The organism is Martinezella sp. CNPSo 3890 (genome assembly GCF_057784455.1).
Window position 1 is genome coordinate 1 of the sequence record NZ_JBXSOR010000006.1, and the last position, 226,950, is coordinate 226,950.

Annotated in this window: 219 protein-coding genes, 3 pseudogenes and 2 riboswitches (1 of these 224 only partly in view); of the genes and pseudogenes, 95 read left to right on the forward strand and 127 right to left on the reverse strand. The window is 59.5% G+C overall.

The genetic code is table 11. The features are described 5' to 3' along the window. The first annotated feature begins 2 nt into the window (after positions 1-2). From AC13RC_RS16215 to AC13RC_RS16240, 6 genes are read left to right on the forward strand one after another with little or no spacing between them, the layout of a single operon-like run. On the forward strand, positions 3-833 hold the full coding sequence (locus tag AC13RC_RS16215) for a branched-chain amino acid ABC transporter permease (RefSeq protein WP_488557780.1): 831 nt from the start codon (positions 3-5) through the stop codon (positions 831-833). Next, positions 830-1,867 (forward strand): branched-chain amino acid ABC transporter permease, encoded by a 1,038-nt coding sequence (locus AC13RC_RS16220; RefSeq protein ID WP_488557781.1) that lies wholly within the window; start codon positions 830-832, stop codon positions 1,865-1,867. Before AC13RC_RS16215 ends, AC13RC_RS16220 begins: the two co-directional genes overlap by 4 nt. Further along, positions 1,864-2,568, forward strand: a complete 705-nt coding sequence (locus tag AC13RC_RS16225) for an ABC transporter ATP-binding protein (protein ID WP_488557782.1) — start codon at positions 1,864-1,866, stop codon at positions 2,566-2,568. Before AC13RC_RS16220 ends, AC13RC_RS16225 begins: the two co-directional genes overlap by 4 nt. A gap of 1 nt (position 2,569) precedes the next feature. Then, entirely contained in the window at positions 2,570-3,286 is a 717-nt protein-coding gene (locus tag AC13RC_RS16230) for an ABC transporter ATP-binding protein (RefSeq protein ID WP_488557783.1), read from the forward strand. Positions 3,287-3,301: 15 nt separating this feature from the next. After that, positions 3,302-4,018, forward strand: coding sequence for an SDR family NAD(P)-dependent oxidoreductase (locus AC13RC_RS16235; protein WP_488557784.1), 717 nt, complete (start codon positions 3,302-3,304; stop codon positions 4,016-4,018). An 11-nt stretch (positions 4,019-4,029) separates the two neighbouring features. Beyond that, entirely contained in the window at positions 4,030-4,974 is a 945-nt protein-coding gene (locus AC13RC_RS16240; protein WP_488557785.1) for an AraC-like ligand-binding domain-containing protein, read from the forward strand. A gap of 40 nt (positions 4,975-5,014) precedes the next feature. Here the strand turns inward: AC13RC_RS16240 and AC13RC_RS16245 are convergent, their stop codons facing one another. From AC13RC_RS16245 to AC13RC_RS16320, 16 genes are all read right to left on the reverse strand, one after another. Next, positions 5,015-5,404, reverse strand: coding sequence for a nuclear transport factor 2 family protein (locus AC13RC_RS16245; RefSeq protein WP_113329290.1), 390 nt, complete (start codon positions 5,402-5,404; stop codon positions 5,015-5,017). A 7-nt stretch (positions 5,405-5,411) separates the two neighbouring features. Next, positions 5,412-6,191 (reverse strand): MoaF C-terminal domain-containing protein, encoded by a 780-nt coding sequence (locus AC13RC_RS16250; protein WP_488557786.1) that lies wholly within the window; start codon positions 6,189-6,191, stop codon positions 5,412-5,414. Positions 6,192-6,207: 16 nt separating this feature from the next. Continuing rightward, positions 6,208-6,996, reverse strand: a complete 789-nt coding sequence (locus tag AC13RC_RS16255; RefSeq protein WP_488557787.1) for an SDR family NAD(P)-dependent oxidoreductase — start codon at positions 6,994-6,996, stop codon at positions 6,208-6,210. A gap of 164 nt (positions 6,997-7,160) precedes the next feature. Then, positions 7,161-7,967, reverse strand: coding sequence for a 4-hydroxy-2-oxoheptanedioate aldolase (gene hpaI, locus AC13RC_RS16260; RefSeq protein ID WP_488557788.1), 807 nt, complete (start codon positions 7,965-7,967; stop codon positions 7,161-7,163). 11 nt (positions 7,968-7,978) lie between these two features. After that, positions 7,979-8,782 carry a 2-oxo-hept-4-ene-1,7-dioate hydratase gene (gene hpaH / locus AC13RC_RS16265; RefSeq protein WP_152092981.1) on the reverse strand — a complete coding sequence of 268 codons (804 nt, stop codon included), beginning with the start codon at positions 8,780-8,782 and terminating at the stop codon, positions 7,979-7,981. Further along, positions 8,782-9,654, reverse strand: coding sequence for a fumarylacetoacetate hydrolase family protein (locus AC13RC_RS16270; RefSeq protein ID WP_488557789.1), 873 nt, complete (start codon positions 9,652-9,654; stop codon positions 8,782-8,784). Before AC13RC_RS16270 ends, hpaH begins: the two co-directional genes overlap by 1 nt. A gap of 23 nt (positions 9,655-9,677) precedes the next feature. After that, positions 9,678-11,132: an NADP-dependent succinate-semialdehyde dehydrogenase gene (gene gabD, locus AC13RC_RS16275; protein ID WP_113350900.1), complete on the reverse strand. Its 1,455-nt coding sequence runs from the start codon at positions 11,130-11,132 to the stop codon at positions 9,678-9,680. Between the two features lie 69 nt (positions 11,133-11,201). Then, a complete protein-coding gene (gene hpaD, locus AC13RC_RS16280; RefSeq protein ID WP_488557790.1) occupies positions 11,202-12,182 on the reverse strand; it encodes a 3,4-dihydroxyphenylacetate 2,3-dioxygenase in 981 nt (326 codons plus the stop codon). Between the two features lie 39 nt (positions 12,183-12,221). Beyond that, positions 12,222-13,739, reverse strand: coding sequence for a 5-carboxymethyl-2-hydroxymuconate semialdehyde dehydrogenase (hpaE, locus tag AC13RC_RS16285; RefSeq protein WP_488557791.1), 1,518 nt, complete (start codon positions 13,737-13,739; stop codon positions 12,222-12,224). 41 nt (positions 13,740-13,780) lie between these two features. Continuing rightward, the gene (locus AC13RC_RS16290; RefSeq protein WP_488557792.1) at positions 13,781-14,167 is read right to left on the reverse strand and encodes a 5-carboxymethyl-2-hydroxymuconate isomerase; all 387 of its coding nucleotides are present in this window, start codon (positions 14,165-14,167) and stop codon (positions 13,781-13,783) included. Positions 14,168-14,221: 54 nt separating this feature from the next. Continuing rightward, entirely contained in the window at positions 14,222-15,241 is a 1,020-nt protein-coding gene (locus AC13RC_RS16295; RefSeq protein WP_488557793.1) for a homoserine kinase, read from the reverse strand. A 6-nt stretch (positions 15,242-15,247) separates the two neighbouring features. After that, a complete protein-coding gene (locus AC13RC_RS16300; protein ID WP_488557794.1) occupies positions 15,248-16,531 on the reverse strand; it encodes an aspartate aminotransferase family protein in 1,284 nt (427 codons plus the stop codon). 2 nt (positions 16,532-16,533) lie between these two features. Next, on the reverse strand, positions 16,534-17,889 hold the full coding sequence (locus AC13RC_RS16305) for an aminotransferase class III-fold pyridoxal phosphate-dependent enzyme (RefSeq protein WP_488557795.1): 1,356 nt from the start codon (positions 17,887-17,889) through the stop codon (positions 16,534-16,536). 17 nt (positions 17,890-17,906) lie between these two features. Further along, positions 17,907-18,557: an HAD-IA family hydrolase gene (locus tag AC13RC_RS16310; RefSeq protein ID WP_269244798.1), complete on the reverse strand. Its 651-nt coding sequence runs from the start codon at positions 18,555-18,557 to the stop codon at positions 17,907-17,909. Beyond that, positions 18,554-19,807 carry a Tm-1-like ATP-binding domain-containing protein gene (locus tag AC13RC_RS16315; RefSeq protein WP_488557796.1) on the reverse strand — a complete coding sequence of 418 codons (1,254 nt, stop codon included), beginning with the start codon at positions 19,805-19,807 and terminating at the stop codon, positions 18,554-18,556. Before AC13RC_RS16315 ends, AC13RC_RS16310 begins: the two co-directional genes overlap by 4 nt. Beyond that, positions 19,807-20,592, reverse strand: coding sequence for an IclR family transcriptional regulator (locus AC13RC_RS16320; protein ID WP_488557797.1), 786 nt, complete (start codon positions 20,590-20,592; stop codon positions 19,807-19,809). The genes AC13RC_RS16315 and AC13RC_RS16320 overlap by 1 nt, the downstream gene beginning before the upstream one ends. 317 nt (positions 20,593-20,909) lie before the next feature. On the opposite strand from AC13RC_RS16320, the gene AC13RC_RS16325 reads away from it, so the two are divergent. Continuing rightward, complete coding sequence (locus tag AC13RC_RS16325; RefSeq protein ID WP_488557798.1) at positions 20,910-22,364, forward strand: APC family permease; 1,455 nt, start codon at positions 20,910-20,912, stop codon at positions 22,362-22,364. Positions 22,365-22,416: 52 nt separating this feature from the next. Further along, positions 22,417-23,895 (forward strand): aldehyde dehydrogenase, encoded by a 1,479-nt coding sequence (locus tag AC13RC_RS16330; RefSeq protein WP_488557799.1) that lies wholly within the window; start codon positions 22,417-22,419, stop codon positions 23,893-23,895. Positions 23,896-23,981: 86 nt separating this feature from the next. Here the strand turns inward: AC13RC_RS16330 and AC13RC_RS16335 are convergent, their stop codons facing one another. Both AC13RC_RS16335 and AC13RC_RS16340 read right to left on the reverse strand, forming a co-directional pair. After that, a complete protein-coding gene (locus AC13RC_RS16335) occupies positions 23,982-24,494 on the reverse strand; it encodes a flavin reductase (protein ID WP_015342805.1) in 513 nt (170 codons plus the stop codon). A 10-nt stretch (positions 24,495-24,504) separates the two neighbouring features. Further along, positions 24,505-26,067: a 4-hydroxyphenylacetate 3-hydroxylase N-terminal domain-containing protein gene (locus AC13RC_RS16340; RefSeq protein ID WP_488557800.1), complete on the reverse strand. Its 1,563-nt coding sequence runs from the start codon at positions 26,065-26,067 to the stop codon at positions 24,505-24,507. Positions 26,068-26,162: 95 nt separating this feature from the next. On the opposite strand from AC13RC_RS16340, the gene AC13RC_RS16345 reads away from it, so the two are divergent. Beyond that, a complete protein-coding gene (locus AC13RC_RS16345; protein ID WP_488557801.1) occupies positions 26,163-27,056 on the forward strand; it encodes a helix-turn-helix domain-containing protein in 894 nt (297 codons plus the stop codon). 38 nt (positions 27,057-27,094) lie between these two features. On the opposite strand, the gene AC13RC_RS16350 is transcribed toward AC13RC_RS16345, so the two are convergent. Beyond that, a complete protein-coding gene (locus tag AC13RC_RS16350; RefSeq protein ID WP_488557802.1) occupies positions 27,095-27,922 on the reverse strand; it encodes a helix-turn-helix domain-containing protein in 828 nt (275 codons plus the stop codon). A 97-nt stretch (positions 27,923-28,019) separates the two neighbouring features. Here AC13RC_RS16350 and AC13RC_RS16355 point away from each other — a divergent pair, with 97 nt between their 5' ends. Beyond that, positions 28,020-28,949 (forward strand): phytanoyl-CoA dioxygenase family protein, encoded by a 930-nt coding sequence (locus tag AC13RC_RS16355; RefSeq protein WP_488557803.1) that lies wholly within the window; start codon positions 28,020-28,022, stop codon positions 28,947-28,949. Between the two features lie 40 nt (positions 28,950-28,989). On the opposite strand, the gene AC13RC_RS16360 is transcribed toward AC13RC_RS16355, so the two are convergent. Beyond that, complete coding sequence (locus AC13RC_RS16360) at positions 28,990-29,784, reverse strand: putative nucleotide-diphospho-sugar transferase (protein ID WP_488557804.1); 795 nt, start codon at positions 29,782-29,784, stop codon at positions 28,990-28,992. 145 nt (positions 29,785-29,929) lie between these two features. Here AC13RC_RS16360 and AC13RC_RS16365 point away from each other — a divergent pair, with 145 nt between their 5' ends. From AC13RC_RS16365 to AC13RC_RS16375, 3 genes are all read left to right on the forward strand, one after another. Next, on the forward strand, positions 29,930-30,097 hold the full coding sequence (locus AC13RC_RS16365; RefSeq protein ID WP_173002466.1) for a hypothetical protein: 168 nt from the start codon (positions 29,930-29,932) through the stop codon (positions 30,095-30,097). A gap of 304 nt (positions 30,098-30,401) precedes the next feature. Further along, complete coding sequence (gene sfnG, locus AC13RC_RS16370) at positions 30,402-31,505, forward strand: dimethylsulfone monooxygenase SfnG (RefSeq protein ID WP_488557805.1); 1,104 nt, start codon at positions 30,402-30,404, stop codon at positions 31,503-31,505. A gap of 268 nt (positions 31,506-31,773) precedes the next feature. Continuing rightward, on the forward strand, positions 31,774-31,998 hold the full coding sequence (locus tag AC13RC_RS16375) for a hypothetical protein (RefSeq protein ID WP_113329267.1): 225 nt from the start codon (positions 31,774-31,776) through the stop codon (positions 31,996-31,998). A 72-nt stretch (positions 31,999-32,070) separates the two neighbouring features. Here the strand turns inward: AC13RC_RS16375 and AC13RC_RS16380 are convergent, their stop codons facing one another. Both AC13RC_RS16380 and AC13RC_RS16385 read right to left on the reverse strand, forming a co-directional pair. After that, on the reverse strand, positions 32,071-32,550 hold the full coding sequence (locus tag AC13RC_RS16380) for a pyridoxamine 5'-phosphate oxidase family protein (RefSeq protein ID WP_113350915.1): 480 nt from the start codon (positions 32,548-32,550) through the stop codon (positions 32,071-32,073). Between the two features lie 59 nt (positions 32,551-32,609). After that, positions 32,610-32,876, reverse strand: a complete 267-nt coding sequence (locus AC13RC_RS16385) for a hypothetical protein (protein WP_488557806.1) — start codon at positions 32,874-32,876, stop codon at positions 32,610-32,612. Positions 32,877-33,150: 274 nt separating this feature from the next. Between AC13RC_RS16385 and AC13RC_RS16390 the strand changes: the two genes are divergently transcribed. From AC13RC_RS16390 to AC13RC_RS16400, 3 genes are all read left to right on the forward strand, one after another. After that, a complete protein-coding gene (locus AC13RC_RS16390; protein WP_145319757.1) occupies positions 33,151-33,441 on the forward strand; it encodes a hypothetical protein in 291 nt (96 codons plus the stop codon). Between the two features lie 51 nt (positions 33,442-33,492). Continuing rightward, positions 33,493-34,035, forward strand: a complete 543-nt coding sequence (locus tag AC13RC_RS16395) for a DUF1269 domain-containing protein (RefSeq protein ID WP_488557807.1) — start codon at positions 33,493-33,495, stop codon at positions 34,033-34,035. 218 nt (positions 34,036-34,253) lie between these two features. Further along, positions 34,254-35,372: an FUSC family protein gene (locus tag AC13RC_RS16400; RefSeq protein WP_488557808.1), complete on the forward strand. Its 1,119-nt coding sequence runs from the start codon at positions 34,254-34,256 to the stop codon at positions 35,370-35,372. Positions 35,373-35,392: 20 nt separating this feature from the next. Here AC13RC_RS16400 and manD read toward each other — a convergent pair whose 3' ends face one another. Next, on the reverse strand, positions 35,393-36,595 hold the full coding sequence (manD, locus tag AC13RC_RS16405; RefSeq protein WP_113389521.1) for a D-mannonate dehydratase ManD: 1,203 nt from the start codon (positions 36,593-36,595) through the stop codon (positions 35,393-35,395). 30 nt (positions 36,596-36,625) lie between these two features. Further along, positions 36,626-37,939, reverse strand: coding sequence for an MFS transporter (locus AC13RC_RS16410; RefSeq protein ID WP_488557809.1), 1,314 nt, complete (start codon positions 37,937-37,939; stop codon positions 36,626-36,628). A 122-nt stretch (positions 37,940-38,061) separates the two neighbouring features. Here AC13RC_RS16410 and AC13RC_RS16415 point away from each other — a divergent pair, with 122 nt between their 5' ends. Beyond that, a complete protein-coding gene (locus AC13RC_RS16415; protein ID WP_488557810.1) occupies positions 38,062-38,826 on the forward strand; it encodes a GntR family transcriptional regulator in 765 nt (254 codons plus the stop codon). Between the two features lie 68 nt (positions 38,827-38,894). On the opposite strand, the gene AC13RC_RS16420 is transcribed toward AC13RC_RS16415, so the two are convergent. Genes AC13RC_RS16420 through AC13RC_RS16445 form a run of 6 tightly spaced genes read right to left on the reverse strand, consistent with a single transcriptional unit; the run spans position 38,895 to position 46,222 of the window. Beyond that, positions 38,895-39,998: an ABC transporter ATP-binding protein gene (locus tag AC13RC_RS16420; RefSeq protein WP_488557970.1), complete on the reverse strand. Its 1,104-nt coding sequence runs from the start codon at positions 39,996-39,998 to the stop codon at positions 38,895-38,897. Beyond that, a complete protein-coding gene (locus AC13RC_RS16425; protein ID WP_488557811.1) occupies positions 39,998-42,106 on the reverse strand; it encodes an ADP-ribosylglycohydrolase family protein in 2,109 nt (702 codons plus the stop codon). The genes AC13RC_RS16420 and AC13RC_RS16425 overlap by 1 nt, the downstream gene beginning before the upstream one ends. Before the next feature lie 28 nt (positions 42,107-42,134). Then, positions 42,135-42,968 carry a carbohydrate ABC transporter permease gene (locus AC13RC_RS16430; RefSeq protein WP_488557812.1) on the reverse strand — a complete coding sequence of 278 codons (834 nt, stop codon included), beginning with the start codon at positions 42,966-42,968 and terminating at the stop codon, positions 42,135-42,137. Beyond that, positions 42,965-43,810 carry a carbohydrate ABC transporter permease gene (locus AC13RC_RS16435; protein WP_112342902.1) on the reverse strand — a complete coding sequence of 282 codons (846 nt, stop codon included), beginning with the start codon at positions 43,808-43,810 and terminating at the stop codon, positions 42,965-42,967. The genes AC13RC_RS16430 and AC13RC_RS16435 overlap by 4 nt, the downstream gene beginning before the upstream one ends. A gap of 51 nt (positions 43,811-43,861) precedes the next feature. Further along, positions 43,862-45,181, reverse strand: a complete 1,320-nt coding sequence (locus tag AC13RC_RS16440; protein ID WP_488557813.1) for an ABC transporter substrate-binding protein — start codon at positions 45,179-45,181, stop codon at positions 43,862-43,864. 24 nt (positions 45,182-45,205) lie between these two features. Further along, the gene (locus AC13RC_RS16445) at positions 45,206-46,222 is read right to left on the reverse strand and encodes a LacI family DNA-binding transcriptional regulator (protein ID WP_488557814.1); all 1,017 of its coding nucleotides are present in this window, start codon (positions 46,220-46,222) and stop codon (positions 45,206-45,208) included. Between the two features lie 77 nt (positions 46,223-46,299). Here AC13RC_RS16445 and AC13RC_RS16450 point away from each other — a divergent pair, with 77 nt between their 5' ends. Next, complete coding sequence (locus AC13RC_RS16450; protein WP_488557971.1) at positions 46,300-47,013, forward strand: acyltransferase family protein; 714 nt, start codon at positions 46,300-46,302, stop codon at positions 47,011-47,013. A gap of 210 nt (positions 47,014-47,223) precedes the next feature. Here AC13RC_RS16450 and AC13RC_RS16455 read toward each other — a convergent pair whose 3' ends face one another. Further along, positions 47,224-48,462 carry a hypothetical protein gene (locus tag AC13RC_RS16455; RefSeq protein WP_488557815.1) on the reverse strand — a complete coding sequence of 413 codons (1,239 nt, stop codon included), beginning with the start codon at positions 48,460-48,462 and terminating at the stop codon, positions 47,224-47,226. A 162-nt stretch (positions 48,463-48,624) separates the two neighbouring features. Further along, positions 48,625-48,842, forward strand: a riboswitch (cobalamin riboswitch). Between AC13RC_RS16455 and AC13RC_RS16460 the strand changes: the two genes are divergently transcribed. The 6 genes from AC13RC_RS16460 to AC13RC_RS16485 all read left to right on the forward strand — a co-directional run bounded on the left by AC13RC_RS16460 (position 48,826) and on the right by AC13RC_RS16485 (position 53,933). Next, complete coding sequence (locus AC13RC_RS16460; protein WP_156090755.1) at positions 48,826-48,975, forward strand: hypothetical protein; 150 nt, start codon at positions 48,826-48,828, stop codon at positions 48,973-48,975. (Overlaps the previous riboswitch by 17 nt.) Before the next feature lie 115 nt (positions 48,976-49,090). Then, positions 49,091-49,312: a glutaredoxin-like protein NrdH gene (gene nrdH / locus AC13RC_RS16465; RefSeq protein ID WP_488557816.1), complete on the forward strand. Its 222-nt coding sequence runs from the start codon at positions 49,091-49,093 to the stop codon at positions 49,310-49,312. Between the two features lie 11 nt (positions 49,313-49,323). Then, positions 49,324-49,719: a class Ib ribonucleoside-diphosphate reductase assembly flavoprotein NrdI gene (gene nrdI / locus AC13RC_RS16470; protein ID WP_488557817.1), complete on the forward strand. Its 396-nt coding sequence runs from the start codon at positions 49,324-49,326 to the stop codon at positions 49,717-49,719. 92 nt (positions 49,720-49,811) lie between these two features. Continuing rightward, positions 49,812-51,917, forward strand: coding sequence for a class 1b ribonucleoside-diphosphate reductase subunit alpha (gene nrdE / locus AC13RC_RS16475; protein ID WP_488557818.1), 2,106 nt, complete (start codon positions 49,812-49,814; stop codon positions 51,915-51,917). 20 nt (positions 51,918-51,937) lie between these two features. After that, on the forward strand, positions 51,938-52,912 hold the full coding sequence (gene nrdF, locus AC13RC_RS16480) for a class 1b ribonucleoside-diphosphate reductase subunit beta (protein ID WP_488557819.1): 975 nt from the start codon (positions 51,938-51,940) through the stop codon (positions 52,910-52,912). A 196-nt stretch (positions 52,913-53,108) separates the two neighbouring features. Continuing rightward, the gene (locus AC13RC_RS16485; protein ID WP_488557820.1) at positions 53,109-53,933 is read left to right on the forward strand and encodes a glycerophosphodiester phosphodiesterase family protein; all 825 of its coding nucleotides are present in this window, start codon (positions 53,109-53,111) and stop codon (positions 53,931-53,933) included. Between the two features lie 110 nt (positions 53,934-54,043). Here AC13RC_RS16485 and AC13RC_RS16490 read toward each other — a convergent pair whose 3' ends face one another. Continuing rightward, positions 54,044-54,322 carry an HU family DNA-binding protein gene (locus AC13RC_RS16490; protein ID WP_069609985.1) on the reverse strand — a complete coding sequence of 93 codons (279 nt, stop codon included), beginning with the start codon at positions 54,320-54,322 and terminating at the stop codon, positions 54,044-54,046. 353 nt (positions 54,323-54,675) lie between these two features. Here AC13RC_RS16490 and AC13RC_RS16495 point away from each other — a divergent pair, with 353 nt between their 5' ends. The 7 genes from AC13RC_RS16495 (at position 54,676) to AC13RC_RS16525 (ending at position 61,097) form a co-directional block, all read left to right on the forward strand. Then, positions 54,676-54,897 carry a hypothetical protein gene (locus tag AC13RC_RS16495; protein WP_095437446.1) on the forward strand — a complete coding sequence of 74 codons (222 nt, stop codon included), beginning with the start codon at positions 54,676-54,678 and terminating at the stop codon, positions 54,895-54,897. Between the two features lie 166 nt (positions 54,898-55,063). Then, entirely contained in the window at positions 55,064-56,062 is a 999-nt protein-coding gene (locus AC13RC_RS16500) for a Tim44 domain-containing protein (RefSeq protein WP_145319782.1), read from the forward strand. A 193-nt stretch (positions 56,063-56,255) separates the two neighbouring features. Beyond that, the gene (locus AC13RC_RS16505) at positions 56,256-57,080 is read left to right on the forward strand and encodes a class I fructose-bisphosphate aldolase (protein WP_488557821.1); all 825 of its coding nucleotides are present in this window, start codon (positions 56,256-56,258) and stop codon (positions 57,078-57,080) included. Positions 57,081-57,101: 21 nt separating this feature from the next. Beyond that, positions 57,102-58,259 carry a Gfo/Idh/MocA family protein gene (locus tag AC13RC_RS16510; RefSeq protein ID WP_488557822.1) on the forward strand — a complete coding sequence of 386 codons (1,158 nt, stop codon included), beginning with the start codon at positions 57,102-57,104 and terminating at the stop codon, positions 58,257-58,259. Then, entirely contained in the window at positions 58,256-58,927 is a 672-nt protein-coding gene (locus AC13RC_RS16515; protein ID WP_488557823.1) for a D-lyxose/D-mannose family sugar isomerase, read from the forward strand. The genes AC13RC_RS16510 and AC13RC_RS16515 overlap by 4 nt, the downstream gene beginning before the upstream one ends. After that, positions 58,927-59,985 (forward strand): carbohydrate kinase family protein, encoded by a 1,059-nt coding sequence (locus AC13RC_RS16520; protein ID WP_488557824.1) that lies wholly within the window; start codon positions 58,927-58,929, stop codon positions 59,983-59,985. The genes AC13RC_RS16515 and AC13RC_RS16520 overlap by 1 nt, the downstream gene beginning before the upstream one ends. Positions 59,986-60,086: 101 nt before the next feature. After that, the gene (locus tag AC13RC_RS16525; RefSeq protein ID WP_488557825.1) at positions 60,087-61,097 is read left to right on the forward strand and encodes a zinc-dependent alcohol dehydrogenase family protein; all 1,011 of its coding nucleotides are present in this window, start codon (positions 60,087-60,089) and stop codon (positions 61,095-61,097) included. A gap of 13 nt (positions 61,098-61,110) precedes the next feature. On the opposite strand, the gene AC13RC_RS16530 is transcribed toward AC13RC_RS16525, so the two are convergent. Further along, positions 61,111-62,130: a LacI family DNA-binding transcriptional regulator gene (locus AC13RC_RS16530; protein ID WP_488557826.1), complete on the reverse strand. Its 1,020-nt coding sequence runs from the start codon at positions 62,128-62,130 to the stop codon at positions 61,111-61,113. 650 nt (positions 62,131-62,780) lie between these two features. Between AC13RC_RS16530 and kdpF the strand changes: the two genes are divergently transcribed. From kdpF to AC13RC_RS16590, 12 genes are all read left to right on the forward strand, one after another. Then, complete coding sequence (kdpF, locus tag AC13RC_RS16535) at positions 62,781-62,870, forward strand: K(+)-transporting ATPase subunit F (protein WP_041678183.1); 90 nt, start codon at positions 62,781-62,783, stop codon at positions 62,868-62,870. A 27-nt stretch (positions 62,871-62,897) separates the two neighbouring features. After that, positions 62,898-64,601 carry a potassium-transporting ATPase subunit KdpA gene (gene kdpA / locus AC13RC_RS16540; RefSeq protein ID WP_488557827.1) on the forward strand — a complete coding sequence of 568 codons (1,704 nt, stop codon included), beginning with the start codon at positions 62,898-62,900 and terminating at the stop codon, positions 64,599-64,601. 12 nt (positions 64,602-64,613) lie between these two features. Beyond that, entirely contained in the window at positions 64,614-64,775 is a 162-nt protein-coding gene (locus tag AC13RC_RS16545) for a hypothetical protein (protein ID WP_488557828.1), read from the forward strand. A gap of 48 nt (positions 64,776-64,823) precedes the next feature. Further along, positions 64,824-66,911 carry a potassium-transporting ATPase subunit KdpB gene (gene kdpB, locus AC13RC_RS16550; protein ID WP_488557829.1) on the forward strand — a complete coding sequence of 696 codons (2,088 nt, stop codon included), beginning with the start codon at positions 64,824-64,826 and terminating at the stop codon, positions 66,909-66,911. A 12-nt stretch (positions 66,912-66,923) separates the two neighbouring features. Next, positions 66,924-67,529: a K(+)-transporting ATPase subunit C gene (locus AC13RC_RS16555; protein ID WP_488557830.1), complete on the forward strand. Its 606-nt coding sequence runs from the start codon at positions 66,924-66,926 to the stop codon at positions 67,527-67,529. Between the two features lie 59 nt (positions 67,530-67,588). Further along, positions 67,589-70,300: a sensor histidine kinase gene (locus AC13RC_RS16560; protein WP_145319802.1), complete on the forward strand. Its 2,712-nt coding sequence runs from the start codon at positions 67,589-67,591 to the stop codon at positions 70,298-70,300. After that, a complete protein-coding gene (locus AC13RC_RS16565; protein WP_069609971.1) occupies positions 70,297-70,989 on the forward strand; it encodes a response regulator in 693 nt (230 codons plus the stop codon). The genes AC13RC_RS16560 and AC13RC_RS16565 overlap by 4 nt, the downstream gene beginning before the upstream one ends. Before the next feature lie 99 nt (positions 70,990-71,088). Next, positions 71,089-71,544 carry a PTS sugar transporter subunit IIA gene (locus AC13RC_RS16570; protein ID WP_113350942.1) on the forward strand — a complete coding sequence of 152 codons (456 nt, stop codon included), beginning with the start codon at positions 71,089-71,091 and terminating at the stop codon, positions 71,542-71,544. Between the two features lie 161 nt (positions 71,545-71,705). Further along, positions 71,706-72,734, forward strand: a complete 1,029-nt coding sequence (locus AC13RC_RS16575; RefSeq protein WP_488557831.1) for a sulfate ABC transporter substrate-binding protein — start codon at positions 71,706-71,708, stop codon at positions 72,732-72,734. Positions 72,735-72,740: 6 nt separating this feature from the next. Next, positions 72,741-73,598, forward strand: coding sequence for a sulfate ABC transporter permease subunit CysT (cysT, locus tag AC13RC_RS16580; protein WP_069609968.1), 858 nt, complete (start codon positions 72,741-72,743; stop codon positions 73,596-73,598). Further along, positions 73,588-74,460: a sulfate ABC transporter permease subunit CysW gene (gene cysW / locus AC13RC_RS16585; RefSeq protein ID WP_113350944.1), complete on the forward strand. Its 873-nt coding sequence runs from the start codon at positions 73,588-73,590 to the stop codon at positions 74,458-74,460. The genes cysT and cysW overlap by 11 nt, the downstream gene beginning before the upstream one ends. Before the next feature lie 11 nt (positions 74,461-74,471). Beyond that, on the forward strand, positions 74,472-75,518 hold the full coding sequence (locus AC13RC_RS16590; protein WP_112721908.1) for a sulfate/molybdate ABC transporter ATP-binding protein: 1,047 nt from the start codon (positions 74,472-74,474) through the stop codon (positions 75,516-75,518). Positions 75,519-75,521: 3 nt separating this feature from the next. Here the strand turns inward: AC13RC_RS16590 and AC13RC_RS16595 are convergent, their stop codons facing one another. The 3 genes from AC13RC_RS16595 to AC13RC_RS16605 form a co-directional block, all read right to left on the reverse strand. Continuing rightward, positions 75,522-76,319, reverse strand: a complete 798-nt coding sequence (locus AC13RC_RS16595; protein WP_488557832.1) for an NAD-dependent epimerase/dehydratase family protein — start codon at positions 76,317-76,319, stop codon at positions 75,522-75,524. A 103-nt stretch (positions 76,320-76,422) separates the two neighbouring features. Then, positions 76,423-77,265 (reverse strand): endonuclease/exonuclease/phosphatase family protein, encoded by an 843-nt coding sequence (locus AC13RC_RS16600; RefSeq protein WP_488557833.1) that lies wholly within the window; start codon positions 77,263-77,265, stop codon positions 76,423-76,425. A 123-nt stretch (positions 77,266-77,388) separates the two neighbouring features. Further along, positions 77,389-78,852: a phospholipase D-like domain-containing protein gene (locus AC13RC_RS16605; protein WP_488557834.1), complete on the reverse strand. Its 1,464-nt coding sequence runs from the start codon at positions 78,850-78,852 to the stop codon at positions 77,389-77,391. A gap of 334 nt (positions 78,853-79,186) precedes the next feature. On the opposite strand from AC13RC_RS16605, the gene AC13RC_RS16610 reads away from it, so the two are divergent. From AC13RC_RS16610 to AC13RC_RS16630, 5 genes are all read left to right on the forward strand, one after another. After that, positions 79,187-79,456, forward strand: coding sequence for a DUF2934 domain-containing protein (locus AC13RC_RS16610; RefSeq protein WP_113350949.1), 270 nt, complete (start codon positions 79,187-79,189; stop codon positions 79,454-79,456). A gap of 274 nt (positions 79,457-79,730) precedes the next feature. After that, positions 79,731-79,940, forward strand: a complete 210-nt coding sequence (locus tag AC13RC_RS16615; protein ID WP_113350950.1) for a hypothetical protein — start codon at positions 79,731-79,733, stop codon at positions 79,938-79,940. Between the two features lie 38 nt (positions 79,941-79,978). Beyond that, positions 79,979-80,293 carry a plasmid stabilization protein gene (locus tag AC13RC_RS16620; RefSeq protein ID WP_488557835.1) on the forward strand — a complete coding sequence of 105 codons (315 nt, stop codon included), beginning with the start codon at positions 79,979-79,981 and terminating at the stop codon, positions 80,291-80,293. Between the two features lie 192 nt (positions 80,294-80,485). Beyond that, the gene (locus tag AC13RC_RS16625) at positions 80,486-81,223 is read left to right on the forward strand and encodes a glutathione S-transferase (protein ID WP_488557836.1); all 738 of its coding nucleotides are present in this window, start codon (positions 80,486-80,488) and stop codon (positions 81,221-81,223) included. A gap of 3 nt (positions 81,224-81,226) precedes the next feature. Next, entirely contained in the window at positions 81,227-81,793 is a 567-nt protein-coding gene (locus AC13RC_RS16630; protein ID WP_488557837.1) for a methyltransferase family protein, read from the forward strand. A 2-nt stretch (positions 81,794-81,795) separates the two neighbouring features. Here AC13RC_RS16630 and ligD (AC13RC_RS16635) read toward each other — a convergent pair whose 3' ends face one another. Both ligD (AC13RC_RS16635) and AC13RC_RS16640 read right to left on the reverse strand, forming a co-directional pair. After that, on the reverse strand, positions 81,796-82,689 hold the full coding sequence (gene ligD / locus AC13RC_RS16635; RefSeq protein ID WP_488557838.1) for a non-homologous end-joining DNA ligase: 894 nt from the start codon (positions 82,687-82,689) through the stop codon (positions 81,796-81,798). Positions 82,690-82,772: 83 nt separating this feature from the next. Then, a complete protein-coding gene (locus tag AC13RC_RS16640; RefSeq protein WP_113350954.1) occupies positions 82,773-83,567 on the reverse strand; it encodes an SDR family NAD(P)-dependent oxidoreductase in 795 nt (264 codons plus the stop codon). Positions 83,568-83,921: 354 nt separating this feature from the next. On the opposite strand from AC13RC_RS16640, the gene AC13RC_RS16645 reads away from it, so the two are divergent. The 8 genes from AC13RC_RS16645 to AC13RC_RS16680 all read left to right on the forward strand — a co-directional run bounded on the left by AC13RC_RS16645 (position 83,922) and on the right by AC13RC_RS16680 (position 92,577). Then, entirely contained in the window at positions 83,922-84,317 is a 396-nt protein-coding gene (locus AC13RC_RS16645; protein ID WP_113329227.1) for a RidA family protein, read from the forward strand. 396 nt (positions 84,318-84,713) lie between these two features. Then, the gene (locus AC13RC_RS16650) at positions 84,714-86,405 is read left to right on the forward strand and encodes an ABC transporter substrate-binding protein (RefSeq protein WP_488557839.1); all 1,692 of its coding nucleotides are present in this window, start codon (positions 84,714-84,716) and stop codon (positions 86,403-86,405) included. Between the two features lie 22 nt (positions 86,406-86,427). Next, positions 86,428-87,411 carry an ABC transporter permease gene (locus AC13RC_RS16655; RefSeq protein WP_152092948.1) on the forward strand — a complete coding sequence of 328 codons (984 nt, stop codon included), beginning with the start codon at positions 86,428-86,430 and terminating at the stop codon, positions 87,409-87,411. Next, a complete protein-coding gene (locus AC13RC_RS16660; RefSeq protein ID WP_152092947.1) occupies positions 87,408-88,310 on the forward strand; it encodes an ABC transporter permease in 903 nt (300 codons plus the stop codon). Before AC13RC_RS16655 ends, AC13RC_RS16660 begins: the two co-directional genes overlap by 4 nt. Continuing rightward, on the forward strand, positions 88,307-89,122 hold the full coding sequence (locus AC13RC_RS16665; RefSeq protein ID WP_488557840.1) for an ABC transporter ATP-binding protein: 816 nt from the start codon (positions 88,307-88,309) through the stop codon (positions 89,120-89,122). The genes AC13RC_RS16660 and AC13RC_RS16665 overlap by 4 nt, the downstream gene beginning before the upstream one ends. Beyond that, positions 89,119-90,045 carry an ABC transporter ATP-binding protein gene (locus AC13RC_RS16670; protein WP_488557841.1) on the forward strand — a complete coding sequence of 309 codons (927 nt, stop codon included), beginning with the start codon at positions 89,119-89,121 and terminating at the stop codon, positions 90,043-90,045. The genes AC13RC_RS16665 and AC13RC_RS16670 overlap by 4 nt, the downstream gene beginning before the upstream one ends. A gap of 12 nt (positions 90,046-90,057) precedes the next feature. Continuing rightward, positions 90,058-90,528 carry a GNAT family N-acetyltransferase gene (locus AC13RC_RS16675; protein ID WP_488557842.1) on the forward strand — a complete coding sequence of 157 codons (471 nt, stop codon included), beginning with the start codon at positions 90,058-90,060 and terminating at the stop codon, positions 90,526-90,528. A gap of 21 nt (positions 90,529-90,549) precedes the next feature. Beyond that, the gene (locus AC13RC_RS16680) at positions 90,550-92,577 is read left to right on the forward strand and encodes a beta-N-acetylhexosaminidase (protein ID WP_488557843.1); all 2,028 of its coding nucleotides are present in this window, start codon (positions 90,550-90,552) and stop codon (positions 92,575-92,577) included. Positions 92,578-92,664: 87 nt separating this feature from the next. Here the strand turns inward: AC13RC_RS16680 and AC13RC_RS16685 are convergent, their stop codons facing one another. Continuing rightward, positions 92,665-93,888 (reverse strand): ROK family transcriptional regulator, encoded by a 1,224-nt coding sequence (locus AC13RC_RS16685; RefSeq protein ID WP_488557844.1) that lies wholly within the window; start codon positions 93,886-93,888, stop codon positions 92,665-92,667. 278 nt (positions 93,889-94,166) lie between these two features. On the opposite strand from AC13RC_RS16685, the gene AC13RC_RS16690 reads away from it, so the two are divergent. After that, complete coding sequence (locus AC13RC_RS16690; protein WP_145319839.1) at positions 94,167-94,415, forward strand: hypothetical protein; 249 nt, start codon at positions 94,167-94,169, stop codon at positions 94,413-94,415. Positions 94,416-94,565: 150 nt separating this feature from the next. Here the strand turns inward: AC13RC_RS16690 and AC13RC_RS16695 are convergent, their stop codons facing one another. Beyond that, positions 94,566-95,198 (reverse strand): lysozyme inhibitor LprI family protein, encoded by a 633-nt coding sequence (locus AC13RC_RS16695; RefSeq protein ID WP_152092942.1) that lies wholly within the window; start codon positions 95,196-95,198, stop codon positions 94,566-94,568. A gap of 165 nt (positions 95,199-95,363) precedes the next feature. Between AC13RC_RS16695 and AC13RC_RS16700 the strand changes: the two genes are divergently transcribed. Beyond that, positions 95,364-95,870, forward strand: coding sequence for a hypothetical protein (locus AC13RC_RS16700; RefSeq protein WP_488557845.1), 507 nt, complete (start codon positions 95,364-95,366; stop codon positions 95,868-95,870). Positions 95,871-95,949: 79 nt separating this feature from the next. Here AC13RC_RS16700 and AC13RC_RS16705 read toward each other — a convergent pair whose 3' ends face one another. Beyond that, positions 95,950-97,218, reverse strand: a complete 1,269-nt coding sequence (locus AC13RC_RS16705; protein ID WP_488557846.1) for an FAD-dependent monooxygenase — start codon at positions 97,216-97,218, stop codon at positions 95,950-95,952. A 39-nt stretch (positions 97,219-97,257) separates the two neighbouring features. On the opposite strand from AC13RC_RS16705, the gene AC13RC_RS16710 reads away from it, so the two are divergent. Together AC13RC_RS16710 and AC13RC_RS16715 are read left to right on the forward strand one after the other, a co-directional pair. Next, the gene (locus AC13RC_RS16710) at positions 97,258-97,740 is read left to right on the forward strand and encodes a MarR family winged helix-turn-helix transcriptional regulator (RefSeq protein ID WP_488557847.1); all 483 of its coding nucleotides are present in this window, start codon (positions 97,258-97,260) and stop codon (positions 97,738-97,740) included. Positions 97,741-97,912: 172 nt separating this feature from the next. Beyond that, complete coding sequence (locus AC13RC_RS16715; RefSeq protein ID WP_113329214.1) at positions 97,913-98,875, forward strand: S1C family serine protease; 963 nt, start codon at positions 97,913-97,915, stop codon at positions 98,873-98,875. 59 nt (positions 98,876-98,934) lie between these two features. Here AC13RC_RS16715 and AC13RC_RS16720 read toward each other — a convergent pair whose 3' ends face one another. From AC13RC_RS16720 to ltnD, 6 genes are all read right to left on the reverse strand, one after another. Continuing rightward, positions 98,935-99,711, reverse strand: a complete 777-nt coding sequence (locus AC13RC_RS16720; RefSeq protein WP_488557848.1) for an SDR family oxidoreductase — start codon at positions 99,709-99,711, stop codon at positions 98,935-98,937. Next, positions 99,708-100,694 carry a D-erythronate dehydrogenase gene (gene denD, locus AC13RC_RS16725; RefSeq protein ID WP_488557849.1) on the reverse strand — a complete coding sequence of 329 codons (987 nt, stop codon included), beginning with the start codon at positions 100,692-100,694 and terminating at the stop codon, positions 99,708-99,710. Before denD ends, AC13RC_RS16720 begins: the two co-directional genes overlap by 4 nt. A gap of 196 nt (positions 100,695-100,890) precedes the next feature. After that, positions 100,891-101,655, reverse strand: coding sequence for a hydroxypyruvate isomerase family protein (locus AC13RC_RS16730; protein ID WP_488557850.1), 765 nt, complete (start codon positions 101,653-101,655; stop codon positions 100,891-100,893). A 2-nt stretch (positions 101,656-101,657) separates the two neighbouring features. Further along, positions 101,658-102,308: a 3-oxo-tetronate 4-phosphate decarboxylase gene (otnC, locus tag AC13RC_RS16735; RefSeq protein WP_488557851.1), complete on the reverse strand. Its 651-nt coding sequence runs from the start codon at positions 102,306-102,308 to the stop codon at positions 101,658-101,660. Next, positions 102,305-103,579 (reverse strand): 3-oxo-tetronate kinase, encoded by a 1,275-nt coding sequence (otnK, locus tag AC13RC_RS16740; protein WP_488557852.1) that lies wholly within the window; start codon positions 103,577-103,579, stop codon positions 102,305-102,307. The genes otnC and otnK overlap by 4 nt, the downstream gene beginning before the upstream one ends. A gap of 3 nt (positions 103,580-103,582) precedes the next feature. Next, the gene (gene ltnD / locus AC13RC_RS16745) at positions 103,583-104,491 is read right to left on the reverse strand and encodes an L-threonate dehydrogenase (RefSeq protein ID WP_488557853.1); all 909 of its coding nucleotides are present in this window, start codon (positions 104,489-104,491) and stop codon (positions 103,583-103,585) included. 167 nt (positions 104,492-104,658) lie between these two features. Here ltnD and AC13RC_RS16750 point away from each other — a divergent pair, with 167 nt between their 5' ends. Together AC13RC_RS16750 and AC13RC_RS16755 are read left to right on the forward strand one after the other, a co-directional pair. After that, on the forward strand, positions 104,659-105,681 hold the full coding sequence (locus AC13RC_RS16750) for a LacI family DNA-binding transcriptional regulator (protein ID WP_488557854.1): 1,023 nt from the start codon (positions 104,659-104,661) through the stop codon (positions 105,679-105,681). Positions 105,682-105,912: 231 nt separating this feature from the next. Next, positions 105,913-106,737, forward strand: coding sequence for a hypothetical protein (locus tag AC13RC_RS16755; protein ID WP_152092935.1), 825 nt, complete (start codon positions 105,913-105,915; stop codon positions 106,735-106,737). A gap of 550 nt (positions 106,738-107,287) precedes the next feature. Here AC13RC_RS16755 and ftrA read toward each other — a convergent pair. Then, positions 107,288-108,271: a transcriptional regulator FtrA gene (gene ftrA, locus AC13RC_RS16760; protein WP_488557855.1), complete on the reverse strand. Its 984-nt coding sequence runs from the start codon at positions 108,269-108,271 to the stop codon at positions 107,288-107,290. Positions 108,272-108,384: 113 nt separating this feature from the next. Here ftrA and AC13RC_RS16765 point away from each other — a divergent pair, with 113 nt between their 5' ends. Both AC13RC_RS16765 and AC13RC_RS16770 read left to right on the forward strand, forming a co-directional pair. Continuing rightward, positions 108,385-109,008: a glutathione S-transferase family protein gene (locus AC13RC_RS16765; RefSeq protein WP_488557856.1), complete on the forward strand. Its 624-nt coding sequence runs from the start codon at positions 108,385-108,387 to the stop codon at positions 109,006-109,008. A 135-nt stretch (positions 109,009-109,143) separates the two neighbouring features. Beyond that, complete coding sequence (locus AC13RC_RS16770) at positions 109,144-109,515, forward strand: hypothetical protein (RefSeq protein ID WP_168192600.1); 372 nt, start codon at positions 109,144-109,146, stop codon at positions 109,513-109,515. Positions 109,516-109,651: 136 nt separating this feature from the next. Here the strand turns inward: AC13RC_RS16770 and AC13RC_RS16775 are convergent, their stop codons facing one another. The 3 genes from AC13RC_RS16775 to AC13RC_RS16785 form a co-directional block, all read right to left on the reverse strand. Continuing rightward, positions 109,652-110,089, reverse strand: coding sequence for a VOC family protein (locus AC13RC_RS16775; protein WP_113350974.1), 438 nt, complete (start codon positions 110,087-110,089; stop codon positions 109,652-109,654). A gap of 195 nt (positions 110,090-110,284) precedes the next feature. After that, on the reverse strand, positions 110,285-110,506 hold the full coding sequence (locus AC13RC_RS16780) for a hypothetical protein (RefSeq protein WP_069609932.1): 222 nt from the start codon (positions 110,504-110,506) through the stop codon (positions 110,285-110,287). Positions 110,507-110,774: 268 nt separating this feature from the next. Further along, the gene (locus AC13RC_RS16785; protein WP_488557857.1) at positions 110,775-111,962 is read right to left on the reverse strand and encodes a helix-turn-helix domain-containing protein; all 1,188 of its coding nucleotides are present in this window, start codon (positions 111,960-111,962) and stop codon (positions 110,775-110,777) included. A gap of 523 nt (positions 111,963-112,485) precedes the next feature. Here AC13RC_RS16785 and AC13RC_RS16790 point away from each other — a divergent pair. Next, the gene (locus AC13RC_RS16790; RefSeq protein ID WP_488557858.1) at positions 112,486-113,523 is read left to right on the forward strand and encodes a dipeptidase; all 1,038 of its coding nucleotides are present in this window, start codon (positions 112,486-112,488) and stop codon (positions 113,521-113,523) included. Positions 113,524-113,564: 41 nt separating this feature from the next. Here AC13RC_RS16790 and AC13RC_RS16795 read toward each other — a convergent pair whose 3' ends face one another. After that, on the reverse strand, positions 113,565-114,932 hold the full coding sequence (locus AC13RC_RS16795; RefSeq protein WP_488557859.1) for a cytochrome P450: 1,368 nt from the start codon (positions 114,930-114,932) through the stop codon (positions 113,565-113,567). A 104-nt stretch (positions 114,933-115,036) separates the two neighbouring features. On the opposite strand from AC13RC_RS16795, the gene AC13RC_RS16800 reads away from it, so the two are divergent. From AC13RC_RS16800 to ftsZ, 4 genes are all read left to right on the forward strand, one after another. Then, positions 115,037-115,708 (forward strand): TetR/AcrR family transcriptional regulator, encoded by a 672-nt coding sequence (locus AC13RC_RS16800; protein WP_488557860.1) that lies wholly within the window; start codon positions 115,037-115,039, stop codon positions 115,706-115,708. A gap of 185 nt (positions 115,709-115,893) precedes the next feature. Beyond that, positions 115,894-116,937, forward strand: a complete 1,044-nt coding sequence (locus tag AC13RC_RS16805) for a substrate-binding domain-containing protein (RefSeq protein ID WP_488557861.1) — start codon at positions 115,894-115,896, stop codon at positions 116,935-116,937. Positions 116,938-117,008: 71 nt separating this feature from the next. Next, positions 117,009-118,214, forward strand: a complete 1,206-nt coding sequence (locus tag AC13RC_RS16810; RefSeq protein WP_488557862.1) for an acyl-CoA dehydrogenase family protein — start codon at positions 117,009-117,011, stop codon at positions 118,212-118,214. Positions 118,215-118,589: 375 nt separating this feature from the next. Next, positions 118,590-119,597: a cell division protein FtsZ gene (gene ftsZ / locus AC13RC_RS16815; protein ID WP_488557863.1), complete on the forward strand. Its 1,008-nt coding sequence runs from the start codon at positions 118,590-118,592 to the stop codon at positions 119,595-119,597. Between the two features lie 82 nt (positions 119,598-119,679). Here ftsZ and AC13RC_RS16820 read toward each other — a convergent pair whose 3' ends face one another. The 8 genes from AC13RC_RS16820 to AC13RC_RS16855 form a co-directional block, all read right to left on the reverse strand. Next, complete coding sequence (locus AC13RC_RS16820) at positions 119,680-120,897, reverse strand: SfnB family sulfur acquisition oxidoreductase (protein ID WP_488557864.1); 1,218 nt, start codon at positions 120,895-120,897, stop codon at positions 119,680-119,682. A 173-nt stretch (positions 120,898-121,070) separates the two neighbouring features. Continuing rightward, positions 121,071-122,369, reverse strand: coding sequence for an NAD(P)/FAD-dependent oxidoreductase (locus tag AC13RC_RS16825; RefSeq protein ID WP_488557865.1), 1,299 nt, complete (start codon positions 122,367-122,369; stop codon positions 121,071-121,073). Positions 122,370-122,503: 134 nt separating this feature from the next. After that, entirely contained in the window at positions 122,504-123,760 is a 1,257-nt protein-coding gene (locus AC13RC_RS16830; protein WP_488557866.1) for an ABC transporter substrate-binding protein, read from the reverse strand. Between the two features lie 52 nt (positions 123,761-123,812). Further along, a complete protein-coding gene (locus AC13RC_RS16835) occupies positions 123,813-124,241 on the reverse strand; it encodes a hypothetical protein (RefSeq protein WP_488557867.1) in 429 nt (142 codons plus the stop codon). Continuing rightward, the gene (locus AC13RC_RS16840; protein WP_488557868.1) at positions 124,238-125,293 is read right to left on the reverse strand and encodes an aldo/keto reductase; all 1,056 of its coding nucleotides are present in this window, start codon (positions 125,291-125,293) and stop codon (positions 124,238-124,240) included. The genes AC13RC_RS16835 and AC13RC_RS16840 overlap by 4 nt, the downstream gene beginning before the upstream one ends. Positions 125,294-125,298: 5 nt before the next feature. After that, positions 125,299-125,652 (reverse strand): TIGR04076 family protein, encoded by a 354-nt coding sequence (locus tag AC13RC_RS16845; protein WP_095437503.1) that lies wholly within the window; start codon positions 125,650-125,652, stop codon positions 125,299-125,301. Position 125,653: 1 nt separating this feature from the next. Further along, positions 125,654-126,142 carry a DUF3830 family protein gene (locus AC13RC_RS16850; protein WP_113329192.1) on the reverse strand — a complete coding sequence of 163 codons (489 nt, stop codon included), beginning with the start codon at positions 126,140-126,142 and terminating at the stop codon, positions 125,654-125,656. Then, positions 126,139-126,873: a GntR family transcriptional regulator gene (locus AC13RC_RS16855; protein WP_488557869.1), complete on the reverse strand. Its 735-nt coding sequence runs from the start codon at positions 126,871-126,873 to the stop codon at positions 126,139-126,141. The genes AC13RC_RS16850 and AC13RC_RS16855 overlap by 4 nt, the downstream gene beginning before the upstream one ends. Before the next feature lie 122 nt (positions 126,874-126,995). Here AC13RC_RS16855 and AC13RC_RS16860 point away from each other — a divergent pair, with 122 nt between their 5' ends. Genes AC13RC_RS16860 through AC13RC_RS16875 form a run of 4 tightly spaced genes read left to right on the forward strand, consistent with a single transcriptional unit; the run spans position 126,996 to position 130,427 of the window. Continuing rightward, positions 126,996-127,793, forward strand: coding sequence for an ABC transporter ATP-binding protein (locus AC13RC_RS16860; RefSeq protein ID WP_488557870.1), 798 nt, complete (start codon positions 126,996-126,998; stop codon positions 127,791-127,793). Then, positions 127,790-128,539 carry a branched-chain amino acid ABC transporter ATP-binding protein gene (locus AC13RC_RS16865; RefSeq protein ID WP_183808610.1) on the forward strand — a complete coding sequence of 250 codons (750 nt, stop codon included), beginning with the start codon at positions 127,790-127,792 and terminating at the stop codon, positions 128,537-128,539. Before AC13RC_RS16860 ends, AC13RC_RS16865 begins: the two co-directional genes overlap by 4 nt. Beyond that, a complete protein-coding gene (locus AC13RC_RS16870) occupies positions 128,536-129,444 on the forward strand; it encodes a branched-chain amino acid ABC transporter permease (protein WP_113350987.1) in 909 nt (302 codons plus the stop codon). The genes AC13RC_RS16865 and AC13RC_RS16870 overlap by 4 nt, the downstream gene beginning before the upstream one ends. Then, entirely contained in the window at positions 129,441-130,427 is a 987-nt protein-coding gene (locus AC13RC_RS16875) for a branched-chain amino acid ABC transporter permease (protein ID WP_488557871.1), read from the forward strand. The genes AC13RC_RS16870 and AC13RC_RS16875 overlap by 4 nt, the downstream gene beginning before the upstream one ends. A 119-nt stretch (positions 130,428-130,546) precedes the next feature. Here AC13RC_RS16875 and AC13RC_RS16880 read toward each other — a convergent pair whose 3' ends face one another. Continuing rightward, complete coding sequence (locus AC13RC_RS16880) at positions 130,547-130,945, reverse strand: hypothetical protein (RefSeq protein WP_113329187.1); 399 nt, start codon at positions 130,943-130,945, stop codon at positions 130,547-130,549. A gap of 293 nt (positions 130,946-131,238) precedes the next feature. On the opposite strand from AC13RC_RS16880, the gene AC13RC_RS16885 reads away from it, so the two are divergent. Beyond that, positions 131,239-131,415, forward strand: coding sequence for a hypothetical protein (locus tag AC13RC_RS16885; protein WP_173002461.1), 177 nt, complete (start codon positions 131,239-131,241; stop codon positions 131,413-131,415). A gap of 460 nt (positions 131,416-131,875) precedes the next feature. Here AC13RC_RS16885 and AC13RC_RS16890 read toward each other — a convergent pair whose 3' ends face one another. The 12 genes and pseudogenes from AC13RC_RS16890 to AC13RC_RS16945 form a co-directional block, all read right to left on the reverse strand. Next, positions 131,876-132,613 (reverse strand): L,D-transpeptidase, encoded by a 738-nt coding sequence (locus AC13RC_RS16890; RefSeq protein ID WP_488557872.1) that lies wholly within the window; start codon positions 132,611-132,613, stop codon positions 131,876-131,878. 256 nt (positions 132,614-132,869) lie between these two features. Beyond that, positions 132,870-133,775 carry a heparin lyase I family protein gene (locus AC13RC_RS16895; RefSeq protein WP_113350993.1) on the reverse strand — a complete coding sequence of 302 codons (906 nt, stop codon included), beginning with the start codon at positions 133,773-133,775 and terminating at the stop codon, positions 132,870-132,872. A gap of 111 nt (positions 133,776-133,886) precedes the next feature. After that, positions 133,887-134,102 (reverse strand): annotated as a pseudogene (locus AC13RC_RS16900) (ABC transporter); the annotation flags it as partial. A gap of 8 nt (positions 134,103-134,110) precedes the next feature. Beyond that, positions 134,111-135,079 carry an ROK family protein gene (locus AC13RC_RS16905; protein ID WP_145319900.1) on the reverse strand — a complete coding sequence of 323 codons (969 nt, stop codon included), beginning with the start codon at positions 135,077-135,079 and terminating at the stop codon, positions 134,111-134,113. Further along, the gene (locus tag AC13RC_RS16910; RefSeq protein ID WP_488557873.1) at positions 135,076-135,801 is read right to left on the reverse strand and encodes a ribulose-phosphate 3-epimerase; all 726 of its coding nucleotides are present in this window, start codon (positions 135,799-135,801) and stop codon (positions 135,076-135,078) included. The genes AC13RC_RS16905 and AC13RC_RS16910 overlap by 4 nt, the downstream gene beginning before the upstream one ends. Then, on the reverse strand, positions 135,798-136,625 hold the full coding sequence (locus AC13RC_RS16915; RefSeq protein ID WP_488557874.1) for an alpha/beta fold hydrolase: 828 nt from the start codon (positions 136,623-136,625) through the stop codon (positions 135,798-135,800). Before AC13RC_RS16915 ends, AC13RC_RS16910 begins: the two co-directional genes overlap by 4 nt. Then, positions 136,625-137,443, reverse strand: a complete 819-nt coding sequence (locus AC13RC_RS16920) for a sugar phosphate isomerase/epimerase family protein (protein ID WP_488557875.1) — start codon at positions 137,441-137,443, stop codon at positions 136,625-136,627. The genes AC13RC_RS16915 and AC13RC_RS16920 overlap by 1 nt, the downstream gene beginning before the upstream one ends. After that, complete coding sequence (locus tag AC13RC_RS16925; protein WP_488557876.1) at positions 137,443-138,519, reverse strand: Gfo/Idh/MocA family protein; 1,077 nt, start codon at positions 138,517-138,519, stop codon at positions 137,443-137,445. Before AC13RC_RS16925 ends, AC13RC_RS16920 begins: the two co-directional genes overlap by 1 nt. 11 nt (positions 138,520-138,530) lie before the next feature. Next, positions 138,531-139,349 (reverse strand): sugar phosphate isomerase/epimerase family protein, encoded by an 819-nt coding sequence (locus AC13RC_RS16930; RefSeq protein WP_488557877.1) that lies wholly within the window; start codon positions 139,347-139,349, stop codon positions 138,531-138,533. A 5-nt stretch (positions 139,350-139,354) separates the two neighbouring features. Continuing rightward, complete coding sequence (locus AC13RC_RS16935; RefSeq protein WP_113389539.1) at positions 139,355-140,191, reverse strand: carbohydrate ABC transporter permease; 837 nt, start codon at positions 140,189-140,191, stop codon at positions 139,355-139,357. Next, positions 140,188-141,120, reverse strand: coding sequence for a carbohydrate ABC transporter permease (locus tag AC13RC_RS16940; RefSeq protein ID WP_488557878.1), 933 nt, complete (start codon positions 141,118-141,120; stop codon positions 140,188-140,190). Before AC13RC_RS16940 ends, AC13RC_RS16935 begins: the two co-directional genes overlap by 4 nt. A 1-nt stretch (position 141,121) precedes the next feature. Further along, positions 141,122-142,468 (reverse strand): ABC transporter substrate-binding protein, encoded by a 1,347-nt coding sequence (locus AC13RC_RS16945; protein ID WP_488557879.1) that lies wholly within the window; start codon positions 142,466-142,468, stop codon positions 141,122-141,124. Positions 142,469-142,644: 176 nt separating this feature from the next. On the opposite strand from AC13RC_RS16945, the gene AC13RC_RS16950 reads away from it, so the two are divergent. Next, the gene (locus AC13RC_RS16950; RefSeq protein WP_488557880.1) at positions 142,645-143,793 is read left to right on the forward strand and encodes a Gfo/Idh/MocA family protein; all 1,149 of its coding nucleotides are present in this window, start codon (positions 142,645-142,647) and stop codon (positions 143,791-143,793) included. Between the two features lie 24 nt (positions 143,794-143,817). Further along, positions 143,818-144,768: an alpha/beta hydrolase gene (locus tag AC13RC_RS16955; protein WP_488557881.1), complete on the forward strand. Its 951-nt coding sequence runs from the start codon at positions 143,818-143,820 to the stop codon at positions 144,766-144,768. Between the two features lie 19 nt (positions 144,769-144,787). Here the strand turns inward: AC13RC_RS16955 and AC13RC_RS16960 are convergent, their stop codons facing one another. The 3 genes from AC13RC_RS16960 to AC13RC_RS16970 all read right to left on the reverse strand — a co-directional run bounded on the left by AC13RC_RS16960 (position 144,788) and on the right by AC13RC_RS16970 (position 147,935). Continuing rightward, entirely contained in the window at positions 144,788-145,822 is a 1,035-nt protein-coding gene (locus AC13RC_RS16960) for a LacI family DNA-binding transcriptional regulator (RefSeq protein WP_488557882.1), read from the reverse strand. A 545-nt stretch (positions 145,823-146,367) separates the two neighbouring features. Continuing rightward, positions 146,368-146,673, reverse strand: coding sequence for a hypothetical protein (locus AC13RC_RS16965; protein WP_113395940.1), 306 nt, complete (start codon positions 146,671-146,673; stop codon positions 146,368-146,370). A gap of 302 nt (positions 146,674-146,975) precedes the next feature. Further along, positions 146,976-147,935: an aldo/keto reductase gene (locus AC13RC_RS16970; RefSeq protein WP_488557883.1), complete on the reverse strand. Its 960-nt coding sequence runs from the start codon at positions 147,933-147,935 to the stop codon at positions 146,976-146,978. Between the two features lie 174 nt (positions 147,936-148,109). On the opposite strand from AC13RC_RS16970, the gene AC13RC_RS16975 reads away from it, so the two are divergent. Then, positions 148,110-149,009: an AraC family transcriptional regulator gene (locus tag AC13RC_RS16975; RefSeq protein WP_488557884.1), complete on the forward strand. Its 900-nt coding sequence runs from the start codon at positions 148,110-148,112 to the stop codon at positions 149,007-149,009. A gap of 206 nt (positions 149,010-149,215) precedes the next feature. Here the strand turns inward: AC13RC_RS16975 and AC13RC_RS16980 are convergent, their stop codons facing one another. The 10 genes from AC13RC_RS16980 to AC13RC_RS17025 form a co-directional block, all read right to left on the reverse strand. Further along, entirely contained in the window at positions 149,216-149,734 is a 519-nt protein-coding gene (locus AC13RC_RS16980) for a MarR family winged helix-turn-helix transcriptional regulator (RefSeq protein ID WP_246661749.1), read from the reverse strand. 91 nt (positions 149,735-149,825) lie between these two features. Then, the gene (locus tag AC13RC_RS16985; protein WP_488557972.1) at positions 149,826-150,623 is read right to left on the reverse strand and encodes an ABC transporter ATP-binding protein; all 798 of its coding nucleotides are present in this window, start codon (positions 150,621-150,623) and stop codon (positions 149,826-149,828) included. After that, the gene (locus AC13RC_RS16990; protein WP_488557885.1) at positions 150,623-151,555 is read right to left on the reverse strand and encodes an ABC transporter permease; all 933 of its coding nucleotides are present in this window, start codon (positions 151,553-151,555) and stop codon (positions 150,623-150,625) included. The genes AC13RC_RS16985 and AC13RC_RS16990 overlap by 1 nt, the downstream gene beginning before the upstream one ends. Further along, entirely contained in the window at positions 151,552-152,532 is a 981-nt protein-coding gene (locus AC13RC_RS16995) for an ABC transporter substrate-binding protein (protein ID WP_197044203.1), read from the reverse strand. Before AC13RC_RS16995 ends, AC13RC_RS16990 begins: the two co-directional genes overlap by 4 nt. Before the next feature lie 37 nt (positions 152,533-152,569). Continuing rightward, on the reverse strand, positions 152,570-153,790 hold the full coding sequence (locus AC13RC_RS17000; protein WP_488557886.1) for an alpha-hydroxy acid oxidase: 1,221 nt from the start codon (positions 153,788-153,790) through the stop codon (positions 152,570-152,572). Positions 153,791-153,825: 35 nt separating this feature from the next. After that, positions 153,826-155,253: an FAD-linked oxidase C-terminal domain-containing protein gene (locus AC13RC_RS17005; RefSeq protein ID WP_113329165.1), complete on the reverse strand. Its 1,428-nt coding sequence runs from the start codon at positions 155,251-155,253 to the stop codon at positions 153,826-153,828. Then, positions 155,250-156,275 carry a prephenate dehydratase domain-containing protein gene (locus tag AC13RC_RS17010; RefSeq protein WP_488557887.1) on the reverse strand — a complete coding sequence of 342 codons (1,026 nt, stop codon included), beginning with the start codon at positions 156,273-156,275 and terminating at the stop codon, positions 155,250-155,252. Before AC13RC_RS17010 ends, AC13RC_RS17005 begins: the two co-directional genes overlap by 4 nt. 92 nt (positions 156,276-156,367) lie before the next feature. Continuing rightward, the gene (locus tag AC13RC_RS17015; protein WP_488557888.1) at positions 156,368-157,168 is read right to left on the reverse strand and encodes a class I SAM-dependent methyltransferase; all 801 of its coding nucleotides are present in this window, start codon (positions 157,166-157,168) and stop codon (positions 156,368-156,370) included. A gap of 410 nt (positions 157,169-157,578) precedes the next feature. Continuing rightward, positions 157,579-158,442 carry a DMT family transporter gene (locus AC13RC_RS17020; protein WP_488557889.1) on the reverse strand — a complete coding sequence of 288 codons (864 nt, stop codon included), beginning with the start codon at positions 158,440-158,442 and terminating at the stop codon, positions 157,579-157,581. Positions 158,443-159,362: 920 nt separating this feature from the next. Then, a complete protein-coding gene (locus AC13RC_RS17025; RefSeq protein ID WP_488557890.1) occupies positions 159,363-160,262 on the reverse strand; it encodes a LysR substrate-binding domain-containing protein in 900 nt (299 codons plus the stop codon). Positions 160,263-160,361: 99 nt separating this feature from the next. Between AC13RC_RS17025 and AC13RC_RS17030 the strand changes: the two genes are divergently transcribed. Together AC13RC_RS17030 and AC13RC_RS17035 are read left to right on the forward strand one after the other, a co-directional pair. Continuing rightward, positions 160,362-161,120, forward strand: coding sequence for an SDR family NAD(P)-dependent oxidoreductase (locus AC13RC_RS17030; RefSeq protein ID WP_488557891.1), 759 nt, complete (start codon positions 160,362-160,364; stop codon positions 161,118-161,120). A 24-nt stretch (positions 161,121-161,144) separates the two neighbouring features. Further along, a complete protein-coding gene (locus AC13RC_RS17035) occupies positions 161,145-161,534 on the forward strand; it encodes a nuclear transport factor 2 family protein (protein ID WP_183808585.1) in 390 nt (129 codons plus the stop codon). A 108-nt stretch (positions 161,535-161,642) separates the two neighbouring features. On the opposite strand, the gene AC13RC_RS17040 is transcribed toward AC13RC_RS17035, so the two are convergent. From AC13RC_RS17040 to AC13RC_RS17125, 18 genes are all read right to left on the reverse strand, one after another. Then, positions 161,643-162,446 carry an IclR family transcriptional regulator gene (locus AC13RC_RS17040; RefSeq protein ID WP_145319946.1) on the reverse strand — a complete coding sequence of 268 codons (804 nt, stop codon included), beginning with the start codon at positions 162,444-162,446 and terminating at the stop codon, positions 161,643-161,645. 163 nt (positions 162,447-162,609) lie between these two features. After that, positions 162,610-163,380, reverse strand: coding sequence for an amino acid ABC transporter ATP-binding protein (locus AC13RC_RS17045; RefSeq protein ID WP_488557892.1), 771 nt, complete (start codon positions 163,378-163,380; stop codon positions 162,610-162,612). Between the two features lie 13 nt (positions 163,381-163,393). Continuing rightward, positions 163,394-164,053, reverse strand: coding sequence for an amino acid ABC transporter permease (locus tag AC13RC_RS17050; RefSeq protein ID WP_488557893.1), 660 nt, complete (start codon positions 164,051-164,053; stop codon positions 163,394-163,396). A 6-nt stretch (positions 164,054-164,059) separates the two neighbouring features. After that, entirely contained in the window at positions 164,060-164,722 is a 663-nt protein-coding gene (locus tag AC13RC_RS17055; RefSeq protein WP_488557894.1) for an amino acid ABC transporter permease, read from the reverse strand. Between the two features lie 56 nt (positions 164,723-164,778). After that, on the reverse strand, positions 164,779-165,621 hold the full coding sequence (locus AC13RC_RS17060; RefSeq protein ID WP_095437550.1) for a transporter substrate-binding protein: 843 nt from the start codon (positions 165,619-165,621) through the stop codon (positions 164,779-164,781). Positions 165,622-166,371: 750 nt separating this feature from the next. Then, a complete protein-coding gene (gene atzF, locus AC13RC_RS17065; protein WP_488557895.1) occupies positions 166,372-168,183 on the reverse strand; it encodes an allophanate hydrolase in 1,812 nt (603 codons plus the stop codon). Then, a complete protein-coding gene (gene uca, locus AC13RC_RS17070; protein WP_488557896.1) occupies positions 168,183-171,719 on the reverse strand; it encodes an urea carboxylase in 3,537 nt (1,178 codons plus the stop codon). The genes atzF and uca overlap by 1 nt, the downstream gene beginning before the upstream one ends. Position 171,720: 1 nt before the next feature. Next, a complete protein-coding gene (locus AC13RC_RS17075) occupies positions 171,721-172,371 on the reverse strand; it encodes an urea amidolyase associated protein UAAP2 (RefSeq protein ID WP_183808579.1) in 651 nt (216 codons plus the stop codon). A 16-nt stretch (positions 172,372-172,387) separates the two neighbouring features. Continuing rightward, positions 172,388-173,206, reverse strand: coding sequence for an urea amidolyase associated protein UAAP1 (locus tag AC13RC_RS17080; protein ID WP_488557897.1), 819 nt, complete (start codon positions 173,204-173,206; stop codon positions 172,388-172,390). A gap of 2 nt (positions 173,207-173,208) precedes the next feature. Beyond that, positions 173,209-174,030 (reverse strand): ABC transporter ATP-binding protein, encoded by an 822-nt coding sequence (locus AC13RC_RS17085; RefSeq protein ID WP_488557898.1) that lies wholly within the window; start codon positions 174,028-174,030, stop codon positions 173,209-173,211. Continuing rightward, positions 174,027-174,845, reverse strand: a complete 819-nt coding sequence (locus AC13RC_RS17090) for an ABC transporter permease (protein WP_183808576.1) — start codon at positions 174,843-174,845, stop codon at positions 174,027-174,029. Before AC13RC_RS17090 ends, AC13RC_RS17085 begins: the two co-directional genes overlap by 4 nt. A gap of 57 nt (positions 174,846-174,902) precedes the next feature. Next, positions 174,903-175,976: a putative urea ABC transporter substrate-binding protein gene (locus AC13RC_RS17095; RefSeq protein WP_488557899.1), complete on the reverse strand. Its 1,074-nt coding sequence runs from the start codon at positions 175,974-175,976 to the stop codon at positions 174,903-174,905. A 74-nt stretch (positions 175,977-176,050) separates the two neighbouring features. Beyond that, a riboswitch (guanidine-I (ykkC/yxkD leader) is annotated at positions 176,051-176,164 on the reverse strand. Between the two features lie 337 nt (positions 176,165-176,501). Further along, complete coding sequence (folD, locus tag AC13RC_RS17100) at positions 176,502-177,407, reverse strand: bifunctional methylenetetrahydrofolate dehydrogenase/methenyltetrahydrofolate cyclohydrolase FolD (RefSeq protein ID WP_488557900.1); 906 nt, start codon at positions 177,405-177,407, stop codon at positions 176,502-176,504. Positions 177,408-177,410: 3 nt separating this feature from the next. Continuing rightward, positions 177,411-178,295, reverse strand: coding sequence for a formyltetrahydrofolate deformylase (gene purU, locus AC13RC_RS17105; protein ID WP_145635585.1), 885 nt, complete (start codon positions 178,293-178,295; stop codon positions 177,411-177,413). Between the two features lie 53 nt (positions 178,296-178,348). Next, positions 178,349-179,155 carry a 3-methyl-2-oxobutanoate hydroxymethyltransferase gene (locus tag AC13RC_RS17110; protein ID WP_488557901.1) on the reverse strand — a complete coding sequence of 269 codons (807 nt, stop codon included), beginning with the start codon at positions 179,153-179,155 and terminating at the stop codon, positions 178,349-178,351. Between the two features lie 23 nt (positions 179,156-179,178). Beyond that, positions 179,179-180,405: an NAD(P)/FAD-dependent oxidoreductase gene (locus AC13RC_RS17115; RefSeq protein ID WP_488557902.1), complete on the reverse strand. Its 1,227-nt coding sequence runs from the start codon at positions 180,403-180,405 to the stop codon at positions 179,179-179,181. Positions 180,406-180,415: 10 nt separating this feature from the next. Continuing rightward, complete coding sequence (locus AC13RC_RS17120; protein WP_488557903.1) at positions 180,416-180,727, reverse strand: MocE family 2Fe-2S type ferredoxin; 312 nt, start codon at positions 180,725-180,727, stop codon at positions 180,416-180,418. Between the two features lie 25 nt (positions 180,728-180,752). Further along, entirely contained in the window at positions 180,753-181,841 is a 1,089-nt protein-coding gene (locus AC13RC_RS17125) for a fatty acid desaturase family protein (protein WP_488557904.1), read from the reverse strand. Positions 181,842-181,991: 150 nt separating this feature from the next. On the opposite strand from AC13RC_RS17125, the gene AC13RC_RS17130 reads away from it, so the two are divergent. Then, on the forward strand, positions 181,992-183,020 hold the full coding sequence (locus tag AC13RC_RS17130) for a LacI family DNA-binding transcriptional regulator (RefSeq protein WP_488557905.1): 1,029 nt from the start codon (positions 181,992-181,994) through the stop codon (positions 183,018-183,020). Positions 183,021-183,172: 152 nt separating this feature from the next. Here AC13RC_RS17130 and AC13RC_RS17135 read toward each other — a convergent pair whose 3' ends face one another. Both AC13RC_RS17135 and AC13RC_RS17140 read right to left on the reverse strand, forming a co-directional pair. After that, positions 183,173-183,982, reverse strand: a complete 810-nt coding sequence (locus AC13RC_RS17135) for a TIM barrel protein (protein WP_145323904.1) — start codon at positions 183,980-183,982, stop codon at positions 183,173-183,175. Positions 183,983-184,137: 155 nt separating this feature from the next. Continuing rightward, entirely contained in the window at positions 184,138-185,166 is a 1,029-nt protein-coding gene (locus tag AC13RC_RS17140; RefSeq protein ID WP_488557906.1) for a LacI family DNA-binding transcriptional regulator, read from the reverse strand. A gap of 403 nt (positions 185,167-185,569) precedes the next feature. Between AC13RC_RS17140 and AC13RC_RS17145 the strand changes: the two genes are divergently transcribed. Then, entirely contained in the window at positions 185,570-186,058 is a 489-nt protein-coding gene (locus tag AC13RC_RS17145; RefSeq protein WP_113333586.1) for an RrF2 family transcriptional regulator, read from the forward strand. Here AC13RC_RS17145 and AC13RC_RS17150 read toward each other — a convergent pair. From AC13RC_RS17150 to AC13RC_RS17170, 5 genes are all read right to left on the reverse strand, one after another. Beyond that, on the reverse strand, positions 186,041-187,063 hold the full coding sequence (locus AC13RC_RS17150; protein WP_488557973.1) for a mechanosensitive ion channel family protein: 1,023 nt from the start codon (positions 187,061-187,063) through the stop codon (positions 186,041-186,043). The two genes, AC13RC_RS17145 and AC13RC_RS17150, sit on opposite strands and share 18 nt — an antisense overlap. 73 nt (positions 187,064-187,136) lie before the next feature. Beyond that, positions 187,137-187,553 (reverse strand): cupin domain-containing protein, encoded by a 417-nt coding sequence (locus AC13RC_RS17155; RefSeq protein WP_145323900.1) that lies wholly within the window; start codon positions 187,551-187,553, stop codon positions 187,137-187,139. Between the two features lie 29 nt (positions 187,554-187,582). After that, on the reverse strand, positions 187,583-188,335 hold the full coding sequence (locus AC13RC_RS17160) for an SDR family oxidoreductase (protein ID WP_488557907.1): 753 nt from the start codon (positions 188,333-188,335) through the stop codon (positions 187,583-187,585). Between the two features lie 162 nt (positions 188,336-188,497). Beyond that, complete coding sequence (locus tag AC13RC_RS17165) at positions 188,498-189,412, reverse strand: MBL fold metallo-hydrolase (RefSeq protein ID WP_183808567.1); 915 nt, start codon at positions 189,410-189,412, stop codon at positions 188,498-188,500. 131 nt (positions 189,413-189,543) lie between these two features. After that, entirely contained in the window at positions 189,544-190,023 is a 480-nt protein-coding gene (locus AC13RC_RS17170) for a carboxymuconolactone decarboxylase family protein (protein ID WP_112420551.1), read from the reverse strand. A 127-nt stretch (positions 190,024-190,150) separates the two neighbouring features. On the opposite strand from AC13RC_RS17170, the gene AC13RC_RS17175 reads away from it, so the two are divergent. Continuing rightward, complete coding sequence (locus AC13RC_RS17175; RefSeq protein ID WP_113333591.1) at positions 190,151-191,062, forward strand: LysR family transcriptional regulator; 912 nt, start codon at positions 190,151-190,153, stop codon at positions 191,060-191,062. A 52-nt stretch (positions 191,063-191,114) separates the two neighbouring features. Here AC13RC_RS17175 and AC13RC_RS17180 read toward each other — a convergent pair whose 3' ends face one another. After that, a complete protein-coding gene (locus tag AC13RC_RS17180) occupies positions 191,115-192,485 on the reverse strand; it encodes an MFS transporter (protein WP_488557908.1) in 1,371 nt (456 codons plus the stop codon). A 163-nt stretch (positions 192,486-192,648) separates the two neighbouring features. Here AC13RC_RS17180 and AC13RC_RS17185 point away from each other — a divergent pair, with 163 nt between their 5' ends. The 3 genes from AC13RC_RS17185 (at position 192,649) to AC13RC_RS17195 (ending at position 194,747) form a co-directional block, all read left to right on the forward strand. Then, positions 192,649-193,206 carry a NuoB/complex I 20 kDa subunit family protein gene (locus AC13RC_RS17185; RefSeq protein ID WP_069615666.1) on the forward strand — a complete coding sequence of 186 codons (558 nt, stop codon included), beginning with the start codon at positions 192,649-192,651 and terminating at the stop codon, positions 193,204-193,206. Positions 193,207-193,515: 309 nt separating this feature from the next. Continuing rightward, positions 193,516-194,019 (forward strand): sigma-70 family RNA polymerase sigma factor, encoded by a 504-nt coding sequence (locus tag AC13RC_RS17190; RefSeq protein WP_145323890.1) that lies wholly within the window; start codon positions 193,516-193,518, stop codon positions 194,017-194,019. A 482-nt stretch (positions 194,020-194,501) separates the two neighbouring features. Further along, a complete protein-coding gene (locus AC13RC_RS17195; protein WP_246661920.1) occupies positions 194,502-194,747 on the forward strand; it encodes a DUF982 domain-containing protein in 246 nt (81 codons plus the stop codon). A gap of 226 nt (positions 194,748-194,973) precedes the next feature. Here AC13RC_RS17195 and AC13RC_RS17200 read toward each other — a convergent pair whose 3' ends face one another. Next, positions 194,974-195,492: a ferritin-like domain-containing protein gene (locus tag AC13RC_RS17200; RefSeq protein WP_488557909.1), complete on the reverse strand. Its 519-nt coding sequence runs from the start codon at positions 195,490-195,492 to the stop codon at positions 194,974-194,976. Between the two features lie 184 nt (positions 195,493-195,676). Here AC13RC_RS17200 and ku (AC13RC_RS17205) point away from each other — a divergent pair, with 184 nt between their 5' ends. Continuing rightward, positions 195,677-196,483 carry a non-homologous end joining protein Ku gene (ku, locus tag AC13RC_RS17205; RefSeq protein WP_488557910.1) on the forward strand — a complete coding sequence of 269 codons (807 nt, stop codon included), beginning with the start codon at positions 195,677-195,679 and terminating at the stop codon, positions 196,481-196,483. A gap of 38 nt (positions 196,484-196,521) precedes the next feature. On the opposite strand, the gene ligD (AC13RC_RS17210) is transcribed toward ku (AC13RC_RS17205), so the two are convergent. From ligD (AC13RC_RS17210) to AC13RC_RS17230, 5 genes and pseudogenes are all read right to left on the reverse strand, one after another. Beyond that, on the reverse strand, positions 196,522-199,122 hold the full coding sequence (gene ligD / locus AC13RC_RS17210) for a DNA ligase D (RefSeq protein WP_488557911.1): 2,601 nt from the start codon (positions 199,120-199,122) through the stop codon (positions 196,522-196,524). A gap of 2 nt (positions 199,123-199,124) precedes the next feature. Beyond that, positions 199,125-200,018 (reverse strand): non-homologous end joining protein Ku, encoded by an 894-nt coding sequence (gene ku / locus AC13RC_RS17215; protein ID WP_488557974.1) that lies wholly within the window; start codon positions 200,016-200,018, stop codon positions 199,125-199,127. A 141-nt stretch (positions 200,019-200,159) separates the two neighbouring features. Further along, a pseudogene (locus AC13RC_RS17220) lies at positions 200,160-200,702 on the reverse strand (DUF4142 domain-containing protein). 110 nt (positions 200,703-200,812) lie between these two features. After that, complete coding sequence (locus tag AC13RC_RS17225; protein ID WP_095437579.1) at positions 200,813-200,974, reverse strand: DUF1328 domain-containing protein; 162 nt, start codon at positions 200,972-200,974, stop codon at positions 200,813-200,815. A gap of 70 nt (positions 200,975-201,044) precedes the next feature. Continuing rightward, positions 201,045-201,626, reverse strand: coding sequence for a hypothetical protein (locus AC13RC_RS17230; RefSeq protein ID WP_488557912.1), 582 nt, complete (start codon positions 201,624-201,626; stop codon positions 201,045-201,047). Positions 201,627-201,847: 221 nt separating this feature from the next. Between AC13RC_RS17230 and AC13RC_RS17235 the strand changes: the two genes are divergently transcribed. Beyond that, complete coding sequence (locus AC13RC_RS17235) at positions 201,848-202,267, forward strand: HD domain-containing protein (protein ID WP_488557913.1); 420 nt, start codon at positions 201,848-201,850, stop codon at positions 202,265-202,267. Positions 202,268-202,354: 87 nt separating this feature from the next. On the opposite strand, the gene AC13RC_RS17240 is transcribed toward AC13RC_RS17235, so the two are convergent. After that, positions 202,355-202,642 carry a DUF3175 domain-containing protein gene (locus AC13RC_RS17240; protein ID WP_113352469.1) on the reverse strand — a complete coding sequence of 96 codons (288 nt, stop codon included), beginning with the start codon at positions 202,640-202,642 and terminating at the stop codon, positions 202,355-202,357. Between the two features lie 236 nt (positions 202,643-202,878). Between AC13RC_RS17240 and treS the strand changes: the two are divergent. Continuing rightward, a pseudogene (gene treS / locus AC13RC_RS17245) lies at positions 202,879-204,525 on the forward strand (maltose alpha-D-glucosyltransferase); the annotation flags it as partial. A 162-nt stretch (positions 204,526-204,687) separates the two neighbouring features. On the opposite strand, the gene AC13RC_RS17250 reads toward treS, so the two are convergent. Then, positions 204,688-206,013, reverse strand: a complete 1,326-nt coding sequence (locus tag AC13RC_RS17250) for an NtaA/DmoA family FMN-dependent monooxygenase (RefSeq protein WP_488557914.1) — start codon at positions 206,011-206,013, stop codon at positions 204,688-204,690. Positions 206,014-206,952: 939 nt separating this feature from the next. Here AC13RC_RS17250 and AC13RC_RS17255 point away from each other — a divergent pair. Then, a complete protein-coding gene (locus AC13RC_RS17255; RefSeq protein ID WP_488557915.1) occupies positions 206,953-207,948 on the forward strand; it encodes a GntR family transcriptional regulator in 996 nt (331 codons plus the stop codon). Between the two features lie 10 nt (positions 207,949-207,958). Here AC13RC_RS17255 and AC13RC_RS17260 read toward each other — a convergent pair whose 3' ends face one another. The 3 genes from AC13RC_RS17260 to AC13RC_RS17270 all read right to left on the reverse strand — a co-directional run bounded on the left by AC13RC_RS17260 (position 207,959) and on the right by AC13RC_RS17270 (position 211,554). Beyond that, positions 207,959-209,488, reverse strand: a complete 1,530-nt coding sequence (locus AC13RC_RS17260; RefSeq protein ID WP_488557916.1) for a UxaA family hydrolase — start codon at positions 209,486-209,488, stop codon at positions 207,959-207,961. A gap of 99 nt (positions 209,489-209,587) precedes the next feature. Further along, the gene (locus AC13RC_RS17265) at positions 209,588-210,319 is read right to left on the reverse strand and encodes a response regulator transcription factor (protein WP_113352464.1); all 732 of its coding nucleotides are present in this window, start codon (positions 210,317-210,319) and stop codon (positions 209,588-209,590) included. Beyond that, on the reverse strand, positions 210,316-211,554 hold the full coding sequence (locus AC13RC_RS17270; RefSeq protein WP_488557917.1) for a GAF domain-containing sensor histidine kinase: 1,239 nt from the start codon (positions 211,552-211,554) through the stop codon (positions 210,316-210,318). The genes AC13RC_RS17265 and AC13RC_RS17270 overlap by 4 nt, the downstream gene beginning before the upstream one ends. A 298-nt stretch (positions 211,555-211,852) precedes the next feature. Here AC13RC_RS17270 and AC13RC_RS17275 point away from each other — a divergent pair, with 298 nt between their 5' ends. From AC13RC_RS17275 to AC13RC_RS17300, 6 genes are all read left to right on the forward strand, one after another. Continuing rightward, entirely contained in the window at positions 211,853-212,869 is a 1,017-nt protein-coding gene (locus tag AC13RC_RS17275) for an ABC transporter substrate-binding protein (RefSeq protein ID WP_113333623.1), read from the forward strand. An 80-nt stretch (positions 212,870-212,949) separates the two neighbouring features. Further along, positions 212,950-214,440 (forward strand): ATP-binding cassette domain-containing protein, encoded by a 1,491-nt coding sequence (locus AC13RC_RS17280; RefSeq protein ID WP_152092881.1) that lies wholly within the window; start codon positions 212,950-212,952, stop codon positions 214,438-214,440. Next, positions 214,437-215,381: an ABC transporter permease gene (locus AC13RC_RS17285; protein WP_145323860.1), complete on the forward strand. Its 945-nt coding sequence runs from the start codon at positions 214,437-214,439 to the stop codon at positions 215,379-215,381. Before AC13RC_RS17280 ends, AC13RC_RS17285 begins: the two co-directional genes overlap by 4 nt. Then, complete coding sequence (locus tag AC13RC_RS17290) at positions 215,378-216,328, forward strand: ABC transporter permease (protein ID WP_069615646.1); 951 nt, start codon at positions 215,378-215,380, stop codon at positions 216,326-216,328. The genes AC13RC_RS17285 and AC13RC_RS17290 overlap by 4 nt, the downstream gene beginning before the upstream one ends. A 32-nt stretch (positions 216,329-216,360) precedes the next feature. Further along, a complete protein-coding gene (locus AC13RC_RS17295; RefSeq protein WP_113333612.1) occupies positions 216,361-217,281 on the forward strand; it encodes an SMP-30/gluconolactonase/LRE family protein in 921 nt (306 codons plus the stop codon). Positions 217,282-217,646: 365 nt separating this feature from the next. Beyond that, positions 217,647-219,512 carry a hypothetical protein gene (locus AC13RC_RS17300; protein WP_488557918.1) on the forward strand — a complete coding sequence of 622 codons (1,866 nt, stop codon included), beginning with the start codon at positions 217,647-217,649 and terminating at the stop codon, positions 219,510-219,512. A 160-nt stretch (positions 219,513-219,672) separates the two neighbouring features. Here the strand turns inward: AC13RC_RS17300 and AC13RC_RS17305 are convergent, their stop codons facing one another. The 4 genes in view from AC13RC_RS17305 to bcsA are tightly spaced (each overlapping or abutting the next) and all read right to left on the reverse strand, a layout consistent with a single transcriptional unit that may run on beyond the window. Further along, positions 219,673-222,075, reverse strand: a complete 2,403-nt coding sequence (locus AC13RC_RS17305; protein WP_488557919.1) for a cellulose synthase — start codon at positions 222,073-222,075, stop codon at positions 219,673-219,675. Continuing rightward, positions 222,066-223,115, reverse strand: a complete 1,050-nt coding sequence (locus tag AC13RC_RS17310) for a family 8 glycosyl hydrolase (RefSeq protein ID WP_488557920.1) — start codon at positions 223,113-223,115, stop codon at positions 222,066-222,068. Before AC13RC_RS17310 ends, AC13RC_RS17305 begins: the two co-directional genes overlap by 10 nt. Next, positions 223,112-225,622: a cellulose biosynthesis cyclic di-GMP-binding regulatory protein BcsB gene (locus AC13RC_RS17315; RefSeq protein ID WP_488557921.1), complete on the reverse strand. Its 2,511-nt coding sequence runs from the start codon at positions 225,620-225,622 to the stop codon at positions 223,112-223,114. Before AC13RC_RS17315 ends, AC13RC_RS17310 begins: the two co-directional genes overlap by 4 nt. Next, on the reverse strand, positions 225,622-226,950 hold the 3' portion of the coding sequence (bcsA, locus tag AC13RC_RS17320; RefSeq protein ID WP_488557922.1) for a UDP-forming cellulose synthase catalytic subunit. Its footprint extends 861 nt past the window's final position; the window shows 1,329 of its 2,190 coding nt (coding positions 862-2,190); its start codon lies off the right edge, out of view; the stop codon is at positions 225,622-225,624. Before bcsA ends, AC13RC_RS17315 begins: the two co-directional genes overlap by 1 nt.

The following is a 226,950-nucleotide window of genomic DNA, read 5'->3' on the forward strand; positions in this document are numbered from 1 at the left end:
GGATCGGCGCCGTTTACGCGCTGTCCGGCGTCGGCCTGGTCGTCCTGTTTCGGGCGACTGGCGTTCTCAACTTCGCATTCGGTGCCTTCGGCGCGATCGGTGCGCATTGCGCCTGGCAACTGTTGGAGTGGAAGATGCCGCTCCCCGTCGCCATCCTCGCCGCCGTTGCCGTCTCGACGACGATCAGTTTTCTTTATGGTCGGGTCCTCGCGCCCATGCTGTCGCATCGCGATATCGTCGTGCGCGCCGTCGGGACCCTGGCGCCGGCGCTGATCCTGATCGCGATCATGGGTGTGATCTGGGGCGAGCTGCCCCGCCGCCTGCAATTCCCGACCGACCAGATGTTCATCTCTCTTTTCGCCGTGCGCCTGACCTTTACGCGTATCATCGCTATCATTCTTGCCGTCGTCATGGTCATTGCCATCACTCTACTTCTGACTCGCACGCGCCTTGGTCTCGATATGAGGGCGCTTGCCAATGATCGCGATCTCAGCGCCATGCTTGGCGTGCGCATCCTTTACACGGAAACCGCCGCCTGGATCATGACTGGCATCTTCGCCGGTCTTGCCGGCCTGCTGCTTGCCGATCTCGTCCGGCTACAGGGCACCTTCCTGACCTTGCTGGTGATCCCGGCGATCGCCGCAGCGATCCTCGGTCAGTTGCAGTCGCTGTGGCAAACGGCCGTCGCCGGCATTCTGATCGGTATTGCCGAGGCCGTGCTGACGCCTGTCGCCTGGATATCGCCCTATCGCGCAGCAGCACCCTTCATCATCGCGCTTGTCGCGGTCACCATTCTCGGAGGCACGGCCAGGGCCGCGTTGAAGGACCGATGACCGTTCAGGAGCAAACAATCACCCCAACAGCCGGAAGCATATCGATGATGCGCCTGCCGAAGCAGCTTCTTCACGTGCCTGTGACGATGCTGATCTTCTCGCTCGTCGTCGCTTTGCTCGCCAATTCTTTCTGGCTTTCTGCCGCCACATCCGCGGTTGCTCTGTCGCTGTCCGTTGCGGGGCTTGCCATCCTCTATGGTCAGCTCGGTCTCGTCTCCCTTTGCCAGTTCGCGCTTGTCGGCGTTGGCGGCTGGGTGACGCTTCGTGTCGGCCATGCCTTTCATCCGCCTTTTGAATTGAGCCTGCTTGCGGGCGGTATGGTCGCTTCGATCGTGGGGCTGGTATTCGGCTTGCCCGCCTTGCGCCTGCGCGGTCTTTATCTTGCGCTGGTAACGCTGATGCTGGCGGGCGCTTTTCAGATCGTCATCAGCGCCTGGGGCTTTCCGGATGGCGGTCCCGGCTTCCTGGGGCGCGCCGATGGCTCCGGCCGTGCAATGCTCGCAAGACCAATAGTCGCCGATGGTGAGGTCTCCTATTTCCTCTATGTCTGTGTCGTGGCAGCGATCGGCCTGCTGATCGCGCAATGGCACAAACTTGCCCGACCTGGCCGCGCATGGGCGCTGATACGCAAAGGCGAGACGGTTGCGATTGCAAGCGGCGTCAATGTGCTCATTTACAAGGCCTGGGCCTTCGCGTTGAGCGGCTTTCTTGCCGGTCTTGCGGGTGGATTGCTCGCAGGCAATGTCGGTCAGCTCGACGGGCGTGCCTTCGGCGCCTTCGAGAGCCTCAATCTCTTCGCACTTGCCATCGTCGGTGGCGTCTTCAACTGGTACGGCGCCGTCATCGCCGGTTTGTTGCTGCGTGCCGTGCCGGCCCTGCTCACGGATCTTGGCATTGATGGCTATGTCACGATCGGGATCTTCGGCGTCGCCCTGTTCCATGCGCTGGCGACCGCGCCGACGGGCATTGCCGGCCAGATATCGGCTCTTATTGTCCGGTTGAATGCCGTTCTTTCCAGGGGGAGGGCACGATGATCAAGATCGACAATCTCATCGTCCAGTTCGGTGGTGTCCGACCGATTAATGAGCTGAGCGCGGCGCTGACAGCGCCCGTCGCCGGTCTCATCGGCCCGAACGGCGCAGGCAAAACCACGTTGCTCAATGTGCTCTCCGGTTTCGTAAGGCCGATCCAGGGATCGGTCTCGCTCGGCGAGCGGCCGCTGCTGGCGATGACGCCCTTGCAGCGCGTGCGCGCCGGCCTGCGACGCTCGTTCCAGACAGAGCAGGTGGTGGAGGATCTGACCGCTGCCGGCAATATTGCCGCGATCGCCGATCATGTCGTTGGCACCGGCCACCATGCCCGTGCGGTCGAGCAGGCCCTTGCCTTTGTCGGGCTGACCGATGTCGCCGAGAGGCCCGGCCAATCCCTCAATCTTTTCCAGCGCCGTCTCGTCGAGCTGGCAAAATGCGTTGTCGGCGAGCCGAAGCTTATCCTGCTTGATGAACCGGCCGCCGGTCTGACGGAAGAAGAGGGCAAGGCTTTTCGCGAGCTGGTGCTGCGCATCCCGGCGGAATTCAGAGCACAAGTGCTGATTATCGACCATGATGTCGATCTCATCCGCTCCATGTGCAGCGAAACGATGGTGCTCGACTACGGCAAGCTTCTGGCGCTTGGCCCGACACAGACCGTGCTTGCCGATCCCAATGTGCGGCGCGCCTATCTAGGGGAGTTCTGATATGGACGCCACGTCGGAAATCAGCGTCGAAAATCTCGTCGTCGAGCGCGGCGGCAAGCGCGTAATCCATGACATTTCGTTTTCCGTCACGGCTGGGAAGATCACGACACTGCTTGGGGCCAACGGTGCCGGAAAGTCGAGCACGGTTATGGCCATGGCGGGCGTCCTGCCGCGTGGCGGTTCCGTATGCCTCGCCGGCGCGGCGCTCGAAGGGTTCTCGCCTGACCGCATTCGCCGCGCTGGTCTTGCGCTCGTGCCGGAGGGGCATCGCGTGCTCGGGCAGCTTTCCGTCGAGGATAATATTCTCGTGGCAGCGCTGGAGACATCGGCGGCTGCCCGACGAGAGGGACTGGCTCATGCCTATGAGATCTTTCCCGAACTATCGGAACGGCGGCGTCAATCGGCATCGGATCTTTCCGGCGGCCAGAAGCAGATGGTGGCGATGGCGCAGGCCTTCGTCGCCAAGCCCCGCTTCATGATCGTTGACGAGCTGTCGCTCGGCCTTGCACCGACCGTCGTCAAGCGGTTGGCCGAGGCGCTGAAAATCGCCGCCGCGCGCGGCATCGGCGTTTTGCTGATCGAGCAGTTCGCCAATCTCGCGCTCGATCTTGCCGATCAGGCTCTCGTGCTGGAACGCGGACGCCTGGTCTTTTCCGGCGCTGCGGCGACGCTCAAGGCCCAGCCGGACATTCTGCACGGCGCCTATCTGGCAAGCTGACGCGAAGGAGCCTTCATGACATTCTCTGCCGATCTTTTCGCCGAACGAACCGTCGTCATTGCTGGCGGCACATCGGGCATAGGGGCTGCGACCGCGCAGCGCTTCGCCGATCTCGGCGCCCGTGTGGTGAGTTTCGGGCTTGGTGCCTCGATCACGCCAACAAGTCGGCAAATCGAGTATCGCGAACTCGATGTACTGAAGCCTGGCGCGCTGGAAGCCTTCTTCTCCTCGGTCGAGACAATCGATATTCTCGTCAATTGCACTGGTGTCAGCCGCGATCGGAGCGAATGGCAGAAGACCGCATTCGACGAGGTGATGGCGATCAATCTCACGTCGATCATGGATTGCTGCCGGCTGGCCCGTCCGCGCATGCGGGCGGGGTCGGCGATCGTCAATATAGCCTCGATGTATTCGACCTTCGGTGCCGCCGATCGTCCGGCCTATGCGGCAAGCAAGGGCGCGATCGTGCAGCTGACGAAATCGCTCGCCCAGGAATACGCCCAGGCGGATATCCGCGTGAATGCGGTGGCACCCGGCTGGATCGTCACGCCATTGAGCCGCGCGCTGTTTGCCGACGAACGATCATCGACGCCGATCCTGCGGCGTATTCCCGCCGGCCGCTGGGGCGCTTCCGAAGAAGTCGCCGATGCGATCGTCTTTCTATCATCTGATGCCGCGCGCTATATCACCGGCGCCTGCCTGCCGGTCGATGGCGGTTATCTCACCTCCTGAGGACAGCAATCATGACCGCAGCACTTCACCGGCATGTCGATAGCGCCAGCGGTCGATCGTTCGCAGGGCTGGCGCGTAATCTCTTCGGTAATGTCCGGCTCGATTTCAGCACGGCGGATGAGGAAAAGAGCCGCATGACCTCTGCCATGCTGGGTACTTGCCGGCTGACGCGGCTGGAGGCGGATCGGCATGTCGTCTTCGGCGATCATGTGACGGCAGCGCCGAGTGATCCCGACGCGATCAAACTGATCGTGCAGACTGAGGGCTGCGCTTCGCTGACGCAGGGCGGATTGCATGCGCCCGTCTCGCGGAATGCGCTTGTCGTCTACGATCCCAGCCGCCCCTATATGCTGACGAACAGTACGCCGGTCCGCCAATTGTTGCTGCAATTGCCGCGCCATAGCCTCCCCGCGACGGCCCTAGAACGGTTGTCGCAACCTTTCACGGCGCATGCTGATAAGGATGGCATGTGCCGGATCCTTTTGTCGCTGATGGATTCGACCATTCATGAGATCGATCATCTTGACAAGGCCAGGCGCGCAAGTGTCGGCCAGACCATGCTCGAGCTCGTGCGCACCATGATTGGCGCCGACCTGCAACAGGCAATACCGGTCGCAAACCCCCTTCACACACTGCTGCAGCGGATCAGGGATTTCATCGATCTCAATCTCGAACGGCCGGACTTGACGATAACCATGATCGCGCGCCGCATGGGCTGTTCGGTGCGTTACATCTATCGCGCATTCCAAGTGGAGTGCCTGACGCCTTCCGATTACATCTGGGATTTGCGCGTCCAAAAGGCTGCGGAAAAGCTGCGAGATGCCGGCGGCTACGCGGGAGAAATATCCGAGATCGCATTCGCGCTCGGCTTTTCCTCCAGCGCGCATTTCTCGCGCGCCTTCCGCCTTCGATATGGTGTGTCGCCGTCGCAATGGCGCAAGGCCAATATGTCTTAGTTGATGAAGCGGCCCTGCCGGAGCCGGGTCGCCTCGTTTCTCATTTCATGGATTCAGCCACTCTCAGCGTGTCCGTGAACTGTTCGAAACGTCGGATCTTGCCGCCCGCCACGCCCCAGACATGCACGACCCGGGCTTTGAAGGTCTTTCCCGTCTGCTTGTTGGTGCCGCTATAGTCTCCTACGCCAACGACCTCGTCGCCGGCGTCGAGCAGGCGTTCGAGATTGAAGGTGTAGCCTTCGAAGGCCTCTCCGAGTGCCTGGAAGACGTTTCTGAAGATCTCCTGCGGGCCGACATAAGTGCCGGCGCAGGGGAAGCCATCCATCTCGGTCCAGCGGCAATCGGGGGCGATGTCGGCAAGCATGCCATCCATGTCGCGGCGGTCATTGGCGTCGTAGTGCGCTTTTACGATATCGAATGCTGTGCGCATGGCGTCCTCACACGGGTTCCTGGCCGGGCAGGTAGTAGGTCATCGAGGCCTTGCGGATGAAGGCGCCGGCCGGGCTGTTCTGGATGCGCCCGTCGCCAGTGATGCCGAGGAACTTGCCTGTCGAGCGCATATCCTTGAAATTGTAGAAGAATGTGGATGCGACCGCGATTTTGAATTCACGGAAGGTGAAGATGTAGAGATTTTCATCAAACTTATAGGTCGTCGTGAGATCAACATCGCCGTGGCCGCGCTGCACACCGACAAGGCATTGCCAGGCATAGCGCTGCGACGAGAGATAGGTGTGCTCGTAGACATGATTGGGGCTGTAGGTGAAATGAGCCCTGAGCCCGATCAGGTCGCGGCTCTCGTGCGGCACCGGCCCGCTTGCGGCATCACCTTCAATAACACCTGGCCGGAAGATCTGCGCGACCTGCGGTTCGCCGACGGAATCCTTGAGCTCGCGAACGACCGAGTAAATGGAAAGCACTCGGCGCGTCTCGGTGTTGAGGATCAGCGTCTCGGCTTCCCTGGGGCGGCCGGCAAAGATGATCTCGACGAAATAAGTCTTCGGCGCGACTTCGATCACCTCGGACAAGTCGTTCCCGCTGTCCTTGCCATCCGACCATTTCACCTCACCCTTGGCGAAGGAGAGTTCCAACCTACGGCCATCGTCGAACGCGATCTTGTGCGTCGAGCCGGTCAGGGCCTCCGTGGCGGGCAGACGGTTCGTGTCGATGCCATAGGCGAATTCGTCGTAGGTTTTCCAGTCCTTGGGATTCTGGTTCATCTCTATTTCCTCCCCGTTATTCTACAAAAGCCAGCGTCGGCAGGTCGACGGTACCGGCGCCGCCGTCGACGGTAAGCACCGCGCCGTTGATCATCGATGCCTCGCCGGAAGCCAGGAAGCATACGGCATTGGCGACATCCTCTGCGGTTGCCGGCCGACCGAGCGGCACGTCCTTGGTGACGAGCGCGTAGGCCTCCTCGATGCCGTTCAGCTTGTATTTCTCGACGATGAATTCCATCTGCTCATCGGCCATGGCGGTCGTGACCCAGCCGGGGCAGACGGTATTGGTGCGCACGCCCTTGCGGCCGTAGTCGCGCGCCAGCGATTTCGCGAGGCCGATGCAACCATGTTTCATGGTGACGTAGCCCGCCGCATCCGGCCCGGCAAAGAGTCCGGCAATCGAGGCGAGGACGACGATGTTGCCTTGGTTCCTGATGAGATGCGGCAGGGATTCGCGGGCGCTGACGAAGGCGGTGTTGAGGTTGAGACGAACGGCGAGATCCCAGGTCTCGTCCGACATGCTGACCGTCGGCCCGACGCCATGGCCGCCGGCATTGGCAATCAGGATATCGAGGCCGCCGTGGGTTGCGACGACCTTCTCGACGGCAGCCTTCATCGCGGCGCCGTCGGCGGCATCAGCCGCGACGATGGTCGCGCCGATTTCATCGGCAACACTTCTCAGCGGCTCGGGACGGCGCCCCACGAGTGCGACATTGCCGCCTTCCTGCCTAATACGGCGGGCGACGGCCGCGCCAATGCCCGTGCCGCCGCCGGTGATCAGGGCATTCTTGTTCTTGAAACGCATGTTTCCTCCTCTTGGCTTTCGGGTTCATCATGACCGATGCTCGCGGAGGCGTCGCGTCCAGCTGTGCAGTCCGTTTTGACTGAGCGTGCAAAAGGCTTTCTCCATGCCGAAATTTGCGTGATGAGGCGCAAAGTCACGCGACGCAGGGAGGGTGGCGTCGGCGCTCAATAGACCTTGACGTCTTGAGGCGGCTTGGCGGCATCCGCCTTCTTGAAATCGTCAAGGAGCTTGATTGTGGCATTGGCAAGCAGGGTGACGTCGTTGCCGATCGCGACGAAAGTGGCACCAAGTTCGAGATAGCGTTTGGCCAGCGAGAGATCGCCGATCAGGATGCCGGCGGCCTTGCCATGCGACTGGATTTTTGTGAGCGCTTTTTCGACTTCTGCCTGAACTTCAGGGGCACCCGGCTTGCCGAGATAGCCCATGTCGGCCGCGAGATCGGACGGTCCAATGAAGACGCCATCGACGCCTTCCGTCGAGGCGATGTCGTCGAGCGCCGCAAGCCCGGCGCGACTTTCCACTTGCAGCAGCAGGCAGATCTCGTCATTGGCCGTCGCAAGGTAATCGGGAATGCGGTTGAAGGCGGAGGCGCGGGCAAGGGCTGCGCCGACGCCGCGCACGCCATGCGGCGGGTATCTAACAGCCTTGACCATGGCCTCGGCCATTTCCTTGCTGTCGACCATCGGGATCAGCAGGGTCTGTGCGCCGATATCGAGCATCTGCTTGATGATCCAGGTCTCGCCGACCGGCGGACGGATCACAGCATGGCTCGCCGTGCCCTTCATCGCCTGGAGTTGCGAGACGAGAAGCGGCACATCGTTCGGGGCATGCTCTGCATCCAGCAGCAGCCAGTCGTAGCCGGCGCCGGCGCAGATTTCGACCGTGTAGGCATTGGCGAGCGCCTGCCAGAGGCCAATCTGCGCCCGCCCTTCCTTCAGGGCCTGTTTGAAGAGGTTTTTCGGCGCAGGCATGGCTCCCTCCTTCATGCAAAAAACAGGCTAACCGATCCGTAGGGACCGAAATCGGCATTGATCGTATCGCCATGCCGCGCCTCGATCGGGCGGATGAATGAGCCGGCAAGCACGATCTGGCCGGCTTCGATGCCATCGCCATATTGCGACAGTCGATTGGCAAGCCAGGCGATGCCACGTGCGGGCTGGTTGAGCACGCCGGCGCCAAGCCCTGTTTCTTCCACTTCGGCATTGCGGCTGACGATCGCACCCATCCAGCGCATGTCGATCTCATCAGGCCGCACGGCGCGGCCGCCTGTGACGATGCCGGCATTGGCGGCATTGTCGGAGATGGTGTCGACGATTGTGCGCGCCCTTTTCGTATCGGGATCGACGCGAAGGATGCGCGTGTCGAGGATCTCAAGAGCCGGCGTCACATAGTCGGTGGCATTCAGCACATCGAAGATCGAAACGTTCGGGCCTTTGAGCGGCGCCTTCATGACAAAGGCGATCTCGGCCTCGATGCGCGGCTGGATAAAGCGGTCGGCCGGCACGGTGGCGCCATCTTCGAACACCATGTCGTCGAAGAGTACGCCGGAATCCGGGATGTTGATGTTCAGGGCATATTGCATTGCCTTCGACGTCAGCCCGATCTTCCAGCCGATCGGCTTGCGGCCGCTCGCAATCTTCTTTTTGACCCAGGCGCCCTGAACGGCATAGGAATCGTCCATCGTCATCTGGGGATGCTTGAGCGAGAGGAGCCCGGTCTGGACGCGCGTCCGCTCCGCCTGATCGAGGCTTTCGGCCGCAGCCTGGATTTCGTCATGAGACAGCATCAGCGCACCTCGTCGGCAATGGTATTTTTCAGGATGCCAAGGCCATCGGCTTCGACCTCGACGACATCACCCGGCTTTAGCCAGATCGGCGGATCGAAGCGGGCGCCGGCGCCCGTCGGCGTGCCCGTGACGATGACGTCGCCGGGGACGAGCGTAGTGAAAGTGGAGATGTAGTTGATGATCTTGCGGAAGGAGAAGATCATTCGGCTGGTGCGGTCGCTCTGGCGCACTTCGCCATTGACGCGGGTCGTGAGCGCTATGTCTTCAATCTGGGCCGCATCCGTGAAGGGGATCAGCCACGGGCCGATCGAGCCGGTATTGTCGAAGTTCTTGCCCTGGGTGACATTGAACTTCGCATGCCGCACCCAGTCGCGGATCGTGCCCTCATTGCAAAGCGAAAGAGCGGCAATATGCGAGAAGGCATCGGCCTCGGCAATGCGGCGACCGCCTTTGCCGATGACGATGACGACCTCGCCTTCATAATCGAGCTGCGGGCTTTCCGGTGGACGGATCAGGGGTTGATCGTGCCCGGTGAAAGACCGCGGAAAGCGGATGAAAAGCGAGGGATTGGGGGGAGCTGCCTGCCCATCCTTGTACTCCTCATTGCGATCGGGGAAATTGACCCCGACGCAAATGATCTTTTCCGGTGACGGAATGGGAATTTCGAAGCGGATGTCGTCGAGCGCGAAATCCGGCTTTAACGTCTTGGCTTCCTCGGCGAGTTGAACGAGGCGACCGGCTTGGATCACTTCGCGCAGCGTCGGCCACGTCGCGCCATGGCGAGCCGAGAGGTCGACGACACCGCCGTCGACCGCGAGCCCGTAGCCATGACGGCCGTTTCTCGAAAAAGACAGGAATCTGGGATGAGTCATGCTTTCACGGCCTTCTCCTGACCTCAGACGACGCCGCCGAGGCAGACATATTTGATTTCGGTGAATTCCTCGATGCCGTAGCGTGAACCCTCACGGCCGAGGCCGGAAAGCTTGACGCCGCCGAACGGCGCTTCGGCTGTCGAGATCAAGCCGGTATTGACGCCAACCATGCCATACTCCAGGGCTTCGGCGACGCGGAAGACGCGAGCGAGATCCTTGGCATAGAAATAGGAGGCAAGGCCGAACTCGGTGTCGTTGGCCTGTGCAATGACATCGGCCTCATCCTTGAAGCGGAAGAGGGGAGCCACGGGACCGAAGGTTTCCTCCCTGGCTACGGCCATGGCAGGCGTGACGTCGGCAAGTACCGTCGCCTCATAAAAGCGTCCACCGAGCTGGTGGCGATGGCCGCCTGCAACGACGCGGCCGCCCTTGGAAAGGGCATCGGCGACATGCTCTTCGACTTTGGCAAGGGCCGCCTCGTCGATCAGCGGGCCGAGATTGATGCCTTCATCGAAGCCATTACCAGTCTTCAGCGAGCCGACCGCCTTCGAGAGTTTTTCGGCAAAGGCATCATAAACGCCGTCCTGCACGTAGAGACGATTGGCGCAGACGCAAGTCTGCCCATTGTTGCGGAATTTGGCGATCAGCGCGCCTTCGACGGCGGCATCGAGATCGGCATCGTCAAAGACGATGAAAGGCGCGTTGCCGCCGAGCTCCAGCCCGAGTTTTTTGATGGTCGGCGCGCTCTGCTTGTAGAGTTCTGCGCCGACTTCCGTCGAGCCCGTGAAGGTGAGCTTACGCACGACCGGGCTTGCGGTCATCTCGCCGCCGATGGCGCGGGCCGAGCCGGTCAGGACGCTGAAGAGGCCCTTGGGCAGGCCGGCGCGCTCGGCAAGAATGGCGATTGCAATGGCCGAGAACGGCGTCTGCGAGGCAGGCTTCAGCACCATGGCGCAGCCGGCGGCAAAGGCCGGGCCGGCCTTGCGGGTGATCATCGCATTCGGGAAGTTCCAGGGCGTGATCGCCGCGACCACGCCGATCGGCTGCTTCATGACCAGAATGCGCTTGTCCTTCTGGTGGCCGGGAATGATGTCGCCATAGACGCGGCGGGCTTCCTCGGCAAACCATTCGATGAAGCTGGCGCCATAGGCAATTTCGCCTTTGGCTTCAGGCAGGGGCTTGCCCTGTTCGGCCGTCAGGATACGTCCGAGATCGTCCTGGTTTTCCATCATTAGCTCGAACCAGCGCCTGAGGATACCCGAGCGTTCCTTGGCGGTGCGGGCGGCCCATTCCTTCTGCGCGGCTTCGGCTGCGGCAATCGCCTTTTTGGTCTCGGCCGCGCCCAGATTGGGAACGAGGCCGATGATCTCGCCCGTTGCGGGGTTGTCGACCTTGATCGCGTTGGAGGGATCGGCCTCGATCCACTCGCCGCCGACCAATGCGGCTTGCCGGAACAATGTTGCGTCTTTCAAATTCATGACGGACTCCTCGCGCTTTCGAACGTTGATGAGGAGCGGGCGTCTTTCACCCGCTCTCAAGGGTAACGCTTAAGGCGCGATAATCGGCTGTGCCTTCAGATCGGGCTCGGCGACTTCCGCACCGGCAAACAGGCTACCATGTTCGAACCAGGATTTGGGAGCGGGTGCGCCCCACAATGTCTGGCGCTGCGGATCCTTGAGGTCCCACTTGATCGGTTCCAGATCGGGATCGACCGTCTGATAGTCCGAGCAATAGATTTCGATGCGGTGGCCATCGGGATCGAGAATATAGAGGAAGAAGGCGTTGGAGATGCCGTGGCGGCCCGGACCGCGCTCGATATTGGCGACCCAGCCGGTCGTCGCCATCAGGTCTAGCAGGTCGATGATGTTGAGCGGCGTCGGCACCCAGAAGGCGGTGTGGTGCAGGCGTGGACCGCGGCCGTTGGTGAAGGCGATGTCGTGGACGCCGCCCTTGCGATGCGTCCAGGCGGCCCAGAGGCGGCCTGTTTCCGCATCCTCGGTATATTCGGTCACGCGGAAGCCGAGCTCGTTATAGAAGGCGACGCTTTCATCGACATTGGTAGAGAAGCAGTTGAAATGGTCGATGCGCAGCGGCTTCACGCCCTTGTAGAGGGCGTATTTCTGGTGGATCGGCGGCAGACGGTCCATCCTAGAATAGAATTCGAGGGGTATGCCATGCGGGTCGCGGGTACGGAAGGTGCGCGCCTGATAGGGGCGCTCGATCCATTCGACCGGCAGATTCTTGCCCTTGAAGAAGTGCGCCGCCTTGTCGAGATCCTCGTCGCTGAAGACCTTGAAGCCGAGATCGCGGGCTTCGGCCTTGTCTGATTTCTTCAGCACGAGGCAGTGATGGCCGCGTTCCTCCATCGCCCGGAGATAGATTGTATCCGTGGTCTCGTCCGTCACCTGCAGACCGAGCGTGTCGACATAGAAGGCGCGGGATTTGGCAAGATCGGTGACGCCGAATTCGACATGGCTGAGACGCACGATGTTGAAAGGCGGATAGAGATTGGGTTTCGGCAGGGGCATTTGTTCCTCCTCTTATGCGTACTTATAGATATTAGCGGCTCAGCCGCCGAGTTTCTGGATGGCGTGCGGCTTGGTGGCAAAGGCGATGTTCTTGGTTTCCATGTAGAAATCGAAGGACCAGTCGCCGCCGTCGCGGCCGATGCCGGAGCTTTTGACCCCGCCGAAGGGCGTCGGCAGGTGACGCACATTTTCCGAGTTCACCCAGATCATGCCGGCTTCGAGGTGATCGGTGAAACGGAAGGCGCGGGTGACGTCCGAGGTCCAGAGATAACCGGTCAGGCCGTACTGGACGTCATTGGCCAGCGCCAGCGCATCGGCTTCGTCCTTGAAGGGGATGGCGGTCAGAACCGGCCCGAAGATTTCTTCCTGAGCGATGCGCATCTGGTTGTTGGCGCCAGTGAAGAGCGTGGGCGAGACATAGCAACCGCCGCCAGGGCCGTTGACTTTCTCACCGCCGGCGGCGAGTGTCGCACCTTCCGAACGGCCGATCTGAATATATTCCAGCACCTTCTTTTCATGCACGGGATGGACGAGCGGGCCAACGACCGTTTCCGGATCGAGGGGATGGCCGACCTTGATGCGCTTGGCCTTCTCAGCGACGATCGCGGTGAACTTGTCGTAGACGCTTTCCTCCACCAGCAGGCGCGAGGACGACGTGCAGCGCTCGCCATTCAAAGAATAGATCATGAAGACGGCAGCGTCGGCTGCGCGTTCCAGATCGGCATCGGCAAAGACGATGACAGGGTTCTTGCCGCCGAGCTCGAAATGCACACGCTTCAGCGTGTCGGCGCCCTGCTTCATGATCATCGAGCCGGTGCGGCTTTCGCCGACGAAGCCGATCGCCTTGATCAGCGGGTGTTCGGTCAATGCGCGACCGGCATCCTCGCCGAGACCGTTGACGAGATTCCATACACCCTTCGGCAGGCCGGCCTCCTCGGCGATCTCCACTAGAAGGCGCGCAGTGAGTGGCGAGAATTCGGCCGGCTTGTGGACGATGGTGCATCCGGCGGCAAGCGCCGGCGCGATCTTCCAGGTCGACAGCATGAAGGGCGTGTTCCAGGGCGTGATAATGCCGACCGGGCCGATCGGCACGCGCGTCGTCAGGTTCACCTGACCTTCCGCACGCAACGTCTTGCCGTCGCGGGCTTCCGGGGCGCGATCGGCGAAGAAGCGGAAGTTTTCCGCACCACGCAGAGCGGCCTTGGCCATGAATTTCAGCGATTGTCCGGTATCCATGCACTCGACGAAGGCGATTTCTTCGGCGCGCGCGACGATCGCATCGGCGATCTTATGCAGGAGCTTCTTGCGGGCTTCACCAGGCATCGCGGCCCACTCTGCGAAGGCAGCCTTTGCGGCCCTTGCAGCGCGATCGATATCGGTGGCCTTGCCGCGGGCAACGGTGGCGAGAGGTTTCAGATCGACGGGCGAGATGGTCTCGAAGGTCGAACCGTCATCGGCTGGAACATCCTCTCCATTGATGCGGTTGAGAACGCCGCGATCCTTGAAACGGGCGAGAAAGCCTTCCGCCTTTGCGATGTTTTCCTGCAGTTTGGACATCGTCTATTCCTTTGGTGTTATGTCGTCCCACGAAGGGAATGTCACTTGCCGCGCAGCCGCGGATGAATGGCGTTCTTCTTCCAGCTGAGCTCCGCATCGATCTCGCGGATCTCGAGCGAAAGGGCGAAATGCGGTGTCTCGAAAAGTGGACCGAGAACGTCGATCGCTGCGGCGAAGATTGCCTCGCCGGTGCGTTTCTTTTCGTCCTCCGTGCGGCCCTTGCCGATGCGGAAGTTCAAGTCGATGAAGGCGTTTTCCGGCAGCTTGTCGGCGATGGCATAGTGATCGGCGCGAAAGGCGCGCACCCGCACAGCCCCGACCTCGAAAAGCCCGGTCTCCAGGACCGTTTCCAGCAGCCGCTCGCAGAGCGCACCGATATCGGCGCGACCCTCCAGATTGGCCGAATATTCGATGGCGAGATGTGGCATTGAGTCCTCCCGAGACCGTAATTACTTAACACGTTAATAAATATCTCGCAGATGTCAAGCGGCAAAGTCGAGCTCTCTTGCCATCTTCAGGCTTTCATTGACGTAACGCGACAGACGTTCGACATTGCCCGGAATTTCCGGGCGTTCCGCGAGCCATCCAATATATGTAAGGCTCCTCAGCACCATGAATAGGGGCAGGGCCGCCAGCGCCGCGTCGGAGAGGGATCGCCGGCTGCGATAACCTGCTATCAGTGCTTGCTCGATTGCAGGATAGGCGGGCTCTCTGCGGTTCTTGAGTAGGGTCGTGGCAAGATCGAACAGGCGGAAACCATGTCCCGCATCGTCGAAATCGATGAAGGCGACATCGCCGTCGGCTCCCGTCAGAAAGATGTTTTCCCGCACCAGATCGGCATGGATCAGCCCGTAGTCGAGGCTTTGGCTTTCAGCTTTCGCAAAGGCACGGCGTAGTTCATTGCGCAATGCCGAGAGCGCAGTGGTGCTCTCGGACGAAATGCCCCGGCAATCCCAGAAGCGACCCCATAACGGCTTTTCGCCGACCAGACCCTCGACGTTCCATGCCGGGCGGCGAAAACGCTCCGGAGGCTCCCAAGCATCGGCAAGCTCGTGCATGGTCGCCATGCTCTGTCCGACGCGAAAGAAGATGTCGGCCTGCATCTCTGCCGAATGCGACAGCGGCACGCCACTTTGGCCAAGCGGCACGCCGTCGATCCAGCTCACCACGTCGGCATGCTGTTCGGCAAAATGCCTGTTGGCTGGCAGTCGGACGAGGCTCTGCTTTCTGCTTGTCGGAACGGGACTCGGCACATCAAGGCCGCCGAGCTTGAGCGCCGCCATGAAGTGCAGTTCCGAGCGCAGGCTCGTCTCGTCATGGTAGCCCGGCCGATGGAGCCGCAGTGCGGCGAACTGACCATCCTCCAGCGTGATGCGGAAGACGGCATTCTCTCGATATTTCATCAGGAGAGGTTCATGGGCCTGCACAGGCCAATGGTTGAGGGCCTCCAGCGCACGTCTCTGCAGGGCATCGCGGATGTCCTGAGGCAATTGATCAGCCATATTGCCTCACAGGCCGGATAGGACATCGTCGAAGATCGACAACATGTAGTCGGCATTGCTCCGGGTAAACGGCATGGGCGGTCGGATCTTCGTGGCACATTGGTGAATGCCGATCTTGCCCATCAGCACGCCGCGTTCGCGCATGGCGTTGATGATCCGGGTTGCCTCAGCGGTAGCCGGCTCCTTCGTCTGCCTGTCCAGCACAAACTCAGTGCCCATGAAGAGGCCACTGCCGCGCACGTCGCCGATGATCGAGTGCTTCTCGGCCAGCCGCTTGAACGCGTCGCGCGTATATTCGCCGACATTGCGGGCATTCTCGATAAGGTTTTCGTCCTCGATGACATCGAGCACAGCCATGGCCGCCGCGCAGGAAACCGGATTGCCGCCGAAGGTGTTGAAATAGCGGAACGCTTTGCGAAAGGTGTTGATCGTATCGACATTGGCCACAACGCCGCCGACCGGATGGCCGTTGGCCATCGGCTTGCCGAGCGTGACGATATCGGGAACGATGCCAGCGTGCTGGTGACCCCACATATGCGTGCCGGTTCGGCCGAAACCGGGCTGTACCTCGTCGGTAATCACGAGGCCGCCGGCCTTGCGCACGGCGGCAACCGTTTTGTCGAGAAAACCCGGCGGTAGATCGGGAAAGCCTTCATTGGCGAAGAACGGATCGATGATGATGGCCGAAAAGCCGTGCGGGCTCTCCTGAAGCGAGGTAATCGCTTTCTCCACTTCGGCCGCAAAGGTCATAGCAAAGGCCTCTCCGCCTTCGCCGCCGAGCGGGCGATAGCTGTCCGGCGCCGGCACGTGGCGCACATGGCCGCCGAAGCCGCCGACCGGCGGCATGCGGGTCGATAGCTGCGACACCGCGGTCGTGTTGCCATGATATGTATGGTTGGTGGCGATGACGCCGGTTTTGCCGGTCATGGCTTGCGCCATGCGCAACGCCACGTCGTTGGCTTCGCTGCCCGTGCAGGTCAGGATCGCCGCGTTGAGGCTCTTGTCGAAGGTTGCCGTCAGCCGCTCGACATAATCAAGTATGCCTTCGTGCAGGTAGCGCGTATGCGTGTTCAGCGTCGAGGCCTGCCGCGCGATTGCTTCCACCACGCGCGGGTGGCAATGGCCGACATGCGGCACATTGTTGTAGCAATCTAGATACTTGCGGCCATCGGCGTCCCAGAGCCAGACGCCTTCGCCGCGCACCAGATGCACGGGGTCGTCATAAAAGAGCGACATGTTCCGGCCGAGAAGCCGTTCCCGACGCGCGATAAGGGCTGCAGTGTCGGACATGATCAGCCCCTTGCCGCGTTGAGACCTGCGTCGAGCGCGGTCAGGATGGTCTGGACATTCTCCGCCGTCACGATGAGCGGCGGCGACATGATGACATTGGTGCCCGAGGTGCGGACCAAGACGCCGGCGTCATAGGTCGCGTCCTGTACCTTTTGCACGACATCCTTGGCAGCACCGCTCTTCTTTGCGCGGTCGCTGACGAGTTCGAGGGCGCACATCAAACCCTTGCCGCGCACATCGCCGATCAATTCATGCTTGTTCTGCAACGCCTTGAGGCCGGCGAGTAGCTCTTCGCCGCGGGCGGCGGCATTGGCGGCGACGTTGAGCCGCTTGGTTTCCTTCAAGGTCGCAAGGGCTGCGGCGGCACCGACCGGATGACCGGAATAGGTGTAACCATGGCCGATGCTGCCGACAGCGCCCTTGTTGCTTTCGAAGACCTGCGCCACCTTGTCGGAGATCATCACCGCACCGAAGGGGAAGTAGCCGTTGGTGATCGCTTTGGCCGTCGACATCATGTCCGGCTGCACGCCCCAGAGACGCGATCCGGTCCAGGCGCCGGTGCGGCCGAAGGCGGTGATCACTTCGTCGGCGATCAGCAGGATGCCGTGCCGATCGCAGATCTCGCGCATCAGCGGCAGGAAGGTCTCATGCGGAACGATGACGCCACCGGCGCCGAGCACCGGTTCGACAATCAGAGCCGCAATGGTGTCGGCGCCCTGGAAGGCAATTTCATCCTCGAAGAGCCTGCCGATTGCAGCCGCAATCTCCGCACCATCGGTGGTGTTGAAGGGATTGCGGTAGGTGAAGGGTGCCGGCAGGTGGAAGACGCCTGGAAGCAGCGGCTCGTAGTTGCGGCGGAAGTTCTGGTTGCCGTTGACCGAGGCGCCGCCAAAATGCGTGCCATGATAGCCCTTCTTCAGCGCGACGAACTTGGTGCGCTCGGGCTGACCATTGACCTTGTGGTACTGGCGCGCCAGCCGCAGGCAGGTCTCGACCGAATCCGAGCCGCCTGAGGTAAAGAAGGAACGGCTGAGGCCGTCCGGCTTGAACCATTCCGCAAGCTCGTAGGACAGCTCGATCAGGGGTGAGTTCGTCGTGCCGCGGAAGGTCGAATAATAAGGCAGTTCGTCGAGCTGGTCGCGGATCGCCTTCTTCACCGGCTCGCAGGAATAGCCGAGATTGACGTTCCAGAGGCCGCCCACTGCGTCGAGCACTTTCTTGCCCTGGATATCGACGATTTCGACGCCTTCGCCTGAGTTGATGATGCGCGGCGGATTGGCCTGCATCTCAGCGGGATGAGCCATCGGATGCCACAGGTGACGGGCGTTGTTTTCGATGATGAAATTGGTCTCACGCATGTCAAATTCCTCTTGGTTCAGAGCCCCAGCATCGCAAGTGCGCGGGCATAGCTTTCGGCAGGGCGGGTCACGTCGAAATGCACGTGAGGCAAGCTCACGGCTTCGGCGCCCTCGATGTTCTTCTTCTGGTCGTCGACGAAGACGCAGGCCTCGCGCGGGAGGTTGAGCTCGGCAAGGACGAGCTCGTAGGCGCGGGGATCGGGTTTCAGGATCTTCGTGTAGGTGGCATCGACGATGACGTCGAAAAGCTCGATCAGCGGAAAGCGCTGACGGAATTCGACGCCATAGAAAAGGTCGAGTTCGTTCGACAGGATTGCCAGCTTGAGGCCGGCCTCCTTGGTGCGCAGGATGGCGTCGCGGGCTTCTGGCCGCAGGACCAGCTCCGGCTCGGCGCCGCGCGCCCGGCGCACGAAGGTCTGCATGTCCGTCCAGTTTTCGCCGACCAGCTTGCCAACTTCCTTCGTGCGCTTCAGCCAATAGTCGCGTTCGGTGATCTCGCGGTTCTGCATTTCGACCCAAAGCGGGTCCGTCGTCGTGTCGAACGGGCCGAGCCAGGTTAGCGATCCCTTGGGAAGGCCGAGCGTGCGCTCGGTGATGTCATGGGTTTCGAACAGGGTGCGGGTAACGACGCCGCCAAAGTCGAGGATAAGCGCGCGGTCTTGGCTCATGGCCGCCCCTCCGGAATGACGCCTTCGGCAACCCATCGATCGAAGATGGCAAGGGCAGCGGTCGAGAAGGCCGGCGCGTTGATATGCGCATCGACCTCCTGCAGCGTAACGCTGGGCGGAACGGCTCGGCGCATTTCGTCGAGGAAGGCGTCGAGGCCCTCTGGATCATGCAAGGGTTCATCCGGCTTGTCCCATTCCTGCAAGCCTTCAGTCGGCAGGAGGAAGGCGACATTCGCTTCGGCGCGCCGCAGTTTTTCTCCGATCACACGGGCTACCGCACGCCGCCCTTCCGGCGATGTCGTTACCGACCCGATCAGCCGGTTATGGGCGTGATACGGGCGATCCACAAAGATCTCTGGCAGGGCTTGCCATGCCTGAAGATCGACCATGTCGATCGCGCCGGGTGCGACGATCTGCGGAATGCCGGCGCGACCGGCGTTTTCGAGACGGTCGGGCCCAGAGGTGACGACGCTGCTATAATGATGATTGCTGACTTCCTGGATGCAGAAGTCGAAGACGGCGGCAAAGCCACCCTTCGAGGCGATCGCTTCATAGGCCCGTCCGCCCATGCCAGTCGAATGGAATACGGCGACGTCGTAGCCGCGCTTTTCCAGCTCGGGCCGCAGATATTTCATATATTTCAGGCAGGAGGAGCCAAGGGAGGTCATGCCGACGAGGGGACGTTCGCGATCGGGCTTGGTGCCGTGCTTTGCAGCGCCGAGCACTGCGCCGCAGGCCTGGGAAAGAACCGACTGGCAGATGCTGTTGAGACCATAGAGACCGCCAGCCCACAGGATCATCATAAGATCGGGCGCGATGCGTTCGGGCGGTATGAGGTGGGAGTAGGCAATGGTCGAAACCACGAATTTCGGCACGCCGAGCGGCAGGACGGCAGCGACATCGAGCGCCAGATCCGTGCCCATAGAGCCGCCGAGCACGATAATGCCGTCGATTAGTCCATCGTCATAGAGGCGGAGGGTCAGGGCCGACGCACCCTTCGCCATAGCCGCCATGGCGCTGTTTTCGTCGCCGCTTTCGGTAATGGCTTCGATTGTCGTTGCGGCAGCCTTCGCAATGTCATGTTTGGAATAATCGGGGCTGTAAGGTGGGTCGCCGAGAATGCTCACATCCATCATGACCGGCTGGCCACCGGCCTGCTTGATGACGGACGCCATGAATTGCAGTTCGTCGCATTTGGTGTCACCGGTTCCGATGACGAGTATCCGCGGTGAGGGAGCTTCCGGGCTCATCAATCCGTCCTCCTGAGTTTCGCAATGGTTCCCGTGGGTCTTTCCGACCCGTAGTATTTTTCTGAGATCGCGTTGGCCGTGGCGACGGCCTGCGCGCCGAATTCCTGGATGGCAGCCTTCGTGGTGCGAGAGAGCGGGGCGGCGATTGCCACGCAACCGATCGGGCGGCCGCTCGGCGTGCGCACCGGTGCCGCCGTGCTGATGACACCGGCCTCCAGGCCTTGGTCAATAACGGAAAAGCCCCGTGCTGCGGTTTCATCGAGCATCTTATGCAGCAATTGGGGATCGGTGACGGTGTGATCCGTAAACTTTTCCAGCGGCTTTTTAAGCGCTTCGTCGATTTCTATCCTTGGGCAGAAGGCCAGAAAGGCGAGGCCTGATGCCGTCGCATGAAAGGGAAGGAGGCTTCCGACATCGACGATGATGCGGTGGGCGCGCGGTGAGTCTTCAACATGAATGGTAGAAAGCTGCCCGCCCGAAAATTCGGACAGATGCACGGTCTCGGTCGACGATTCGGCAAGCGTCCTGATGAAGGGGATTGCGACCCGCAGGAAGGGAAAGCGCGCTTCCCGGATACGGGCGAGGCGAACCGGTGCCGAGCCGATGCGGTAGCGGCGGCTATCTGGATCCTGTTCCACAAAGCCATGTTTTTCCAGTTCCACCAGAAAGCGTCGCGCCGTCGCCTTGTCCAGCGCGCAGAGGCGGGCGATGTCGGTCAGACCCGCCTCCTTGTCCAGCCGTGACAGGGTATCCAGCAATGCCAGCGCCTTTCCGATCGTGCTCATTATTCCTCCTCTTGGGTTGGTCAGGGTCTGATTCTAGGCGTCCAGCCGGGGCTTCCCGTCAAATCAGCCTGCTGACCCTGCGCCGCGGCACGATAGCAGCGACCCAAGATACTTAACATGCGAAATAACTTGACAGAGGCCGGCAATGTTTGCAAGTCTATATTTGAAGCTGTGGTTCAAATAGTGAACCATAAGCGCTGACGGCGGTAAGATCAACAAAACATAGGCCCCGATCGTCAGTCCGGTTTTTGGTGGAGGTCGCACGCGTGCAATCGCGGCGATGATCGGATGTTCTTAAACAAGGGGAACGAACGCAGATGAACACGCAAAACTCGCAAGGCACGGCTGACAACCAGCTGCGCAAGAACAGTCTCGGCGTCGGTGCCGTGACCTTCCTCGTGGTGTCGGCCGCAGCACCGCTGACGGCGGTGGCCGGCGGCGTGCCGCTTTCGATGATGCTCGGCAACGGGCCGGGCATTCCGCTGACCTTCCTGCTGGTGACGGGTATTCTGCTGCTGTTTGCGGTCGGCTATGTCGCCATGGCGCGTCACATTCGCAATGCCGGTGCCTTCTATGCCTATACGGCCCAGGGCCTTGGCGGCTTGATGGGCGGTGCCGCGGCACTGATCGCGATCCTCGCCTATAATGCCATGCAGGTCGGCGTTCTCGGGCTTTTCGGTGCGGCGACCAAAGGTTTCTTTGCCGAGCAGCTCGGCCTCGATCTTCCCTGGTGGGTCTGGAGCTTCATCGGCATCGCGTTCGTTGCCGTCTTTGGCTACCGCCGTGTGGATCTGTCGGCGAAAGTGCTGACGGTGCTCGTTATTCTCGAATATCTCGTCGTGCTCGTCATCGATGCTGCGATCTTCATCAAGGGTGGCGATGCCGGTTTGACGGCCGCGTCGTTCACACCGACTGCCTTCTGGAGCGGAACGCCGGCAATCGGTTTGCTGTTCTGCTTTGCCGCTTTCATCGGCTTTGAAGCGACCACTATCTACAGCGAAGAAGCTCGCGAACCGGAAAAGACCGTGCCGCGCGCGACCTATATTTCCGTTCTCATCATCGGCCTCTTCTATATGCTGACGTCCTGGCTGATGGTGACCGGCGCCGGCGTCGACAAGCTCGTTCCGACCCTGCAGGGTCTTGCCGATCCCACGACCTTTCTCTTCGGCCTCGCTGAACGCTATGTCGGGCACTGGATCACCATTGTCATGAGCGTGCTCTTCATCACCAGCCTGTTTGCCGGCATTCTCGCCTTTCACAACGGCGTTGCCCGCTACATGTATGTTGCTGGCCGCGAAGGCTTGCTGCCGAAATCGGTCGGCGTCACGCATCCAGTCTTCCAGAGCCCGCATGTCGGCTCGATCATCCAGACCGGTATTGCCGTGCTCGTCGTCGCGCTCTTTGCTGTGACGGGTCAGGATCCGGTGCTGGCGCTCTTCTCCTGGCTCACCAATGTCGCGACGCTGGCGATCATCCTGCTGATGGCGTTTACAGCCTTCTCGATCGTGGTGTTCTTCAGCCGCAATCCGGGGCTTGAGCGCAATGTGCTTGCGATCAAGGTGCTGCCCATCTTGACGGGTCTGATCCTTTTGGCGCTCGTCTATTATATCTCGGCGAATTTCGGCGCGATTGCTGGCGCCAATGGCGTGCTGGCCGTGTTGTTGCCGGCGCTCGTGCTGATCGCAGGGATCATTGGCTTCATCGCGGCTGCTCGCCTGAAGTCGTCGGATGCAGCAGGCTATGCCCGCCTTGGCGCCGGCCAGGAGGCTTGAGTTCCAATCGCGGTGGCGGGAAAACCCGCCACCCTCTTTGTGAGAGAATGAGATGCAGGACAAGATCGATCAGCTCCGGGCATTACCCGTTTCGCCGCAGGCGTTGTTCATCGCAGGTGCCTGGCGGCAGCCGATCAGCGGAGCCGCCATGGACGTCATTTCGCCGATCGACGGAACAAAGTTGACCACGATTGCCGATGCCGGCACGGAGGATGTCGATCTCGCGGTCAAGGCCGCGCGGCAGGCTTTCGAAAAAGGCAGTTGGTCGAAGGCGGCACCGGCCCAACGTAAGAAGGTGCTGCTGAAAATTGCCGAACTGATCGAGAAGAACGCGCTCGAACTGGCCGTGCTGGGTGTCCGCGACAACGGCACGGAAATTTCGATGGCGCTGAAGGCCGAGCCTGGCAGCGCCGCCGGCACGTTCCGCTACTATGCCGAGGCGATCGACAAGGTTTATGGGGAGATCGCGCCAACAGCGGAGAATATTCTCGGCCTCGTCCACCGCGAGCCCATCGGCGTCGTTGCCGCCATTGTGCCGTGGAATTTCCCAATGATGATCGGCGCCTGGAAGATCGCGCCTGCACTTGCCGCAGGCAATTCCGTCGTGCTGAAGCCCGCCGAGGGCGCATCGCTGACGCTGCTCAGACTCGCCGAAATTTGCGCCGAAGCGGGATTGCCCGAAGGCGTACTCAACGTCGTGACCGGCCGAGGTGCGGTCTGCGGCGAGGCGCTGGGGCTACACATGGATATCGATGTGCTCGCCTTCACCGGTTCCGGTCCCATCGGGCGGCGGCTCCTGGAATATTCGGCGCGCTCGAACCTGAAGCGCATCTATCTGGAGCTTGGCGGCAAGTCCCCGAACATCGTCTTCGCCGATGCGCCCGATCTCGATCAGGCGGCCAGGGTTTCCGCCTATGGTATCTTCCGCAATTCCGGCCAGGTCTGTGTCGCCGGCTCGCGGCTGCTTGTGGAGAAGTCGATTCATGAAGCCTTCTCTCAGAAGGTCGCGGGGATCGCCGACAGCATGAAAGTGGGCGATCCGCTGCAGCTGACGACGGAAGCAGGGGCGATTTCCAGCGAGGTCCAGCTGAAGAAGGATCTTGGCTACGTCTCGCAGGCGCTGTCGGAGGGTGCATCGTTGCGCACTGGTGGTTCGCGTATTCTCGAGGAGACGGGCGGTTATTACATGCGGCCGACCGTATTCGACGTGAAGCCGTCGATGACCCTGGCGCGGGAAGAGGTCTTCGGGCCGATCCTGTCGATCATTCCCTTTGAAGGTGAAGCAGAGGCCCTGCGGATCGCCAATGCCACGGAATATGGCCTTGCCTCGGCCGTCTGGACATCGAACCTGTCGCAGGCTCATCGAATGGTCCGGGGCATCCGCGCCGGCGTGGTGCATGTCAATACCTATGGCGGTGCCGATAACAGCGTACCACTTGGTGGCGTCAAACAATCCGGCAATGGCCACGACAAATCGCTGCATGCGCTCGACAAGTATGTCGATCTGAAGACGGCCTGGATTCAGCTCTGACAGATTGTTTTATTACGTAAAAGGGGTGCCGCCTTAACGCCGGCCCCCTTTTTTGCTCCCACGATCGATAGTTGTTCCTGCTGCACCTAGCCGCCGAAGCTCCCGGTCTGGGTCGGCACATGCACATAGTTGCGGTCGAAATAGAGCAGCGCATGCCCATCCTTGCGGCTGCGGATATCCATCACCTCGCCGATAAAGATATGGTGCGTGCCGACCAAGCGCGCTTCTGTCAGCCGGCAATCGAAGGAGACGATGGCATCGGAGAGCGCCTGGCTGCCAGAGCGGAAGTTGATCCATTCCGCGGCGGCATAGCGCTCTTCCATGTCGGCGCGTTGGCCGGCGAAATAGCCGGCCAGTTCCTTGTGCTCCTGCGTCAGAACATTGACGCAGAAGCGGCGATTATCGAGGAAGAGGCTAGTTTGCGCCGAGCGGCTATTCATGCAGACCAGCAGCGTCGGCGGTTCGTCGGTGACGCTGCACATGGCGGTGGCGGTAAAGCCGCCGCGGCCGGCGGGGCCGTTGGTGGTGATGACATTCACCGGTGCGCAAACCCTGGCCATGGCGTTGCGAAATTCGGTTTTCGAGAGTTGCTCCTCCATGGCAGCATCCTCATTCGGCGGCGTTGCGGACGGGGGAGGTGCCACCCAAAGGCGGCAGCCACGTATCTCCGGTCCAGCCATTCTCGTCGTAATCGCTCATGCACTGATCGACGAGCGCTTCCATTTCCTTCAACCGACCGCCGCGCTCGGCACCCTTCAGCACCTGCAGGCGGACTTCCTCCGGCGCGCCGGCATAGTTGAGCTCGTAAAGCGCGTGGCGTCCGCCGAACTCGGTGCCGGTCGCGTCCCACAGCAGCTTCATGATCTTGATGCGCTCGATATGGCCCATGTCATTGGAACCGCGCACATATTGCGCGAGGTAGCGGTCGATCTCCGGATTACCGAAATCCTTGGCCGAAGAGGGCAGATAGATCAGGCCCGAAGCGATGACTTTGCGGACCGTTTCGATGACACGCGGATAGGCCTCCGACATGAAGGTGCGGTAGGAGAGGGCCGCTTCCATGTTTGGCAGCACCGCGCCATTCGCCCAAGGCTGCGGATTGTAGGCCATGGCATTGGAGAAGGACCAGAACATGTGGCGAAGCGCAATGACTTCGCCGAGTGCCGCCTGATTGCCGCGGAAGGCATCGCCGCCGGTCGCGCGCAGCGCCTTGGCCAGCAATCCGGCGATGAAATCGAGCTTCACGGCGAAACGCGTGCAGCCCTGGAAGCAATAGCCATGCATGAAGCCCGAAGCCGGGTGGAAGGAGAGGACCTTTGCCGCGTCGCGCAGCACGAGCACATCCTCCCAGGGCACGAAGACATTATCGAGCACCAGGATCGCGTCGTTCTCGTCGAAGCGTGACGACAGCGGGTAGTCGAAGGGATGTCCTACGGTATTGGCGGTCTGCTCATAGGAGACGCGGCAGAACATCTTGATCCCAGGCGCATTCATCGGAACGATAAACATGACTGAAAGCGATGGGTCTTCCGTGACCGTCGCCGAACTCTGGGCGAGGAAATTATAGTGGGTCAGCGCTGAGGATGTCGCCACTACCTTGGCGCCGGAGACATAGATACCAGCATCGGTCTCCTTGGTAATGTGGACGAAGACATCCTTGACGGCATCGGCGGGCTTGTGGCGGTCGATTGGCGGATTGACGATCGCATGGTTCATGAAGAGCACGGACTCCTGCGCCCGCTTGTGCCAGGAAAGTGCATTGTCCTTGAATGGGCCGTACCAGTCGGCATTGGCGCCGAGTGTGTTCATGAGGGCTGCCTTGTAATCGGCGGTGCGGCCCATCCAGCCATAGGACATGCGCGCCCAATCGGCGATGGCGCCCTGCTGTGCCACAAGTTCGGCGGAAGATTTCGCCACCCGGAAGTATTTGTGGGTATAGCCGCCTGATCCCGTATCTGTCGGCGATGTCAGGCGTTCCTTGGTCTTTTCGTCATGCAGCGCGTCGTACATGCGGGCGAGCGAGCGGACGGAGTTGCGCATGGCGGGATGCGCAGTCACATCGGCGATGCGCTCGCCATTGATATAGACTTCGCGGCCATCGCGCAGGCTTTCCAGATATTCGGCGCCGGTAAACGGACGGGTCTTGTCGCTGCGGTGATCTTCAGCTCGCATCTCGTATTCCTCCCTTGAGATCATGATCAATGCTACGTCCGAACCCTCGGCGCGACCATGGACAAAGGGGGCAATTCGCTGGTACTTTTTCCGGCATGTCGCAGAAGAACGAAATCCCGAATTTCTTTGTTTATGGCGTGCCGAGCCGGGCGCTTGACGTCGGATTTCTGCACGTGGAAACGGTCATGGACCGTAAAACGCTGCATTTTGGGCATGTCGCGTCTCATAAACACCCGTTGATGGGGCAGATCACCTATTGGTACAAGGGCGGCGGTCGCTACCGGATCGAGGATCGGACTTGGAATTTTTCCGCTCCGACGATCAGCTTCGTGCCGAGTAACATCATTCATGGATTCGATGTCGACGATCAGTCCGATGCCATCGTCGTCTCGATATCGGACGATACTTTAAAGGCTTTGGTACCTCAGGTGGATCTAAGCCTTGACGTGCCGACCTTTCTGACGGCGCGGCCGGACGATCCTTCCTGGCAAAAGATCGACACGCTGCTGCAAATGGTCAGCGCCGAATATCGCGAGCGCGGCGGCCAAAGCGAAAAAGTCATGCTGGGGCTGATCGGCGTCGTGCTGTCGCTGATGAACCGGTTTGGCGGCAGCGCGGCGCTGCCTTCAGCTTCACCGACCGTGACGCTTGCCTTGGCGCTACGCAGCGCCATAGACCACCATTACAAGAGCGATTGGCCGGTCGGCAACTATGTCGACCTGCTCGCCACGACGCCGCATCTGCTCGATAAGGCGGCGCGCGAGGTGTTCGGACACAGCGTCAAGGAAATGCTTTTGGACCGGCGGCTGCTGGAAGCCAAGCGTCTGCTGATGTTCACCATCCGCTCCGTCGAGGATATTGGTCGTGAAGTAGGCTTTGAAGATCCCGCCTATTTCTCACGCTTTTTCCGCAAGCGGGTGGGGGAGGCACCGGCGGCCTGGCGGCGCCGGAATTTGGAGCGAGCGCCGTCGGGGAATGATGCGGCTTGACAAGGGCCGTTGCGACGTGTTCGGCCTATCTTGATCGATCAGCTTCTCCGGTAGCGGGCGCGAAAATCGCGCGGCGTGCAGTTTTCGCGCTCATGGAATAGCCGGGAGAAGTAGAACGGATCATCGAATCCGACTTTTGAGGCGATGATCTCGATCTTGTCGTCTGTCATCGTCAGCAACTCTTTTGCACGGTCCATGCGCAGGCGAAGCTGAAACCCCTTCGGCGGCAGCCCGACTTCCGCCGTGATTTTTCGGCGCAGCGTGGCGGGCGACATGCTGTATTCAGCTGCGAAAGCCGCCATGTCGAGAGCTTCTGTTGCTCTTTGGCGAAGAGCCTCGATGATCTCGCCGATATCCGAACCTTGCCGAGGAGAGGGGGCGATTTGGCTCGCCTGCCGTGCAGCCAAAATGACGATCTGATGAAGAGCGGATGAAGCAGCGGCTCTCGATAGGTTGGTGTCTTCGATAAGGTCGTCGTGGATGGAGCCGAAGAGACGCTGCACATTATCGAGATTACGAAGGGCGGTGAGCGGATTCTGCTCGCTGATGAGGCGCAGTCGCAGGAAGTCGCGCACGAGAGAGCCTTCGAAAAGCGCCCATCGCTCACTCCAGCCTTGCGCATCGGGACCATAAGAGTGCTGGCGGTTCGGGAAGAGCCAGAAGAGCGCCGGGCCTTTCACGCTTCTGCGGCCACCGGCATCCGTTTCGAGAAAGCCTTGGCCGCTTTCGACGAGCACCACCGCATAGCTCGGCAGCTTCCGTGCTCTAACGGCATGCATGGCATGCTGCTTGCCGCTGCCGGTGACGGCCAGTCCTCCGGCGGCGGCAAGTGGCGAGCGGTAGATGGCATGTGTTGTCGATGTCATGGTGAGCGAAAAGTCCAGTATCACTTTCGTCCATGTAGTGAAGCATCGCTGGTTGCTAGATTCAATGGGCAATCAAATCAAACCATAGGCGAGTGAAATGTCGATTCCCATGCAGAACGTCCTTTCCGACAAGAGTGCACTTAACCTTGTTGCCAATGGAAAGGTTCTCTCCACCGCGCCCGATCGGCTCGGTTATCTCACCCCGACCGATCCGAGCATCGGTGTTGAGGCAATCCGTACGCTCTACGAGGAGAACGGCTATGTGTGGCTCAAGGGATTTCTGCCGCGCAAGGACGTGATCGATTTTCGCGGCTGGGTCTTCGGTCACATGGCGAAGACGGGGCTGATCGAGAAGGGAACGGATCCGAGGGATGGGATATCGTCCGCTTCGGCGCCGGAAGGCAGGGAGCTCGATCGTTGCCTGATGTCGCTCGTGCGCTCGGTCGCCTATGAAGGCTTTTGCGCGCAGCCGCGTCTTTCGCGCTTCATGGATGACTTCCTGTCGGGCATCTCCTATCTGCATAAGCGCAAGATTATGCGCCATGTGCGGCCGGGAACGGCGACGGCGACGCCGGCGCATTATGATCTGGTCTATCTTCGCGGCGGCACCAGCCGGATCGTCACGGCATGGATACCGATCGGCGATATCCCGATCGAAATGGGCGGGCTGACCTATCTGGAGGGATCGCACGCGATCGGCCGAGAGATGGAGCGGGAGTTTGGCGAAAAGAACAGGGATCTCAGCCCCGAAGAGCGTGTCAGCGCGTTCAACCGCAATATGACGGAGGGTGGCTGGGTTTCGAAAGATCTGCCTGGCATGGCTGAGCGCTTCGACACGCGCTGGCTGGTCGCCGATTATGAGGCGGGCGACGTCATGCTCCATTCACCGTTCATGATCCACGCCGCCACCACTAATCAGGACAGCCAGCGCAGACTGCGCCTTTCCACCGATATTCGCTATCAGAATGTCGAGGATGAGATCGATGCGCGATGGAACAATCATTGGACGCTGGGCGACATGCTGTGATTCAGGTTTGATCGTGTGGCAGGCTCGTTCGAAGCGTGCCCTAATTGTCACCGTTTAGGACGCGCTCGATTTCCTCGACACGATCGCGACGGCGCTTCAGCCGTTTGCCGATGCGGCCAAACCAGCGTTTGCGCTTGGTCGCCTCGCGGCTTGCCTGGAGCTGTTCGATGAAGACCTCGCTGACGGCACCATTCTCGACCCGATCGAATATCCAGCAGAATGACGCAGGCAGTCTGGCTACACGGAATTGGGGTTTCGCGCTCGCTGCGTCCTCGGCGATGATTTCCTCCAGAACCACCTGATCCCACACGTCAGGCTTGGCAAGACATCCTTCCCGCCAGCGCTCGATGAGCTCCGCCGCGCCGGGCGTGTCGTTGATGAGAATCGTCGCGCTGATAAGACGGGCATCGAACTCATAGTAGACTGCAATATCGCATTCGAGTTTACGAAGCTCCGGCCAGGGATTGCGGTGGAAGACTGCATCGACGTCGACATAAAGAATAGGCCCGCGCAGCCTCGCCCTTTCCTGCAGAAGGAAGCCGGGTTTCAGCCCGGCATTCAGTACCCAGCTGCCGGCGCTGGGCACTGCCGTTGCATGTACCTTCAGCCCGATCCGCTCCGCCGAATGGGCCATACGCTCCTTTTCCTGTTCGTAAAAACTGCCTTCGGTAAAAAACGCCACAATCGGGCCGTCGGCGCTGGTTGCCGCGGATTTGCGTTCGGCCAGATCCTGTTCTGCCGGGAAGGGGACGATCAATGCACGCTGCTGCGGGCTCCAGGGGCGAATTTTATTGAGGATATTCAAGAAGGCACCTTCGGGATGTGTGAGCTTCAATCGACTATCCGCCACCCCGAAGCGTAGCGGACAAGATTGAGAGTTTGGATGAATGGAGCATTTAATCTGGCCGATGGCGGAAACGTCACATCGTTGGCGTTCGTACAGGATTGGCAAACCATTTGATCTTCGCTAATCGATTGTCATGTCCGATAATGTCATCAAGTTTGAACGCCGTCCGAAGCCGAAACCGCCGAGACAAACGCCTCCCTGGCTCAAGCGTTTGCTGGCGATTTTGGCCATCATTGCATTTTTCGTAGCAGCCTTTGCTTATTTCACGCTGAAGAACGGCGGAGCCGGCCCAACATTCTGACAGCTCGAGACCTATGCGATCTCGGGTCGATTGTCCGCTCAGGTATGGGGACGGCGGCGCTTTGATTTGCGCGCTTTGCGGCTGCATTATGGCCTTCGACGGCCGTTCCACCTTTAGGCCCCAAGCTTCCTTGTCACGTCATCGTCCCCATCGGGCGAGGTTCGCAACGCAGCTTTTTCGCAAAACAGCTGAAACTTGGGATAGGTTTGTTCGATAATCTAGAGAATCTATAGAATGTAATCGCAATGGGTTGGAATCTTCATCCTTGTACTCGGCAGAGGACAATTCAAACCGGGAGATATCAATGAGCGATGCGAACAGAGACGCTTTGAAATTCGCCTACTGGGTGCCGAACGTGTCGGGCGGGTTGGTCATCTCGAACATCGAGCAGCGCACGAGCTGGACGATCGACTACAACAGAAAGCTTGCGCAGATCGCCGAGGCGAGTGGTTTCGACTATGCGCTGAGCCAGATACGCTTCACGGCGGGCTACGGCGCGGAGTTTCAGCATGAATCCGTTTCCTTCAGCCATGCCCTGTTGGAATCGACGACGAAATTGAAAGTCATTGCGGCAATCCTGCCCGGGCCATGGACGCCGGCGCTGGCAGCGAAGCAGATCGCCACCATCAACCACCTGACCAACGGCCGTGTCGCCGTCAATATCGTCAGCGGCTGGTTTCGCGGCGAGTTCGCGGCCATCGGCGAGCACTGGCTCGATCATGACGAGCGCTACCGCCGCTCGGAGGAATTCATCCGGGCGCTGCGCGGCATCTGGACCGAAGACAGCTTCACTTTCCGTGGCGATTTCTATCGGTTCACCGATTATTCGCTGAAGCCGAAGCCGATCGATCCGCAGCCGGAAATTTTTCAGGGTGGCTCGTCGCGTGCGGCCCGCGACATGGCCTCGCGCGTATCTGACTGGTATTTCACCAATGGCAATACGGCCGAGGAAATTGCCAAGCAGGTGGACGATATCCAATCCAAGGCAAAAGCGAACGGCCATCATGTGCGCATCGGCGTCAACGCCTTCGCGATCGTGCGCGAGACTGAAGAGGAAGCCAAGGCGGTTCTTGCCGAGATTGTCGAGAAAGCCAATCCCGATGCCGTCAAGGCCTTCGGGCACGAGGTGAAGAATGCCGGCAAGGCTTCACCGGAAGGCGAGGGCAATTGGGCGAAATCCAGCTTCGAAGATCTGGTGCAGTATAATGACGGTTTCCGCTCTAACCTGATCGGCACGCCGCAGCAGGTTGCCGAGCGCATTATCGCTCTGAAGCAGGCGGGTGCCGATCTGATCCTTCTCGGCTTCCTGCATTTCCAGGAGGAGGTCGAATATTTCGGCAAGCACGTCATTCCGCTGGTGCGTGCGCTTGAGGAAACTCGGGATGCTGTTGCTGTGGCTGCGGAGTAAGCGCTTTCCCCACGTAACACCGCTTTGATCTCCTGCGCTTTTCAAAGCTGGCGCCCCATATTTCGGCGAACCGCGCAGCGATATGCAAACGACCTCCCTCACCGGCAAGATTTTCCTTTGCCGGCGAGTGGGATCTTTTCCCAGATATTTCAATCGATTGATGGAGATATTTCATACTGACGCGGCCTGATCACGGGTGGAAGTTCATCCCTAAGTTTCTATATTCCAGGGATGCTCATGGTCTGACAAACAGGAAGAGGAGCAGGACATGATATTGACTTCACAAGACGTCACCTCCGTACTCGGCCCTGTAGACGAGACCCTTATCGCTGATATCGTTGCGACAGGTGCAACGCCGACGGAACTGTCCGAGGCATGGGCTTGGGTCAACAGCGATGAGGCTTTGATCGGCGAAGGCCGCCATCTGCCAGACGGCAAGGTGGCAGCGCTGGTGGATCTGCTTTCCGCCGATGACGAGGAATGGGAAGAATAGCAATTCGCGCCCTTCTCAGGGCTTGAGGCAAGCCATGCCGCCATCTATGCGCGGCATGGCTCCAGCTAAAGGCTAAAGCTCGACCTTTACATTGTCGCCCATGTCGGGTCTTCTATTCGAGACTGCGGCGGCCGCCATCTTGATGTAGCTGATGATGCTGCCGGGGCTATCCCAATATTCGGCGAAGACAGGCGTTACCTTCAAAACACGGATCGAGGGATCGTCGGCACTATCCCACCAGGCCCTGGCGCCCGTGGACCAGAGATCTCTGACGCGTTCGCGGTCGTTGCTGACTTCAGCCGTTCCGGATATCGAAACGTATTTCTGACCCCTGGTGTCGGCAAAGGCGAGGCAGACATTCGGCCAGCGGGCGATTTCCTCATCCTTGTGGCCCGCAACATCCGTCAGGAAATAGATTGCATTTTCAATTGGCTCCGGATGCGCCGCCATCGGCCGGGCGCGCAGGCTGCCGGATATTTGCGTGGTCAACATGCAAAAGCCGATCTTGTCGACCAGCTCCCAAACGCGGGCGTTTTCGTCGGTCTCGGTCATGGCTGTCTCCTGTTCTTGATTGCAAAAGGATGGAGCGGGTGAAATCATCCCGATGAAGCTTACGGCTGCTCGCGGGTTCCTGGTGCAGCCTCACGCTCATCCGCATCTTCGAGATCGCTCTTTACGACGAAGGCATCGTCGTGCTGGCGCACGGCCTCCTTCTCCGCTTCGATATTGGGCAGGTCGTCGGGAGTGCGCTCCTTGACGTGCTCCGACGCCGCGTCGATCTCGCCTTTGGTCTGGTCGGCCGGAACGGGTCCGATGCCATGATGCGTAGCGTCATGCTCGGCCCTTGCATTGCCTTTGTCTTGTTGCGTGTCCGTCATGTCGATTTTCCTGTTCGTCTGATCCGCAAGATCTCGCGTCACGTCGAATGCGGCACGGCCGGGAGCTTTTCCGCGTGAAAAGGCGGCCGGGCCATATCAATCAAACAGTACGGCAGCCGCATTGTTCCGTATCGGCTGCCACGTGACGACAAGGTTTCGCGGCGGGCGAGATGGGTAGAAGGGAACCTTGAACCCGAATTTGCGTCTTCCTACGTGAGTAGCAGTCGAGGCTTTATGAGCTCGGCTGCAATCACGTCTGTTAGGAGTGACCAAAATGGAAGATAGAACCAGAACCATCGAAGACCTCACCGTCGAAGAGCGCGAGGAAATCCTCATCGACGCCGCCCGGACGCTCGAGGGCAACGCACGCGAGGCTCTCGTCGAAGGCAATCAGCAATTTGCGGCGCTTTCCACCAATATGGCGCAAGCGATCCGCATCCATGCCGACGAACTGGCGCGCGACGATCCCGAACAAGCGGAAGAATTGCTGCAGCAGGCTGTCGCAATGATCTCGCAGTTCAATGCTACTCATCCTTACCGGTTGATCAGCACGGCTGTTCACTAGTCGGCCCGATGCCCTACTTCTTGTCTCGACAACACCACCCGGAGGATTTCGATGTCAGAACTCATAGTGCTTGGTTTCGATGATGCCGATAAGGCGGATGCTATCCTTAATCGTCTCGTTCAGCTCGAGAAGGAATATCTGATCGATCTGGAAGATGCCGTTATCGCCATTCGCGACGAATCCGGTAAGGTCCGTCTCAAGCAGAGCGTCAATCTGACCGCTGCCGGTGCCGCAAGCGGCGGTCTTTCGGGTGCGTTATGGGGCTCGCTCGTTGGCCTGATCTTCCTCAATCCTCTTGCGGGCCTGGTGGTCGGCGGTGCGATCGGTGCCGGCTCCGGTGCTCTCGCCGGATCGATGGCCGATTACGGCATCGACGACGGCCTCATCGAAAAGCTCGCCGAAACCATTCCGGTGCATAGTTCCGCGCTCTTCCTGCTGATCCGCAGGGTTCAGCCCGAGAAGGTCCTCGCCGAATTCAAGGGCGAGCATGCGCGGCTGTTGCGCACCTCGCTTTCACCGGATCAGGAAGCACGGCTGCGACAGGTTCTCGTTGAGGAGACCTCGCCGACATCTGCGGCGTCCGCCACCGTTTGAGCGTAAAATCCGATCCGTAGCGGTCAGTCAAAGCCGTGCTTCCGCAGAGGACACGGCGAGCCATCGGATGATTTGCCATTATTCGCTCTCCTTCCATATCAGGCCGAACACTGCCATTGTAATTCGCGGGTTCATCCCGCGATCGGCGTTGCAGCAGGGGAGGGGGCAAGACCCTAACGGCCATTGTCAGCATACGTTTTCAGACCAAAAGTAGCGCGATGACGGAACCCGTATCGCCTCAAAGCCAGCCCCCGCCAAAGCCCAGGATATCGCTGATCCAGACCAAGCGCGCGGCGGTGCAGGCGTTGCGTGTCATGATCGCCTGCACGATCACCTATGCCGTCTCCCAGCTTCTGCAACTTCAGCAAGGCTATTGGGCCGTCTTCACGGTGCTGATCGTCATGCAGGCATCGGTCGGCGCCACCGCCGGCATGGCTGTCGACCGTCTGGTGGCGACCGTCGCCGGAGCTATGCTCGGAGGAGCAGCGGTGTTCGTCACACCGCACGAGCCGCTCGCTATCGGGATCGCACTTATCTGTGTCGTCGGCTTTTCTAGCTTTGTGTCGGCGCGCGTGCCTCGCCTGCGCAATGCAGGGTTGACGGCGGCGATCGTCATGCTGACGCATTCCGCCGCCGTTCCCGTCGAGATTTTCGTCATCGACCGCATCGCCGAGATCACGTTGGGCGGTGTCGTGGGCGTGCTCGCCAGCCTCTTCATCCTGCCAACGCGTTCGCGGACCATGGTGCTCGATCGTTTCGGATCGGCCCTCGATGTCATGGCGCAGATATTGCGCACTCTGGCAACCGCAGTCGAAAAAGGCGAGCCGGTCTCGGCTTCCGAAGCCAATATCGCGCTGCGTCAATCGCTGATGGCAACGGAAACGCTTTTGACCGACGCCCAGCGCGAGCGCGCCTTCTGGTTGACGAAGCATGGGATTTCTGAGGCCATCCCTCGCTCTCTCTGGCGCATTCGCAACGACATGACCTATGTCAGCCATATCGTGGAAACGCCCTTCCCACCGGCGATCGTCGAAGCGATCGGGCCGCAAGCAGGGCAAGTGCTCGAGGCACAGGCCCGCTTCGCGGAAGCATGTGGCCGGGCGCTTCGTTCAGGCGGCGAGATCGATCCCAAGGTGCTCTCCGCCGGTGATGAGGCCTTCGAAGCCGCTTTCAGCGCTCTGCAGAATTCGACAGAGGCCCAATCGATGGGCTTCAGCGAAACCGGCCGTCTATTCGGCCTTGATTTCACCTTGCGCCGGATGCGGCAGAATTTTTTGGATCTTGCCGACCGCATCCGCGAAAGCGATGTCAATGAAAAGGCCGGCGGGCTCGGGTAAGCCGGCCCGCCCTGAAACAATCACCAACTCCACATGGTCCCATCGGAAAGCCGCGCGACGTCGAGATAGGCCTGCCGATACGGATATTTCTCGGCCGCTTTCTCGTCGAAGTCGACGCCGTGGCCCGGCTTTTCGCCGCTGTAGAGATGGCCGTCCTTCAGATGCCATTCGTGAGGGAAGACGTTTTTGGCTTCGTCCGGATGGAAGGCATATTCCTGAATGCCGAAATTCGGCACCCAGCGATCGAAATGCAGAGCCGCGCCCATCGTGATCGGCGACATGTCGGCCGCGCCATGGCAGGCCGTGCGGATGTGATAGAGGCCGGCGAGATCGGCGATGCGCCGCACATGGGTGATGCCGCCGGCATGCAGCGGCGTCGTGCGGATATAGTCGATCAGCTGTTCTTGGATCAGCTGGCGGCAATCATGGATCGAGTTGAAGACCTCGCCGAGTGCGAGCGGCGTGGTCGAATGCTGGCGGATGAGGCGGAAGGATTCCTGGTTTTCGGCTGGAACTGCGTCTTCGAGCCAGAAGAGCCTGTGGCGCTCCACGTCCTTCGCAAGCCCTGCCGCTTCCTGCGGCGTCAGGCGATGGTGGACATCGTGCAGCAGGTGGAGATCATAACCGAAGCGATCGCGCAGATGGTCGAGGAGCTTCGGCAGGAACCGCAGATAGGTCGGCGTATCCCATAGCGTTTCCCGTGGCTTGTCTTCCGCCTGGGCCAGCGAACCGACCTTTTCGACGCCATAGGTGATGGGCAGGCCGGGAACGGCGCTCTGCACGCGGATTGCCTTCCACCCCTGTTCCTTGAAGGCGGCGACCTTGTCACCTGTCTCTTCGATCGTCTCGCCGTTGGCATGGGTATAGGCCAGCATATGCGTGCGGCTGGCGCCACCGAGCAGTTGATAGAGCGGCATGTTGGCCGCCTTGGCCTTGATGTCCCACAGCGCCACGTCGACGGCGGCGATTGCCGCCATAGTGATCGGGCCGCGGCGCCAATAGGCGCCCTTGTAGAAATACTGCCAGATATCCTCGATCTGCGATGCATCGCGGCCGATGAGGCAGGGAACGAGGTGATCCTGCAAATAGGAGGCGACGGCCAGTTCGCGGCCGTTCACCGTGGCGTCGCCGATGCCGTAAATCCCTTCGTCCGTCTCGATCTTGAGCGTGACAAAGTTGCGTCCGGGCGAGCAGACGATGACCTTCGCATTGGTGATTTTCATGGGAATCCTTTCATGGTCTAAGGATCTAAATCATGCCTTCGGATCGGCGATCGGTTCGATGCGGCCGAGGACGAAGACATAGGAGACGATGCCGATCGCCAGCATCGCGCCGGCCAGAAGGAAGGCGCGGCTGAAGGACTGCGTAGCGCCGACGATGAAGCCGGTGATGATCGGCGCGGCGATGCCGGTGACGCTGTTGAGGAAGTTCATGATGCCGCCAACCGTGGCCGCGCCACCTTTGGGAGCGATCAGCGCGGGGATCGACCATCCGGCCGGTGCGGCAGCGGCAAGGCCGCTCAGCGAAATCGTGATCCAGAGAATGGCCCAATAGGGATCGGCCGTGAGGCCGGCGCCGACGACGGCAAGACCCATCAGCATGCCGAAAACGATGATCGACTTGCGAACCTTGGATTCGTCGTGGCCCTTGCGGATGAGATGGTCGATCAGCCAGCCGCCGATCAGGAGATCCGAAATCGTCGCGAAGATCCATGGGATCGTCGTGAAGCTTGCCGATTTCAGGATGTCCATGTGCATCTCCTTGACCAGATAATCCGGCAGCCAGAAGATGAAGAGGGCGAAAGCATAGCCATAGGCGGCAAAGCCAATGGAAAGGCCCCAGACCTTGCGATTGCGCAGGAGGTAGCCGAGCATGCCGACGGCATTGGCCGAGGCTTCGCCTTCCTGGGCAGCGCCGCCGGCCTTCAGATAGGCCCGCTCCTCATCGGAAAGGTTCCTGTCGGCACTGGGGTCGCGGTAGAACAGCCAGAACATGACAAAGAAGACGAAGCTGATGATAGCCGTCGCCAGGAAGCCGCCGCGCCAGCCGAAATGCAGCATCAGGAAGGCGACCAGCGGGATGGCGATGACATTGGAGAATTTCGCGGCAGCATCGAAGAGTGCGGTTGCGAGACCGCGTTCATGGCGCGGGAACCAATAGCCGGTCGCCTTCGAATTGGCCGGGAAGCCCGGAGTTTCCGCTACGCCCAGAAGCATGCGGGAAAGAAAAAGCGTCTGCATGCCCGTCGAAAAGGCCGTGATGACGGAGGCGACACCCCAGGAGAATGTGCTCCAACGCATGACCCGCATTACGCCGAAACGGTCAAGCAGCATTCCGACGGGAATTTGCAGGAAACCGTAGGTCCAGCCGAAGGCGCTGAACAGGATGCCCATTTCTGCAGGGCCGATGTGAAAATCGTCCTGAATGAGCGGCGAAGCGACCGTCAGGTTCACGCGGTCGAAATAATTGACGAGAACGCCGAGCGCGAGAAGCGCGCCGATCCACCAGCGTCGATTGGTGGATGGCCGGCGCATGGCGCAAACAGCTGATGCGTGTTCGATTGTCATAAACTCCTCCCTCTAAGAAATATCACGCTAGTAATCTGAAATTTCACATGAGGCAATGATTTTGATATAAGCCAAAAGTCAATGCCGACCCTCGTGAATCGGGCGGGAGGGACGTTGGTGAGTTGGAGCGGGAAAAGATCGACAGCGCGATGGTCAAGAAGGAAAAACAGTCTCGAAGCCTGTCGGAGGAGGCCTATGATCGCCTTGAAAGCATGATCGTTTCCACAGAACTGATGCCCGGCGCACGCTACACGATCCAGCAGTTGCAGCAGCAGGCGGGGCTCGGCCGCACGCCCGTTCATGATGCGGTCAAGCGCCTTTCCGCAAATCAGCTCATCCATGTCAGTCCGCGCTCGGGCCTACGGATCGCGCCTGTCAATCTGGCGCAGGAGCGGACCTTGCTTCCCTTGCGTACGGAAATGGAGGCGATTGCCTGCGGGCTTGCGACCGAGCGGGCGACGCCTCAGGATCACAAGATCCTCAGAACCTTCATTACCGATCTGGAGGCTTCCAAGGCGGAACTCAGCCTTGAGCGATTCAATGTCACCGACCGGCTATTGAACAGAGCGATCCTGACGGCATCCGGAGAGCCGCTCCTGGCGAACACGCTCATTCCACTCCAGACGCTCTATCGCCGTACCGGATGGATCTATCACACCTATCTCGGCCCTGGCGCCCCGATGGAGACGACTGTCGAAAGCCATATATCGCTGTTGCGCTTCATCGTTTCGGGAGATCGCGACCGCACGGAGAAGTTTGTGCGTGAGATGATGGAGGACCTCGGCAATATGTTGCTGAAGGTGCGCCAGTCGATCGATCCGGCAACACTCGATGTCAGCCTTGCCGATATGGCTGTCAGGACCGGTGTCGCCGGGCCGATCAACTGATCGAGCAGGTATCCCGCAAATTCGACATGGCGCGGGTTGAAGTGCCGCCTTACGACGGCGCTTTGGCGTCACGAATGTTGCAGGTCCCGCTCGACGGCCTTATCGGTCAGCCGGCGCCCGCCAGCATCGAACAGGCAGATCCGTTCCGTCCGCGGTTGCAGCCAGATCGTCTCTTCCGGTTCGATATCGAGCCGGTCATGGAAGACGGTGACGATTGTCTGCCCGCCCACCGTCGCCGTTATATGCGTCTCGGAACCAAGCGGCTCGACGACCACCACGCGCGCGGGAATGCCGACATTTGCGGGCGAGAGGGTGAAATATTCCGGCCGGATGCCGTAGACGCCTTCCACGCCGGAAACCCTGGGTGCATTGTCAGGCAGGGGCAGCAGGATGCCCTCATTGGTCTTGAAGACAGGCTTTCCGCCATCAGTGTCGTAGCGTCCATTCAGGAGGTTCATGGCCGGCGAGCCGATGAATGCGGCAACGAAGGTGCTTTGCGGGTTGTCGTAAAGCTCGAGCGGCTTACCGATCTGCTCGATATGGCCGCCGTTCATGACGACGATGCGGTCGGCCATGGTCATGGCTTCAACTTGGTCGTGGGTGACGTAAACGGTCGTCGTTGCCAGGCGCCGGTGCAGGCTCTTGATCTCGGCACGCATGGCGACGCGAAGCTTCGCGTCCAGATTGGACAGAGGTTCGTCGAACAGGAAGACTTGCGGATTGCGGACGATCGAACGGCCCATGGCGACGCGCTGGCGCTGGCCGCCGGAGAGCTGGCGGGGATAGCGCCCGAGGAGATCGGTGAGGCCGAGAATCTGCGCGGCATGTGCCACGCGCTTTTGCTTTTCTTCCTTGGCGGCTCCGGCAAGTGTCAGCGAGAAGGCCATGTTTTCAGCGACCGTCATATGCGGGTAGAGCGCATAATTCTGGAAGACCATGGATATGTCGCGTTCCTTGGGCGGCAGGTTGTTGACGACGCGCCCGCCGATGCCGATCGTGCCGCCGGTAATATCTTCAAGGCCGGCGATCATCCTGAGCAGGGTTGACTTGCCGCAGCCCGAGGGGCCTACAAGGACGACGAATTCGCCGTCGGCAATGTCGGCCGAGACGCCGTGGAGAACCTCCACGGCGCCATAAGCCTTGCGTGCCTTATCGATGGTGACCGTTGCCATCATACTCCTCCTATCCGGATCTCGTTCGACGACAAGGCGCCTTCATGGATGAGAAGGCCGACGCCGCCGTCACGAAAGGCATCGGCGGCGGTATCTTCCGCCGTCACCGAAACACCGTCGGCCTCGAAGGTGATGCGCGCACCCTGCGCCGAGACCTTCATGGCGATAAGCTTGTCGAACCCGGTCTTGAAGGCGGTTTCGGCAAGAACCTTGGTTTCCTCGTCGCGCACCTTGACGATCTGCATCTTGCCGTCGCGCGTCACGCGTGCGCCGTAGTATCGGCGCAGGCCCTGAGCACGGATGGCAAGGCCGCCGTAATTGCCGAGATGGATCATAACTTGGCCTGAGGCCTGGTAATCGGTCCATTGGCGCGTGCCGTGAATGATGATGCCTTCGCCTCGGTTCTGCGCGATGCGGAAGGCGGCCGGGAAGCGCTTGGAGAAGAAGCTTGCGCCGTTCACCCAGGCCATGCGCCAGAAATCGCCGTCGCCAGCCGGGCGCTTCAATGTCAGTTGGGGCGCGCCGTCCCAGCGGAGATAATCCAGGAACACGCGGCCATCGGCGCGCCTCCCGCTGCCGGCTACTGTGATGCCGATCTCCGCGATGGGCTGGCCGTCGGTCTCAGGAAGGGTCCATTCGAGAATGGCTTCCGAGCCGGGCTCTATGACAACCGGCGCCGAGTCGATGTCGCTCAATTGGTCGCGTTCATCATAGATCCGGATGCGTAAACGCGCTTCGATTGTGCCGCGGTTCTGCGCGTCGGCCTTGGCGCGGGCCTTTACCGTCTGGCCGGGATAGACGAGCGGCGTCGCCATCAGGTCGTAGGTGCGCATGTCGAGCATTTCGCGCGGCGAGAAGGTCGGCGTCGTCACCACGGCGCTTTGCGCCGGCCCGAGGGCTTCGTAATCGATCGTCAGCGCGCGCCCGCTTTCGAATTCGGTATTGCCGACACGCACGCCGCTTGTCGCGCCGAGACCTGTCAGTGGGCGGAAGCCTTGCTGGCTGCCGGGAAGCGAGAAATGAAACTGCGCGCCGTTCTTCGGAGCCTCGAGCGATTGATGGCCGGCAAGCTGTAGACCGAGATTTGTCAGGAAATAGGCCTGGCGCACGGCATCGTTGATGGAGTTGCCGCCGTCAGCTGAGGAGATCAGCATGCGGTCGGCGATGGGGCCGCGGAAGTCGGGGCCTTCGGCAAGTCCATCAAGGCCATTCATTATGCCGAGCAGGCAGCCGACATTGCCGGCGTTACAATCCGTATCCCAGCCCGACGTATTGACGATCATCTGCGCCTTCTGGAAATCGTGCGGCGCATAGAGCACCGTCATGATCATCAGTGCGTGATTGGGCATGATATGGCAGTTGCCGGGATATTTGTCGTAGCCGTAATTGTCCTGGATCTTCTGGCGTGTGTCGCGCCAATCGGGATGCGCCTTGTGCCAGGCCCTGATGTCGGCAATCAGCCGGGCGATCTGGCTGTCGCTCGGGATCTGCTTCAGCCCGGTATCGATCAGATGGTCGATGTCGGAGGTGACGAAAGCCTCGGCTTCCATCGCTGCCCACAGCATGGCGGCATAAACGGATTCGCCATCATGGCTGACCCTGCCGGCCTGTTCCGCAAGCTTGGCCGCGAGTTCCGGCTGGCCAGGGGCGACCATCGCCCATCCATCGATGAAGATCTGGGCGCCGATCTGCTCGGCAACGCCCTGGCCATTGGTGGTGATCGAACCGGACTGCGGGGCCGGCACGCCCTTCTTGAGATTAAGCCAGGCGGTGTGTTCGGTGGAGTTGCCGTTGCCGCCCCACCAGAGGATCGCGCGTTCCTCGACGATGTAATTGAGCCAGGCCTTGCCGATTTCTTCGGCGGAGAGGTTCGGCTTGATGCCGTAATCTTCCAGCGCGCGGATGAAGGTGAAGGTGCCGGCGACATCGTCGTCGGTGACGACGAGCGGCTGGTTCAGGCGTTCATGCACGTAATATTCGATAGGGCCGAGTTCTTCCATGATCTTCTGGTAGGTCCATCCCTCGAAGGGGCGGCCGAGATAGACGCCGATGAGCTTGCCCAGGACACCAGCATAGACGCGTTCGAGATAGTCGTTCGGAAGCTGCATTGCTTACTCCATTTATCGATAAATTCGTTCAGCCTTTGACGGAGCCGCCAGCCATGCCTTCGATGAAGCGCTTCTGCATGAAGACGAAAAGCGCGACGACAGGCACGACGATGATGAGCGCTGCGGCCATGATCTCCCCCCAATCGGAGCTGTACTGGCCGGACAGCAGGAAGAAGGCGATGACGGCTGTCATGTTCTCCTGTTTCTGCAGGAAGGTCGTGGCGATCAGGAACTCGTTCCAGGAGTTCAATCCGATAATCAGCGCCACGGTGAGGATGCCCGGCGAGACGATCGGCAGCATCACCCGCCAGAAGACCTGCCAATGCGTAGCGCCGTCGACGATCGCTGCTTCCTCAAGCTCCTTTGGAACCGCCAGAAAATAGGTTCTGAGCAGCATCACGGCAAAGGGGCTGTAGAGCGCGGTGTAGATCAGTGCCACGCCGAAGATGTTGTTGATGAGCCCGAGCTTGGCGAAGCCGAAATAGAGCGGGAAGATATAGAGCTGGATCGGTGCGGTCGTGGTCGCCAGCAGATAGAAGGTGAAGATCTTCCAGCTTTTGATCTTGCGGCGCGCGATGACATAGGCCGTCAGCGACGATGTCGTGCAGACGAGCGCGATCGTCGTGCCGGAGACGATCAGCGAATTGATGAAGGTCTGCGAAAATTTCGCGTGGTTCCAGGCATTGGTGAAATTCTGCCAGCGGATCGGCTGCGGCAGCCCGAGCGGATTCTGCACGATCTGAGCCGCCGGCTTCAGCGAGTTCAGCACCAGAAGCGCGATCGGGAAGAGGGCGATGAAGGCGAAGATGCCGAGAAGGATATAGCAGACCCAGAGGGTCAGCCGGCTTTCCACGAGCCTCATTGTTCGCCCTCCCTGGTCTGGATGCGCACGTAGAAGAAGGTGCCGATCAACCCGAACAGGCTGATGACGAGGGCTGCGGCGGCCGCTTGTCCGACGTTCAGATCATAAAAGGCCTTGCGATAGGCGAGTGTCGAAAGCAGTTCGCTGGAGAAAGCTGGGCCGCCTTGGGTTAGGATGTAGACGAAATCGAAGGCGAGGAATGACCAGATGACGGTCATGATCATCATCAGCGTGATCGTCGGCCGGATGCCGGGAAGCAGCACATAGCGCATCATCTGGACATAGGTCGCGCCCTCGATGCGGGCCGCCTCGATCTGTTCCTGCGGCACCTGGCGGAGTGCGGCGAAGAAAATGACGCAGAGAAAACCCCACCAGTGCCAGAGGTCGACGGTCGCGACGCCGAACAGCGCGATCGGCGGTTGGGTCAGCGGATTGGGGATCGGCAGCCCGTATTTTTTGAGGAGGCCGAAGACACCGGTCACGGGGCTATAGATCATACCCTGCCAGATGCGGGCCGTGATCGCGGTCGCGATGACGACGGGCAGGAAATAGACGACCTGAAAGAAATTGCTGCCGCGGCGCACGATCAGCAGCATCGAGGCGGCAAGCAGCCCCATGAGGATTGGCACCGTCAGGAAGACGATGGTCCAGATGATGTTGTTGCCGAGCGCCAGCCAGAAGACGCGGTCACCGGCAAGCGCGCGGAAATTGTCGAGGCCCGCAAAGGTGGGCGGGGAAATGCCGTCCCAATTGCAGAAGGCGAGTGCCACCGTCAGCAAAGCAGGGACGAGGACGATGATGATATTAATGATCATCGTCGGAACGAGATAAAGTCGGTGCATAATATCCTCCGGACGAGGACGGCGCTTTCAACGCCGTCCTGCGGCGGCTTGTCAGGTGCGGGGTGGGACCGCCGGCGCCTTGCCGGCGTCGCGTTCCTGCTTGAAGGTCTCGTCAAGCTTCTTCAGGAAGTCGGCCGACTTCGTTTTCTTGAGCCAGACCTCTTCCATGCCGCTGACCAGGTATGTGTCTGTGGCCGGCGGCAGGAAGGTCCAGGTCGTGTAACCGTATTTGCCGGCGGCGACTGCGCCTGCCAGCTGCTTCATGGCGTCCTCGTAAAGAGGCAGGACCTTATCGGAGAGCTTGACCTTGGAGAGATCGGCCAGCGGTAGGTTCCATTCGCCCTGCCAGACCGAGTTCATCTTGCTATAGTAGTCGTCGGTGAACATGTAATCGAGAACGGCAGCGGCGCCATCGGCATTGCCTGACTTGGCGTTGATTGACAGCGTCGAGCCGATGCCAAGTGCGAAGATCGGATCGCCCTTCTCGCTCGGGAAGCCGACGAAGCCGGGCTCCGCGTTGTTCTGCGGAAAATAGGTCTGGACGTTGGTGAAATTCCACGTGCCTGTCGGTGCCATTCCGGCCTGGCCGCTGGCGATCTGCGCGAAGGCCTGTTCCAGTGTCAGCGAGAAGTAGTTATCGCCGAAATATCCCTTGTCCCACCACTCCGCGAGCTTGTCGATCGAGTGGACAAAGGCTGGATCTGTCCACGAAATGGCGCCTGTCAGCGCCTTGTAGACATTCTCGGGTCCGGCAATAGAATTGATGGCGATCGAGACATAATGCTCGTTGGCCGGGCGCCAGTCGGCATTGCCGGCACCGAATGGGGTCAGGCCCTTGGCCTTCATCTCGTCGGCAAGCGCCTCGAAATCAGATATCGTCGTTGGCACCTTCCATTTGTTCTGTTCGAACAAGGTCTTGTTGTAGAAGAGGCCGAGCGTTTCGTATGTCTTCGCGAGCGCATAGAGCTTGCCGTTGTAGCGGCCGAGATCGAGGAAGAGCGGCAGCAGACGCTCGTCCCATCCGTATTTCTTGGCGTAGTCGTCAAGCGGCATAAGCTGACCGGCCTGTGCCATTGCCGCGACATAGCTCGGGCCGGCCGTGAAGACGACATCGGGGCCTGTGCCGGCCAGCATCGCGACGCGCAGCTGCTTGTCGAGATCCGAGCCGCGGAAATCGATACTCAGGAGGTCTTCGGGATGTGCCGCATTGAACGGGTCGATCAGAATGTTCTTGAGGTTATCCTGGTTCTCCGGCGAAGCGGATTCGTACCAGAAGGATACCGGCTTCTGATCCGCCGCGAAGGTGAAGCGGGACAAAAGCGGCAGGGCAGCCAGGCCGAAGCCGGCTTTCAAAACTGTACGTCTGTGCATCGGTTTTCTCCTCCCGATTTGGTTTTATTCGTTGCTCGTCGAACCCCTGACGATGAGATCGAAGGGCATTTCAACGGCGGTTCCAGCACCGGTCTTCTCTCCGCGCAGGCGATCCATCAGTGTCTGCGCGGCACGTTCTCCCATTTTCCATTGAAACTGCGCGACCGTCGTCAGCGTTGGGGTGACAAGCTTGGCGGCGGAAATATCGTCGAAACCGACGACGGCGATATCTTCGGGGATGCGGATGCCGCGCTCGCGCAGCGACTGCATCACCCCGATCGCCATCAGGTCGTTTGCGGCGAAGACGGCGGTCGGTCTGAAATCGCCGCTGAGGATGCTCTCGGCCGCGCGGACGCCGCCCATCTCGGAAAATTCGTCATCGATGACAACATGGTCGGGATGGCCGAACTCTGCGAGCGCCTTACGATAACCCTCGATACGGTGGGCTTGCGGACCGCCGCGCCCGGCGACGAGCGCGATGCGCTTATGACCGAGGCCCAGCAGATATTCCGTCACCGTCTGCGCCGCCGCCCTGCTGTCGACATAGATGTCGTCGATCGGGATTTCGCCGCCGCGTTTCTTGGATGATTCAATTCTTACTATGGGAACGCCGGCTTCGACCAAGGGATTGAAATCCTTGGCCTTCAGCGTGAAGAAGACGCCGACCACGCCATCGACACGGCCCTGTCGGGCCCAATCGAGAAAATGACGTTCCCGCTCGGGCGTTCCGTCGGTGTTGACCGTGATCACATCGTAGTTCTGGCCGTCAGCGACCGACTGAATGCCGCGGATCAAAGACGGATAGAACGGATTGGTGATGTCAGGCACGATGCAGGCGATGGTCATCGTGCGGCTCGTCTTGAGCGCTTGTGCAAAACGGTTTGGCACGTAGCCAAGGTCCTTTGCCGCCTTGGTGATACGCTCCCATGTCTCCGCCGGGATGGATGCTCCGCCGCCGCTCAGCACCATGGAGACGGTAGCCTGCGAGACCCCCGCAACCCTTGCGACATCCTTTTGCGTTGCTCGTCCGTTTGTCATCATTCACTTTGCTTATACGTATTAGTTATACGTATCAATAAAAGTTCGTGGGCTGAGTGTCAAGCGTCGTCATCGGCCTCATGCTTTTGGCGGAGGGCTGCCGTGCTTCGGAGAGGTACCGTTCGTCGATATGGGCGTTCGCCTCAGGGCGCTCTGGCCTGCTCGACCGAGCTTCAGGGAGGCTTGTACCCTGGCTTACGGGCAAATGGGTACTGGTAGCGCCCGCCTTGCTATTTATCTTCCTGCGGCTTGTCTTGAGACCAATTTTTCCCCCATCACTGGAGTTTTTGACCGATTGGTACAGTCATGCCGTTTATATGGCCGCGTTCCTTATGGGAGCTGTGATGGCAACGCGTGACGATTGCTGGGATGCAATTGTCAACATGCGGAGGCCGGCATTGATTCTGACGGTCGCTTGCGCGGTGGCTTTGGTATGCCTGTTTCCCAGCCTGCCTTCCAGTGATCCAGAAATGTGGCGGCTGTCTGTAGGGAGGGTGCTTGGTGGTACGTTCCAGTGGTGCGCGATCGTCGCCGTTCTCGGCTATGCGAGGATTTGGTGCCGATCGGAAAACGCCGTGATCCGCTATCTCAACAGGGCGGTTCTCACCTACTACGTTCTCCACCAGACCGTTGTGCTGCTGATCGCCTATGGGTTGGATCGTATGGGGCTCTTGTCCGCCGTGTCGTTTATCCCGATTTCCGTTGTCACTTTGGCAATCTGCGCTGTGGCTTACGAACTGAAGCTTCGTCTGGAGAGTGCCGCGAACGCAATGTTTCGTCCGCACGCTGCCTGATATCACGAGCGAGCTTGGCAAATCGGATTCTTATCGATCGTCAATTGTCGGGAGCTGGCCGCGCAACCGGCTCCCGTTGCGATGATCTACAGGTCGCGATCGATGGCATCGCGCTTAAAACATGGCGCTCCAAATAGGCGGCGGCAGTCAGAGACTGGCTGCCAACAATCAATGATCTGAGACGGATCGCAATCTCTACATCTCAGGCTCTCAATGCACCGCTCCCGATCCGCCAGCCGCAACGATTGCAAAGGGTTGCCCCTCGACGGGAATGCTGCGGACTTCCTTCAGCGATTGATTATCGACCATGCGCACGAGGCTGTGGCGGGGATCGGTAATGGCGACGAGGTTGCCGGCCATCGCCAGGCGAGGCCGCGGGTCGCGCCAGTGGCCGTCCTTGCTGTAAGGCTCGGTAACGGTTTCGGATTTCACGATCGCGCCTTTCACGACATCAAGAAGATGCAGATTGCCGTCCTCCGTGAGAATGTAGGCGATCTGCGGCTTTGCCGGATCGAGCACGAAATCGACCCGTCGTGTCGGCAGTTCGATCAGCTTGTATGGTTGGTCAGAATTGTCCGGATCGATCAATACGACGTTCTGCTCACCATAATTGCCGAGGAAGTATTGCATGGACGTGCCGCCGAGCAATGTCGAGACCTTGCCCTTTGGCAGGGAGGGGGCATAGGCAAGCATCTCAACCTTTGGGCCGTCGATGCCGCCAGGGCGCGCGATCAGGACACCTTCCTCGCAGCCGAAGGCAACCAGCCGGGCGGAGGTCGCTTCCCCATGAAGCCCTGTGCAGCGCTTGATATCGCCGACCTGTTCTCCCTTTCGGTCTAACACGCGCAAGCCGAGGCGCGGCGGCAATTCGCCTTCCTTGAGAGGTGCCTCCATGTTCGGCGCCGACACGAGAAGATGGTTGCCCATCGGAACGGCAACGCCATGGTGGGCGGCGATCGTCCGGAACGAACGAATATCTGCTTTGCCTTCGGCAAGGTCACTTTCGGACAGGAGATCGAACTTGTCGTCGCGATCATAGAAGATCGCGACATCGTTGCTGTGTGTCACCACATGCCCGGGCTTTTCGCCCTTGATCGATGCTGGAAGCAATTTCGGATCGGAAAGCTCGATATCGCGATGTTCGCCGTGGTCGGAGAGGGATATGCCGGTTGCTATCGCGTGGACCACATTCTTTTCGTCTTGCACGGCAAATATGGTGCGGCCGGATTGACTGAGAGACAGGGAGGCATGGCCGTCAAGATCGAATCGGCCGATTTCCTTCCCACTCGAGGCATCGATCGCGCGGACGATCGGCAGGCTGTGATCGGCGACGAATAGGCGCCAGCTTTCCATCTCCTTTTCGTCGTCGGCAAACGATGGAAAGGCAAACAGGAGGGCGCAAGCCAGGGATGAGGCCGCCAGGAGGATACCAGAGTTCGTGTTAGGCATGAAGGGTCCTTTATGTAATAACATTACATGTGCAGCGTAATGAAATAACGCTGTATCTGTCCAGCCCCCCCTGTGCACGCATCAGGCGAGATTGTCGGAATTCATCAACATCGAAATGGGCTTGAGGCCATCGAAGCAGTTGACGCAATTTTAACTGAAGATACTATATATAGTGTTCGAGGTTCTTCTGATTCGCAAGGATTGGAGGCTAAGACGGGAATCCGGTCGGCGAACATGATGATCGCTAAGCCGGAGCTGCCCCCGCAACTGTGAGCGGTGAGCATTCGTTCGATGACGTCACTGAGACCCCGTGTCTTGGGAAGGCGAGACGAATGTTATGACCCGCGAGCCAGGAGACCTGCCTTGAGCATTGACGTCCACGGGCGGGGTGTCCGGCTGGCGAGCGATGATCCATGCGGCATGATGGCCGCCGTCGCTTCCTCGAATACCTCGCTGAAGAACTTCGGGGTGAAGTGCATGTTCCTGAGTATCCATAGTCGCCGGCGCGAGTGACGGACGCTTAAAAGCGTCCGGCCGCCCGCTAGGTTTGCCTCCACTTTTCACCCGACGAGCGGGCATCACCCGATGCCCGAGCGATTTTCCATGCCCATCCATACGAGGATATCTCATGAGCATCACCGTCTACAGCAAGCCCGCCTGCGTCCAGTGCACAGCAACGACCCGCGCGCTTGATCGCCAAGGCATCGACTACACCATCGTCGACGTATCGACCGATGCCGCTGCCTATGAACTGGTGCAGGGTCTGGGCTACCGCCAGGTTCCCGTCGTTGTTGCCGGTGAACAGCATTGGGCCGGCTTCCGTCCCGACATGATCAGCGCTCTCACTTAAGGATCCGGGCGGTGGGCGAAATCGTCTATTTCTCCAGCCGGTCGGAAAATACCCATCGCTTCGTTGTTAAGCTCGCATTGCCGGCTGCTCGTATCCCGCTTGCCGTGGGAGACGAGTTTCGTGCGGCCTCACCCTACGTCCTGATCGTTCCGACCTATTGCGGCGAAGGCGGCAAGGGGGCCTTGCCCAAGCAGGTGATCCGCTTCCTCAACGATGCGGGCAACCGTTCGAACATCCGCGGGGTCATCGCCGCGGGCAACAGCAACTTCGGTGCGACCTACGGGATCGCCGGCGACATCATCTCTGCCAAATGCCAGGTGCCGTATCTCTATCGGTTCGAACTTCTGGGCACGGATGAGGATGTCACCAATGTCAGACATGGATTGGAACGATTTTGGATACGCTAAGCTCTTCTTTGTCGCGGGACGCGGGCGAAAAGCCGCATAATACTTTTTCTCATCCCGCGAATGACCGGCAAGCCAAGGCCGCGGAAACCGCTTTGGACTATCACGCCCTGAACGCCATGTTGAACCTCTATGACGAGCACGGAAAGATCCAGCTCGATAAGGACCGCATGGCGGCCAAGCAGTACTTTCTCCAGCACGTCAACCAGAACACGGTCTTCTTCCATAACCTGAGGGAAAAGCTCGATTATCTGGTGACAGAAGGCTATTACGAGCAGGAGGTACTGGATCAATATTCCTTCAATTTCGTGCGCGATCTTTTCGATCACGCCTATGCCAAGAAGTTCCGCTTCCCGACCTTCCTCGGCGCGTTCAAATACTACACCAGCTATACGCTTAAAACCTTCGACGGAAAGCGCTATCTCGAGCGTTATGAAGACCGCATCTGCATGGTCGCGCTGACGCTGGCGCAGGGCAGTGAGCAGATTGCGCGCGATCTGGTCGACGAGATCATCTCAGGCCGGTTCCAACCGGCAACGCCGACCTTCCTCAATGCCGGCAAGAAGCAGCGCGGCGAACTGGTTTCGTGTTTCCTGCTGCGTGTCGAAGACAACATGGAATCGATTGGCCGCGCTATCAATTCCGCGCTGCAGCTGTCGAAACGCGGCGGTGGCGTCGCTCTGTCGCTCACCAATATCCGCGAGGCCGGCGCGCCGATTAAGCATATCGAGAACCAGTCGTCCGGCATCATTCCCGTCATGAAGCTGCTGGAAGACTCCTTCTCCTACGCCAACCAGCTTGGCGCGCGGCAGGGGGCCGGTGCCGTCTACCTGAATGCTCACCATCCCGACATTATGCGCTTTCTCGACACCAAGCGTGAAAATGCCGACGAGAAGATCCGCATTAAGACGCTATCGCTCGGCGTGGTCATTCCCGACATTACCTTCGAGCTCGCCAAGAATAACGAGGATATGTACCTCTTTTCACCCTATGACGTGGAGCGCGTCTATGGCGTGCCGTTTACCGAGATTTCGGTGACGGAGAAGTATCGCGAGATGGTCGCCGACAGCCGCATCCGCAAGAAGAAGATCAAGGCGCGCGAATTCTTCCAGGTGATCGCCGAGATCCAGTTCGAGAGCGGCTATCCCTACATCATGTTCGAGGATACGGTGAACCGCGCCAATCCGGTTGCCGGCCGCATCACTATGAGCAATCTCTGCTCGGAAATTCTGCAGGTCAGCGAAGCAAGCGAGTACAATGACGACCTCTCCTACAAGCATATGGGCAAGGACATCTCCTGCAATCTCGGTTCTCTGAATATTGCTGCCGCAATGGACAGCCCGGATTTCGGCAAGACGATCGAGATGTCGATCCGGGCGCTGACCGCCGTCTCCGACATGAGCCATATCTCCTCCGTACCCTCGATTGAAAAGGGTAATGACGAAAGCCATGCGATCGGCCTCGGCCAGATGAACCTGCACGGCTATCTCGCCCGCGAGCGCATTTTCTACGGTTCAGAAGAAGGCGTCGACTTCACCAACATCTATTTCTACACGGTCACCTACCACGCCATTCGCGCCTCGAACCTGCTCGCTGTCGAGCGCGGCCAGAGCTTTAAGGGCTTCGAGAATTCGAAATATGCTTCCGGCGAATATTTCGACAAATATACGAATCAGGAATGGAAGCCGGCGACCGAGCGCGTCGCGGAAATCTTCGAAACCGCCGGCATCGCCGTCCCGACGCAGGAAGATTGGCTCGCATTGAAGAAAGCCGTCATGGAAGGCGGGCTCTATAACCAGAACCTGCAGGCCGTGCCGCCGACCGGCTCGATTTCCTACATCAACCACTCGACCTCCTCGATCCATCCGATCGTCTCCAAGATCGAGATTCGCAAGGAAGGCAAGATCGGCCGTGTCTATTATCCGGCCGCCTTCATGACGAACGACAATCTCGACTATTACCAGGACGCCTACGAGATCGGGCCGGAAAAGATCATCGATACCTATGCCGCGGCCACTCAGCATGTCGACCAGGGCCTGTCGCTGACGCTGTTCTTCCGCGATACCGCAACCACGCGCGATATCAACAAGGCGCAGATCTATGCCTGGAAGAAGGGCATCAAGACCATTTACTACATCCGGCTTCGCCAGATGGCGCTCGAAGGCACGCAGGTTCAGGGCTGCGTTTCCTGCACGCTCTGAACCTTTGAGGGACGATGAAAATGAACATGCAATTCAAGCCGGCAAGCCGGGTTTGCGCCATCAACTGGAACCGCATCGAGGACGACAGGGATCTCGAAGTCTGGAACCGCCTGACCGGCAATTTCTGGCTGCCGGAAAAGGTGCCTTTGTCGAACGATATTCAATCCTGGGCGACGCTGAAGCCCGAGGAGCAGCAACTCACCATCCGCGTCTTCACCGGCCTGACGCTGCTCGACACGATCCAGAATGGTGTCGGCGCCGTCAAGCTGATGGCCGATGCCGTAACCCCGCATGAAGAAGCGGTGCTGTCGAACATCTCCTTCATGGAAGCCGTGCATGCACGCTCCTACTCGTCGATCTTTTCGACGCTCTGCCTGACACCTGACGTCGATGACGCCTATCGCTGGTCGGAGGAGAACGAGTTCCTGCAGAAGAAATCGACACTGATCATGGAGCAGTATGCCTCCGGCGATCCCTTGAAGAAGAAGGTTGCGAGCGTCTTCCTTGAAAGCTTCCTGTTTTATTCCGGCTTCTATCTGCCGATGTTCTGGTCGAGCCGTGCCAAGCTCACCAATACGGCCGACATGATCCGTCTCATCATCCGCGATGAGGCCGTGCATGGCTATTACATCGGCTACAAGTTCCAACGCGGGCTCGAGCGGCTTTCGGAAGAACGCAGGCAGGAGATCAAGGATTTCGCCTTCGATCTTCTGCTGGAGCTTTATGACAACGAAGCCAAGTACACCGAGGCGCTCTATGATGGCGTCGGCCTGACTGAGGACGTCAAGAAGTTCCTGCATTACAACGCTAACAAGGCGCTGATGAATCTTGGTTATGAGGCGCTCTTTCCGGCCGAAGCCTGCAAGGTCAATCCGGCCATCCTTTCGGCACTATCTCCGAATGCGGACGAAAACCACGACTTTTTCTCAGGCTCCGGCTCGTCCTATGTCATCGGCAAGGCCGTCGCCACCGAAGACGAGGACTGGAATTTCTAAGATTGCATCTTCCGCCGCCTGGATAATTTATCCATCATTTCCGATCGCAGCCATTAGGCTGCGATTGCCGTTCTAAGATGTCGGTGGCAGCCATCGGCATCGCGTTTTGCAGATCTGTCAAAATCCCATGATACGCCCGCTGAAGACGTGTGGTTCCGGGCGATTCGCGCGTATTCTCGCGAGATGAGGACCTATCATGGACTATGCCGACTATATCGCCGATCCCTCGCGCGATTGTGCGATCGTTGTTCATCGCGGGATCTGGCGCGCCGCGCCGGAAAACAGCCTGCTTGCGATCGAGCGGGCGATTTCAGCCGGCTACGATGTGGTCGAGATCGATGTGCGATGCAGCAGCGATGGCGAGTTCTTTCTTCTGCATGACGATACGCTCGAGCGAACGGCTGGCCTCGCCCGAGAGGCGGAGGAGTTGACGCTGCAGCAATTGTCGAACCTGAACCTGCGCGATCGTGATGGCGGCGAGGCGAACCGGATGACCGATGAAAAGCTGCCGAGCCTGAAGGACGTCTTCGATCTCACGCGCGGTCGCATTTTCCTGCATCTCGATGTCAAGCGCAGAGACATGATCCCCGGCGTGATCGCCTGCGCCCGGGCGATGGGCGTCGATCGGCAGGTCGACTTCTGGAGCGATCTGAAAACCTCGGACGATCTCGCCTGGATCCAGAGCAACGTGTCGCCGGAGATGGTACTTCTCATGGCGAAAACACGCCTCGGTTCTGCGGATGCCGAGAGCCAGCTTGATCTTCTCCGTCAGCTCAAGCCGCTGCTCTGTGAAATCTACTTCGACAGTCTTGACCAGCTCGCGGTCCGCAAGGCGCTTTTTGTGGATGCGGGTATGCGCCTGTGGGTCAATACCCTCGATTCCGTTTCCTGCGCGGGCTTCACGGATACTGCCGCCCTGCAGGATCCTGCTGCGATTTGGGGCAGACTTGTCGATGCCGGCGTCTCTGCCATCCAGACGGATGAGGCTGAGGCGCTGAGGACCTATCTCGATACGCGTTGACCAGCCCTTCGATGCGATCAGCAAGCGCGGTCGCCTTCGTTTGAAAACGCAAACGGCCGGCTCTAACAAATAGAGCCGGCCGTTGAACTGTGGGATCCTAACGATCCGGATTACTTGTTGAGCGCATCCTTCAGCGCCTTGGCCGGCGTGAAGGCGAGCTTCTTCGATGCTGCAACCTTGATGGTTGCGCCCGTTCCCGGGTTGCGTGCTTCGCGCGCCGGCGTATCCTTGACTTTGAACTTGCCAAAGCCCGGGATCGAGGTTTCGGCGCCGGATGTTGCGGCTCCGGTAATGGCTGCAAAGACGGCTTCGACAATCGCCTTGCTCTGGACTTTGGTAAGCTTGTGGTCTGCAGCAATCTTGTCTGCAATTTCATTGGTGGTGGTCATGAGGCTTCCCCCGCATTGATGACGGTGGAATCATTTCCATTGCCGATGTCCATTGTCACCTGGAGTCCGGGCCGGAAAGGCCTAGAATGCCCGTATTTCCACAGGTTCCGACGCATCGAGGCCATTTCGAACGCTTTCCGCAAGCGATTTTCCAATCAAGGCCTCTGTTAGGCCGGCCGATAGGAGAGCGGTCAGCGCTATCCGCAGACGCCTGCGAATCTGCGGAAAGAACCGGAATCAGAGCTCCGGCCCCCTTCACCATACGGATGCGAGCGGTAATGGAGTCATTGAAACTGGCCTTTTGCCCGGCAGGTCTATAGAGGCTTGGCTGTGATCAATAGGTGGAACGGACAATGGAACACGAGATCAAGATAGACAACCGCGGTGATTTCGGGCTTTGGGCCATCGAGGTCGCAAAGCAGATCATCAGCGATGAGGGCTTTGAATTGGCAAGAGCCGCACGGGACGGCACGGAGGATGATGTCCGCGCGGCCGGTAACGCACTTGGCCAGGCCATCACCAATGCGATGATGGAAGTCTATGACGGTTTGATCGAAGGAGCGGATGAAGATTAGGATCGTCTTCGAAGGGTGTGGCCAGTCATCCGCATGCTCGCGCGGCTGGCTTGCTCTGGATTGAAATCTGAAACTTGCACCAACTTAAAATCGCAGCCTTACAATCACGAACAGGCATCCCCATATAGGGGCGGATTAGTCTTTCTGCCCTATGACAGGAGAGCCAATGTTCAGTGCAGTACCGCGTTTTGCCAAGATCGCAGCCATCGTCGTCCTTGCCGCCGCGTCGTCTTTAGCGACCTTTGACGCTGCCGATGCACGCCGAGCTGGATCCAGCGGCTTCGGAAGCCGCGGAACGCGCACCTTTGATACCCCGGCCATAACGCGGACGGCACCTACGCAGGCTGCCCCGATCGACCGGTCGATGACGCAGCGGCCGCAGCAGCAAACGACGACGCAGCCGCCGCTCGGCGCGCCGCAGCGTCCAGGTCTTTTCGGCGGCTTCGGTGGGTCGATGATCGGTGGCCTGATCGCCGGCGGTCTTCTGGGCATGATGCTCGGTCACGGTTTCGGCGGCGGCATCGGCTTCCTCGGCATGCTGCTGCAGATCGGTCTGATCGTGTTGCTGATCAGTTTTGCCATGCGTTTCTTCGCAAACCGCCAGCGGACACAATATGCAGCACCGGGATCGGGCACGTCCTACAATATGAATCCGATGAACAACGCAGGTGTTTCCCCGCGCCCTTCCTTCTCCATCCCGTCTATCGGCGGTGGAGCGGCGGCCGCGCCGAAGGCGCGCCAAGCCAATGACGAGATCGGGTTGCAGCAGGCCGATCTCGATCGCTTCGAGCACCTTCTGACAGAAATCCAGTCGGCCTATGGTAAGGAAGACTATGCCACGCTGCGCCGGCTGACCACGCCGGAGGCGATGTCCTACCTCGCCGAAGAACTTGGGGAAAACGCGACCAGCGGCGTGCGCAACAGCGTTTCCGACGTCCGGCTGCTGCAAGGCGATATCGCCGAAGCGTGGCGCGAGGGCAATGCCGAATATGCGACGCTTGCCATGCGCTATTCGAGCATCGACGCGATGGTCGATCGCGCGACCGGGAAACTCGTCGACGGCGACGATCGCAACCCTTCGGAAACGACGGAACTCTGGACCTTCGTGCGCAAGCCGGGTTCGGACTGGACGCTTTCAGCGATCCAGGGAACGGAGCTGCACTGATCTGCGTGGCTTCCGCAGAGCCGCCTCGCGAGGGATCGCGGGCGGCTGGTCATATCCATAAACTGATTGTTCTCATCCTTTAAACCTGAAGACGTCGAGCCGGTGCCGAAGACGATGCGGCATCCGCCTTGACTCGCCAAATCTGTCCTCTAATGTGCTGATGTGGAAACGTTACCACATCGGGAGGATATAGATGAAATCCGCGCGGCTCAACCGCCTGTTCGGCGTGTCCGGAAATTGTTTCGACGTCGCCATAGACCATGGCATGTTCAATGAACGGACCTTTCTCGCCGGCATCGAGGATATGAGGACAGCGATCAAGGTGATTGCCGATGCCGCGCCCGATGCCATCCAGCTCCCGCCGGGCACTGCGCCTATTCTGCAGGCAATCCCTGGCAAACATCGCCCGGCTCTGGTGCTGCGGACCGATATCGCCAATATCTATGGCAATCCGCTGCCATCGGCGCTGTTTTCCGAAATGATCGACCGAGGCGTGGAGCAGGCCGTCGCACTCGATGCCGCCTGCGTCGTCGTCAATCTTTTGATGCTGCCGGACCAGCCGGAAGTTTATCGCGCCTGCGTGCGCAACGTGAACAGCCTGAAGCGCGAATGTGAGATTTACGGTATGCCCCTAATGGTCGAGCCGCTGGTCATGCAGGATAATTCCAAGGGCGCCTACATGGTCGATGGGGCGATCGACAAGATCCTGCCGCTGGTACGTCAGGCTGCCGAACTTGGCGCCGACATCATCAAGGCCGATCCCTGTGACGACGTGCGGGAATATCACCGCGTCATCGAGATCGCTCAGGGCTTGCCCGTACTGGTGCGTGGCGGCGGCCGCGTCTCGGATCAGGAAATCCTTTCACGTACGAAACAGCTGATGGGGCAGGGCGCCCGCGGTATCGTCTATGGCCGCAACGTCATCCAGCACGATAATCCGGCCGGCATGACGCGCGCCCTGATGGCGATCGTCCATGAGGAGGCTTCCGTCGAAGATGCCTCGCGGCATCTCGCCTGACGCATCCTGGGAGGAGGAAACATGAAGAAGGTATTCCGCTTCGGCGTCATCGGCTGCGGCCTGATGGGGCGTGAATTCGCCAGCGCCGCCGCACGCTGGCTGCATCTTGCTGACACGAGGGCACGGCCCGAAATCGTTGCCGTCTGCGACACCAATGCGGCGCTGCTCGACTGGTTCAAGGACAATGCGCCGTCGGTCCGGCAATTCACGGGCGATTATAAGGAGCTGCTCGCCAATCCGGATGTTGACGCGGTCTATTGCGCCGTGCCGCATGTGCTGCATAAACAGTTTTACGTCGATATCCTGAAGGCCGGAAAGCATCTGCTGGGCGAAAAGCCGTTCGGTATGGATGCGGTACAGAACCGCGAGATCATGGCGGTGCTTGCCGAGAACCCAAAGCTTCTGGTTCGCTGCTCGTCGGAAATGCCTTTCTTCCCTGGAGCGCAGAAGGTCATCGCGCTCGCCGAAAGCGGTGAGATGGGTGATATCCTCGAAGTCGAGGCTGGTTTCCTGCATTCTTCCGACATCGACAGGCAAAAGCCAATCAACTGGAAGCGCATGGCCGATATCAATGGCGAATACGGCTGTATGGGCGATCTCGGCATGCATGTGCTGCATGTACCGCTGCGGCTCGGTTGGCGTCCGCAGACACTGCACGCGCAGCTGGTCAAGAAGATCACCGAGCGCCCGGATGGCAAGGGCGGGATAGTGCCGTGTACGACCTGGGACAATGCGACGATCAGCACTCGCGTCAGTACGGGCGGTCAGGATTTTCCGATGGTTTTGAAGACCTGGCGTATTGCACCGGGTGAGGCCAATACCTGGTATATTCGCATCCTTGGCATGAAAAAGAGCGCCTTCTTCACCACCAAATCGCCGCGACAATGGCAGTGGATGGATTATACCGGCGGCGTGCAGGCCTGGAGTACCGAAGATTTGGGATACGGCTCGCTCTTCCCGGCGATAACAGGCAAGATCTTCGAATTCGGCTTCGCCGATGCCATCCAGCAAATGTGGGCTGCCTTCGTCGATGAATTGGCGGGCGGAAACGCCAACGGCTTTACCTGTGCCACGCCGGAAGAGGCGCAGGCGCATCACGCAGTGCTGACGGCGGCACTGAAATCCGGCCGTGAAAATATCGTCGTGCCGGTCGATTACGAAGGAGCGACTGTCCGATGAAGCGCTCGGAAATCAATGAAGCGCTGCGGCGCGCAAGCAAAATCGTAGACCATTGGCGCTGGTCGCTGCCAGAGTGGGGTTATTGGACCGCGGCGGACTTCGCTGCAAATCCGGAGGCGGCGCGCTATCTGCGTAGTCATCAGCTGGGGTGGGATGTCACTGATTTCGGCTCGAGCCGTTTTGCCGAATGCGGCCTCGTGCTCTTCTGCCTGCGCAACGGCATCGTCGGTGTCGAAGGCGACCGCACCTATGCCGAAAAGCTGCTTTTCGTTGAGGAAGGGCAGGTCACGCCGACCCATCGTCACCAGGCGAAGATGGAAGACATCATCAACAGGGCCGGCGGCGATCTCGTCGTTGAATTCGCTGCGACCGATGCCGAGGGCAATGTGCTGCAGGATGACGTGACCGTCCCGGTCGACGGCTTGCCGAAAAAACTTGCGGCCTGGGAGCCGTTGGTTCTTTCTCCTGGCCGGAGCGTGACGATCCCCACCGGGCTCTATCATCGCTTCTACGGCCGCAAAGGCGGCGGTCCGGTCTTCGCCGGCGAAGTCAGCCAGGTCAATGACGACAATAGCGACAATTACTTTCTGGAACCGATCGGGCGCTTCGCCGCGATCGAGGAGGACGAGCCGCCGCTCAGGCCTCTATGGAATGAGGCAGGTGGCTGATGCGGACCGGGGAGGAGGTTCGCGACGGCGAAAAGAAGGACAAGGGAGGTGTCGTCTGCGCGGGAAACTTCATCGTCGACCGTGTCCATACGCTGTCCTACTGGCCCGAGCAGGGTAATCTTGCTTATATTCAGCATCAGGATGTGGGCGTTGGCGGCGGGGCCGCCAATGTCGTCACCGATCTCGCCTCCCTCGGCTTTCCCGGGAAGCTTGCCGCCGCCGGCTGTATCGGCGCGGATATCGATGGCGGGATCGTCAAGGCGCGGCTTCAGAGCGCCGGTATCGATGCAAGCGGTCTGCGGGAGCTTCCCGACCGCGCAACAGCCCATACGCATGTCATGAACGTGCCGGGGCAGAACCGCACTTTCTTCTATCACGGCGGTGCCAATGATGCGGTGACGGACGCGCTCCTCTCGCCCGCGACCTTTGCCAACGCCGGTTACTGGCTGTTCTATCTCGGCTATCTGATGCTCCTGCCTGGTCTCGACATGCTCGATGCGGATGGCCGATCCGGAGCATCGCGCCTGCTAGAGGCCGCGCGCAATGCCGGCCTGATCACTTGCGTCGATTTCGTCTCCAGTGAGGATCCGGAATTCGCGGCAAAGGTTGGCGCGGCGCTGCCCTATTGCGATTATCTTGTCATCAATGAAATCGAAGCAGGGCGGGCAACCGGCGTGACCGTGCGAGACACGAAAGGGGAGTTGAACGACGCCGCACTGTTGGCGGCGGGTGAGCAGCTGTTGGCGCGGGGTGTCGCCAAGGGCGCAATCATTCACGCTCCGGAAATCTGTTTCTGGTTTGCACCGGGCGTGAAGCCAATTGTCTCACGCTCCCGGCCAGTCGATCCGGCTGAAATCGTCAGTACCGTCGGCGCTGGTGATGCTTTCTGCGCCGCTGTACTTTACGGTCTGCATGAGGACTGGCCCGTCGAGCGCATCTGCGCTGCTGCACATGCTGCCGCTGCGCGTTGCCTGAGAGGGGCAACCGCGACGGATGGCATTCCCCACATGGCGGCACTTCTGGAGGATATAAAGGAGATGCAGCTCGCCGATGTCTAGCGCACCGCTGAGGAGCGGCAACGCGCATCATTGAGTGCTATAGTGCCGATGGGAGCGGCGCGATAGCGAGCGAATAAAATTTTTACGCTTGGAGGAGGCGAATGAGGGCAGTCCGTTTGGAAGCAATCGGCGATATGACCATGCATATGGTCGAGAAGCCGAGCGCCGGTCCGGGAGAGATTGTCGTGCGGGTGCTGGCCGCCGGCATCTGCGGGTCAGACCGGCACATGTACAAGGGCGAATATCCGACGGCGATCCCCGTGACCTTGGGCCACGAGTTCTGCGGCCTCGTCGAGGAGGTGGGCGAGGGCGTTACCTCATTCGTGGGTGGTGAACTCGTAACCATAGACCCAAATATCGCTTGTGGCACATGCCCCGCCTGTCGGCGCGGGCGGCCAAATCTCTGCGCCAACCTCACGGCTATCGGTGTAACGCGCGATGGCGGCTTTGCCGAATATGTCGCGCTTCCCTGCGGACAGGCGTTCATACTGCCTCCGGATCTCGATCCCGTTCATGGCGCCTTCTGCGAGCCGCTGGCCTGCTGCATCCATGCCATCGACAAGGCACAAATCCGTCCGGGCGACAGCGTCGCCATATTGGGCGGTGGTGTCATTGGCTTGCTCATGGTCCAACTGGCGCGCCTCGCAGGCGCTGACCAGATCATCCTGATCACGAGGCAGCTGTCACGGCGGGAAGCAGCTTTGCGCCTGGGTGCAACACAGGCCCTCGATCCGACGGCGACCGATGCCGTTGCTGCCGTGCGGGATGCGACCGGCGGCGGTGTGGATGTCGTCATAGAATGCGCCGGCGTGCCCGAGACGCTCCAGACCGGCGTCCGGATGGTGCGGCGCGGCGGTGCCTTTGTGCTGTTCGGCGTGACGCCTGCGGGCCTCCAAGTGCCCGTTCTGCCGTTCGATCTGCTCGTCAATGAAGTCGAGATCAGGCCAGCCTATCTCAATCCATTCACCCACGCTCGCGCCGCTGCCATGGTGGCAAGTGGGATTCTGGAGCTGGATTCGCTTGTTACGAAGACGATTGGCCTTGAGGATGTTGCAAGCGTGGTCGGCAGCGCTCCGTTGGCCGGCGAAATCAAGGTCATCGTCCGGCCCTGAGCGCTGCTTGCATTCATGTGCGAACGAAGTCGGTGGAGTCGCGCCGGATCAAGGTGACAGGCACTTTGATGAGGCTGTCCATTCGCGGCTCGCCATCGACCTGGTCTTCACCGATCAGGGCCTCCAGTCGCCGGACCGCCTGCTCGCCGACGCCGCGGATCGGTTGGCCGATGGTCGTCAGCCGCGGAAAGACATAGGCCGCCTCCGGCAGATCGTCGAAACCGATCACCGAATAGTCGCGAGGCACGGAAAAGCCGTGATCTTGAACGGCGTGGATTGCGGCAATCGCCGAAATATCCGTCGTGCCGATGATAGCAGTCAGTTCGGGCCGAGATGCCAGCAACTCCCTTGCGAGCGGATAGGTCGCCGCGAAGCTGTGCTCCTCGGCCATGGCTATTGCGGCGGGAGCCATGCCGTTTCCAGCCATTTCAGCCGTGATGCCGAGAAGGCGAAGCTGGACAGGCTGGCTATGGGCGGGAGCGCCGACAATGCCGATTGCGCGATGACCGAGTTCGATCAGGTGACGGGCCATCAATCGTCCGCCTTCCTCGTGATCGGCCATGACGGCCTCGCCGGCTATTCCGGGAAGCTCGCGGTCGATGGCGACGATCGGGATATGGGCCTCACTCAACGCCTCGAAATGCTCCGTGCTGCCGAAGGCGCTCGCAACGATGACGCCGTCGACGCGCTGAGACAGCAGCATGGAAATATAGCGCGCCTCGTGATCCATGTTTTCGGCGGTGCTGCAGATCAACGTCTGATAGCCGCGCCGGAACAATTCCTGCTCGATGGCGTGAGCAAGGATGCCAAAGAAGGGTACGTCGATGGAAGGCAGCATAAGGCCGATCATGCGGCTCGGCGCGCCGCGAAGCATCCTCGCACCCTTGCTTGGCGTGTAATTGAGCGTGCGAATGGCTGCTTCCACGCGCTCTCGGAGTTCCGGAGAGGCATAGCCACTGTTGTTCAGCACGCGCGAGACCGACGAGACGGACGTTCCCGCAAGTTTGGCGATATGTCTGATGCTGGTCGTCACTTGCGCGCATTTCTTTGGCTTGCGGTCGAATGGTCGGGAGCAAGACTGTCGGAGTGCAGGCCAACTCGCCCTCGGACTTAATCACCGCCAGTATGCCGCATCAAGCGCCATCCATGCGGTCTTAATATCTGGCTATGCCAAATCTTTCTATATTAGATTTTTTGCATATGGAATGATGCAATCATGGAAGGTGGTTGAGATCGATGAAGCATCTTAAATGTCCTGTGCGGATCGTTCAGGAAATTCAATAAAATAACGGCCCCACGCCCGCGGAATATGCCTCCTTCTTCGAGCGAGTTCGGCAATGCAGGCAGGCATCCGCTTCGCGTATGAACATAGTTTTAGACCGTCATCATCCGCCCCGGCATTTATAAGATTTTTATATCTTCCGCTTTTCCGCCGTCTCGAACCTTAATGCGGTTCGGTCGCATATTACGTCTGGAAGATGCTCCCCAAGTGATCTTCCAGGTCGGCAGGAAAAAGAGGCGCTCTGAGCAAGGGCGCTCTCCATCATTTCTGCATTCAACAATAACAATCAAGGAATCGCGATCAATGATGGACATTATTCTTGTCGGGATCGGCGTTTTATTCTTCCTCCTCTGTGTCGCTTATACCAAGGCCTGCGACAGCCTCTAGTCGGAGAGACGGCAATGCTTCTCGATTACATTCTCGGTGGCGGCGTGACGATCTTTCTCACCGTCTACCTGGTCTATGCTCTCATTCGCCCCGAGCGCTTCTGATAGCGCTGGATAGGGAAAGTTACCTCCATGACCTTCAACGGATGGCTTCAGATCCTCATTTATATCGGGATCCTTCTCCTGCTCGTCAAACCGCTCGGCGGTTACATGACGCGTGTCTTTACCGGCGAGCGCACCTTCCTCTCTTTCGTCCTCCGTCCTGTGGAACGGGGGCTTTATCGTTTGGCCGGCACGGATGAACGCGAAGAGCAGCACTGGACGACCTATTCTGTCTCCATGCTGCTGTTCAGCCTCGCGGGTTTCCTCGTTCTTTACGCTCTGCAGCGACTGCAAGGCAGCCTACCGTATAATCCGGCCGGCATGACCGCAGTCGGCCCGGAACTGTCCTTCAACACGGCAACGAGCTTCGTCACCAACACCAATTGGCAGAATTACGGCGGCGAGAGCACGATGTCTTACCTCGTGCAGATGGCCGGCCTGACGGTGCAGAACTTCGTGTCTGCGGCAACCGGCATTGCCATTGCCATTGCGCTGATTCGTGCTTTCGCACGTGCCTCGGGCAAGGCGATCGGCAACTTCTGGGTCGATATGGTCCGCGCGACGCTCTACGTCCTCTTGCCGATCTGCATCGTGCTGACGATTGCTTTCGTCTATCTCGGTGTGCCGCAGACGCTCGGCCCCTATGTCAATGCCACGACGCTCGAAGGCGCGCAGCAGACGATCGCCGTTGGCCCCGTTGCCTCGCAGCTTGCCATCAAGATGCTCGGCACGAATGGTGGTGGCTTCTTCAATGCCAACTCGGCGCATCCTTTTGAAAATCCGGACGCTATTTCCAACCTTCTGCAGATGCTGGCGATCTTCGCCATCGGCGCGGCGCTAACCAACGTCTTCGGCCGCATGGTCGGCAGCCAGCGGCAGGGCTGGGCGATCCTGGCTGCGATGGGCACGCTGTTCATCGCCGGCGTGATCGTCACCTATTGGGCTGAAGCGGCAGGCAATCCGCTTGTGCATGCGCTCGGCATCCAGGGTGGCAATATGGAAGGCAAGGAAGCCCGCTTCGGGATTGCTGCCTCCTCGCTCTTCGCGGTCATCACGACCGCCGCATCCTGCGGCGCGGTCAATGGCATGCTCGACAGCTTCACGGCGATCGGCGGCCTGATCCCGCTCATCAATCTGCAACTTGGCGAAGTCATCGTCGGCGGCGTCGGCGCCGGTTTCTACGGCATCCTGATGTTCGTCGTCATCGCTATCTTCGTTGCAGGCCTGATGGTTGGGCGCACACCGGAATATCTCGGCAAGAAGATCGAGGCCAAGGAAGTGAAGATGGCAATGCTTGCCGTGCTTTGCCTGCCTTTCGGCATGCTGATCTTCACGGCGATTTCCGCGGTATTGCCTTCCGCCGTAGCCTCGATCGCCAATGCCGGTCCGCACGGCTTCTCGGAAATCCTCTATGCCTATAGCTCGGCAGCGGCAAACAACGGTTCGGCCTTCGGCGGCCTGACTGGCAATACCCCCTGGTACAATATCACGCTCGGTATCGTCATGCTGATCGGCCGCTTCCTGGTCATCGTTCCGGCCCTTGCGATTGCCGGTTCCCTGATCAGCAAGAAGACGGTTCCTGCCTCGGCCGGCACCTTCCCAACGGATGGTCCGCTCTTCGTTGGTCTGCTTGTTGGTACGATCCTGATCGTCGGCGGTTTGACCTTCTTCCCGGCGCTGGCGCTCGGACCGATCGTCGAACATCTGTCGATGATCGCAGGCCAGACCTTCTAAGGAATGACGGCCATGAGCCAATCGCTTCTAGGCAAGCTTAGAAAAGTTATCGACCCACGCCCCTTCGACAGGGGGCGTGGCTCGGCCGGAATGACCTGCGCGTCCGATGCCATTTTGCTGGCGATGGTTGCCCTGTTCCTCGGCCTTGTCGTCTTCGGATTTTTGATCGGCTGATCGGCGGCGTTCCGATCTGACGTTTTCCTCTTCACGCTGGAGCCTCTTATGAGCCAGTTAAAATCAGCGAGTATTCTGGATTCTCGCATCCTCGTTCCGGCGATCGGCGCTTCGTTAAAGAAACTGAACCCGCGCACCCTCGCCAAGAACCCCGTCATGTTCGTGGTCGCCGTCGTTTCGATGCTGACGACCGTCCTCTTCCTGCGCGACCTCGTTACCGGCGGTGGCAATCTCGCCTTCTCGCTGCAGATCAATATCTGGCTCTGGTTCACGGTGCTGTTCGCCAATTTCGCCGAAGCCGTTGCCGAAGGCCGCGGCAAGGCGCAGGCGGATTCGCTGCGCAAGTCGCGCACCGAAACTCAGGCGAAGCTGCTCGTCGGCAACAACCGCACCGATTACAAGATGGTGCCCGGCACCAGCCTGAAGGTTGGCGATGTCGTCCTGGTCGAAGCCGGCGATATCATCCCTTCGGATGGTGAGGTCATCGAAGGTGTCGCCTCTGTCAACGAAGCCGCGATCACCGGCGAATCCGCGCCCGTCATCCGGGAATCGGGCGGCGATCGCTCGGCTGTGACTGGCGGTACGCAGGTTCTGTCGGACGAGATTCGCGTCCGTATCACGGCGGCAGCCGGATCGACCTTCATTGATCGTATGATCGCGCTGGTCGAAGGTGCCGAACGGCAGAAGACGCCCAACGAAATCGCGCTCAACATCCTGCTGGCCGGCATGACGCTGATCTTCGTGCTCGCGACCGTCACTATCCCGAGCTTCGCCGCCTATGCCGGCGGTTCGATCCAGACGGTCGTGCTCGTTGCGCTCTTCGTGACGCTGATCCCGACCACGATTGGTGCATTGCTTTCGGCGATCGGCATTGCTGGCATGGACCGTCTGGTGCGCTTCAACGTGCTTGCCATGTCCGGCCGCGCCGTCGAGGCCGCCGGCGACGTCGATACGCTGCTTCTCGACAAGACCGGCACGATCACGCTTGGCAACCGTCAGGCGACCGCCTTCCGCCCCGTCCGTGGTGTCAGCGAGCAGGATCTCGCCGATGCCGCGCAGCTTGCCTCTCTTGCCGACGAGACGCCGGAGGGACGCTCGATCGTCGTGCTTGCCAAGGAGAAATATGCGATCCGTGGCCGCGACATGACGAGCCTGAAGGCGACTTTCGTTCCCTTTACCGCCCAGACCCGTATGAGCGGCGTTGATCTCGATGGCTCCTCGATCCGCAAGGGTGCCGTTGACGCTGTCATCGCCTATGTCGAAGGTGCTGCTAACGGCAGTCACGAAGGTACTGCCGTTATGTCCCGCACGACCAGTGAAACGCTGCGTGAGCTGCAGGTGATCGCCGACGAGATCGCCAAAGCCGGTGGTACGCCGCTTGCCGTTGCTCGTGACGGCCGTCTGCTCGGCGTCATCCATCTCAAGGATATCGTCAAGGGCGGCATCCGTGAGCGTTTTGCGGAGCTGCGCCGCATGGGCATCCGCACCGTGATGATCACGGGCGACAATCCGCTGACGGCTGCCGCCATTGCCGCCGAAGCCGGCGTCGACGACTTCCTCGCACAGGCGACGCCTGAGATGAAGCTGGCGCTGATGCGTCAGGAGCAGGCACAGGGCAAGCTGGTCGCCATGTGCGGCGACGGCACAAACGATGCGCCGGCACTCGCCCAGGCCGATGTCGGCGTTGCCATGAACACCGGTACGGTGGCCGCTCGCGAAGCCGGCAACATGGTCGACCTCGACAGCGACCCGACGAAGCTGATCGAGATCGTCGAGATCGGCAAGCAGCTGCTGATGACGCGCGGTGCGTTGACCACCTTCTCCATCGCCAACGACATCGCCAAGTATTTCGCCATCATCCCGGCCATGTTCATCGCCTTCTACCCGCAGCTGAAGATGCTGAACGTCATGGGACTGGCAACGCCGCAAAGCGCCATTCTCTCGGCCATCATCTTTAACGCGCTCATCATCGTCGCGCTGATCCCGCTGTCGCTGAAGGGTGTCCGCTACCGCCCGATCGGCGCCGGCGCGCTGCTCAGCCGCAACCTGCTGATCTACGGCCTCGGCGGCATCATCGTTCCTTTCATCGGCATCAAGGCCATCGACATGGCGATTACCGCCATTGGCCTCGCCTAAGGAGTTTCTCTCATGTTGAAACAAATCAGACCCGCCATCGTCATGATCGTCGCCACGACCGTTTTGACCGGCCTTGCCTATCCGCTTGCTATGACCGGCGTCGCCCAGGCGCTCTTTCCGCACCAGGCCAATGGCAGCCTGGTGGAGAAGGATGGCAAGGTGATCGGCTCCAGTCTTATCGGCCAGAATTTTACGGCGGATAAGTATTTCCACGGGCGTCCATCAGCCACGACCGGCGCCGACCCAAACGATCCGACCAAATCGGTTTCCGTACCCTATAACGCGGCCAATTCCGGCGCTTCCAATCTTGGCCCGACCAATTCGAGCCTGATCACACGTATCAAGGGGGATGCCGCGACATTGCAGGCGCAGAACCCGAATACGCCGGTTCCGATCGATCTGCTCACCACTTCGGGCAGCGGTCTCGACCCGGACATCTCGCCCGAAGCCGCCTATTTCCAGGTGCCGCGTGTCGCCAAGGCTCGCGGCATGGATGAGGCCAAGGTCAAGTCGCTCGTCGAGGCAGCCATAGAGCCGCGGGAGCTCGGCGTTCTCGGGGAACCTGTGGTCAATGTGCTGGCATTGAACCGGGCGCTCGATGCTTCTATGACTCAATAAGTTGAAGAGGTTGAGACGGTTCGTGCCGTCTCAACCTTATCAGGAAAGACAACCAGCGAATGGCAGACGACAGCCGCGATATGTTGAGCAGGCCTTCTCCTGATGCGCTTCTCGAGAAGGCGCGGGCCGAGACGCGCGGTCGGTTAAAGATATTCCTCGGAGCGGCACCGGGCGTCGGCAAGACCTATGAGATGCTGATGTCGGGCAGGGCGAAGATTGCCGACGGCGTCGATGTCGTGGTCGGTGTCGTCGAGACCCATGGCCGCCGAGAGACACAGGCCCTGCTCGAAGGATTCGAGATCGTACCGCGCATCAATGTCGACTATAAGGGTAGGGCGCTCGAGGAGATGGATCTCGATGCCATTCTAAAGCGCCGTCCCGACCTGGTGCTGGTCGACGAACTTGCTCATACCAATGCGCATGGCAGCCGGCATCCCAAACGCTACCTCGATGTCAAGGAGTTGCTTGAACGCGGCATCGACGTCTACACGACGTTGAATATCCAGCATGTCGAAAGCCTGAATGACGTCGTTTCGCAGATTACCCGCATCCGTGTGCGCGAGACGGTGCCGGATTCGATCATCGACATGGCCGATGATGTCGAGATCATCGATCTGACCCCGGACGATCTCATCAAGCGGCTGCATGACGGCAAAGTCTACGTATCGAAGACGGCCGAGCGCGCGCTGACCAACTATTTCACGCCAGGCAACCTGACGGCCTTGCGGGAGCTCGCGCTGCGACGCACCGCCCAGCGCGTCGACGACCAGCTGCTAACCCATATGCAGGCGCATGCGATCCAGGGACCTTGGGCTGCCGGCGAGCGCGTGCTCGTTTCCATCGATCACCACCCGCGCTCGGCCGCGCTTGTGCGCTATGCCGCGCGCATGGCCGCGCGCCTGCGGGCGCCCTGGGCAGCCGTCTATGTCGAGACCAACCGCTCGATCAGTTTGAGCGAGGCGCAGCGCGACACGATCGCCGCAACGCTGCGGCTCGCCGAGCAGCTTGGCGGTGAAGCAATCACACTTCCGGGTCGGGAAGTGGCGGAGGAGCTGCTTCGTCATTCGGCGAGCAACAACGTGACCCACATCGTCATCGGTTCGCCGAAAATCGGTTCCTGGCGTGATTGGTCTCGCCGCTCAGTTTCTTATGATCTCATTCGCAAGGCCGGGGACATCAGCGTCCATGTCATTTCCGGCAGCGAAGCGGATGGCGAGGCTGCAGGGCGTGGCGTCAAAGTGGCACCCTCATCGCCACCTTTCCAACTCCGCGGCTATGTTCTGGCAACGCTCTATGTCGCCATCGCGCTGGGCTTTTGCGTCATCCTCGATCAGGTGCTTGACGTGCGCAATCTGGCGCTCGTCTTCCTGATGGCGGTGCTGGTAAGCGCCGTGACCCAGGGCCTGCGTCCAGCACTTTATTCCTGCTTTCTCGGTGCTCTTGCCTTCAACTTCTTCTTCCTGCCGCCGCGCTATACGCTGACGATCAGCGATCCCGAAAGCGTGCTTGCCTTTTTCTTCTTCCTTGGTGTCGCGGTCATTGCGAGTAACCTGACGGCGACGGTGCAGCGCCAGGCGGCGGCGGCGCGGCAACGGGCGCGAACGACGGAAGATCTCTATCTCTTCTCCAAGAAGCTTGCCGGCACAGGCACGCTGGACGACGTTCTATGGGCAACCGCTTTCCAGCTGGCGTCGATGCTCAAGCTGCGCGTCGTCCTGCTCTTGCCCGAACATGGCACGATCGCCGTCAAGGCCGGCTATCCGCCCGACGACACGCTCGACGACGCCGATATCGCGGCGGCGCGCTGGGCCTGGGAGCATAATCATGCCGCCGGCCGTGGCGCAGATACACTACCAGGCGCCAAGCGCCTTTACGTTCCGCTCCGCACCGGCCGAACCGCCGTCGGCGTTATCGGCCTCGATAGCGACCGCCGCGACGGCCCGCTTCTGACGCCGGAGCAACAGCGGCTGCTCGATGCTCTCGCCGATCAGGCGGCTCTTGCCATCGAGCGCGTGCAGCTGGTAGCCGATGTCGACCGCGCGAAGCTGGCGGTGGAGGCCGACCGGCTGCGGTCGGCTCTGTTGACCTCGATTTCGCATGATTTGAAGACGCCGCTTGCTGCCATCCTTGGGGCGGCAGGCACCTTGCGCGACTATCTGGAAACCCTGCCACACGAAGATCGCGTCGATCTCCTGTCGACCGTCATCGACGAATCCGAACGCCTCAACCGCTTCATCGCCAATCTGCTTGACATGACCAAGATCGAGTCCGGTGCAATGGAGCCGAATTATGCTCTGCATTATGGCGGCGATATCGTCGGCAGTGCGCTGCGGCGGGCGGAAAAAATCCTGGCACATCATCGCGTCGACGTGCGGATGCCCGTTGATCTGCCGATGGTGAAGGTCGATCCGGTCTTGTTCGAACAGGTGCTGTTCAACCTGCTCGACAACGCCGCCAAATATGCGCCGGAAGCATCGGCCATTCGCCTGGAGGCCTGGGCCGATATAGACAATATCGTCTTCCGCGTGATGGACGAGGGACCAGGCATCCCGCCCGCCGACCTCGAACGCGTCTTCGATACCTTCTATCGGGTACGCAAGGGCGACCAAGTGCGTGCCGGAACCGGGCTTGGCTTGTCCATCTGCCGCGGTTTCATCGAGGCGATGGGCGGCACGATCGCCGCCGGCAACAGAACGGATCGGCAAGGGGCAGTTTTCACCATCCGCCTGCCGAAACCAACAGATGTCCCGAAGCTGGATGAACTGAAATGAACACCACTGCCGTCAAGATTCTCGTTGTCGATGACGAGCCGCCAATCCGCAAATTGCTGCGCGTGGGCCTCGGTGCCCAGGGCTACGTCGTCAATGAGGCACAGAGCGCCGCGTCAGCCCAGGCGTCGATCGACGAAGACCAGCCCGATCTGATCGTGCTTGATCTCGGCCTGCCGGATAAATCAGGCCAGGATCTGTTGCTCGGTTGGCGCGAGGATGGGGTGCAGATCCCGGTGGTCATCCTGTCAAGCCGCACCGACGAAGCTGGCATCGTCAAGGCGCTCGAAAGTGGCGCCGACGATTATGTGACCAAGCCTTTCGGCGTCAACGAGCTTGCTGCCCGCATCCGTGTGGCGCTGCGCCATCGCCTGCAGCAGCAGGGCGAGAAGGCGATTTTCCAGACCGGCGGTCTTTCCATTGATCTCGTCAAGCGTATCGTCAAGGTCGATGGCAAGGAGATCAAGCTGTCGCCGAAGGAATACGACATCCTGCGCGTGCTCGCCCAGCATGCCGGCAAGGTGCTAACGCACCAATTCCTGCTGAAGCAGATCTGGGGGCCGGCGGCCGATGTGCAGTATCTGCGCGTTTATGTCCGCCAGCTTCGGCAGAAGATCGAAGAGATTCCCGATCAGCCGCACTATATCACCACCGAGACAGGTGTCGGCTACCGGCTGCGCGAGCCTGATTGAGGCGGCGGAAGTTTCGAGCCCATGATCGAGGCGATTTGGCCTCGGACTTGTGGCGATGAATGCCATTTCAGAATTTATTGCCGGACCTTGAGTGCGACCATGGACCTTTCCACGATCATTCTTCCCGAACACGTCTTTGTCGGCGTCTCCGCTCCGACGAAATGGCGGGCATTGCAGATGCTGTCGTCGAAGGCAGCCCATTGCTTTGGCCTGGACGAGGCAGTGGTCCTGCGAGCGCTGGAGACGCGCGAAAAATTGGGCACGACGGGGATCGGCAATGGCGTTGCGGTTCCGCATGCCGCCATCGCTGGCATGACGAGGCCTCGGGGACTCATGGTGCATTTTGCACATCCAGTCGATTTCGAAGCCATCGACGACATACCGACGGAATGGGCCTTCGTGCTGTTGTTCGGAGAGGGCGGCCGGGGCGACTATCTGAACGTGCTTGCCGCGATCGCGAGGCGTTTGCGCACGGAAGGCGTTCTGACGGCGATGCGGCAGACGAAGAGCGCCGACGAGCTCTATTCCGTCTTTATGTCCGACACCATCCGCTGACGAAGCACTCGTTGCACGTCTGGCGTCATTCGGGAATGTGATTTCACTTTTCCGGATTCTATGGGATGCTGTTCTCCGCAGTTACCGAAAACGGAAACTGCCTTCGTTACTTTATACGACCAAGTTGATAGGGTTTAAGGACAAACGAAGGGGGTGCATCCATGCAGACGATTAAGCTTTCTCGGCTTCTCGCCACCGCAATTCTGATCGGCAGTTTTTCGATCGCGGCCGTCGCGCCGACCTGGGCGGCGGACAAGACGCTTCTCAATGTTTCCTATGATCCGACTCGTGAACTCTATAAGGACTTCAACACGGCCTTTGCTGCCAAGTGGAAGAAGGATACGGGCGAAACCATCAATATCAAGGCTTCGCATGGCGGTTCCGGCGCGCAGGCTCGCTCGGTTATTGACGGCCTCGATGCCGACGTCGTGACGCTCGCCCTCGAAGGCGATATCGACGCGATCGCCAAGGCGACGCACAAGATCCCGGCCGACTGGAAGACCAAGTTCCCGAACAATTCGGTTCCCTACACCTCGACCATTGTTTTTCTGGTGCGCAAGGGCAATCCCAAGGGCATCAAGGACTGGCCGGATTTGGTCAAGGACGGTGTCGAAGTCATCACGCCGAATCCGAAGACGTCGGGCGGTGCTCGCTGGAACATTCTCGCTGCCTGGGCCTGGGCGAAGCAGGCCAATGGCGGCGATGATGCCAAGGCGCAGGACTATGTCGCGCAGCTCCTGAAGCATGTCCCGGTCCTCGACACCGGCGCGCGCGGCGCGACGACGACTTTCGTACAGCGCGGTCTTGGTGACGTTCTGCTTGCCTGGGAAAACGAGGCCTATCTCTCGCTCGACGAACTCGGCCCCGATAAATTCGAAATCGTCACGCCGTCCGTTTCGATCCGCGCCGATCCGCCGGTTGCCGTAGTCGATGGCAATGTCGATACCAAAGGCACGCGCAAGGTCGCGGAGGCCTACCTGAACTACCTGTACTCGGATGAAGGTCAGAAGATCGCTGCGAAGCACTATTACCGGCCGATTAAGCCGGAAGCGTCCGATCCGAAGGATGTCGCTCGTTTCCCGTCCCTGAAGCTCGCCACTATTGACGACTTCGGCGGATGGTCTCAAGCTCAGCCGAAATTCTTCGCTGACGGGGGCGTCTTCGATCAGATCTACAAGCCGGGACAATAAGACTGAATGCATTCTATAACCCGCAAACGGTGGCGGTTACGGCAGCCGAGCGTCATTCCGGGATTCGGATTGGCGCTCGGCGTTACCTTGGCTTGGCTCATCTTCATAGTACTCATTCCACTGTCGGGGCTTCTCTGGAAAAGCAGTGCCCTCGGCTGGCAGAATTTCTGGGCCCTCGCGCTTGACGTGCGCACGCTGTATGCGCTGCGCATGAGCTTCGGCGGCGCCTTCATCGCCGCGCTCGTCAACGCCGTGCTCGGGCTTATCCTTGCCTGGGTGCTGGTGCGCTATCGCTTTCCAGGCAAGCGCATTCTCGATGCGATGGTCGATCTGCCGTTTGCCTTGCCGACGGCGGTTGCCGGCATTGCCTTGACGACGCTATACGCGCCGAATGGCTGGATCGGTCAGTTCCTCACGCCGCTCGGCATCAAGATCGCGTTCACTCCCGTCGGCATCGTCATCGCATTGATTTTCGTCGGCCTGCCGTTTGTGGTGCGCACGGCACAGCCGGTCATGGAGGAGATCGACCGCGAAGTCGAGGAAGCGGCGGCGACCCTTGGTGCCTCGCGTTTTCAGACGATAACCCGCGTGCTGCTGCCGGGCCTCGCCCCTGCCGCTCTGACTGGCTTTGCGCTGGCATTCGCACGTGCGGCGGGAGAATACGGATCGGTCATCTTCATCGCCGGCAACAAGCCCTATGTTTCGGAAATCGCGCCGCTGCTCATCGTCATTCGCCTGGAGGAGTATAATTATTCCGCAGCGACGGCGATCGCGACGGTGATGCTGTTCATTTCCTTCACCATGCTTTTGATCATCAATCTCATCCAGTCGTGGAGCAGAAGGAGATATGGCTATGGCGCATGATCTTTCTGCATCAGTCGAAACCGGTCATTCGGTCATCACCGAAAGCCGGCTTGCGCGCATCGTCTTCATACTGATCTCGCTCGCGTTCCTGACGCTGATGGTGCTTCTGCCTCTCGCCGCCGTTTTCGTCGAAGCTTTCCGCAAGGGGATCGAGACCTTCTTCGAAGCCTTGGTTGACGAGGAAACCTTCGCGGCGATCCGGCTGACATTGATCGTTGCCGGCATCAGCGTGCCGCTGAACCTCGTCTGCGGCATTGCAGCCGCCTGGGCGATCGCCAAGTTCGAATTCAAGGGCAAGGCCTTGCTGACGACGCTGATCGATTTGCCCTTCTCGGTGTCGCCAGTCATATCGGGCCTGGTCTTCGTGCTGTTGTTCAATTCGAACAGCACACTCGGCCCCTGGCTGCAGAGCCATGGCATCCAGATCCTGTTTGCGGTTCCTGGGCTGGTGCTGGCGACGATGTTCGTCACCTTTCCCTTCGTCGCGCGTGAATTGATCCCGCTGATGCAGGAACAGGGCAGCGCAGACGAAGAGGCGGCGCTCTCGCTCGGGGCCAATGGCTGGCAGACCTTCTGGCATGTCACGCTGCCAAACATCAAATGGGGCCTGCTTTACGGCGTGCTGCTCTGCAACGCCCGCGCCATGGGTGAGTTCGGAGCCGTTTCGGTCGTTTCGGGTCATATCCGCGGCGAAACCAACACCATGCCCCTGCAGGTCGAAATTCTTTATAACGAATATAATTTTTCGGGGGCATTCGCGGTCGCCACGCTCCTGGCCCTGCTCGCCCTTGTCACATTGATACTGAAGACGCTGCTGGAAATGCGCTATAGCGAAGAGATCGCAGCCAGCCGGCGTCACTGAAGGAATTCTTGATGGAAGTTCGCGTTCAAAACCTGCGTAAGGAATTCGGTCGCTTTCCCGCATTGCATGACGTGTCGCTGGATATCCGCTCGAGCGAATTGATTGCGCTTCTCGGTCCATCGGGCTCCGGCAAGACGACGCTGCTGCGCCTGATCGCCGGATTGGAAACCCCGACGGAGGGACAGATCTTCTTCGGCGAAGAGGATGCGTCGCGAAAGACGGTGCAGCAGCGCAATATCGGCTTCGTGTTTCAGCACTACGCGCTGTTTCGGCACATGACGGTGCTCGACAATATCTCTTTCGGCCTGAAAGTCCGCTCGGCATCGCGTCGTCCGCCACGAGATGAAATTCGCCGGCGTGCCCTGGAGCTGTTGGAACTGGTGCAGTTGAACGGCCTGGAGAAGCGCTATCCGGCCCAGCTTTCCGGCGGCCAGCGCCAGCGCGTGGCATTGGCGCGTGCCATGGCGGTCGAGCCGAACGTGCTGCTTCTGGACGAGCCCTTCGGCGCTCTCGATGCTCAGGTCCGCAAGGACCTGCGCAAGTGGCTGCGGGAAATCCACGACCGGACCGGCCATACCACCGTCTTCGTGACCCATGACCAGGAAGAGGCGCTGGAGCTCGCCGACCGCGTGGTCGTACTCAACAAGGGCGCGATCGAACAGGTCGGAACGCCGGACGAGATCTACGACTCGCCGAATTCTCCCTTTGTCTATGGCTTCATCGGCCAATCCAATCGTCTCAAGGTGCGCATCACCAGCGGCGAGATCTGGTTCGATGACAAGCCGCTGGGACTCAGCACGCCGCATGAGCCCGATGGCGAAGCCTATCTCTATTTCCGACCCCACGATATCGAAATCCGTGACGGCGATGGCGGCGCGATCGCGGGTCTGCTCGTTGCCAGCAGGCGCGTGGCAGGCACTCGCCACCTTGAAATCAACATCGGTGCCGAGCACGATCCCATCGAGATCGAACTGCCGCCGAACAAGGCGGATGCCTTGGATCGCAACCGCATCGCCTTCAGGCCGACACGCTGGAAGCTCTTTCGCAACGGTGTCTGACGATCAGTCCTCGGGGTGAGCGGCAGAAGCAAAGCCGCCGCCCTGATAGACGATTGCGGGATCATTCGGATCCTCGGCGGGTGTTTTCGACAGAATTTCGGCGCGCCAAGGAGCCGCACTATCGCGCGGCTTCCAGCCAAGAAAGGCAGCGTTGCTGTTGTCCCACCATTGTTCGTCATTGTCCGAGACGCCGTAGACGATCGTATGGCCGAGGCGCGGGGCGTTGAAGGCGCAATCGCAAAGCGAGACGAAATCCCCGATGCTGAACCATGTGGCGAGCATGCGCGTGTTGCGCGGCTCGGGAAAGCACGAGCCGATGCGCACTGAAAGCGTTTCCTGGCCGAACTTGTCGAAGTAGAGGCTCGCGACCGCCTCACCGAACACCTTTGAGACCCCATAGAGCGAATCCGGCCGGGTCGGCACCTTGTTGTCGATCCGCTCATCCCGCCGGTAGAAGCCGATCGTGTGATTGGAGCTCGCGAAGACGATACGCGGCTTGCCGGCGGCGCGCGCGGCCTCATAGAGATTGTAGAGGCCGAGGATATTGCCCTGCAGGATCAGATCGAAGGGCTTTTCCACCGATATCCCCCCGAGATGGATGATACCATCAACACCTTTCACCATCGCATCGACGCCGCTGCGGTCGGCGAGATCACAGGCGACGAAACGCTCGTTCGGGCGCAGGTCGCTTATCGGCGCGAGGTCTGACAAAAGGACGTTCTCGGCGATCTGCGATAGAAGAGGCCGGATTGCCTGGCCAACACCGCCGGCGGCGCCGGTCAGCAACAGAGTTTTCAGCATGATTGTCTCCCGGATCGGTCATTTCGGCGGGGAGCCTATAAGATGGTCCTCCGCCCGTCATCACATATATCGGTGGGATCGACATGAAGCATGTCGATAACGTCTAGGCAGTCTGTGAATGCGTCCGAGCGTCGATGTCGAGCACTTCCAGGCTGACCACGGCCTTGATGGGCAGGTGATCGGAAGCCACGCGTGCCAGCGGCGAGTCATGCACTTCGACTGCGGAGATCATGCCGCGGCGGTTTGCCATGATGCGGTCGAGGGCCAGAAGCGGCAGTGTCGAGGGAAAGCTCGGTACGGCAGGCGGTAGCGGTCCGAACGCGTTCTGGATGGTATTGAGAGATGAGCGGTCGCCAAGGCGCCATTCGTTGAGATCGCCCAGCAGGATGGTCGGCGTCTCGCTGCCGTCGTTCATGAGGTCGACGATCAGACGCGTCTGCTGCGCGCGCGAGCGATGCAGCAGGCCGAGATGCGCCGCGATGATCCTGAGGCTTCCGCCACGAGCCAATTCCAGTTCAGCGATCAAGGCGCCGCGCGGCTCAAGCCCTGGCAGATTGATCTGGTGAACGTCGCGAACCGTGCCCTGTTTGAAAAGAACCACATTGCCGTGCCAGCCATGCGCCTTGGTGACGCCGGAAATCGGCACCGGGATGAGGCCTGTCTCGCGTTCGAGCCGGCGCAGATCGAGAATGCCCGTGCGTTCTCCAAAACGCGTATCGGCTTCCTGCAGACCGATGATATCGGCATCGATTTCATGAATGACGCGGCTCGTTCTTTCCGGATCGAAGCGGCGGTCGGCGCCGACGCATTTGTGGACATTGTAGGAAGCGATCAACGTGCCGTCCGGGCGGCCCGGCTTGCTGCCGGCCGGTGTGGGGCGCGATTTCTTTCGGTTCTTCAGGCTTTCCAGAATGCTCGCACGGAGACTTTCTTTCTTTTTTCGCATCTATCCGTCGACCGTTCCTTGATCAGATCACGTCGGGCACGTGGGGCAGAGTATAAGAAGCGATTGTTGGCCTTGTCATGTAAAAAGGCTGCGACAAAGGCAGATAGTCTTTCGTTGCAGTCGTCAGAGATAGGGTGAGCCAAGCCACAGCACCTTTTCGATAAGCCGTACGACAAACGGCCGCGCCCTGAGCTTTTCGAGGTCTACCGGATGTGCAGTTTCCAGGATCGCGCCGATATGATCGTCGATCGTGCTCGCAAAGCCGCGATCAAGTACCTCGAGATCCACTTCGAAATTGAGCCGCAGGGAGCGCGGATCGAGATTGGATGAGCCGACATAGGCCCAGATACCGTCGATGGACAAAAGCTTGGAATGGTTGAAGGCGCCTTCGGCGCGCCAGATGCGGCAATAGTTCTTCAGCATCTGGTCGAATTGCGCCGTCATGGCCCGGTCGACGAGTACCAGATTGTTGGCTGTCGGCACGACGATATCGACTTCGACGCCACGCCGGGCCGCCGTCACCAGCGCACTGATCAACTCGCGATCCGGCAGGAAATAGGGCGACATGATTCGGATGGATTTGTGCGCCACCGACAGCGCGCCGATGAGCATCTTGTGATTGGTCTCGACGCTGCGATCCGGGCCGGAGGCAACCACCCGCATGAAAACGGGCGCTCCAGGCTCGTTGGAGGGCGCGGCAATCCGCCATTCCTCACCGTTCAGGACTTCGCCTGTGGTGAAGCGCCAATCCTCGGCTGCCGTATTGAAGAGATCGGCGACTGCAGGTCCCGTCACGCAGAAATGCATGTCGCGAGCGCTGTACTCGTGCGCGAATTCGCGCGTGAAGCCCTGACGGATATTCATGCCGCCGGTAAAGGCAATTCGCCCATCGATGCTGAGGATCTTTCGGTGGGTACGCAGGTTGGCATAAGGCAACCGGAGACCGATGATGACGTTGCCATTGAAGACGTCGACCTGCACGCCTCCTTCGCGCAGATAGCCCATGATGCTCGGCACGGAGTAGCGGGCGCCAACAGCATCGATGAGTACACGCACGCTGACACCGCGTTTCGTCGCAGCAATCAGGGAATCGGCGATGCGGAGGCCGATCGGGTCGCGATCGAAGATGTAGGTTTCCATCAGGATGCTGCGCTCGGCGCCGTCGATTGCAGCCTTCATTGCGGCATAGGCAACGTCGCCGTTCGTCAGCATCTCGATGGTGTTGCCGGTGCTCATCATATAGCGAACGACGCGGTCGCCGAGCGTCTTCATAGAACCGAAACGATCGCCGAACCGCCGCCGCACCTCGCCGCCATCGGCGTCGAAGCTGGAGAGCTCGCCATTCGCATCCTTGCGAAAGAGCGCGTCGCGCTGCGAGCTGAGGGAGGCCCGGCGGATGCGATTGATGCCGGCGACAGCATAGAGGACGGCACCGATGATGGGCGACAGGATGATGACGCCGACCCAGCCGATCGCGGCGCGGACATCTTCTTTGGTCATGGCTGCATGGATTGCAGCGGCCGCCCCCATCACAATGGACAGGACGGCGAGAATTTGGCCCCAATGGGCAGCCACGAGGTCGATCATGATGCAAGTATATCCTTGCCCGCAAAAGCTGCAATGAGTGGGCCGGCGATCGTCAAGATGTCATCAATAGCGGTGCGAAACTTCATCTTATTAGATAATTTTAATTGAACCCTGTTCTGACCAGCATCATACTTAGGTTGCTTCGGCTGCTTCGCTACCGTCCCTCACGGTAACTTCTGTTTTTCGTTCGAAGCGCCACTGCGGTTCGACAGTCGAGATCGAAGAACGCTAGCCATAGCGTCTTGGCTGCTCGGGGGAGGCGTCAAAGCCCGCGTTTCAAGAACGGGCATCGTTCATCAAAACCTTGTTCAATGATGCGAACGGAGAACAGCAGATGTTGGAATCTCGGGACGAATGGATCAAGAAGCGCGCATACGCCATATGGGAAGAGGAAGGCCATCCTTCCGGTCGCGACGTCGAGCACTGGGCGCAGGCGAGCAGTGAGCGCATCGCGCTTGAGAAAACGGCAGCAGACGGCGGCGCGATCGACATCAAGCCCAAGGCGAAGCGCAAGACGGCGGTCGCCGCGGCGGCTGTTACCGAGGAAAAATTGGCTAAGCCAGCAAAGAAGATATCGAAGAAGGGTGTAGCCGCGAAGGTATAGGACGCGTCAGCTTTAGGAGTGTGGCGGAGATGAGGGCGGCTCGATGGCAACATCGGGCCGTCACTCTTTTCGAGATGGTAGCTGGCGGAATATTCGCAATAATTTCGGTGATTTGGCTCTCATCCGCGAAATAGTTGTCACACATCGATGCTACAGATTGTGAAGGGAGCTCAGCAATGTGTGGCAGCTATATCGATGATGTGGAAATGACGGTTGCGGCGATTGTCGCAGCGCAGTGGCCTTTGTGGCTTGCCGCTAGAATGGAGCTGGTGGGATGACATCACTCCTCGTGCTCGCTGCGCTGTATCTTCTGACGGCCTTGGTCCTCATTCTGATCATCGATCGCTCGGTCGGCGTCTTTTTCCCTGCCTCTGCCAAGCAGCGTGTCGCTGTGCGGCATGGTCGGCGCTTCTGGATGCTCCCGAGCAATCTGCTATCCGGCAATCGCAATTCTTCAGGCCAAATCTCGGAACCTTTTCCCTGACGACGGGTTGCTCTTCCTTCCCAGCAAGGAGAAAGATCATGCCCCGAGGAGATAAATCCGCCTATACCGACAAGCAGAAGCGCAAGGCCGAACATATCGAGGAAGGCTACGAAGACCGCGGCCTTTCGCACGCAGAGGCGGAGCGGCGTGCCTGGGCGACCGTAAACAAGGAAAGCGGCGGCGGCAAGAAGTCAGGCTCCGGTCGCGGCCATTCCGAAAGCCACGAATCGTCCGAAAAGGGCGGCAGGATCGGCGGACGCGCCGCTGCAAGCCGACCCGCTGCGGAGCGCTCCGCCTCTGCAAAGAAGGCGGCTGCGACGCGTAAACGCCACGAGCACAACACACATTCCTAGGCCATCGGTGAGAACTGGATGCGATCGTCGAAATCCATTGGCCGTCGCTATGAAGTCCATAAGGTTTCCGGTGCATATGCCTGCGCCTGTAATCGTCGATTGCCTCTTACCTTTCGCGATGTCGACGCTAAATTGCAGTCTTGCGGCGATCATTGCAGCGGATTGCTCTCAATATCGGGGAGATGAAACCGAATGGCCTATGAACTCTACTATTGGGATGGCATTCAGGGGCGCGGCGAATTCGTTCGGCTGGCGCTGGAGGAAGCCGGTGCAGACTATGTCGATGTTTGTCGTGCTCCTGCAGGCAGGGGGCAGGGTATGCCCGCCATGTTCGCCATCATGGAGGGTAAATCTGAACTCGGTCTCCCATTTGCCCCACCGTTTTTGAAGGACGGTGATCTCATTATTCCACATGTGGCGAATATCCTGATGTATCTCGGGCCGAAGCTGGGTCTGGCGCCGAGAGACGAAGGAAAGCGCCACGTGTTGAACGGCCTGCAGTTGACGATCACCGATCTCGTCGCCGAGGTACACGACACGCACCACCCGATCGCGACGTCGAAATATTACGAGGATCAGAAGCAAGAGGCCAAGGCGCGGGCTGCAGAATTCATCGAAAACCGCATTCCCAAGTTCCTCGGCTATTTCGAGAAAGTGCTTCAGCAGAACCCCGAAGGATCGAGCCATATCTTCGGCGGAGAATTGACCTATGTCGATCTTTCGCTGTTTCAGGTCTATGAGGGGCTGCGCTATGCCTTCCCCCGCGCGACGGCACATCTGGATCGCCGATATCCGCATCTGACCGCGCTGCACAGAGCTGTCATGAAACGGCCCAACATTGCTCGCTATCTTCAGTCCGATCGCCGCATTCCCTTCAATGAGAGCGGCATTTTCCGGCACTATCCGGAACTTGACAGAGATATGGCGTGAGCGATGCTCATCTATCAATTCATTCCCGCATGCTGGATCGCCTGGCTATTGATCTGGCTTTTCGCTTCATTCAGCGTCAAGAGGAGCGTGCGACAGGAGGACCCTCTGTCGCGGCTCGGCAATACCGTGCCGATCTGGATCGGTGCTTTCCTTCTTGTCGTCAATCCATCCTGGCTGGGTCCTTTGCGGTTCCGCCTCATCCCACAGGATCTCACATCCTATGCGATTGGCGCGGTTCTGACCTTCATCGGTCTCGTTTTCGCTGTCTGGGCTCGCTATCATATCGGGCGCAACTGGAGCGGGGTAATCACTCTCAAGGAGGATCACGCGCTCATTCGCTCCGGTCCTTATGCGCTTGTGCGGCACCCGATCTATTCCGGTCTGATGCTGGCCATTATCGGCTCGGCAATTGCGCGCGGTGACATCGCGGCCGTCCTTGCGATCATCGCGGTGCTCTATGCCGTATTGCGTCGCGTGCAAATCGAGGAGAGCTGGATGAACGAGACGTTCGGCTCGGCCTATGCCGATTATAAGGCCAGCACGCCCGCGCTGGTCCCGTTTCTGGTGTAACGTCAGACCTCGAGAGGCGATGCCGCCTTGAAGAAATCGGCCCAGGGATCCGTGCTCGATTGGTCGAGGCGCGATGCCGCATTCTTGACGGTAAAGGAAGCAGGCCCGATCTTGCCGTCCAATTCTTCCCAGCTGACCGGCATCGAAACGGCAGCGCCCTTTCTGGCGCGTGTCGAATAGGGTGCCACGGCTGTGTTGCCGCGGCCGTTGCGCAGATAATCGATGAAGATATGGCCCGCCCGCTTCGCCTTGCTGGCGACCGACAAATATGTCTCCGGGCTATCGGCACTCATGGCATGGGCGATCGCCTCGGCAGCATCCTTGACCTGCGGCCAGGTCGCCTGCGGCTTGACGGATGCAACCACATGCAATCCCTTGCCGCCTGACGTTTTGACGAAGGATGTTAGTCCCAGGGTGGCGAACCGCTCCCTGATCTCCTTCGCTGCAGTTACGACCTCACTCCATGCGACATCCTCCCCGGGGTCGAGATCCATGATGATCATGTCGGGCTTTTCCCAATGATCCGTCGTCGTGCCCCAGGGGTGAATTTCCAGCGCCGCGGATTGGACAAGGGCTGCCAGGCCATCGAAATCCCCAATCTTCAGAAGCTTCGCAGCGTCCTTATCTTCTGGATCGGCAATTTCCTGGATATGCGGATTGATGCCCTTCCAGGCATGTTTCTGGAAGAAGCGTGGTCCATCGATGCCATCCGGACACCGCAGGAGGGCGAGGGGACGGTTGACGACGAAAGACGCCATTCTACGCCAGGCCAAAGCGTAGTAATCAAGAAGGTCTTGCTTGCTGACCTCGTCGCCGGGCCAATAGATCCGCTCCGGATGGGTCAATTCCACCGGCGTTTCAGTGCCGTCATGAATGGGCGTCTTTGCCATCTGCATGCGCTCCATCTTCCTCGACGCGAAGGCGCCGTGCCGGGCAAGACTAGCATTGCCCGCCACACAAAGCGACCGCTGGCCACTTCTCACGGCATGAGCTGGCCGCCATTGACCTCGATGATCTGGCCGGTGATGTAGCCAGAAAGAGTGGGAGAGGCGAGAAAGAGGTAGGCGCCAACGCAATCTTCCGGCGTGCCCACGAATCCCATGGGGATCGTCTTGCGCTGCAACTCCATCTGCTCGTCGTTGGTATAGCGCTCGTGGAAAGGCGTTGCGATGACGCCGGGTGCGACGGCGTTGACGCGGATCTTGTCGTTGACGAATTCCTTGGCGTGGCCATGGGTAATGGTCGAGACGAACCCTTTGGAGGCCGCATAGAGGATCGCGCCGTTGCCGCCGCCATTGCGTGCGGCAATGGAGGTCGTGTTGATGACGAAACCGCCCTGTTTTTTCAGGTGAGGATGAGCGGCGCGAGTCGCCGCAAGCACGGAGCGTGCATTGAGGTTCATCACCCGCTCATAATGCTCATCCGTCATTTCGGCGGTCGGAAGACGCCCGAGCATGCCGCCGGCATTATTGATCAGGCCATCGAGGCCTCCCAAAGCTTCGGCTGCGTCCTTGACCACACGTTCGGTCTCGCCATCTCGGGAGACATCGCCCTGGATGAGATGCACAGTTCCGCCGCCAGCCTTGATTTCATCGGCCAGTTTTTCCGCCGGTTCGCGGCTTGCATTGAAGTGGAGGCCGATCTTCATGCCCTGGGCGGCAAGGGCGCGCGCGACGGCAGCGCCAATACCGGTCGAGGCGCCCGTTATCAGCACTCTTTTGCCGGCAAGATCGGGAATGCGGATGGACGCAAGCGATTGCGCGAGTTCTGTCATGACGACTCCTCCTGAACGTCAACCAATCATACGACGAAATAGGTCTTTGTCTTATCAGGCTCCGGGGCAGAAAGGCAATCATGCCAGGCGCGACAAAAGGACGAGATGAGATTTCGTGGAGGAAGCGTCCGTAATCTGCGGAAAATAAAAGAGTTTTTCTTGCATTTGAAGTTAAGGTTTCGATCGAAGTCGCAGAAGCATTGCTCCACACCCATCTCGCAAACGGACAAAACGATCTGGCGTGGCGCCGCTGCGACAGATAAGGAAGCTACCAGGAGAGTCGAACGCGTGCGCCTGTTCCGATGAAACGATGGCGACCGCGGCTTTCAGCAACAGGGAAAGACTGAGGATATCATGAGCAAGAACAAGCTGATCCGTTTCGACGTCGCCGACAATCAGGCTGGCGGCCAGCGCCGCCCCTTCGCCAAGGCCGTCAGGGCAGGTGATTTCGTCTACGTCTCGGGCCAGGTTCCGACCATCAACGGTGAAATCGTTGCCGGCAATATCGTCGCTCAGACCGAGCAGGTCATCGCCAATATCAAGGATGTCCTTGCCCTTGCCGATTGCACGCTCGAGCATGTGGTGAAAGTGAATGTGTGGCTGGATGACGCTCGCGATTTCTCGAGCTTCAACGCTGTCTTCGAAAAGCATTTTATCGATCATCCGCCAGCCCGCTCGACCGTTCAGTCGCCCATGATGGTGGATGTCAAAGTCGAAATGGATGTCGTCGCCTACAAGCCGCTCGACTGAGCAAACGCCGATTTCGCTTCGATTGCGGTGCGGCCAGGACTGCATCGCAATCAATCCCGCGTCCATGTGCGATGGCGCGTCCAGATGATCAATCTCCCGAATATTTGCTCTTAAATGCACAAGCCGGCAGGGTGCCTGTTTCGGTATTGTGGATAAGCGCACGCTTTTTCGCGCTTGCGGCTCCGTGTGACCGCAACTGCAAACGTGCCACTGCGCCGTGGCTCCCGATATCTCCTCGCAATTTCCGGTAGCGGCGGTGTGGGTGCCGATATCTGCGGCAATCCTCCAGATCACAAAATCAATGCCTGTTGATTTCCAATCAGCGATTGACGAGTTTCAAAACTCACGATTAAATCAATTTGATTGACCACTCCAAAACAGCAAGAGGGGCTGGAAATGAGAATGAGGAAAAAGTCATTACGCAATCTATTTCAGCGGACATCACTGGCAGCGGCGGCGCTCAGCGCTTCGCTGGCATTTAGTGCGAGTATCGCCTCCGCGGCTGAATCCGTACTGACGATGCATATCGAGGAGCAGACCAGCTGGGTCAGCAACTTCAATCCGTTCGATCTGGCCGGTCGTCGCCAGAGCACGATGGATTTCATCTACGAGCCGTTGGTCATCTTCAACGCCAATGATGGCGGCAAGCCCGTCTGGCGCCTGGCGACAAGCTACAAGTTCTCCGACGATCTCAAGTCGATCACCTACGATCTGCGCCCCGGCGTGAAGTGGTCGGATGGTCAGCCGCTGACCTCCGCAGACGTCAAGTACACGATCGACCTGATGCTGAAGAACCCGGCCGTCGATACCGTCGGTGTCGGTCAGACGGTCGCCTCCGTCGAAGCGCCGTCGCCAACGCAGGTGACGATCAAGCTCAAGGCTGTGAATTCCGAATTCCCTGAATCGCTCGCCGATCTCGCCGTCGTACCCGAGCATATCTGGAAAGACGTTGCCGATCCGGTCGCCTTTAAGAACGAGAAGCCCGTCGGTTCCGGCCCGATGACCGAGGTCCGCCGCTTTACGCCGCAAGTCTATGAGCAGTGCCGCAATCCGAACTACTGGGATGCCGCGTCGCTGCACGTCGATTGCCTGCGTCTGCCGCAGATTTCGGGCAATGACCAGATGCTGGCGCTGCTGCCGGAAGGCACCGTGGACTGGATCGGCTCGTTCCTGCCGCAGATCGACAAGACCTTCGTCGCGCTCGACCCGCAGCATAATGGTTACTGGCAGCCGCCGGCGGAAACCGTTGCCTTCGAGATGAACTTCAAATCCACGAATGCCGGCAATCTCGAAGCTTTCAAGGACCTCAACTTCCGTCATGCCTTCAACCTGGCGATGGACCGCAAGTCGATGGTCGATATTGCCGGCTTCGGCTATCCGGTCGTCAACCTGCATGCCAGCGGCCTGCCGCCGCGCTTCGAGAGCTGGCGCAACAAGGCTGCCGAGGGCGATAAGGACGCCTTCATGGGCTTCGACACCGAAAAGGCAAACAAGATCCTCGACGACGCCGGCTACAAGAAGGGTGCCGATGGTTTCCGCACCACGCCGAGCGGCAAGCCGATCACCTTCGCGGTCATCGTACCGAACGGCTGGACGGACTGGATCGACGCAGTGCAGATCGCCGTCGAAGGGCTGCGCGCCGCAGGCATCAACGCCTCGGTTGCCACGCCCGAATACGAGCAGTGGCGCAAGCAGCTTCTCGACGGCAGCTTCGATGTCGTCATGAACTCGCGTGCCGACAGTGCAACGCCGTTCCAGGGCTATTATCAGAGCCTGTCGACGGCCTATGCCGGTAAGCTTACCGTCGCCGCGGCGCGCTATTCCAACCCGAAGCTTGATGCGCTCTTCGATCAATATCTGAAGTCTTCTTCCGATGAGGATCACAAGAAGATCTTCAACGACATTCAGGTTCTGATCGCCGATGACTTCCCGGTCGTTCCCGTCTTCAACGGCCCGACCTGGTACCAATATTCCAGCAAGCGTTTCACCGGTTGGGTCACGGACAAGGATCCCGTGATGAACCCGGAAAACCACGACAATAACCGCATGCGTCTCATGCATCTGCTGCGTCTGAAGCCGGTCCAATAAGACCACAGCGAAGGAAGCAGAGATGCGTGTTTCAAGCCGGCGCCTTGGCGTCTATGCGGTGGCCTTGGCCTTCGCGATCGTCGTGAATTTCATTCTTCCCCGGCTTATGCCGGGGAGCCCCGTCGATGCCATGGTCGCGCAACTCGGGCCGCGGGCCACACCCGCGGCGGTGGAGGCGATCAAGGCGCGTTTCGGCGAGATCGATCAGCCGATCATGATGCAGTTCCTCGACTATCTCAAAGGCCTTGCCACCTTCGATCTTGGCGTTTCGGTCAAATATTACCCGCAGACGGTGGTCCAGGTGCTGAGCCGGGCAACGCTGTGGACCATCTTCCTGGTGGTTACGGCGATCATATTTTCGCTGTGCGTCGGCGTCGTGCTCGGCGCCATCGCGGCCTGGAGACGCGGCGGGCGGTTCGATACGATCGTATCGCCCTTTGCCGTCATCTTGTTCTCGATACCGCCCGTCATCGTTGCGCTCACGACCTTGTTCGTCTTTGCCGTATCGTTGCGCTGGTTTCCTGTGGGGTATGCCTACGATCCCAATCTCGATCCGGGCTTCAATTTCACCTTCGTGGGCAGCGTGTTCATGCACGCGATCCTGCCGGTTCTGACGCTATCGCCTTTCCTGATCGGCGAGTTTCAGACGACGATGCGCTCATCCATGATCGTCGTGCTCGGCGAGGATTACGTGACGATGGGGCGGGCCAAGGGGCTGAGCAATCTCGCCGTCATGTTCGGCTATGGCGCGCGCAATGCGCTTCTGCCTGTGCTCACCAACCTCGCGCTAATGCTCGGCGCCGTTTTCGGCGGCTCGATCGTCACCGAGATCGTCTTCAACTATCCAGGCCTCGGCCTGACGCTGTTTACCGCCAGCGTGGCGCGCGACTACCCCGTCATCCAGGGGCAATTGCTGCTGATGACGCTCGCAACCCTCGGCGCAAACTTCCTCGTCGACATCATCTACGGCCTTGTCGATCCGCGATTGAGGGAGGGCGGCCGATGAGCTTCTCGTTCCGATCCATCTTCAGCCAGAAGAAGGCGCTTGTCGGCTTCATCATCGTCACGGCGCTATGCCTGATGGCGATCTTCGCGCCGGTCATCGCTCCAGGCGAACCCGGCGCTCGCGTCGGCCGATCGCATCAGCCGCCATCCGTCGAACATGTCTTCGGCACGACAAAGATGGGTCGCGATGTCTACAAACAATTTGTCTGGGGCGCCAGAAGCTCGCTTTCCGTCGGCTTCGCCACAGGTATCGCGATTACCGTGCTCGGCACCGCCATCGGCCTCATCGCCGGCTATACCGGCGGCAAGACGGACGCGGCGCTCGACCTTGCCACCAATGCCGTGCTAGTCATCCCGAACATGCCGCTCCTGATCCTGCTTGCCTCCTTCGCGGGCACGGTCGGGCCGATGACAATCATGACCATCATTGCGCTGACATCCTGGCCATGGGGCGCACGCATGACGCGTTCGCAAACGATGGCGCTGCGCAACCGTGATTTCGTTACTGCAGCCAAAATGATCGGCGAACCGGCCTGGCGCATCATCTTTGTCGAAATCCTGCCGAACCTGACGCCGCTCATCGGCATCAACCTGGTCGGCAGCATCATCTACGCGATCGTCGCCCAGACCACGCTCGAATATCTCGGCTTCGGCGATCCGCTAAAGGTCACGTGGGGTACCATGCTTTATAACGCCCAGAATGCCTCGGCCATCATGGTCGGCGCCTGGTGGGATATCGGCGTGCCGGCCATCGGTATCGCACTGACGGGGCTTGGTCTCGCGCTGATCAATTTCACCTTCGACGAAATCGCCAATCCGCAATTGCGTTCCGGCCCGGCCTTGACCCGCTGGTTCCGCCTGACGCGTGCCCGCAACCGCATGATGAGGGCCGAGCAATGAGCGACAATCTGCTTGAGATCGAACATCTCAATATCGACTATCTGCTCGATAAGGGCGATTTCCGGGCGGTGAAGGATGTATCCTTCAATATCGGCCGCGGCGAGATTTTCGGCCTAGCCGGCGAATCCGGCTGCGGCAAGAGCACGATCGCCTATGCGATCACGCGGCTATCGAAGGCGCCGGCCTGGGTCAGTGGCGGAAGCATCCGGCTCGACGGGCAGGACCTGCTGAAGATGCCGGAAGGCGAGTTGCAGAAGATCCGCTGGAAGCGCATCGGCATGGTGTTCCAGAGCGCCATGAATTCGCTCAATCCGCTAATGCGGGTAGAGGCGCAGTTCCACGACGTCCTGCATCGCCATACCGGCTGCTCACGCCAGGAATCGCGTGCGCGGGCCGAGGAGATGTTCAAGCTGGTCGGCATTCCCGCGCATCGCGTCGGCGATTATCCGCACCAGTTTTCCGGCGGCATGCGTCAGCGCATCGTCATCGCCATCTGCCTGGCGCTGCGTCCTGAACTCATCATCATGGATGAACCGACGACGGCGCTCGATGTCGTCGTGCAGCGTGAGATTCTGGAGCAGGTTCTCGACCTGCAGCAGACCTATGGTTTCTCGGTGCTCTTCATCACCCATGACCTGCATCTGATGGCCCAGCTTTGCCATCGCATCGGCGTGATGCTGAAGGGCGAACTGGTTGAGGTCGGCGATGTAGCCCAGGTCAGCCAGTCGCCTGTCCATGAGTACACGCGCAAGCTCTGGAATGCCATCCCGCAGCTTCCGGCCAGCGCCCACCCCTCCGGAGTTTTCGCATGAAACCGCAGATACAGGCCGTAACTGCAGAACCCGTCATCCGGCTCGATGATATTCAGCGCCATTTCGGCCCGGTACACGCATTGAAGAGCGTCTCTTTCTCGCTGTTTGCGGGACGGGCGCTGGCATTGGTCGGCGAATCCGGCTGCGGCAAGACCACCTGCGCCCGCATTATCGCCCGGCTCGACAAGCCGACGGCCGGCAGGCTGCTGTTTCGTGGGCAGGATCGCACTGCACGCGGTTCGGGCAGGGAAGAGCGGATGTTTCGCAAGGACGTCCAGATGGTCTTCCAGGATCCGTTCTCATCGCTCAACCCGGCCTTTACCATCAATCATCACATCGCAAGGCCGCTGCAATTGCACGGTCAGGACAAGCCGAAGGCCGAGCGGGACGAGGATATAGCGAAGCTACTCGAAAGTGTCGGGCTCGATCCTTCGGTGACGCGTCAGAAATTCCCGCACGAACTCTCCGGCGGCCAGCGTCAGCGCGTCAATATCGCCCGTGCGCTAGCGGTCTCTCCGAGCGTGCTGGTGGCGGATGAGCCGACCTCGATGCTTGATGTCTCGATCCGCAAGGACATTCTCGATCTGCTGGCGCGGGTAAAGCGGGAAAACGATCTCGCCATGCTCTACATCACCCATGATATCGCGACGGCGGCTCATGTTGCGGAAGAGATCGTCGTGATGTTTGCCGGCCAGATGGTCGAGTGGGGCGAGACCAATGCCGTGCTTGCCGATCCGAAGCATCCCTATACGCAGCTTCTGCTTTCGGCTGTGCCGGACGGCGGCCGCAGGTTCGTGACCGGTGGCAGTGCCCGCTTCTTGGAGCAGGCGGAGAGGATCCGCGCGCTCAGCCGTCCGATCTCGACGGTGGTCGAGGAGGTCGGCCCCAATCATTTCATGCGTGCGCTGGTCGCATCGAATTAGAAGGAATTCCCCTTGGACTACCTGGTCAATCTATCGACCCTGCCGGTCGACACGCAATCGCCGGAGCGCATGGCGAAGGCTGATGTCATCATCCGCCGCGCGCTGCCGCCGGAACTGCGACTGATCACCGGCTGGGTGGCTCAACATTTCAGCGAGGGCTGGGCAAGCGAGACGACGGTCGCGATGACCCGCCAGCCGCCGACCTGCTTCATCGCTACCCGTAATCGCGAGCTTGTCGGCTTTGCCTGCCACGAAGCGACGGCGCGCGGCTTCTTCGGCCCGACCGGCGTCGACGAGAGCGTGCGCGGTCTTGGCATCGGTCGCGCGCTTCTCTTTGCCTGCCTCAATGACGCAAAAGCCATGGGCTATGCCTACACCGTCATCGGCGATGTCGGGCCTTCGGAATTCTACGAGAAGACGGTCGGCGCGATCCAAATCCCCAATTCCGCACCCGGTATCTATGCCGGCATGCTCAAGCTTTGAACAATCCTTCAGGAAGAAAGAATGCTCATGTCCACACCGCGATCCCCGGCTCTGCGGCTTGAAACCACTTGGAACCCGCCAACCGACGAAAAGGAATTTTCTTATGTGCTGCGGCTGAAGAACCTGTCATCGGAGCCGCTTTCCGGCTTTACGCTCTGTGTCAGCGGCCCCGGTCGTGTCGATCCAGCCGGCATTGTCGAAGGTGCGACGGTTACCAGGCGGCTGTCCAATTTTACCGAATTCCAGCCGCCCGAGGGCTTCGTGCTGGCCGGTGGCGGGACGTGGACGATCACCGTTCGCGCGCTGAGCTGGCAGTTCCGACATTGGAACGATGGTGCCAACAGCGCCTATCTCGCATTTGCCGATGGCACTACGGTTTCACTTGGCACGGAGCCGACGCGTGCGTCGTCAAGCAATGCGCCGTTGAAGCGCGGCGCGGAGGTCTACCCGGTGCCGGCCAATCCGCCGGTGCCGCTGGCGATCATTCCCTGGCCGAATCGCGTCGCTGTCTCCTCCCGTCGCCCGCTTCCCGCAGGCTTTGCCTTGAAGGCCACGGCGCCGGAGGCGCAGGCTGCCGCCGAAAGCTTTACGGCTCTCGTCGAGCACCTCTTTTCCGCCGAAGGACTGATCCGCTCCGAAGCGGAGGGTGCCGTACCCGTGGAATTGCGAGAGGTCGAGGGTTTAGGCGCCGAGGCCTATAAAATCGTCTTTTCGCCTGAAACCATAACCGTCGAAGCGAGCGCGCAGACCGGCTTCGTCTATGGTCTCGTCACCATCGGGCAGATCTGGCGCGGCGCGCGCCTGCACCCACAGGCTTTCCATTTCCCTGCGGCAGGCGAGATCGTCGACGAACCCGCGATGAGCTGGCGCGGCCTGCACCTCGATGTCGCACGGCAATTCTACGGTTCGGCTGAAATCAAGAAGCTGATGGCAGTGCTTGCCTGGAATAAGCTGAACCGCTTCCATTGGCATTTGTCGGATGATGAAGCGTGGCGTGTCGAGATCGATGCCTATCCGGCTCTGACCGAGGTCGGCGCGTGGCGCGGCCATGGCCTGCCGGTGCCGCCGCTTCTCGGCTCCAGCCCGGCCCGCACCGGTGGTTACTACACCAAGGCCGTTGTGCGCGACATCGTCTCCTACGCCAAGGGTCTTGGCATCGAGGTTCTGCCGGAGGTCGATATACCCGGCCATTGCTATGCCATGCTTCAGGCAATTCCGGAGCTGCGCGATCCAAACGAAGCCGGCAGCTATTATTCTGTTCAGGGTTTCCCGGATAATTGCATCAACCCGGCGCGTGAAAAGACCTATGAAGTGATCGAGACGATCCTCTCGGAGCTGATCGAGCTTTTCCCGTTCAAGACGATCCATATCGGTGCCGACGAGGTTCCCCTCGGCGCCTGGTCCGGCTCGCCGGAGGCGCTGGCACGCTTGCGTGAGATCGCCGGTGATGACGTTGCGCAAGCGCATGCCAAGCGATTGAACGTCATCACCAATACGCATGGAGCCGACGATATTCATGGCTCGGGCGCGGCCTTCCTGCAGGCGGAATTCCTGGAACGCATCCAGGCATTTCTCGCCTCAAAGGGTTGCGTGACCGGTGGATGGGAAGAGGCGGCCCATGGCGACAGGATCGACAAGGACAAGAGCTATCTCTGCAGCTGGCGTAGCGTCGAGGTGGCGGCGGAGCTTGCCGGTCGCGGATACGAGATCGTCGTTTGCCCGGGGCAGGTCTATTATCTCGACATGGCGATGCGCCCGGATTGGGACGAGCCGGGCGCAAGCTGGGCAGGCCATTCGGATCCGGAGAAACTCTACACCTTCGATCCCATCGGTGGTTGGACGGACGCCCAGAAGGAAAAGCTTCGTGGCATTCAGGCCTGCATCTGGTCGGAATCGATGACCGATCGGGCCATCTTCGACCGGCTGGTCTTTCCGCGCCTCTCGGCACTTGCCGAGACGGGTTGGACGAAGCCGTCGGCCAAATCCTGGGAACGTTTCAAGGCATTGGCCGGCACCATGCCGCTGCTATACGGCCTGCATCAATTGTGACAGCCCGATGCGTGGCCTTCAGGCGCGACCCGCATTGGTCGCGCCTGAGTTAAATCAATAATGCAAGGCTGGCGCTATGCTGGCCCTTCAAGGCTGAGTAACGGCACGATGCGTCAACGGCTTCTGCAGGACATCGAACTGCGGGTTCGTTTCGGAAAAGATAGGCAGAGCGGCCGCACCTAAAATGGCGGTATCCTTACCGCTGGCGCCGATCATCAACCGCGGAATGCTGCGCTCTTCGGTTGGGTTGACTGGGGTGTGGAGAGGCTCAACGCTTTCGGCTAGCCCCGTCATCAAGGATGTTGGCGCACTGCCGCCAAGCACGATCGTCTGCGGATCGAAGGCCAGCTCGAGAAAGTCGATCGTCTGGCGCAGTGGCTGTACCGCCTGTTCCAGCCATGCCTTCAGGCCATGGCCGCTTGCCGCGATCAGCGCATCCAGATCGTCGGGGTCCAGCTCCTGTGCATTCTCGATGCCTAGGCATTCGTAAGCGACGGATGGCGAGACATAGCGGTCGAGGCAGCCGCGCTTGCCGCAAGTGCAGAGCCTGCCATGCGGCTCAACGATGATGTGGCCGATTTCGCCGGCATTGGCGCGGCTACCCTTGTAGAGATGGCCGTCGAGGAACATTCCGGCGCCAATGCCGCCATCACCGGCAAGAAAGAGATAGACGAAGCTGCCAAGGCCGCGGGCAACGCCATAGAGCCGCTCGCCGATCGCCGCTGCCGTAGCGTCGTTTTCGACAAGTACGGGCAGGCCGATCAGGCGTTCCAGCTCACTGGCAACGGGAAAATCCTGCCAACCCGGCAGGTTGAGCGGACTGAGCGAGGTTACGCCGCCATCAGCGTAGCGTCCGGGTAAGGCGATGCCGACGCCGAGCAGCCGGTCGCGGTCAAAGGAGAAGGCTTCCTGCAGATCCCTGACGATCTCTGCAAGGACCGGCATTGCCTCGGTCGGTCCCGGTCTGTCGACATGGCGCTCGACGCGGGCGCAGACCGTGCCGGACAGATCGGTGAGCACGCCGGCCGCACGCTGGCGCCCGAGTTCCAAACCGATGGAGTAGGCGCCAGCCGGATTGATCATATAGGGCGTAATCGGTTGACCGCGGGCGATCTTCTGCGCCTCCATCGCGATCAGGAGATGCGAACGCGCGAGTTCCTCCACGATATTCGAAACGGTCTGTGTGGTCAGCGCCGTCATGCGGGCAATGGCGGCCCGCGACATCGGGCCATTGGTGCGAATGGCTTCGATCACGACGCGCCGGTTGTGAGATTTGGCCTGTTCGAGATTCGTGCCTGAAATAGTCTTCATGAGAGGATAGTGGAGCACTCAGTTCGTGTTGCTGCTTGTCGCGCTTCGCCAGTGCGTGAGGTGAGGGTGGCCGCATGACATTGCTTGCCCCTATGTGGGCAGTTTCTATTCTTTTGTCGATCGATTCAAGACGGGGTCGGCCAGGGCCGTGCCGTTTGAGGGATAATACAGAAGGCTTTTTCTTTTGCGTGGATGATTGGCGCATATCTTTACTCCGACAGGCATTCCGTTAGACTCCGCTAACCCGGTCTTTTGCCGGGATAGCCCGGAGGAATTCGATGATCAGACTGCTTGCAATAGCGATTGTCTCGACCTGCATCGCCGGCGGTGCGATGGCAGCGGATGCGACATGCAAGGCCCAGGCCGCCGACAAGAAGCTGGCGGGCGCCGCTTTGACGAGCTTTACAAAGAAATGCGAGAAGGATGCCGCAAGCGCCTGCGATACTCAGGCCGCATCGAAGAAGCTTGCCGGTGCCGCCAAGACGAGTTTCGTCAAGAAGTGCACCGCCGACGCAGTTGGCAGTTGAGCGCCGGATTTCAGTCTTTCTCAAATCACCCGGCCGCCGGTGGCGGCTGGATCACAAAAATTCCTGGTTATCGATGACGGTCTGGTGCACGGTGACGTTGGCATATTGCGAGATATTCCTCGCCTGGCAGTCAACCGGGTTTAGGCCATGTCACTGTTTGCGATAGGTACCCTGCAAGGTCACCCCGGCGGCGAAATCGCACACGCCCGCCTGCGACACACGCCAGGTCTTTGCGTTAAGGCGATCGAGATCGATCTTGCAGGCGTCTCTGGAGAGTTCAGCGTGTCCCTTCGTCAGCGGTACGACGCTATCGAGACCGTCGGCGTTGACGTCGCCGGCATCTGCTCCGCCCGGGCCGACGAAGGTCGAGGAGAGCGAAACTGCCAGGAGACCATCGACCGGTCCGAAGATGGCAAGGTGGCCCTCATTGCCATCGGCGCTGTTCGACTGGAAATCCGTCGAAGCGCTTTGTCCGCCCTTGGTCCTCAAGAGAGACGCAATCTGGTCGTCATAGGCCTGCCGGGCGCATGCTGCATCGCCGCAGGATTGCACTTTGGTGATCCAGCGGCGCTGTCGTTCCCGGATCTTGTCCGCATCATCGCGTTTCAGAGCGGCGGCATAGAGATCCCTCACCATCGCATCGCGGGCAAGCAGCGATTTGTCCTGACAGATCATATCATCGCTTGGCGAGCCCGGCTTTGAGCAATCGATCCCCGCAGCTTCGACAGGAATGGCAGAAAGGCCGATGATGATCATCGCCGAAAGGGATCTTCGTATCTTCATGAGTACCTCCATCACCCGATACGTCAGCTAATTATGGCCGCTCGCTGCTTCGTAAAGATCGTGCCGGCGTGCAGCTGAACTGGGCCGAATATCGCGCCGGCATTTGAAGATCGTCGGCATCCTCCTAATTTGCATTGAGCAGATGGACGTCGATGGGGAGGTCACGTGGAAGGCGAAACGCAATTGTCCGGCAGGGTCACATTCCTGATCATCGGTTCCTTGTTTCTTGCCATCACCATAGCAATGGGAGCCTTGGCACTTCATCTTTATCGGACCTATGCAAACGCGACCGCCATGGCGGCATGCACGGTTTTCTCCTGGGGCTTCGGCAGCATGCTGATATCGATGGCGCTCGTGCTTCTGACCTCGAAAAAGAAGGTGCGGGGCAGGGTCCGCACCAGGCGCGGCAAGGTGACAGTCAGGCTCGGTAACCGATCACCAGGCTCCAATGGTCACGTGACCGGCGATGGCGTCGAAGCCGAAGGCGAGGCGGGGGTGCCCATCACAAGCATAATCCCCTCGCTCTTCCTGATCGCCTCCTCGATCGGCTTGGCGCTTCTCGGCCTCTTCCTTTTCGGCCGCCATCGGCTGGACCTTATTGGATCGGGAATGTTCATCGCATTTGTAATTTATATTGCAAATTGGAGCAGGCTGGCTTGGCCGCGCGAATAGCTCCTCCGTGCCGGCAGGCATAGGGAATTGCGCCGGCTATTCCGATTTCCTAGATTGGCCTCAGCAGACCGACCGAATGTCAGGCGGCATCCTTGTGAGCGCTTTCGGTTGAGGGATTTGCCTTGAGCGGGTCAAGATCGACTCGATATGCAAACAATCTGCGGCCGGCTCTGACACTTAACGGAATAAGCAAGGGCAGAAGCAGATCGCGCAGAAACAGGCTGAGCCGACTGTTTTTCCGCTTCCTGGAAGCATTTTGCCGAGTGAGCTTCACCACGCGAGCAATGCGTGGGCGCCGCAGGGCCTCATAGCGAGCAAAGGCGGTACCGTAGTCGAGCGTATCCGCCAGGCAAGATGACAAGACCACCGCATCTTCTATCGCCATTGAGGCGCCTTGGCCGGCATGCGGGCCAATGGCATGCGCGGCGTCGCCGAGCAAGACGACACGCCCGCTCGACCAGACCGGAAGCTGCGGCATGTCGAAGATGGGATAGCTGCGTTCGATCTGACCGACCGCCTGGAGGATCGATCTGTTGGGTTCAGGATCGTCGGCATGCATCTGGCGAACATGAGCGGCCAGTGCCGTCGGTCCCAGAGCGCGTACCGCGTCCGGCGTGTCGGCGGGGAAGGACTCGAACCAGTAGACGGGATGGGAGGCCGTCTTGATGTAGCCGAAGAAGGCTCTCTCGCCGAAGGTCATGCGCATCACGCCATCCGTATCCGGTATATCGGCATCGACGATGCCGCCTGTGCTGATCAGGCCGGTAAATTGCGGCAGGGGATAATCCGGAAATATTTGCGTGCGGACGAAGGATCGCAGTCCGTCGGCGGCGACGAGCAGGTCGACGGCAAGGCCTGCACCTTCGGAGAAGTTGAGCGTTACGGCATGCGGGAGATTGTCGACCTTGGTCACGCGCCGGCCAAATTGCACGCTGATGCCTTCGGCTTGGCACTTTTTGATCAGGATGCCTGTGAGAACGCCGCGCTTGATGGTGACGGCGGGCGTGCCGAATGTCGCCAAATGGTCGCTCTGGTCGATGAGTGCGAGCCTTTTACCGCGCGCGTTGCAGAGTTCGATGGCACGGGTCTCCAATCCCTGGCGCAATACTTCTTCGTAGCAGTCCACCGCCCGCAGCCCGTTCATGCCGTTGGAAGCGAGCGTCAGAAACTCCCCTTCGGATAAGGCGGCTTCCTTTGAGCGAGCTTCGAACAACACCGGACGAAAGCCGAGCTTTGCCAGCCGGAGCGCGAGCACAAGCCCGCCGATACCGGCGCCGCATATGCCGACCGTCACCTCGCGGTTTGTCGCTCGATTCATGGTTGCAGCAGGATCGTCAATGGGGCACATTGGTTCTTCCTTCTAATAGTTTGATAAATGAATTATTCGATGATCGAACAAAAGTCAAATGAAGATGAGCATCGCCTCGTGGAAGCCATCAGCCTTGCCTGCATGCGCTGGCAAGAGGCGACGGAGAGCTTCGACGAAACCTTCGGCAAGCTGCATGGGCTCAATAGCGCCGAGCGGCGCTGTCTCAGCGTGATCATGCGCGCGCCGCAGCCGGCAAACGCCGTCGCCAAGGCTATCGGCCTTGCGCCTCCGTCGGTTACTGCTTTGATTGACCGCCTTTCGGCACGCGGTCTTCTTCACCGCGTTCCCGATCCCAACGACCGGCGTCGCGTGCTGGTAGCACCATCCGAGAAGGCGATCAGGCTAGGACGCGAAGCCTATGGCCCGATCGCGCAGGCCGGCTCGCAGATGCTCAAACAGTTTTCAAAGGCGGAAAAGCAGGTGATCTTGCGCTTCGTCACGCAAGCTATCGAGATGCAGGAGCGGGAACTGGAGCGGCTGTTGCAGCACGACAAGAGCTGATTTCGGCCGCCGTGAGGTCGGTTGGAAGAGTGCGTTCGGTCGGCTCTTGAACTCGATAGGGTGACATCTCATTTGAATAGTCACCACTTCAATCTGTCGAACTGACAGCCTCCTGCCTCCCAACAGTTGCTGCCGGTCCTCGTAGCGACGCGTCCGCGTCGGAGGAGTTTTCATGGGCTTCATTGATCGTGACATCCAGCCGTCATCCGATGCCGGGCTGCTGGATGCCTATTCGCAATCGGTATCAAGTGCCGTCGATCTCGTCGGGCCGGCCGTCAGCCGGATCGAGCGTTTGGGCGGCCGCGCCGGACATGGCTCCGGCTTCGCCATTTCGCCGGATGGCCTCGTTGTGACAAACAATCACGTTGTCGACGACGCTAAAGCCGTGCGCATCAAGACCCCGGAAGGGGCAACCGTCGAGGGCAGGGTGCTGGGGCGCGATCCGGATACCGACCTCGCTCTCATTCGCGCCAATGACTGGCCGGGCAACTGGGCGCGACTTGGCGATTCCAAATCGCTGAAGCGCGGTCATATCGCGATCGCCATCGGCAATCCCCTTGGTTTCGAATGGACCGTCACGGCCGGTATCGTCTCGGCGCTCGGCCGCTCCATGCGCGCGGCGAGCGGAAGGCTGATGGAAGACATCATCCAGACCGATGCCGCGCTCAATCCCGGCAATTCCGGCGGTCCGCTGGTCTCGTCGGCGGGTGAAGTCATCGGCGTCAATACCGCCGTCATCCAGGGCGCGCAGAGCATCGCTTTCTCGGTCGCCTCGAACACGGCCAAGCATGTGGTGTCCGAGATCCTGCGTTTCGGCCACGTCCGGCGCGCCTATATTGGCATTGCCGCCGACACGGTCGAGCTGCATCGGCGCATCGCGCTGGAGGCCGGCGTCACGCATTCGACCGCTGTGCGGCTGCGTCGTGTCGAGAAGGATAGCCCGGCCGAAAAGGGCGGACTGCAGGAGGGTGACTACCTGCTCGCCATCGATGGCCAGGCTGTATCCGGCATAGACGATGTCGTCCGGTTGCTCGATGGCGACAAGATCGGCATGGAGATCGAGGTCCTGATCTTCAGCGTTGCCGGCCTGATCGAGCGAAGGCAGGTCAAGCCTTCCGCACGACCCGCAATCTAGCCTATACGGTAACACATACCATCGGCAGCATCGTACTCATGACGCTGCCGATCGTTTTCTTATCCTCTGCCGACAAGCGGCATCTTCGTTGCCATGACGGTCATGGAAAGAACATTGGCGTCGAGCGGCAGCGTGGCCATGTAGACGACGGCGCGGGCGACATGCTCTGCCGAAATCGTCGGTTCTGCTGCGGTCTCGCCATTTGCCTGCAGTACGCCGGCGCTCATCCTCGCCGTCATGTCGGTGGCGGCATTGCCGATATCGATCTGCCCGCAGGCGATATCGAAGGGACGGCCATCGAGCGCCGTCGATTTCGTGAGACCGGTGATTGCGTGTTTCGTGGCCGTATAGGGTGCGGAATGCGGCCGCGGCGTCGTTGCCGAGATCGAACCGTTGTTGATGATGCGGCCGCCTTGCGGCACCTGGGCTTTCATCAGGCGGAAGGCCTGCTGCGTGCACAGGAACGCGCCGGTCAGATTGGCTCCGACAATCGCATTCCATTGCTCGAAGCTCAGTTCCTCCATCGGCACGGCCGGCAGGCCCATGCCGGCATTGTTGACCAGAAGGTCGAGGCGGCCATAGCGGTCGGCGATCACATCAAAGAGGCTGCGGACCGATGTGGGGTCGCTGACATCGGCTGCAACCGCAAGAAACTCCGCCCCGGTCTCCTCCGAAAGCTCACGAGCAGCTTTTTCGAGAACATCAGCCCGGCGCCCCGAGATAATGACCTTGAAGCCTGCCGAGCCAAGCGCCTTGGCGATAGCTCGGCCGATGCCGGTGCCGCCGCCGGTCACCAGCGCGATTACACTTTGTGCGTTCGATGACGCCTCCGTCATGCGACCCTCCCGTCCAGTTCGTCTTCGATATGCGCCCGCAGGATCTCGTCGAAGCTCTGTTCTGCCTCGAAGCCGAGATCACTCGCCCGCTTGGCATCGAACTGCGTCGCCCAGCCGGAAACGATGCGCTCGATCACCGGATCAGGCTCGCGGCGGATCAGCGCAACCGCCTTGTCGCCGCCGATGCGGCGCAGCGCATCGATCTCATCGGAAACGAGCGCCGAAAGCCCCGGCATGGTGAGATTGCGCCGCGGCCCGATCTTTGCCGTATCGAGCGTTGCCGCATGAACGAAGAAACCGACCGCCGCTCGCGGGCTTGCAAACCAGTGGCGCACCGTATCGCTGACGGGCAGGACAGCCTCTTTGCCGACCAGCGGCTCACGCAGGATGTTGGAAAAAAACCCGGAGGCCGCCTTGTTCGGAGCGCCGGGCCGAACGCAGATGGTTGGCAGTCGGATGCCGATGCCATCGAAAATGCCACGGCGTGAATAATCGGCAAGCAGGAGCTCCGCGATCGCCTTCTGCGTGCCATAGCTCGTCAGCGGCGCGGTCAGGAATTCATCGCCGATAACTTCGGGGAAGGGGGTGCCAAACACAGCAATGGAGGAGGCGAAGATGACGCGCGGTACATAGGCGGATTTCAGTCCCTGCTGGCGGATGGCTTCGAAGAGTGCCCGCGTGCCATCGAGATTAACGGAGTATCCTTTGTCGAAATCGGCCTCGGCTTCGCCGGAGACGATGGCGGCCAGATGGAAGATCATATCCGGACGGTCTTCGATGAGCTTTTCTGCAACACGAGCTGTCGCAAGATCGATCGTCAGGGTTTTTGATACGGATTGAAGCGCTTCCGGCACTGGCGGCTGGAAGGCATCGACCAGTGTCAGGCGATCGATGGCTTGCCCGAGAATTTTCGGCTCGGCGGCGATGCGGTTGACGAGCTTGCGGCCGACCATGCCTGCGGCACCCAGGATCAAAACATGCATATCGGATTTTCCTCCCAATAGAGCAATTCCAGGAAAAGTGCGTAGCGGTTTTCCGTCCGGAATTGCGAGAAACAAACAGACGGAGCGGCTCACGGATTCAAGGAAAAGCCGAACTGCTCCAAGCTGACATCAGTATTCGGGACACTTCCCGAGTGAATCTCTTTGAAGGCCGTTAGTCGTTCTCGAAGCCGGTCTCTCATTTGAATGCCTGCAGCCAGGCAAGTCCTGCATCCGTCGTGGTTGCCGGCCGATATTCCGCGCCGATCAGTTTGTCATAGCCAAGCTTTTCCAGGACCTGCAGAATGTGACGATAATCGATCTCCCCATGGTCCGGTTCGCGCCGATCCGGCACGGCAGCGATCTGAATATGGCCGATTGCCGTCATATGATCCTGCAGCCTGCGGGTCAGATCGCCCTGCATGATCTGGATGTGATAGCAGTCGAACATCAGTTTGAGGTTCTCGGCACCGGCCGCGGCTATGATGTCGCGTGCCTGATCCGCCGTTTGAAGGAAGTAGCCTGGCGCATCGCGATAGTTGAGTGGCTCGATCAGGATGGTCGCCCCCATCTTGCTGGCGCGTTCGCAGGCATAGCGCAGATTGGCAATGAAGGTGGCCCGCGCGTCATCGCCGGCGGCCTTGCCTGCCATCACATGCACGTTTCGCGCCCCGATGGCGGCTGCATAATCGAGCGCCTGATCGATGAGCAGGCGGGCTTCGTCCTCGCGGCCCGGAATGGCGGCAAGTCCGTTGTCGCCGGCCGGGACATTGCCGCGGGCGGTGTTGAGGCCGAGCATGGGAAGGCCGGTTTCCTCCAATGCCTGACGCACGGCCTCAGCGGGAGTGTCGTAAGGGTAATGGCATTCCACGGCATCGAAGCCGGCGGCCTTGGCGGCGCGGATGGCGTCGGGAAGGGAAAGCTCCTGCCACAGGAATCCCAGATTGGCCGAAAAGCGCGTCATGTTCAGTCCCATTCCACATCATAGGTGCGGAGGAGATCGGCGATCTGCGCATCCGTCAACAGCGAAGGATTGGCTCCTCGCGTCAGTATGGCAAGCTTTGCCGTCTCTTCCAGTTCTTCCATCGCATAGACAGCGGCTTCCAGATCCTTCGCCGAAACGACAGGACCATGTGCCGCCAGCATCACGGCGCTGCGCTTGCCGGCCAGGCCGCGGATGGCATCGCCCATGGCCGGATCGCCAGGCATGAAATAGGGCAGGAGTTTCACTTTGCCGAGCTTCATGATCGAATAGGCTGTCAGCGGCGGCAGCATGTTGTCGGCGTCGACGCCAGGCAGGATCGAGAGTGCCACCGAATGGCTGGAGTGAAGATGGACGACGGCGCCCGTCTTTTTCGGCCGAGTCTCATAGAAGGCGGCATGTAGCGGCATTTCCTTCGTCGGCTTGTCGCCGCCGATCAGGCGCCCGCTGCTGTCAAAGAGGGAGAGGCGGGCGGGGTCGAGGCGACCGAAGGAGCTGCCCGTCGGCGTCACCAGCAGCCGTCCGTCGCTGAGCCGCGCCGAGATATTGCCGGAGGAGCCAGCGGTCAGGCCGCGATCGTAAAGCGATTTGGCCATCATGCAGATCTGTTCGCGCAGCGCGGCTTCTTCGCTCATGCCGCTCCCAATCTGTCGAAAGCGTCCGTAAAGAAGGTTTCCTCGCCGAAATTGCCAGATTTTAGAGCCAGGGCGACTGTTTCATTCCCAAGGGTCGTGAAAGTCCAAGGCACGCCGGGTGCAATTTCTGGTCCGATAGTCAGATGCGCCGCGCCGAGCGCCTGCGTGATCGCGCCGGATGTCTCGCCGCCTGCAACGACGAAGCGGCGCGTGCCGCAATCGAAAGCGATGCGGGCTATCTTCGAAAGAGCATCTTCGACGACCCGCCCCGCTTTGTCCTTGCCCAGCTGCTCCTGAGCTTGCCGCACCTCGTCGGGTTCGGCGGTGGCATAGATGAGCTTCGGTGCATCGGGAGATTGCTGATGCAACCACTCCAGCGCAGCACTTGCGCCGTTTTGCGCAAGCGCGATCGGATCGAGCCGCAGGGTGGCAACTTTGTCGGCATAGTCGGTAACCTGCCGGCGCGTCATGGCAGAGCAGCTGCCGGATAGGACGATCGAGCCGCCGGTGACCTTTGGCAATGTCTGTCGATGTTCGGAGAAGCTGACGAGGCCCTGTTCCATGTAAAATCGTGGAAGCTGGCCGGCAATCGCGCTGCCGCCCGTCAGCAGCGGCATGTCGAAGGATGCCGCCGCGATCGTTCGAAGATCATTGTCGGATATGGCATCGACAATCACATGCCGAATGCCCTCACTGCCCAACTCCTCCAGCCGTGCTTTCAATGCTACGGCGCCCTTTGAAACTATGTTGCGATTGGCAAGGCCAACCCGGCCGGACACTTGCGGTGTCAGAAGCCGCACGAGGTTGGAATCGCGCATCGGGGTCAGCGGATGGTCCTTCATCGGGCTTTCCGACAGAAGCTGTTCGCCGACGAAGAGATAACCCATGAAGACGCTGCGTCCGTTCTCCGGAAAGGCGGGGCAATAGATCGTCTGGGTCGCGCCGGTCTCGGCGATCAGCATATCCGCGACTGGACCTATATTGCCTTCGGCGGTGCTGTCGAATGTCGAGCAATATTTCCAGAAGAAGCGGCTAGCACCGGCGTCCTTCAGCCATGCCAGCGCCTGACGTGCCTGATCAACGGCGGTATCGATAGGTGATGTCCGGCATTTGAGGGCGATGACCTCGAAGGCCGCCGTCTCGTTTGGGTCGCGTTTGTCTTGCGGAATGCCGATCCGCAACGAAACGGGCAATCCGCTGCGCGCCAACAGCGCGGCCAGATCGGTCGCCCCCGTAAAGTCATCCGCGATGCAGCCAAGCAGGAGCGTCATGGCCTAATCCTTTACGCCCGGCAGGCTGGCACCGCTCCTAGCGGCCAGGATCTTCGCAACGGCCGCGTCATCCTCCAGGCCCAGGCCCGCCTCCGATGCTTCTACAAAGAGGTTGAGCGCCGTTGCTGCAAGTGGAGTAACAGCACCGGCTTTGTCAGCTTCCGAGGTGACGATCCCGAGATCCTTGACAAAAATGTTGACCGCCGAACGCGGCGTATAATCGCCGCATACGATGTGCTCGCCGCGATTCTCGAACATCCAGGACGAGCCGGCAGATACGCAGATCACGTCATAGAGCGTTTTCAGATCGATGCCGGCCTTGGCGGCAAGCGTCATGGCCTCGGCTGTCGCGGCGATGTGCACGCCGGCCAGCAGCTGGTTGATCATCTTGACCTGCGAGCCGGCGCCAGGACGATCTCCCAGCCGAAACACTTTGGCCGAGATGGCTTCGAGCACCGCGGAGGTTCGTTCGAAAGCTTCGGGAGTGCCAGATGCCATGACGGTAATCTCACCCGAAAGCGCACGGACATGGCCGCCGGAGACGGGAGCGTCGATAACGAGCATGCCTGCTTCCTCCAGTCGTTCCGCAATGGCGATCGTAGCGCTCGGGGCCATGGTCGTACAGAGCAGGAACACGGTTGAGGGCCGTGCGGTCTTCAGCGCACCGTCTCGGCCGAAAAGCACGTCTTCGACCTGCTTGCTGTTGACGACGTAGACAAGGATCACGTCTACATCGTCGGCCGCTGATGCCGGCGTCGTGCAGGGCGAGCCGCCGTTCTCGGCAAAGCGGGCAAGAACCTCGCTGCGAACATCGCAGCCACTGACGGCAAAACCTGCCTTGAGAAGGGACAGGGCGGCGCCCCAACCCATGGACCCCAGGCCGATGACGGCGGCCTTCTTCGTGTTCTGCACAGTGCTACCTCTGCAATTTTCGGCTATGTTACCGGTACCGGTATCGATAACAAGCCTCAATTTCCCGGTATTTGTCAATAGGAGGATGTTTGCCTTTTTCGGGAAACATTCTATGAAGAGGGGCGGCATCGTGCCAGCCGCCATGGTTCATCGAGGGTTGCTTGGGGATGCGCAAACCCACTCTGGAAGAAGTCGCGATCGAAGCGGGCGTCAGCAAGATGACGGCATCGCGTGCGCTTCGCGGCGTCGCCGACGTTTCCAGCGAGACGCGTGACAGGGTGATCGAAGCAGCGACGCGGATGAACTACGTCGGCAACAGGCTGGCGCTCTCCTTGTCTTCGCAGCGCACCAATCTGGTCGCCGTCGTCGTTCCCAGCATGTCGAACATCGTCTTTCCGGAGGTCCTCGCCGGTATTTCCGCCGGACTCGACGGTTCCGGCATGCAGGCCGTGTTCGGCATATCTGACTATGATATAGCCAAGGAGCGCGAGATCATCCGCGACATGCTTTCCTGGCAGCCCTGCGCCATCATCGTCACCGGGCTCGATCAGCCGGAGGAGACCGTGGAGCTGCTCCGCCACTCCAATATTCCGGTTATCCAGCTCATGGATCTCGATGGCACGCCGATCGATTTCAATGTCGGACTGTCTCATAGTGCGGCGGGGGAGGATATGGCCGAGGCGCTGATTGCGGCGGGACGAAGACGGTTCGGTTATGTCGGCAGTGCTCTGGTAAAGGATCTGCGCGCGGCCAAGCGCAAGGCCGGCTTCGAACGCGTCCTGCATGCCCATGGTCTGGGGTTTGCCGAGGAGCGAACCGATGATGCCTTTTCCTCGATCGCGCTTGGAAAGCGGCTCACGACATCGCTGCTTGCAGCGGTGCCGGATCTCGATTGCATCTATTATTCCAACGACGACATGGCGAGCGGCGGCTTGTTTGCCTGCATGGAGCTGGGTGTCGCGGTTCCTGAGAAGATCCTGATTGCCGGCTTCAACGGGCTGGATCTGGTCGCTTCGCTACCCGCGCCGATCGCAACCTCCCGCTCGCCCCGACGCGCTATTGGTGAGGTTGCGGCGCAATTGGTGCGCCATGCGGTCGTGACCGGCGGGGATGCAATGCGGAAAACCGTAGCCTTCAAGCCGACAATCGTGGGAATCGATGGTTATGGAGCGGCTGACGGCGCGTCCTGATATCTCTTCATAATTCCTCCCTTCCGACGCATGCCTAGATTGATGTCGGCGACAGGTCCGTTTGAACCAGGTGAGCCGCGATGCCTGCATGTGGGTTCCAGCCCTTTTAAGCCTAAGCTTTGCAACAAGATTTCCCTGAAAATCCACAGTTCGGAAATATTTGGAAACCGGCAGGCCAAGACGATCGGATAGACGCATGGGGAGTTATCTTATTGCGGAGTCCGACTGCCGATGTTTCTGACCAATCCGTGGCAACGGGAAGAGCTGAGCCATATCGTTGTCACCACCTTTCATGAAAAGGGTTATCGTGACTACGGCAAGAAATGTATCGAGACCTTCCTTGCCTGCTGGCCGAAGGAAGTCTCTTTGGTCATCTATGCCGAGAATGTCGAAATCGAGGAGAAGGACCGCCGTCTTCTGGTTTTCGATCATTGCGAGACATTGCCCCGGCTGTGCGGCTTTCGCGATGCCTATGGCAGCGAACCGCAGGCAAACGGATATATCTCGTCACGCAATGGGCTGGTGCGGGATTTCCGGTGGGACGCCGTGCGCTTTTCCAACAAGGTCTTTGCGGTCGCCGATGCCGTCAGGCGCCATCATAACACGGTCGATCAGCTGATATGGCTTGATGCCGATACCGTGACCCATAGGCCCATTCCGAAGAGTTTTCTCGATGGAATCGCCCCGCGTGGAAATCAGCTTGCCGCCTATCTGAACAGGAGAATCTATCCCGAATGCGGATGGGTGGGATACAACCTGCGTCATCCGGCGATATTGACCTTCATCGACCGTTTCGAAGGGGCTTATTCCTCCGGCTATTTCCTGACACTGAAGGAAAGCCATGACAGCTTCGTCTTCTGGAAGGTGCTCCAGCAGATGGAACAGGACAAGGAGGCCAGATTCAGGCGGCTCGGCTCAAGTCTGACGAAAACCCATGTTTTCATCAATAGTGTCCTGGGCGGCTATCTGGATCATTTGAAGGGTGACAGGAAGGCTGAGGGAAGGAGCCGCCGGCGTGATCTTAAATGGCATCGCCGCGAACCATGGTGGCAATGATTTCCGATCATTTGTAGCGGTGAAAGCCTCATTTCTGCTGGGTGTGGGCGCAGACGATCAAGTTGTTTTTTAGGGTGCATGGCACTAATCTGGGTAGCATTGAGGGATTGGGAATTCATGCACGACGATTCGATCCTGCCGACAGAGATCGCTGTTTTACTTGGCTTGATATGCAATATAGGCGCTCCGCTTCTGGCCTTTTGGGTGGCGGGAAAATTGCCTCGATTTCGCCTCTGGATTCATGGTGTCGCTTTCGTTGCTATCCTTGCCTCGCCGTTAACGGCGATGATCCTCGGGTTGCCTGATCTGCTCCCGGAAGAGGAGGAAAGCCCGGGCGCTCGCTTTGCATTTCTGCCTCTGATCGTCGAGGCAGCCATCATCGTCCTGCTCTATTGCCTGGCCGGGGCGATGCTTCTATCCCAATCGGTCCATTCGGCAATCACAGACTGGCACCGCGGAGATCGGCTCTCGCGGGCGACGCCGCGTCCTCGCCGTACAGCCGGGGGTAGATCCTACATCTCCAAAGGCTCCAAATCGCGATAGATATTGTTCAGTTAGACGCACGAGATTGTTGTTCGCCGTCGGCGCTGCGGAATCGCGATCGATAGGCTGTCGGTGACAATCCGACGCTTGTGCGAAAATGATGACGGAAGTTTGCAGCGCTTCCCAGACCGACATGCATTGCGATGACCGAAACAGGAAGGCTTGTTTCTTCCAGAAGCTCGCGTGATCGCGCGAGACGCTCGTTTTGAAGCCATTCCCCCGGTGCGACCCCCATCGCCTCGCGAATGTGACGATGCACGCTTACGCATGCTTCTTCCGCCATGCGCTGGACGCTCCATTGTTGTGCGAGGTCTCTCCGGATCGCATCTAGCAGAGCGGATAGCCGCGTGGCACCGCGCCCCGCGACCGGGCGCTCGATGAACTGCATTTGGCCGCCTTCGCGATGGGCGGCGACGACAAGTCGCCGGGCTACGCTATTGGCCGCCTTGGCGCCGAAATCCTTGCGCACGACATGAATGCAAAGATCGAGCCCGGCCGCACTGCCGGCCGATGTCAATATGTCGCCTTCGTCGACATAGAGGGAGTGCGGCTCGATATCGATTTCCGGATAGGCGGAAGCAAGCCTTGCGGCATGATGCCAATGGGTCGTCGCGCGTCTGCCGGACAACAGGCCGGTCTGAGCCAGCACGAAGGCGCCTCCGCAGATCGACACCAGCCGGACACCTTTGGCGTGGGCTTTCCGTAGCGCTTCGAGAAGCGGCTCGGGAGCCGCGGCGCCCGGCCCTCGCCAACCCGGTATGACGATCGTATCCGCCTGATCGAACAGCTCGAGGCCACCGTCCGAATTGACGGTCAGGCCGCCGGCACCTCGAATGGGTCCGGGCTCTACTGCAGCGGTCGTGCAGCGATACCAGCCCAGCTCCATTTCCGGTCGCGATAATCCGAACACTTCGAAGGCGCATCCGAATTCGAAGGTGCAGAGCTGGTCATAGGCGGCGATGACGACAAGCGGGTTGGCATTCTTTGGCATGATCCTTGCGCTAATGGCCTTTTCGGCCACTGGCAATAGCCGTCCGCCCACGACTACTATTCCTCATCGGATCGCGGCGCGGTCCTTGCGCTTGTCCAAGCAAAGAGATGGTGATGGTGGATATGAGACTGATCGGAATGCTGGATTCGCCTTTTGTCAGGCGTGTGGCGATCTCGCTGCGCGCACTCGATATAGCATTCGTGCATGAGCCGCTTTCTGTTTTCAGCGCTTTCGAGGCTTTTGCCGATATCAATCCCGTCGTGAAGGCACCGTCGCTCGTCACGGATGAGGGAACCGTCTTGATGGATTCGAGCCTGATTCTCGCGCATGCCGAACGCATCGCGCCACCCGGGCGCAGCCTCATGCCCGTCGATCCGCACGCTCATGCCCGGTCTCTGCGCATCATCGGTCTTGCGCTGGCAGCATGTGAAAAGACGGTTCAGATCGTCTACGAGCATAAGCTGCGTCCTATGGAAAAGCAGCATCAGCCCTGGCTTGATCGAATTCATGGTCAGCTTGCGGCGGCGTACCGTCTGCTGGAGGCGGAGATGCCGCAGGCCGATCCCTGGCTCTTCGGTAGACGGCCGCTCCAGGCTGATATCACCAGTGTTGTCGCGTTTCGCTTTACGCGCGAGATGCTACCCGATGCCCTGGACGTAGAGGCTTGCCCGCGCCTTCATGCGCTGTCGGTGCGTGCCGAGGAGAGCGCGGAATTTTGCGCCTTTCCCTTCAGCTGAGACATGTCGCGCAAAGGCGCTGCGATCGGGCGCCAGCGCGACACCCAATCCAGTTCCGACTGCGTTCAGGCAGAGTTCATGCGAATCGGCATATCTTTATTCTTGTCTACAAGACAGGAAATGGGGGTAAGGGAAATGCTTGAAGGTTTGGTACGGATTTCGCGTGTTGCCGTGGTCGGATTGGCCGCGTTGCAACTGATGACGTCTGTCGCTTCGGCGCAGTATTATGGCGGCGATGATGATTATGCGCCGCCGCCTTGGCAGCGCGACCAGGGTCGGGACTGGAGAGGTCCGCCGCGCGGCTGGGATCGTGACCGCGACAGGGGCTGGGATCGTGACCGCGGTTGCGACAGACGCGATCTCATGCGCGCCGCGCGGGCGGAAGGCTTCCGTCGCATTGATTCGGTCGACAGTAACGGACGCCGCATCGTCGTTCGCGGCTGGAACGATGGCGGTCCGGACCGCATGGTCTTCGCCAATCGGCGCGGCTGCCCGGTCCTCGACTGACGCTCGAAATAGAGCATAAGCGGAAGCCGAGTGTGGGTCGGCCTCCGCTTACATCACGGCAGCGCATGCTCTCGACTGGCTGAAAGCCATGCGTTTGCTGCGACCTTCGAGTTTTACGATAGCTTTGCCGCGCCTTTCAGGCGGCGGCGAATTTCTTTTTTGTGACCGTGACGCTGTCGATTTTCTCGGATTTGGCGGATATTTTGGCGTCAGCGCTTTGCTGCCTGACCAGAAACTGCCAATATATGCCCCATGGATCTCTCACAAGGCCGCGATCGTCGGGACGGCTTTTCCCCAGCGCATAACGCAAACGGTCCGCCTCGTCCTGTGTCGCACATTCGACTGTGATGGAAGAACTATGCTCCGAGCGGTCGAATGGCCCTGCCTCGAAGCCCATATAGGCGCGATTTCCAAGTGTGAAACCTGCAAACTTTACGCTGCCGGCCGGTCCATTCAGATTGTCGGTGAGAATACTTGAGACCCATCCGGCTGCCGAACCCGGGATAAGCGACGTATAAAGTTCGATCGCCGTTTCCATGTCATGTTGAAACCAGAGATGTTGCCTGATCTTCATCGTGACCTGCTTTCTACAAATCTTGCCTGGATGGGGCAGGGCATGAAGGAAGCATGCTGACTGCTTGCCGAATAAAATTCATGCCGCCGGTGAGCCGCCTTCTTGTTCTTTTGAGCGGTGTCACCGACGGCATGCTGGAGAGTTGCTTCTAACCGTTCGTGCTCACCCCTGCGGAGCGCGGACGGACGCGGTACACTATTTCTCAGCAACTCTACCAGCGAGAGCCATCACATAGTCATCGGCGATATCGGCCAAGGTCAAAGCAACCTCGGGCTCGTTCCAGCCGGCAGCGAGCGCCATTTGAACAAAGTCACGAAAGGCCACTTCAAGGACCTCTTCCCGCTCGACTGCGCGGTATGAGTCATTGACGGGATGCTGAGGCTTGCTGATCTCTATTGTCTGGCGAGTAGATACCATTGCTGTTTTCCCTATGACTTGCCCCGTTGGACGCACAGTACATTCACCAAACACCAGGGCTTCGGTCTCCGAACGACTATTGTTCTTCTTTTTTAATGGGTTACGCACCATATGTCGTTAGACGTGCATCCGGAAACTTGCAGCAGCGTCCATTTTCGCAATTGCTGAAGTGCGGTTTCGGGCCGACACGGGGATGGGTGGGAAGACGTGCTCCTCGCTTGCGCGTGCCCTCCGGGCGCGCCCGCTTTGAGGCATAGAAATCCGCGGTCTAGTGATAGTAGCCGAGGGTTTTCAGCCATTCGTCGAAGGAGTGGCTGCTGCCGGAGGATGCCGGTGAGATGACCTGCCCGAGATAGCGCGGGATGGTAAGGTTTCTGGCTTCACGGGGACTATAGCCGAACTCCTTGCCGAAGGCTCGGCTGAAGTGCGCTGCCGAGGAAAAGCCGACTGCAAAGGCAATGTCGACGATCTGTTCCCGATTGGCGGGATCGCTGAGGGCGGCATGAGCCGACAGGAGGCGACGGCGCTGAATATAGTGATGCACGCCGCCATATTGTTCGAATATCTGATAGAGCCTGGTGCGGGATATGCCGAGCTCACGGCATATGTGCTCGACCGTCAGATCGCCCGAAATGAGATTGCTTTCCACGAACCGCCGCACGCGTTCCGTCAGGGCGAGAATGCTATGCTGTTCCGTGCCGGTCGATTGCGCCGCCGAGGTCGAAACGGAAGCCACAATCATATTGCGCACCGTCTGGACGACATGCGGCAGATCGGTGGCTGCAAAGCGCGCGAGATTGTTTTCGACGCTATCGAGGAATTCGATCAACATGCTGGTGAACACGCCGGAAAGCGCAATATTGTTCTCGATCTCGACCGGTGTGGGAACGTCGAACAGCAATGCCCTCGGCAGGAAGAGCGAGAGGCCCTTCGCCTCCGTCGAGCGCCCTCGAAAAGGGTGTCCCAGCGATCGCAGTTCCACCTTGCCCGGCTCGCCTTCCAGAACGTGGCCATCGACTTCCGTCCAGGTCCGGCCACTGGTCGGCACTGAGACCTGCCAGTGATCGATGTGATTGGTTTTCACCTTCGCCTGCGATCGCATGTAGCTGTGGGGCGGCGTATCCTGTTGAACGATGAGCATGCCGCCCAGATTCCATGCGATATGATCGGCCGGAAAGCCGACTTCCGGCGGGATATTATCCGGCAGTCGCACGTCGGCCACGGGAGCGACATAAGCTTGCCAGGCGGCAAATTGCGCGGCCGGCTCGATGTCGCGCGTCGAAAACTTCAGCGGCTGCAAGGCTGGAGGCGGCAGGGCTTCCTCCGTCGCCGCCTTCTCCGGTCGCGGGAAGCGCCGCCGTTCTGACTGTAATGACTTCCTGTCCTTGCGCCATGACGATTCTTTCGCCTCGTCTGACGCAGATCCGGATCGTTCCTCGCGCCGAAAATCAGACAATCCGTTCTCCTCGAATACGGCTAGAACAGGACATGAGCGCCGCCATCTACGCTCCATCCATTATTCAAGCAGACGGCTGTCTCCGCTTCGAGCCGCCTTCTTCAGCAAGCTGGTATGCTGCTGTAATTCCTGCCGTATTCCCAGCTCTTTCACCATACTAAAGCTTTCATTTGCTGCGCATTTTAGAAAAAGCAAGTGTTGCGGGTCGCCAAACCTATATTCCCGCTGCAATTGCCGCAAAATATTGCGCTGGCTGAGCCGATTTGTCTCGTGCAGGCACATCTGCCACGTCAAAAGCGAAAACTCGCTCCATGGAGACGCTCTGCAAAACCGCTGCGAAACTATTCCGCCTTTGCCTCGCCGCCTTGGCACCGCCCGGCCGCCATCGTAATTTCCGAACGTTTTGACAGCGGGGTCTTGCAACCGACCAATTCCATTTTCGCAGACCTTATACGTAGTTTGCAGTTGCCCATTCCGCCAAGCTTGCCTAGGCAGATATCAACTGCAATTTTTGGAATGAGACATGACCGAATCCTCGATAATCCCCGTCTTCGATGGCCATAATGACGTGCTGCTCCGGCTGCGCCGCGGTGGCTTGAATTCCGTCGATGCTTTCCTGAATGGCGAAGCTGCCGGACATATCGATCTGCCTCGCGCTCGCCGTGGCGGTCTCGCGGGCGGCCTCTGCGCCATATTTATCCCGTCGCCGGATCAGCCGAAGGCGGAAAATGCCGATTTCGCAACACCTGCTCAGCCCGACGCGCTGAATGAAACTCTGGCCATGGCGCGGCTTCTGCTTGCGATTGAAGCGCGCTCCCAGGGAGCCGTGAAGGTCTGCCGCACGGCCGGTGATATCAAGCGGTCGATTGCCGAAGGCCAGTTTGCTGCCGTATTCCACATCGAAGGTGCGGAAGCGGTCGCGGCCGATCTCGATGCTCTCTACGTTCTGCATCAGGCCGGCCTGCGCACGCTCGGGCCGGTCTGGAGCCGCCCCAATGTCTTTGCCTATGGTGTGCCTTTCCGGTTTCCTTCGTCGCCCGATATCGGCCCAGGGCTCACCGACGCCGGCAAGGATCTGATCCGCGCCAGCAACGAGCTCAGGATCATGATCGATCTCTCGCATATGAACGAGCAGGGATTCTGGGATATCGCCAAGCTGTCGAATGCGCCGCTGGTCGCCTCGCATTCCAATGCGCATGCCATCAGCCCTCACAGCCGCAATCTGACCGACAAGCAGCTCGACGCGATCCGCGATACCGGCGGCCTGGTCGGCATCAATTTCGGCGTGCTCTTCCTGCGGGATGATGGTGTCAGGAACACCGATACGCCACTCGAAGTCCTCGTTCGCCACGTCGCTTACATTGCTGAGCGTATCGGCATCGAGCATGTCGCGCTTGGCTCCGATTTCGACGGCACGACCATTCCAGCGGCGCTCGGCGATGCGAGCGGCTTGCCGAAGCTGATCGAAGCCCTGCGCGCGCACGGCTTCGACGATCAGTCGCTTGTCAAGATCGCCCATCAGAACTGGGTCCGTGTCCTCGAACAGACTTGGGGCGGCTGAGACGCCCCCTCGTTTCTGTTCGGGGCAGACGACCCGCTCGACTATCGCTCCACGAGATTGATCGACAGCGGATGCATGGGCCGCAACGTAACCTTCATGACCGGTTTGGGCGAAGGCTCAGTCGAGCCGGTTACGCGGAATTTCTGCAGGAGTACGGCGAGGATCGCGACGGCCTCCATCATCGCAAAGCCATTGCCGATGCAGACGCGCGGACCGGCACCGAAGGGCATGAAGGCGTAGCGATGGCGATTTCGCGCCACCGCCGGCTCAAACCGGTCGGGATCAAAAAGCTGCGGGTCTTCCCAAAGATCCGCATGATGATGCACGGCGTAGATCGGTACATAGATAATGGCGCCCGCCGGTATCATGTGCGTGCCGATGGCAAATTCGCTAGTGACCGCGCGCGAAATGATTGGCGCCGGCGGATAGAGCCGCATGGCTTCCGAAAAGACCTGCCTAGTGTAGGTGAGCTTGCCGAGATGTTCTGCCGTCAACGGGCCGCCCTCGGTCACGGTGGCAATTTCTTCGAAGAGCTTGGCCTGGCAATCCGGATGGCGCGCAAGAAGATGGAAGGTCCAGGCAAGACCGAGCGCCGTCGTCTCGTGCCCGGCGGTGATGAAGGTCATCAGATTGTCGATGATCTCTTCATCGGTCATCATGCGACCGGTTTCGGGGTCGGCTGCGTCAAGCAGTATGGAAACCAGATCGCTCCGTCCCCCGCCGCTGCGGCGTCGTTCGGCAATCACCGTACCAAGGGTCGTTCGCAGAAAGGCAACGGCCGATCGCGCCTTCTCCTTGCCGGGATGGGGCATCCAGTCGGGCAGGCCAAGAAGGCCGAGCGCGAATTTCCAGCCGGTCGGCTTGAGGTAGTTGGTAATATTGCGCTCGACCTTGTCGACATCCATGCCATCACCACCCGACATCATCGTATCGACGATAATATCGAAGGTGGTGCGCATCATTTCCTGACACAGGTCGATGGGGCTGTTCTTACGGGTGAGCCAGAGATCACGCCTGCGCCCGGCCGCCGCAATCATGGCTGGCTGCAGTTCTAGTAGTTTTTCATGGCGAAAGGCCCCGGCCACCGACTGTCGCTGCCATTTCCAATGGGCGCCATCGGAGGTCAGAATGCCGTTGCCGAGAGCCGGGCCTAGCACGCGGCGCACATCTTCGCCTTTGCCGAGCGCGTCGGAATTGCGCACCAGCGCCTGATAGATGAGCTCGGGATCGGCCAGATAGATCCGCAGTTTTCCACCCACCTTGGTGAAGACCATGGGCTCGGTGAAGATTTCCGGCGGCAGTGCGTCGAGCGGATTGCGGATCAGCGACAGGAGGACATGCGGCATCGAGCGCGGGGTGAGGGGAAATGTCGTCTGCGAGAGATCGGCAGCGTTCACACGTGCATTCATCCTTCAGTCTCCTTGTTCAGCCCGGCGGATGGCTGTAGATCAGGATTAAGGTATTTGCCTTACAAAGAATAAGGTGGATACCTTAGAGCTTCAAGGGGGACGAGATGACGGCCAGCAAAGGTGGGAAGAAGGACGTGGCTGCGCGGCCCGATACGCGCGAGCGGATTCTCGTCTCGACATTGTCGCTCTTCAATCAGAAAGGACCGGAAGCCGTCACCACGGCGGAAATCGCCAAGGCCGTGCACATCAACCAGGGCAATCTCTATTATCATTTCCGCACCAAGGAGTCGCTTGTCCTGGCCTTGTTTTCTCGCTTCGAAGCCGATGCATTGGCGCTCGTCAGGCAGGCCGATTCCGTAGAAGGGGCGGATTCAAAAGCCTATGCCGGCTTTTTGCGCAAATGGTTCTCGCTAGTCTGGACCCATCGCTTCCTCTTTCGCGATATTCCCGGCCTGTTGGCAATCGCACCTGGCTTGAGAGGGCCGATCCTGATGGTCAGCGCCGGCATGCGTGTTTCCGTCGATGCCATTTTTCAGCGCATGGAAGAGGCTGGCTTGATCAGAGCCGCCGCGGAGGAGCGCAATGCATTGATGACCAACATGCGGATCGTTGCCACCTATTGGGCCGTCTATCTCGGTCTTCAGGAAGGTGTGGGGGAATTGACGCCTCAGCATGTGCATTGGGGGCTCGGCCAGGTCGCGAGCCTGTTGCGACCCTATCTCTCGCCGCAGGCACGGGCCGATCTCGAGGAAATGCTCGCGGAACCCTTCGCCTGAGGCTTTTCCGCCGGGTAAGTCCTTGCGGCCATTCCCTCGGCAAACGAACAAAGAATCTCCGAAGCCAGCCAAAATCGGATGATTTAATCTACTAAAAACATAGGGTTTATATCTAATAATTGCATGCGTCGCAGGGTCATCTATCCGTCAGACGACGCTTCCGATGGATCGTGAGGATCGCAACGATGAGATTATTCACACGGCTTGCCTTGTCGGCCGTTGCCCCGCTTCTTCTGGCACAGACGGCGCTGGCTGCCGGTGTGAACGGTGCGCCTGCGCCTTTCGACAAGGGTGGCGTAAAAGTTGCTCTGGTCAGCTACATTTCCGCCGGCGATTTCTTCCAGGCCTATCAGGCGGGTGCCGAAGCGCAGGCCAAGGCGCTCGATATCGATCTTCGCGTTTTCCCCGGGCGCCAGGACGCAGCCGCCCAGCGTGAACAGATCCTTCAGGCGATCAATCTCGGCGTTTCCGCCATCGTCATCGATCACGGTCTGCCGGAATCGCTTGGCGACGTCGTTCAGCAGGCGCTCGACAAGGATATCAAGGTCGTTGCCTTTGACGTCAATCTCAACAATCCGAAGATCCCACAGGTCGAGCAGAGCGATCACGAACTTGCCGACCTCGCCCTGAAGCAGGTGGTCAAGGAAAATGGCGACAGTTTCAAGGCGGGCTATGTCTATGTCGCCGGCTTTGCTCCGCTCGACCGTCGCGATGAGGTCTGGGATGCTTTCAAGAAGCAGAATGCCGGTGTCGTCGAAAAGGCCCGCTTCGGTAACGTCAGCGATACGACCGCGACCTCGACTGCCGATCAGGCAAAGGCGGCGCTGGCGGCCAATCCCGATATATCAGTCGTCTTCGCACCCTATGACGAGTTTGCCCGCGGCGTGAAGCTTGCTGCCACGGATCTCGGCATTGCCGACAAACTGAAGATCTACTCGGCCGACGTATCGACGGCCGACATTCAGGAAATCACCGAACCGGGCAGCCCATGGGTGGCAACGGTCGCGACCAATCCGGCCGTCGTCGGCGCCGTTTCCATCCGTGCCGCCGCCTTGCAGGTCGCGGGGCAGGAGGTTCCGCATCAGATCACCGTCAAGCCGACGCTGCTGACGCAGGAAGGACTTCGCGCCGCCAACGTCCAGACGATTGAGGAACTGGCCAAGAAAGTTCCCGCCTTCAGCGCCAGCGATGCAGTGACCGCCAGCTGGATCCCGGACAAGCTTTTTTAAGCAGCCATTCTCGATATGTCGGCGGGATTTCCGATCCCGCCGGATTACGCTACTGAACCGGAGTTCACATCATGAGCCAGTCCAACGTCATCTTTGCGGGCAATCGTAATGTCACGCGGGAAGATCTCTTTGCCAGAGCGGAAGAGATTGCAGCCGATCTTTCCAAGCGCGCCGCAGAGCTTGACCGCGAAGGCCGGCCGCCGCTTGGTGAGATCGTCAAGCTGAAAAATGCCGGCTTGCTGAACGCGCTGCATGGGTCGCAGATCGGTGGCGGTGGCCTCGATTGGGTAGATGGCTTGCGGCTGGTGCGCATTCTTGCGCGCGGTGAGAGCTCCATCGGCCAGCTTCTCGGCTATCACTACGTCAACAGCCAGTACATCTATTGGGCCTTCGACGAGGCCCGCGCCCAGGAGCTCGGCGGCAAGACGGTCGCCAATAGCCTTTACTGGGGTGCAGCAGTCAATCCGCGCGATCCCGGCCTCGTGCTGACGCGCCGCGGCAACGGCTATGTCCTGAACGGCCGCAAATCCTTTTCCACGGCTGCGCATGTCTCCGATTACGTCAACGCCAATGCCGCGCTTGATGACCGGATCGTTGGCTTTGCCGTCCCGACCAATCGGGCCGGTTACAAAGCCAATGACGACTGGGACAATTTCGGCCAGCGTCTCTCCGACAGCGGCAGTGTCGAGTTCCACGATTTTCCTGTTTACGAAGAGGACCTGGACAAGGCGGCATCGACCGGTGGCGAAGCGCCGGTGCTTGCGACCTTCAACACGCCGCTCATCCAACTGGTCTTCGTCAATTTCTATCTGGGCACGGCGGAGGGTGCGCTACACGACGCTGTCGATTATGTCCGCACCACGACTCGGCCCTGGATCACCTCTGGCGTCGATCGGGCATCGGACGATCCTTATATTCTCGAACGTGTCGGGGAGTTCACTGCAGCCCTCAAGGCATCCGCCGCTTTGGCCGATAGTGCTGCGGTGGTGGTTCAGGAAGCTCTTGCAAAGGGACATAAGGCAACGGCGCGCGAGCGTGGCGAAGCAGCGGCCGAAGCCTATGCGGCGAAGGTGCACGCGACCCACGTTGCCCTCGATATCACCTCGCGCGTATTCGAACTCACCGGCGCCCGCTCGACCGCGGAGAAATACCGCTTCGATCGCTTCTGGCGCAATGTGCGGACGCACACCCTGCACGATCCGGTATTCTACAAGGCCAAGGAGGTCGGCGAGTTCGTGCTCAATGACCGGATTCCAGAGGTCAGCCTCTACAGCTAAACGCCGGGACGGGGACGTGACGGAGTTTAAGATGTGGATCGGCTCGTAATCCGAGCTGATGGTGACTTCATCCGCATTCAAGATCGGCCAGCGTCATTGGTATCTGGTGTGGCGTGGACCAGTGTTGGAACACGCCGCAGCTTCAAACAGGCTCGCCCGATTGTGGTCTCCCGCGATGCTGGACGATTGATGTTCTGATATCCGGCTCACAAATCCTGTGCTCAACTCACTATTCTGTGGAGGGCTGCCGCCGCGCGCCGCAATGCGCACACGTTCCTCACTAGGATCTCTTCCATCACGAATCGCTCCAATGTCCGTTTCCAATAGGGACAGGCGATCGCGATTGAAAATGAAATTGATCCAATGGAGTCCTTCATGGCTGACACGCGCGCACCACTTTCCGGGGTGATACCGAAGATTTCCGTCGTCGGTGTCGGCGGTGGCGGCGGCAACGCGATCAACAATATGATCGCGCAACAACTTCAGGGCGTTGAATTCATAGCGGCAAATACGGATGCGCAAGCGCTTGCGACGTCCAAGGCGACCAGGCGCATCCAACTTGGCGCGCAGGTGACGGAAGGTCTCGGTGCAGGCTCCCTGCCGGACATCGGACGAGCCGCCGCCGAGGAATCCATCGATGAGATCATGGATCATCTCCACGGTACGCATATGTGCTTCGTGACGGCCGGAATGGGTGGTGGCACCGGCACGGGCGCCGCCCCGATCATTGCTCAGGCCGCGCGTCAGGCGGGCATCCTCACGGTCGGAGTCGTCACGAAGCCTTTTACCTTCGAGGGTAACCGGCGCATGCGCACGGCCGACCAGGGCATCGAGCGGCTGCGCGAAAGTGCGGATACCGTCATTGTCATCCCCAATCAGAACCTGTTTCGCATTGCGGACGCCACGACCACCTTCGAGAATGCCTTTGTGACTGCGGATCGGGTCCTGTATGCGGGCGTCAGCTGCATTACGGATCTGATCATTAAGGAAGGTCTCATCAATCTCGACTTCGCCGACGTCAAATCCGTGATGCGGGGAATGGGGCGCGCGATGATGGGAACGGGCGAGGCGTCAGGGCCGGGCCGCGCGCTGAAAGCGGCAGACGCCGCCGTCTCCAATCCGCTTCTCGACGATATGAGCATGAAGGGCGCGCGGGGTGTGCTGATCTCCATTTCCGGCGGGACAGACATGACGTTGTTCGAGGTCGATGAGGCCGCCAGTCGCATCCGCGACGAAGTCTTTGCCGATGCCGATATCGTCGTCGGTGCGATCTTCGACAAGACTCTCGACGGGGTGTTCAGGGTATCGGTCGTTGCAACCGGTCTGGAAAGCCTCGCGGCGGCCGCCGATCAGTCCATGGAGCTCCATATGGATCGGCACTAGCTGGCCTCAGCGTGGCGCTCCTGACTTACGCCTTTGTTTGTATGAAAGCCCCGGCGTCTGCGACGGGGCCCTCGTCTATCCGTCAAAGCGCGCCATTCTTCGGCGGAATGACATCGTTCAGGTGATAATTGCCGACGACGTGATATTTCCATCGAACGGGGTCGTGAAGCGTATGCGTGCGGGCATTGCGCCAGTGACGGTCGAGATTGAGGTCGAGCTTCACGGAGGCTGTTCCGGCAAGCTCGAAAAGCGTGTTCGTCGCTTCGATCGCGATTTCCGTCGTCAGTACCTTCGCTGCAGCAACAGCCAGCGTCGCCTCGACCACCCGCTTCTCCGTCGTCTCGACCTGTGCGGCATCGACCTTGCGGCCGGCGCGTTCGATGGTCGCAGCCGCCGCTTCAAGCCGGATGGCGATCTGGCCGATCTTGGCGATCGTTAGCGGATCGTCGCTGGCGCGGTCGACGCCACTATCCATCCAGGGGCGTGACCTGGTTTTCACGAAATCGAGCGTTTCCGCGAAAGCGGCCCGGGCAATGCCGAGATCGACGCCGGCATGGATGATCTGGCCGACGGAACCGATCGTCGTCGGCCGCTCGAAGCCCTTATGATGCAGGACGACATGGTCGGCGTTCACATAGACATTGTTGAGCGCCGTCGTGCCGCTGCCTGTCGTACGTTGTCCGAAGCCATCCCAATCGTCGATGATTTCGACGCCCTCCGTACCCTTCGGCACGAAAGCCATGACCAGCTTGTCAGCTTCATCCAGCGCGAAGACGGTGATCCAATCGGCAAAGAGAACGCCCGTCGAATAGAACTTGCGGCCATTGATGCGATAGCCGGGTCCATCGCGGGTAATGCGGGTATTATAGTGCCCGACCGTTTTCGTGCCCCGCTCGGACAAGGCATTGCCGAATCGGTCGCCGGCCAATGCGCGGCTGAAGAAGAAGCGTTTCTGATCCTCGGAGCCATCGACGCGCAGAGCCTCAAGGATATAGAAATGGTTCTGCGGGATCTGTCCAATCGAGCCGTCCGCCTCAGCCAGGATCGCCGTGATCTCGGCCAGCGCCGCATTCGAAACATCGAGACCGCCATATTCCTCGGGGATGGTGATCGCCAGCAGTCCGGATTGTGCCAGGGCATCCATCTCGGCAAAGGGGAGCAGCCTCTCGCTGTCGCGCTCCGAGGCGCTAGCGGCAAAGCGTGCTGCAAGCTCCTGCGCGACGGCCAGCGCTTGTTGCTCGGTCTCCAGTACCGTGGCCTCCGGATGCGTGGCGTTGATATGGTGCAATTGCGCGTTCATGGGCGGGCTCCGATTTCATTCGGCGCCACGATGCCGCATTCAAAGCCGGGCTTCGAGAAAAGGCATTTCATTTTTGGGGATGCGGTCGCGTCTTCATTCCTTTCTCTATAGAATTAATGGTCAATTACTGCCTGCAGCTGTACCGGTGCTCATGAATATTGATCTTACGCCGATTAGCGGCGTCCGCTTCGCCAATCTTCAAAGCGTGCATGTGCCAGCGCAAGCGAAGCAATGATAGGCGTGAAGCCATGAAATGGTAGTGCGCGGCCGGATTGCAGCGGAATCGGCAGAGATTCCGCCGTTTCGCCGAGCGCCAGTCTCGCCAGTGTCCGACCGAGTTGCGCCGTCATGGCGATGCCGCGGCCGTTGCAGCCGATCCCTCCGAAGAAGCCGTCGTCGAAATGATAGAGGCGCGGCAGGAAATCCGGCGTCATGATCGCCGTTCCGGTCCAGACGATCTCCACACCCGGATGACGCGGCAGACGGAGTTCGGATGTGAGCCGGTCGACGACGGCGCGACCGACGCGCTCGAAGGCGCCGACCGGATAGATCGCCATACCGCCGCTGATCAGCCTGTTGTCGCGATCGAGCCGGTAGGTGAAGAGATTGGAGCGCGTATCGCCGACAGGCCGGCGATTTGGGGCGATCCGCGCAACGGTTTCGGCATCGATCGGCTTCGTCGCCACTTGATACACCTTTAACGGCACGCCCGTTCGGCCCATGCGGGAAGCTATGCCGCTCGTGAAGGCGTTGGTGGCGAGGATGACGACCTCCGTTTCGATTTCATGGTCCACGAGATTAACGCGCCAGGTGCTGCCATGTCGCTCAACGCGCTCGACCACGCTGTTTTCGCGGATCGTAGCGCCGCGCTGCATGACCGCCCTTGCGAGCCCGTAGAGATAATTCAGCGGGTGGATCGTGCCGCCGGAGTGATCGATCAATCCTCCGGAATAGATCGCCATACCGGTCTCGTTGCGGACGGCGCCGGCATCGAGAAATTCGACTGGACGGCCAAGCTCTGTCCAGTCCTTCGCCCTTTGGCGCAGGATCGCAGCCATGTCGTCGCCATAAGCGGGCTGCAGCCAGCCGGTCTGCGCCGCGTCGCATGAAATCTGCTCCTCCGCGATGGTCGCAAACACCTCGTCGGCGCCTGCACCGACGAGCGACAAAAGCGCATCTGCCTTGCCGCGCGGCAGCTTTTGACGGACGGTCGTCGGATCGGCCTTGGCAAAATTCGGAACCACGAAGCCGGCATTCATGCCGCTGGCTCCCGCACCCAGCCGCCCGGCCTCAAGAACGGTCACGGAGCAGCCGGCGCGGGCAAGATGAAGTGCTGCGGTCAGGCCGGTGAAGCCACCGCCGATTACAACGACATCTGAGTGGGAAGGCAGGTCGTGGGAAAATTCAGGGGCAGGGCCGGCTGTCAGCGTCCACAGGGTCGGATTGGTAGGGCGAGTGGCACTGCTGGGCATCAGCGGAGGGTCTCTCAATAACTACGCCAGATAGCTGTCACCATAGATCAGCCGCTGAAAGGATTGCGCCAGGATGATTTCAAGCGAGGCACGCCGATGGGAGCGCCTCGCCTTTTTGCAAAATAGAGTGTTGCCTACTTGATCTTACCCTTCAGGGCTGAAACGTCCTCCATCTTCAGCTCGCCGTCGGTGACGACCTTACCGTCGGCGATCTTCCAGAGTCGGAAGGGGCCGGTGATGTCGCCATATTGATCGAAGGAGACCGGGCCGATGACGCCTTCGTAACGGATCGGCTTGCCTTCCTTGATGAGACCGAGCGCCTTGGCGAACTCTTCCTTACCGGCATAGATCGGCGTGCCCTTGGGATCGACGACTTTATAGATGTCATCCTTGAGCTTGGATGTGTCGTCGCCGGCGATAGCCAGCGCGAGACCGACGATCGCGCCGGCGTCATAGGCGCGGTCAGCAGCCGGATTGGTCGGTTCGATCCCCGATAAATCCTTGTAGTTCTTGTTGAAATAGTCGGTCGAGGGCGTCGGCGTCGTGCCCGAGGAGGTGCCGTAGGCGTCCTTTAGATAGTCGGCGCCGACGGAATCGATAAAGTCCGGGCTGTTCATGCCATCATTGAGCAGGAACTTCTGCGGGCCGCCTTGCGAGATCCATGTACGGGCAATCGTCGCACCATCAACCGGCGTACTGACGAGGTAGAGGCCATCCGGATTGCCGCCCATGCCGGCGGTGACTTCGGAAGCATAGCTGGACTGCTTTTCGTTGTAGGGCGTCGTCGAAACGATCGTGCCGCCGAGCGCCTTATAGGCTTTCGAGAATTCGGCGACCATGTTGACGCCGAAATCATTGTTGACGTGGATGATCGCGAGCTTCTTGAACCCCTTGTCGATCGCATATTTGGCGGCTGCAATGCCCTGCAGCGAATCCGAGGTGATGGTGCGGAAGAAGATGCCGTTGGTCTTGCCGTCGCGGCCGAGCGCCGTCAGCGTTGGCGAGGAGGCAGCGGGCGATACCTGCACGACCTTCGCGGGTGCGGTGACCGACGTCAGGATCGGGATCGTCACCGAAGAAATAATGCCGCCGATTATAGCCGGCACCTTCTTGACCTGCACCAGCTGGGTTGCAGCATCCACTGCGACATTGCCCTGGCTCTGGCTGTCGCGCGTATCCGTCACCAGATCGCAACCATGGGCGCCACCGGCGGCGTTGATATCGCGAAAGGCCATCTCGACGGACTTCGCGCCCGCCTGGCCATATTCGCCGGCCGGGCCGGTCAGTTCCATCACGAGGCCGACCGTGACTTTGCAGTCCGCGGCATTGGCGACGCCGGCTGCAGTCAGAAGGGCGAGAGCCGTGGTGATTTGAAATATCGTCTTCTTCATCTTTGTTCCCCTTGTTCGGTCAACGATTTTCATTTCTGTTTTTTAGAACCTGTCAGGTCTCCGGCATCTGCAGCCAGGTTTCATGCAGATGCTGCCATTCGACACCGTTGGGTGCCGATGAACTTGCAGTGAAAAGAGCGCTCGCCTGACGCCGGCTATATTTGCCAGCCCGCGTCTGCGCTTCGACATAAGTCAGGACGATCGTATCCGTAGTTTCGTAGCTCGCGCGGATATCCGAAATCTCGATGGCGAAATTGCCCTGAAACGTCGCCCGGTTTGCCCGGATCAGTTCAATGGTTTCGGCGCGGTCGAAGATACGGCCGGTCGGCGGGATCATATGGAACGTCTGGCCGAAGGTGCGGTCGCAGCGGCCGAAATCCGTATGATCGGCAGTGGCGGCATCGTACCAGGCTTCGAAGAAGCGATGGAAATCGATGACTTCGGCGCTGGCTTTGCGGAAGAGAAGCGATTGCTGGCTCATACCTTCCCCGCATTGAGGTTGTAATGCATGATCGAGCCGTGCCTGCCGGTACGGTCGCGCTCCAGCGTGTAGACATCGCCATCGAGACCAGGGCTTTGGGCGATGATGTCGGTAATCTGGCGGCGGTCTTCGTCCGAAAGGGCAATGTCCATGATCCTGGCATTGGCGAGCGCATGCGCCTGATTGCGCGCGCCGACGATGACAGCGGCCACCTGCGGCTGCTCCAACACCCAGGCGCTGGCGATCGTGGCGATATCGACGCCATGGCGATCACCGATAGCTTTCAGCGTGCCGAGCAGTGATTGAAACAGCTCCCAGCCGCCAAAGTCATCGATGATCAGCTTGTATTTGACGAGCGAGCGGTTCTCGAGCGGCATTTCCGGTTCCGGCTCCCCTAGCCATTTGTCGCTCAGGAAGCCGCCGGCCACTGAGCCGTAGCAGAGGAACTTCACGTCGTTCTCCGCCGCCAGCTTGGCGAGGCTACGCGATGGCCGTTGATCGAGAACGGAATATTGCAACTGCTGGCTGACGAGTGGAATGCCGGCTTTCAGAATCTCGGCAATATGCGGCGTATCGAAATTGGTCGTGCCGACATTACGCACCTTGCCTTCGCGGCGCATCTCGTCCAGCCAGCTCAGGGCTTCGAGATAGCCTGATAGCGAGTAGTCCCACCAGTGAAACTGTACCAAGTCAAGCTGTTCGGTCTTCAATTTGCGCAGCGATTTGTCGACGATGCCGCGAATATAGTCGCGGCTGATGGTTGCGAGCTTTTCCAGATCGGGAACCAGCTTCGTGTGGACCTTCATCGCGCTTGCGGCTTCCGTGCCACGTTCGTTGCGAAGCCGTTCGCGCGCCTCGCCTATCAGCTCCTCGACGCCCGTATAGATATCAGCGCAATCATAGGTGCGGATGCCGACGTCGAAAGCAGCGATCAGGTCGGTCACGGCCTGGGCGCGATCGATTTCGCCGTGCCCGCCGGCAAGCTGCCAGCCGCCGCGGATGACGCGGGAAATCTCGTATCCGGGGCTGAGCTCAAAAGTCTTGGCGGTCATGCAATTCATTCTCCTTCTGGCAACGGCACGGCCGTTGTTTCGGCATGGCTAAACCGCCGTTTGCCCGTTCTGACGATCCGCAGCCGGCTCGCGCAGTTGGGGTCGGGGCAGGCGATTTCCGCGTCCGAGGTCATCCAGTCGTTCTTGTGGGTTGGTCGCTGCTTGGCCGCCAGCAGCGGCAGGACGGCCGATATGGAGTAGATCGAAAAGCCCTGGCCCGCAGGGAGGGACAGCATCTCGCCCTTGAGTTCGAAATAGTCGCCCGGCTTGGCGCCGCAATAGATCGGCTTGCCCTCGGGAATGACCGCTTCCACTCTAAGGTCGAAGAGCTCGAAACTGTCGTCGCTTTCAGCCGCCATCTCAGATCTCCGCGCGTTCGAACGTGACCTCGCAGGCGCCGTTGCGGCGGATGACGCCGCAGGCCGCCGCGAAGTGTTCGCGTTCTTCAGGGCGCACTTGCGCGACGACGCTGCCGGCAAGCCAGCCGATCGGGAAGAGCAGGCGAGCGCCCTGACCGTAGAACAGACCGATATCGAAGATCGCATCTGGATTGCCGCCCCACATACGCGGCGGCACATAGCTGAGCACAATATCGCCTGGCTGCGGCGTCAGTGTCGCGTTCTCGGCGGGCAGGGCGTTCGCATAGGAAGCACCCTTCAGATGCGCCGGCGGGATTGGGCACGAGATTTCCGGTCCGGTCCACATGGCATGAATGCCACCAACCACGCGGGCTTCGCCAAGATAGGTCCAGAGAAAGGCGGCATTGTCGGGCGCCTTGGCTTCCAGCAGAGGTGCCAAGACACTGAGGCCGGAGTTGGGTTCGGAGATCTTGATGGCGCGTTGGCTCATGCGGATTGGCCCCTTTTGGCTTCGGCTTCCAGTTTGCTGCGCAGGAAGGTGAACGGCCGGCTGATGTCCGCCACCAGCGCATCGCGCGCTTCCCTGGCGTCCTGCGCGGCGATCGCCTTGACGATCGTACGGTGATAATGGGCGGTATCGACCTCGCCGGCGTCCGAGAAGGCATAAATCGCGACGCGGATACAGGGGCCGGATTGCAACCAAAGGCTTTCGATCATCGGGATCAGCACGGCGGAACCGCAGGCGCGATAGATCTCAAAGTGAAAGACCTGGTTCAGCGTCACCTCGCGGTCGACATCCTTCTTGTGCTTCAGTGCGCGCATCTCGTCCCATTCGCCGAGCATGCTCTCGATGGTCGTAATCTGCCGCGGCGTCATGCGGGTTGCGGCAAGCGCGATCGCCTCGCCCTCGATCAGGATGCGAGCGCGCAGAAGATCGTCCATGCGCTCCAGCGTGATCGGCGGCACGCGAACGGATCGATTGGGGAGGGCTTCCAATGCCTTTTCGGTAATGAGCCGACCGAGCGCCTCGCGCACCGGCATGGTGCTGGTCATCAGCGCGTCAGCAAGACCGCGGATCGTCAGCACCTGGCTCGGCTCGAAAAGCCCGCCGATCAGCGCCCGGCGCAGCTCCAGATAGACCCGGTCCTGAACGGTTTCTCGCCCTACTGGCGCAAGCTGTGCGGCAATCGGATCGCTCTTGTCGGCGGTGGCCTTTTGCATTCGAAATCCCTTTTTCGGCTTGCGAAGAGGATTAAAGCTGATTAGCGTGATCAATGCAAGTGTGATCACAAATCAAATAATCAGGGAAACGGCAATGATCGTTTTCCGGCCAGAGGGATCTCATGAGTACGACAACTGAACGGCATGGGGAGGAAGCCCGGCCTGTTCTGACGGCCAGAAACGTGGTGCGGCGTTTCGGCGGCCTCGTCGCCGTCAACGACGTTTCCTTCCATGTGCCCCAGGGCGAAATCCTCGGCTTGATCGGTCCGAACGGCGCCGGGAAGACGACGATGTTCGACCTTCTGGCCGGTAGCGTCGCGCCGAGCACCGGCGAAATCGTCTTGAATGGCACCGCAGTCGCAGGCGAGGCTGCCCATCTTCGGATCGCACGCGGTCTTGGACGCACATTCCAGATCCCGCGGCCGTTTCCCAATCTGACGCTTCTCGACAACGTGATGCTGGCCGCCCAACGTCAGACAGGAGAGCGCTTGTTGTCGAATTTCCTGCGGCCATGGAAGGTCGCCGCTGAGGAGAAGGCGGCCCATGCAAAAGCGATGGAGTTGCTTGACCTCGTTCACCTGACGCGTCTGGCGCATGAACCGGCGCGCGTTCTATCGGGCGGTCAACGCAAGCTTCTGGAGCTTGCCCGCGTCATGATGGCCGATCCTGCCCTCATCCTGCTCGATGAGCCCGCCGCCGGCGTCAACGCCACGCTTCTGGAGACGATCATCGACCGTATCCGCGATATCAACCAGCGCGGTGTCACCTTTCTTCTGATTGAACACAATATCGATATGGTCACGCGCCTCTGTCACCGCGTGCTTGTGATGGCGAGCGGCCAGCTTCTTTGCGAGGGCACACCGGAAGAGGTCGCCCGGGATCCGCGCGTCATCGAAGCCTATTTGGGAGGCGCGGCATGAGCGAACCGGTCTTGAGTGTTCGCAATCTCGTTGCCGGCTACGAGCCGGGTGTTCCGATCGTGCGCGGCGCCTCGATTACGGTGGCAGAGAAGGAAATCGTCGTTGTGCTCGGCCCCAATGGCGCCGGCAAGTCGAGCTTCATCAAGGCGATCGCCGGTCTGGTTCCGGTCGAAAGCGGCACGGTGGAACTGGGCGGCAGGGATATAACGAGTACGCCCGCGCACATCATGGTGCGGCTCGGCCTTGCCTTCGTGCCGCAGACGGAGAATGTCTTTCCGCTGATGTCCGTCGAAGACAATTTGAAGGTTGCCGGCGGTATCCTGAAGCCGAAGGACGTGCCCGTTCGCATCGAAGAAATGTATGCGACCTTTCCGGATCTTGCCCGTCATCGCCGCATCGCGGCCGGCAATCTCTCGGGAGGGCAGCGGCAGATGCTGGCCGTCGCCCGAGCTCTTATCGTTCACCCGAAGCTTCTCGTGCTCGATGAGCCCTCGGCGGGCCTCTCGCCGAAATTCGTCTCGATGGTCTTCGACATGCTGAGCGAAATCCGCAAATCCGGCGTCACCATTCTCCTGGTCGAGCAGAATGCCAAGGCGGCGCTTGCGATTGGCGATCGTGCCTATGTTCTCGTCGAGGGCAAAGACAGGCATGAAGGCGTTGCATCGGAGCTTTGGAGCGATCCTGTCGTAGCCGAACTCTACCTCGGGCAGCGACCCGCAACTTCGGCAAGGGGAGGTGCGGCATGAACCTGCAATTCATCATCGATGGCTTGCTCACAGGCTCGATGATCGGCCTAGGCGCGATAGGTGTGACGCTCACCTATTCGATCCTGCGTTTCTCGAACTTCGCCCACGGCGATTTCATGGCCTGGGGCACCTATGCAACGCTTGCTGTCGTCAGTGCCATAGGCGCAATCTTCGGCAAGGTCGCTCCCATTGGCCCGCTTTCCTTCGGCTGGCCGTTGATCGTGGCGGTAATCCTGGCGATGGGCTTTACCGGCATCCTTGCCCTCGCGCTCGACAAGGTGCTGTTTGCCAGGCTAAGGGCTAAAGGCCAGTCGATCATCGTCGTGATGGCGAGCTTCGGTGCCTCCATGGCGCTGCGCAGCCTGCTCGAATTTCTCTTCACGTCGCGCCCGGCTTATTTCAGCCGCGCCATTCAGATCGCCATGCCCATCGGTTTCGGCATCCGCATCACGCCCGATCAGATCGCCCTTTTGATTGTGACGGCGCTTTTGGTCTTCGGCGTTCATATGCTGATGACGAGGACGCAGACAGGGCGTTCCATGCAGGCGCTGAGCCAAAATCCGGCGCTTGCCCGCGTCGTCGGCATCGATGTCGCCAAGGTCGTGCGCGTCACCTGGCTGATCGGCGGCGGACTGGCCTGTGTCGCCGGCGTCATGATCGGCATTCTCGTGCAGATCCGCCCGCTGATGGGTTTCGACATGCTGTTGCCGATGTTTGCTGCCGCTATTCTCGGCGGTATCGGCAGCGTTCCGGGCGCAGTTTTGGGTGGATTGATCATCGGCCTTGCCGAGGCAGCGGCTGTTCAGCTGATCGGAGCGGAATGGCGTGCCGCCATTTCCTTCATCATTCTGATGGCGGTGCTGTTCATCCGGCCGATCGGCCTTTTCGGAGTGAGGGAGCGATGATGGACATTATTGGCTATGGCGCTTTCTTCTTGACCACCGCGCTGATCTTCTCCTTCATCACCCTCGGCCTGAACCTGCAATGGGGCCTGACCGGCCTCTTCAATGTCGGGCTCGCCGGCTTCGTAGCGATCGGCGCCTATACCTCGGCCCTGCTGACGACGCCGGATACGGCCGGGCGGTTCGGTGGGTTCGATCTGCCGATCCTCGTCGGCTGGCTCGGCGCGATGATTGTCGCCGGTCTTGCCGCCGCCATTATCGGCGTGGCGACGCTCCGGCTGAAATCCGATTATCTGGCGATCACCACCTTCGGCGTGGCCGTCGTCGTCCAGCTCGTGGCGCTGAATGCGCAGAAACTGACCGGTGGCCCCTTTGGCATCGGCTTTATTCCCCGCCCGTTTTCCAGCCTCGCCGAAACGCCACTTCTTTTCAATTTGGCCAATCTCGGCATCGTGGTCGTCGCATTGCTGATCGTTTATTTTGCGCTGGAGCATCTGGCGAAAAGCCCTTGGGGACGCGTCCTCAAGGCGTTGCGTGAGGACGAGCGCGCCGCCATTTCTCTTGGCAAGAGCGCTCGCTTCTATCGCGTACAGGCCTTTGCCGTCGGCGGTGCGATCATGGGGCTGGCTGGCGCCATACAGGCGCATTTCATCGGCTTTATCGCGCCGGACAATTATCTTCCGATCCTGACCTTTCAGGTCTGGGTCATGCTGATCGTCGGTGGCTCTGGCAGCAACAAGGGTGCTATCGTCGGCAGCGTTCTGGTCTGGGCGATCTGGGCCGGTTCCGGTGCGCTGACGAGCATCCTCTTTTCGCCGGAACAGCAGGCTCGTGCGGCATCGCTGCAGATCGTAGCGATAGGCGTCATGCTCTGCATCATCCTGCTGGTGCGTCCCGGCGGCCTCTTTGGCGACATGCCGCAGCGGCGATCTGTGATCGCGCCGCAGCAGAAACCGATTGCGGATGAAAGTAACGCCGCATCCTAGCGAAAACCGAAAGCAAGCTTCCGCCGATTGGATCGATAGTCCGTGTTGTGTGGGGTTTTGTGATCTGGCAAGGCAGATCAGTGGCGTACCGGCCATAGGCGGCCGGTACGCAGTTCGGTTCAGGACGCCAGAGCGCGGCGCTCCGGCTGAGCGGAAGCAGGTTTGGCAGGAATCCGCAACGGCGGTTTCCGGACGGCAGGGGCGGCAACGCGAGAAATCTGCGCCCTATTGGTTTTCGGAGCTCCCAGCCAGCGAAGAATAGCGTCGAAGCCGGGCTGGGCAGCCCGCTTGAATTCCGGGCTCATCTCCTCGTCCATGCCGCAGAGCGAGGCAATTTCCTGGAAGTCGACACGTCCTGCCCGAAGGGGAGGACGCGACTGGAAAACGATCAGGCCGATCATGAAGCCTTTGATATTCTCGAAGCTACGCGGCTGAAGCAGCGGCTTAAGCCGCATATCGCAAAAATCCGAAATCTTGCGCTGGAAAACGTCAGAGGCAGAGCTTTTCTTTATGGGCATTATTCATTCCTTGCAGGCGACATCATCCAAAGGTCGGGGTGTGGCCCGCTAAAGCACGCAGGTTAACGAAGCGCAAACAACCGACCGATTGGCCGCTTTCAATTCTACGATACATCGCCATTTGGCAAGCGAAAGATCGATCACGCTTCGGTCGACACGTTTCCGGCACAAGGCGGCGGAAAGAGATCAGAAGTCTTGTCGTCGAGCCATCAAGACCATGAAAAAACTGTAACTTGCCTCCCGTGTCATTGAGAGCGACATTTTCCTTGCGCCGGAATTATGAGGTGAAAGACATGTCAGTCTTGGAAATGCTGGTCAGACGCCGGATGCAGGAAGAATATGCCAAGGGTACATCGCCGGAGCGCATTACCCGGCTCCTGCAGGAATTCTTCAACGGGGCAGAGGCCTCCCAAGCCGATGTACTGCGTTCGGAAGAATATGCTAATGAATTCAAGATTACAGGTAGTTAGACTGTGGCCTTTTGAATGAGGCAAGGCGCTGTTTTTTACAACGCCTTGCTCATTGTTCTCGGCTTTCCGATCTGGCCGGCTCGCATCGGCGGGCTTCGTTCAGCAGGCGAATGGCTCCGCGTGTGGCGGAGTCCGGGCTTGCATAGCGCCGATGATTTCGTCCGCGTCCTTCCTCTCTCCGCTATTCATTCCGCTCGGATGCGAATTGAGAGACCGGTGGCCTAAAATCCGATTTCCGCGATGCGCCGAGGCGCGACAAAATGCAGGTCACGGCCATGGTGCCTGTGACGGCTGCCTTCCCGTCCAATGGTGTGCGTTTCCGGTCCTGCCAGAGCGGTTGAGCTTTTCATCGAATATATGAACCGCTCCAGCTTTTGTCTTCACGCAATTCCCTACGGAAACGGCTGCGCACTTTATCCTGGAATTGCTCCAGGCTGACCCATGCATGGTCGGAGTGCAGTCAGAGAACGACGACCTTTGTTCCCACGCCGACCCGGCCATAGAGATCCATGACATCCGGATTTGCCATGCGAATGCAGCCGGACGACACCGCCTTGCCGATCGAGTTTGGCTCATTGATGCCGTGGATGCGGTAGAGGGTGGAACCGAGATAGAGCGCTCTCGCTCCGAGGGGATTATTGAGCCCACCTTCCATGTGGTCAGGCAATTCCGGACGGCGAGCGATCATTTCCTTGGGCGGCGTCCAATCGGGCCACTCCGCCTTGCGGCTGATCGTCTCGGTGCCCTTCCAGGCGAAGCCTTGCTTGCCGACACCGATGCCGTATTTGAGGGCAGTTCCGTCGTTGAGCACGAGATAGAGGCGCTTTTCCTTGGTGGAGATAACGATTGTGCCGGGATCGTAGCCGGAAAAACGCACAACGCTGCGCGGGATCGGCGATTGCGCCAGACTGGCCTGCTTGTCGTCCTTGAGGCCCGGACTGAATTGGGGAGACACCGCATTCCGATCGATCGAAGCCTGGCGCCGTGGACGAGGGGCTGGCGGGAAATCGCCGTCCTCATCGTCATAGTCGTTGTAACGGTCGCCCCGATAGTAATAGCCGTCGTCGAGACGCGGATCGTCGCGATAACGCGGCGGTGCCTCCCGCCAATAGCGCGGAGCAACATAGCCGCCATCCAGATCGTCGCCATAATCCGGCAAATATCTCCATTCCTGCGCATGCGCGGCGGAGCCTGCCATCAGTAAAGCCAGAGCGAGCAAAAGAACAAATTTTTTAGTCTTCACGTGATAACCATACTTCCCGAATAATGCATCGGATTGCACCCCGTGCGAGCGGGGCATGCGTGCTGCAGACAATTCCGGAAACGGCGGGCGTAATTGTGGCAGCGGCGATTGAAAGTCGAGATTTTCCGACCTGTTTTGAAGTTCAGATGGAGATGCGCAAACGGGCGGCCACACGGAGCGTTTCTGTCATCGATCCGAAAAGATCGGATGATTACTCAGCGGATACTGCCAGTTTCGACCAAGCGGGATCGCTGGAAGGGTCCGTCGACCAGAACTGGATATCCGCGAAGTCAACTGATTGCACCACGCCGGGAAGAGTGTCCCTATAGATCCCAAAGCGCGGCTGAACGTCGATGAACGGGCGGCCGTCTTGATGCCGCATACCGTGATCGAGAAAGCCGAGGCGCCCCGTATAGGAGGAGTCGCAGGCGCGTCCGTTGAGATAGACCTGTATGGAGCTCGCACCCTCCTGCAGGCTCGGCTTCAGCATCACATTCACATCATTCCAGTCACCCACATTGAGATGCCAGGGACCACAGATTATCTTGGATTGACCGGCGTTGCAGTCGGCGCTACCCCGCACTTTGGCAACGAAATTCGCCCCTGTTTCCGATGGTATAGCCTCGATTTTGAACAATGGATTTGCCGCCTGGCAAGCTCCAAGGGGCTTCGTCTCCTCCGTTGGAATATTTTGCTTTACCTGATGAATGACGGTGCGGTTGCCGATCCCTCGCCAGGGGGCTTCGAGCCGGAAGGCAAAATGATACCACGTCGGCTCATCGAATTTGATAACCTCTTTCTTGATTTGAATTTCTACCCGTTCGGTCGGCGCATCGCCGATACTCTGGTCGGGGGCATCACCTGGATGCACCGAGATGCGCAATATCGGCCTGGAAGGAGATGAGAGATCGCAAACGATACGCGATCTCCATAAGGCAGGGTCCAGCCTGCTGCTGATCCGCCAGAGCTTCGACGGATGCTCGCCGTCGACGGCGCATAGGTCGGCAAAGCTGCCCGACAGCGGAGCCGCTGCTTCCTGTGCCATGGCGTGCGATCCGTTCAAAGCACCCAGGCATGATAGGACGAAGGCAAGCTGTGGCGTTCTCGAGGTCATCATCGTCGGTCTTTCCCGCAAGACAGGACAGGGTCTGAGAAGTAGCGGCTCCAGCCAGCTTTCTTGACCAATGACACTGGTTGCAAAGCCTCAGTTCATTTCTATCGGCCGAAAATTGCGGATCAAGAGTGATTCGATCGACAATGTCATTACCTCGATCTGGTCGTGGGTGACGTAAATCATCGTTGCAGCCACTTCGTCATGCAGGCGTATCAGCTCCAGCCGCATGTTGACGCGCAGCGCCGCATCGAGATTGGAAAGTGGCTTGTCGAACGGAAAGATCTTCGGATTTCGAACGATCGCGCGACCAACTGCCACGCGCTGGCACGCCTTGGAACTCATCGACTCCGGGGCGGCTTTCCGTAGCCGTCGAAGATGAGGCTGGCGGCGCCGATCAGACCGGCATGGCGCCCAAGCTGTGCGGCAACGATCGGCACGTCGCGATAGGCGGGCATGGCGCGCTCGCGAACCGTCGCCGCCACTTGGTCGTGCAGAAGATCGAAGCCATGCGAAATTCCTCCGCCCATGACAAGCACGTCGGGCGAATAGAGGTGAAGCAGGTTTGTGAAGCCGATCCCCAGCCACCGCGCTTCGTCGATCAGCAGCGTCAATGCATCGGCGTCGCCCTTTCGCGCGGCTTCTACGACATGTCGTCCGGTCACGTCGGCATCGGCGGCGAACTTGCGCAGTATCGATCCGTCTGATGGCCTGGTGCGGGCCGTCGCCCGCCTGCCGAGTGCCGTGCCGGAGGCGACGGCCTCGAAGCAACCGACTGCGCCGCAAAAGCAACGTTCGCCCTCGTTTGTGATCGTCATGTGGCCGATCTCGGCAGCCAGGCCCCGTCTGCCATGCAGGATTCGGCCATCGGCAATCACGCCGCCGCCGATACCGGTCGATACCGTGACGAACACCATCGATCCCGCCCCGCGGCCGGCGCCATATCGCCATTCCCCGAGAGCTGCCGCATTCGCATCGTTTTCGAGCCGCACGGGCAGCTGAAAATGGTTTTGGAGAATCTCCGCCAGCGGGACCTCATGCCATCCGACCAGCGTCGGGGCCGCAATGACGATCCCGGCGTCCGGATCGAGCGGACCGGGCGCGCCGATCCCGATCCCGATCGGCGAAAGATCGGGCGTTTCCGCCAACACCGTTTCCGCCAGCAGTTCGATCTGACGGATGACGGCTGCGGGACCGCCGGCCGCATCCGTCGATAGCGACGAGAACGACAATAGGCATCCCGCATCATCGATAAGTGCGGCGCGAAGCTCCGTTCCACCGAGATCGAATGCAAGAGCGACCTTTTTCACGAAACCCGGCTCTCCAGTCCATGCAGCCAGGCGATCCGGTCGCCAAGATTCTTGTCGCCGAATGCCAGCGATCCGAGAACAACCGTCTGTGCCCCGGCTTGGCGCAGAAGCGGGACGGTTTGGTCGCGAATGCCGCCATCCGCTGCAAGTATGATCTGATCTTCGCGGCCTGCCTTTCTCAGCAGGGAACGCGCTTCGATCAGCCGGTCGCAAGCCTTTTCGGAAAGGCTTTGTCCCTTGACGCCGATCGAGGTTCCAAGCAGCGTCACGAAGGCGACGTGATCGATAAAGGGCTCGATCGCCGAAACAGGTGTTTCCAGCCGCAGCACCACGCCGGCTTCGGCGCCAAGCTTTTTGGCAAGTGCAATGGCGCGTAAGCCAGCATCGCCGTTTTCGGCATGGACGCTGATCAAATCCGCTCCCGCCTCTATGAACTGGCGCGTCTGCTCCTCGACGATTTCAGCCTCGACCATGAGATGGACATGGATCGGCTTCGCAGTCGACTTGGCGATGCGCGCGACAAAATCAGGAAAGAACAGGAAGCCCGGCGTAAAGCGCGCATCGGCGACATCGATGTGATGTAGATCGACATAGGTTTCGATGCGCTTGAGGTCGGTCTCCATATTGGCAAGATCGGCCGACCAGAGCGAAAATTCGCCGAGAAGCCTGTTGCGGGGAAGCGCTGCGATGGCCGCCGGGCCGGAAAGAGGTCTGGACGTCATGACGAAACGAAGCTCCGGAGTGTTTTGGATGCTAGAAAATGCGCGATGGCGTCTTGGACCTCGGCAAAATGCTTATCTTTATCGACAGCCTTGGCGGTGACTTCGACAAAGCTCGCGCCTGGAATGACATCGGCGAGCGTCTGCGCGCAGGAGAGCGGATGGATCGCATCGTGCTGGTTGCCGATAATCAGGGCAGGCACGGCAAGAGCGGCTGCTGCTGCCCGCGGCACCTCCGGCCCGTCTGCAGCGATATCAGCCAGAACAGAGGCGAAGGCGAGAGCATCTGGTCGGTCGAAGTAGCCAAGCAGGGAGGAGAAATTGTCCGGTGCCTCGGAGGCGATCCGCTGTCCTGTTTCAGAGGCGATAAAGAGCCTTTTGGCCTCCTCGATCGGATGCGAACGGATGAGGGCAGCCACTGTGCGGATCGGCGCGAGATTGCCCGGCGATGCCTCGAAGGTCCAGGCGGGACGCACAAGAACGAGGCCGGCGACCCGATGGGCATGATGATGAGCAAGGTGCAGCGCAATGGCCGCTCCCATCGAAATGCCGCCGATGATGAAGCGATCGAACCCGTATACGGTGGCCGTAGCCAGAACATCCTCGGCAAACATCCGGATGGAAAAGGGTCGGGTATTTCCGAGGGAGGATGCGCCGTGCGCGCGGCATTCCAGTGTCAGCCGGTGCATGTCTACCGAAGCGGGAACATTTTGTGCAACCTGTGCCTCGTCGCCGCCAAGGCCATGCTGGAAGATGACGGGGAGTCCTTGCCCATTCTCGTAGACGGCAAGTTCCGCATCGTCGAGCTTGAACCATTTCTTGCCCATCAGATCAGCGCCTTGAGAAAGCCGGCAACGACCGGTGCGTCCGAAGCAGAAAGGCCATGCGTCACGAGCGGGCCTTCGAAATTCACCGAGCGCAGCCGCGCGATGAAATCGGCAAAATCCACCACGCCCCGTCCGGCGGTTGCGAAGCGACCATCGCTGTAACGATCCTTGGCATGGGCCAGGGCGATATGACCGGCTGACGTTTCGACCGCCTCTTCAATTATCGCCCGCGCCTTGGCAGGTGTTGCCTGTTCGAAGAGATTGGCCGGATCAAGCACGATGCGCAACCGCCGCGATCCCGTCTCGTCCATCAGCCGCCGGGCGTCGCGTGCCGAGGTGACGATATTGGCCTGCTCCGGCTCGATGCCGAGATCGACGCCATGCTGTTCCGCCAACTCCAGAGCCTTCGATATTTCAGCCGCCATGTCGGTCCAGGCGGAGAGATCGCCGTTGTCTGGATGATAAGCCCATTGGTCGTTCGGGTCGCGCGTTCCGGTGCAAAGCGTTACCAGCGGAATCGAGAGTGCCGCCGCCGTTTCGATGACAACGGCGAGCTGGGCGAGGCCCGCTCGGCGTACAACAATATCGGGGTGAGCCATGTTGTAAGTGCCGGACAGGGCGGCAAGAGAGACGCCCGTCGCCTCGACCGCTGCCCGGATGGTCGCGATCATTTCTTCCGAAACGGCATCGGGCATGGACGGGAGACCGCAGCAGGCGAGATTGAACTGCGCGCATGCGTAACCACTGTTGCGCACGGCCGAGAGAACGCCGAGCGGCTCCGTTCCGGGAAAGGTCTTGGCGAAGATGCCGATCTGCATCAGACCGCTCCCGTGACCGATGCGAGTTCGACGCGCTCGCCTCGTTCCACCGATCGGGCGATCGCCACCATCGCGCGGATGGAGGCCAGGCCGTCCTCGACATTGGCACCGCGCATCGGCGCGCCATTTAATGCTGTATCTGCAAGTCCTTCCAGCTGGCGGCGGAAGAAATGGCCGTCGGCACCGAGCGGCTTCCGACTCGTCGCATCCTTCTCGTGAAAGATCTCCACTTCGCTTGATCGGAAGTACCAGGGATTGAAGGTCTTTGCGAGAATCGAGCCGTTTTCGCCATAAAGCTGGAAACCTTCATGCCAATCCATGCGCACGGCAACTGTCAGGTCCAGATGGCCGAGAGCACCGTTGGCAAACTCGGTCTCCACGAACCAGCAATAGGCACCGGCACGCTCCAGGAGCCGGGCGCGAACGGCGACGATCTCCCCGCAGAAGAAGCGCGCGGTGTCGACGAGATGCGAGCCATGGGCGAGCATGAAATATTGCCGGAGATCGGCCTTGGGATTGCCTGATGGCTTGCGCGCAAGCTTGCTGGTGACGGGCAGGGGCTGCACCGCATCCGTATTGGTGTAGCGATGGGTGGAATCGCAATACCACGCCTTCATCGCAAAAATCTGGCCTATGTCATCGCGTACGAAATCACGTGCGGCCTCAAGCGCCGGATCGAAGCGTTTCATATGGCCGACCTGCAGGATCCTCCCGGACCGGCGCACGGCCTCGGCAAGTTGCTGCCCTTCCTCGACGGACACTCCGATCGGCTTTTCGCACAGCACATGCTTTCCGGCTTCCAGCGCCTTTATCGACATCGGCACATGATAGGCGTCGGATGTCGCGACGATCACGGCCTCCAGCTCGGGATCGGCCAGCATGGCATCATAATCATCGTACATCTTCTGCGGCTCATAGGTCGCGCCCATGCGGGCCAGAAGATCGGGGGCTGCGTCGCAGATCGCATAAAGATCGGCATTTCTCGCCTTGGCGCAGGATTCGAGATGTGCGAATTGCGCGATCGGGCCGCAGCCGAGTACTCCCATGCGAAGACGGCGACTTTCCTTTTCGATCATGGTTCTACTCCTTATGCCCCGTAGCCGCGCATGGTTTGGCGATTGGCTTTGACCGCAGCGGCAGGATCGGCGCCGGCCGTCTCGGATTCCTCCTCCAGCACCAGCCAGCCATTGAAGCGCGGAGCGGCCGAGACGAGGTCGATCACGGCCGGCGTATCGAGAACGCCCTTGCCGAGCATCGCCCATCGGCCCTGCGCATCGACATCCTTCAGATGCAGGTAGCGAATACGGTCTTGATAGGTGCGCATCGTGTCAAGCATATCGGCATGCCCCCGCAGGATATGACCGGTATCCGGCACCCACCCGACCAGGTTCGGATCCAGCAATGCGAAGATGCGGTCGTAATCGGCACGGTCGAACAGCAGCGTATTGTGATGCGAGCTCGGGTGCACGGCGACCTCGACGTCTGCGGCCTTGCCCAGCTCGCCGGCGCGATTGTAAAACTCGCCGGCAATGGCGAACTTCTCGTCTTGCGGGCCATCGGAAACGACGGTTGCCGAGCCGATGGAAACGAGCGCGCCGGGAAAATGCGCGGCATAATCGATCCAGCGCTTGGCCGTCGCAAGATCGTCCTTCACGGCGTCGGCGACGGTAAAGCCGCTCTTGGAACCGAAGGCGAAGGAGACGAGCGTCAGGCCGCAATCCCCTAATGCATTCGCGAAGGCATGCGGGTCCGCGCCATAGCGCCCGATCATCGTATCGGTGATTTCGATGCCGGAATAACCGCCTGCGGAAATCGCCGACAGCAGATCGTCCGCCGTTCCTGTCCAGGCATTGCCAAGCATTTCCCATGTGAACGTCTGGCAGCCGACTTTTATGTCCTTGCGCATTCCCGCTATTCCTTGATTCCGCCTTGGGTCAGGCCTTCGATGATGTGTCGTTGGAAGAAGAGCACCAAAATGATGAGCGGTATGGTGACGACAGCCGATGCGGCGGCGATGTCTCCCCAGGGCACATAATATTGGTTGGTGAAATTGGCGATGCCGACCGGGATCGTCTGGCTGTCGCTGTCCGACGTGAAGGCCAGCGCGAACAGGAACTCGTTCCAGGCGGTAATGAAGGCAAGCAGACCCGTCGTGACCAGACTCGGCAATGACATCGGCAGGATGATATGCCAGAGCAGGCCGACAGGGCCGACGCCGTCTATGCGGGCCGCCTCGTCGATCTCGCGCGGCAGCGTTTCGAAATAGCCGAACAGCACCCAGGTCACCAGCGGCAATCCGAGCGCGAGATAGGTGATGATCAGCGCGGTATAGGTATCGAGCAGCCCGAGATCGGAGGCGATGAGATAGAGAGGCCCGACGAGCGCGATCTGCGGAAACATCGATACCGATAGGATGACCGTCAGGATGCCGAAGCGTCCCTTCACATCGAGGCGCGACAGCGAAAAGGCCGCGAGCGAACCGACGATCAGGCAAAGTGCTGTGGTCGCAAGGGAAACGACGAGCGAATTCAGCACGTAATGATGAAGGCCTTTCTCTACAAAGGCGTTGTAGTAGTGCTCCAGCGTGAACGGGTTCGGTATGAGCGAGGGCGTTCCCTCGGTCAGCGCCTTGTCGAGCTGGAGCGATGTCGAAAACTGCCAGATGAATGGGCCGGCGGACCAGATGAGGATGAACAGCGCGCCGAGATAGATGGCGATGTTTTGAAGGACTGAGCGCTCTGCGTTCATGTCGTCCTCCTGATCTGGCGCACGAGGAAGACGCAGAAGCCTATGGCGATCAGACCTTCCGTGATGAACATGGCGGTCGAGACTGCAGAGCCGTAGCCGAACTGAAGCGTCGAAAAGAGTACCTTGTAGGACAGCGTCGAAAGCGTCTCGGTGGAATCGGCCGGGCCGCCGCCCGTCAGCACATAGACGAGGTCGAAAACGCGAAAGGCATCGAGCGCACGGAAGAGACCGGCAATCAGCAGCGTCGGCATCAGGAGCGGCAGGCGAATATGCCAGAAGATCGTCCAGGCTCCCGCCCCATCAATGCGTGCCGCCTCGATCAGCGATTTCGGAACGGTTTGCAGTCCCGTCAGCAAAAGAAGCGCCATGAATGGCGTGGTCTTCCAAACATCGGCAAGGATGATCGTCGTCAGCGCCGTGTCGGGTGAGCCGTACCAGTTGACGTTCTGGTCGATCAATCCTGCATGCAGAAGGATGAAATTGATGATGCCGTGCTGACCGTCGAAGAGCCAGCCGAACATTTTCGACGTCACAACGGTCGGCATGGCCCAGGGCACGAGCATGGCGGCGCGGACCATGCCCCGGCCGGCGAAGGTCTCGCAAAGGATCAGCGCCATTGCCAAGCCGATGAAGGTTTCGAGCAACGTCGAGATCAGGGTAAACCAGATCGTGTGCCACCAGGCATTCCAGAACGGCGGATCTGCCAGCAGCTGCACATAGTTGGCGATACCGACAAAATCATTGTCCTGGGTGATCAGCGAGCGGTTGGTGAAGGACAGATAGACGCCGTTGACGATCGGATAGAAGGATACCGATGCGAGCGAAAGAAATGCCGGCAGCAGCAACAGCCAGGGCCAGAGGGCGCGTGACAGCGCCCTCGACTTACCTGGAGTTGGCTGGGAAACGGCAACCGTCATCGTCACGGCCATTTCAGCCGACGATCTTGTTGATCTGGGCGGCGGCTGCCTGAAGCTCGGCCTTGACGTTGCCGCTGACCAGCGCCTTGGAGATGCTGGACTGCAATGCCAGCGTCACCTTGGCATATTGCGGCGTGATCGGCCGCGGCGTGGCTCCGGTGAAGACGTTCTGGAGACTTGCCATGAACGGCTGCTCGGCCTTGAGCTTCGCATCCTGGAAGATGGCAGGCCGCGAGGGCGCAAGACCGAAATTAAGGGCAAGCCGGGTCTGGGTTTCGGGTGAAGACATCCAGGTCAGGAATTCGATCGCCGCTTCCCGCTTCTTGGAGTTGGCATTGACGCCCAGCTGGTAGCCGCCAAGGCAGGCCGAGCTCCTGCCGCCGGCAAAATGCGGCAGCGGCGCGACAGCCACCTTTTCGACGACATGCGAGGCCTTCGGATCCTGCGCGATCGGATAGACATAGGACCAGTTGCGCATGAACATCGCCTCACCAGACGTAAACGGCTGGCGAGAGGGCTCTTCGTCCCAGGAGAGCACGTTCTGAGGACTGATCTTCGTCTTGTTGATGGTGTCATACAGGAACTGGATCGCGGCAACGGCGGCATCGTCGCCGATGACGGAAGATTTTCCATCTGCGGACAGGATGGAGCCGCCGTTGGATGCGATGATTTCCACGGCGTCACAGACCAGAACCTCGGCTTGCTTGCCCTGCCAGAGATAACCGAATTTGGCGTCGCCGGCTTTTTGCGCCTCTGCCGCCATCGTCGCCATGTCGGCCCAGGTTTCCGGCACCTTGCCACCATGCTTTTCCACCAGATCCTTGCGATAGTAGAACATGCCGGAATCGACGAACCATGGCAGCGCTGTCAACTTGCCGCCATAGGTGCAGGCAGCCACTGTGCCGGGGAAATAATCGGCACGCTTGTCTTTCGGGAAATACTCGTCAAGCGGCAGCGCCCAGCCGGCGGATGCAAAACCCGCGATCCAGATAACGTCCTGGCTGAAAACATCGGGCGTTCCGTTGCGGCGGGCGAGCTGCTGGACGAGGCCCTGATAGACTTCCGTCGACGAGCTCGGCGGCGGCAGTTCGATGAATTTGACGGTAATGCGGTTTTGCGACTCGTTGAACGTCCTGACGAGGTCGCCGAGGCCTTCCTTGCCAAAGAAGCTGGCGCTGGCAAAGCTGATTTCCGTCCGATCGGCGGCACGCGCCGGGCGGATGCCAACGCTTGTAGCAACTCCAAGCGTTGCCGTACCGATGGCGGCGCCGGCGGCACCCAACAGCAACTGACGACGATCAAGCATTATCGATTGTCCGGCACTCGTGGAGTAAGCCGGCATCTTCTTGATATCTGTCATGTTTCCCTCCCAGGAAGACTGGCGACCTCCAAATCTCCACGCCAGTATTCGCATATGTTTTATAAAAATTTATCGCGCGTCAAGAAATAAGATGCTTTAAATCAACCCGGGAGTCATCATTCGGATGCGCCGAAGTGCGGCGAACAGATGCGGTAGATCAGGGAGGATTGGGTTATATGGCTGGTAATTCAAAAGCTAAGCTCGGCATTGGCGTCATCGGCTGCGGTAACATCTCGATGACGTATCTGCGCAATGCCGCGCTGTTTGCCGGTGTCGAATTGCGCGTCTGCGCCGATATATCCGCCGATGTCGCCGCGCTGCGTGCCCGGGAATATGGTATTCGCGCGCTCAGCGTCGACCAATTGCTGGCCGATCCCGAAGTCGATCTCGTGCTGAACCTCACTGTTCCCGCCGTCCATTTCGACGTCACGATGTCGGCCCTGTCTGCCGGCAAGCACGTCTTCACGGAGAAGCCGCTGGCAACGTCGGCGGCCGATGGACGGGTTCTCGTGGCGGAGGCCAAGCGGCGCGGATTGCAGCTGGGGTCGGCGCCCGATACGTTCCTCGGCGCGGCAGGCCGCCGAGCGCGGCGCCTGATGGACGAGGGCGCGATCGGCCGGCCGGTCAGCGGCACTGCCTTCATGATGGGGCGCGGCATGGAGCACTGGCACCCCAATCCGCAATTCTACTATCAGCCCGGCGGCGGCCCGGTCTTCGACATGGGCCCCTATTATCTGACGATGATGGTGAACCTGCTTGGTCCGGTCGTGCGGGTCATGGCAATGGCGACGAAGGGCCAGGAAGAACGTCTGATCTCTGCCGACGGCCCGTTCAAGAATACGCGCTTCAAGGTCGGCACTCCCACAAACATCCTGTCGCTTCTGGAATTCCAATCCGGCGCAACCGTGAATTTCGGCGCATCCTGGGACGTGTTTCGCCACTCCAATCATCCAATCGAGCTTCATGGCACCGAAGGTTCGCTCCGTTTGCCCGATCCGGACACGTTCGGCGGAACGGTGTCGCTATCCGAGCGGGGCGCCGATTGGCGCGATTTCGAAAGCGACGGCGAGCTTTACGGCGCGAGGAACTGGCCATTCGATGCACCGGATCGGGCGAATTACCGCATGCTCGGTGTCGCCGACCTTGCGCGAGCGCTTGAAGAGGGTAGGCCTCCCCGCGCGTCGGGAGAGCTCGCCCTTCATGTCCTCGAGATCATGGAGGCCATTCTCCAGTCGGGGGAAAGCCGGCAGTCGGTCAGCATCGGCGCGCAATTCACTCCGTCACCGCGCCTTGACGAAGACGAAGCACGCAGCCTTCTCGCCTGATCGCTGCAGAGAGGGGATAATCCAATGGAAAAGCTGGATGAAAGCGCGCTGCGCGTTCTTGCTCTCACCAGTCGGTCGAGCGGTCGGCCATTCGAAACCGGCACACCTCAGCAGGCGCGTATCGACTATGATGCGAATTGTCCGACGCTCCAGGGCGCAAGAGAGGCCGTCGCTTCGGTGGAGGATCGCGGGATTGCCGGCCCGAGCGGCCCGATCGCCTTGCGCATCTATCGCGGCATCGGTGCGCCTCTGAAGTATGGTCCAGGCCTCGTCTATTTGCATGGCGGCGGCTGGGTGATCGGCAATCTCGAATCGCATGACGAAATCTGCCGATGGTTCGCCAATACTGCCAAATGCACTGTCATCTGCCCCGACTACCGGCTGGCGCCAGAACACAAATTTCCCGCCGGAGTGACCGATTGCGCTGCCACTTTGGCATTCGTGGTGAAATCGGCGGCAGACCTCGGCATCGATCCCGGGCGGATCGCCGTTGCTGGCGACAGTGCCGGCGGCAATCTTGCTGCCGTGCTGGCATTGATGTCACGCAATGGCGATGCTCCGCCGCTTGCGGCGCAACTGCTCATCTATCCCAATACGGACGCCGCCCAGACGGCCGATAGCTATCGCCGTTATGCCGAAGGCTTCGGCTTGACTGCCTCGACAATGAGATGGTTTCGCGATCACTACGTTCGCACTGCAGCCGATATAGCAGACTGGAGGGTTTCTCCGCTACAAGCCGAGACCTTGGCCGGAGTGGCACCGGCCTTCATCGCCACCGCCGGACACGATATTCTGGTCGACGAAGGCATCGCCTATGCCGGGCGATTGCGGGAGGAAGGGGTGCGCATGGTACATCGCCATTGGCCGGGGCAGATCCACGGTTTCGTGTCGATGGGGAGATATGTGGCGGAGGCTCGGCGGGCAGTGGAGGAGGCCGTCGCGGCGTGGCGCGGCTTCGAAGCGGTCTTGATTTAGATGAAAAGCAAGTGCCGCCTTAGGCCGACTGCCGCATGACCAGCGTTCCATCCAGGCTGACCTTGCGCGCGATCGACTGGGTGGGCACGTCCGTATCTCCAAGCAGCATCAGAAGCGTGCTGACGCTGCTCGCCGTCATCGCGGCGAAGTCCTGAGCCATCGTCGTCAGCGGCGGGCAGGTATAGCGGCTCAAGGGATGGTCGTCATGGGCCGCGATGCGCAGATTGTCGCCCTTTTTGCGCCCGATTTTCAGCCCGTGCGCGAAGGCGGCTGCCATCACGCCGAAGGCGAGGCGATCATTCGCGCAAAGGATGGTTTTGCGCGGAAGAGACTTTGCGCGGAGCAGGCCGTCCATCTGCTCGTATCCGATGCGCTCGAACTCCCAGGTGTAGGCAACACTGGTGCTGATGACCAGCGGCTCGCAGCCTGCGGCTTCCATGGTGGCGATATAGCTTGCCAGCCTTTCGGGTGAGTTGTGATTGACATGCGGAATGTCGAGATAGGCCGGCGCCTCTCCGGATCGGCAAAGATATTCCACGATCGTTGCGACGCTCTGGTAATTGTCGTTACCGATGAAGGGCGTATTGCCTTCGATATAAGTGTCGAAATAGACGATGGGCAGGTTCTGCGTGAGTTTTTCAAAGGTGCGCGGATCGGATTTCTTCCCTAATGGTGCGACAAGCGCACCGGCTACCTTCAAGGACAGCATTGTGTTGACCGCTTCGCCTTCCAGTTCGGGTAAGCCGTGCGACGAGAACACGATCGGCCAGTAACCCTCGTTGCGCAGGCGCAATTCCAGGCGATTGACCATTTCTGCATAGAAGGGATCGGTAAGGGCGGGAACCAGAATGCCGATATTGCGGGTTCTCTTGCGATTGAGGTTCCGCGCATAAAGATTAGGCTGATAATCCGACGAACGAAGCGCCGCCTCGATCAGCGCGCGGGTCGCCGGCTTTACACTGGTCGGATCGTCAAAATATTTGGAAAGGGTAGGGCGGGAGACACCGCAGGACTTCGCGAAATCCTCCATCGTCTTATGCGTCAATTTTTCCATCTAAAGTCGACCATTTTTCCAGCTGCCGTCGCTACGAATGCCTTATGCGCATACGTGGAAAGCAGCGCAACCAGAGACGTAAAATCCCGACAAGTTCTTTTGCGCTTTGTGTTGCAATAAAAGGTAGCGCGCGAAAATTTATTATTTAACGCGTTAAAATTCAAGTTGCAGCATGAGTGGTCCGAGCGGGAATGGAGCGCATCACACGAAATCCCCTGTTGGGATCCTTCATCAACGCTCATGCGAATGGCGACAAGCTGCGCGGATGAGTAGTTACGACGACATTCGAACCACAGCCGCATAGTCAGCTTTTGATATTGGCGCGTGTGAAGCGGGAATGGGTAAAGCCGGAGGCGCATGAACGGCGCGCTGGCCATTGACATGCATATCCTCTTGCAAATGGTAATTTCGGGCTGATCTTCGCGATCGCCGCGAACCAGGCTCGGGACCCGCCGTTTTTCTGTCGGCGTTGCCTTGATGGATGCCGCGCGTTTCTGCTGACGCAAATTTGTTATCGAATCCGCGCGACACGCCGGCGCCAGCTTTCAAATCCCCGACCCGTCGAGTTGCTGGGCGTTGTCGCCTTCCCAAGGTGAAGGCATTGAGGTGCGATTGAGATTGGCCGAGGGCATCGGCATCCAGCATTTTAGTTCCGGCTCGGCATATTCGATGATGTGCCCGGGTGAAGAATCGGAGGCGCGCCAGCCTTCCGTACCAAATTGATCGCCATTCGACCAATATGCGAGGTCAACTTCTGCAGGCCCCTGTTCTGACGGGCGGATCGTGACAAGGATCCGACTGCCGTCTTTCGGAGCGCTTGCCATGTGCCGCCAGCGGTCTGGCTCATTCATCACTCTTCCTCCTGCCTTGCTTTGGGTTGCAAGTGTCGCCTCGCCATCGAAAACGGTCAACTCAAACTTTGGGCGATCCTCCATCGTTTCAAATGTTTGCGGCTGCATATATTTCGGAAGGAAGCATGTACTGCGATACGTCGGGTTCGTTGGGGCATCCAGCGCTCCGGAACTTGCGAGATGCGCCAACACATTCCGGAGCACGTGTATAATCAGGGAGAGACAGGCGATCGTCTCGCAGAACGAGATAATCGCCTGCGGTACTGGTCGGAACGGCTCCGAGATCTTAGGACAGCGGAGCTTCAGCCTTGCATCTCTTTTTCCCACCAGCCGCGGGTGTTCACGTCCGCGGCGTCAGCGAGCGCTTCCAGCTCTGCAATGTCGTCGCCGGTGAGGCTGATGCTGCCGGCTCGGACGAGACTATCGACATGATCGGATTTGGTGACGCCGATGATCGGCGTTGTGCCCTTGGCGATCGCCCACGCTATCGCGACATCGGGAGCGGCCGCATCCTGCTTCTGGCCGATCGAGGCGAGCATGTCCGTCAGCGCCTTTAGCTGAGGCAGCATGCCATTGTAAGCAGCCGCCCGGCTGCTTCCTTTTGGCAGCGGGTTCTCCGGACTGTACTTGCCAGTCAGGGCGCCCTGTTCAAGCACCATATAGGCGAAGAACGGGATACCTTGATTGCGGCAGTAGTCCAGGATGCCAGCTTGCTCGGAGCTGCGGTAGAGGAGACTATAGTGGTTCTGGATGGCTTCAACCCGGAATCCGGCCTCTCCGAGGATCCGGTTGGCAAGCTCGATTTCGCTCAGGTTGTGATTCGAGACACCGACATGTTTGACCTTTCCGCTCTTCAGCAGCGGTATCAGGTGCGGAGTCCACCGCGCCACATCGGCTGGATTGTGAATCCAGTAGAGGTCGATGTAGTCGGTGCCGAGGCGCGCCAGGCTCTGCTCCAGCATGTCCGCCACGGGATCACCACCGGTCCCTGCCGCTTGCGGGGTGAACTTCGTGGAGAGCTGATAGCCGCTGCGGGCGTAGCGTTTGAGTATCTCCCCAAGTAGGGTTTCTGAACGGCCCATGCCGTATACCATGGCGGTATCCCACAGGGTGAATCCGTTCGCATGCGCCTTTTCCGCGACCTCTTCGAGGCCAGCCTGAGTAAGGCGGCTGCCAAAGTAACCGTCGCCGGTCTCGCCGCTGTCGCCCCACGCCCAGGTCCCCAATGCGACCGTGGGGGCTTTCAGATAATCCATCGTCATGTTTGCTCCGTCCTTGTTCTGCAGCCTGGTTCGCTGCGACCCAGGTGCTGCGGACACTATGATGTGTGGCGACGCCGAGCCGTTAGCCTTATGTGCCGGAATTACTGCCCAATCCTCCAGAAGCCGCACGGTTTCGCCTTGCTGCCCTCCTGCTCGCATGCAATGGTCAGGCTCATGGAAACACTGACCAAAATCTCTGCAGTAATTGCCCGGCACGCCTCGAAGGATGGCTTCCACGCCACCCCCATCGAACGGATGACGCTTGCTCGATCCTCCACGGTGACGATGCCGATGCCGAACGTATATCGGCCGCAACTGTGCCTTGTCGCACAGGGGCAAAAAGAGGTTACTCTGGGTGACCGCGTGTTCAGATATGCGCCGGGCCGCTATGGGATTGTGACTTACGATCTGCCGGCAACGGGCCAGGTGGTCGAGGCGACGCCTGACAGGCCCTATCTCTGCCTGTTCCTTGATTTCGATCCAGTCATGCTGGGGCAGCTGGCGTTGCATGTGCCGCCACCGCCGGGAGCGCCCGCTCGGCCCACAGGCAAGACGGTGTCCGACGCTGGCGCTAGTCTGCTCGATGCGGTGCTGCGCCTGCTGCTTCTGCTCGACGAACCAGCAGCATTGCCCGTACTCGGGCCGTTGACCGAGCAGGAAATTCTCTATCGTCTGCTCGCCGGCCCGGATGGTGCCAGGATGCGCCAGATCACCTCGAGTCAGGGGCGGGTGGCGCAGGTTGGCCGTGCCATTGCGTGGATCGGGCAGAACTTCCGGGAACGATTCAGCATCGAGCGGCTTGCTGCGGAAGTCGGCATGAGTCCGTCGAGCCTGCACGAGCATTTTCGCGCCGTGACGGCGATGACGCCGCTGCAATTCCAGAAGCAGCTAAGGCTCCAGGACGCGCGCAGCCTGATGCTGGTCCAGGACATTGACGTCACGACCGCCGCCTTCCGCGTGGGTTACGAAAGCCCGTCGCAGTTCACTCGCGAATATCGGCGCCACTTTGGAGAACCGCCGGCGCGTGACATAGCCCGCCTACGCGCTTCGCCGCGCTTGGTAGGGGTAGCTTGAATTCAGCTTTCCGGGGCATTGACGGTCAGTCCAAATGTCGCCCGCCGAAGATGCGGACCGAATGCGGATATGCTTATGGAGCAAGGCCGCGGCCGATTCAGCTCCTGATCCCCTCGGGCTGGACCCTGAGACTTCACGCGAACTTCATAGCCGCTTTTCGATGGAGAGTATTCGGGGCTTTTATCGGGATTGAGCCATATTCGGGGTTAGATCCCAGATTTGATGTCGGCCACCATCGCCTGCCAGCCACGCGCGACAGCTCCGGCGCATGCATCTTCGATGCGATCAAGCATAGCATGTAGCGCCTCGCGCTCACGAACCGACAAGCTTTCGAGAATACGTGCTTCCATCGCCTGACCGATGGACACGATCTCCTCGAGCACCTTGTAGCCCTCGGGTGTGAGTTCGATCGCAGAGAATCGGCGATCACCGGCACCGGCATTGCGCCGGGCAAAGCCTAGCGAGACCAATTGCGCAATGCCGCGGCTTACTGCGAATTGATCGAGCGCTCCGGCATGGCAGATTTCCTTGCTCGAAAGCCCCGGGCGGCTGCCGGCGATGGCGAGAATTCGCCATGACGCCTGGGACAGGCCATATCGTGGCCCGTAATAGGATGCGAGCAACTCAGCGGTGCTGCTTGCCACCAGAAACATGCGGTAGGGCACCCAGCGATCGAGCCGAAAGGCTGGCTTCACCGCCGTTCCATCCTCGCGTTCCTCCGTCACCCTATTATCGGTTTTATCGTTTTTTAATTGCATATTGCAGATATATTCCAGCGAAGTTCCGAAAACAAGCCGCGGATGATCGCGGTGGATGTCAAGCGAGCAGCAGCCTGTCTTCGGCAATTTCGCCGCCGCTTACCGCTCCAAACAGCGCAATCAGGTCTGGCACATCGTAACCAGCCCGTTCATCCCCTGCGACGTCAAGCACGATGCGTCCGCCGCTCATCATGATGGTGCGCTGGCCATAATCGAGAGCATGGCGCATACTGTGTGTGACCATCAGTGTGGTGAGACGCTGACGCTCGCTGATCTCCGCCGAAAGTGTCAGGATGCGCGCCGCCGCCTTGGGATCGAGCGCTGCCGTATGTTCGTCAAGAAGAAGTAGTTTCATGGGCAGCAATGTCGCCATCAAAAGGCTTACCGCCTGCCGCTGGCCGCCGGAAAGGGTGCCAATCCCCGCCTTAAGCTTCGTTTCAAGTCCGAGGCCAAGACTGGCAAGCTGTTCTTCAAACCGCGCGCGCCCAATCCGTCCACCAAGCGCAAGGGACAGTCCGCGCCGTCCGGCGCGCGCGGAAGCAAGCGCAAGATTTTCCTCAACGGTCAGAGCCTCACAGGTTCCGATGCGCGGATCCTGGAATACGCGGCCGATAAATCTCGCCCGTGTCTGGGTCGGCAACCGCGTAACGTCGACGCCGTCGATGACGATCCGGCCCCGATCGGGTGAAGGAGCGCCGGCAATGGCCGAAAGGAGTGTCGACTTCCCGGCACCATTGCTGCCGATCACCGTTACGAACTGCCCCTTGGGGATGGCCAGCGATACGCCACGCAGTGCAGCCACTTCGAGAGCTGTCCCCGGGTTGAAGGTGACTGATATCGCGTCGAGATTCAGCATCATGAGGTCGCTCTTTCTGCTTTCGATGGCTCAGGCAGCCGGCTACGCCTGATGGAGGGCAGCTTCTTCAGCCGCGTTTTCGAAATCATCACGGCGACGGCGACGACCAATGCTGTTACCAGATTGAGATCCTGTGCCTGGATCCCGATCACGCCGCCGTCGAGCGCCAGCGCAATGACCAGCCGGTAGATCAATGCACCGAGGATACAGCCGAACGTGGCTCGCGCGACCGATCCTGCGCCGACGACCGTTTCGCCGATAATGACGGCGGCAAGACCGGTGACGATCGTGCCGATACCCATTGAGACATCGGCAACGCCCTGGCTTTCGGCATAAAGCGCCCCGGCAAGCCCGACGAGGCCGTTAGCGAGGGCCATACCGAGCATGACCATGCGGCCATTATCGACAGCCTGTGCCTCGGCCATCCTCGGGCTGGCGCCGGTTGCACGTAAGGCCAGTCCCATTTGCGTGGCAAGGAACCAGTCTACGAACATCTTTGCGGCCAATACGATGCAGAGGAGCCATACTGTATTGGCCCAGACCCCGAGCGCTGCGATGCTGCCGATCCAGGAAAAGATGGTATCGGTCCCATAAAGCGAAACATTCGGCTTACCCATGACGCGCAGATTGATTGAGAACAATGCGACCATGGTCAGGATCCCTGCAAGCAGGTTCATGATCTTCAGCCGGACCGACAGGAATGCTGTGACGAAGCCTGCAGAAGCGCCCGCGGCAAATCCGAGGAATGTCGCAACAATGGGCGGCACGCCGGCCATGATCGTTGACGCTGCAACCGACGCGCCGAGCGGGAAACTGCCGTCGACAGTTAGATCCGGAAAATCGAGCACTCGGAACGAGAGATAGACGCCAAGGGCAACGAGGGCAAACAGCAGGCCTGCTTCGCAGGCACCGGAAAGAGCAATCAGGCTCATTGGTCGATCACCTTCGCTGCGCTCTGTGTCATCGCCTCGGAGAGAGTGACGCCCATCTTCTTGGCCGAGGCGAGATTGAGGTAGAGATCCTCGCTGTCCAGTGTTCCGACCGGGATGTCGCCCGGCTTTGCGCCATTCAGGACCTTGGCGGCAATCTCACCCGTGAGCCGTCCCAGCTTGTAATAATTGAATCCGAGTGCAGCCATCGCACCCCGTTCGACTGAGTTGGTGTCGCTGGCGTAGACCGGGATCTTCGCGTCGACGCCGACCTTGACCACGCTTTCGACGGCCGAGACCACCGTGCTGTCGGTCGGCAGGAGGATTACATCGGCCTTGCCAACGAGGCTGCGGGCAGCGTCCGGCACCGCGGCCGACTGTGCCGCCGTCGCCTCGACGATACTCATACCGATCTTCGCCGCCTCGGTCTTCATTTCAGCCACTTGCGCGACGGAATTGGCCTCGCCGGCATTATAGAGGACGCCGATCTTCGTTGCCGTCGGGGTCAGTTTATGAATCAGTTCGAAGGTCAGGTTCAGAGGCTGCTTGTCACTGGTTCCGGTCAGCGTGCCGTCCGGTTGAGCGAAGCTTTTGACCAACTTTGCGGCAACAGGATCCGTCACGGCCGAGAACACGATCGGGATCGCTCCTTTGGCTGCGGCCTGGCAGGCCTGGGCCGACGGTGTGGAGATGGCGACGATCACGTCGGGCGATTTGCCGGCAAATGTCTTGGCGATCTGCGTCTGCGTCGGCATGCTCCCTTGAGCGCTTGCGATGTCGAGTGTGACGGTCTTGCCGTCGATGAAGCCGGCATCGGCCAGTGCATCGACAATCCCTTTGCGGGCCGCGTCGATGGCCGGATGCTCGACAATATAGGTTAGCGCCACTGTCTTGTTTGCCGCGGTGGTGACCGTGGCGGAGAAAGACAGGAGCAGGGCCGAGAGGGCCAGTGCGTGTACGAAAGCGGTTTTGCGTTTCACCGGAGCAATCTCCTCGTAAGGGTTTGGCAATGACGGGTCAGGCGGCAAATGGTGACTGTGGGCGCGGAGACATGGGTTCGCGAGCGGAAACCTGCTCGGGCCGCAACAGCATCGGGGGAAGGCGAAGCGTGGAAGGTCGAAGATCGGCAATGGTGGGCGCACCCATCATTGCCTGAGCGACGTCGAGCTCGGCGGCGATGATGGCAAGGGCTCTGAACGCGGCATCCTCGCCGCCACTCGCCAGAGCATAGAGCGTCGCACGTCCGATCTGCACGGCCGTTGCTCCAAGTGCCAGCGCCTTGGCAACATCGGTGCCGCTGCGAAAGCCGCTGTCGATCAGGATTGCGAGCTTGCCCCCGACAGCGCTGACGAATTCCGGCAGGATGTCGATACTTGCGACGGCTCCATCGAGTTGCCGTCCGCCGTGATTGCTGACCACGATACCGTCAAGCCCAAGCTCGGCTGCCCTGCTGCCCTGCCTCGGATTGAGCAATCCCTTGAGGATCAGCGGTCCCTTCCAGCGATCCCGTATGAAGGCGATGTCGTCCCAGGACACGGTTGGGTCGAGCTGCTGTTCCATCACCTCGGCAATCGTTCCCGCGGATTTGAGATCGAACTCGGCTTCCATGACTTCCAGACGCGGAGCGCCGGCCTTGGCCATCCGCAAGGCCCATCGGGGATGAGCTGCAAGGCTCAGGAGCTTCCTGGGCGTCCAGCGGAACGGCAGCGAAAAGCCATTGCGGGCATCGCGCAACCGTCTGCCGGGAATGGCGTTGTCGACTGTTATCTCGATTGCTTCGAAGCCCAGTGCTTCGGCCTGTTTCAGCAGCCTGAGGCTCACCTCGCGGTCTCGGAACAGGTAGAGCTGAAACCACTTCCTGCCTTCGCCGGCGGCTGCCACCGCTTCCATGCTCGCGCTGGCCGCTGAGCTCATGACAAAGGGGATTCCCGCTCGCGCGGCAGCCCGGGCCAACGCCTGGTCGCCCGCAGGCCATGCCGCGCCTGCCAGCCCGGTCGGTCCGATGATGACTGGCATTGAGAGAGGCTCGCCGAAGAGCGAGATGGCAGCCGAGCGGTGGCCAACATCGACGGGTGCAGAGCCGACGAGACGAATCCGATCCAACGCTGCCCGGTTTTCGCACAGCGTGAGTTCCGAGCCGGCGCCTCCGTCGAAGAAGTCAAAGACCATTTTCGGCAATGCGCGCCTTGCGGCGTTTCTGAAATCGGCGATCGATGCCGGGCCATGCGGATTGGACATAAATTCTCACTACCTCCCTGGTTTATGTATCTCGCTCAATTGAAAGGCGGTGCCTCGGCGAGATTGAAGATCTTGCCTGGATTCATGATGTTGTGAGGATCGATGGCGCGTTTGATTGCGGCCATGACCCGGATGGCTGGACCATGCTCCGCGACAAGCGCTGCTATTTTGCCGTGGCCTATCCCGTGCTCGCCGGTCGATGTTCCCTGAAGGGTGATGGCGCGGTCCGCGAGACGTTTGGTCAGTGCCTCGACGCGCTGACACTCATCGGGATCGGCGGGATCGAAAAGGACGCAAAGATGGAAATTGCCGTCTCCCACATGGCCGCAGATCGGTGCGACAAGGCCAAGATCCCGCACGTCATCCTTGGCGGCAAGTATGGCCTCGACAAGCCGCGATACCGGCACGCAGCTATCCGTGGGAAGGGCGCTTGCGCCCGGGCGGAGCGCAAGATTGGCCCACCAGATATCATGGCGCGCTTGCCACAGCCTGCCTCTGGCTTCCGCCGATACGGCGGTATCAAACCGACTGGCACCGGCGGCATGTGCCTCCTCCTCGATGAACGGCAAGGCCGCCTCGACCGCTCCGCGGCTACCATGCAGTTCGATAAAAAGCGTTGGCTCGACCGGCAAGGAGAGTTTTGAATAACGATTGACGGCCTCGACCTGCAGTTCATCCAGCAGTTCGATGCGTGCCAAGGTGTCTGTGAGCCTGGTCGCGACAAGCACGAAGCCGACTGCCTGTTCCAGTGTGGAGAAACTCGCCGAAATCGCAACGACATGGTCTGGAATTGGATGCAGCTTGACGGTGACGTCGGTCACGATGCCGAGCGTGCCTTCCGATCCCACCCAGAGACGTGTCAGATCGTAGCCCGCAGCCGATTTGCGAGCATGGCTCGCGGTGCGGATCCGATCACCATTGGGCAGAACGACACCAAGCGAAATGACGTTGTCTTTCATCGTGCCATACCGCATGGCATTCGTACCGGAGGCGCGCGTCGAGGCCATCCCCCCAAGTGAGGCGTCAGCGCCGGGATCGACGGGAAAGAACAGTCCGGTGTCGCGCAATTCGGCGTTGAGGCGTTTGCGGGTTACGCCTGCCTCGACCGTCGCTGTCATGTCGTCCGGTCGAATCGTCAAAATCCGGTCCAGCCGGGAGAGATCGATACATATTCCGCCCATGAGGGCGGCAACATGTCCCTCGCAGGAGGTGCCGGTTCCAAACGGGATCACCGGCACGTCGAAGGCGTGGCAGGTCGCCACGATACGCGATACCTCATCCGCCGTATCAGGGAAAACGACCGCGTCCGGCGGATAGGAGGGATGCCAGCTCACGTCATGGCCATGCTGATCACGCACAGCCGTAGCCGTTGTCAGCCGATCGCCAAAATGCAGCTTCAGTTTCGCGATTGCCGCCTCGACCAGATCGCTATGGCGCCCGTAGTGCTTCACCGCGGTCGTCATCCCCCGGCCTCCTGCTGGCTATCGGACCATCGAAAGGCGGCCGGAGGCTTGGTCCCCCATGACGGGAGATTTTCCTCACTGCGGTTGCGCAGATGGCGGCTCGCCATCGGAAACGTACCGAGCACGACAAGCTCCCGAGCATGGCGGGCGAGAGTATCGAGCGCATCGGCCACCTCCGGTGCAGCCGGATCACCTTCGAACTCGCACAGGAAGCGGGACGGCACGAATTGCCCGCCGACAAGGTAGCTTTCGATCTTGGTCATGTTGATGGCGTTTTCGGCAAATCCGGCAATGGCGTGGTAGAGGCAGCCCGGCCGGTTCTGTGTGCGGAACACAATCGTCGTCAGAAGCTGTGTTTTTTGCTCGATCGCCTGAGGTTCGGCGGACAGCACGTAGAACCGCGTCGTATTATGCGGATCGTCTTCGACATTGCGTTTGAGGATATCCAATCCGTAGAGGTCGGCTGCAAGATCCGAGGCAATTGCTGCTTCGCTCGGATCCTCGCAAGAGGCCACCAGCTCGGCGGCGTGGGATGTCGTCGGAGCGGCGATAGCCTCAAGATCGAGCGCTGCGATAAGCCGGCTGACCTGGCCAAGTGCCACGGGATGCGAACGCACGCGTCTGATGCTTGCAAGTGATGCGCCTGGCGGTGCCATGAGGCAATGTTCGACGCGTTGAAAATGCTCGCCGACGATATGCAAACCACTGTCGGGCACGATTCTGTGCACATCCGGCACGCGTCCAACCAGGCTGTTTTCGCATGGCAGGAGGATCCGGTCGACTTCACCGCGGACGGTGCTGGCGATCGTGGTCTCCAAGCTCGGCATGGCGATGCGATCCGCGGACGGGAACGCCATCCTGCAGGCGACATCTGCAAATGCGCCGGGCCGACCATTATAGCCGACTTTATGGACTGTGGTCTCCGAGCCGAGTTTCCTGGCGCCCGGAACCAATGACCTGGTATCGAAAGGGGCTCCGGCGGGAGGGGCCGTGGCTCCACGGTTTGCGGCGGTCGATGTCATAGACGATCTCCGAAGGAATTGTGCACGCCAGGTCACGTTGCGGGCGGATTTGTCCGGTCCCGCGTCAAGCGCCTGTCATCGTTCATCCATGATTAATTCGCAGTCGGCAGCTTTGTCGTTTCCATCATTGTCATCGGCCAAAGCAGGGCGATGCCGTTGCCGTCGGAAACGATGTCAAGATGGCGTTCCGCTGCAACAAGGCAGTCGTCGTCGGTGAAGATGTCGGTTGCCGAGAACAGCAATCGCAGGAAATGTCCGAGACTTGCCTTGGTGTCGAAGCGCCAGCGGGTGGTGACATCGGTAAATTGAGGCTTGTCCCATCCGGTCAGAGCGCACAGGCTCGTTGCAAATTCCCGTGAAAGGAAAGAGACCTCGTGGCCGGTACAGCAGCTCTGCGCGATGAAATCGTCGAAATAGGCGGCAAGCCGCGTTCCGGCGAAGATGTCAGCAATCACCAGCTTGCCGCCAGGCCGCATGTGGGCTGCGATCGCCTTCCAGGCAGCGGTCTTGTCGGAAATATGGTGCACGGCGCCGCGCGACCAGGCCATGTCAAAATCGCGGATCGGCAGGTCGAGCATGTGCGCAGCCTGACCGAAGACCCTGATCCGGCCGCCGCTTTCGACTTCTAGATCCTCAAGTTGTTCGGTGGACGGATCGGTCGCGACCAATAAGCCGGCAGGGCCGACATCTTCGGCAATCGCCCGGCTGAAATGACCGTTGCCGGCGCCGATCTCCAAGACGTGCCGGCCGTAGATCGGCTGCAGGAAGCGGCGCATGGCAGCGACATCGTCAAGCCAGGCATCGGGAAAGAGATGAAGTGCATCGCGGTAGGTCGCCGAGCGGCGGCCGGAGAAGACGATGTCAGATTCAATCGGTGTCGAGGACATATACATGAACATATGCCTTCCAAAATTGTTGCGGTTCGGACATCTCCCTAGATTCTCGTTTTGCGGACAATCGCGATGCGATTTACCTCTTATGATTAAAACTACAACATAGATTTGATAGGAAATCAATTGCTATTTGCAAGTAATTTAGACATGCATAAGCTTTGTGCAATCGATCTTATTGGAGGCAATTTTAGCGGAGCCAATAGCCGATCTGAAGGATGTTCTTGATGGGTATCCGCATCTTCCGATTATCGGATCGGTCGTTAAACAGCTCTCAAGCTGTGACCGCAACACACCGGCCCTTCCCAAATTGCCAGGAGTATTAAGTCTCGCCGGAAGTACTTCAATCGCCGGGACTGCGGGCGAACACGGATAGGATGCCGATTGCAGAACCGGTGCTTGATTGTTGCGCCTCAAGCATTGAGCACCAGTATATTGCCAAGAAGGATCGTCGCGCCGCCGAAGGCAAGACGGGTATCGATGTGCAGGCCTTCGAAGATGACCGAGATGGTTATGGCGACAATCGGAACAACGGTCAGCGCATAGGCCGCCCGTGCGGGGCCGACCTTCTCGATGAGCATAAAATACATAAGAAACGTGACGCAGGAGGCAATAATTGCCAGATAGGCGAGCTGCGCCAGATAGCCGACAGTGACAGGTATCGTGAGAGACGTGCCGACAACGACCGCCCAGGCGACCCCGAAACCGCATCCGCACAATGCTCCCCAACCCATGAGCACCGGGATCGGCAAGCCGCGCCGCTGGTTGCGCGCAGCAATTGCGGTCCCCGCACCTGTCGCCATCGCCGCAACGCCTGCCCAGATGAAACCAGTCACGGTCTGCGGGTTGAGATGCAGTGCGAAGATCTGTGGGGCGGCGACGATGCCAAGACCCAGGAGACCAAAAACTATGCCAATCGTCGCGCGGCGGCTGATCCGGAGATTCAGCAGTAAACGGCTGGCGATGGCGGCAAACAGCGAGGAACTCGATAGCACCAGGGCAGCAATCCCGCTCGGGATACCCTTGGTCGCCTTATAAAAGGCGATAAATGCAAGCCCGAAAAACAATATGCCTTGCATCATCACCCAAAGACGATCGCTGCGGGCTATCGTGATCGGTTTGCCGGTGGCGATCGAAAATCCGAGCATGCTCAATCCAACAAGGAACATGCGGATCGCTACCGACAGCTCGGGAGCAGAAGCGCCTGCCTGGAGAGATGTCACAATCGCGCCCGAACCCCAGAAAAGCACGGTCGCGAGAAAGAGGGCTGCGGTCATCCTCACATCCTTTGTGGCTAAATGGTAATCCAGGCAGTCGACTCGCCTCGTGGAATACGCAGGCATAGGCATAATGTCGGTTATTTAGTTGCAAAATGCAATTATTATTTAATTCGCGTTCGCGTCGCCGCTGCGACTCCTGCGTCCACGATGGCAAACGGCGATTATCGGAAATCTCGGGCTTCGAAGGTGAGATTCAGTAATTTTCACTTTCGGCCTGAGGCTGCTATATAGCTTGTGACAGGCGGGGAACAACAGGGCGGCGAGCGCGACGCGGGTTCGGGCACCAGTCATTGTTGATCACACGGAAATCCGAATAGCGTTTTGTTTCCCCATGGTGCGAAATCGAATAACATCTCCGTTATCGAAAATGGTCAAAGAGAGCATTAGGGATGTCTATGCAGCCGATCGATAAAGCGTTCACAAGGACGGTTGCCTTAGGCATTCTGATTATTGTTCCCGCCGTTTTCTTTGCTTCCTGCTCGACGGTCGGCGGAACCGGCGGCCAATCCAGGTCGGTAACCGCGAGCAGATCGACAGATCGCGACAAAGACAAAGCGGCCGAACGTCGGCGATGGGCGGAGAGGGTTGAACGAGATAATCAGCTAGCTCCAAGCGGGTCGGCACCGGGTTCCTATGGCTCTTCCCGTCCTCTCTTCACTTGGTGAGCGATAGATTGGTAAACCGCCCAGGTCTCAGGTTTTAGGGAACGGGTCCGCCGCCAGCCGGAGCCACAATCGATCTGCTTGCCGGCAAGATCTTCGACTTGGAAGAGATGATAGTCGTTTCCAGTCTCTGTCCTGGTTTGTGGTCGGCGGACCTTTGCATTGCCCGGATATGGCATACGTCGTTATCCAGCATGCTCCGGAGGCGCTCGCAACGCCGCTTTCGAGAGACCTATGATCCAATCGGGCAGATCATCAGACAAGCGCATCCCTGGGAAAGCCTGCCGCCAGGCAGTCGATGAACCTGCGAACGGCCGGAGGAAGACCACGGCGCGTGGTGAATACGAGGTGAACAAGGCCCTTCATGCCATGCCAGGCGGGAAGGACCCGTACGAGCTTCCCTTCTTCCAGCGCCTGTCTGCATGTGTGATCGGGGAGAAGAGCGACGCCCAGACCCGCAAGTGCGGCTGCCCTCACGGCCGTAAAGTCCGCACAGCCCATTCTCGGCTCGTGCCTGAGCGTATGGGTTCGGCCATCGTCCGTCTCAAGAAACCAGTTCACTTCGCCCTGATCATCCGTGGTCGAGAGGGTAGGTTCGCTCGCCAAAGCTTCTATATCTGCAATGCGGCCGGCAATTTGCGGGCTTGCGACCAGGATACGGATCGAGTTGCCTAGCGAGCGCATCGTTAAGGAGGCATCGCCGTCCAACGACGTTCGGACGCGCAATGCGACGTCGATCCGCTCGTCTATGAGATTGACCGGACGGTCGATCGCGATGAGTTGCAGCTGCACTTTTGGATGCTGCGCCAGGAATTGCATTAGGAGGGGGGAGATCGGTTCGACCAACCCTGTCGGGCAACTCATTCGGATCAGACCATGCGGCTCTGATTTTGCCTCTGCAACGAGCGCCTCTGCACGCTCGGCTTCCGCCAGCATTGCCTTGCAGCGCTCGTAGAAGGATTGACCTACATCGGTCACCCGAAAGCGACGGCTTGACCGTTCGATCAGTCGCACGCCGAGCCTTTCCTCGAGCCCCGCTATCCGTCGGCTAAGCTTCGACTTCGGCTCGCGCAAAGCGCGCCCCGCGGCTGCGAACCCGCCGTGAGCGACGACCTCGGCAAAATAGACCAGATCATTCAAATCAGATCTCATCATCGTTCTCCATTTGGAACGATGAGTATCAAATTTGCTGGCTGTTTGCAGCATCGTTCCGCTGGCATGTTCAATTCAACGGCAATGCCGCAACAAAGGAGCATGATAGTGAGTAAGAAATTCGAAAACAAAGTCGTGATCGTAACGGGTGGCACGAGCGGTATTGGTCTTGCAACGGCAAAGGCTTTCTCGATGGAAGGTGCCTCCGTGTTCATCACCGGCCGCCGCAAGGAAGCACTCGATGCCGCCCTCCAGAAGATCGGTGGCCGTGTCACGGGCGTACAGTCCGACATGAGCAAGCTCGTCGATATCGACCGTCTGTACGACGCAGTTCAACAGAAGCACTCGCATATCGATGTGGTTTTCGCGAATGCCGGCGGCGGCGAGATGTTACCTCTCGGGGCGATTACCGAAGAACACTACCAGAAGACATTCGATACCAACGTGAAGGGCACCTTGTTCACCGTTCAAAAGGCGCTCCCGCTCCTGCGTGATGGTGGCTCGATCGTTCTCACTTCGTCGACGACGAGCATTTCCGGCACGCCTGCCTTCAGCGTCTACTCGGCAACCAAGGCTGCCGTGCGCAACTTCGCCCGCAACTGGATCCTCGATCTCAAGGATCGCCGTATTCGCGTCAATGCAGTTAGTCCTGGCGTGACCGATACGGCCGGTCTCAACGAACTTTTCGGCAACGGTGAAAGCGCGGAGAACACGAAGAATTATCTTGCGAGCCTCATTCCTGCCGGCCGCGTCGGGCAACCGGAAGAGATCGCCAAGGCCGTCCTCTTTCTGGCCTCCGACGATGCCAGCTTCATCAATGGCGTCGAACTCTTCGTCGATGGTGGCCACGTCCAGATCTAAGCCGCCATATCAGGGAGAATGACCATGGCAGACATCGCAACGCTGCTCGATCGGAATCTGCAGGGCATCTTTGGGGAGGGCGACGATGCCCTCCGCCGGAAAGTGGCGGAGGAAATCCTTCACGAAGACGCGATATTCATCGAACCGCACGGGATCTACCGCGGCCGCGACGAGATCGTCCGCATTGCCGGAGCCATCCGCGCCATGCATCCGACATTTGCATACACGACAATCGCAGCAGCGGACGTTCTTCATGATCAGGCCGGGCGGGTGCAATGGGTGGCCGGTGCGCCCGGCGAAGAACCTGCATATGCAGGTACGGACTTCATCATTGCCAAGGACGGCAAGATCGCAGCGATCTATCTTTTCTTCGATGGGAATCCAGATCCGACCAGCCCACCGATCGGGGCCTGAGGCGTCTCAATGCACAAGGAACGATCGCCGTACTCGATTCAATAGGCGCCGGTTCGGATCCCACGGCGTGCGGAGATTTGCAACTTTCGTGAAAAAAACTTGCTAGGTTCAGGATCCGAAGAACCGGCCTTTCGGCGACCGGAAGCCGAGCTTTTCGGAGATCTCGTGAGCGGCTTTCAAGAGGCTGTCGAGATAGGCGGTGCGGTTGCGCAAGCCATCCTCGCGCGGCGTTACCAGGCAGAGTGTCGCGATGCAGGCGCCGTCGGCTTGATGGATGGGCACGGCGAAGCAATGGGTGAAATTCTCTACTTCGCTATTGAAGGTGAAGTATCCATCTTCGGCGGCTTGACGCACTTGAGCGATGAAATCGGCGGGTTCCAGCCGCCTTCCATTCGGAAGGACGAAATCTTCAGGTGGAATGAAATCCAGGATTTCCCGGTCCGAAAGATGGGCTACAAGCAGGCGCCCCGAGGCGGTCCACGGAATGGCGACGAGCTCGCCCACATTCGAGGATATGCGAAAGGGGCGGATGCCTTCCCGCATCATGGCGACCGTATATTTATTGCCTTCCAGCAGGCACATTTGCGCTGTCTCGCGCGTCTCCTCCGCCAGCACGCCTAGCATGCGGCCGCATTCGCGCATCAAGTCGAATTGTTCGGCATAGGCGGTGCCGAGAAAATAGAGGCGGCGGCCGAGAAAGACCCGGCCGTCGCCGCCCTGATAGTCGAGCATGCCATGACCGAGCAGAAGATTGACAAGCTCGTAGATGGAAGAGCGCGGCGCACCGATTTCAGTGGCGATCTCGTTCGGGCGCATGGGTTGGCGTTTTACCCGCAGAAACTCAAGAATCTCGAAGGCGCGATCCAGGCCCCGCATGCGTCGGGATACAATGTCGTTTGCAGTCTCGGCCATGCTTCTCTCCGAATATTCCCATACCAGCCACAACCGGCATGCTGCGACGCATCAGCACATGGTGCCGGCTATACGGCGTTGGTGCCGTCAGATCTCAGCAAGACGCTGCGATAGCATCCGAGTGTGCGATGACGCAACGCTTGCGCAGCGCTCTTGTTTCCTCTCAATTGAAACTCGAGGTCTTGAGGAATTCGGCAAGCCGCTCCGTCTTCGGACGCGCGAACATGTCCTTCGGATCACCTTCTTCGCAGATGACGCCCTGGTTCATGAAGATGACGCGCGAGGAGACCTCATAGGCAAAGCGCATCTCATGGGTGACCAGCAGCATCGTCATGCCGTCGGCGGCGAGCCCTTTGATGACTTGAAGAACTTCGCCAACCAGTTCCGGGTCGAGGGCCGACGTCACTTCGTCGAACAGCATCAGCCGAGGCGCCATGGCAATCGCTCGGGCAATCGCAACGCGCTGTTGCTGGCCACCCGAGAGCTGGCCCGGATAATGATTGGCGCGAGCGGCAAGGCCTACACGATGGAGCCATTTTTCCGCGACGACGCGTGCGTCCGACTTCGACATTTTCTTCACCTTGACGAGGCCGAGCATCACGTTCTCGGCGGCGGTCATGTGCGGAAAAAGGTTGAACTGCTGGAAGGCCATGCCGGTGAGTGCGCGCTGGCGGGCGATCTCCTTCTCGCTCTTGCGACGGCGGGTGTCGCCGTCGGCGTGATAGCCGATCTCCTCGCCATCGAGGCTGATCTTGCCGCCCTGGAACTCCTCCAGCATGTTGATGCAGCGTAACATCGTCGTCTTGCCGGAACCCGACGAACCGATGATGGAAATGACCTCGCCTTCCTCCACCGTGCAGTCGACGCCCTTGAGAACCTCGTGCTGGCCATAGGTCTTGCGCAGGCCCTGAATGTCTAGAATTGTCTTGCCCATCGGTCCGATCTCCTCAGGACGGCAGTGCGGTCTTGCGCTCGACATATTTGCCGAAGCGCTCGATACCGAAGTTGACGATGAAATAGAGGCCGCCAGCCAGGAAATAAAACTGGAGGCTCATGAAATTGCGGGAGATGATCTCCTGCGTGCGCAAGAGCAGTTCGGCGACGCCGATGACGGAAAGCAATGTCGAGGCTTTTACCATCTCGGCTGCCGTATTCACCCAGGCTGGCAGGCATTGGCGCATCGCTTGCGGCCACAGGACCGAAGTGAAGGTCTGGGTGAAGGTGAGGCCGATCGCCTTGGCCGCCTCCGTCTGACCTTTCGGAATGGCCTGCAGCGCGCCGCGCACGATCTCGCCGACATGCGATGAACAGAAGATCGCCAGGGCAAGAACGCCTGCGGAAAACGGACCCAAATCAAGACCTACCGCAGAAGAGACGTAGTAGCTCGCCAGCACGAGAACCAGCACGGGCGTACCACGGATGATGTCGGTATAGGCCCGGATCAAAAGGCGCAGAATGGCTCCGCCGTAGACGAGCGCGAGGCCAACGAAGACACCGACGACGGAGCCCACGAGAATGGCAAGAAGGGAAATCGATACCGTCACGCCGAGCCCGTTGATGATGACGTAGCGGGCGATCCAGAGTTGTTCGAGAAAACTATGAGACATCCGATGTTACCTCGGTAAAGCCAGCCTGCGCTCGACGAAACGCATCAGCGCGGCGATGAGGAAGCAGGTTGCTACGTAAATAGCTGATGTGACCATCCAGGTTTCGATGACGCGAAAGCTCTCGACGTTGATCTTGCGGGCAGCGAATGTCAGCTCCGGCACAGCAATGGCGGCTGCAAGCGAGGTATCCTTGAACAGCGAAATGATGGTCGAAGACAGCGACGGAAGCACGTTGCGCAGCATCAGCGGAGCGATGACCGATCCGCGAATCTGCATTGGCGTCAGGCCGATTGCCAGACCCGCCTCTGAAAGACCTTTCGGGATCGACAGCAATCCCGAGCGAAACACTTCAGCAAGATAGGCGCCTGAGTAGATGGAAAGGACCAGGACGAAGCTTTTGATCTTGTCCAGCCGAAAGCCCATCTGCGGCAAGGCGAAGAAGGCAAACAGCACCAGCACCAGGATCGGCAGGTTTCGGATCACGGTCACATAGACCTGCGCCGGGATCATGGCTGCCCGGTTTTTCGATGTCAGCGCGAAGGCGAGTATCAAACCGATCAAGGCGCCAATCAGAATCGATATGATCGCCAGGCCGAGGCTGAGCGCCAGACCGCTCATAAGAAAATCAAAATTGCGCCAGACGGCGGCAAAATTCAGCGTGTAACCCATGTCGGGCCGCCCCTTTCAGACTGGCGGAGCGGGAGATGTCCCGCTCCGCTCGGCCATTACTTGTATTCGACCGGGAAGCCGATCTGTGGTGGGGTCAGGTCCTTGCCGAACCAGGTCTTGTAGGACTTGGCGTAGCTATCGAATTCGACGCCTGTCATCGCTTCATGAAGAGCGGTATTGACGAAGTTCAGCCAATCCTGGTCGCCGCGCTTGACCGCGCAGGCATAGGTCTGCGGGTTCCAGCCATAGCCGGCGTCCTTGTAGCGGCCCGGGTTCTGCGTCATGTACCAGGCGAGTGACGACTGGTCGGTCGCAACCGCGTCGGCGCGGCCGGATTCCAGCGCCTGATAGATCAGATCGACGGATTCGTACTGGTCGACCTTCGCGTCCGGAAGGGCGGCATGAACCATGGATTCCGCATAGACGTTCTGCAGAACGGAAACCGTGACGGAAGAGCCTGCCGCCTTCAATGCCGCATAGTCGGCATACTGGCCATCGGCCTTCAGCATCAGGCCGACGCCTTCACGATAATAGGGAATGGTGAAGGCTACCTGCTGGGCGCGCTCGCCGGTCACGGTCATGAACTGGCAGGTGATATCGACCTTGTTGGTGGTGATGTTTGGAATTCGGGCATCGGACGACTGATTGACATACTCGATCTTGTCGGGGTCGCCGAACAGGGCCTTGGCGATGATGTGACCCATGTCGACGTCGAAGCCCTGCAGCTTGTCGTCAGCGCTCTTGAAGTGCCACGGCGCGTTCGTACTGCCGGTTCCAAGAACGAGGTGACCGCGCGCAAGCACCTCATCGAGCTTGCTGCCGTCGGCGAGAACGGGCGTTGAAGAGAGGAGTGCGGCGGCGGCCAGCGACATCAGGCCGACGCGCAAGGAAATGGTCATGGTTGTTCCCCTTGGTTAATGGCTTTCGAATAATCCAATATTCCGGACATCTGTCTGTTATCTCGGATAAGGCATATCAAGAGATATACGGAGCAGCTTGTCAATAGTGACTGCTGTTGCCGATCGTCGGAGATAGTGAATGGTAAAGGCGTGTCTCCGGCCGGATTTACCGTTATCGCCGTCGACAATGCAGTGGCCGGGGCGTGCGGTATCTCTGCGGCAGCTCCCCGCATCAGACTGCTCCAAGCTATTATCCGGGCAACAAACAAGATTCACTCGACGTTGCTGGTCACTCGCAATGCGAGGGATTTTTCGCGGGACTTGTCGGATATCCGGGTGTCCTGCGAAATTTGAGCGCTGTGTTTGATCTGTAGTCAGGCGTTGCCGACGCACCTTCGCCATGGGTTGCCGATGCAAGAAATCCCATCGGGAGGAAAGTAGCCGTTTGCAACTTTCCTTGAAAGTTATCCATTCAACTGGATGGCAGGATGCCGAGCTGATTCCCTGGCCGAGCGAGTGCAGTCATCTCGTGTGCCTGCACTCGCTTATTGGTGTTTTTCCGGCCATCCCTCAAGTCTGCGAGATGTTCTCGTCCGAAGCGTTTAATCGGTCTCTGACCATGCCTCGCTACGAGCGGAGTGAAACTGAGGCCGATCAAGGCTGCCAATTGCCTGGGTTCTCGCAGTCAGGCCATGAAGAACGATCTGCAATGCCCGTAAGAGGGTCTTTCTCATCCTGCTTCTCCTTCATTTAACCTGTGGCATCGGCAGCACGAATGAAATTTCGCCAGCCACCAAATTCGGTGATGTCTCTGGCGTCAGCTACGGCGTGGCTCTCGCAGAGGAATCCGGAAACATGGCTGCCATCTTCAAGCAGGATCTTACCGATCCCCAGCGGCGCCGGGATGTTCTGGACGAAGTGGGCGAATGCCGCAGGCGGCAAGGCCCATACCTCTATTTCGATACCCTTGCCGGCAAAGCCGGGATCGCGCACCAGTCCCGGCTTCGGCGGCACTGTTCCGGAAAGGGCGAAAAGCCGATAGCTGCCATCCGTCCGTCCCGTCTTCATCCTGTAGCCGCCTTTTCCGGTGAGTTCATGGTTGAGCGGCATATCGGTCAGATGCGCGCCGACAACGACGATCGGGACCATGCCGGCAGCCATTGGTGTCACACGGCTGTTATCCGGCAGTGCCGCCATACGGTCCTTACCCATCCCGCTTTTCGCCGCTCGATGCATAGCATCGGCGAACGGCGCCAAAGCATCGTCGGTAAAGGCAGGCCCGACGAGCATCACACCGGCCGGCAGATGACCGTCGGCATCGAAGCCTGCAGGTATGGCAATTGCCGCGCAGTCGAGCAGATTGGCGAAATTGGTATAACGGCCGAAATGGCTGTTCCTGACGATCGGATCGACCTGCATTTCCTCGACCGTATAGGTCGTGGGCGATGTCGGCAACATCAGGAAATCGACCTTCTCCCACTCTACCTTCGTCTTTTGTCGCAAAGCCTCCAGCCTGTACTTGCCTTCGAAGACCGCAACCGCGTCATAGCCTTTCGCCCCCTCGATGATGGCTCTGACCGTTGGATTGAAATCGTCGGCATTGCTTGCGAGGAAGTCCTTTACCGCAGCGAGGCGCTCCGCAACCCAGGGGCCGTTGTAGAGCAGTTCGGCAGCCTGGCGGAAAGGAGCATAGTCGAAGGGCACGATCTCCGCGCCGAGCGATCTCGCCCTCTCAATGGCGGCATCGTAGAGGGCCTCGACTTGGCTGTTGCCATAGAATTCGCGCTCGGCTCCGTCCAGTACGCCGATGCGCGGGCGCACCGACGATAAGCTCGCTGAAGTCGCTTCCCGCGAGAACGGATCTCGTGCGTCATAGCCTTCCATGATCCGCCGAACGGCGACCCCGTCACCAACGGTCGCGGCGAACACCGTAACGACATCGACGCTGCGGCAAGCCGGTACGACGCCAACATTGGGAACAAGCCCCGGCGTTGGCTTGATGCCGACGAGATTGTTGAAGGCAGCCGGCACCCGGCCCGAGCCTGCCGTATCGGTGCCAAGCGAGAAGCTGGCAAGGCCAGCGGCTACGGCAACGGCGGAACCAGAACTGGAGCCGCCGGAAACGTAAGCGCGATCGAAAACCGAGCGGGGGGCACCATAAGGCGAGCGGGTGCCGTTGAGGCCGGTTGCGAACTGGTCGAGATTGGTCTTGCCGATGACGATGGCGCCGGCAGCCTTCAGACGTGCAACCACGGTTGCATCCGCCTGGGGATGGTAGGCAAAGGCCGGGCAGGCGGCCGTCGTCGGCAGACCTGCGACGTCGATATTGTCCTTGACTGCGAAGGGGATGCCCCAGAGCGGCAGGCTGTTGGGCTCGGGTGCGTTCGCCAGCAAATCTGTTGCCGCAGCTCGCAACGCCTCTGGAGATGCCAGCGTAATGAAGATTGCCGGATCATCGGATGCCCCGCATCGGGCTATGATTTCCTCCACCATGTCGAGCGGTGAAAAGCCTGCCTTATACGCATCTCGCAGGGAGGTAAGGTCAAGGATAGTGGGCAGCATCAGATTTCCTCCAGAATGACGAGAACGTCGCCGGCCTTGACGTTGCGCCCAGGTGCTGCACGCAGATCGCGGACGCGTCCCGCGGCATGGGCGGTGACGTTAATTTCCATTTTCATCGACTCGATGATGGCCAAAGTATCGCCGGCTGCAACCGGCTGGCCCTCCTCGACGAGTATTTTCCAGACATTGCCGGGCACGGCGCTTTCGATGCCGAAGCAACCTTCCGGTATATCTCCGGCAAGGGCAGGGCCTGTCCCTTCGTCAACGGAAAAGCTGTCGAGCCCCAGCTCCTTCCAGCGTTGCCTTTCCGCCTCGAAGGCAGCCTGCTGCCTGGATTTGAAGGCGCTGATCGCAGCGGCCTCGCGTGCGAGACCGGCCTCGTAGGCAGCGTAGGAGAATTCCGTCTCCTCGATCTTGATCGGATAGCCGCCGTACAGGAAAGCCGCACGCGCTTCATTGAGCTCTTCATGAGTGACGGGAAAGAAGCGGATCTGGTCGAAGAAATTGAGAAGCCACGGCTTGCCCTTGGCGAAGGCCGGTGTCTGCCGCCAGCTGTTCCACACCTGGATCGTACGGCCGAAAAGCTGGTAGCCGCCCGGTCCCTCCATGCCATAGATGCACATATAGGCACCGCCGATGCCGACGGCGTTTTCCGGCGTCCAGGTGCGCGCCGGATTGTATTTCGTCGTCACCAGCCGATGCCGCGGATCGACCGGCGTTGCGACCGGAGCCCCGAGATAGACATCGCCGAGGCCGAGCACGAGATAGCTGGCGTCGAAGACGATGTCGCGAACCGCCTGCTCGTCCGGCAAACCGTTGATGCGGCGGATGAATTCGATGTTGGAAGGGCACCATGGCGCATTGGGGCGCACGAGCTCCTGATATTTGCGCATGGCAAGTTCAGCTTGCGGATCGTTCCAGGAGAGCGGCAGGTGTACGATGCGGCTTGGGACCTTCACCTCATGCGCCGCCGGCAGCGTAGCCTCGATCTCCGCAAGAAGGCCCAGCAGACGATTGCGGGTCAGCGTCGTCCCGTCATAGTGGATCTGCAGCGAGCGGATGCCAGGCGTCAGGTCGATAATTCCAGGCAGGCGCGCCTCGACGATTGCCTGCATCAGCAGATGCACACGCAGGCGCAGCGCGATATCAAGCGTCATCGGTCCGTATTCGATGAGCAGATTGTCATCACCCTGCCGGCGATAGACGACGGGCACCGGTCCGCCCTGGTTCTGGCCAACGATCGCCGATCCGGTTTCTTCTGACACGCGGCGGACAGTCGGGCCCGCGATGGCGTCGTTCTCTCGCGCCACCGGGTGAAAACGAATTTTGTCGCCCGGCTTGAACTGGCCCATCTTCCATTGCTCGTCGCGCGCGATGACAGCCGGGCAGACGAAGCCGCCGAGGCTCGGTCCATCCGGGCCGAGAATGATCGGCATATCGCCGGTGAAGTCGATCGCGCCGATGGCGTAGGCATTGTCGTGAAGATTGGAGGGGTGGAGGCCGGCCTCGCCGCCGTCGCTGCGCGCCCATTTGGGCGTGGGGCCGATCAGACGGACACCGGTGCGGGCGCTGTTGAAATGCACTTCATATTCGGTCGAAAACAGCGTTTCGATGTCTTCGTCCAGAAAGAAGTCCGGCGCGCCGTGCGGTCCGTAGACGACGCCGACCTTCCAGGTGCGGGTGAGGGCTGCGGGCAGGTCCGCCGGCTTGACTTTAGGCTGAGGTGTGCGTGCCAGCCGCAACACATGGCCTGTTTGAAGCGTGCCGGTGGCATGGCCCCCAAAGCGACCGAGGCCGAAGGTTGCCCTGGAACTGAGCGTGAGCGGCGCGGCAAAACCGCCCGCAACGGCGAGATAGGCACGTTGGCCCGGGCCTTCTATGGCGCCAATGGCAAGCGTCTGCCCTGCCTTGGCGATAACGGCTTCGTCGTGGGGTAGCGGAACGCCGTCGAGAGTCATCGGCATGCGAGCGCCGGCGAGCGCGATCGTCACGTCGGAGAAGATCTTGAGCATCGGTCCCGAGACGGTCAGCTCCAGGGCCGCGGTCTCGTCGGCGTTGCCGACCAGCCTGTTGGCATGGCGGAACGAACGCTCGTCCATCGGCCCGCTCGGCGGCACGCCGACATGCCAGAGCCCCAGCCTGCCGGGAAGCTCCTGGATGCTCGATTGCGCGCCGGGCGCCACCACCTCGATCACGTCGGGCACGAAGGGAATATCCTTCAGCGCCGTCGTCGCCACATTGCCGCTGGCCAGCAGATCCGATTCGGCGATGGCCTTCAGATAGTCGAGATTGGTTTCGATGCCGGAGATGGAGCTTTGCGCAAGCGCAAGCTTCAGCTTCTCGATCGCGGCCGGCCGGTCTTCGGCTGCCACGATCACCTTAGCGAGCATAGGGTCGTAATAGGGTGTTACTTCCGTGCCGGTCTCGATCCAGCCGTCGACGCGCGTGCCTTCCGGAAAGATAACTTCGGTCAAAAGGCCGGCACTGGGCCGGAAGCCGGTATGCGGCATTTCGGCATAGATGCGCGCCTCGATCGCGGCACCCTTCGGAACAAGCCGGTCATTGCCTGTTATCACGTCTTCGCCGGCCGCCTGGCGGATCATCCATTCGACGAGATCAATGCCATGGACGGCCTCGGTGACCGGATGTTCGACCTGAAGCCTGGTATTGACCTCGAGGAAGTAGAATTCCTCCCGCGCGGGGTCATAGATGAACTCGATCGTGCCGGCGGAGCGATAATGGGCGGAGGTGCCCAGCGCCACCGCCGCTGCATGCAGGCGTTCGCGCACGGAAGGCGACAGGCCCGGCGCGGGCGTCTCCTCGATCACCTTCTGGTTCCGGCGCTGCAACGAGCAGTCGCGTTCGCCAAGCGCGATCACGCGGCCCTTGCCGTCGCCGAAGATCTGAACCTCAACATGCCGCGCCCGCGAGACAAAGCGCTCCAGATAGACGCGGGCATCGCCGAAGCTGGCTTTTGCCGTGCGCTGTACGCTGTCGAAGGCAGCCTTCAGACTTGCGGCATCGTCGCAAAGCTGCATGCCGATGCCGCCGCCGCCGGCTGTCGATTTCAACATGACCGGGTAGCCGATTTTCGCCGCGGCCGCGAGCGCCGCTTCGCTCGTTTCAACGAGGTCGCTGCCCGGCAGTAGCGGAACTCCGCTCGCACGTGCCAGTTCTCGCGCCGTATGTTTGAGCCCGAAGGCGGCGATATTGTCTGCCGTCGGCCCGATGAAGACGATGCCTTCCTTTGCCAGCCGTTCGGCGAAGCCGATATTCTCCGACAGGAATCCGTAGCCTGGATGCACGGCCTCGGCACCGGTTGCCTTGCAGGCGGCAATGACTGCATCGGCATTGAGATAGCTCTCCGAGGCCGGCGCCGGGCCAAGCCTGACGGCTTCGTCGGCCATTAGGGATGCCTTGGAGAAGCGGTCCGCATCGGAATAGACGGCGACGGAGACAATGCCCATGCGTCGCAACGTGCCGATGATCCGGACGGCGATCTCGCCGCGGTTGGCGATCAGTATTTTCTTGAACATCTCAGGCCTCACCGTCCCATACAAGGACTCGGATCGGCGTCGGGTCGAAGCCGTTGCAGGGATTGTTGATCTGCGGGCAATTGGAGATGACGAGAAGCACGTCCATCTCGGCCTTGAGCTCGACATAGTCGCCCGGCGCAGAGATGCCGTCGACGATCGTCATTTCACCCGACGGTTCGATCGGCACGTTCATGAAGAAATTGATGTTGGGTACGACGTCCCGCTTGCCCATGCCGTGCTTGGAAACCTCAAGCACGAAATTGTCGCGGCAGGCGTGAAGATATTTCGTGCCGTGGCCAAAGCGGACCGTATTGCTCTCGCAGGAGCAGGCGCCGGCTGAAGTGTCATGACGGCCGCAGCTGTCGGCAGTCATCGTCAGCATGACGCGCCCCTCGTTGGAGATGATCCGGGTGCCTGTGGTGATGTAGGCGGCGCCTTGTTCGCGCATCGTGTCCTGGTTGGAATAGCGCTCGGAATAGTCCTCGGCGTTGTAGAACAGCGTGTCGATTGCCTGCTGGCCGTAGCTGTCTTCGATGCGCAGCGTCTGGCCCTTGCGCACGATGGTCGAAAACGGCGCTTCGGCAGCGATGAGATGATCCTGCACCGCCTTGTCGAGCGTGCGGGACGGCGCGGTCTGAATGAAATCGCTCATGATCGTCTCTCCCGGCTCAAAGATTGGCGAATTCGTTGTTTTCAAAGCCGCGCACGGCTTCGGCGGTGGCCGTGCGGCACAGATCGTCTTTAGCGATCGGCTGTGCGGCAATGCGGGTCACGGTCACGGGTTTCGGCGCGTAATGCGGGTTTGGATCGAGCGGGTGCGGGCAATTGGAAAAGCCTACGATCATGTCCATCTCTGCGCGAAGATGAACATAGTCGCCATCATGCAGAAGGTCGGGCTTCCAGGCGAACTTGCCGTCCGCATCGACGCGGACGGGCGCGAAAAGTGTCAACGCAGCAGGAATATCGCGCCGATCCAAGCCAGCTTTCGTTGCAAGCAAGATGAAATTGTCGCGGCTGTTGCGCATGCCTTGGCCATATTTTGTCTCATTGGAGGCGGCGGTGGAGCCTCCCATCAGGCAATCATGGGCGCCGGAGGAATCCTCCGTCACCGAGAACATGACGCGGCCCATATCGGAGAAGATCACGCGGCCCTTCGACAGCGCCGTCGTCCATTGCACCTTGACCGTATCGACGAGGTTCAGCCGTTCGCTCGGATCCGCCGCGTTCCAGGCAATCAGCGATACGGAGGAAAAGCCTTGCTCCTGCGCGATGCGCAAAGTCTCGCCCGTCTTGACGCGTGTCGACCAGTACCAGCCGCCGGGCAGGATCTCCCGGTGCAGGATGAGGGAAGGGGCGATCGGTGGGGCAGGAAGCGGACTTGCCGCCGGCAATGCCTTCGGCGCGAATTCCAGCCCCTTGCGTTGATGATCTTCATAGCGCGCGCGATTGGCGGCGATCTCTTCCGGTGAACGTCTGACATGCTGCATGGCTAAATGTCTCCCGATGGTGCCAGGTCGTCCCGGCGGCGCCCCAGGGAAGAGACCGGGCCGTCCCGGTCGGGGCCAAAGATCGAGGCTGCGCCGGCAATGCGCGGCGGCCAGATGGAAATGTCCTTGGTAATGGTGGCGCCGTAGCGCTCCTTCTCCTCGGGCCTGTCGCGGCGCCGCTCGAAGGCGACGACGCGGGTCGCAAGCGTGAAAGCTTCGCGCATGTCATGGGTCACCATGACAACGGTCATCTGCGTCTCGTGCCAGAGGCGTTTCATCAACGTATGGATTTCGGCGCGGATACCTGGATCGAGCGCACCGAAGGGTTCGTCGAGCAGCAGCACTTTCGGTCGCATGATGAGCGCTTGCGCAAGCGCCAGGCGCTGCTGCATACCGCCGGAAAGCTGGGCCGGGTACTTGTTTTCGGCGCCGGCAAGACCGACTTCCTCAAGAAGCTGACGTGCCTCGTCGGTGGCATGGCGACGCGCCGAGCCGAAAAGCCTTGCCTTGTAGCGCGAGCCGGCAAGTTCCTTGCCGAGCAGTACGTTGCCGAGCGCGGTCAGATGCGGAAAGACCGAATAGCGCTGGAAGACGACGCCGCGATCGGCGCCGGGTTCCGAGGGCAGGGCTGTGCCATCGAGCAGGATCGTCCCGCGCGTCGGCTGTTCTTGTCCCAAAAGCATGCGCAGGAAGGTGGACTTGCCGCAGCCGGAGGGGCCGACGAGCGCGACGAAGGCACGCGAGGCCACCGTCAGCGAGACATCCTCAAGCACGATCTGGTCGCCATATTCCTTCCAGACCTTTTCTATTCTGAGCTCACTCATGCCTGCTTCTCTAGTTCGGACCAGGGGAAGACGGCGATGCGGATGCGATCGAGCAGGTAGTTCATGACTACGGCAAGCAGGGTGATCCAGACGACGTAGGGAAAGATCACGTCCATCGACAGATAGCGGCGGACGAGGAATATGCGGTAGCCGAGGCCGGAATCGGACGAGATCGCTTCGGCGGCGATCAGGAACAGCCAGGCCGGGCCGAGCTGCAGCCTGAGGCAGGTGATCAGCCGCGGCAGGATCTGCGGCAGTACGACGCGAAGGGCGATCTGCCAGGAAGAGCCGCCAAGCGTCTCGGCCTTGACGATCTGCTCGCGCGGCAGTTCCAGCGCCTTCAGGGCCAGGTCGCGGATCATCGTCGGCGCAACACCGATGACGATGAGGGCGATCTTCGACGTCTCGCCGAGGCCCATGACGATGAACAGAATGGGCAGCAGGGCCAGCGGGGGCACCATGGAAATGACGGCGACGAAGGGAGACAGAAGCGCCCTCAGATAAGGGAGCATGCCGATCAGCATGCCCAGGCAAAGCGCGATCGCCGTGGAGATGCCAAGACCGGAGAGCAGCCGGACGAGACTTGCCCCAGTGTCCGACCACAGGAGGTAGTCTCCGGTGCGCGGATCGGCGATGAAGGCCATGCGGTTGATGGCATCGGCAAAGCCGGCGAAATTCGGAAGCAGCTTGTCATTGGCGTTTTCGGCAAGCCTTGCGGCGGAACCGATCGTATAGGCAATGATCAGCAGCGCAAAGGGCAAGAGCGTCAAGGCAAGCTGCGCACCGGGAGTTGGCTTGGTATTGATCCAACGCATGAATGGCTCCGCGAAAGGAAAGGCTGGCGGCGCTGCTGCGCCGCCGTTCAAGGAAGGTCAGAGCAGACCGTCGGCGGCCGACTTCATGTAGGCTTCGGTGAAGCGAAGCTTCACGTTGCTGCCGTCGCCGAGGACTTTGCCATCGGGCATTTCGATGCCGATGACGTCGGCGGAAGGCGCGCCATTGCCGAGAAGCCCCTTCTGAAAGAGGAAATTGCGCACGAGATCCATGGTCTTCGGCAGGTTCGGCGAGGTGGTAAAGGTGAGCGCATCGGCGGGCTTGTCGAAAAGGCGGGTCGCAGCGAGCTGCGCCTCGAAGCCCTTGAGGTCCGTGCCCGATGCCTTGCCCATGGCTTCGCGGGCGGCCTTGCCCTCCGCCGTGTCGGCCTTCATCAGCGCGGCGGTTTCATACCAGATACCGGCGAGTGCCTTGCCGAAATTCGGGTTGTCTTTCAGCACATTGCTGTTGGCGACCATCAGATCGATGATTTCGCCCGGCACCTGCGAACTGTCGAAAACCTTCTTGGCGCTGGGATCTTCGAGAATGGTCGAAACAAGCGGGTTCCAGGTGACGACGGCAGAAACGTCGGGCGTCTTATAGGCTGCTACCATGTCGGCATCGGAGGTATTGACCACCTTCACGTCGCGTTCGCTGAGCTTGATGCTGTCGAGCGCGCGCGCCAGCAGATAGTGCGATACTGAATATTCGACGAGGTTGACGTTCTGGCTCTTGATGTCGGCGAGGTTCGCCTTGTTTTTGAGGATGACGGCGTCGTTGCCGTTCGAGAAATCGCCGACGATAACGGCAGTCGTATCGACGCCGCCGGCAGCCGGGATCGAGAGACCATCCATGTTGGTGAGCGTTACGGCATCGAAGGCACCGGCCGTATATTGGTTCATCGACTCGACATAGTCGTTGAACTGTGTGACCTCAATATTGATGCCATATTTATCGGCCCATTTCTTGACGATGCCGTGGTCGCTCGCATAGCCCCAGGGCATCCAGCCGACATAGATTGACCAGGCGACCTTGAAGCTGGTCTTCGGCGCAGCACTGGCGACCGAACCGAGCCCGAGGGCCAGCGATACGGACAGGGCTGTGACGGAAAGGATTTTCGAAAAAGTCTGCATTGAAATTCCCCTTTTGCTTTTTTCAAAAAGGGATCGGCAAAGACCATCGCGCCGCCAATCCCTTGGCTTACGAGGTCTCCCGGGCTTTTATCCCGCCGTGCATCCGGTGGGATTTCTCCCCCAGCCGGTGGTGGCTCTCGGACCAGCCACGCTTCATGTGAAGCGCCGGAACCCTAGCCACCAACTCAACCAAATACGAAGCAAATGGCGTGCCAGATCGTAAGTGGTTGATTTTGTTCGAAGACAGGTGTTGTGGTGTTGATGAAAAATTGAGCGATCTGAAAATTTGCGCGGAGAATATGCAATTTTGATGAGCGCGATGATCCTCATCAGACGACTGACAAGGAACGATCGGAAGCAGCAGGCTGAGCTTGCTCGTGTCGAGTTGGATAAGCCTAGTTCTCCTCCACCTTGTGATAGCGAACTCGCTTAGGAGGCAAAAAACGCTCCTCGTGCTGGTCGATTAACTTTAGCCGTCGCCGATAAACGAGCTCGATGGTGCAGTGGTCTAAACAGCTCTCTCCCTCAAAACCTCGGCGGCTTCTTAGCCGCGGCGCGATGGGCAGCGATGACGGTATTGGCCATCAGCATGGCGATGGTCATCGGTCCGACACCGCCGGGAACCGGCGTGATCGCGGCAGCGACTTCGGCTGCTTCACCATAGGCGACATCGCCCACCAGCCGGCTCTTGCCTTCGCCGCGCTCGGGTGCTTCGATCCGGTTGATGCCGACATCGATGACAGTGGCACCGAGCTTCACCCAATCCGCCTTGACCATCTCCGGACGGCCGACTGCCGCCACCAGAATATCGGCACCTCTTGCCACCGAAGTCAGATCCTTCGTGCGCGAATGCGCCGTCGTGACAGTCGCATTGGCGGAAAGCAGCAATTGCGCCATCGGCTTGCCGAACAGGTTGGAGCGGCCAATGACGACGGCATTCAGACCCGACAGGTCCTCGCCATGGATCGAACGTACCAAAAGCATGGCGCCGGCCGGCGTACACGAGATCAGCCCGGTTTCGAGATCGCCGGTCGCAAGCTTGCCGGCATTGACCACATGCAGGCCATCGACATCCTTCTCCGGCTTGATCGACTGAATGATGTCATCCGAATTCAGATGCTTCGGCAGCGGCAGCTGTACGAGAATGCCGTGGATGGCGGGATCGTCGTTCAGCGAGGCCACCAGGGCAGCGAGCTCTTCCTGCGTCGTCTCCGCCGGCAGCGTGTGCTGGAGCGACTTGAAGCCGCACTCCTTGGCCATCTTGCTCTTGGAGTTCACATAGGCGTGGCTGGCCGGATCGTCGCCGACGATGACGACCGCGAGCCCGGTCTTCACGTTCGCTTCCGCCTCAAGCCCAGCCGCTGCAGCCTTCACCGCCTCGATTACCGAAGCCGCCGCTTTCTTACCGTCGATCACTGTCGCGAGCGCCATCACTTACCCCATGCGCTCGGAGGCGTAGGAGCCCGGGCTTGCCGGGAAGACGACGGTGCGGTTGCCGTTGAGGAAGGTGCGATAGTGGATATGGGCATGGATGGCGCGCGCCAGCACCTGGCTTTCCACATCGCGGCCGATCGAGACATAATCTTCGGCCGACTGCGCATGCGTGATGCGCGCCGTGTCCTGCTCGATGATCGGACCTTCGTCGAGATCGGCCGTCACATAATGCGCCGTCGCCCCGATCAGCTTTACGCCACGCTCATAGGCCTGCTTGTAGGGGTTCGCCCCCTTGAAGGACGGTAGGAAGGAATGGTGGATGTTGATGATGCGGCCCGACATTTTCCGGCACAGCGCATCCGACAGAACCTGCATGTAGCGGGCCAGCACGACGAGCTCGGTGCCGGTCTGCTCGACGATCTCGAGCAGCTGGGCTTCGGCCTGCGGCTTGTTGTCCTTCGTCACCTTGATGTGGTGGAAGGGGATGTCGTGATTGACGACCACCTTCTGGTAATCGAAATGGTTGGAGACGACGCCGACGATGTCGATCGGCAATGCGCCGATCTTCCAGCGATAGAGCAGGTCGTTCAGGCAATGGCCGAAGCGCGAGACCATGAGCAGCACCTTCATGCGCTTCTTCTCGTCATGGATCTCGGCATCCATGGCGAACTTTTCGGCGATCGGCTTGAAGCCCTCGACGAGCGCTGCCTGGCCCACGCCTTCCTCGGAGATGAAGGAGACGCGCATGAAGAACTTGCCGGTATCGAGATCGTCGAACTGGCTGGAATCGACGATGTTGCAGCCCTGCCCGGCCAGATAGTTCGAGATCGCCGCAACGATCCCACGCGTCGATTGGCACGTCACTGTCAATACATAGGTTTTCATTCGAGATAGCCCAATTCGATGTGTAAATGCTTCACCCGAAGCCTAAGGTGCGATTAAAGAGTTTGCTCGGCGATCATATGCAGGAACGCCTCGAGCTCTTGCCTGTCGACTGCGACCTGATGTCCCTTCTCCGGATAGGCGCCGGAACGAACGTCATCGGCAAATTCGGCAAAGGCGGCAATACGCTCATTCTGCAGCCGATCGAATTCCGCCGCGAAATCGCGGTAGACCTTCGCATGGCGGGGGCGATGGCCGCGATTGCTGCCAAGGACATCATCGGCAAACAGATATTGCGCGTCACATCCTGTTCCCGCACCCATCGAAATCATCAGCATCGATGTCCTTTGGCTGATGGCGGCCGCAACGTCACCAGGCACAACCTCGATTTCGACGGCAAAGGCGCCAGCCTCTTCCAGCGCCTTGGTCTGGCGCCAAATTTCAAAAGCGCTGATCGACGTTTTTCCGACGGCGCGAAAACCGCCCGTCCATGTCGCCTTAGACGGAATGAGGCCAACGTGGCTGCAGACGGGAATTCCCTCATCCCGCATTCGTCGAATGATCGCGAGGCTTGCAGCGCAATAAACGGCATCGCCTCCGGCTTTCAGTGCCTTGAATGCCTCCCGCATATATTCTTCTGCCGAGACATAGTCGCCATATTCCAGGCCCGGTATTGCAAAGGGGCTTGGCGCGGCTTCACGGAAAGAGGGGCCCAAAAGCGCTGGTGGGACAGAAAGCATATCGATGCCGGCTCTCTCGGCGGCTTGCGCTTCCTCAAGTGACGTGACGCGCAGCATTGTCAATTGTCGCTTTCCTTTGAGCGACAGGAGATCGGCAACCGTCGGACGATTGTGCTTTTGCATTGGATGTTCCTCGATATGGATAGTTACGCCGCAAGCAGCGACTTCAGCTTGATCGTGCTCGCCGCCAAAGCAGCTTGATCCGGATGCGCCCGGGCGGCGATCAGCATCTCGGCAAGGCGGATATCGCGCGCTATGGCATTGCCGCGTCCTATACCGCTGGCGGCGAGCAGCCTTCCGTCCGCGCCGAGATGGAAGAGGATGAACGCCCCGTCATCGAGGTCGCGCCGTACATGGGCGACCGCTTCATCCGCAAGGCCGGCGATCTGCAATGTCAAGTCATACTGATCGGACCAGAACCATGGCACCGCGGATATCTCCGCACCTTCTCCCAGCATGTTGGCGGCGGCGAGATTGGCCTGCTCCTGTGCATTGCGCCAGGATTCGAGGCGGACACGCCTTCCGCCATAGAGCGCCAGCGGAAAGGAGCAGCAATCGCCCGCCGCATGAATATCGGCCATCGAGGTCTCCAATCGCTCGTTGACGGCAATGCCGTTGTCGATCGTAAGCCCAGCTTCCATAGCAAGCGCGGTGTTCGGTAAGGCACCGATACCGACAAGCAGCAGATCGGCGGAGATCACGTCCTCGGTCGCCATGCGAACCACCACCTTGTCGGCGTCCTCCTGCACTGCTTCGATGATCTGATCGCAGCGTATATCGACACCTTCCTGACGATGCCGTTCGGTAATTGCCTCGGCGATCTCCTCCGGCACGCCGCGTTTCAACACCCGCGGAAGCCCCTCGATTACAGTGACGTCGGTGCCGCGCTTGCGTGCCGTCGCCGCCAGTTCAAGACCGATAAAGCCGCCGCCAATGATGGCAATGTGCCGTCCGGGATTGAGCACGGCATGCAAAGCCACCGCATCCGCATGGGTCCGCAGCATGCGGATGCGATGAGAGGTGCCATCGGTGCCGGGAAGCTTGCGTGCCGAAGCACCAGTTGCGAGCAGCAGTTTGTCGTAACTTAGCGTTTCCCCACCCGCAAGCCTGATGGTCTTTGTGGAGGGAGCGATCGTTGTCACCGTCGTATCGAGCCTCAGGTCGATCGATTGCTCCTGGTAACGCTCCAATGCTGCGACGAATTTTGGCTCGAGCGCCTCATCCGATCCGCCCTTCGAAAGCGGCGGGCGTTCGTATGGGGCCAGCGGCTCGGCGCCGATGAGGGTGATGTCGCCCTCAAATCCCTTTTCACGAAGTGCGAAGGCAGCGCGGGCGCCGCATTCCCCGGCTCCGACAATGACGAAATGCGCCACGATAGCCTCCTCAGAGCCCGATGAAGACGGTGCCGTTCTCGACCTTGACCGGATAGGTCTGCAGATTGACGCAGACCGGAGCGCCCTTGGCTTCGCCGGTGCGGTAGTCGAAGCGGCCATTGTGCTTGGGACATTCGATGATGGTGTCCATGACAAGGCCATCGGCGAGATGAATCTTTTCATGCGTGCACAGGCCGTCGGTCGCGAAATAATCATCCTCGGGGCTGCGATAGATAGCGAAAGTCCGCCCGTCATGATCGAAACGGATGACATCCTCCTCGTCGATTGCACCAGCGGCGCAGACTTCGATCCAGTTGCTCATGTTTTCCTCCCTCGCAATGTCGATGTTATTGTGCCGCGGCAGCCGGCAGGTCGCCGTGGAACTCTTCACGATAGGGCCGCGCCGTTGGCGGCAGCTCGCGCTTCAGGAAATAGTCCTCGTTGCGCAATTGCCGCAGGAATGCCGGGATCATCTCGCGATAGCCGGACCAGATGGATGGATTGGCGGCCGGCAGATCATGCTTGATCATCGCATGCAGCTTTGGCAGCGCATGATAGGGCACCATCGGAAACATGTGATGTTCGACATGGTAGTTCATGTTCCAATAGATGAAGCGGCTGACCGGGTTCATCATGACGGTGCGGCTGTTCAGGCGATGATCGATGACATTGTCGGCGAGGCCGCCATGTTGCAGCAGGCCGGTCAGAACGTGATGCCACGCTCCATAGAGCCGGGGAAGGCCGATCAGCATCAATGGCAGGATCGAGCCCATGGCGATCGCTGATGCGATGGTGAAGATGTAGATCGCAAGCCAGATACGGGCGATGCGGATCGCTTTCGGCTGCTCCATCTCGGGAATGAAGGTCTTTTCCGCGGCGCTGACGAAGCCGGCAGCATTGCGTAGCATGTCGACCATGGCGTACCAGGCATCGAGGATGCCGAAGAAATTCAGGACGAGGCGCAGGAGATCCGGCGGCCGCATGACGGCAATTTCCGGGTCCCGGCCGACGATGACGGTATCGGTGTGATGGCGCGCGTGGCTCCAACGCCAGGTCACCGGATTGCGCATGATCATGAAGCAGGCGATCTGATAGACCGCGTCATTCATCCATCGCGTCTTGAACGCCGTGCCATGGCCGCATTCATGCCAGCGGCTATCCGAGGCAGAGCCGTAGAGCACACCATAGGCCAAGAAGAAGGGGACACAGATCCATGATCCCCAGAAATAGACGGCCAGTGCAGCGAAAACCGCCATGCTGCCGAGCCAGATGATGGTGTCGCGGATCGCAGGCGCATCCGAGCGCTGCATCAACGCCTTCATATCCTTGCGCGCGACATCCGTGTGATACCATTCGGCGGCAGCCAGCCCCGTTTCAACCGCCAGCTTGCCGCTTGCGCCGAGCAGATCATAGTCACGCTTGATTATCGTCGTCATCCCTGCCTCCCGCGATGCGCGATAGCGCCTCGCTCTCAATGCTGGAAACGATAGATCGACTTTTTGCTTGCCTCAATGCAGGAATGATGGAATCTATCAGAACCTATCATTAAGATAACGCAGGAATGATAAATTCCATCAGGAGCCGCCATGCGTCGCCCCACCATATCGGATCTCGCCAAGGCGTCCGGCGTCAGTGTCGCCACCATCGACCGCGTGCTGAACGGACGCCTTCCGGTTCGCGAACAGACGGCACGGCGCGTCTATGAAGCGGCGCAGGAAATCGGCTATCACGCTGTCGGCCTCCTGCGTCAGCGCGTCTTCGAAGACGTGCCACGCTATCAACTCGCATTCCTATTGCAGAAGCCCACGCAATCATTTTATCAAGCCTTTGCCAAAGAGATCGAAGCGGCTGCGGCGGCGATGACGGCAGCGAAGCTGCAGGTTCAAATCGACTATCCGGCTGTCTCGACACCGAGCGCGATCGTGGAGAAAATGCGAGCGCTGGCAGCGCGTAATCAGGCCGTGGCCGTCGTCGCCCCTGATTATCCGGCTGTCGAGGCGATCGTTGATGAGCTCAAGGAAAAGAGGATCCCGGTCTTTTCCGTACTTTCCGACTTTGCTGCTGGTGTTCGGGAAGGATATCTCGGCCTCGACAACAGAAAGGTCGGTAGATCTGCTGCCTGGACGATCGCGCGCACGGCTCGCAAGCCGGGCAAAGTGGCGTGTTTTGTAGGCAGCCACCGCTTTCACGGCCACGAGTTGCGAGAGGTGGGTTTTCGCTCCTATTTCCGCGAGAATGCGTCGGAATTCGAAGTGCTGGAAACGCTCATCAATTTCGACGCCGTCGACGTCACGCATGAGGCGACGCTCGATCTTCTGCAGAAGCATCCAGACCTTATCGGTCTTTATGTCGCCGGCGGCGGAATGGAGGGGGCGATCGCCGCACTTCGGGAAGAAAACCGCGCAGGCGATGTTACCCTCATCGTCAACGAGCTTGTCCCCGAGAGTAAGGGCGCACTGATGGATGGAACAGTTGCCATGGCCATTTGCACTCCACTGCCTCTTCTGTGCCGAGAGCTCATCGCGCAAATGGTGAGTTCAGTCGAAGGAAGCGCGCAAATGACCGCGCGCCAGACCTTTTTTCCGTTCGAGATCTATATCTCCGAGAATATTTGAATGAAGGAAGCCGGCGATGGCAGGGTCGCGTTGGCAGCGCCGCTGCTCACGCGAAAGGGCCAAAACAAGGACCTCGATCTTATCGACACGAGATCGGACCGAGCCGGCCGCAGCCAAGCTCGGCAGGCTCCTTCGCATCGCCTGTTCGGCGATCATCCGGCCTTTAGGGCCGATTCGATGAAATCAAACGAGGCTTGGATCGCTTCTCGTGGGTTGGCGAGGTCGTGCACCAGGGGAGAGAAGCATTCGTAGGAAATCGGTCCGACATATCCGGCAGCCTGAAGAGCCTTGATCTGACCGACATTGTCCAGTCGGTCCAATCCGTCGACAAGAACCCGGTGTTCGTCTTCCATCTGGTTCAGCTGCAACGTCGGATCGACGACAGCCGATATGTGGACGATCCCGGTGTGGCTGGCAAAAATCGGTCCGCCATCCGCCAGGGCGTGATGGAATGTGTCATGGACGAGTTTATAGCGGTGTGCTGCCCCAAGCGCGTTGATCGTGTCCACGAGCTCTGCCTTGTAACGCAGTGAGGAACGTTGAAACCCCAATGGCTCGACCAGTGCGACCAGGTCCGCCTCTTCAAGAAGAGGTAAGATGGCGGCAAGGGACGTTTCGAGATTGGCTTTGCGCTCCTGCGCCGCGGTACCGATCCCCTCGTTTCGAGGGATCAGGCTGATGGTTTCAGCGCCGGCTTCCCTGGCGATTGCAATCAGATCCCGAACCTTCCGCTCGATATCATCCGACCAGAAATTGAACGGATAGACCTGGGACAGGCCAACGAGCCGCAAACCTCGCTCCCGAACCATTTGACCTGCCTCGGCCGGCGAAAGGCCGTCAAATAGCTGGCGCTTGAGGTCGTTGCGAACCTCTACGCCCTGGCAGCCGAGAGCAACCGACAGGTCGAGGAAATCGGTGTAGCTAAGATTTGGTGCCGTAATCTGATTGAGTGCCCAGAACATGTTTCCTCCCAATATCCCGATATTGCTGCTCCGGCGGAGCGTCACGCGGCTCTAGGCAATGCCAAAAGGATCCGTCGCGCGCAATCAGGTGGAATTTGGATTAGCGCATCGGTGAGGTTTCTTGCGCCTTCCGCTTGAGGTGTTTCACCTCATTCTCAAATGGAAGGAGGTAAAAAAAGTTGCGGTTCTAGAAAATGCGCATCCGGCATTTGAACGCGACCCTGGAGCACGTTTTGTGCCATCAGTTCGACGGTGTCCCGGCAAAGCTGTGCCAAGGGCGTGCCGATGACCATTGTCGCATAGCCGTCGGAAAGGGCTGCGCGACTGACAGAGGTGAGCTCGTTGACGATGAGGGCGACCTCCGCGGGCGCGCGCATTTCCCGCAGCGCCGCTATTGCACCTTCCATGCCACCGCCTGCGACATAGATGCCTCTCAAGTCCGGATGACGCTCAAGCAAGGCGACGGAGGTTTCATGGGTGAGCTTTCTTGTCTCAAGATTGATGACCGGTTCCAGGATATCGAGATCCGTCCGCAACTGGCTTAGGTATGAACGGAATCCGGCTTCCTTCAATTCGTGTCCCTGCCAGCGATTACTGCCAAGAAAAATCGCGACTTTTCCGGGCTGGCGACTTGCCATGGCGATCATCCATGCCGCAAGGCGTCCGACCTTGTGATTGTCGAGACCGATATAGGTTTGACGCGCGCCGTGGCCGAAATCATTCAGCAGGGCGAAGACGGGAATTCCGTTCTGCCGCAGGCTCCGGGCGGCTTCATTGACGATGCTATGGTTGACCGCAGTGCAAGCTATCGCATCAGTATGCGTGGCAAGTTCCCGCATGATTGCCGCAAAGTCTGCCGGCGACTGAGACGGAGAATATCGGATGATCACTTCACCGCGAAAATCCTGATGGTCTGCCACCGCCCGGGTCAGCTCTTTGCTGAAAGACTGATAAAACTCCTGTCTTTCTTTTATGAGCAGAAAGCCAAATCTCAATCTTGCAGGCGGTGCGGTCAGTTGCCGATCGATCAGACCACTCGCATAATAGGCCAGTTTATGCGCTGCCTCTGCAACCTTGCTGACCGTTTCCTCGCGGACGAAGCCTCTCTTGTGAATGACACGATCTACAGTCGCTTTGCTTACCTTCGCCTCTTTGGCTATATCCTCAATTCTTGTCCGCTTCATATAAATCCTGATCAGGTCCCCGGGGGGTGACCTCGCCTTATTCGCCAGATCCAACAGGCTTCGCCATTGGCCGGCAATCTAAGTCAAAGTGAAAGGTGCTCCAAGAGGGGGCAGTTGTGCCTCGATCTATCAAAATGTCGATAGTTTGCTTCAGCCGCTGTCGCCTGGCATGGCCGCAATGGTCGAGGTTGCCGCCTTGCGCGGGTTGATTTCGTTTCCCCACCGCCGCCCAGTCCGTCATGGGGAAGGGGTGTTTTCGAAGCCCTGAAGATCGTTTCGCTTATGCATGCTCGATATGCGAGAGGCAAATCTGCATCTCGGAATTTATTTACATGGCGATCAAATAAGGATATTCTTTATCCTTGATAGATATATGCCAGCTGCGGGCCTTTGGAATGAATTTATGATTTTGAAAAGCCAAGTCGAATGGGCTCTCCATTGTTGTGCCATTCTTGCGGGTTTGCCTGAGGGCCGCTATCTCTCCACCAAAGCGCTCGCCGAATTCCATGGGCTTCCCAAGGAATATCTTTCCAAGGCCCTCCAGAGCCTGTCTCAGGCTGGACTTGTCGACACGACACTCGGCCCCTCCGGCGGTTATCGATTGGCGAGAGCGCCCGCGGATCTCACTTTTCTGGAGATCGTTGAGGCCGTCGAGGGGCGGCAGCGAACCTTCGTATGCACCAATATTCGCGCCAACAACCCCTGCCGCCCGAAGGACTATTGCGAGAGCAGCCCTTGTGCGGTGGCGCGCATCATGTGGGAGGCCGACGAAGCGTGGCGCGAGAAACTGCGCAGCGTCAAATTGTCAGACCTCGTCGGCATCCTGTCGAAGGAGATCCCGCCGGAACTCTGGAAAAGCTCTTTCGAATGGGTGCTAGAGCGCGCCGGATGATATCGCCCTGAGAGTGGCCTGTTCCTTCTGTTCGCCTATCGGGGGGCAGACGAGGCTTTGGGCCGGCATCGCCAATGATATTCCGTTCGCCCTGCAATGTTCGTAGATGAGATCGATGATCTCGTTCTGTGCCGACATGCGGCCTGCCGCGCTCGCGACGCGGAAGAACAGCTCGACCTCGATGGCGATTGCGTCGATCGTCTTGAGCGCGACGACCGGCGGCGGGTTCATGACGATCCTTTCGCAGCCCTGCAGGACGGCAAGCATGACCTCTTCGACGAGCCGCGGCTTGTGTATGGCGGATATTCGTATCGTCAGCGAGATCTGGTGCGACTCATCAGGGCGGCTGCGATTGGTGACGCCCTGTTTCGCCAGCACGCTGTTCGGCAGGACGACGACGTTATATCCGCCCGAAAGCAGATTGGTGGAGCGCCAGTTGGTTTCAACGACGCGCCCTTCGGTGCCGTCGGCGAGCTGGATCCAGTCGCCAATGACGTAGGCGCGACCGAGAGCCAGCGCGATTCCGGAAAAGACATCGGCAAGCGTGTTCTGCAGCGCAAGGCCGATAATGACGACGACGATGCCTGAGGTGGCAATGAGCGGCCCAACGGGTGCGCCGAAGACGAAGCCGATGACGGACAGGGCGACGCCGAGATAAACGATGCCGACGATCAGATCCTGAAGAAGATGCGCCTCCTGCGGCCGGCGGTTGAGGGTGAGATAGATATGAAGGAAGCCGATCATCGTCCAGGCAAGATGCAGCCACCAGAGGATCCTCGCGGATTTGGCAAGCAGGATGCCGCCATCCTGAAGCTCATCGTAGTCAAAGCGATAAGGCGAAATTCCGGCAAGCCAGAGCACGAGGCTCATGCAGCAAAAGAAGAGGATCTGCACGACGAGGCGCGCAGTCGGACGACGGCGCCCCTGGATGTGCCAGATGAGAATGCCGGCCAGCCCGAGCAGATTGATCAGGACGAGCGGCAGAAAATGATGTTCGCCAAACATGATAGGGCTCACCGACGATGATTTCCTGAAACCGGGAAGGGACAGGCGCCTTCGGCACCCGTCCAGCCTCCGGTTATTTCTTGATCGGGAAGGTCAGTTCTTTCTGGCTGCTGTCGACAACGAAGACAGCCAACAGCTTCGCCGGCTTGGTCTTGCTGGCATTCTCGCTGACGCCATGGCGATCGCCCGGCATCTCGGAGAAGTTTTCGCCGGCTTTGAAGACTTTGACCGGACCGTCATTGACCTGGCTTCGGATCGCCCCTTCCAGGACCGTTGCATAAATGAACGCCGAGTTCGGATGGGTGTGGGCCGAGGAAAAGCCGCCCGGACCATATTCCACGAGGACGCCCTTGATGCTCTTGCCAGGAACGTTCGGCAGTTCGTGTTGGTAGACAAGTGTGACCTTGGCATCCTTCTCGCCTTCAGCGTGTGCGACGGCGGTGGTGGACAGCAGGGCGGTGAGGGCGAGGCCGAGAATTGACTTGATCATCTCGAATTCCTTTCTGAAGAGTTGGACGGTCATTTGCGGGCGGAGGTTGCGAACCATTGCTCGAAGGTGATGCGGCCGAGGCGCGGATTGCCGTCGGACACGAGCGAGCCGTCTTCCAGCCTTGCGCCGAAATAGCGGGCTTCCGGATCCGCCACGACCTTGCGGGCATCGCCCATGGCCTTCAGATAGCGGGCCACGAGCTCATTCAGCCGGACACGTTCCGGACCGGAGATCTCGACGATGCCGTTGATTGCCGCGGAGTTCGCCACGACGGTCATGTTGTCGGCGACGTCGTCGGAAGCGATCGGCTGCACATAGGCCGGCGACAGGCGCACCGTATCGCCGACCGTGCCGGACTGGGCGATGCCGCTTAGGAATTCCATGAACTGCGTCGAATGGACGATGGTATAGGGAATGCCGGAGTCGCGGATGATCTTTTCCTGGGCGACCTTGGCACACATGTAGCCGCTTTCGGGCAGGCGATCGACGCCGATGATGGAAAGGGCGATATGATGCTTCACGCCGGCCGTTTTTTCCGCTGCCGCCAGATTGCGGCCTGACGTCTCGAAGAATTCGAGCACGGCTTTGTCCTCGAAGGAGGGCGAATTTGCGAGGTCCATGACGATGGAGGCGCCCGCCAATGCTTCGGCGAGCCCTTCGCCGGTAATCGTATTGACGCCGGTGTTCGGTGCGGCGGCAACGACTTCATGGCCCTGCCTACGAAGGCGGTCGGCCGTCTTCGAACCGATCAGGCCGGTTCCGCCGATGATGACGATTTTCATGAGCTTCTCCATTTGCGGTCGCTTCGCGCACCGCATTGTTCGTTCATTCTGTGTGATTGTGTTGCAAGGACGGGCCGGCTCTGATCATGCCTTGCATCCGCTCAGCCGAGCCAGGTGCTCCCTAACAGCTGCACGCCGGCCCGGCGCTTGCTCACCAGGGAGTTAGTAGTCCCAGAACACCGGTACCCAACGGAAGACATCGCCGTCGGTTGCCACATGGCCGACCGAAGGGAACGGCATATGGGTGGCAACCAGAAGCCCTCCGGTCTCGGCCAGCTCCCGCAAAAGACGGACGCGCACGCGCGCAGCTTCTTCCGGATCGTGTTCGAAGCCGTTGTGCCAGTCCGGATGTTCGAACCCGACGGCGAACACGGCGTCGCCGGCAAACATCAGCCGGTCCTTGCCGGAGGCGACGCGGACTACGCTATGCCCGGGTGTGTGGCCGCCGGTTCGGGAGACGACCACGCCCGGTGCCACCTGGAATTCATCATCGAACAGTTGCAGCTGATCTTCATACTCATTTCTGAACTGCTTGGCGGCAGCCCTGAGCGCGTCTGGAAAGCCGGGCGGCATCGATACATGGGTGAAATCGGGCGCTTCCCAGAATTTGACCTCTGCCGCTGCCACATGGATCCTGAGGTCCGGACGCAGCCGCTCCTTCACTCCATCGACGAGCAGCCCGCCAACATGATCCATATGCATGTGGGTCAGCACCACGTCAGTCACGGAACCAAGGTCGATGCCGGCAGCTTCCAGCCGCTTGATCAATTGTCCAGCGCGCGGCAGGTTCAACTCCGGGTCCAAGCCAAGACCTGCATCGATGAGGATGGTCTGCTTGCCGCTGCGAACGACGACCGCATTCAACGCCCAGTCGAAAGCGTCCTGCGGCAGGAACATATCATTCAGCCAGGCCGCGCGATCGGCAGCGTCGGCATTGTATCCCAGCATCTTGGTCGGCAGCGGCAACACGCCGTCGCTGATCACCAGTACCTCGATATCGCCGATCTGTACCGCGTAGCGCGACGGAACCAGCTCGTCGGGGTTTGATTTAACGGGATGAGAAGTGTCCAGGTCCATGTTTGTCTCCTGTTGATCGAGATCTTGGAACCGATCTGGCCGGCTCCACGGTTGAAATGATTGTCATGAGCGTTTTGGTCGCAGCCGCTGGAACGGCCACCCATCGTTTGCCGAAGCCTTTTCTGAGAGGCTCAGTTGAGGCCGGCCCTGTCGAGGCCGTAGGCCTTGTCCGCTGAGCCCGGCACGGTCTTGAAGGCGATGCTGGCGCGGTTCCAGGCATTGATGACCATGATTACGAAGGTGAGATCGGAGATTTCCTTCTCGGAAAGCTGGCCGCGCACGCGCTCGTAGAGCTCGTCGGGAATGCCACCTTCATGCAGTTTCGTCACTGCTTCCGTCCAGGCGAGCGCGGCGCGCTCCCGGGGAATGAAGAGATTGGATTCCCGCCAGACGGCTATGTGGTGGAGCCGGAGTTCGCTCTCGCCATGGATCTTGGCTTCCTTGACATGCATGTCGAGGCAGAAAGCGCAGCCGTTAATCTGCGATGCGCGGATGTGAACGAGATCCTGGATCTTCTGTTCGATGGCGCTGTCCTTCAGAGCCATGCTGAGTTCCGAAAGTTTCCTGAAGAGTTCCGGTGATTGCTGGGCATAATTCAAACGCTGGGTCATGGTCGCCTCCGTTATTAAGGATATTAAGTATCCTTGTGGATAAAAGATATCCTTAATAGCTGGACAGTAAAGTCCTTCCGGGCTAAGGTTCGAACATAAGGCCTATGCCGAAAAGTATGGGGTGGGGATGGATATCGTATGCGCATTGCAAACATTCATGCGGGTGGTGGAGACTGGCTCCTTTTCCGCCGCAGCGATTGATCTCAGGCTGACGCAGCCTGCTGTTTCACGCCAGGTTTCGGCGCTGGAAGCGCATCTCAACACACGTCTGCTGCATCGCACGACCACCGCGCTGGCGCTGACGGCGGAGGGGGAGCAGATCATCCCGATGGCACTCAAGGTCATCGAAGCGGTCGAGGCGCTTAGTGAAACCACATGTCGTGATGGCGGGCGCATAGCCGGCAAGGTGCGGCTGGCTTTGCCGACACCGCTCGGGCTTTACGTCAGCGACCGGCTCGGGATGCTGCTCGAACGCCATCGGGGACTTTCCGTCGACTTGCTCTTTCGCGAGGAACCGTCCGACCTGGTCGAAGAGGGGATCGATCTTGAGGTACGGCTGGGAACGGTCGCAGACTGCAGTCTGATGTGCCGCAGAATCGGGTGGACGACGGCCTTTCTCGTTGCCGCGCCTTCCTATCTACAAGAGCGGGCAGCACCCAAAACGCCCGACGATGTCAGCGCTCATGATTGCATCTGTTACAATCGCGCCGGAAACGGCCGGGCATGGTCGTTCTCAAATGGCGCCGAGGACGTTACCGTGAGGATCGCGCCGCGCCTCGTCGCCAGCAACGCGGTTGCCGTCCACCGTGCGGTGTTGGCTGGCAATGGGATTGCCGTACTTTCCCACATTCTTGTCGGGTCCGACATCGAGGAAGGCAGGCTGGTGAACGTCATGCCAGACTTTCCGCCGAGCCGGGTCGCTATCAGCGTCGTCTACCCATCGCGTCGGAACCTGCCGTTGCGCATCAGGACGGTCCTCGACTTCTTGATTGAGATAGTCGGCAAGGATCCGCTGATGGCGCCTGCGTCTTCTCATTGATGGCTTGGATGGCGCTCGGATTGTCGAACGTCACCCGCATAAAAAGTGGGATTCACGCTCGCTTGAGATATCGCCACGCCGCCACGCTGCCGAAGAGCTGAAGACCGCCGCCGCAAAACATAGCCACAATGAACCCGAAAGCGGGCTCCCGGAAGAACGCGTAGACCGATCCGAGTGCGGCCACGCCGATGGTTGCGCCAACCATGCGTGCGACGTTGATCAGTGCGCTCGCAGTTCCAGCGCGCTCACGGACGACGCTCGAAACCGCGACTGCCGTAAGAGGCCCGGTCGCCATGCCCATCCCGATACCGGTCAACAGCAGGCCGAATTCCTCGGCGGTGAACAGGTTACCGTCAAAAGTAATGCCGAGCAGAAGGTTCCCTAGTCCTATCGTCGCCAACCCGATGCTGATGGTGTGCCGTTTTCCCAGATGTTCAGAAAAGAAACCGGAGAAGGGTGAGATTGCCACAAAGCTCAGCGCCATGGGCAATAGTGCCAGCCCGACAGCGATCGGAGGCAGTCGATCGAGGCTGAGGGAGGCGAGGGGAAACAGAAAGAGCGTCCCGTACATGCCGAACGTCATTGCGGCCGTTCCTGCCATCGCCCCGCTGAACCGCTCAGTGGAAAACATCGAAAGCGGCACGAGAGCCCGCTGATCGAGGCGTCGTTCCACCAGGATGAAAAGCGTCAGCAGACCGAAGCCGCAAAGTGCCAGCAGGATCGTCCAGACTATCGGAAAATGGGAGGACTCGATTGCCGCCAGAGTGATGGCGGCGAGCGACAATATGCCCAATAGCTGACCCAGCATGTCGAACGATCGTCCCTTTTTATCCGCACTTTCCAAGATCCAAGGCAATGCTCCGGCAGCCGCCGCCACGCCGATGGGAACCACGACGAGGAAAACAGCCCGCCAACCGAAATTATGGATCAGATAGCCACCAAGGCTTGGCCCGATGGCAAGCGACATGCCGTTGCAGCCGGCCCAGATACCGAGCGCCCGGCCGCGAATCTGCTCGTCTGGGTAGATCACTCGAATGAGCGAAAGAGAGGCCGGTATCAGAAGGGCCGATCCGAGGCCGGTTATCGCTCTGGCGCCGATTAGGATCGTGATCGTCGGAGCCAAGGCGCATCCAAGGCTTGCGATTGTGAAGATGACGCAGCCGACGATGAAAATCAGACGACGTCCGTAAAGATCCGCAAGCAGACCGCCACTGATCAGAAGCGCAGCGTAGACGAGATTGTAGGCATCGACGACCCACTGCATCTGGGTTACGGAAGCCTGGAGGCTCTTGCCGATTGGTTGGACAGCCAGATTGACAACCGATGTATCGACCTGCGCAACGATCACGCCCAGGCAGAGAATGGTCAGAGAACCAGGATGTAGTTTCGAAGGCCGGTCGCCGTGCTGCTCGATTGAATGCATGACATTTCCTCATGGAAACAAACGTAGCGCAACTTGTTTGGTTTCACCTTGAAGGCATCGAAGTATCGGAAGGCAAGGATGGTCATGCGAACCGAAAGGCACCCATGCCTGGAACAAGCCTGTTCCGCGCAAGTTCGGGAGTTTTCCACGGGAGAACGGACCAATGTCTTCCTACAAAGACCGCCCTGTCATCAGCGATTTTCAACATCCCGGCCAGGCGCCGACCGGTGATCCCTTCATGGGAACGATCAACAACGAACTCGCCGACAAGGGTTTTCTCGTCACGAGCACGGACGAATTTGTCAGTTGGGCGCGCACCGGATCGCTGATGTGGATGACGTTCGGGCTTGCCTGTTGCGCCATCGAGATGATGCAGATGTCGATGCCGCGCTATGACGTGGAACGCATTGGTGCCGCGCCGAGGGGTAGCCCCCGGCAGTCGGATCTGATGATTGTTGCCGGCACCGTATGCAACAAGATGGCGCCGGCGCTGCGCAAGGTTTATGACCAGATGCCCGAGCCGCGCTACGTGATCTCCATGGGATCATGCGCCAATGGCGGTGGCTATTATCACTATTCCTATTCGGTGGTGCGCGGATGCGATCGGATCATTCCGATCGATATTTATGTGCCTGGTTGCCCGCCGACCGCGGAGGCCTTGCTTTACGGAATTCTGCTTCTCCAGCGCAAGATTCGCCGCAATGGGACGATCGAACGATAACCGACACCCGTCGGCCTCGCTCTCCGTGGCGGCGTCGCGGCGCTTTGACGTTTATTTAGATTCTCATGGAACAAGCTCAAGATGCAGCCGTTCCCCTAGCAGATGCAAGGAACATCGAAGCCTTAAGATCGCAACGAAGCTCCCGAACGCATCGCAAACAGCAAGTCTGCTCAAATCAAGGTCAATGAACGCATTATCCGAGGTCCACAGGGCACCGGTGCCGGTCTAGCGTATAGACGGCAGCTGAAACCACGCATTGCGCGGCAGTGTTGGAACGGTCGTTGTGCGCGTTCTTCAAGGAGAAAAATTGTGACCGACAGCCCCAGCACCCCCGATCTGCAAAACGAAATTGTGGAACTTATTCCGGCCCTTCGTGCATTTGCACGCTCATTTCATAGAAACGCCAGCGACGCCGACGATCTCGTGCAGGAAACCCTCGCGAAAGCGCTGGCCAATCTCAACCAATTCGATCGAGGAACCCGGCTGAAGTCGTGGCTGTTCACGATCATGCGCAATACGTTTTGCACGAAGTTCCGCATTGCCCGGCGCGAGGCTCCCGGAATCAAGAAATGCGTCTCCGGCACCGGGGTAGCCCCGCCATCGCAAGAATGGGCGATACGGGCCAAGGAAATGGAAGAGGCCTGCAATCTGCTGCCGGAACCTTACCGTGTCGTGCTCGAATATGTTGTCATAGAGGGGCGCTCCTATGATGCCGCTGCCGAGAAATTTGGATGTGCGATCGGTACCGTGAAAAGCCGGCTTAGTAGAGCCCGGCAGCAACTGGCAGCCCACCTTGACGAAGACAGGCATTGATGATGCCTGCACTTCTCAATGCATGGAGTGGTAATGCGTGGGGTTATGTATCTTTGCCGAACAGTGCCTTGGCAATATGATCGAGGGCGGCAGGCCTCTCGGATCGCACAAAACCCGCAAAGTTCATGTCTGCATCGATTAAGTCTCCGCCAAGAGCAAAGAGATAGGGAATCTTTTGCCTGTCGAGCCGTTCGACCAGGGGAAATACCTGTTCCGCCTCGAGATTCAGGGCGAGTATCGCCGCGTCAGGTCATTCACCTCTGCTTTCGGTGAGCGTCACATGATTTGAGAGGAAATTCTTACCCTCAATCACGAACAACTGCCGCCGGAAAGGTTTCCGGATTTGATGCGATAGATCAGAGAAAACAGTCGAACAGGCTCGGCCTCGGGAACAAACGGCCACGTATATGGTTCGAGCACAGGGAGGGGCATCCACGACATGGGAGAGTTGGATGCACAATGTGATTGATGTGGAATTCAAGATGCTTTGGACCGCACCAGTCTACCTCGCGACCAGCAGTCGAGACGGCTGTCTGATTCAGGGGCCGGAAGATGCGATCCATTTCTTGTCGCGAAGATGGCCTTGCGAACGAAGCAGTTCCTACGCGCGTGCGACGGAAAAATGCGTTGCGGCGGTTTCGCACAAGATTCCCGTCGAGGCGTCGCGAGCAGCTTTCGTAATTGCCTGCCTTGACGCGCACCTGATGTCGGGAAGCAGGTCGCCATGAAGACTGGCGACGATGATGCGATTTCAGAAAATAACGCCTACGAGTTCGGCCGGAAAGCCTTTGCAAAGGGAGTGAGCAGCGACAACACGCTTTTCCGCAAGTGAGCAACACTGCGACCGAGGCCTATGGATTCATGGATGCGCCAAAGATCCGTAGCGGACAGCATAAGCCGGACTATCGGCTAAACTGATCATCCGTAATTGCCCCCATGCCGGACATAAGCAGATTACCCTTGTCTCGCGAGGCGTCCATCTCCCTCCCACATCAGCAGAAACTTCCGCGTTATCTGCGGCAGATGATCGTCAAGCCATTTGGCCATCGCCTGCTCTTCGGCCAAGCTCTCCCGCAGAGCATGTTTTGCCTCGTCGAAGTTTCCGGCGTCGGCGATCGTCAGTAGTGATTTATATGCCGCGATTTCATAGTTTTCGAATGCGAAATCGGTGAGGGCGTCTTTCAGTACTTCGTCGCTTACGCTTGCATGGCTCATGACAGTCGTCGGGCTGGTGAACGAAAGGATCATATCCTTGAGGTTGAGATAATCCTCGTCTAAATCCTTAAGGATACGTTCGAGTCGCCTGATTTGATCCTCCGTTTCGCCGATGTGCTGTTCAAGTTTTGCCGCTACTTCCGGATAATTTTCCAAGCGTGACGGTTGCGGTCTTGTCATCCCCAAAGCCTGGTTTTCCATCGGATAGGCGTTTCGAAGGCCGATGACGAACATGTCGTGGATTTCTGTCTCTGCCATGATTGCATCCTCCATTGGCTGCTCGTTCTCAAACTAGGGCGAATTGGCGTTGTTCCCGCCGCTTCTGTTGTCCTGACGAATACCGGCGGATCGGCAGCATGCATTGCGTGCGGAATTTGATGGCATGGATGGTCGGGAACCATGCCTGCTGAAGACCGTTCCCCTTCCTGGTGGAGGAAAACTCATGGCGCCAAGATCATTCTGGAAAGGCTATCTCAAACTGTCGCTCGTGACATGTCCGGTCGCCATGGCTCCGGCGACCACCGTTAACGAGAAAGTTCGCTTCCACACGCTGAACAGAAAGACGGGCAACCGCATCATCAGCCAATATGTCGATTCCGTCACGGGCAAGGCGGTCGACGAAGACGATGAGGTCAAGGGATATGAGCGCGGCGAGGATGACTATGTCATGCTCGAGGACGAAGAGCTCGATGCCGTCGCGTTGGAAAGTACCAGAACGATCGATATCGAGATGTTCGTACCGCGCGACAGCATCGAATGGATCTGGTTCGATACGCCGCATTATCTGACGCCGAACGATGCTGTCGGTGAGGAGGCTTACTGCGTCATTCGGGATGCGATGGCCGCGAGCCGCATGGTCGGCATATCCCGGCTCGTCATGTATCGCCGTGAGCGCGCCGTCATGCTGGAAGCGCGAGACAAAGGGATCGTCCTGTGGACGTTGCGATTTGGCGATGAGGTCCGGGATGAAGGGGATTACTTCGAAGACATCCCTGCAAAATCGGTCGACACCAAACTGCTGAAGCTCGTGGGAGAGCTGATAGACGAGCGAACGAAATCATGGGACCCAAGTATGGTCTCGGACCCCGTCCAGGACAAGCTTCTCGATATCATTGCTGCCAAGAAGAAGGGTCGCAAGCGCCCCGCAAGGGCAAAGCCCGAAGAGGCACCTGCCGCGGGCAATGTCATCAGCATCATGGATGCGCTTCGAAAGAGCCTCTCACAGGAAAAGGGTGCAAAGAAAAGATAATCCGCATCAAGGGGTTTCCGCCGGGAAGACGGAGCCTGTCATGAGCCGCGCTTGCGCTTAGCGTCGGGCAGATGCAATGGTTCTGCGGCTTTCCTGAACTCGGCCCAGGGATCCGAGCGAAGCGCGGCAAGCCGTGTCGGCACGTTGAGCACGGTGAAATAGTCGGGGCCGATGGCGGGGCTCAGTTCCTCCCAGGACAAGGGCATCGAGACGGCAGCTCCAGGACGAGCGCGGGTCGAATAGGGCGCAACAGCAGTCGAGCCGCGTTGGTTTCGCAAATAGTCGACCAGGATCTTGCCCCGGCGTTTCGATTTGGTGATGGTCGAAACATAGCGGCCGGGGCTATCAGCGGCCATCGCGTCGGCGATGTCCTTGGTAAAGGCTTTCACGGCAGGCCACTCGGCTTTGGCGACCAGCGGGCAGACGATGTGCAGCCCTTTGCCGCCGGATGTCTTGACGAAGGGAACGAGACCCGCCCGTTTCAGCCGTTCGCCGGTCTCTTCCGCGGCGGCGATGACCTCTGTCCATGCGACATTCGGACCAGGATCGAGATCCATGATGATCATGTCAGGCTTTTCCCAATTGCCGACCATCGATCCCCAGGGATGGATCTCCAGGACAGCGGCCTGTACGAGGCCGATCAGGCCGCTCAGGTCGTTGATGCTCACATATGGCTCCTCGCCTTGCGGGTCCTTCGCCAATGCGATGTTCCGGTTCATGCCCTTCCAGGCGTGCTTCTGGAAGAAATGCTGGCCGCCGATCCCGTTCGGGCAGCGCACCAGCGCAAGCGGCCGGCCGACGACAAAAGGCCCCATGTAGCGCCAGACCTCGGTGTAGTAATCTGCAAGTCCGGCTTTTGTGACGCCCTCGTCCGGCCAATAGAGACGATCGCCGTGGGTCAGGGAGATGCTGGTTCGCGACGGCCTTTCAGTCGAGGGCTTGGCGGCTGATTTCGGTGCTTCGCGAACAATGTCGAGTGGGTTCTTGTCTTCTCTTAAGCCACGGAAGGACGCATGACGCAGATGGCCGTCGGCGGTCCACGCACGGAATTCGACTTCCGCGACCAGTTCGGGCCGTATAAAGCGGACACCGCGATGTTCTTCTGCCGTCAGCCTGGAAGCGAAAGGACTTTCCTCTGCCTTCAGGCGGGCAAGCCTTTTGAAGAGCTGCTCGGCGACTGTGTGTGTGTACCCGGTTCCGACGCGGCCGACATGCTGCAGCTTGCCATGCTCGTAGACGCCGAGAACCAGCGAGCCGATCGCGTTTCTCGATGTCGTCGACGGCACCCAGCCGCCGATGACGAATTCCTGTCGTGACGAACATTTCGATTTGACCCAGCTCTTGCCGCGGCCGGAGCGATAGGGATCGCTGGCGATCTTGGAGACGATCCCTTCCAGGCTCAACCGGCAGGCATGGTTCAACAGCAGATCGCCATTCTCGTCGAAATGGCTGCTGAAGCGGAGGATCCCGGTTTCGGACGAAATGATCTTCTGCAGCAAGTCCTTGCGGCTGACCAAGGGGCAGGCAGTTAGATCATAGCCATCGAGGTAGATGAGATCGAATGCGTAGAAGACGAAACGGTCGCTGCGCCCTTCGCTGAGGTCGGCCTGCAGGGCGGAGAAGTCTGAGGCGCCGGCAGCCGGCTCGACGACCAGTTCGCCATCGATGATGGCTGTGCCGACGGGGAGATCCTTGAAGGCGCTGATGATCTCCTTGCCGAATTTCTGAGTCCAGTCGAGGCCGCTGCGCGTCAGCAGCTTGACGCGGCCTGCCTCGATGCGAACCTCGAGCCGATAGCCGTCGAATTTGATCTCGTGAAGCCAGCGCTTGCCCGTGGGAGGCTTGGATACCAGTGTCGCCAGGGCGGGCTCGACAAACGCCGGCAGGGCAGCCTTCCTGGCGTCCTTTAAGGCGGATGGCTCAATGGGCTTCGCATCGGCTTCCCGCTCGGGCGCAGCTTGGCTCGGCTTCTTTTTATTCTTGCCCTTGTCGTTGAAGCTCTCATCCTTGGCTCGGGCTATCCTGCGATCAATCTTGCCCGTTTTGGACGACCAGCCCGGCTTTTCGCCTGCAACCTCATCGATGACCCGTCCCGTCTTTGCCGATTCCGGTCGCTCTTCGAGGATATCGGGCGCACCCTCCGGGCGGGCCGCATCGTCCTCGCCTTTGATCAACAGCCAGTTTTCCCGCTTCTCACGCGGATTTCCGGCCATGCGGATCAGATGCCACCGGCCGCCGAGTTTTTTTCCGTGAAGCTCGAATTCGAGATGTCCTTTTGCCAGTCCCTTGTGGGGGTCGCCAAGCGGCGTCCACGTACCTTTGTCCCAGACGATGACGGTGCCGCCGCCATATTCGCCTTTCGGAATCGTGCCTTCGAAGCCGCCATATTCCAGGGGATGATCTTCGGTCTGTACCGCGAGCCGCTTCTCGCCGGCCACCAGACTTGGCCCCCTGGTCACCGCCCAGCTCTTCAGCACGCCATCCAATTCGAGGCGAAAATCATAGTGGAGCCGGCGCGCATCGTGCTTCTGGATGACGAAGCTGCTGCCGGCTGATGCAGCCTTGTTCTTGCTCGCACGGCCCTTTGGTTCCGATGTTCTGGTGAAATCGCGTTTGCGGTTATAGATCTCCAACGCCATGATCAGCTCGCCTTGCGTTGTGTCCGCGAGGAGGAGGCGGCACGCGATTTTGCTGCCTTGCCGGATGCCGCACGCGATTTCTTGGCGGGATGTTGGGCGCCTGTCTTGCCTTGGCCAGCCATGCCGGCGCTCTGGCGCAGAGCCTCCATAAGATCGGTAACCTTGGCGACTTTCGCCGGCTTGCGTTGCGGGATCTTTTTGCCTTCGATCTTGGCTTTTACCAATTCAGCGAGCGCGGCCTCATAGCGGTCGTCGAATTCACTGGCATCGAAACTGCCTTTCTTGGTGGCGATGATATGTCTGGCGAGATCGAGCATTTCGCCCTTGATCTTCATATCGGGTACGTCCTCGAAAGCTTCCTGTGCCGAGCGAACCTCATAATCGAAATTCAATGTCGTAGCGATCAGCCCCGCGCCATGGGCGCGGATCATCATTGTCCGAAGGCGGCGAAACAGAACGGTGCGGGCAATGGCGGCAACCTGCTTCTTGCGCATCCCTTCGCGGATCAGCGCGAACGCTTCTGCGCTCGCCGGAGCGGAAGGGGCCAGATAATAGGGCCGGTCGAAATAGACATCATCGATTTCATCGCATGCCAGAAATGCTTGTACATGCAGGACCTTATCGCTTTCCGGCACCGCCGCGGCGACTTCCTCGGGCTCAAGGATGACGTAATCGTCCTTGTTGAGTTCGTAACCCTTGACCTGATCCTCGCGCGGCACCGGCTTTCCGCTCGCACTATCGATGAATTCGCGCCTGACCCGGTTGCCGGTCGCCCGGTTCAGCGTGTGAAAGGAAATCCGTTCCGAGGTGGAAACTGCCGTATAGAGCGCGACCGGGCAGCTGACCTCCCCGAATTTGAGATATCCTTTCCATTGCGCACGCGGGCTCATGGGGATGCTCCATTTTCACGATGATATTCAACGATGCCGAAACGGCATTGTTCCGCGATTTCGGATTTCGCCGCTGCGCTGACCGGCGTGCTTTTCCGATATTGGATTGACGTCATGCGCGACGTTGCGAGCCTGGCGCCTCGGGACCTATTTTCCCAATTGCTTGGCCATCTGCAGATGATGTTCGAGCGTAGGTGTCGTATTCGCGGCCCATGCTTTCAAAGCAGCACTGTCTCCCTTTTCGCCATATCGTTTGAAAAGATCGACGGCTTTGGCGTGAGCTGAACGTTGGTCGGAATCGTAGCGCTGAATGAATTCTCTTCCTTGCAGCTTTTGGAGCCTGGTCAGCATCTTTTTCTAATTGGACGTCATATCGCTGGGAAGCGTCGCCTTAGCCTTGCCGCTCGTTATCAGATCTTTCAACTGCATCGTCGTCTTCTGATGATTATCGACCATTTGCTGCGCAAAAGCCTTCGTCTGATCATCGCCCCGCTGCAGAGCAAGCTTACTGGCTTCGATTTCGAACATGTCGCAGCTCGCCGCTTCATTGACGAAATCCTGCGCCGCGGGTGCGGCGCCTACGAGCGAATTGACTCCTGTCTTTTCGGCAACCGACTGAGCGAAGGCGCTGGTGGCGTCCCCTTCCTTCGCTCTTCGAACTTGGAAAGAGGCGAAACGTTCCTGGGCCATTTATCCTCATGGATACCGAGGCCAAAAATACGCGGCGAAGGCAAGCTTCCTGTCAGAGCATAAGACCGGCTTCCTGGCCTCAACGATCGTATCCTTCTTCGCCTTCCTCCTCAGCGTCTCATCACATTCATGATCAGCGACACCACGAAGAAGATGAGGAAGATAAAGAACAGGACCTGTGCGATGGACGCAGATGCGCCTGCTATGCCACCGAAGCCGAGCGCACCTGCAATCAAAGCTACGACGAGAAATATCAGTGCATAATAAAGCATTTCGCTCTCCATTGGTTGCTGCAAAGAGAACGAAATTGTGAGTGGTTTGTTCCTGAGGAGGTTGGAAGCATCACACTGCAGCGGTTGCCTGTCTCGACCAGGCCTGCTCGCCGCCGTTGCCAGGTGGCGGCGGCTCGGCGGCGTCCAGATACATCTTTGCCGGTGCCGTCAGCACAAACCAAAGGCTGGCGCCAAGCAGGAATGAACTTGCGGCCTCATCACTGGCGGAGACGCAGAAGGGGAAGATGACGGCGGTGAACAAAACGGTCAGGCGTACCGCCCATTCCGTTTCACGCTTGCGGGTGGCCGTCGCCGCGAGCGCCCGATAGGACCGCATGTCATAAATCCGTCCCACCCGTCCCAAGGCCAACAGCCGCAGTGACGGAAGCGAAAGCATGAAGAGCGTGCCGAGCCCGAAAACATAGATAGAGCCGTTTAAAAACAGGCCGCATGCCGACAGAAGGGCAAGTATGACGATGAGGTTCCACAAAGGGAGGAGCTTCTGCGGAGAATGGCCTGTCTGTGTGTGCCATAGTTGCATGACCGCCGATCCGCCACGCAGCAGCGGTCGATCAATGTAATAATTGAGGAATTCCATGATGCGCCCTTCTAAACCTGGCGCAGACACATCAGAAAAATCCGGCGTCAGCATGGCAGAATCGCAAATCCGATAGCCAATCGAGCTTACTCGATGTTTTTCTATTGCGGAGGGAGGAACTATCCGCGGTCAACGGGGTTCTCTGGCTGATCTGTCTTTCAGACGAGGCGGCGCCGATTATGTCGTCAATCGGGCGCCATCCAAACGCCTGCAAACATACGATTTCGCGATATATCCGCCAGCAAGCGATATCAACGACCCGGAAAGCTTTTACCGTGAAACATCTTGACCAAGCCATCCATATCGCGCTCGAGGCGCACGAAGGGCAGACGGACAAGACTGGACGGCCTTTCTTTGAGCATTGCCAACGCGTCGCACTGCTGGTTTCCGGTGACGAGGCCCGCACGGTCGCCTATCTTCATGATGTCGTCGAAAAGGGAAGAGGATGGACGCTCGATCGTCTGCAGGAAGAGGGCTTCCCGACAAAGATTCTATCTGCCGTCGATGCCTTGACGCGGCGGCCGGGCGAGCCGGACGAGCAATTCATCCATCGTGCGGCAGCGAATGTGCTGGCTTTGCCCGTCAAGCGGGCCGACCTTGAGGACAATCTTTGGCAAAGCGAGCAGATAGGCAAGGACGCCGCAAAATATCAGCGCGGCTTAGACACCCTGCTCGAAATGGCGAGCCGAAAGTAGGGGATGCCTCCTTCGATGCTTGAGGGGCGTGATCCAATCGAGGGGAGCGATCATGGTTCTGATGACTTTAGCTCTGAACCCAGCTCCTCAGGGATCGCGGCCAAAATCCTTGCGGAGTTCGGTTTTTGCCTTCTCCAGCGTTGCGCGCCGGGATTTCGAAAGCTGATCGCCCGCCCGATTGATATAGAAGTTCAACATCGACATGGCGGATCGAAACGGACTGGATTTGCGGCGGTCGCTGTTTTCGGCGGATTCTTTGAGTGAATCGGCAATTTTCTTGGCGCTGCGCTCGTTGAATACGCCTTTCTTCAGGTCCATGGCATCACTGGTCTCATTGACGTGCTGTGACCATTTCTTCGATTTACCTTTGGGCATTGCTGCACTCCTCGTTGAAATTCGCGGTGCCGTCAGCAACCCTGAAAGGCTGAGCTTGCCGGCGCTGGAATCCGAACAAGCGAGCTGCCGTCATGTTCCCCGTCATGGGGGCGAACATCGGCATCCGGCCCGTAGATTTCCCCTGGGCAATCTTGAAGAGACAACAGGCAGTATTAATTTTGTGGCCAGAACCTGTCGCGCCTGACCGAAACTATGGTTGCCGAGGGAGCTGCCGATTGAGCGAAACCGAACACGAGCTTCGCTATGCGTCCTGGCATAAGGATGCTGTCATCTACCAACTCCATGTGAAGTCGTTCTTCGACGCCAATGGAGATGGATTTGGCGATTTCGCCGGATTGACATGCAAACTAGATTACCTGGCATCGCTCGGTGTCAATGCGATCTGGCTTTTGCCGTTTTATCCATCTCCCCGCCGTGACGACGGCTATGACGTGCTCGATTATGAAAGCATCAGCGCGGAATTCGGCACGCTCGACGATTTCAGAAGGTTCGTGGAGGCGGCCCATGCCCGCAACATGCATGTCATTACGGAGCTGGTTCTCAACCATACCTCCGATCAGCATCCCTGGTTTCAGCGTGCCCGAAATGCGCCGGCCGGGTCTCCGGAACGGGATTTCTACGTCTGGTCGGAAACGGACGACAAGTTTGCGGAAACACGCATCATTTTCGTCGATAGCGAGAGATCCAATTGGACCTGGGACCCGGTTGCCAACGCCTATTTCTGGCATCGCTTCTACTCCCATCAGCCGGATCTGAACTATCACAATCCTGCCGTTATCGAAGCGGTTTTGGATATCATGCGCTTCTGGCTCGATCTTGGCGTGGACGGCTTTCGCCTCGATGCCGTTCCGTATCTTGTTGAGCGAGAAAACACCAATAACGAGAATCTTCCTGAAACGCACAGGCTGCTCAAGCACATCAGAAAGACGCTCGAGGCAAGCTACCCCGGCGTCATACTCCTTGCAGAAGCAAATCAATGGCCGGATCAGGCACGGGACTATTTCGGAACAGGGGACGAATGCCACATGGCCTTCCATTTCCCGCTTATGCCGCGAATATTCACCGCGGTTGCAATGGGAAATTCCCAGCCGATCATCACCATGGTGCAGCAGACCGATGGCATCCCTGAGGAATGCCAGTGGGCCATTTTCCTCAGAAACCATGACGAGCTGACTTTGGAAATGGTCACCGAGGCCGAGCGCAATTTTCTTTGGGACACCTATGCTTCCGACGAACGCGCCCGATTGAATCTCGGCATCCGGCGTCGCTTGTCGCCGCTCATGGATCAGGATCGGCGCCGCGTCGAGCTTCTCCACATGTTGTTGTTCTCTTTACCCGGTAGCCCTGTGCTTTACTATGGCGATGAGATCGGCATGGGCGACAATGTCGATTTGGGAGATAGAGATGGTGTTCGCACACCGATGCAATGGTCCAGCGGCAAAAATGCCGGATTTTCGGGCGGCAATCCGAAGACCCTCGCACTGCCGCTCATCGATAATCCCCGTTTCGGCTTCCAGGTGATCAATGTCGCCGCGCAGGAGAAGGACCCGCATTCGCTTCTGAACTGGGTTCGCCGCATCCTGGCAATCCGATCGGCGCATCAAGCCTTCGCAAGGGGCGCGATTTGCTTTGTGAGCACGGAAAACCCGGCCGTCATCGCATATGTCAGAGAATATAAAGGCGAATGCATTCTCTGCGTCGCGAACCTGTCAAACATCGCTCAGGCCGCCATGCTCGATTTACATCAATATTCGGGCAGTCGTCCCAGGGAGCTGTTTGGGAAGACGGTATTTCCGGCTGTGGGTAAGCATCGTTATCCGATCATGTTTCAGCCCTACGGTTATTTCTGGTTTCAGCTGAAGCCCTGAGGTGAGCCTTCCAGCCATCAAAACACGGTCGGGCCTTGCTTGTTCCCCCCCCTTTTGAGAAGGGCAGCTCTGGTTGCACGACGATCTTCGTGCCATTCGGCGGCAACAGGCTCAAAGCCTTACCGCAAGATGTTGCGACCATTGGCCGGGAACGGATCAGGCGCGCCTGGCCGAGTTCAACGCGCCGTCCGCAACTACATAGGGCGGGAGCTCCAGATTCGAACGGAAATCGTCTCCGACATAATCGGTGTCGATGATCGACCGCCGCCGCAACTCGGGCAGCAGCCCGTTCACCAGCAGATCCTCCTGGTCCGGATTGCCGAAGCCGTGGAGCGAGAGAACATCGAGAATTCCGGCCCGAAAGCGTTCCTCGATCGCATCGGCAAGCTGCTCCGGCGTGCCGGCGACCGACCAGTGCCCGGTTTCCTGCGCCTGAATGATGAGCTGCCGCAAGGTCAGTCCTTCACGCGCATAGCGGCGGAAGATTTCCACGCGGCCGCGCCGTCGGTTGATGCTGGTGACCTCAGGCAGAAGTGCCTCCGGCAAAGGCTTGTCGAGCGGCAATTCGGAAAGATCGAGATCGCCGCCGAGCATGTCCGCCAGTTTCAGGCGACCTTGTTCGTAGTCGATCCGCTCATGCTTTTCCTTCAGGCGTCTTGCGACATCCGCATCGGAATCGCCGATCACCGAATGGAAGGAATTCATGATGAAGGGGAGGCCGCCCGCCCGCCCAAAGCTTGCAGCTCGCCGGCGCAGTTCCGTGGCGAAAGCGATGGCATCCTCGAGCTTGGGTTGCGAGGTATAGACCACTTCGGCATATCGTGCGCCGACGGTGACACCGGCTTCCGACTGGCCCGCCTGGAACTGGACGGGGCGACCCTGCGGTAAAGGCGGCACGTTCAAGGGACCGTCGACCTGGAAGTGCCTGCCGCGATAGTTGATCGGATGGAATTTGGCCGGATCGATACCGATCGCCCCGGACGCCTTGCGTTCGGCGGCATTGCGTTCATTGGCATCATAGAGCGCATTGACGATTTCGATGAATTCAGCAGCCCGCTCATAGCGCTCCTCCGGGCTTGGCAATGTCTCGCCGAAATTCTCCTCGCCGACAGAGGAGGTCACGGCATTCCAGCCGGCGCGCCCGCCGCTTGCATGGTCGAGCGTGCCGATCTGGCGGGCCAGATTGTAGGGATAGTGAAAGGTGGTAGAGACGGTGGCGATCAGGCCAATGTGTGACGTCACCTGGCTCAAGGCGGCAAGCGCGATGATCGGCTCCTGGATGCCGGCGGTTCCGGCAAGTCCCGCCGGGTCGATATGGAGCAGGTCGGCCGTGAACAGCCCGGTGATCTTTTCCGCTTCCGCCTTGCGGGCGAGCTCGACGGCACGCTTGACGCCGGTGACGGGGCTTGTGTCGTTTCCGGCGGAAATGACGCTGCTTGCTCCGGTCAATGTCTTGAGGCGTCGGGGACGATTGTGGGTCATCGCGAATTTCCTTGATGTCGTCGGCAATGTCAATCGCTATAATCTATATTTTTAATAGACTATTAGATCGAGCAATGATGTTTTAATCGTCGGCTGCACAATGAAAGATCATGCCGTGCGACACCCTCCTGAAATTATACGTCCTGAGCCACCGAAGCATTGGGTGATCGAGAGATGGCAGGGGCGATCGGTGGGTTCCCGATGACGGGCAGCCTCTGGATAGGCTTCAGCTATCGGCAGGAGGCATTCCTTGGCTGATATGTCGGCCATGGGAATTCTCGTCCTTCGGCAAGGACCGGGCATTGGATCTGGGGCTACGGAGGTGAGTGAGATGGATTGGCCTAAACATCCTGACGATTATCGGAACCAAAAGCGCACGCCCGCGTAGATTTAGACGACGAGCCTTCGTTCGGTTCTGGCGAGGAGCGGAATGCCATGAACCGCTTCAAAACCCAGAAAGGGTAATTTGCTTTCCCTCCACGGCGACACGCAGCGTAACTTCGAAAGGAGGACCTGATGTCGAATTATACACCTCTGGTCCTGTTTTTCATCTCTGCAGGGCTGCTGATATGCATGATTGGTATCGGCTTGGCGTCTCTTATTCAGTAAAAACATCCCGATGATAGCTCTCGATGAGCGAAAGCCGATGGTCGCGGCCGAAGAGGTTCGGGAGCAACTGAACGATTAAAGCCGGAATCCAGGATATGCCGGGCGCCACTTGCTTTCAGGCGATTTTCAGGCGCGATCAGCGACATCGGATTTTCGTGGAAGTATCGAAAGCATGTTATGGATATGTACGTCAGTGGTTCTAAGCGGGGTGAGGAAGGCAATCGAATTTTTCCGTCAGATATCGGAGCCGCTTTGGAATCGTTGCTCTTCTATAGTTAGCGAGATGCTCTCCATAGAAGTTACAGACTCGGACGCGAAATATGGGACGACATGGGCATATCACGGCTAGGGAACGGCGGTTCGCGAAAAACCAGTCTCTATGAGGAGCTCTTCGGGCGGCTGAAGGCCGAGATTCTCGATGGGACGGTGCCCGAGGGCGCAGTGTTGACCGAGGCCGCTCTTGCGGGCTTGATAGACAGCAGCCGGGCGCCGGTACGTCAGGCACTCCAGCTCCTCTTCGAGGATGGATTGATCACACGGTTTGATGGTCGCGGTTTTATTGTCGGCAAGACAGGGACTCTTCCGAGGCGGATCAAACTTGCGGACTATCTCGGCAAATTGTTCGATGGGGATGACGACAGGCTGATATTCGCCTGGCAGGCGCTCTATGAAGATGTCGAGAGCATCGTCGTCTATCGCTCCTTCTTCGGCCGCTATCGCATCAATGAAAACGAGCTCGCACGGCATTTCGGCGTTGGGCGTGGGGTAGCACGCGACGTGCTGCTGAAGCTCGAAACGCTCGGCATCACCGAAAAGGACGATAATTTCCGCTGGTCGATCGTACCGCTCGACAGCCAGCGCATTCGCGACCTCTACGAGGTGCGCGAGCAAATCGAGCCGGCGGCACTTGCAAGTGCCCTGGGCGGGCTTTCGAACCAACATGTCGACACGATGCTTTCAAGGCTGGCGCTGGCGCTTGCAGATTATCCCGATGTATCGGCCTCGACCATGTATGAGCTGGAGCTGGACCTTCATCTGCGCAGCCTGCAGGCTTGCCCGAACAAGGAGTTCCTGAGCATCCTGAAGCGGACTCATTGCATCCTGACCCTCAGCAAGCACATCGTCGGCAGCCGCATCAAGAGGCCGGAATACGAGCCCTTCCTCTCCGAGCATATCGGTGTCTTCAAGATGGTGAAAAAGCGCGATGAAGAAGGGCTAAAGAAAGCGATGCGTGATCACATCAGCAATTCTCAGCCCAATGTGCAGGCGCGTGCCGCCTATATCCGCGAGCATTACCAGCCGGACGAATACACCTTCATCACCTGATTGGAGTGCGTCAGGTAATGGCGCCGACCTGCCAGGGAACGAATTCATTATCGCCATAGTCGAAGATCTCGCTGAGCGTCTTCTTTCCGGAAGCGACAGCGATGATTTCTTCGAAGATCCGCTCGCCGGCCGCCTCGATCGTATCGTCGCCGCTGACGATGTCACCGCAGTTGATGTCCATATCCTCGCGCATATGGTTGTACATCTCGGTATTAGTGGCGATCTTGACGCAGGGCGCCGGCTTGAAGCCGGAGACGGAGCCTCGGCCCGTCGTGAAGCAGATCACATTGCAGCCGCCGGCAACCTGGCCGGTGACGGCGACGGGATCATAGCCGGGCGTGTCCATGAAGACGAAACCGGGTTCATCGACGATCTCCGAATATTCGTAGACGGCCTTCAGCGGCATTGAGCCGCCCTTGGCGACGGCTCCGAGCGACTTCTCGAGGATGGTCGTCAACCCGCCGAGCTTGTTTCCATAGGAAGGGTTGTTGTTGAGTTCCGCACCGTTGCGGCGGGTATAGTCGCGCCACCAGTCGATCCGGGAGAGTAGCTTTTCTGCGACCGCAGGCGTAACCGCTCTGCGCGTAAGCAGGTGTTCCGCGCCGTAAATCTCCGGCGTTTCCGCCAGAACCGATGTACCGCCATTGCGCACGAGAAGATCGGAGGCATAGCCGAGCGCCGGGTTGGCCGATATTCCCGAATAGCCATCGGAGCCGCCACATTCCAGGGCCAATTTGATCCCCGAAAGCGGCTGGACGGTGCGCTTGGCTGAGTTCACCTCGGGCAACATGTCTTTGATCATTTCGGAAGCGGCGGCGATTGTCTTGCGGGTACCGCCGAGATCCTGAATCGTCATGGCGCGCAGGCGGTTTCCTTCCTCAAGCTTGTAATGCTCCAGGATGGGCGCAATCTGATTGGTTTCGCAGCCAAGGCCGATCATCAGGATGCCGCCGAAATTCGGGTGCCGCGCATAGCCCTGAAGAGTGCGGGCCAGATAGCGGTAGCCCTCCGACTGAGTGTTGATGGCGCAGCCGCCGCCGTGGGTCAGCGCCACGACACCATCGACATTGTCGAAGCCCTCAAGCCCGCCGGTGCGATTGAAATGTTCGGCAATATATTTCGAGACGGTTGCCGAGCAATTGACCGTCGTGATGATGCCGATGAAATTGCGCGTGCCGACGCCGCCGGCGCCGCGGTCGAAGCCCATGAAGGTCCGACAGTCCTCTTGCGGCAACATGCCCGTCTCTTCGATATCGACGCTGAACTGGTAGGGATGGTCGGATTCGATCACGGCCAGGTTCTGTAGATGGACGTGGCCGCCGGCCGGAATGAACTGTGTCGCGACGCCGATCGGCTGACCGAATTTGCGGATCTCCTGGCCGACCTGGATATCGCGGACTGCCACCTTGTGACCGCGCGGGATCTGGTCTGCCGCGATCAAGCCGTCGATGCCGGTCGGGCTGCCGGCGCGGATCATCGCGCGAGCGACCGCGACATCGTCGATGGGGTTGAGCAGGATGACAGGCGAAACGGCGGACATAGGAAGTTCCATATGGTTGGATTAATGTCTATTGCTAGCAATAGACAATTATTCGAGGGAAGACGTCAAGCACGATCGACTTTAGTGCAGGGCTTGCTTTCAGTTGCGTGGTTGGCGCGCCAGCCAGGCGGAAAGATCGGCTTCCGCACGTTCGAGCGCGCTGTGATTGAGAAGTTTCCTTAAGAATGCCACGGCAACCGCGCGCGCTCTCAGATTGAAACGACCATCATCATCCTGACCGCCAAGCGGCTGATAGACGCCGAGTTTCACATAGAGCTGCTGCAATCGGTTCTGAACGCTGCGGACCGAAAGATTGCGCCGCTGGGCAATCGCGCGATCGGTCAACCCAAGAGCGATATCGATCAGGATCTCGTATTCGGCCTCGGTGAAACCGTTGACGTTGCCGAGGCTCTTTTGCTGCATGCCGCGCACCTCACGGTCGATAACGCACTGGCTTTCGATGAAGATGCTGCGAAGCGCCAGCTTCAGGCGGTCGTCCGAGGCGGATTTCAGAACATATCCGTAGACGGCGCCGGCAGGCACGATGCGCGAAACGCCGCGAACATAGGCCTCGTCTGAATAGTTTGACCAGAAAAGGATGCGTGTCTCCGGTCGCTCCTTCCAGATCGTGCGGGCCGCTTCGATGCCGTTGCGCTGGCTCATCTGCAGATCCATGACGATATGAGACGACCTCAAATCCCGCGCCAGCCGTTCGCCCGTATTGCCATTTTCTGCCTCCAGCACGCCATCGCATTCGGGAAGTGCGGCGCGGATCGCTTCATTGAGATAGGAGCGATGGAGCGGATCGTCTTCGATGATCAGAACCTTCATGCGGCGGCTCCTCCGGCCGTCTGCGCCTTGGCAGGCAGGTTGACACTGACGATCGTTCCACCGGAGGCTGCTGCGGCCTTGATCGTGAAGCGTGCCGAAATCAGGCGCGCACGCGTCCGCATATTTTCGATACCGCCGCCCGATAATCTGCGGGTATTTCCAAGTCCGACACCGTCATCCACCACATCAATGGTGACCGCACACTCGGGTGCTTTCAGATGAACCGCAATGTTGCCGGCCTGGGCATGGCGAATGGCGTTGTTGATGGCCTCCTGCGCAATGCGGAATAGGGCAATGGACACCGACTGTTCAAGGCAGTCGATCGCGCCGCCGGTCTCGTCGTTCAGTGTCCAGGTCAAAGTCGCGCCGCTCTCCTGGATCGACCGTTCGAGATGGTTCTCGATCGCCTGCGCGAAACCGAACAGTTGAAGGACGGAGGGCTTGGCCTCCTCGATGATCTGGCGAAGATCGTGCATGCTGTGTTGCAGCCCGCGAAAGAGCGGCTCAAGCGCTTCGCCGGTGACATCGGGCTGTCGCGCGAGTCGCTCCAGCCGCCTTGAGAGGCGGGTCAGGTCGGCCAGAATCTGGTCGTGGAGGTCCATGCCGATGCGCTGCCGCTCGGCTTCCAGGGCCTCAGTCAATTTCAGGGCGCCGAGGCGCAGACCCTCTTCGCGGGCCCGAGCCTCGGCTTCCACGATTGCCGAGCGTTTAGCCTGGTCGGCGGCGCGGATTGCAAAGAAATGGGGTGCCAGCAGATCGGCAATGACGCGGGCGCTTTCGACGTGCTGCATGGTGTAGAAGCCGGTCTGGTGGCTCGAGCAGGAAAGCGCACCGATGACATGCCCCTGGACTTTCAGAGGCACGTGCAGACGGCTATGCAGCGATTGATGAAAGATCGGATGTGAAAACGCGCCCTGGAAATGGAATTGGGGATCATTCCAGGCGTCGTCGGTCAAGAGGTAGTCCGTCTCGCCCCATAGAAGCGTGCGGATGGGGCTATTGCTCACGGGTGCGGGAAAACGGCGACCCCAGTCCGTTTCCAAGCCGCTCTCGTAGGCGGTATGAAATTGCTCGTCCATCAGGATGATGCAGACATCCAGATGGTCATGCGGGATGACGTGGCTGATCTCGGCGGCGACCGCCTGGATGACCGAGTGAAAGTCGAGTTGGCCGGCGAGAAGCCTCGATATGTTGAGATAATGGTCGAAGACCGATTGCGGCGCCAGATCGCGCAAGACACGCCCTCCCAGGCAATGCGCCGACCTATGCTCCTCCGGTCGCTCGCAGCATGCAAATTTCCGGCACTATTAAGCGCCGATCCGAGAGATCCGTCTTGCGGATTTGCGCATCTTTTCTGCGGGATCCCGCAAGGTCCCGCCCTTTAAGCGCCTGTACAAGCGTCACAATCTCGGACATCCTGTTTCTACTGACAGGGCAACCTTCAGTGCAAATATTATTTTCGATCGTTCGTTGAGGAGCACGCTCGAAAATCTTGGCCTGGAAGATGAAGTACAGGCGCTTTGGGAGGAAAAAATGAATATTGCCAAGATGCTTATGGCGTCCGCCGTCATCGCTTGCGTTGCCGCGCCGGGGGCTGCCTTTGCCGATACGTCATCCAAGAAAATTGCATTATCGAACAATTATGCCGGCAATTCCTGGCGTCAGGCCATGTTGACCAGCTGGCAGAAGGTTACGGGCGAAGCGGTCAAGGCCGGTGTCGTTGCCGCGGCCGACCCGTTCACGACGGCTGAAAACCAGGCCACCGAACAGGCCGCCCAGATCCAGAACATGATCCTGCAGGGTTATGATGCGATCGTCATTGATGCTGCCTCGCCGACGGCGCTGAATGGCGCGATCAAGGAAGCCTGTGATGCCAAGATCGTCGTCGTTTCCTTCGATGGCATCGTCACCGAACCCTGCGCCTGGCGCATCGCCGTCGACTTCAAGGGCATGGGTGCCAGCCAGATCGAATATCTCGCCAAGAAGATGCCCAAAGGCGGCAATGTGCTCGAAATCCGCGGGCTTGCAGGCGTTTCCGTCGATGATGAGATCTCGGCCGGCATCCATGAAGCTGCCGCCAAATACCCGCAGTTCAAGATCGTCGGTTCGGTTCATGGCGATTGGGCTCAGGATGTCGCCCAGCGAGCGGTTGCCGGCATTCTGCCCAGCCTTCCCGATATTGCCGCGGTCGTGACCCAGGGCGGCGACGGCTACGGTGCCGCTCAGGCCTTTGCCGCCGCCAAGCGTCCGATGCCGACCATCGTCATGGGCAACCGCCAGGACGAGCTTGCCTGGTGGAAGAAGGAGAAGGATGCCAGTGGCTACGAGACCATGTCGGTCTCGATCGCGCCAGGCGTCTCCACGCTGGCCTTCTGGGTTGCCCAGCAGATTCTCGACGGTCAAGAGGTGAAGAAGGATCTGGTCGTACCATTCCTGCGCATCGATCAGGACAATCTCGAAACCAACCTTGCCAACACGCAGGCGGGCGGTGTCGCGAACGTCGAGTATACGCTCGACGACGCCAAGAAAGTCATCGCGGCGGCGAAGTAACCGATATCTGCGAACCGTAGAGACGGGCGCCGCCGATAAAAGGTGGCGCCTGCTGATGCAACGCCCGATCCGGACGATCCATGATTGCAGCGAAAGACAATGTTTTGAAGAGACAGGATGCCGGCCCGCAGGCCGTCGTCTCTGCCCATGGCATCAAGGTGCATTTCGGTGCTGTGAAGGCGCTCGATGGCGCCGACCTGACGGTTCATGCCGGCGAGTGCATCGGGCTCGTTGGTCATAATGGCGCTGGCAAGTCGACGATCGTCAACGTCATCAACGGCGGTCTCAGCCCACACGAGGGCAGTGTCACCTATGAGGGAGACGACAGCGTACACGGCATCAACGCAGCGCGCGCTTACGGAATACGTTGCGTTTTTCAGGAATTGTCACTTGCGCCCAATCTCACCGTCGTCGAGAACATGCGGGTGGTCCATCGCGGCCTTGCCGGCTGGAATTGGCGGCGACAGGCGGCGGCAATCGTTCGCGCCAAGCTCGACGAGATTTTCGCTGGCCACAGGATCGACGTCATGCGGACCGTCGGCGAACTCTCGATCGCCGAGCGGCAGATGGTGGAGATCGCGATCACTTTTTGTGCCGTCGGCGAGAAGCCGAAGCTGGTCATCCTGGATGAACCGACCTCATCGCTCGACGCCGGGCTTGCCGCTCAGCTGATGGCCTATGTGCGCAGTTTTGTGCAGGCCGGCGGAGCCGTCATGCTGATCTCGCATATTCTCGGTGAGATCCTTTCGACCGCAAGCCGAATTCTGGTCATGAAGGACGGTCGCGTCGTTGCCGATCGCATTGCTCAGGATTTCACCGTCCACAGCCTGGTCCAGGCGATGGGCAGTGTCGTCAAGGAACAGGACCGCAGGGGCAGGAGCGGAGGGAACATCGCATCGTCTCCTCTGCTTGCGCTGCCGGCGCGAGGGGGAAGGGGCCTTGGCTTCAACGCCCGCCGGGGCGAAGTGATAGGGCTTGCCGGGCTCGCCGGCCATGGCCAGACCGATATGTTGCTCGATCTCCATCGCTCGCTTTCTCACAGCTGGCTGCCGGGCAGGCAAGACAATATCGCTTTCGTTGCCGGCGACCGCAGCTTGAACGGCACGTTTCCGCTTTGGAGCATACTGAAAAACCTCAGCATTGCCTCGCTCAGCGATTTTTCGCGTCTGTCGGTCGTTGATCGCGGCCGCGAGGATCGTCTCGGTGCAGACTGGAAGGGTCGCATCGAAATCCGGACGCCGACGATGGCAAACGGCATTTTGTCCTTGTCGGGCGGCAATCAGCAGAAGGTTCTGTTTGCCCGCGCTCTGGCCACGACTGCGCCGATCGTGCTGATGGACGATCCCATGCGCGGTGTCGATATTGGTACCAAGCAGGAGGTCTACAGGATCTTGAGCGACGAGGCTTCGTCCGGTCGGACGTTTATCTGGTATTCCACCGAGATGGACGAGATTCGCCTCTGCGACCGCGCCTACGTCTTTCGCGACGGCGCCATCGTGTCGGAGCTGATTGGAGAGGACATCACGGAGGAAAATGTGTTGGCGGCTTCCTTTGCCGGGGAGGGCGCATGAGCCGTCCGTCATCCGCTACCCTGCGCCTGCTCATTCCGGCGCTGTCGCTTGCCGTCCTGCTCGCTGCGGTCTTTTATCTGCAGCCACGCGCCATGAGCTATATCGGCCTCAATCTGCTCTTCAATCTCGCCGTGCCGATTGCGCTGGCCACGATCGCGCAGATGATGATCATGGCGGTCAACGATCTCGATTTGTCGATGGGCACCTTCGTCAGCTTCACGGCCTGCGTGGCGGCGACCTATCTGCAATCTGCCCCGCTCATCGGTATCCTCATTCTGGCGGCCGCAATTGCCGTCTATGCCGCGATCGGCGTCGTCATCTATATCAGGGATCTGCCATCGATCGTCGTGACGCTCGGCATGAGCTTCGTCTGGGGTGGCCTAGCGGTTCTGCTGCTGCCGGCACCGGGCGGCACCGCGCCCGATTGGGCGCGGTGGCTGATGACTTCGAAGCCGCCGTTAATCCCCATCGCGATCATAGCCAGCATCGTCATCGCGCTGTTTGCCCATCTGATCGTCATGCGCTCTTCCTTTGGAGTATTGATTCGCGGTGTGGGCGGTAATCAGCGGTCGCTGCAGCGGGCCGGCTGGTCCGTTGTCGGTCTGCGTGCTGCCGCCTATGCGCTGGCGGGCTTCTTCGCCGTATTGGCCGGCATTGCCCTTGTCGGCCTCACCACCTCGGCTGATGCGAATATCGCGCTGCGCTATACCTTGCTGTCGATCGCAGGCGTCATCCTCGGCGGCGGGGAGTTTACCGGCGGCCGCGTCTCGCCTATGGGCGCCGTCATCGGCGCCCTGACATTGACCCTGGCGGGCTCCTTCCTGTCGTTTCTGCGGATATCGCCCGACTGGCAGATCGGTGCGCAGGGCGCGATCCTGATCATCGTGCTTGCCCTCAGGCTCTTGCTCAATCGCGTCGAAAAGCGGGAGAAACAATCATGATCGCGCTTGCCACGCTCGGCCGTAAACCCTGGATTTGGTCGTTCATTGCCGCAATCGCGGTGTGGATCATCACCGTTCTCTTCACCGGCGGCGCGAGTTCCATCGGCCTGTCGCAGGCGGCACTCACCTTTGCGGCATTCTCTGTTATCGTCGGCATCGGCCAGATGTTCGTCATCACGCTCGGGCCAGGGAACATCGATCTCTCCGTGCCGGCGACCATGACGCTTGCTGGCACCATAGCGCTGAAACTCATGAATGTGGAAGACAGTATGATCGTGCCGGGTTTGCTGGTGTCGGTCGTCATCGGCCTCGGCATCGGTCTCGGCAATTACGCCCTGATCAAGCTCTTGCGCATTCCGCCGATCATCGCGACGCTCTCCATGAGCTTCATCATTCAGTCGACCGCCATCTGGAGCAATCGCGGCCTTCGCATCAAGCCGCCCGAATATCTGGCCGAGTTCACGACGTCGGGGGTGTTCGGCATACCAAATGTCGCCATCGTCGCCTTGTTGCTCTCGGCGCTTGCCTGGATTCTTCTGGAAAAGACGATCTACGGCCGCTGGATCTCGGCGATCGGTCAAAGCATGTTTGCGGCGCGCATGGCAGGCATCCCCGTCGACGGAACGCGGCTTGCGACCTATGTGCTCTGCGCCATCCTCGCCTCGATCTGCGGCTATCTGCTCGCGAGCTTCTCCGGCGGCGCGGCCCTTAACATGGGCGCGGAATATCTGTTGATGTCGATCGCCGTCGTCATCATCGGCGGGACGGCGGTTGCCGGCGGCGATTCCAACGTGCCGGGCATCTGGGGCGCCTCGCTGTTCATGTTTCTGGTCGTCTCGATGCTGAACACCTACGGTTTCGGTGCAGGCCCAAGGCTCGTCCTCACCGGCCTGATCATTATTGCCGTCATTCTCGTGGCCGGCGGCCGTCCGATTGGCGGGCGCTGAACTCTCTCCCAAAAGACCCCAGGAAAACTGTGATGTCCAACGACGCTCCTTCCATTTACGAAATCTACGACACGCGCTTCCGCCATCTGATTGTCCCGAGCGCCGGCCTGGAGGAGCTTTATTCCGATTGCCGCTGGGCGGAGGGTCCGGTCTGGTTTGCCGATGCCGGATGCCTGATCTGGAGCGATATTCCCAACGAACGCATGCTGCGCTGGGTGCCGGGCGGCAATGTCTCGATCTTTCGCTCACCCTCGAATTTCGCCAATGGCAATACGCGCGATCGCCAAGGGCGGTTGATATCCTGCGAACATGGCGGCCGCCGTGTGACGCGCACGGAGATCGACGGCTCGATTACCGTGCTTGCCGACAGCTATAAGGGCAAGCGCCTGAACTCACCCAACGACGTGATCGTCCGCTCGGATGGAACGGTCTGGTTTACCGACCCGACCTACGGCATTCTCTCGAATTACGAGGGTTATAAGGCGGAGCCGGAACAGCCGACCCGCAATGTCTACCGCCTCGATCCGTCGACAGGGGAGTTGGATGTCGTGGCGGATGATTTCCGCCAGCCGAATGGCTTGGCTTTTTCACCGGACGAGACGAAACTGTATGTTGCCGACTCCGCCGCAAGCCACGACATCAGCGCCCCCCGCCACATTCGTGTCTTCGATGTCGTGGACGGTAAGAGACTCGCAAACGGCCAAGTCTTCTGCAACATCGACACAGGTATTCCGGACGGCTTCCGAGCCGACATCGACGGCAATATCTGGACCAGCGCTGGCGACGGCGTTCATTGTTTTGCAGCTGATGGGACTTTGATTGGCAAGATTAAGATACCACAGACGGTCGCTAATCTTACATTTGGTGGTCCGAAGCGGAACCAGCTTTTTGTTGCGGCAACGCGGTCGCTTTATCGGGTCTTTACTACTGCAACTGGGGCGCAGATGCCTTGAAACTCTAACTCCTGGTGCCTTGTGTTACGCCGGCGCCTTGCGCAAGGTGGAGGACTATTGTCACTGTTTGATGCTGCACAATGGATTGAAGGCAGGCAAAGATGTCCAAGGAACCGGCTCTCTCAGTGCATGATCAACGGTTCTTGACCATGTAGTGGGGCGGCTTTAGATGCCTGGCTTGGCAGAAAGCGGTTGCTACTATTGGATACCAGGGGCGCGTCTTGCCGAAATAAATAAACTTCGGAACAGATCGCGCAGCTTAAGGTTCCGCTCACCTGTTTGCCTGTGCATATTCTGAAGCTTGAACGGTTCTATTAAAATAATTAATGATGGGCTGATTTCCGGCCAAGCAGATGGATAAAAGTATGTGGGCTTCTAAAACGGACTATGCCAAACTTTACTCGCCTGAGTACTTTGGAAAGTCGTCCGGGAGTGCCAGCTACAATGGCAGCGATTTTGAACGCGTTTTTTTCAATCTCTGCAAGGCCAATAATATTGATTCATTGGTCGATGTTGGCTCTGGAAGTGGAAAGCTTAAGCAGTCGGCCGTATCAGCGGGGATGACGGTCTTCTCATGTGATTTTGATCCCGTAGATAAAGATGCTTTTCATTTTGATCTCTCGCTTGAAGATGCAGACGCCGCAGCCACACTATATAATCAAATAGGCGATCGGGTTGGTTCAGCAGAGTATATTACTACATGTCTCGACGTTTTGGAGCATATTGACATCGAGGATGTCAGTAACGCTCTCTGGAACCTGCACACGATAATAGGAAACCTGGCTGTCGTATCCGTGTCCACACGACCAAGCAGCCGCGGAAATAAATATCACTCGACAGTTTTGCCTTTATCAACGTGGAAATATTTATTCGAGCTTTCGGGGTTTGAGATTGTCGATCCGCATTTTTGTTCCGAAGGTCGCAGAATTCTGCCGCCCACTAGCAATGATCCGCTGCTGGGACTTGTCTCTCATTGGGCCCAGGCTGATATTTTCAAGGATCGGCTTGATGGAGAGCCGACCTATCTTCTATTGCGGAAAGCAAAGCGACCAACCGACAAAGAAAGCCGCCTGATAAAAATAGACGCAGTGCTCGATATTGCCTATAGAAAGGAAAAACGACTTGCTTTTCATGAGCGACGTTTACAAGCTATTGCTTTAAATATCGGTCGTTTTCAGGACTTTCTGACTCTTCGTCCTCTGTTAGACATTATTCCAAGGGGGCAGTGCTCCGCGCTAATTCGGCGCGACGGGCTTCAATCCGACGAAATGTCAATGATCGTGGGCCACTTCGAGCGCAATGGGATTCCGATAATAATCTATCGGACAGTTGCCGAGATCGATTGGCGAGGACTGTCCGTCCGCACCCTTGTTTCCGGCTCCGAATCAACGGCGGCATTCAGTCATGCATTAAACGCGCAGGTTATCGAAGCTGCAAAGTTGTGGGGCGTCAAAACGGTGTTGTTACAGCATGGGATATGGATTGAACCCATGCAAGATCGCGAAATCAATTTTGCCTCCGACACTATTTTAGCATGGGGCGCGGAACATGAGCGGTTTAGCAGCGGTAAGCATTCTGCAGCCGGGATTTCCAGATCTTATAGCTCGTTGAACAATGGTCGCTTTAAAGCGGCAGGCTCGCCGAAATTTCATGACTCGTTGCTGCAAACGAACTCGGATGTCCTCCGATGGCGGTTGGGTATCAATATATCGAACTACAGCGAACACGTTCTTCTAGGAATTAATTTGAAATGGCCTCAACATCAGGATGAGAGGTCGCATATTTTAGCGGGCATACGCCGGATGATTCAAAGTAATCCGGAAAAGTTATTCATCGTAAAACCCCATCCGTCTGAACGGCATTCTGAATATGCTGAATTGAGAGCAGATAATACACTTGTACTGGACGATATCCTACTGGGCTGTCTCGATTTATCGGTGTCGAGGCTGTTGGGCGGAATCGCAACAGTTGTGTCTTCTCTTTCGACCTTGTTGCTTGACGGTGCTGTGTTGGGTCGCCGTTGCATCCAGTACGATACCGGAAACAGGCTTCACTATGAATTATGCAAGCCGATTTCCGTTAACGATCTGCATCTTGCGATAAAGAATCCTCTCGCAGCTTCGTTGAGCAGCAAAGACTTTGCATCATACTATAACGATGCGGGCAACGATCATTTTTACGAAGTATTTGCTGAAGCTGTTGACGACCAATCATCCAGTGGCCACAGTTGAGGCGACGGCAGGCGCAAGCAGTGCTTGGGTGGGATAAATAATGCCTCTGCTACCGATAGAGAATCTACGGAAATACTATCGTATATCCCTTGGCAAATTTAACACTGGTGCGAGCATCCTTGCTGCAAGATGTGTGGCGGCGTTGCTCGCTGCTGGTACCTCAATACTCTCCCCGCGGCGGATGTAGCGTAAGCTGGAGGTCGCGCAAGCCACGGCTGCCGTCGCGGCTGCCGGCTGCGGCGACGGCGGTGAAGATGCGTTCGGCGTCGTCGTACATTTTCAGATTGAGGTAGCAGTATCCGCGCAGCACCATCAGATCGACGCGCTCCTGCTGCAACTGCGCGCGCTGGTCGAGATAGAGCAATGTCTCGTGATAGCGCTTGCCCTCGAAGGCCGAGAGTGCGCGGTCGGCCAGTATGGCGACCTGCAATTCGGCAGCGCGCTGGTGATTCATCGGCGCCTTGGTCGCAGCGACGGCGGCATTATTGGCAAGGCCGGCCCGCAGATAGGCAAGGCTCTGTCCGTAGGCTGCTTCTTCGCGCGATTTCGGATCTGTGTTGCTCAAGGCAACATCAAAGGCTTCTACCGCTTCCATTGGCCGATTGAGGTTCATCAGGCACCAGCCGCGAGAAAGAGCACTGGCAGGCGTCAGCAGCCGCGCATTGACGGTGGTATTGCATCCCGCCGCGTGCCGTGTCGAGCGGGTCGCCACCCGGGCACGCGTCTCCGGTTCGGCATAATTCGGGGACAGCGCACGGCGCACAGGGGCTACTCGTTGCACCGGGGGCTCAGCGTTGACGTAGGGCTGCGTTACAGGAGGCTGGGGCGCGACCTGAGAGGCCATCGGTTGCAGGTTCTGCGGTTCGCCTTGCTGCATCGTTGTCTTGGGCAAGGTTTGTGGGGCAGGCTGCAGTGTCTGATTGGGAGACGGCAGCGGTTCTGACGTCGGCGTGCGCGGCGCCGGCTCGCCGAGTACGGCGATACGTTGGGAGCGACCGGCCCACAGTCTCTGGACTTCGGCGACGCCCACGCGGTCGTTCAACTGATTGCGCGTAATGGCAAGGCCGTAGGCGGAAGGCTCGTCGTCGGGTTTCCAGCGCAAAGCAGTCTCGAACCAGCGAGCAGCGGCCTGCGGCTGGTTCATCGAGCGAGCAAACCATCCGAACTGCTGAGCCGTCGGGACATATTTCTGCTTCACGACCTCCGCGGCGATACGGCCGAGAACATCTTCGCTAAGGTTGGCCGGTGGTTGGAGCGCCATCAGATTGGCGGTCGCCGCAAGGTAGGTCGCCATCGCGTCCTTGGATTCATTGCGCCATTTATACATGGCGTCTTCGGCTTCCTGCGGCTTGCGGTCGGCAATCAGCACCAGAGCCAGCCCCTGCGAGATTGTGGCCGAATCTTCCTTCTCATGCGCGGCTTTGAACCATTGCTCGGCGTCGGGATAATTGCCGCGGCGCAAATCGTACCAGCCGAGAAGCGCATCATCGGATGCAAGGCCCTGACTGCGCGCGACACGCTCCACTTGAGACAGATAGTCTTGCGATACAGTCAGTTTGGGATCGTCATTGCCCTGGGCAACGAAGCGGCGGGCCAGATCGGTCCTTATGCTGTCGAATTCGCGCCCGCCATTGCCGTCTGGTTTTTCGAGAGACAAGAGATCCTGCATCGGCTGATAGGGCAGCAGGGCCGCCGCCTTCTGGATGGTCGCAAGTCTCTCCTGCGGATTGGTGCAGGTCTTCAGAATATATTTGTAGGCGTCCTGGCCGCGGGCTGCACGATCGGTGCGGATGAAAGCTTCGGCGACGCGCCAGAGAACGTCGATATCGCTGCAGGTCAGTAGGCTCGGAGTTCTGCCGCCGATGTCGATCACGGTCTGATATTGCTTCAGATCGGAGGCGTTGACGAGCCGGGTGCGGGCCTCCGCGATATCCAGACGCTCCAGCAGATCGGCGGGCGGTTGCCATCCAGCTTCGGCAGCCTGGCGATCGGCGACAGCCTTGCGCACCTCGGCATAACGGCCCTCTGAATAGAGCTGCCACATGGCTTCGAGCTGCTTGTCGCTGTTTTGCGGGATAGCCAGCGGATCGGCAGGAGGCTTCCAATTCGGATAGAGCGCCTGTAGCCGAGAGATTTCGGCCTGCAGCCGGGCCTTGTCGCCGCGGCTCGCAAAATAGCGCAATGCGCTTTCATCGACCTTCGGTTGATTATCGGCAGCTTGTGCCGGATTGGTCTGCTGAGCCGACGGCTGCATTGATTGCGGCTGCGCCTGCTGTTGTGAAGTTTGGGCGATTGCGTCGGGGGCGGTTCCGTTTGCCGGCTTGGAGGGTGGGTCGGAGAGAACCGCCGATGGTGCAGCCGCTTGTATATGGTCGGCGAGTGCTTGTAAGTCGATCGGCTTTCCCGAGCTACTATCAGCGACGAGTATCGCCTGCGGCTCGAGGCGTGCCGACTTTGCCAGCTTGATCTTGTCTTCCGGCGAATCGTGATCCTTCGTCGCGAGCGTAAATCCCGCCACGGCGACGGCCAGGAAAGCCATGATCAAGGTGGATTTTATAAACACTCCGGATGTCTCTCCGTGACGAAAGCCAGGCTCAACAACTGCAAGGTGGCCGGATAGTAAAGCGATGGGGTGAACTGCCGAACCGAAGCAGGCAGTTTCGCTCCGCTCACCACACACGCCACAACATCGTTAACAATTCTATAACCCGGATCTGGAAGCAGGTCCTTCGGCTTTCCGGTCGTCAGATCGATCGTTGCAGGTTCGTCCTCCTCGACGGTCATGCCCTGCTGCAGACGCGAAAGCAGCGCCTTGTCGCCGATGCCTGCGCGCGCCAGGTAAAGCGGGATCCTGACGCTATTGTAACCGAATTCCGCCTCGAATCCGTCTGCCGGTTCCGGCTTCGCCTTCAGGCTAACCCAATCGGCGGGAAGCTTGCGCGGACCAAATTGCAGGGCGCGCAGCAGGGCAAGGCCATCATCGCTGAGCTTCTGCCAGCGATCGGAAGGCACCAGCAGTGCCATGACGGGAATTGCCTCGAAGACCCAATAGGATGGGTTGATGACGGGTCCATCCTTGCGCCCGGGCGGCCGATAGCCCTCTACGCCGGGAATGAGCAGTGTCCGCCCTGCGGAACTGATGACGACATGGGACAGGATGGACTTGGCCATGCTCGCAGCCGCCTGCAGATAATCCCTGTTGTTCCAGGCCGAACCCGCCAGGGCCAGTGCGTAGGCAATCAGCAGATCGCCATCCGAAGCGTTGTTCGTGTCCGCCACATGTGGAACAGCAGTCGGATCCCATTTCCAGACGGCAAGACCGTCGTCGCGCAGCAGTAGCTCCGTGCGGGTAAAATACCAGATCTGTTCGAAATCGGCGGGATTGTTGGCTAGATAGGCAAGCAGCATGCCGTAGCCTTGGCCCTCGCTGTGGCTGATGCCGCCATTGCCGTTGTCGATGATGCGCCCGTTCACATCGAGGAATTTCGCTTTGTAGGCAGTCCAGGCCTGCGGATCGATTGCCGGCCGCTGGGCGGCAGCCGGTTGCGCTGCTGTCATCATGGCCGCGCTGCAGATGGCAAGAACAAGGTGCCGGAGTTTCATTCGCGCCTGCCGATCTTGGAAAGAACGCTTGCCGTGCTCACCCCGAGCAGGAAGGAACCCACCACGAACAGGAAGGCGTAGGACAATATATTGCTGGAAAGCCAATTTGCGGCGATCAGCCGATAATTCGTCAGCGACCAGGGTTGGGAGACGACAAAGGTGAACCGGCTGACCGGCACGGTATCGATCTTTCCCGTCTTGCCGGAATAGACGGTGATGCGGCCGCTGATCTGCGACCAGGTATGCTGCGCACTTATCGCCTCGGCGCCCGCTCGCAGGTCTCCGGCGCTGGGCGCGGTGACAACGGTCCAGGTCGCGTCATTGGTTGGATTGGCCTCCTGAGCGATCAGGAAGCTGTTGGCATTCGATGGGGTGAACACCTGCTCCGAACTGGGGATGAAGCGAAGCGAGCTCAAGGTGATATCGAAATTGCGGTGCATCCATTGCTGGAAGCTCTGCATCTGCCCCTGCAGCAACCCGCCGCTGATGCGGGAGCGCCAATCGGCGATCGTCACGGACGCTTCAGGTATGCTGCCTTGGCCCGGGGCAGGCGGGCGCCAGGCCACCTGGCTCGAGGCGGAGATATTCATTTGTGTGAGGATCGTCGACGGCAGCTGCGAGACGGAACCGATGAACAGCGCATTGCGGCTCCCGACCGTACTCGGCGAGGCGGTCGGTTCGAGCGCGATGGGATGGCCGGCGACAAGCGCCATCTGGCCGAGGAGCGTCGCGGTCGCAGACAGCGTGTCGGTGTCTGCGCGGTCGATGAAAAGCGCGGTTGGCTCGGTTTGGCGGTTGTAGGGATACCCAGTGCCGGCAAGGGCTGCAAGGTTCGGCCGCTGAGCGATCCTTGCAAAATCCGGGACGGTGAACTGGCTGGTATCGAACAACGCGAAGCGGGGCGTCGTGCTTGAGGTCGCTGCGGGCGCGCAGGCGGTATCCTCTTCTGCCAGCAACATGGCTTCTAGCGTGATCGTGTTCAGACCCGGCTTGAAATGGCGCATGGTGATACGGATGGGCAATTGCCGGAAAATGCCGCCCCCGGTTGCCGTGATCGGCTTGGTCGTGGCGATGCTGCCGTTGACGTACACGTCGATATGACTGCCCGGACGCACATCCTTGGCATAGGCCGCATCGAGCAGGATGGTGGCCTCGCCATAGGCATTCGCATAGAAGTCGGACGGGATCGCCACGTTGAAGCTTGTATGGAAACGCCGTCCGGAAAATTCCGTCGTCCTGACACCCAGCTGTTCGAAGGAAAGGCTGGTGCCCGAGTAGATGAGCGGGGCGTCGGGTGCGGACCATCGTTGCGTTAACAGCAGATCGCGGCGGGTATTGGGGTCGCGGTCAGTCGGCGAAACAACCATGTCGATCGCGGATGCGATCGCCTGCCAGGACGGGCCGCTGATAAGGAGAAGCTGCTGACCGCTGCGTGGGTCCGTCGCAAAGGTCGCTAAGGCCCCATTTTGGGCCGCGGCTGGAACGGCAAAGACGGGCTGCAGCTCCGCCGGCGTGCCGACGACGACGGTCATCTTGCCGGGGCCTGCTGGAGGTAGGGCATCCGTGCCGAACGAAAAGGCTTCGTTCGGCATTCCGCTCAAAAGCGCCAGTCCCTGTGCCAGACGCAGGATCGGCTTGGTCGTTCCCGGTTGAGCCAATGCCGGCACGACCAGATTGAACTGCGTCTTGCCGGTACCGTCGACACCGATCGCGCGGATGGCGTCGGTGGTGGTGAGTTTCTCCGCCTCGCGACTGGCGAAGCTGAGATAAGTTCTTGCGGGATCGATATCGGACCAGAGCTCGTACGTCGACGGAATGTCGCAGTCGACGCGGTGGCGCTGCGTCGCCTCAAAGGTCAACAGATTGGCGCCGGGCTGCAGCAGCCCGCGCGGGATATCGAAGCTGATATCCGACTCGTTGTCCGAGGAGCCGATCTGCTGCTGATGGACGGCGCGGTCATTCACGAGGACCGTAAGCTGCGATGCCTCCGGGGCGACGACCACCGCGTTCTGGTAGGCAAAGGTAAGTTTCGCGGGCGCCGCCGCCTGCTCCGGCGTCAGATAGATCGACCAGGATTTGCGGTCGGCTTCACCCTCCAATCGCAGCTTTGCGTAGGGAACGACATAGCGGCGGAATGCCGACGGGTCGGTGCTGGCGGTTGCCTGTTTCGCCTTTGGCGCCACTTGCGGTGTCGTCTGGGCGGGAGTGACAGGGGTTGTGACCTGCGGCGTTGCCGTCTGTGGAGTAACAGCCGGCGGCGTCATGACTAGGGGCGGAACAGCTTGAGGAGCTGCGGTCTGCGGTGCTACGGTCTGAGGAACCGTGACCGGAGGCACCGCTGCCTTCGGTGGCTCTGTCTGCGGTACGGCAGTTTGCGGAGTTATGATCTGAGGCACCGCCGGCGCTTCGCCTTTCGGCCGCTCGCCGGACATGTCGAAAGGCATCGTCTGGGCCTGTGCCGTAACGGCGCCAAGGAGAAGCAGGAGGGCAGGAAGGGCGCGGTTCATCAGCTTCTGGCCTTCGCATCCTGCCGCTGCTGCGTGCGATCCGAGCCAACACCCCTGAACAGGTAGATCAGACCCCGGCTGGTCTGATAGAGCGACATGCTCAGGAACCAGAAGGTTCCGCGGATGATGCCCGGATTGCGCCGCCGCGCCTGCTGGAACTTCGTCCATTGATCGGAATTGGCAAAGACGAGGTCGGCAATCAGGCGATGGTCCGCAGCACCCCTCGGAACATATTGGCAGCCGATGGCGGTAATGTCGCCCATCTGCTCGATATTACGAACCACGACCGACAGGGTCACCATGTCGGCGCCACTATAGGGCTGGAAGCGGATGATGGCTTCCGAGCCGACCGCGACGGGTTCCAGATCCTTGTTGAAGACGTTCAACCTGGCGCCATGGACGGAGACGTCCTCGATGGAAGCGGAATTCCAGCGGCCGTCGATCCCGAATTCGCTGCGGCGGTCGACCCGGACGCGCCGCGAAGAGGCGCGCTCGCCGCGTTCGGAGACGACGCCGAGCGCGCAGCCTGAAAGGATGAGATTGATGATGTTCCAGCCCCCGACGACAAGCGTAACGTCGGCCTTATAGGGCTCCGCATAGACGCGGTAGATTGTGACCGCCAGTGCGATGATCTGAACGGCGAAAATAACGAAGAACGGGCGGCTGATTTCCGAAAGCCGGCTGACGGCGATCGATTCGTCCTTGGCCGTGACCTTGAAAGTCGGCTTGCGGGGATTGAGCATGACCGAGACGACGGCCGGCAACAGGTGCACCGTCTGTACATATTCATAGAGTTCGGAAATCCACGGCCAGCGGAACGACCCGTAGAGATAGTTCTGCATCATCAGGTTCACGAGCATATAGGCAAGGGTATAGGCGAGGAACTCGCTGCCCGATGCCGTGAAGATCTCGAGATCGAAGAAGAGATAGAAGAGCGGCGCAAACAGGAAGATGACGCGCGGAAACGGAAACAGCCAGAACAGCGTCGACGACATGTAGCAGAGCCGTTGCGGAAGCGTCAGGCCGCGCTTCAGGAGCGGGAAGCGGAAACGCAGGATCTGCATCATGCCTTGCGCCCAGCGGCTGCGCTGACCGATGAAGCTTGCGAAGGTCGCCGGCTGCAGGCCGGCAATCAGCGGTTTGTCGACATAGATGCTATTCCAGCCGGCGCCATGAAGCGCAAGCGCGGTTTCGCAGTCTTCCGTGATGCTGATGCCGCTAAAGCCATTTTGCGATTGCAGCGCCTTGCGGCTGAGCACGGCGGCCGAACCGCAGAAGAACGCGGCATTCCATTTATCGAGGCCGCGCTGGATGATGCCGTAGAACAT

Coding starts and splice junctions, on each gene's coding strand:
- AC13RC_RS16375 (WP_113329267.1), top strand. CDS start 31,774: ATGATATTGACTTCACAAGACGTCACCTCCGTACTCGGCCCTGTAGAC.
- AC13RC_RS16610 (WP_113350949.1), top strand. CDS start 79,187: ATGTTGGAATCTCGGGACGAATGGATCAAGAAGCGCGCATACGCCATA.
- AC13RC_RS16595 (WP_488557832.1), bottom strand. CDS start 76,319: ATGCTGAAAACTCTGTTGCTGACCGGCGCCGCCGGCGGTGTTGGCCAG.
- AC13RC_RS16335 (WP_015342805.1), bottom strand. CDS start 24,494: ATGGAGGAGCAACTCTCGAAAACCGAATTTCGCAACGCCATGGCCAGG.
- AC13RC_RS16870 (WP_113350987.1), top strand. CDS start 128,536: ATGAACCTGCAATTCATCATCGATGGCTTGCTCACAGGCTCGATGATC.
- AC13RC_RS17265 (WP_113352464.1), bottom strand. CDS start 210,319: ATGAAGGTTCTGATCATCGAAGACGATCCGCTCCATCGCTCCTATCTC.
- AC13RC_RS16915 (WP_488557874.1), bottom strand. CDS start 136,625: ATGGGCAAGAAATGGTTCAAGCTCGACGATGCGGAACTTGCCGTCTAC.
- AC13RC_RS17015 (WP_488557888.1), bottom strand. CDS start 157,168: ATGTATATGTCCTCGACACCGATTGAATCTGACATCGTCTTCTCCGGC.
- AC13RC_RS17040 (WP_145319946.1), bottom strand. CDS start 162,446: ATGGCCGAGACTGCAAACGACATTGTATCCCGACGCATGCGGGGCCTG.
- AC13RC_RS16865 (WP_183808610.1), top strand. CDS start 127,790: ATGAGCGAACCGGTCTTGAGTGTTCGCAATCTCGTTGCCGGCTACGAG.
- AC13RC_RS16235 (WP_488557784.1), top strand. CDS start 3,302: ATGACATTCTCTGCCGATCTTTTCGCCGAACGAACCGTCGTCATTGCT.
- AC13RC_RS17275 (WP_113333623.1), top strand. CDS start 211,853: ATGAATATTGCCAAGATGCTTATGGCGTCCGCCGTCATCGCTTGCGTT.
- AC13RC_RS16420 (WP_488557970.1), bottom strand. CDS start 39,998: ATGGCAACGGTCACCATCGATAAGGCACGCAAGGCTTATGGCGCCGTG.
- AC13RC_RS16605 (WP_488557834.1), bottom strand. CDS start 78,852: ATGATCGACCTCGTGGCTGCCCATTGGGGCCAAATTCTCGCCGTCCTG.
- atzF (WP_488557895.1), bottom strand. CDS start 168,183: ATGCTGCCCACTATCCTTGACCTTACCTCCCTGCGAGATGCGTATAAG.
- AC13RC_RS17310 (WP_488557920.1), bottom strand. CDS start 223,115: ATGAAACTCCGGCACCTTGTTCTTGCCATCTGCAGCGCGGCCATGATG.
- AC13RC_RS16795 (WP_488557859.1), bottom strand. CDS start 114,932: ATGAATGCACGTGTGAACGCTGCCGATCTCTCGCAGACGACATTTCCC.
- AC13RC_RS16590 (WP_112721908.1), top strand. CDS start 74,472: ATGGAAGTTCGCGTTCAAAACCTGCGTAAGGAATTCGGTCGCTTTCCC.
- AC13RC_RS16485 (WP_488557820.1), top strand. CDS start 53,109: ATGGACTATGCCGACTATATCGCCGATCCCTCGCGCGATTGTGCGATC.
- AC13RC_RS16925 (WP_488557876.1), bottom strand. CDS start 138,519: ATGATCGAAAAGGAAAGTCGCCGTCTTCGCATGGGAGTACTCGGCTGC.
- AC13RC_RS17140 (WP_488557906.1), bottom strand. CDS start 185,166: ATGAAGCGGACAAGAATTGAGGATATAGCCAAAGAGGCGAAGGTAAGC.
- AC13RC_RS16570 (WP_113350942.1), top strand. CDS start 71,089: ATGGACCTTTCCACGATCATTCTTCCCGAACACGTCTTTGTCGGCGTC.
- AC13RC_RS17160 (WP_488557907.1), bottom strand. CDS start 188,335: ATGAAAATCGTCATCATCGGCGGAACCGGCCTGATCGGTTCGAAGACG.
- AC13RC_RS16790 (WP_488557858.1), top strand. CDS start 112,486: ATGACCGAATCCTCGATAATCCCCGTCTTCGATGGCCATAATGACGTG.
- AC13RC_RS16765 (WP_488557856.1), top strand. CDS start 108,385: ATGGTGGATATGAGACTGATCGGAATGCTGGATTCGCCTTTTGTCAGG.
- AC13RC_RS16270 (WP_488557789.1), bottom strand. CDS start 9,654: ATGACTCATCCCAGATTCCTGTCTTTTTCGAGAAACGGCCGTCATGGC.
- AC13RC_RS16220 (WP_488557781.1), top strand. CDS start 830: ATGACCGTTCAGGAGCAAACAATCACCCCAACAGCCGGAAGCATATCG.
- AC13RC_RS17085 (WP_488557898.1), bottom strand. CDS start 174,030: ATGAGTGAGCTCAGAATAGAAAAGGTCTGGAAGGAATATGGCGACCAG.
- AC13RC_RS16290 (WP_488557792.1), bottom strand. CDS start 14,167: ATGCCACATCTCGCCATCGAATATTCGGCCAATCTGGAGGGTCGCGCC.
- AC13RC_RS16385 (WP_488557806.1), bottom strand. CDS start 32,876: ATGACGGACACGCAACAAGACAAAGGCAATGCAAGGGCCGAGCATGAC.
- AC13RC_RS17035 (WP_183808585.1), top strand. CDS start 161,145: ATGGCAGACATCGCAACGCTGCTCGATCGGAATCTGCAGGGCATCTTT.
- purU (WP_145635585.1), bottom strand. CDS start 178,295: ATGAAAACCTATGTATTGACAGTGACGTGCCAATCGACGCGTGGGATC.
- AC13RC_RS16505 (WP_488557821.1), top strand. CDS start 56,256: ATGAAATCCGCGCGGCTCAACCGCCTGTTCGGCGTGTCCGGAAATTGT.
- AC13RC_RS16680 (WP_488557843.1), top strand. CDS start 90,550: ATGCTCATGTCCACACCGCGATCCCCGGCTCTGCGGCTTGAAACCACT.
- AC13RC_RS16970 (WP_488557883.1), bottom strand. CDS start 147,935: ATGACGATGGATTATCTGAAAGCCCCCACGGTCGCATTGGGGACCTGG.
- AC13RC_RS16525 (WP_488557825.1), top strand. CDS start 60,087: ATGAGGGCAGTCCGTTTGGAAGCAATCGGCGATATGACCATGCATATG.
- AC13RC_RS16850 (WP_113329192.1), bottom strand. CDS start 126,142: ATGAGCCAACGCGCCATCAAGATCTCCGAACCCAACTCCGGCCTCAGT.
- AC13RC_RS17135 (WP_145323904.1), bottom strand. CDS start 183,982: ATGTTCTGGGCACTCAATCAGATTACGGCACCAAATCTTAGCTACACC.
- AC13RC_RS17295 (WP_113333612.1), top strand. CDS start 216,361: ATGTCCAACGACGCTCCTTCCATTTACGAAATCTACGACACGCGCTTC.
- AC13RC_RS16620 (WP_488557835.1), top strand. CDS start 79,979: ATGCCCCGAGGAGATAAATCCGCCTATACCGACAAGCAGAAGCGCAAG.
- AC13RC_RS16695 (WP_152092942.1), bottom strand. CDS start 95,198: ATGAAGATACGAAGATCCCTTTCGGCGATGATCATCATCGGCCTTTCT.
- AC13RC_RS16895 (WP_113350993.1), bottom strand. CDS start 133,775: ATGATGACCTCGAGAACGCCACAGCTTGCCTTCGTCCTATCATGCCTG.
- AC13RC_RS17130 (WP_488557905.1), top strand. CDS start 181,992: ATGCGTCGCCCCACCATATCGGATCTCGCCAAGGCGTCCGGCGTCAGT.
- hpaI (WP_488557788.1), bottom strand. CDS start 7,967: ATGCCTGCGCCGAAAAACCTCTTCAAACAGGCCCTGAAGGAAGGGCGG.
- AC13RC_RS16330 (WP_488557799.1), top strand. CDS start 22,417: ATGCAGGACAAGATCGATCAGCTCCGGGCATTACCCGTTTCGCCGCAG.
- AC13RC_RS16840 (WP_488557868.1), bottom strand. CDS start 125,293: ATGACCGCCAAGACTTTTGAGCTCAGCCCCGGATACGAGATTTCCCGC.
- AC13RC_RS16820 (WP_488557864.1), bottom strand. CDS start 120,897: ATGAACGCGCAATTGCACCATATCAACGCCACGCATCCGGAGGCCACG.
- AC13RC_RS17315 (WP_488557921.1), bottom strand. CDS start 225,622: ATGAACCGCGCCCTTCCTGCCCTCCTGCTTCTCCTTGGCGCCGTTACG.
- AC13RC_RS16400 (WP_488557808.1), top strand. CDS start 34,254: ATGACGGAACCCGTATCGCCTCAAAGCCAGCCCCCGCCAAAGCCCAGG.
- AC13RC_RS16365 (WP_173002466.1), top strand. CDS start 29,930: ATGTCCGATAATGTCATCAAGTTTGAACGCCGTCCGAAGCCGAAACCG.
- AC13RC_RS16810 (WP_488557862.1), top strand. CDS start 117,009: ATGAGCCAGTCCAACGTCATCTTTGCGGGCAATCGTAATGTCACGCGG.
- kdpB (WP_488557829.1), top strand. CDS start 64,824: ATGAGCCAGTTAAAATCAGCGAGTATTCTGGATTCTCGCATCCTCGTT.
- hpaH (WP_152092981.1), bottom strand. CDS start 8,782: ATGCTGTCTCATGACGAAATCCAGGCTGCGGCCGAAAGCCTCGATCAG.
- AC13RC_RS17050 (WP_488557893.1), bottom strand. CDS start 164,053: ATGTCTCATAGTTTTCTCGAACAACTCTGGATCGCCCGCTACGTCATC.
- AC13RC_RS16425 (WP_488557811.1), bottom strand. CDS start 42,106: ATGCAGCTTCCGAACGACTATCTCGAACGCGTCTATGCTGGTGTCCTG.
- AC13RC_RS17030 (WP_488557891.1), top strand. CDS start 160,362: ATGATAGTGAGTAAGAAATTCGAAAACAAAGTCGTGATCGTAACGGGT.
- AC13RC_RS17110 (WP_488557901.1), bottom strand. CDS start 179,155: ATGCAAAAGCACAATCGTCCGACGGTTGCCGATCTCCTGTCGCTCAAA.
- AC13RC_RS16720 (WP_488557848.1), bottom strand. CDS start 99,711: ATGACGGAGGCGTCATCGAACGCACAAAGTGTAATCGCGCTGGTGACC.
- AC13RC_RS17280 (WP_152092881.1), top strand. CDS start 212,950: ATGATTGCAGCGAAAGACAATGTTTTGAAGAGACAGGATGCCGGCCCG.
- ftrA (WP_488557855.1), bottom strand. CDS start 108,271: ATGCCAAAGAATGCCAACCCGCTTGTCGTCATCGCCGCCTATGACCAG.
- AC13RC_RS16710 (WP_488557847.1), top strand. CDS start 97,258: ATGATCGAACAAAAGTCAAATGAAGATGAGCATCGCCTCGTGGAAGCC.
- AC13RC_RS16380 (WP_113350915.1), bottom strand. CDS start 32,550: ATGACCGAGACCGACGAAAACGCCCGCGTTTGGGAGCTGGTCGACAAG.
- AC13RC_RS17155 (WP_145323900.1), bottom strand. CDS start 187,553: ATGATCAAGTCAATTCTCGGCCTCGCCCTCACCGCCCTGCTGTCCACC.
- AC13RC_RS16455 (WP_488557815.1), bottom strand. CDS start 48,462: ATGCCTAACACGAACTCTGGTATCCTCCTGGCGGCCTCATCCCTGGCT.
- AC13RC_RS16600 (WP_488557833.1), bottom strand. CDS start 77,265: ATGCGAAAAAAGAAAGAAAGTCTCCGTGCGAGCATTCTGGAAAGCCTG.
- AC13RC_RS16350 (WP_488557802.1), bottom strand. CDS start 27,922: ATGACATCGACAACACATGCCATCTACCGCTCGCCACTTGCCGCCGCC.
- AC13RC_RS16225 (WP_488557782.1), top strand. CDS start 1,864: ATGATCAAGATCGACAATCTCATCGTCCAGTTCGGTGGTGTCCGACCG.
- AC13RC_RS16435 (WP_112342902.1), bottom strand. CDS start 43,810: ATGCACCGACTTTATCTCGTTCCGACGATGATCATTAATATCATCATC.
- AC13RC_RS16650 (WP_488557839.1), top strand. CDS start 84,714: ATGAGAATGAGGAAAAAGTCATTACGCAATCTATTTCAGCGGACATCA.
- otnC (WP_488557851.1), bottom strand. CDS start 102,308: ATGAGCGAAGAAGCCGCGCTGCGCGAACAGATCTGCATGATGGCCAAA.
- AC13RC_RS17240 (WP_113352469.1), bottom strand. CDS start 202,642: ATGCCCAAAGGTAAATCGAAGAAATGGTCACAGCACGTCAATGAGACC.
- AC13RC_RS17010 (WP_488557887.1), bottom strand. CDS start 156,275: ATGACATCGACCGCCGCAAACCGTGGAGCCACGGCCCCTCCCGCCGGA.
- AC13RC_RS16990 (WP_488557885.1), bottom strand. CDS start 151,555: ATGAGCCTGATTGCTCTTTCCGGTGCCTGCGAAGCAGGCCTGCTGTTT.
- gabD (WP_113350900.1), bottom strand. CDS start 11,132: ATGAATTTGAAAGACGCAACATTGTTCCGGCAAGCCGCATTGGTCGGC.
- hpaE (WP_488557791.1), bottom strand. CDS start 13,739: ATGTCCAAACTGCAGGAAAACATCGCAAAGGCGGAAGGCTTTCTCGCC.
- cysT (WP_069609968.1), top strand. CDS start 72,741: ATGCATTCTATAACCCGCAAACGGTGGCGGTTACGGCAGCCGAGCGTC.
- AC13RC_RS16670 (WP_488557841.1), top strand. CDS start 89,119: ATGAAACCGCAGATACAGGCCGTAACTGCAGAACCCGTCATCCGGCTC.
- AC13RC_RS16295 (WP_488557793.1), bottom strand. CDS start 15,241: ATGGCTGATCAATTGCCTCAGGACATCCGCGATGCCCTGCAGAGACGT.
- AC13RC_RS17290 (WP_069615646.1), top strand. CDS start 215,378: ATGATCGCGCTTGCCACGCTCGGCCGTAAACCCTGGATTTGGTCGTTC.
- AC13RC_RS16515 (WP_488557823.1), top strand. CDS start 58,256: ATGAAGCGCTCGGAAATCAATGAAGCGCTGCGGCGCGCAAGCAAAATC.
- AC13RC_RS16390 (WP_145319757.1), top strand. CDS start 33,151: ATGGAAGATAGAACCAGAACCATCGAAGACCTCACCGTCGAAGAGCGC.
- AC13RC_RS16750 (WP_488557854.1), top strand. CDS start 104,659: ATGCGCAAACCCACTCTGGAAGAAGTCGCGATCGAAGCGGGCGTCAGC.
- AC13RC_RS16445 (WP_488557814.1), bottom strand. CDS start 46,222: ATGATGACAAACGGACGAGCAACGCAAAAGGATGTCGCAAGGGTTGCG.
- AC13RC_RS16655 (WP_152092948.1), top strand. CDS start 86,428: ATGCGTGTTTCAAGCCGGCGCCTTGGCGTCTATGCGGTGGCCTTGGCC.
- AC13RC_RS16325 (WP_488557798.1), top strand. CDS start 20,910: ATGAACACGCAAAACTCGCAAGGCACGGCTGACAACCAGCTGCGCAAG.
- AC13RC_RS16500 (WP_145319782.1), top strand. CDS start 55,064: ATGTTCAGTGCAGTACCGCGTTTTGCCAAGATCGCAGCCATCGTCGTC.
- AC13RC_RS17230 (WP_488557912.1), bottom strand. CDS start 201,626: ATGCTGACGCCGGATTTTTCTGATGTGTCTGCGCCAGGTTTAGAAGGG.
- AC13RC_RS17020 (WP_488557889.1), bottom strand. CDS start 158,442: ATGACCGCAGCCCTCTTTCTCGCGACCGTGCTTTTCTGGGGTTCGGGC.
- AC13RC_RS16410 (WP_488557809.1), bottom strand. CDS start 37,939: ATGACAATCGAACACGCATCAGCTGTTTGCGCCATGCGCCGGCCATCC.
- AC13RC_RS16825 (WP_488557865.1), bottom strand. CDS start 122,369: ATGCCCAGCAGTGCCACTCGCCCTACCAATCCGACCCTGTGGACGCTG.
- AC13RC_RS16575 (WP_488557831.1), top strand. CDS start 71,706: ATGCAGACGATTAAGCTTTCTCGGCTTCTCGCCACCGCAATTCTGATC.
- AC13RC_RS16965 (WP_113395940.1), bottom strand. CDS start 146,673: ATGAATGAGCCAGACCGCTGGCGGCACATGGCAAGCGCTCCGAAAGAC.
- AC13RC_RS17300 (WP_488557918.1), top strand. CDS start 217,647: ATGTGGGCTTCTAAAACGGACTATGCCAAACTTTACTCGCCTGAGTAC.
- AC13RC_RS16230 (WP_488557783.1), top strand. CDS start 2,570: ATGGACGCCACGTCGGAAATCAGCGTCGAAAATCTCGTCGTCGAGCGC.
- AC13RC_RS16640 (WP_113350954.1), bottom strand. CDS start 83,567: ATGACAGAACTCGCGCAATCGCTTGCGTCCATCCGCATTCCCGATCTT.
- AC13RC_RS16630 (WP_488557837.1), top strand. CDS start 81,227: ATGCTCATCTATCAATTCATTCCCGCATGCTGGATCGCCTGGCTATTG.
- kdpF (WP_041678183.1), top strand. CDS start 62,781: ATGCTTCTCGATTACATTCTCGGTGGCGGCGTGACGATCTTTCTCACC.
- AC13RC_RS16715 (WP_113329214.1), top strand. CDS start 97,913: ATGGGCTTCATTGATCGTGACATCCAGCCGTCATCCGATGCCGGGCTG.
- AC13RC_RS17075 (WP_183808579.1), bottom strand. CDS start 172,371: ATGAGCGATTTCATTCAGACCGCGCCGTCCCGCACGCTCGACAAGGCG.
- AC13RC_RS16300 (WP_488557794.1), bottom strand. CDS start 16,531: ATGTCCGACACTGCAGCCCTTATCGCGCGTCGGGAACGGCTTCTCGGC.
- AC13RC_RS17055 (WP_488557894.1), bottom strand. CDS start 164,722: ATGGGTTACACGCTGAATTTTGCCGCCGTCTGGCGCAATTTTGATTTT.
- AC13RC_RS16950 (WP_488557880.1), top strand. CDS start 142,645: ATGGCTGGTAATTCAAAAGCTAAGCTCGGCATTGGCGTCATCGGCTGC.
- AC13RC_RS16705 (WP_488557846.1), bottom strand. CDS start 97,218: ATGTGCCCCATTGACGATCCTGCTGCAACCATGAATCGAGCGACAAAC.
- AC13RC_RS16690 (WP_145319839.1), top strand. CDS start 94,167: ATGATCAGACTGCTTGCAATAGCGATTGTCTCGACCTGCATCGCCGGC.
- AC13RC_RS16775 (WP_113350974.1), bottom strand. CDS start 110,089: ATGAAGATCAGGCAACATCTCTGGTTTCAACATGACATGGAAACGGCG.
- AC13RC_RS16805 (WP_488557861.1), top strand. CDS start 115,894: ATGAGATTATTCACACGGCTTGCCTTGTCGGCCGTTGCCCCGCTTCTT.
- AC13RC_RS16855 (WP_488557869.1), bottom strand. CDS start 126,873: ATGCAAAAGGCCACCGCCGACAAGAGCGATCCGATTGCCGCACAGCTT.
- ku (WP_488557910.1), top strand. CDS start 195,677: ATGGCGCCAAGATCATTCTGGAAAGGCTATCTCAAACTGTCGCTCGTG.
- AC13RC_RS16245 (WP_113329290.1), bottom strand. CDS start 5,404: ATGCGCACAGCATTCGATATCGTAAAAGCGCACTACGACGCCAATGAC.
- AC13RC_RS17095 (WP_488557899.1), bottom strand. CDS start 175,976: ATGCAGACTTTTTCGAAAATCCTTTCCGTCACAGCCCTGTCCGTATCG.
- AC13RC_RS16730 (WP_488557850.1), bottom strand. CDS start 101,655: ATGACGCGCTTTTCGGCCAATCTGGGATTCCTGTGGCAGGAGCTTTCC.
- ligD (WP_488557838.1), bottom strand. CDS start 82,689: ATGCAGATGGCAAAGACGCCCATTCATGACGGCACTGAAACGCCGGTG.
- manD (WP_113389521.1), bottom strand. CDS start 36,595: ATGAAAATCACCAATGCGAAGGTCATCGTCTGCTCGCCCGGACGCAAC.
- AC13RC_RS16770 (WP_168192600.1), top strand. CDS start 109,144: ATGCTTGAAGGTTTGGTACGGATTTCGCGTGTTGCCGTGGTCGGATTG.
- AC13RC_RS17165 (WP_183808567.1), bottom strand. CDS start 189,412: ATGGACCTGGACACTTCTCATCCCGTTAAATCAAACCCCGACGAGCTG.
- AC13RC_RS17180 (WP_488557908.1), bottom strand. CDS start 192,485: ATGCATTCAATCGAGCAGCACGGCGACCGGCCTTCGAAACTACATCCT.
- AC13RC_RS17185 (WP_069615666.1), top strand. CDS start 192,649: ATGTCTTCCTACAAAGACCGCCCTGTCATCAGCGATTTTCAACATCCC.
- AC13RC_RS16240 (WP_488557785.1), top strand. CDS start 4,030: ATGACCGCAGCACTTCACCGGCATGTCGATAGCGCCAGCGGTCGATCG.
- AC13RC_RS16935 (WP_113389539.1), bottom strand. CDS start 140,191: ATGAACGCAGAGCGCTCAGTCCTTCAAAACATCGCCATCTATCTCGGC.
- AC13RC_RS16495 (WP_095437446.1), top strand. CDS start 54,676: ATGGAACACGAGATCAAGATAGACAACCGCGGTGATTTCGGGCTTTGG.
- AC13RC_RS16755 (WP_152092935.1), top strand. CDS start 105,913: ATGTTTCTGACCAATCCGTGGCAACGGGAAGAGCTGAGCCATATCGTT.
- AC13RC_RS16875 (WP_488557871.1), top strand. CDS start 129,441: ATGATGGACATTATTGGCTATGGCGCTTTCTTCTTGACCACCGCGCTG.
- AC13RC_RS16860 (WP_488557870.1), top strand. CDS start 126,996: ATGAGTACGACAACTGAACGGCATGGGGAGGAAGCCCGGCCTGTTCTG.
- AC13RC_RS16955 (WP_488557881.1), top strand. CDS start 143,818: ATGGAAAAGCTGGATGAAAGCGCGCTGCGCGTTCTTGCTCTCACCAGT.
- kdpA (WP_488557827.1), top strand. CDS start 62,898: ATGACCTTCAACGGATGGCTTCAGATCCTCATTTATATCGGGATCCTT.
- sfnG (WP_488557805.1), top strand. CDS start 30,402: ATGAGCGATGCGAACAGAGACGCTTTGAAATTCGCCTACTGGGTGCCG.
- AC13RC_RS17000 (WP_488557886.1), bottom strand. CDS start 153,790: ATGTCCAATCCGCATGGCCCGGCATCGATCGCCGATTTCAGAAACGCC.
- nrdH (WP_488557816.1), top strand. CDS start 49,091: ATGAGCATCACCGTCTACAGCAAGCCCGCCTGCGTCCAGTGCACAGCA.
- AC13RC_RS16645 (WP_113329227.1), top strand. CDS start 83,922: ATGAGCAAGAACAAGCTGATCCGTTTCGACGTCGCCGACAATCAGGCT.
- AC13RC_RS17250 (WP_488557914.1), bottom strand. CDS start 206,013: ATGACCCACAATCGTCCCCGACGCCTCAAGACATTGACCGGAGCAAGC.
- AC13RC_RS16890 (WP_488557872.1), bottom strand. CDS start 132,613: ATGGCAGGCTCCGCCGCGCATGCGCAGGAATGGAGATATTTGCCGGAT.
- AC13RC_RS17045 (WP_488557892.1), bottom strand. CDS start 163,380: ATGGGCAAGACAATTCTAGACATTCAGGGCCTGCGCAAGACCTATGGC.
- folD (WP_488557900.1), bottom strand. CDS start 177,407: ATGGCGCTCGCGACAGTGATCGACGGTAAGAAAGCGGCGGCTTCGGTA.
- ligD (WP_488557911.1), bottom strand. CDS start 199,122: ATGGCGTTGGAGATCTATAACCGCAAACGCGATTTCACCAGAACATCG.
- ftsZ (WP_488557863.1), top strand. CDS start 118,590: ATGGCTGACACGCGCGCACCACTTTCCGGGGTGATACCGAAGATTTCC.
- AC13RC_RS16615 (WP_113350950.1), top strand. CDS start 79,731: ATGACATCACTCCTCGTGCTCGCTGCGCTGTATCTTCTGACGGCCTTG.
- AC13RC_RS17255 (WP_488557915.1), top strand. CDS start 206,953: ATGGGCATATCACGGCTAGGGAACGGCGGTTCGCGAAAAACCAGTCTC.
- AC13RC_RS16305 (WP_488557795.1), bottom strand. CDS start 17,889: ATGCGTGAGACCAATTTCATCATCGAAAACAACGCCCGTCACCTGTGG.
- AC13RC_RS17005 (WP_113329165.1), bottom strand. CDS start 155,253: ATGACGACCGCGGTGAAGCACTACGGGCGCCATAGCGATCTGGTCGAG.
- AC13RC_RS16985 (WP_488557972.1), bottom strand. CDS start 150,623: ATGCTGAATCTCGACGCGATATCAGTCACCTTCAACCCGGGGACAGCT.
- AC13RC_RS16565 (WP_069609971.1), top strand. CDS start 70,297: ATGAACACCACTGCCGTCAAGATTCTCGTTGTCGATGACGAGCCGCCA.
- AC13RC_RS17195 (WP_246661920.1), top strand. CDS start 194,502: ATGCTTTGGACCGCACCAGTCTACCTCGCGACCAGCAGTCGAGACGGC.
- hpaD (WP_488557790.1), bottom strand. CDS start 12,182: ATGCCCCTGCCGAAACCCAATCTCTATCCGCCTTTCAACATCGTGCGT.
- AC13RC_RS17285 (WP_145323860.1), top strand. CDS start 214,437: ATGAGCCGTCCGTCATCCGCTACCCTGCGCCTGCTCATTCCGGCGCTG.
- AC13RC_RS16665 (WP_488557840.1), top strand. CDS start 88,307: ATGAGCGACAATCTGCTTGAGATCGAACATCTCAATATCGACTATCTG.
- AC13RC_RS16430 (WP_488557812.1), bottom strand. CDS start 42,968: ATGAGGCTCGTGGAAAGCCGGCTGACCCTCTGGGTCTGCTATATCCTT.
- AC13RC_RS16945 (WP_488557879.1), bottom strand. CDS start 142,468: ATGACAGATATCAAGAAGATGCCGGCTTACTCCACGAGTGCCGGACAA.
- AC13RC_RS16345 (WP_488557801.1), top strand. CDS start 26,163: ATGTCGCAGAAGAACGAAATCCCGAATTTCTTTGTTTATGGCGTGCCG.
- AC13RC_RS17200 (WP_488557909.1), bottom strand. CDS start 195,492: ATGGCAGAGACAGAAATCCACGACATGTTCGTCATCGGCCTTCGAAAC.
- AC13RC_RS17090 (WP_183808576.1), bottom strand. CDS start 174,845: ATGCGTTGGATCAATACCAAGCCAACTCCCGGTGCGCAGCTTGCCTTG.
- AC13RC_RS16440 (WP_488557813.1), bottom strand. CDS start 45,181: ATGCACAGACGTACAGTTTTGAAAGCCGGCTTCGGCCTGGCTGCCCTG.
- AC13RC_RS16835 (WP_488557867.1), bottom strand. CDS start 124,241: ATGAGCCAGCAATCGCTTCTCTTCCGCAAAGCCAGCGCCGAAGTCATC.
- denD (WP_488557849.1), bottom strand. CDS start 100,694: ATGCATGTTTTGATCCTGGGTGCCGCAGGCATGGTCGGCCGCAAGCTC.
- AC13RC_RS16310 (WP_269244798.1), bottom strand. CDS start 18,557: ATGAGCCAAGACCGCGCGCTTATCCTCGACTTTGGCGGCGTCGTTACC.
- AC13RC_RS16800 (WP_488557860.1), top strand. CDS start 115,037: ATGACGGCCAGCAAAGGTGGGAAGAAGGACGTGGCTGCGCGGCCCGAT.
- AC13RC_RS16395 (WP_488557807.1), top strand. CDS start 33,493: ATGTCAGAACTCATAGTGCTTGGTTTCGATGATGCCGATAAGGCGGAT.
- AC13RC_RS16320 (WP_488557797.1), bottom strand. CDS start 20,592: ATGAGCACGATCGGAAAGGCGCTGGCATTGCTGGATACCCTGTCACGG.
- AC13RC_RS16910 (WP_488557873.1), bottom strand. CDS start 135,801: ATGACGTCCAGACCTCTTTCCGGCCCGGCGGCCATCGCAGCGCTTCCC.
- AC13RC_RS17150 (WP_488557973.1), bottom strand. CDS start 187,063: ATGTTTGGCGAACATCATTTTCTGCCGCTCGTCCTGATCAATCTGCTC.
- AC13RC_RS16685 (WP_488557844.1), bottom strand. CDS start 93,888: ATGAAGACTATTTCAGGCACGAATCTCGAACAGGCCAAATCTCACAAC.
- AC13RC_RS16660 (WP_152092947.1), top strand. CDS start 87,408: ATGAGCTTCTCGTTCCGATCCATCTTCAGCCAGAAGAAGGCGCTTGTC.
- AC13RC_RS16960 (WP_488557882.1), bottom strand. CDS start 145,822: ATGGAAAAATTGACGCATAAGACGATGGAGGATTTCGCGAAGTCCTGC.
- AC13RC_RS17025 (WP_488557890.1), bottom strand. CDS start 160,262: ATGATGAGATCTGATTTGAATGATCTGGTCTATTTTGCCGAGGTCGTC.
- AC13RC_RS16450 (WP_488557971.1), top strand. CDS start 46,300: ATGCTTTTGGCGGAGGGCTGCCGTGCTTCGGAGAGGTACCGTTCGTCG.
- AC13RC_RS17175 (WP_113333591.1), top strand. CDS start 190,151: ATGGATATCGTATGCGCATTGCAAACATTCATGCGGGTGGTGGAGACT.
- otnK (WP_488557852.1), bottom strand. CDS start 103,579: ATGACGCTCCTGCTTGGCTGCATCGCGGATGACTTTACGGGGGCGACC.
- AC13RC_RS16255 (WP_488557787.1), bottom strand. CDS start 6,996: ATGCGTTTCAAGAACAAGAATGCCCTGATCACCGGCGGCGGCACGGGC.
- AC13RC_RS16940 (WP_488557878.1), bottom strand. CDS start 141,120: ATGGCCGTGACGATGACGGTTGCCGTTTCCCAGCCAACTCCAGGTAAG.
- AC13RC_RS16930 (WP_488557877.1), bottom strand. CDS start 139,349: ATGCGCAAGGACATAAAAGTCGGCTGCCAGACGTTCACATGGGAAATG.
- AC13RC_RS17120 (WP_488557903.1), bottom strand. CDS start 180,727: ATGAGCAACTGGATCGAAGTCTGCGCCGCTGGTGCAATCGACGAGGAG.
- AC13RC_RS17125 (WP_488557904.1), bottom strand. CDS start 181,841: ATGACGACGATAATCAAGCGTGACTATGATCTGCTCGGCGCAAGCGGC.
- AC13RC_RS16520 (WP_488557824.1), top strand. CDS start 58,927: ATGCGGACCGGGGAGGAGGTTCGCGACGGCGAAAAGAAGGACAAGGGA.
- AC13RC_RS16340 (WP_488557800.1), bottom strand. CDS start 26,067: ATGCGAGCTGAAGATCACCGCAGCGACAAGACCCGTCCGTTTACCGGC.
- AC13RC_RS16920 (WP_488557875.1), bottom strand. CDS start 137,443: ATGCAGATCGGCATCTTCGCCAAGACCTTTCCCGGAACGGAGCCGCTC.
- AC13RC_RS16555 (WP_488557830.1), top strand. CDS start 66,924: ATGTTGAAACAAATCAGACCCGCCATCGTCATGATCGTCGCCACGACC.
- cysW (WP_113350944.1), top strand. CDS start 73,588: ATGGCGCATGATCTTTCTGCATCAGTCGAAACCGGTCATTCGGTCATC.
- AC13RC_RS16545 (WP_488557828.1), top strand. CDS start 64,614: ATGAGCCAATCGCTTCTAGGCAAGCTTAGAAAAGTTATCGACCCACGC.
- AC13RC_RS16625 (WP_488557836.1), top strand. CDS start 80,486: ATGGCCTATGAACTCTACTATTGGGATGGCATTCAGGGGCGCGGCGAA.
- AC13RC_RS17260 (WP_488557916.1), bottom strand. CDS start 209,488: ATGTCCGCCGTTTCGCCTGTCATCCTGCTCAACCCCATCGACGATGTC.
- AC13RC_RS16780 (WP_069609932.1), bottom strand. CDS start 110,506: ATGGTATCTACTCGCCAGACAATAGAGATCAGCAAGCCTCAGCATCCC.
- AC13RC_RS17225 (WP_095437579.1), bottom strand. CDS start 200,974: ATGCTTTATTATGCACTGATATTTCTCGTCGTAGCTTTGATTGCAGGT.
- AC13RC_RS16315 (WP_488557796.1), bottom strand. CDS start 19,807: ATGAGCCCGGAAGCTCCCTCACCGCGGATACTCGTCATCGGAACCGGT.
- nrdF (WP_488557819.1), top strand. CDS start 51,938: ATGAACATGCAATTCAAGCCGGCAAGCCGGGTTTGCGCCATCAACTGG.
- AC13RC_RS16560 (WP_145319802.1), top strand. CDS start 67,589: ATGGCAGACGACAGCCGCGATATGTTGAGCAGGCCTTCTCCTGATGCG.
- AC13RC_RS16510 (WP_488557822.1), top strand. CDS start 57,102: ATGAAGAAGGTATTCCGCTTCGGCGTCATCGGCTGCGGCCTGATGGGG.
- AC13RC_RS16975 (WP_488557884.1), top strand. CDS start 148,110: ATGGAAACACTGACCAAAATCTCTGCAGTAATTGCCCGGCACGCCTCG.
- AC13RC_RS17080 (WP_488557897.1), bottom strand. CDS start 173,206: ATGCAGCATGTCAGACGTTCACCGGAAGAGATCGCCGCCAATCGCGCG.
- AC13RC_RS16250 (WP_488557786.1), bottom strand. CDS start 6,191: ATGAACCAGAATCCCAAGGACTGGAAAACCTACGACGAATTCGCCTAT.
- AC13RC_RS17060 (WP_095437550.1), bottom strand. CDS start 165,621: ATGACCATTTCCTTGCGCGTCGGCCTGATGTCGCTGGCCGCCGCCGCA.
- uca (WP_488557896.1), bottom strand. CDS start 171,719: ATGTTCAAGAAAATACTGATCGCCAACCGCGGCGAGATCGCCGTCCGG.
- AC13RC_RS16885 (WP_173002461.1), top strand. CDS start 131,239: ATGTCAGTCTTGGAAATGCTGGTCAGACGCCGGATGCAGGAAGAATAT.
- AC13RC_RS17145 (WP_113333586.1), top strand. CDS start 185,570: ATGATTTTGAAAAGCCAAGTCGAATGGGCTCTCCATTGTTGTGCCATT.
- AC13RC_RS16355 (WP_488557803.1), top strand. CDS start 28,020: ATGTCGATTCCCATGCAGAACGTCCTTTCCGACAAGAGTGCACTTAAC.
- AC13RC_RS16880 (WP_113329187.1), bottom strand. CDS start 130,945: ATGCCCATAAAGAAAAGCTCTGCCTCTGACGTTTTCCAGCGCAAGATT.
- AC13RC_RS17170 (WP_112420551.1), bottom strand. CDS start 190,023: ATGACCCAGCGTTTGAATTATGCCCAGCAATCACCGGAACTCTTCAGG.
- AC13RC_RS16830 (WP_488557866.1), bottom strand. CDS start 123,760: ATGAAGAAGACGATATTTCAAATCACCACGGCTCTCGCCCTTCTGACT.
- AC13RC_RS16845 (WP_095437503.1), bottom strand. CDS start 125,652: ATGGCGGCTGAAAGCGACGACAGTTTCGAGCTCTTCGACCTTAGAGTG.
- AC13RC_RS16490 (WP_069609985.1), bottom strand. CDS start 54,322: ATGACCACCACCAATGAAATTGCAGACAAGATTGCTGCAGACCACAAG.